Below are 222,844 nucleotides of genomic sequence, written 5' to 3'. Positions count from 1 at the left end.
CAAGCTCGAAGAGAACGGTGTCGAAGGCCAGCATCAGGTGGGCTCCACGCAAGAAGATGAAGTGGAAGAAGGATCGAACAGGTCCGACGGCCGGCCCCAGCTTTCGTCGAACACCAGCGACGCAAGCGGTGCGCGCTTGGCCCAGCGTTCGCGCTGCAGCATCGGTTCTTCGTAGAACGCATGCACCGGGCCCAGGCACAGCAAGGCGATCGGCTCCGCGCCGTCGGGCAGGCCGAGCAGCACGCCCAGCTCGGCGGGTTCGAACAACGACACCCAGCCCATGCCCAGTCCTTCGGCACGCGCCGCGAGCCAGAGGTTCTGGATGGCGCAGGAGGCGGAAGCCAGGTCCATCTGCGGCAGGGTGCGACGACCGAACACATGCGGCTCGCGGCCGTCAGCGAGCGTCACCACCAGCAGCTCGGCCGCGTCGAGCACGCCCTGCACCTTGAGGCGCATGAACTCGTCTTCACGCTGGCCGAGCGCGCGGGCGGTGAGCACGCGTTCGCGCTCGACCACCTCGTGCAACTGCCAGCGCAGCCCTTCGCCGCGCACGCGGATGAAGCGCCACGGCTGCATGAAGCCGACGCTGGGCGCATGGTGCGCGGCGTCGAGCAGGCGGCGCAGCACCTCGGGCGCCACCTCGCCGCCCGCGAAATGGCGCATGTCGCGCCGCTCGTGGATGGCGCGGTACACCGCCTTCGCCTCGTCGGCCGCGAACGCATGCGCCACCATCGGGGTCAGTCCTCGATGCCGCGCTGTGCCGGAATGCCGGCCTTGAACGCGTGCTTGACCATCTGCATCTCGGTGACGGTGTCGGCCAGCTCGATGATCTCGGGCGGGCAGCGACGGCCGGTGAGCACGACGTGCACGTGCTTGGGGCGCGCGCGCAGGGTCTCGAGCACGCCTTCGAGCGGCAGCCAGCCGTAGATCAGCGGGTAGGTGATCTCGTCGAGCACCACGAGGAAGAAGTCGCCCGACAGGATCGCGACCTTGGCCTTTTCCCAACCGTCGCGCGCGAGCTGGCCCGAGCGTTCGAGGTCCTGGCTCTTCCAGCTGAAGCCGTCGCCCAGGCCTTCGATGGGAATGCCGATCTGCTCGAACATGCGGTGCTCGCCGAAGCGCGCCGAAGGCACCTTCATGAACTGGTAGATCTTCACGGCCTTGCCGCGGCCGTGTGCGCGCAGTGCAAGGCCGAATGCTGCGGTGCTCTTGCCCTTGCCGTCGCCGGTGTTGACGATGACGATGCCGCGGCGTTCGCCTTCGGGCTTTTCGTAGGGCTTTTCGCTGGGAGGGGTTTCTATTTGCATGAGGGGTTCCGTTCTTGGGTGTTCTTGTGTCCGTTGTTCAGGGCGTGTGCACAGGCCACCGGGTACTTCCCTCCGCGAATGTCCCCCGGGCTTCGCCCTCCTCCTTGATTTCGCTGCGGGAAGCACCCAGTGTCCTGCGCACGATGGGCGCTGTCGTGGTGCGGGCGGATCAACGACCGAGCTGGTCGCTCACGCCGATGGGGTGCCTTGCGCAGCGAAATCAAGGAGGAGGCCGCAGGCCGGGGGACATTCGCGGAGCAAGGTGCCCCGTCGGCGGGAGCACGTCCTGAATGACTTGATGCGCGAAGCTTCATAGCGGCAATGCGATCCATTGATCTGCCACGCGATGCACGCGAATCCGGTGGTCGAACACCTGTTCGAGCGCAGCATGCGTCGCAGGATCGGCGCAAGCACCGTGATGCGTCACCCGCCCCCGATTCATCACCACCAGTTCATCCGCAGCCAGCGCCATCGGCAGCTCGTGCAACACGCTGACCACGGTGCGGCCTTGCGCGACCAGTTCGCGTGCCGTCTGCATCCAGTCCGCCTGATGCGGCGGATCGAGGTTGGCCAGCGGCTCGTCCATCAGCAACAGTTCGGCCTCGACCGCCAGCGCACGCGCCAGCAGCACGCGCTGGCGTTCGCCGCCCGACAGCTGCCCCAGCGGACGGTCGCGCCAGTCCCAGGCCTGGGTGCTGCGCAGTGCGCGTTCGACGGCATCGCGATCGGCTTCGCTGGGTGCCGCGAGCCAGCGCTGGTGCGGCAGCCGCCCCAGCATGGCGACGTCGTAGACCATCAGGTCGTCGGCACTGCCCTCGCCCGTGCCGCTCTGGCCCAGCCACGACAGGCGCCGTGCGCGCACGCGGGCCGGCACGGCCGCCTGCGCCTCGCCGAAGAGCCGCACTTCGCCGCGATGTGCGAGCAGACCTGCCAGCGCTTTCAACAACGTCGACTTGCCGGCGCCGTTCGGCCCGACGATGCTGGTCCAGCGGCCGGCCGCGAGCGACAGGTCGATGCCGTGCAGCACCTCGACCGACCCGAGCGTGGCGCTGAGGCCATGCGCTTCGAGCGCGGCGGATCGAGTGCGGCTCATAGGCCGCCTCCCTTCGCGCCGCGCCGGTGCATCAGCCACAGCAGGTAGCTGCCGCCGAGCACGGCCGTGAGCACGCCCACTGGCAGCTCCTGCGGCGCAATCAGCCAGCGCGCCAGCAGGTCGGCCGCCATCAGCAGCAGCCCGCCCATCAACGCCGACAGCACGATCAGCCGCGCGTGCGTGGTCTTGACCACCGAGCGCACCAGGTGCGGCGCGGCCAGGCCGACGAAAGCAATGAGGCCGGTCTGCGCGACGGCGGCGCCGGTCGCCAGCGCCAGGACCGCCACCAGCGCGGCGCGCATGGCGCCCAGCGGCAGGCCCAGGCTGCGCGCCGTGGCCTCGCCCAGCGCCAGGCCGTCGAGCACCGGCGCGAGCGCCCAGGCCAGCAGCAGGCAGGCCGCGCCGACGGCCGCCATCACGGCGCAGGCGGCCCAGCCGACCAGCCCGGTGCTGCCGAGCACGAAGCCCTGCAGCGCCTGGAGGATGTCGGCCGAGGCGATGGTGATGAGGTCCTTGGCGGCGCCCAGCACCACGCCGACGATCACGCCCGCGAGCAGCAGCCGCAGGGTCTGTTGCACGCCGCGCGCCAGCGTGAGCGTGAGCAGCACCGCAGCCACGGCGCCGACAAAGGCCGCGCCGGTGAGTCCCAGGCGCATCACCCATTGCGTGCTGGTGACGGAGCCGCCGAACAGCATCAGCGCCAGCGCCACGGCGAGCGACGCGCCCGAGGCGCTGCCCAGCAGGTACGGGTCGGCCAGCGGGTTGCGGAACAGGCCCTGCGCCACCGCACCCGCGAGCCCGAGCAGCGCGCCCGCCAGCCATGCACCGAGGGTGCGCGGCAGGCGGATGTCCCACACGATCTGCAGCGCCACCGGGTCGTGCCGCGCGGACAGCAGGCTCTGGAAACCGGTGCTGCCGATGCCCAGGCCGAAGAGCAGCAGCGCCGCGCCCAGAACCAGCAAGCCGGCGCCGAGCAACAGCACGCGACGCAGATGGGCGGAATGCATGCCGCTCACCGCCCCTTGTCCGCCAGGCACTGCGCCATCAGGCGCGCGGCCTCGTCCATGCGCGGGCCGGGGCGCACGACCACGTCGGTCTGTTCGGCGTCGAAGCGGCACACGCGGCCTTCGCGCACCGCGCGGATGCCGCCCCAGCCGGGTCGCTGCTCCAGCCCCATCGCGCTGCGCACGCTGACCATGATGAGGTCGGGGTTCGCGCGCACGACGAACTCGGGGTTGAGCTTGGGAAAGGGGCCGAGCGACGCCGGCACGATGTTCTTCACGCCGAGCCGCGCGAGCGTCTCGCCGATGAAGGACGAATCGCCTGCCGCGTAAGGGCCGGTGTTGACCTCGAAGTACACGCGCAGGCCCTTGGCGCTGGCGGGCAGCGACTGGGCCGCGGCCGACACGGCCGCATCGATGGCGCGCCACACGGCGGGCGCCTCGTGCGTGCCGAGCACCTGGTCGAGCGCGCCCAGCACGCGGCGCACGTCGGCGTGGCTCTTGGGTTCGAGCACGATCACCTTCAAGCCCAGTGCCTCGAGCCGCTGCGTGACGCGCGACGACTTGGCGAGCAGCACCACGTCGGGCTTGAGGGCAACGATGGCTTCGACGTTCGGGTCGATCCCGCCGCCGAGCTGCGGCAGCGCGCGCACCTGCGCGGGCGAGTTGGAATAGCGGTCGACACCGATCAGGCGGTCGCAGGCGCCGAGTGCGCAGACGCCTTCGGTCAGCGACGGCAGCAGCGAGACGATGCGCTGCGGCGGCTGCGCCAGGTGCACGGTGACGCCGCGCTCGTCGACCACATCGACGGCCTGCGCCGCCTGCGCACCCACCACCAGGGCGATCCCGAGCAACGACGCGCGCAACCAGGTCTTCATGCGATCGAAGCTCATGCGCCGGGCGCCTTCAACGTCAGCGGCAGGCCGGCGACCATCAGCGTCGCGCGATGGCAGGCGGCCGCCACGTCCTGGTTCAGCCGGCCGAGCACGTCGACAAAGGCACGGGTCTCGCGGCCCAGCGGGATCACGCCCAGCCCGATCTCGTTGCCGACCAGCACCACCGGCCCGCGCGCCTCGCGCAGCGCGATGAGCAGCAGCGTGGCGTGCGCCGAGGGCGTGCGCGTGACCACGGCGGCGCCTTCGGTGCGCAGCGGCATCAGCAGGTTGGTGAGCCACAGCGTGAGGCAGTCGACCACCACGAGCGTGTCGGGCGCGCTCTGCGTGACGATGGCGCGCCCCAGCTCGATGGGCTCTTCGAGGGTCTGCAGACCGGGCACGCGCTCGGCGCGGTCGGCCTGGTGGCGCGCGATGCGCTCGCGCATCTCGTCGTCGTGGGCCTGTGCGGTGGCGATCAGCACCGCGCGGCGCGATGCGGGCCCGGAAGCCAGCCAGTCGGCCGCGCGCTGTTCGGCGCGGCGCGACTTGCCGCTTTTCTGGCCGCCGAGGATGAATTCGTGCTCAGTGAGGGGCATCGGGGGGCGCCTGTGCGGCGTGGCTGTCGAGTTCGAGGGGCATGGCGCTGAAGAGCCGCGCGGTCGCTTCCGGGCTGGACGCGAACCACGCATGGAAGTAGCTCGCGCGCACGGGGCCGTGCACGTACAGCGCCTCGCCGCCGCGCGTGCCGACGGTGCGCGCGGCGGGCGCGAGCGGCGTCTCGCAGCGCGAGTAGTGGAAGGTGTGGCCGCGCAGGGCATGCGCGCCCAGGTCGAGCTGCTGCGGGCCGAGGCCGGCCAGCCGCTTCTGCATGACCGCCCGCCCCGGCAGCACGCCCCAGAGGCGGTGCACGTCGGTCGGCTCGGCGTCGTCGCGCGTGGCGAGTTCGTCGAACAGCGCCATCATGCCGCCGCACTCGGCCCAGATCGGCTTGCCGGCCGTGACGTGGTTGGCGAGCGAGAGCCGCAGCCGGTCGCTGGCCGACAGCACGGCCGCATGCAGCTCGGGGTAGCCGCCGGGCAGCCAGGCGGCATCGCAAGGCGGCAGCGGTTCGTCGGCCAGCGGCGAGAAGAACGCGAGCCGCGCGCCGAGGGCTTCGAGCACCTCGAGGTTGGCCGGGTAGATGAACGAGAACGCCGTGTCGCGCGCGATGGCGATGGTGCGTCCGGCCAGCAGCGGCGCGACGGGCGCCGTCGGCGCGGGCTCGAAGCGCACCTGCGGCAGCTGCCCGGGCGTGCGCTGACCCAGCGGCGTGGCGGCGAGCACGTCGGCCGCAGCGTCGAGCCGCACCATCGCATCGCCGAGTTCGGCGGCACCGACCAGCCCCAGGTGGCGTTCGGGCAGCGCGAAATCGGCGCTGCGCGGCAAGGCGCCGAGCCAGTCGCCGGGTTCGCGCAATGCGTCCTTCAGCATGTCGGCATGGCGCTCGCCGGCCACGCGGTTGGCCAGCACGCCGGCCCAGGGCAGGCCCGGGCGGAAGTTCTGCAGGCCGTAGGCCAGCGCGCCGAAGGTGCCGGTCATGGCCTGGGCGTCGATCACGGCCAGCACGGGCAGGCCCAGGCGCTCGGCCAGCTCGGCCGCGCTGGGCGTGCCGTCGAACAGGCCCATCACGCCTTCGACGATGACCAGGTCGGCCTCGCTCGCGGCGGCATGCAGGCGCGCGCGGCAGTCGGCCTCGCCGGTCATCCACAGGTCGAGCGAATGCACCGGCGCGCCGGTGGCCAGCGCGAGCCAGTGCGGATCGAGGAAGTCGGGACCGCACTTGAAGGCCCGCACGCGGCGGCCCTGGCGCACGTGCAGCCGCGCGAGCGCGGCCGCGACCGTGGTCTTGCCCTGCCCCGAGGCCGGCGCGGCCACGAGCACCGCGGCGCAGGTGACGGCTGCGCCGAGCGAAGAGCGGCGGGTGTTTACTGCGGAGTCCACTTGAGTCCGACGTACGCGGTGCGGCCCCCGGTGGCGTAGAGCCGTGCGAACTGGTAGTCCTTGTCGCCCACATTGTCCACGCGCGCCACCAGGTTCAGGTCGCGCATGATCTGCTTGCTGGCCGACAGGTTCAGCAGCGTGTAGCCGCCGAGCTTGACGGTGTTGGCCGCGTCGTCGTAGCGCTTGCCAGAGCTCTGGACCTCGGCGCCCAGCGTCCAGCCGGCAATGCGCCAGTCGGCGCCCAGCGTGCCGTGGGCCCGGGCACGGCGTGCCAGCAGGTGATCGGTGGCGAGGTCGCGCGGGTCCTGGTAGTCGAGCGAGGCGCGCAGCGTGACGTCGCCGATGCGGTGGCCGCCCGTAAGGGTCACGCCCTGGTAGCGCGCACGCGCCGTGCTGGCGTAGCAGCCGAACGACGACTGGCAGCCCTTGGCGCTGCCGTCGAACACGATCAGGTTCTGCACGCGGTTGCGGTACAGCACGATGCCGGCCTGCGTGGCGCCGGCCGTGTACTGCAGGCCCAGCTCGACGTTGCGGCTCGATTCGGGTTGCAGGCTCGCCAGGCCGTACTCGCTGAAGCGCTGGTACAGCGTGGGCGCGCGGAACGCGGTGCCGGCCGACACGGTGGCGCGCAGGCTCGGCGTGATCGCGTAGCCGTAGGCGGCGCTGCCGGTGGTCTTGCCGCCGAACTCGCTGTCGTCGTCATGGCGCACATGCAGCTGCAGCGAATGCGGGCCCTTCACGTAGCCGTAACCCAGTGCGGCGGCGTTCTGCGAGCGGTCGCGCGAGAACAGCTTGGCCGAGGTGGTCGGCGCGTTCTCGAGCGCGTCTTCGCGGCGCTCGAGCGTGGCGGTCACCAGGTGCGCGCCGAAACGGAACTCGTTCTGGAACAGGTAGCCGCGCAGACGGGTTTCGGTGCGATAGAACGAGGGCTGGGTCTTGTAGACGGTCTGCGAATCGGTCACCTGCAGGCGGGTGCTGTAGATGTCGTTCCACTTCGCCGACCAGGTCAGCCCGGCGGTGCGCAGTTCGTTGGTCGACACGTCGTCGCGGAAGGTGATCGGCGGCTTGGTGCGAAAGCTCACCGACGGGTCGTAGGCCGCCTCGGTGTTGCTGGTGAGCAAGGTGGCGTCGATGCGCTGGTCGGGCGTGATCTGGAAGCCCAGCTTCAGGTTGCCCGAGGTGCTGCGGTAGCCGTCGCGGTCGGGGTTGGTGAAGCCGTCCTTCGAAGGCGTGCGCTTGGCGATCGGCTGGATGTTGAAGCCCTTGCTTTCCTCATGCGCCACGCCGAACGAGTAGTCGAGCAGCCCCGACTTGCCGCTCACGCCGCCTTCGATCCGGCGCAGGCCGTGGCTGCCGAAGCCGATGCCGGCGTAGGGCGACACGCCCTCCTCGCCGCGCTTGGTGAAGAGCTGGATCACGCCGCCCACGGCGTCCGAGCCGTACACCGCGGCGGCCGGGCCGCGCAGCACTTCGATGCGGTCGATCTGCGCGAGCGGAATGCCTTCCCAGCCGGCGCCGCCGGTCGATTGCGAATCGATGCGCACACCATCGAGGTAGACCGCGGTGAAGCGCGATTCGGCGCCGCGGATGAACACGCTGGTGGCGTTGCCCACGCCGCCGCTGCGCGAGATCTCCATGCCAGGCAGGCGCGCCAGCACGTCGGCCACGCCGGTCGCACCGCTGCGCTCGATGGTCTTGCGGTCGATGACGGAGACATCGCCCACCAGGTCCGACAGCGCCTGTGGCGTGCGGTTGGCGGTGACGACGGTCTCGTCGAGCGTGGCAGATGCAGCAGCTTGCGCCTGCGCGGCCAGTGGCACCAGGGCCAGGCCGCCGAAGGCCGAGGCCAGGGCGAGCGTCAGCGGCAGGCACGCGGGACGGTGGCGGCGCACGCTGGCGCGGCCGCTGGAGAGGGAAACACAGGAAATCATGGGGTGAACCGAACGAACTTCTATGCCCTGGCCGGCTTCCCCGCCGGCGCCATGGGCGTCATGGCTGCCGATGCGGCAGCCGCCTTGTTGGCCGGTATCCGGGCTGGCAGATCGACCCTTTGCCGCCTTCCCAGGCACCTGTTTCAGGGCGCCCAGTGGCTGGATGGAAAGGGGTGACGCGTTGCGGCGTCGTCTGCTTGACCGTTGCGGGGGCAGCGCAGGCGGCTTCGGCCCCGGGGGACGTCCACTCCTGCTTCCCGTTGAACTGCGCCGTGCGAACCACGCCGCGAGCACCAACGGGCGAGATTTTAGGCCCACGGGGCGCACACGCCACACCGGGTTTGATCACGAGCGGCGCAGGCCCCAGAATCTCGGCCACGTCCGGTGCGCGCCCCGCGCGGTGCGCCGGATGTTCCGAATTCCCGGGAAACTACAATCGCCAACCATGCCCGCCTCCAGCCCCATCGACCAGATCGCCGAGCGTGTGGAACGCCTGCTCGTGCGTCACGAAGAGGTGCAGCGCACCAACGCGCTGCTGCAGGAACAGGTCGATGCGCTCACGCGTGAACGCGACGGCCTGAAGTCGCGGCTCGCCGCGGCCCGCACCCGCCTCGATGCCCTGCTCGAACGGCTGCCGGCCGAACCCCCTTCCGAAGATTCCCATCACGCATGAAGCAGATTGAAGTACAGATCATGGGCCAGAGCTACTTGCTTGGCTGTCCCGACGGCGGCGAGGCGCAACTGCGCGAGGCCGTCGACCGCGTGGACGCGGCCATGTGCAAGATCCGCGACGCGGGCAAGGTGAAGGCACGCGATCGCATCGCCGTGCTCGCCTCGCTGAACCTGGCTTTCGATCTCGCGGCCCAGCAGGCCAGTTCTGCCGCTGCTGCCGCCGCACCGGCCCCTGCTGCTGCACCTGCAACGAGCACCGACGAAACCTCCGGTGACACCGACCCGCAGGCCGCCCAGCTCATTCAGAGACTCGATCAGGCCCTGGCGGGCGATGGACATTTGCTCTGAGGGCACGCGGCCCGGCACATCCGGGGCGTAAAATCCGTTTTGTCTGCAGACGTGTCGGGCTTAATATTTCCTTGTTCCAATGCTCTCCGGAGCCGGGCTTGGTACATCGCTTGACGGGCGTGATCATCTCGCGTCAGATGAACCCGAAGTCCTGCTGCCCTCGCCCACCTGAACCCTGGTTCAGGATGCGGGTCCGGCACACCATCTGCAGACACCTTTTCCCGCCACGGCCCCCTGCTTCACCGCACGGGGCCGTTGCTTTTTCAGCCGCTCGTTCTTTCCCCATCCTCCCGTGAACCTCGCTGCCCTGCTCGACCCGCTCCTGATCGCCGAACTCGCCGCGCTCGGCCTGGGCACCGGTTTCCTCGCCGGCCTGCTGGGCATCGGCGGCGGCATGCTGATGGTGCCGTTCATCACGATCATCATGGGCCAGCGCGGCGTGCCGGCCGACCTGGCGGTGAAGATGGCCATCGCGACCTCGATGGCGACGATCATCTTCACGTCGGTGTCCAGCGTGCGCGCGCACCACAAGCGCGGCGCGGTCCGCTGGGACATCGTGCAGCGCCTGGCCCCCGGCATCGTCATCGGCAGCCTCGCGGGCAGCCTGGGCGTGTTCGCGCTGCTCAAGGGCACGGCGCTGGCCATCTTCTTCGCGCTGTTCGTGGGCTTCTCGGCCACGCAGATGTTCCTCGACAAGAAACCCAAGCCCACGCGGCAGATGCCGGGCACCGGCGGCCAGCTCGCGGCGGGCGGCATCATCGGCTTCATCTCGGGCCTGGTGGGCGCGGGCGGCGGCTTCATCAGCGTGCCGTTCATGACCTGGTGCAACGTGGCCATCCACAACGCGGTGGCAACCAGCGCGGCGCTGGGCTTTCCGATCGCGGTGGCCAACGTGCTGGGCTACGTGCTCAGCGGCCAGTCGGTGCAGGGCCTGCCGGCCGGCGCCTTCGGCTACATCTGGCTGCCCGCGCTCGTGGTGATCGCGGCCTGCAGCGTGTTCACCGCCCCGCTGGGCGCCAGGGCCGCGCACAGCCTGCCGGTGAAAAAACTCAAGCGCGTGTTCGCGAGCATCCTGTACCTGCTGGCCGCCTACATGCTCTGGAAGGGCCTGCGGGGCTGATGCATATCAAACACCCCGTGGCTTTCCTGTGCCATCCTATGCGGCACTTGTTCACAGTCGTAGAAGGAAAGCCATGAAAATCCTCATTGCAGTCGACGGCAGCGCCTACACGCAAAAGGCCCTCAATTACCTGCTGGCCAACCGCGCCATGTTCGTGGACGGCCATGAACTGGTGGTGGTCAATGTCTGCACCGGCATCTCCGGCCACGTGGCGCGCCACCTGAGCAAGGAAATCGTCACCGAGTACTACGCCGAGGAAAACGCCAAGGTGCTCGACCCGGTGAAGGCCTGGTTCGCCGAGAAAGGCGTGGCCAACTTCACCGCCGACGCGCGCCACGGCCACGCGGCCGAGGAAATCCTCAAGTCGGCCACCGAATCGAAGGCCGAGCTGATCGTGCTCGGCACGCACGGCCACGGCATCCTGGGCCGCGCGCTGATGGGCTCGGTCGCGACCAAGGTCGTGGCCGAGACCGACATCTCGGTGCTGCTGGTCCAGTAAGCAGCCCCAGTCACCCCGGCGACGGCCGATGCGCCGTGGCCGCGGTCATTGCGGCGAGCGCTGCTGCCGCCATTCGCGCGGCGAACACCCGAAGCGCTCGCGAAACGCGCGGCTGAAATGCGCCGCGTCGTTGAACCCCCTCCCGTACGCGATCTCTCCCACGGGCCGCCCTGCCAAGCGCGGCTCCAGCAGGTCGCGGCTGCATGCGTCGAGCCGGCGCTCCCAGATGTACTGCGAGGGCGTCAGCGGCTCGCTCTTGAACACGCGGTGGATGTGGCTCACCGACATGCCCAGCTGCGCCGCCAGCGTGCCCACCGACAGCGTCGGATCGGCCAGCTGCTCGTCGATGCGCTGCTTCACGCGCGCGAGGTGGTACGCCGTGAGCTTGCTGAGCGCCGGTGCGTGCGCCGCAGGCAGCGTCTGCAGGCCGGCCACGAGGATGTTCTGCACGCCATGGGCCACCGCCAGCGCCGAGGCCGGCTGCAGCGCGTCGAAGTCCTCGCGCAGCGTGCGGATCATGCCCAACAGCAGGTGCCCCGCGCCCTCGCGCCCTGACACGGTGGTGGCCGTGAGCGCCTCGGTGTCGCGCAGCTCGCTGCGCAGCCGCTCGCCGGGCAGCTTGAGCACGATCTGTTCGAAGGGCTGGTCGAACAGCAGCTGGTAAGGCCGCGTGCTGTCGTACAGCGCGAAGTCGCCGGCGCCGAGCACGGCGTCGCGCCCGTCCTGGCGCACCACGCCCTGCCCGCGCGCCTGGATGCTCACGAGAAAACAGTCGTCGCTCGACGCCGCGATGTGGCCCGGCGTGCGCATCACCTTCTGCGCCCGCGAGGTCACGACCGACATGCCGAGGCCGGGCAGCGCGTGCTGGCGGATGCTGCCCTCGAAGTCGCCGCCGTCGCCGGTGCGCACCGCGTCGCATTCGAGCTGCACGTAGACGTTGCAGATCATGTCGGTCCAGTACGCGAGCCGCTGGTCGCGCGGGACGGCATCGGTGCTGAGCAAGGGGGTCATCGGGGTCCTCGGAAGGCCTTCGCAAGGCACATGCAACGCTGGAACAAGAACGCCGCCAATCCGGGTCAAGGCGTTCCGGCGGCGCGAATTTACGCTTCATGCAACCCGCATGCCACCGCGCAAACCCGGTGCGCACAGTGGGGATTTCGTTACGTTCATCGTCCCCTGGAGAACACCCCATGCCGACCACCGTCCACCCCAAGCTCCGCGTCGCCGCCGTGCAGGCCGCGCCTGTTTTCCTCGACCTCGACGCCACCATCGACAAGACCATCGACCTCATGGCGCAGGCCGCGAAACAGGGCGTGCAGCTCATCGCCTTTCCCGAGACCTGGGTGCCGGGCTACCCGTGGTGGGTCTGGCTCGATTCGCCGGCCTGGGGCATGCAGTTCGTGCAGCGCTACCACGACAACTCGCTGGTCATCGGCTCGCCCGAGTTCGAACGCCTGCAGGCGGCGGCGCGCCAGCACAAGATCTGGCTCTCGCTCGGCTACAGCGAGAAAGCGGCGGGCAGCCTGTACATCGCGCAGGCGCTGATCGACGACCAGGGCCGCACCGTGCAGACGCGTCGCAAGCTCAAGCCCACGCACGTGGAACGCACCGTGTTCGGCGAAGGCGACGGCGCCGACCTGCACGTGGTCCAGACGCCGCTGGGCAACATCGGCTCGCTGTGCTGCTGGGAGCACCTGCAGCCGCTGAGCAAGTACGCGATGTATGCGCAGAACGAGCAGATCCACTGCGGTGCATGGCCGAGCTTTTCGCTCTACCGCGGCGCGGCCTACGCGCTGGGCCATGAGGTCAACAACGCCGCGAGCCAGGTGTATGCAGTCGAGGGCGGCTGCTTCGTCATCGCGCCCTGCGCCACGGTGTCGAAGGCGATGAGCGAGCTGATGTGCACCGACGACGGCAAGCGGCAGATGCTGGGCGTCGGCGGCGGGCATGCGCGCATCTACGGCCCGGACGGTTCGCCACTGGGCACGCCGCTGGCCGAAGACGCCGAAGGCCTGGTGATCGCCGACATCGACCTCGGCATGATCGCGCTCGCCAAGGCGGCGGCCGATCCGAGCGGTCACTATTCACGGCCCGACGTCACACAGCTGCTGCTGAACAAGACGCGGCGCACGCCCGTGGTGGTGCAGCTCACGCCGGAGCCCGAGGGCAGCGTGCCCGAGCCGGTCGTGGCCTGAGCCAACCACGGAGCCGCACCATGGAATCGGCCATCCCCGAGCACCTGCGCTGCCCGCGCACCCGCGAGCGCCGCGTGGCAGACGATCACACGCCACCCTACCCCGGCTGGTCGGCGCGCGCGCCCGTGACGACGACCCAGGTCGTGATGGGCTACTTCGGCGTGCAATCGCGCGGCCCGGCGATGCAGGGCCGGGCCTGCGCCGCGCTCCTGAAAATCACCCGCGACTTCGCCCTGCCCGACGGCCCCGGCCACCACGACCTGGCCCACTGCGTCGACGCCGACGGGTACGACAACATGATCGCCATCGCCTACTGGCACGATGTGGCGGCGTTCGCGCGCTGGTGTGCCACGCCCGCCATCGAGGCCTGGTGGAACGCCGACGAGCGCTTGCATGAAGGCCTCGGCTACTTCCGCGAAATCGCATCCCCGCGTGCTGCGCACTTCGAGACCCTGTTCAGCACGCCCGACCGCCTCGAGGGCATCGGCGTGGTGATGGGCGGTGTGAGCGGCGAACTGCAGGAGCACGGCTACTGGGGGTCGATGCGCGATCGACTCCCGCTCGCGCAGGCAGACGCGCTCGCGCCTTCGGGCACGCGCGCGGTGATCGCCGGCACGCCGGCACCGGGCCAGCGCGTGCGCATCGCGGGCCACACGCACCTCGCGATGATCCGTTCGGGCCAGGAATGGACCGAGACCACCGGCCAGGAACGCCAGCGCTACCTGGAAGACATGGCCCCGGTGCTGCGCGAAGGCATGGACTTCCTGCGCGACCAGGGCCTGCCCATCGGTTGCTACAGCAACCGCTTCATGCACCACCTCGACGCGCACGGCGCGCCGCTGCAGAAGTCCTTCGGCCTGAGCTGCTGGCGCTCGCTGGCCGACATGGAGCGCTGGGCCGAGTCGCACCCGACGCACGTCGCGATCTTCGGCAGCTTCATGCGCTACGTGCAGGCGCTGAACTTCGAGCTGCGCCTGCGCCTGTACCACGAGGTGTCGGTGCTGAAGGCCGACGAGCAAAGCTACGAGTACATCAACTGCCACGCGCGCAGCGGGCTGATGAACGGGCTCGCACCCGCCGCCTGAAGCCCGGGCGCGCGACGGGGCTCAGGCGGCGAACAGCCCCTTGTGCTCCGCGCGCAGCAGCGCCTTCTGCACCTTGCCCATCGTGTTGCGCGGCAGCTCCGGCACGACGAAGCAGCGCTTCGGAATCTTGAAGTTCGCGAGCTTGGCCTTGAGCTCGGCCACGATGGCGTCGGCGTCGATCGTTGCGCCCGTCTTGGGGATCACGATGGCCACGCCCACCTCGCCGAAGTCGGGGTGCGGCACGCCGATGACGGCGCTTTCGGCCACGCCGGCCATCTCGTTGATGTAGCCCTCGATCTCGGCCGGGTAGACGTTGTAGCCGCCGCTGATGATCAAATCTTTGCTGCGCCCGACGATGGTGATGTAGCCGCGCGCATCGATCTTGCCCACGTCACCGGTCTTGAAGAAGCCGTCGGCGGTGAACTCTTCCTTCGTCTTCTCGGGCATGCGCCAGTAGCCGGTGAACACGTTGGGGCCCTTCACCTGGATGCCGCCGATCTCGTCGACCGGCAGGTCCTTGCCCTCGTCGTCGCGCACGCGCAGCTGCACGCCGGGCAATGCGAAGCCCACGGTGCCGCCACGGCGCTCGCCCTTCTTGGCGTCATACGGGTTGGACGTGAGCATGGCGGTCTCGCTCATGCCGTAGCGTTCCAGGATGGTGTGGCCGGTGCGCTCGCGCCATTCATCAAACGTTTCGATGAGCAGCGGCGCCGAGCCCGCGACGAACAGGCGCATGGTGCGCACCGCCTCGCGCGTGAGGCCCGGCTCGGCCAGCAGGCGCACGTAGAGCGTGGGCACGCCCATGAACACGGTGGCCTCGGGCAGCTTGGCGACGATGCGCTTGGGGTCGAACTTCGAGAACCAGATGATCTTGCTGCCGTTGAGCAGCGCACCGTGCAGCGCCACGAACAGGCCGTGCACGTGGAAGATCGGCAGCGCGTGGATCAGCACGTCGCCCTTCGTCCAGCCCCAGTAGTCCTTGAGCACTTCGGCGTTCGACAGCAGGTTGCGGTGCGTGAGCATCGCGCCCTTGCTGCGGCCGGTGGTGCCGCTGGTGTACAGGATGGCGGCGAGGTCGTCGGGCTTCTTGATGGCCACGGTGTGGCGGTCGCTGCAGCGCGCCGCCGCGTCGAGCAGCGTGCCGGTGCGGTCGTCGTCCAGCGTGAACACATGGCGCGTGCCGGCCGCCTCGGCGATGGGGCGCACCCAGGCCGCGTTGCGGCCGGTGCACACGACCACGGCGGGCTCGGCGTTGCCGATGAAGTACTCGATCTCGGCGCTCTGGTAGGCCGTGTTAAGCGGCAAGAACACGTAGCCCGCGCGCAGGGTCGCGAGGTACAGCAGCATGGCTTCGACCGATTTCTCGACCTGCACGGCGACGCGCGCGCCCTTCTCGAGCTTCAGGCCGTCGAGCAGGTTGGCGATCATCGCGCTGGCGCGGTCGAGGTCGCGCCACGAGTAATGCAGGCCGTTCTCGGTCTCGACCGCGATGGCGTCGAGGTCGGCGGGAAAGGCGGCGCGCAAGGCGGCGAACAGGTTGGCGTTGGGGGAGGACTTCGTCTTCATCATCTTCGTCATCATCAAACGGCAGGCTCAGGAAGGTCGGAAATTCGGAGGGCGCTTGCCCAGGAAGGCATCGATGCCTTCGCGGTGCTCGGCGCTGTCGGCATAGTCGTACGCGGTGGCCAGCAGCTGCTGCGTCGCCGCACCGCCGCGCTTCAATGCGGTGAAGGTGGCCTTGTGCAGGCGCGCGGCTTGCGGCGACAGCGCGGCAATGCGCGCCGCATGCGCCTGCGCGGCGGCCGGCACCTCGGCGTCGGGCAGCACATGCAGCAGAAAGCCCGCGTCGTACAGCCGCTGCGCGCCATGCACGCCGGCGGCCAGCAGCATGTCGCGCGCCAGCACGTCGCCGATGGCACCATGCACCAGCGCGGCTTCGCGCGGCGCCATCGGGAAGCCCAGCTTCGCGATGGGCGCGCCGAACTTCGCCGACGCACCGGCCAGGCGGATGTCGCAGCAGCTGGCGATCTCGACGCCGGCGCCCATGCAGGCGCCTTCGATCTGGGCCACCAGCGGCAGCGGGCAGTCGAGCATCGCCTGCAGCGCGGCCCAGACTTCGTTCTCGTGGAATTCGCGCAGGCTCGCTTCCTCGAAGCGGAACGAGGGGTACTCGGAGATGTCGCCGCCCGCGCAGAAGGCGCCGCCCTCCCCGCGCACGACGACGCAGCGCAGCGCGGTGTCGCCGTGCAGGTCGTCGAACACCGCGCGCAACGCGCGCCACATGGCGCGCGTCATCGCATTGAGGCGCCCCGGGTTCGACAGCGTGACGAGCGCCACGGCGCCTTCGCGGCGCAGCGAGACCTGCCGCTCGGTCATTCGAGCTTGGCGCCCGAGGCCTTCACGACGGTCGCCCATCGCTTGATCTCGGCGTTGACGAAGCGGCCGTAGGCGGCGTTCGTGACGTTCGGGATCTCGGAGCCGTTCTGGGCCCAGATGGCCTTCAGCTCGTCGGTGCCCAGCGCCTTCTTCATCGTGTCGATGATCTGCGTCTGCGCTTCGGCCGGCGTGCCCTTGGGCGCCCACAGGCCGTACCAGGTGGTGACGGTGTAGTCGGGCAGCCCGACCTCGGCGGCGCAGGGCACGTCGGGGAACGCCGGGTTGCGCTTGGCGCCGGCCACCATGAGCGCCTTGATGCGGCCGCCCTTGATGTGCTGCGCCGAAGAACCCAGGCCGTCGAACATCAGGTCGACGTTGCCCGCGATCAGGTCGGACAGCGCCGGGCCCGCGCCGCGGTACGGGATGTGGGTGATGAAGGTGCCGGTCTGCAGCTTGAACAGTTCGCCCGCCAGGTGGTGCGAGGTGCCCGAGCCGGCCGAACCGTAGTTGAGCTTGCCGGGGTTGCGCTTGGCGGTGGCAATCAGCTCCTGGATGGTCGCGGCCTGCACCCGCTTCGGGTTGACCACCACCACCTGCGGCACGTTGGCCAGCAGCATCAGGGGCACGAAGTCTTTCTCGAGGTCGTAGTCGAGCTTGGGGTAGATCGACGGTGCGATCGCGTGGTGCACCGCGCCCATGAAGAGCGAGTAGCCGTCGGCCGGCAGCTTGGCCGCGATGCTCGCGCCCACGGTGCCGCCCGCGCCGCCGCGGTTGTCGATGACCAGCGTCTGGCCCGCCGCGCGGGAGAACTGGGCCGACAGCGGACGCGCGAAGGCGTCGGTGCCTCCGCCGGCCGGGAACGGCACCACCATGGTCACGGGCTTGGTCGGCCAGCCCTGGGCGCGCGCACCGCCGCACAGGGCCACGGCCCCGGCAGCGGCGGCGACGCGCAGCACATCGCGTCGTTGAAAATTCTGTTGCGTCATCTGTCTCGTCTCCTGTCGTCGTCGTTGTGGATGTTGCCGCCCTCCGGCGGTCAAGGTGCGGGCCGCAGCGCTGCCGCGGCGAAGCGAACGGACTCAGCCTTTTTTGAGGAACAGGCCTTCGATGTCTCCCGAAACCGCGATCTTGCCGTCGGCCAGCCAGGTGCGATGCCGGTCCAGGCGCTTGAGGTCGTACAGGTAGTTGACCATGAGGCCGTACGACTGCTTGAGCCCCTTGGCCGACGGGTCGCCCGCCCAGTTGAGCCGCTCGACGCGCGCGCCGTTGCCCAGGTGGAAGCGCGCCACCGGGTCGGCCGGCGTGCCGTCGACCAGCGTGCGGCCCAGGTACTCGGCCGTGACCTGCAGCAGCCATTGGCGCAGCGGCGATTTCGCGTCGAGTTCTGTTGCTGCATCAACCGCTGCCAGCAGGCGCTCGGCCGTGGGCGGCACCGAGCCGACGAGGCGGCCGAGTTCGGCTTCGCGCTTCTCGTCCAGGCGCGGCAGCAGTTCGCCGGCGTTCTTGGCGAGCCACGCGCGCAGGCCCGGAATGGGCGACAGCGTGGCGAAGGTCTTCAGGCGCGGCAGCTCGTCCTGCAGGGTCTCGACCACGCGCTTGATGAGCGAGTCACCGAAGCTCACGCCGCGCAGGCCGGTTTGCGTGTTGCTGATCGAATAGAAGATCGCGGTGGTCGCCTTGGCTGGCTGCACCGGCACGGCGGCCTCGTCGAGCAGCGGCATGATGCCTTCGCTGATGCGGTCGACCAGCGCCACCTCGACGAAGATGAGCGGCTCGTTCGGCAGGCGCGGATGGAAGAAGCCGTAGCAGCGGCGGTCGCTGTCGTCCAGGCGGTTCTTCACGTCGGACCAGCTCTTGATGTCGTGCACCGCCTCGTAGCGGATGAGCTTCTCGATCAGCGAGGCCGGCGAGTTCCAGTCGATGCGGCGCAGTTCGAGAAAGGCCACGTCGAACCAGGTGGAAAACAGGTGCTCCAACTCGGCCTCGAGCGCGAGCAGGCGCTTGTCGGACTTCAGGCACGGCAGCAGGTCGGCGCGCAGGTCGACCAGAAAGCGCATGCCGCCGGGCTCGACCGCGAAGCGCTGCAGCAGCCGCATGCGCGGCGACACCAGCGCGCGGCGCAGGCGCAGCTCGGCCTGCCCTTCGTCCGGCGTGCCGACGGCGCTCTGGTGCTGGTCGCGCGCGCTCTTGAGCTTGCCCGCGTCGGCGGCGAAATGCTCGCTCATGAGCGCCCAGTAGTCGCGGCGCTCTTCGGGCGAAGCGCCGGCGTAGGCCTGCGCGATGGCATGGGCGCGGCGGCCGCCCTCGACCTCGCTCACGCGCGGATCGATCACGGCCTGCAGCTCGGCCAGCACGCGGCGCAGCGTGCGCGGCGACAGCGCCTCGTCGGCCTTGCGCAGCGTGGCCTGCAGCCGCTCGGCGGTGGTGCGGGCGCTGGGCTTGGGCGTGTGACGGGCCGGGCCTTTCGCGGCGCCGTTGCTCGCCACGGGAACCTTGGACGATTCGCCCATGCGCAGGCGCGCCTGGAACCACTCGGTCGCACTCATCGATCTGCTCCTGTGCCGTTGGCTGGATGGGTGGCGCCTGTCACGGCATCACCCTGGATTTCTGCTGTTGCATCACTTCGCGCAAGGCTTCGCGCTGGCGCGTCATGTGGGTGCGCATGGCGGCATCGGCGCCTTCGCTGTCGCGCGCCTTGAGCGCGGCGAACACGGCCAGGTGCTCCGACAGGCTCTGGTCGAGCCGCCCCGGCGCGTGCAGCTGCTGCAGCCGCGCCAGCTTCAGGATCTTGCGCAGGTCGCCGATCACCTGCGCCAGCCACTTGTTGTCGGCGAGCTTGATGATCGCCTCGTGAATGATGTGGTTGGTGGCGTAGTAGTCGTTGATGCGCCGCGCCTTGGCGTGGCGCACCAGGCGCTCGTGCAGCGCGTCGAGTTCGTTCAGCTCGGCGTCGCTGGCGTTGCGCGCGGCCTCGTAGGCGCAGCGCCCTTCGAGCAACGCGATGACCGGAAAGATTTCGTCGAGATCGCGCTCGGTCACCTCGTTCACGAAGCAGCCGCGGCGCGGCTCGTGGCGCAGCAGGCCTTCGGCCGTGAGCACCTTCAGTGCCTCGCGCAGCGGCGTGCGCGAGATCGACAGCCGCTCGCACAGGGCCACCTCGTCCACGAAGCTGCCGGGCGACAGCGTGCCGTCGAAGATCTGCTCGCGCAGCGTGGCGGCGACTTCGTCGTGGAGGGAATTGGGGACCAGGCGCATGCGTGAAGGACTCGGAAAGTCGGTGGGCGTTTCGCGTAATTTCCTGTAATTACGTATAATTGTGAGTGCATGGTTAACGCAATGCAAGGGCCGCGCCCTGCCCTTGCGGCCCGGAATTACCCTGAGACGGACGAAAAAAAGCGGCGCCCACCCGAAGGTGCTGCGCCGCGTTGTGCGGACGTGCGAAGGGTCAGGCGCGCGCGGTGCTGCCCGTCTTGCCGGCCCGGCCGAACCAGAACCACAGCGCGATGCCACCGATCACCATCGGCACGCTGAGCCACTGCCCCTGGCTCAGGCTGAGCGCGCGCAGGCCCAGGAAATCGTCGGGCTCGCGGAAGTACTCGGCCACGAAGCGCAGCACGCCATAGCCGATGAGGAACACGGCGGCCACCTGGCCCTGCTTGCGCTCCTTGCGCGCATAGAGCCACATCACGACGAACAGCAGCAGCCCTTCGAGCAGGAACTGGTAGACCTGCGACGGATGGCGCGGCAGCATCGAGCCGCTTTGCGGGAACACCATGCCCCAGGGCAGCTCGGGGCTGCTGAAGCGGCCCCACAGCTCGCCATTGATGAAGTTGCCCACGCGGCCCGCGGCCAAGCCGGTCGGCACGCAGGGCGCGACGAAGTCCATCACCTGCCAGAACGGCCGCGCACGCGAGCGCGAGAACCACACCATGGCGCCGACCACGCCGAGCAGGCCGCCATGGAAGCTCATGCCGCCCTGCCACACATAAAGAATCTCGAGCGGGTGCGTGAGGTAGTACTCGGGCTTGTAGAACAGGCAGTAGCCGAGCCGGCCGCCGACGATCACGCCCATGACGCCCAGGAACAGGATGTCCTCGATGTCCTTGCGTTGCCACACGCCGGCCGTGGCCAGCGAGCGGAACGGCTCGTGGTGCAGGCGGCGCGTGCCCAGGAAATAAAACAGCGCGAAGGCCGCCAAGTAGGTCAGGCCGTACCAGTGGATGGCCACCGGCCCCAGCTGCAAGGCGATGGGATTGATCTGCGGATACATGAGCATCCGACGATTGTGCCGTGGCGCAATGACGCCGCGGCCGCGGGGGCATTCAGGGCAATGTCAGCGCCCGAACTTCCACCACAGCAACCCCGCCACCAGGGCCGGCACCGCGAAGATGAACAGGAAGATCGGCAGCTCCTCGGCCACCGAGTACCCGGCCTTGAGCACGCCCACGGCCATGTTGATGCCCGCGCCGACGAACCACGCCGGAATGAACCACTTGGCCGCCGCGGCCAGCGCCATCGTCGAGCCGTCGCCCATGAAGCGGCCGGCCAGAAGAAACACCACCAGCAGCGCGAAGCCGCCCCCCATCACCATGACTGTGTGCATCTGCGTTGTCCTCCTGGGCGCATCTTGCCGGATGTCGGCGGGTCAGCGCGTGGTGTAGCCACCGTTGGCGAAGATGGTCTGGCCCGTGATCCACCAGCCCTCAGTGACCAGGAAGCGCACGATGGGCGCGATGTCCTCGATGTCGGTGAGGCCCTTCTTCGAGTACTTGCTGAGCGCGGCGGCGCTGCTGTGGTACGCCACGGCCTCGGGGCTTTCCTGGCCGTAGAAGAACGGCGTGTCCATCGGGCCCGGGCCGATGGCGTTCACCGAGATGCCGCGGTCGCCGAACTCCTTGGAGGCCGCGCGCGTGTAGTGCTCCACCGCCGCCTTGGCCGCCGGGTAGATGGCATAGAACGGCGTGTAGGCCGCGAGCAGCGAGCTCACCAGCGTCACGATGCTGCCGCCGTCGGCCAGCGTGCGGCCGGCCTGCTGGATGAAGAAGAAGGCCGCCTTGGCATTGGCGTCGAAGCTCTTGTCGTAGTCGGCTTCGGTGATGTCCAGGATCGGCTTCTTGATCACCACGCCCGCCGTGTTGATCGCCAGGTCGACCTGGCCGAAGTGCTTCACGGCCTGGTCGAACAGCTTCACGTTGTTCTCGACCACGGCGAGATCGCCCTGCACCAGCAGCGTGTCGGCGCCCTTGGCCTTCAGCGCGGCGGCCGTCTGCTCGGCCTCGGCGCGCGAACCGTCGCTGTTGTAGTGGATGGCAATGCCGCGGGCGCCGCCGTCGACCAGCTGGTGGGCGATGAGGGCACCGAGGTTCTTGCCACCGCCGGCGATGACGGCGACCTTGTTCGTGAGCGTGCGTGCGGACATGGATGGATTCCTCTGAATGAGTGAAAGACCCGGGACGGGATGTGTGACGAGCCGCCAGTCTATTGATCGCCAAGTTGCAGATAAATCATTCATTCAAGGCTAGACTGTTCTTAAAACCACGAACAATCAGCCATCGCCGCCATGGACCGCATCGAACTCCTCCAGGTCTTCCTGCGCGTGGCCGAAACCGGCAGCTTCACGCGCGCCGCCGACCGGCTGGCGCTGCCCCGCGCCACCATCTCGACCGCCATCCAGCAACTCGAAGCGCGCCTGGGCTCGCGCCTGCTGCACCGCACCACGCGCCGCGTGGGCCTCACGCCCGATGGCGAGGTGCTGCTCGAGCGGGCCCGCGCGCTGGTGGCCGACATGGAAGACATGGAGCAGCAGTTCCAGCCCGCGCACAGCAGCGTGAGCGGCCGGCTCAAGGTCGACGTGCCCAGCCGCATCGCGCGCCTGCTGATCGCGCCGGCGCTGCCCGACTTCTTTGCACGCCATCCGGCGGTCGAGCTCGAGCTGGGCTCCAGCGACCGCGCGGTCGACCTCGTGCTCGAAGGCGTGGACTGCGCCCTGCGCGTCGGCCCGCTCGCCAGCAGCAGCCTCGTGGCCCGGCCGCTGGGGCATTTCACGCTCATCAACTGCGCCAGCCCCGCCTACCTCGCGCAGCACGGCACGCCGCGCACGCCGACCGACCTGCCGCAGCACGTGGCGGTCAACTACGCCTCGCCGACCAGCGGCCGGGCCGCGCCCTGGGAATGGCAGCTGCGCGACGGCGAGACCCAGACGCTGCGCCTGCGCAGCCAGGTGGCGGCGAACAACGCCGAGACCTACATCGCCTGCGCACTGGCGGGGCTGGGCCTGATCCAGATCCCGGCCTACGACGTGCGCGAGCACCTCGCGGCCGGCGAGCTGGTGGAAGTGCTGCCCGACGCACGCGCCGAGCCGCTGCCGGTGCACCTGGTCTACCCGCACCGGCGCAATCTGTCGCGGCGGGTGCAGGCTTTCGCGGGATGGCTCGACACGCTGCTGGCGGCCACGCTCGATGCGCCCTCGCCCGCTGGCCGGACGGCGCGCAGCGCCTGAGTCTCAGGCCGGCACACGCCCCGCCCGCTCGCGCACGAAGGCCACGAAGCGCGCCAGCGCCGGGTGCGCCGCCTGCGCGGGCCACACGAGGCTGGTCTCGCACACCGGCAGGGTCACGCGCCGGCGCCCCACGCCCTTGAACTCGTGGACCTGCCGGTAGACCACGCCCGCGCGCCGGAACTGCATCACGCTGTGCGGCACCCAGGCCGCGCCGATGCCGCCCGACACAAGGTTGACGATGGTCTGCATCTGGATCGCCTCCTGCGCCACCTGCGGCGTGCGCCCGGCCGCGTGGTAGAGGCCAAAGATCGCGTCGTGCAGCGAGGGCACGATGCGGCGCGGAAAGATCACCAGCGGCTCGTCCAGCACCTCGGCCAGCGGCACCGGCCGCGCCTCGGCCAGCCGGTGCTGGGCGGGCAGCGCGAGCACCAGCGGCTCCACCTCGACCGGCAGGCAGGCCAGCCCCGGCGGCGCGGCGCCCGGCGAATGCAGCATCAGGCCGGCGTCGATCTCGCCGCGCGCGAAGGCCTCGAGCTGCACATCGCCGGTGGCCTCGACAAGTTCCAGCGCCACCTCGGGGCACAGCACGCGGAACTCGCGCACCCAGGCCGGCAGCTGCTCGAAACCGACCGTCGAAACGAAGGCGATGCGCACGCGCCCCACCTGCCCCGCCGCCGCCGCGCGCGCCCGGGCCGGCAGCGCCTGGGCGCGCGCCAGCAGCTCGCGCACGTCGGGCAGCAGCGCCTCGCCGGCCGGCGTGAGCGCCACGCGGCGGCGCGTGCGGTCGAACAGCACCACGCCCAGCGTTTTCTCGAGCTGGGCGATGGCCTGCGTGACCGGCGGCTGCGTCATGTGCAAGCGCAGGGCGGCGCGGCCGAAGTGCAGCTCTTCGGCCACGGCCACGAACTGGCGCCAGGCACGCAGGTCGATGAGGGCTTCATTCATATGCCAAGCATATCAATCCACGCTTCAAATTGGATTGGAACCAATCAATCAGAAGTCCGATACTTGGCGCTTCCCCCTCACGATCTCCCCACGACAGAAGAGACACCATGGACACCAAGACCATCCAGATCAACCGCCGCAGCGCGAACATCACCGAAGGCAAGAGCCGCGCCCCCAACCGCTCGATGTTCTACGCTATGGGCTACGAGGAAGGCGACTTCAAGAAGCCGATGGTCGGCGTCGCCAACGGCCACAGCACCATCACGCCCTGCAACTCGGGCCTGCAGAAGCTGGCCGACGCGGCCATCGCGGGCATCGAGGAAGCCGGCGGCAACGCGCAGGTGTTCGGCACGCCCACTATCTCCGACGGAATGGCCATGGGTACCGAAGGCATGAAGTACTCGCTGGTGAGCCGCGAGGTGATTTCCGACTGCATCGAGACCTGCGTCGGCGGCCAGTGGATGGACGGCGTGCTGGTGGTCGGCGGCTGCGACAAGAACATGCCCGGCGGCCTCATGGGCATGCTGCGCGCCAACGTGCCCGCCATCTACGTGTACGGCGGCACCATCCTGCCGGGCCGCTACAAGGGCCAGGACCTGAACATCGTCAGCGTGTTCGAAGCCGTGGGCCAGAATGCCGCCGGCAACATGAGCGACGAGGACCTGCACGAGATCGAAAAGCGCGCCATTCCCGGCACCGGCTCCTGCGGCGGCATGTACACGGCCAACACGATGTCGAGCGCGTTCGAGGCGCTGGGCATCTCGCTGCCCTACTCGTCGACCATGGCGAACCCGCACGACGAGAAGGCCAACTCGGCCAAGGAATCGGCCAAGGTGCTGATCGAGGCCATCAAGAAAGACCTGAAGCCGCGCGACATCGTGACCAAGAAGGCCATCGAGAACGCGGTGGCGGTCATCATGGCCACCGGCGGCTCGACCAACGCGGTGCTGCACTTCCTGGCCATCGCGCACGCGGCTGGCGTGGAGTGGTCCATCGACGACTTCGAACGCATGCGCAAGAAGGTCCCGGTGATCTGCGACCTGAAGCCCTCGGGCAAGTACCTCGCGGTCGACCTGCACCAGGCCGGCGGCATTCCGCAAGTGATGAAGGTGCTGCTCAAGGCCGGCCTGCTGCACGGCGACTGCATCACCATCAGCGGCCAGACCATCGAAGAAGTCCTGAAGGACGTGCCCGACGTGCCGCGCGCCGACCAGGACGTGATCCGCCCGATCGACAACCCGATGTACGAGGAAGGCCACCTGGCCATCCTGAAGGGCAACCTGTCGCCCGAAGGCGCGGTCGCCAAGATCACCGGCCTGAAGAACCCGGTCATCACCGGCCCGGCGCGTGTGTTCGACGACGAGCAGTCGGCATTGCAGGCCATCCTGGCCGGCAAGATCGTCGCCGGCGACGTGATGGTGCTGCGCTACCTCGGCCCCAAGGGCGGCCCGGGCATGCCGGAAATGCTGGCCCCCACGGGCGCGCTGATCGGCGCGGGCCTGGGCGAGAGCGTCGGCCTCATCACCGACGGCCGCTTCTCGGGCGGCACCTGGGGCATGGTGGTCGGCCACGTCGCGCCCGAAGCGGCAGCCGGCGGCACCATCGCGTTCGTCAACGAAGGCGACTCGATCACCATCGACGCGCACGAACTGAAGCTCGAACTCAACGTGCCTGAAGCCGAACTCGCCAAGCGCCGCGAAGGCTGGACGCCGCCGGCCCCGCGCTACACGCGCGGCGTGCAGGCCAAGTTCGCGTTCAACGCCTCGAGCGCGAGCTCGGGCGCGGTGCTCGACAAGTTCTGAAGCGGCATCAGCCCATCATCCACGCGCCGTAGCCGAAGGCCATGAAGCCTAAACCTACGATCGCGAAGATGGCCCGGGCTTCGAAATCCATCGCCGGGGGAAAGCTCTGCACGACGAAGTGCAGCAGCGCCCCCGCGCCGATGGTGAGAAAACCCGCACCGAACTGCTTCATCGCACTGTCGTCGGGATAGAGAAACACCAGCGCGAAGCCGGCCAGGAACACCACGTTGGCCAGCACCGTGCCGCGCGTGCGCCATTTCTTCTGCGTGGGCGTCGGCTCGCGCACCGGCGCCGGCCGGCCCCTGCGGCCCTCCTTGAGCGCCATGCCGGTGAAGAACAGGCCGAACATCGTCGGAAAGCCGCCGAAGAGGCCGAGCCCCCAGACGATGCCCCACATGTTCTGGAAGTCGGCCACCAGTGCCTGGGCCGGGTCGGCGGTGCTGTAGCGCACCTCGACCGCATCGCCCCATTCCTTGTCCGACAGGCTGCCGCCGAGCCCCTTGACGCGGCGCTTCTGCCCGTCGGCGGCGGTGTATTCGACGAGGGGCGCGCGCGTGGTGGTGACGTAGCCCTTGCTGTCCTTGCTGCGCTCTTCCACGAACTCGACCAGGCTGCCCTGCGTGCTGGCCGTGCCCGCGATCGACTGGTAGCGCTGCCAGCCCACCGTGACCGCGCCGTACAGGCCGGCGCAGCCGATCAGCAAGGCGCCGACGCCGGCGCCCCAGAAGAAGGTCTTGAAACGCCCGACCAGCGCGCCGACGGCCGGCCCGACCAGCAGCGACAGCCCGAAGACGAGCAAGGCGTGGGTGGCGGCTTCGTCGTCCATGGCGCGCGTCCTGTCGGCATGCGGCGCGGGTGACGGAGCCGCGCGGTCAGCGGCGCGGGCGCTGTGGCCCGTTGCTGGTGCGAAGGCCCATGTTGGTCTTCTGGCGGTCGATGCGCGCCTGCTTGCGCCGCTCCTCGCGCTCGATGACCTTGCGCTTGGTGTAGCCCGACGAATCGGCCCAGGCCCACCAGGCCAGCGCCAGCGCGAACGGGCTCAGCACGATCCACCAGCTCCAGCCGGCGACCATGCCCACTTCGAAATATTTGAGGGCTACACCGAGCAGGCCCAAGAGCAGAAACCACATCGCGAATACCCTCCGAGTTGGTCGGTATCGCCGCCGGTGCGTGTGCACCGCGCTACCTACAATCGCGTTGATCGAATGTAACTCAGCCCTTACGAAAACAGCCCCATGAAAAGAACGATGTTGATGGCAGCCCTGGGCCTCGGCCTCGCGGCGCCCGCCTTTGCCGACCTGGCCCTTGCCACGTCGAAGAACTGCATGAGCTGCCACGCGGTCGAACGCAAGGTGCTCGGGCCGTCGTTCAAGGACATCGCGGCCAAGTACAAGGACGACAAGGGTGCGGCCAACACGCTGGCCACCAAGATCATCAAGGGCGGCTCGGGCGTGTGGGGCCCGGTGCCGATGCCGGCCAACAACCAGGTCAGCGAAGCCGATGCGAAGAAGCTCGCAGCCTGGGTGTTGTCGACGAAGTAATCAGAGAAACGAAGCGCGCGACACGCCCGCGCCCGTTCAGATGCTCGGGTTGATGTCGCTGGGCACCGGACGGCGCTCGATGCGGTCCTCGAGCTGCCCGATGTGCGCCGCCACCGTGTTGTCGGTCTGGTCCGAACGCAGCTTGACCGCGCTTTCCAGCTGATCCATGCGCGCCAGCAGCGCCGTGTGCCGGTCGGCGTTGTGCGACATGTGCTGCTTCTCCTGCGCTTCCAGGAAGTTGCGCAGTTCGGTGAAGCGCGAGGCCTCGGCCTTGTCGGCGAGGTCGCGCTGGGTCTGCATTTCCTTCGTGTGGCGCTTGGTCTCCAGCAGCACCGAGCTGTGCAGGTACAGCACGTACACGAGGAAGAAGGCTGCGAGCACGGCCGTGAGCCCCAGCATGATCAGCCCCAGCGGCGCCGATACGCTCATGAAGCCCAGCCACACGTCGGTGGGTGCGGACAGCGTGCCCCAGTTCAGCGCGGCAAGCCCCGCGATGAGCAGCACGATGACAAAAAGAAAAGCGGATCTCACGCCCATGTGGCGCCTCCTTGCAAACAACCGATCACGATGACAAAAGCCGCGCGCCTGTCAGGGCACGCGGTGACGACATCGGTTTTACCTCAGCCAGGAGGCCGCTTTGGTGCACATGGCCGCACAAACGGCCATGTCCTACACCTCGATACAGCAGGTTCGTGACAACTGTTCCGGAATGGCCGGATTCGGCCAACCCAGGGTTCAGTTCGTCTCGGACAACTGATCGAGGATCGCCGGGTTCTCGAGCGTCGACGTGTCCTGCGTGATCGCCTCGCCCTTGGCGATGCTGCGCAGCAGGCGCCGCATGATCTTGCCGCTGCGCGTCTTGGGCAGGTTGTCGCCGAAGCGGATGTCCTTGGGCTTGGCGATGGGTCCGATTTCCTTGGCGACCCACGCGCGCAGTTCGTTGGCGATCTGCTTGGCCTCTTCGCCGGTCGGGCGCGCGCGCTTGAGCACGACGAAGGCGCAGACGGCCTCGCCCGTCACGTCGTCGGGGCGGCCCACCACCGCGGCTTCGGCCACGAGGTCGGTCTTGGACACCAGCGCCGATTCGATTTCCATCGTGCCCAGGCGGTGGCCCGACACGTTGAGCACGTCGTCGATGCGGCCCGTGATGCGGAAGTAGCCGCGGTCGGCACTGCGCACCGCGCCGTCGCCGGCCAGGTAGATGGTGCCGCCCATCTCTTCGGGGAAGTAGCTCTTCTTGAAGCGCTCGGGGTCGTTCCAGATGGTGCGGATCATCGAGGGCCACGGCCGCTTGATGACCAGCATGCCGCCGGCGCCGTTGGGCAGGTCCTTGCCCGTCTCGTCGACGATGGCGGCCATGATGCCCGGCAGCGGCAAGGTGCACGAGCCCGGCACCAGCGGCGTGGCGCCCGGCAGCGGCGTGATGACGTGGCCGCCGGTCTCGGTCTGCCAGAAGGTGTCGACGATCGGGCAGCGCTCGCCGCCGATATTGCGGTGGTACCACATCCACGCTTCCGGGTTGATCGGCTCGCCGACCGAACCGAGGATGCGCAGGCTGGTCAGGTCCCAGTTCTTCGGGTGCACCTTCTCGTCGCCTTCGGCCGCCTTGATGAGCGAGCGGATCGCGGTGGGCGCGGTATAGAAGATCGAGACCTTGTGCTTCTGGATCATTTCCCAGAAGCGGCCCGCATGCGGGAAGGTCGGGATGCCTTCGAACACGACCTGCGTGGCGCCGGCCGCGAGCGGGCCGTAGGCGACGTAGGTGTGGCCGGTGATCCAGCCGATGTCGGCGGTGCACCAGAACAGGTCTTCGGGACGGATGTCGAAGGTCCAGTCCATCGTGAGCTTGGCCCACAGCAGGTAGCCGCCGGTGGCGTGCTGCACGCCCTTGGGCTTGCCGGTGGAGCCCGAGGTGTAGAGGATGAACAGCGGGTGCTCGGCATTGACCGGCACGGGCGCGCACTCGGTGCTCTGCCCTGCCAGGGCTTCGGTGAAGGTCTTGTCGCGGCCCTCGACGCGGTTCCACGCAGTGGGCGTGCGCTCGTACACGAGCACGGTCTTGAGCGTGTCGCAGCCGCCCAGCGCGATGCCGTCGTCCACGATGGCCTTCAGCGGCAGTTCCTTGCCGCCGCGCAGCTGGTAGTTGGCGGTGATGACGGCCACGGCGCCCGCGTCGATGATGCGTTCCTGCAGCGCCTTGGCCGAGAAGCCGCCGAACACCACGCTGTGGGTGGCGCCGATGCGCGCGCAGGCCTGCATGGCGACCACGCCCTCGATGGTCATCGGCATGTAGATGATGACGCGGTCGCCCTTTTTAATGCCCTGCGCTTTCAGCGCGTTGGCGAACTGGCTCACGCGGGCCAGCAGTTCCTTGTAGGTGACGCGGGTGACGGCGCCGTCGTCGGCTTCGAAGACGATGGCCGTCTTGTTCTCGACCGGGGTGCCGATGTGCTTGTCCAGGCAGTTGGCGCTGGCGTTGAGCTCACCGTCACCGAACCATTCGTAGAACGGCGCCTTCGATTCGTCCAGGGTGCGGGTGAAGGGCTTCGTCCACTGGAGGTTGTCCTTGGCCAGGCGGGTCCAGAAGCCTTCGAAGTCCTGTTCGGCTTCCTTGCACAGCGCCTCGTAGGCGGCCATGCCGGCAATGCGGGCGCCTTCGGTGGCGCGGGCGTCGGGCGGGAACACGCGGTTCTCGACCAGGACGGATTCAATGTTCTTCGATGCGCTGCTCATGCTCTTGTCTCCTGATTGAATGCGGCCGTAATGTCGGGGCACGCACTTACGGGCCACTGACGGGGTCGATGTTAGTTCGCAGGGTTATCACGAGTGCGTCACTGGGAGACCTCTAGAATCGCCCGACTTTTTACACCTGTCTTCTTACTTCCCATGTCCGCCCCCGATCCTTTCGACGCCCGGAACGCGCCCGTACCAGCGCGCAGTTCCCCGCTGAAGCCCCTGCCCCGGCTCATCTTCGCGAGCCGCTGGCTGCAGCTGCCGCTGTACCTGGGGCTGATCGTGGCGCAGGGCGTGTACGTGGTGCACTTCCTGGTCGAGCTGCTGCACCTGGTCGAAGCCGCCTTCGGCAACAAGGACGCGCTGCAGGCCCTGATCGCGAGCATCGGCTACAAGACCACCGCACCGGTCGGCTCGCTCAACGAGACGGTGATCATGCTGGTGGTGCTGGCGCTGATCGACGTGGTGATGATCTCCAACCTGCTGATCATGGTGATCGTGGGCGGCTACGAGACCTTCGTGAGCCGCATGGACCTCGAAGGCCACCAGGACCAGCCCGAGTGGCTGAGCCACGTGAACGCCTCGGTGCTCAAGGTGAAGCTGGCCACCGCCATCATCGGCATCAGCTCGATCCACCTGCTCAAGACCTTCATCAACGCGGACAACTACACCGACAAGGTGCTGATCGCGCAGACCGTGATCCACATCGCGTTCCTGTTCTCGGCCATGGCCATCGCCTACACCGACAAGCTCATGAACGAGGCGGCCGCCGCCAACGCCCACCACTAAGAGGGCGCATCCCAGGCCGGCACTTCGGTGAAGCGCTCGGCCAGGAAATCGAGCAAGGTGCGCAGCGCAGACGGCATGTGCTTGCGCGAGGCGTACACCGCATACACCCCCAGCACCTGCGGCTCGTGATCGGGAAAGAGCGACACCAGCTCGCCCGATTGCAACAACCCCGACGTCAGATAGGTGGGCAGCATCGCGATGCCCGCCCCGGCCCGCGCCAGCGCCATCAGGCTGGCCGCGTCGTTGGTCGAGAGGTTGCCGGCCACGGCCACCGAGACCGGCAGGCCGTCGGCCTTGCGCGTGAAATTCCACAGGCTGCGGCCGAAATACGAATGCGTGAGGCAGTTGCGCTGCGCCAGCTCTTCCACGCGTTGCGGCTGGCCGTGCGCCTTCAGGTAATCGGGCGTCGCGCAGACCACCGAGCGGCACACCGAGAGCCGGCGCGCGATGAGGTTCGGATCGATCTCGGACGACACGCGGATGGCGAGGTCGATGCGCTCGTCCACCAGGTTCACCGCGCGGTCGAGCAGCACCAGGTCGACCGCCACGCCCGGGTAGCGCCGCACGTAGTCGGCCACCGCGCCGGCCAGCTGCGCCTGCGCGAACGAGGTGCTGGCCGTGATGCGCAGCTGCCCGCTCGGCGCCTCGGCCGGATGGCGCACCGCCGCCTGCATGTCGCCCGCGAGTTCGAGCACCTGGCGGCAGCGCGGCAGCAGCTCCTCGCCCGCGGCCGTGAGGCTCAGGCGGCGCGTCGTGCGGTGCAGCAGGCGTGCGCCGGTCCATTGCTCCAGTTCGGCCACGTAGCGCGTGACCACCGGGCGCGACAGGTCGAGCTTGTCGGCCGCGGCCGAGAGGCTGCCCGCGTCCACCACGGTCACGAACACCCGCATTGCGTTCAATCGGTCCATTCGAACGATTTTAGGAATAAAGAAGCGCGAAATTCGAGGTATTTCTTTCGAAACCAGAAACCTAAGATGCGGTTCATCCCCTTCCCAACTTTTGACTGGAGTCCCTCATGAGCCACATCGCCATCCTCGGCGCCACCGGACGTGCCGGCGGCCGCCTTCTCGACGAAGCGCTGCGCCGCGGCCACACCGTGACGGCCATCGCCCGCCATGCCAGCGCAAAGCTGGCCGGCCGTGCCAACGTCAAGACCGTCGATGTCGACGCGCTCGACGCCGCCGCCCTCGAAAAGGCCGTGGCCGGCCATGACGCCGTGTTCAGCGCCGCGCACTTCGCCACCGTGCCGCCCGCGGCCGTCATCGAGCCCGTGAAGCGCGCGGACGTGAAGCGCCTGCTGGTGGTCGGCGGCGCCGGCAGCCTGTTCGCGGCGCCCGGCCTGAAGGTGATCGACACGCCGAACTTCCCCGATGCCTACCGCGCCGAAGCCACGGCCGGCGGCGTGTTCCTCGATGCGCTGCGCAACGAGAAGGACCTCGACTGGACCTTCCTGTCGCCCTCCGCCGAGTTCGTCGAAGGCGAGCGCACGGGCAAGTTCCGCCTGGGCAAGGACGACCTGCTCGTGAGCGCCGAAGGCCGCAGCTGGATCACCTTCGAGGACTACGCGATCGCGTTCATCGACGAGCTCGAGAAGCCGACGCACTCGCGCCAGCGCTACACGATCGGCTACTGATCGATCGGCTGGCAACGAAAAAGGACCCTCGCGGGTCCTTTTTTCATGGGGGCTACGGAGCGGATCAGCGACCGGTCATGTTCTCCGGCACCACCCACGCATCGAACTGTTCGGCCGTCAGGTGCCCCGACGCAATCGCCGCCTCGCGCAGGCTCGTGCCTTCCTTGTGCGCCTTCTTGGCGATGTAGGCCGACTTGTCGTAGCCGATGTGCGTGTTCAGCGCCGTCACCAGCATCAGCGAACGCTGCACCAGCTCCGTGATGCGTTCGCGGTTCGGCTCGATGCCCACGGCGCAATGGTCGTTGAAGCTCACCATGCCGTCGGCCAGCAGGCGCACGCTCTGCAGGAAGTTGTGCGCCACCATCGGGCGGAACACGTTCAGCTCGAAGTTGCCCGAGGCGCCGCCGATGTTGATGGCCACGTCGTTGCCGAACACCTGCGCGGCCAGCATCGTGACGGCCTCGCTCTGGGTCGGATTGACCTTGCCCGGCATGATCGACGAGCCGGGTTCGTTCTCGGGAATGCTCAGCTCGCCGATGCCGCTGCGCGGGCCGCTCGCGAGCCAGCGCACGTCGTTGGCGATCTTGTTCATGCTGGCGGCGAGCGTCTTCAGCGCGCCGTGGGCATGCACCAGCGCGTCGACACTGGCCATGGCTTCGAACTTGTTCGGCGCGGTCACGAACGGCAGGTTCGTGAGCTTCGCGAGTTCGGCCGCGACCTGCTCCGCGTAACCCTTGGGCGCGTTGAGCCCGGTGCCGACGGCCGTGCCGCCCAGCGCCAGTTCGCACAGGTGCGGCAGCGCGGCGCGCACGTGCGCCTCGCCGTGCGCCAGCTGCGCCACGTAGCCCGAGAACTCCTGGCCCAGCGTGAGCGGCGTGGCGTCCTGCAGGTGGGTGCGCCCGATCTTCACGATGTCGGCGAAGTCTTCGGCCTTCTTCGCCAGCGTGCCGCGCAGCTTGGCAATGGCGGGCAGCAGCTTGTGCGTGATGGCTTCCACGGCCGCCACGTGCATGGCGGTGGGGAACACGTCGTTGCTCGACTGGCTGCGGTTCACGTCGTCGTTCGGGTGCACCAGGCGCCCTTCCCCGCGCTCGCCGCCGAGCAGCTCGCTGGCGCGGTTGGCCAGCACCTCGTTGACGTTCATGTTGCTCTGCGTGCCCGAGCCGGTCTGCCAGACCACCAGCGGGAACTCGCCCGGATGCTTGCCGGCAATGACCTCGTCGGCCGCGGCCACGATGGCGTGGGTCTTCTTCTCGTCCTGCAGGCCCAGCGCGTGATTGACCACGGCCGATGCGCGTTTGACCTGGGCCAGCGCCTTGATGATTTCGCGCGGCTGCTGCTCGCCGGAGATGTCGAAGTTCTGCAGCGAGCGCTGCGTCTGCGCGCCCCACAGCTTGTCGGCCGGCACGTCGATCGGGCCGAAGGTGTCGCGCTCGGCACGGGTCTTGGGAGAAGTCGTCATGAGAAAAATGGCTCCACAGTCTTGGATGGTTGCGCCCGCTCACCGGGCGCGGTGCCGAGTATGGTCTCAATAAGAATGGCTCGCATCTGACGAGGCCTTTCGCTCAGGTCCCACAGACACGATACGCCCGTGGGTTGACTCGCGTCATGCCAAAAAGTTATAATTAGCGGCTTCCGACGACCAACAAGTCATGTTGGTCACCCTTGCACTACTCGCGGATCTGCGAATCCCGTCGCGGTGCAAGGCCCTCCACGCCGGGCCCAGCCCGGCAAACCGGCCGGATCTTTTTTCCGGCCCCATTGCCACGTCACGCTCATCCAGGCGGCGCCCCTCGACCAGGCCCGTTGTCTGCGAATGAAGCATCCGGCGGGCACTGGCTTCGTCGCCAAGTCGTCTTCAGTGCCTGTCGGCAGCCCTCGGGGCTCGCCGGGCCATTGCATGCGCATGCGCAATCTTCATGCGCGCTGTCGGGCAGCTCCCTCATCGGGCTGATGGCGTGGCCGTTGCCGCCCTCCGGGGCGGTGCTGTGTCCACCCTTCACTCAAGGAGCCCCGGCATATGGCCAAAGGAATTCTCATCGACCATGTCTTCAAGGTGTTCGGCGACTCGCCCGAACAAGCCCTCGAGCTGGTCCGCCAAGGTTTTTCCAAGAAGGAAATCCTGGCGAAGACCGGCCAGTCGATCGGCGTGTTCGATGCCACCTTCGAGATCCAGGCCGGCGAGATCTTCGTGATCATGGGCCTGTCGGGTTCCGGCAAGTCGACGCTGGTGCGGCTGCTCAACCGGCTCATCGAGCCGACCGCCGGGCGCATCGTGATCGACGGCGCCGACATCAACGAGCACTCCGACAGCAAGCTGCGCGCGCTGCGCCGCAAGGACATCAGCATGGTGTTCCAGTCGTTCGCGCTGATGCCGCACATGACGGTGCGCGAGAACACCGCCTTCGGCCTGGAGCTGTCGGGCACGCGCAAGAAAGACCGCCTCGCGCAGGCCGACCTCGCGCTGGCGCAGGTGGGCCTTTCGGGCTGGGGCGACAGCTACCCCGACGAGCTCTCTGGCGGCATGCAGCAGCGCGTGGGCCTGGCGCGCGCGCTGGCGTCTGATCCGTCGATCCTGCTGATGGACGAGGCCTTCTCGGCGCTCGACCCGATCATCCGCACCGAGATGCAATCGGAGCTGCTGCGGCTGCAGCAGGTGCAGCGCCGCACCATCGTCTTCATCTCGCACGACCTGGACGAAGCCATGCGCATCGGCGACCGCATCGCGATCATGAAGGACGGCCACGTGATCCAGGTCGGTACGCCCGACGAGATCCTGCGCACCCCGGCCGACGACTACGTGCGCAGCTTCGTGCGCGGCGTGGACGCGGCGGCGGTGTTCAAGGCGGCCGACATCGCGCGCAAGTCGCTCACCGTGGTGTGCGAACACCCCGAGCGCGGCGCGCGCGCGGCGCTCAAGCTGCTCGAAGACCAGGACCGCGACTTCGCCTACGTGACCAGCCCGACCAAGCGCTTCCTGGGCGTGGTCTCGGCCGACACGCTGCGCGGTGCGCTCGACGGACATTCGGGCCCGCTCGGGTTGCAGCACGCCTTCCTCGAGGACCTGCCGCGCATCGACGCCGAAGCCCCCGTGGCCGGCCTGATCGGCCAGCTCGCGCAGGCGCCGTGCGCACTGCCGGTCGTGGCCGGCGACGGCCGCTTCTGCGGCGCGATCAGCAAGACGACGCTGCTGCGCTTCCTCGACCGCGACACGCCGCCGATCGAACCCGTCTCACCGCACGCCGCCCCCGCACTCGCCGCCGAGCCGCATTGAATTCACGAAGGACCTTGAACGATGAACGACACCACATTGCCTTCCGACCTGAACGCCCCTCTCTTGGACGCCCCCGTCCTGGACACGCCCGCTGCCCCCCCGGCCCTCGATCCGTGGGAAGCGATCTCGGCCGCGCCTGACACCTCGAGCGCCAGCGCCTGGCTCGACGCCCCGGCGAACACCGTGCACGCCCTCGCGGGGCAGGCCGACGCCGCCACCAACGGCTTCGCGCTGCACCGCCTGTGGGACGGCTCGCTGCCCGTCGAGGCCTGGATCAACCAGGGCCTGGGCTGGGTGGTGGAGCATTTCCGGCCCTTCTTCCAGACCGTGCGCCTGCCCATCGACAGCACGCTCAACTCGGTGCAGGGCCTGCTCACCGCCCTGCCCGCGCTGCCGATGATCGCGCTCATCGGCCTGCTCGCCTGGCAGTTCGCCGGCCGCGCGCTGGCCATCGGCACCGTCGTGTCGCTGATGCTGGTGACCGTGCTGGGCATCTGGCCCGAAGCCATGGTCACGCTGTCGCTGGTGCTGACCTCATTGGTGTTCTGCATGGTCATCGGCCTGCCGCTGGGCGTGCTGCTGGCCAGCAGCGACCGGGCCCAGCGTGTGATGCGCCCGGTGCTCGACGCGATGCAGACCACGCCGGCCTTCGTGTACCTCGTGCCGGTGGTGATGCTGTTCGGCATCGGCAACGTGCCGGGCGTGATCGTGACCATCGTCTTCGCGCTCGCCCCGCTGGTGCGCCTGACCAACCTCGGCCTGCGCCAGGTGCGCCCCGACCTCATCGAGGCCGCGCGCGCCTACGGCGCCTCGCCCTGGCAGATGCTCGTGAAGGTGAAGCTGCCGCTGGCCATGCCCTCGATCATGGCGGGCATCAACCAGGCGCTGATGCTGTCGCTGTCGATGGTGGTGATCGCCTCGATGATCGCCGTGGGCGGCCTGGGCCAGATGGTGCTGCGCGGCATCGGCCGGCTCGACATGGGCCTGGCCACCGTCGGCGGCCTGGGCATCGTGCTGCTGGCGATCACGCTGGACCGCCTGACGCAGGCCATGGGCAAGTCGCGCCGCAGCGCCGGCCACCGCTGGTGGTACACGGGACCGGCCGGCCTCGCGCTGCGCACGCTGCAGCGCCTTGTCGGCACGCCCTCGCGCGGCTCGCACGCCGATGACGCCGTGCCCGCCCTTTCCACGCAAGCGCACTGACCGCCCCGGAGGACATCCACGCATGAAGACCACCCGCCTCTTCCTCGCCCGCGGCCTCCTGGCGCTGGGCTTCGCCGCCTTCGGTGCGACCGCGCAGGCCGCCACTGATCTGCCCGGCCAGGGCGTCACCGTGCAGCCGCTGAAAAGCTCGCTCGCCGAGGAAGCCTTCCAGACGCTGCTGGTGATGCGCGCGCTCGAGAAGCTCGGCTACAAGGTCGAGCCGATGAAGGACCTCGAGCCCGCCACCGAGCACCTGGCCATTGCCAATGGCGACGCCACCTTCATGGCCAACCACTGGAGCCTGCTGCACGCCGACTTCTACAAGAACAGCGGCGGCGACGCCAAGCTGTGGCGCCAGGGCACGTACTCCGACGGCGCGGTGCAGGGCTACCTGATCGACCGCAAGACCGCCGAGCAGTACAACATCACCAACCTCGCGCAGCTGAAGGACCCGGCGATTGCGAAGCTGTTCGATGCCGACGGCGACGGCAAGGCCGACCTCACCGGCTGCAACCCCGGCTGGGGCTGCGAACTGGCCATCGAAAACCACCTGAACGCCTACCAGCTGCGCGACAGCGTGACCCACAAGCAAGGCAGCTACGCCGCGCTCATGGCCGACACCATCGCGCGCTTCAAGCAGGACAGGCCGATCCTCTACTACACCTGGACGCCCTACTGGGTCAGCGCCGTGCTGCGCCCGGGCGCGGACGTGGTCTGGCTGCAGGTGCCCTTCTCGCCCGCGCAGGCCGGCGCGCAGGTCGACACCCGGCTGCCCAACGGCCGCAACTACGGCTTCCTGGCCAACGAGCAGCGCATCGTCGCCAACCGGGCCTTCATCGAGAAGAACCCCGCCGCCGGCCGCCTGTTCGAGGTGATGAAGCTGCCGATCAGCGACATCAACGCGCAGAACCTGCGCATGAGCGAAGGCGCGAACAGCATGCAGGATGTGACGCGCCACACCGACGGGTGGATTCGGGTGCACCAGGCGACGTTCGACGGGTGGATTGCGCAGGCGCGCGCCGCGGCCCGGTAACACGGCCTCCCCCCCGCGCCGGCGCCCTTTCGCCCGGCGCCGGCCTGCGGTATTGGTGGCTGAGATAATCGAGGGCGTTCCCCCTCCAAGAAGACTCCCCACCATGCCGACCACGATCCAGCAGGCCGACCTGATCGAATCGATCAGCGCCGCGCTCCAGTACATCAGCTACTACCACCCCGCGGACTACATTGCCCACTTGGCCAAGGCCTACGAGCGCGAGCAGAGCCCCGCCGCCAAGGACGCCATTGCGCAGATCCTGACCAACAGCAAGATGAGCGCCACGGGCCACCGCCCGATCTGCCAGGACACCGGCATCGTCAACGTGTTCCTCAAGGTGGGCATGGACGTGCGCTGGGGCGGCTTCACCGGTTCGCTGGACGACGCCATCAACGAAGGCGTGCGCCGCGGCTACAACCACCCCGACAACACGCTGCGCGCCTCGGTCGTGGGCGACCCGCAGTTCGATCGCAAGAACACCAAGGACAACACGCCCGCGGTGATCTTCACCGAGATCGTGCCCGGCAACACCGTCGAGGTGACGGTGGCCGCCAAGGGCGGCGGCAGCGAGAACAAGAGCAAGCTGGTCATGCTGAACCCCGGCGACAGCGTGGTCGACTGGGTGCTCAAGACCGTGCCGACCATGGGCGCCGGCTGGTGCCCGCCCGGCATGCTGGGCATCGGCATCGGCGGCACGGCCGAGAAGGCCGCGCTGATGGCCAAGGAAAGCCTGATGGACGACCTGGACATGCACGAGCTGCAGGCCAAGGCCGCCTCGGGCGCCGAGCTCAGCAAGGTCGAGGCACTGCGCCTCGAACTGTTCGAGAAGGTCAATGCCCTGGGCATCGGCGCGCAGGGCCTGGGCGGCCTGGCCACCGTGCTCGACGTCAAGATCCAGATGTACCCCACGCACGCGGCCAGCAAGCCCGTGGCGATGATCCCCAACTGCGCAGCCACGCGCCACGCGCACTTCGTGATGGACGGCAGCGGCCCGGTCTACCTCGATCCGCCGTCGCTGGACCTGTGGCCCGACGTGAACTGGGCACCGGACGAAAAGAAGAGCAAGCGCGTCGATCTGAACAAGCTCACGCCCGCTGAAGTCGCCAGCTGGAAGCCGGGCGACACGATCCTGCTGAACGGCAAGATGCTCACGGGCCGCGATGCCGCACACAAGCGCATCCAGGACATGCTGGCCAAGGGCGAGAAGTTGCCGGTCGATTTCACGAACCGCGTCATCTACTACGTCGGCCCGGTCGATCCGGTCGGCAATGAAGCCGTGGGCCCTGCCGGCCCGACCACCGCCACGCGCATGGACGGCTTCACCGAGATGATGCTTGCCCAGACCGGCCTGATCGCCATGATCGGCAAGGCCGAGCGCGGCCCGGTCGCCATCGAGGCGATCAAGAAGCACAAGAGCGCCTACCTCATGGCCGTGGGCGGCGCCGCCTACCTCGTGAGCAAGGCCATCAAGACCGCCAAGGTGGTGGGCTTTGCGGACCTGGGCATGGAAGCCATCTACGAATTCGACGTGGTCGACATGCCCGTGACCGTGGCGGTCGATGCCGGCGGCACCAGCGCGCACATCACCGGCCCGGCCGAGTGGCAAAAGCGCATCGCCAGCGGCGAGTTCAAGACCATTCCGCTGGAAGTCGCTTGAACCCGGTCGGCGTGTTCGACAGCGGCGTCGGGGGGCTGAGCACGCTCGCCGCGCTGCAGGCCGAGCTGCCGACGGAACGCTTCGTCTACTTCGCCGACACCGCGAACGCGCCGTATGGCGAGCGCGGCGACGCCTACGTCATCGCGCACTCGCGCCAGGTGGTCGAACACCTGCTGCGTGCGCACGGCATCAAGGCGCTGGTGGTGGCCTGCAACACGGCCACCACGGCGGCGATCCACGTGCTGCGCGCCGAATTTCCCTCGCTCCCCATCGTGGGCCTAGAGCCGGCGCTCAAGCCCGCCGTGGCGACGAGCCGCACGGGCCACATCGCGGTGCTGGCCACGCGCGGCACGCTGGCCAGCGCCCGGTATGCAGCGCTGCGCGATTCCTTCGCAGGCGCGACAACCGTGCGGCCCGTGCCGTGCGACGGCCTCGTGAAGGCCATCGAAGGCTTTGACAGCGCCACCATCGCCGCGCTGTGCGAGCGCTACATGGCGGAAGCAGGCCCCTTCGGCGACGGGCCAGGCGAGGTCGACACCGTGGTGCTCGGTTGCACGCACTATCCGCTCGTGAAAGACGAACTGCAGCGCCACGCACCGGCGACGCTGCGCTTCATCGACACCGGCGCACCGGTCGCGCAGCAGACGCGCCGCGTGCTGACATCGCTCGGCCGGCTGGCAGATGACAACGGCGAAGGCGGGCTGGTGCTCGAGAGCAGCGGCGTCCTGGCGGTGCTCGACGCCGCCGCGGCGCGCTGGTTGCCCGCGCGCGTGCAAGGCGCTTCGGTGCCGGCGGCGAACGCAGCCTGACATCCACTCACCAGCAAATGCGCGCCCTCTTCTTTCTGCGTCATGCACTGGTCCTGCTGGGCCTGGCCTCGGCCGCCGGCCTGGGCCACGCCGCCTGCGAAAGCGGGCTGGCCGAGCGCATGCACGCCAAGCTCTATCCGAAGCAGCCGCTCGACGAACGGCTGGCCGCCTGCAAGGTCTGGCCGGCGTTTCCCGGCCGCAGCATCGTGGTGCTGCCCATGCCGCGCGAGACCACGGACAAGGGCGCCAAGGTCTTCGACCTGGCGCTGCTGCTGATCCAGCGGCCCGACAACGGCAACACCGACCGCGACACGGTGATCGGGCGGATCTTCCTGCCCGAGGCGCTCGACGAAGACGCCACCACCTCGATCCAGGAAATCCGCGTCGACACCTCGCGCTATGTGCTGTCGCCCGACACGCGCGCCTTCGGCCTGCGCGTGCGCTACCGCGGCAACAGCCCGACCTCGGGCCCGCAGGCCAGCGAGACCGTGCGCCTGTACGTGCAGCGCGGCAACAAGCTGCAGCAGGTGCTGCAGGAGATCGAGCTCGACCACGACAACGGCGGCTGGGACGCCACCTGCACCGGCCACTTCGAGAAGCTGCGCACCATGCTGTCGGTCGCCCGCACCACGAGCAACGGCTTTGCCGATCTGCAGCTGTCGCGCACGCTGGTGCAAAGCCGCGCGCAGGAACAGGAAGACCAGGGTTGCGTCGAGAAAGCGCTGCCCGCGAAGTTCAGCACCGTGACGCTGCGCTATGACGGCGAGCGCTACAAGGTGCCCAAGTCGCTGCAGCAGGCGCCCTGAGGCGCACTTGAAATCCGGCGGGTCATTCACGGACCCGTCATACGAAAGCAACAGCATGCGCGGTTTGTTCCAAAGAACGGCCACGCACCATGAGTTCGCTTTCCCTCCCGTCCCGCATTCCTTTCCGCCCCATGCTGCTCGCCGGCGCTCTGTCGATCCTGCTCGCTGCCTGCGGCGGCGGCAGTGACGGCGGCGGCTTCAGCGGGTTCTTCCCGCCCGCCACCAACCCGCCGACCACGCCGCCCGCCGTGGTGCAGCCCGAGCCCGACCAGCTCGTCTCGAAAGCGCAGTTCACGCCCAACGCAGGCACCACCGAAGGCTCGTCCGACGCATCGACCGCCCTCGCCCTGCCCGGCGACTTCATGCTGGTGGCGGACGACGAGTCGAACGTGCTGCGCGTGTACCCGCGCGCCAGCGGCGCGGCGGTCAAGGAATGGAGCTACAAGCTCGAAGGCCCCAAGCTCTCCAAGGAGCTCGACCTCGAAGCCGGCACGCGCATCGGCGACACGCTGTACTTCACCGGCTCCAACAGCAACAAGAAGGACGGGGGCGATGCGGCGGCCGACCGCTCGCACCTGTTCGCGGTGAAGGTCGGCGGCACCGGTGCGGCCACCACCTTCGACTACGTGGGCCAGTTCTCGCTGCTCGAAGCGCAGCTCATCGCCTGGGACACGGGCAACGCCCACGGGCTCGGCGCCAACCACTTCGGCCTTGCCGTGTCGGCCGCCGCGGGCGTCGTGCCGGAGCGTGTCGACGGTTTCTCGATCGAAGGCATGACCAGCGCGCCCGGCGACACCGCCCTGTGGCTGGGCTTCCGTGCGCCGCAGACCGGCGCCTCGGTGCGCGCCAAGGCGCTGATCGTGCCGCTGCAGAACCACGCCGCGCTGATGGCCGGCACCGCCACGCAAGCTGTCTTCGGCGCGCCCATCGAACTGGAGTTGGGCGGCCGCGGCATCCGCTCGATCGACAAGGGCACCGACGGCAACTACCTGATCGTCGCCGGGCCCGCGGGCGCAGCCGTGCCGGAGGTAGAGCGCAACTTCGCCCTGTTCGCCTGGGACGGCAACCCGAACAGCGCGCCCATCGAACTGTCGAACGACCTCGACGCGCTGCGCAAGGCCACGGGCGGCAGCTTCGAATCGGTCGTCGAGGTGCCGGGCCCGGTGAAGGCCGGCACGCAGGTGCAGTTGCTGCTGGACAACGGCGACACCAAGTGGGACGGCAAGACGGCCTCGAAAGACCTGCCCGCTGCCGAGCAGAAGTTCGACGGCTTCGTCGTGCGCCTGGGCGCGCCGTGGGTCGACACGGCCGCGCCGAAGCTGCAGAAGGCGTCGCCGCCGGCCGGCCGCGTGGGCGTCAACCTCGACACCTCGATCATCCTGTCGTTCAACGAGGCGGTGCGTCTCGGGTCCGGGCGCATCGTGCTGCATGCGGCCGACGGTGCGGTGGTCGAGACCTTCCACGCCAACAGCCCCGCCGCGCGCGTGCAGGTGGCGTTCAACGTGCTGACGCTGGTGCCCACGGCCAAGCTCGCGATGAACGCGGGCTACTACGTCACGGTCGATGCCGACGCCATCACCGACGCCGCCGGCAACGCCTTCGCGGGCATCCACGACACAGCAACGCTGGGCTTCACGACGGCCGGCACGCCCACGCCGCTGGCAGCCGGCGACCTGCTCTTCATGGCCGCCAACGCCGAGGCGCCCGACGCCTATGCCTTCGTGCTGCTGAAGGCGGTGAATGGCGGGACGCAGGTGCTGTTCACCGACCGCGACCGCAAGAAGGACGCGGCCGAGTTCACCGACATCACCAACGAGACGGCCTTCTTCTGGACCGCGAACCAGAACCTGCCGGCCGGCACCATCGTGACGATCCAGACCGACGTCGTGGGCAGCCCGATCGCGGACAAGGGCTTCACGCTGGGCTCGCCGGGTGGTATCGGCAAGTCGGAAACCGTCTACGCCATCGCGGGCGGCACGATCGAAGGCCTGGGCGAAGGCAAGGCCGGCAAGATCACGGCGGTCGGCAACTACCTGGCAAGCATCACACTCGGCGGCGCCGCCGGCACCATCCCGGATGCGCTCACGACGGCCGGCACGGCGTTCAGCTTCACCGTGAGCCCGGTCAATCAGACCAACGCGATCTACAACGGCTCGCTCGACCGCTCGGACCTGGCGGCCTTCGCGGCGCGTGTGAAGAACCCGGCGAACTGGGTCCAGCGATATGCGCCGGAAGCCGGCTACCCGCTCACGCGCGACAGCCTGTTCGGCGACAAGCTGCCCTGAGCGCCGTTGAGTAACTAGCGAGCCTGCAGCGCGGCCTTGCGGCCGCGTTGCATATCGATCGGCAACAACAGCAACAGCCCGCCGATGAACAGCACGGCCGTCGAGAGGATCGCGATGCGCTGGTTGCCGCCGGTGGCCCAGGTGATGGCACCGAAGCTCAGCGGGCCGATGATGCTGGCCAGGCGCGTGGCGAAGGTCCAGAGGCCGAAGAACTCGGCCAGCTGTTGCGGCGGCGCGAGGTAGCCCGTCATCGCGCGCCCGGCCGACTGGCTCGAGCCCATCGCCAGCCCCGCGATGGCGGCGGCCCACCAGAAGCCGCCCTTGGTCGTGACCCACGCGGCAATCACGCACACCGCGGTCCATGCGAGCAGCGTCGCGGCCAGCGACACCTTGTGGCCGATGCGGTCCTGCACGTAGCCGAAGGCGAAGGCGCCGAGCGCGGCCGCGATGTTGAGCACGAAGATCAGCACCATCGTCTCGCTCGCGACGAAACCGATCACCTGCTCGGCGTAGATCGCCGCCAGCGTGATCGCGACCGCCACGCCGCCCTGGTAGCAGACGGTGCAGACCAGCAGCCACATGAAGTCACGGTAGGCACGCGCCTGCTGGAAGGTGGCCCGCAATTGCCGCCAGGCGCTGTCCTGGCCACGGCGGGCCTGCGGCACAGCGCGTTCGGGCAGCAGCGCGAAGGTGACGCAGGCGGCCACGCCGTAGATCGCCGCCGTGATCAGCATCGTGACCGGCACGAAGTGCGCCGCCGGCAGCCCATGGGCCTGCGACCACAGCACGTACGCCAGGCACAGCCCCAGCGCCAGCATGCCGCCGACATAGCCGAAGGCCCAGCCCCAGCCGCTCACCTTGCCCATGCCCTCGGCCGTTGCCAGCTCGGGCAGGAAGGCGCCGGTCAGCGACTCGCCGTAGGAATAGAAAGCATTGGAGACGATCACCAGCGCCATCGCGAGCGCGACACCCATCGCGCCGCCCGCAAAGCCAGGCGTGAGCGCCAGAGCCGCCGTGGCGAGCACGCAGCCCGTGGTCGTCATGACCAGCACGCGCTTCTTGGCGGCGCGCAGGTCGGCCCAGGCGCCGATGGCGGGCATCGTGAGCATCACGATGGCGTACGAGGTACTGAGGGCCACGGTCCACGCGAAGGTGGCCCATGGCGCACCCTTGGCGATGCCACCCACGAAGTAGGCGGCGAACACCGCCGTGATCACGACCGTGGTGTAGCCCGAGTTCGCGAAGTCGTACATCGCCCAGCCGAACACCTCGCGCTTGCGCACGCCGGGGCGCAACGCGGAGGCTGGGAACAGGGCCATGCGGCCTTGGGACCGGGCGGAGTGAAGGGTTAGTGCAGGTGGCGCGGACGACGGCCACCGCCGTGACCACCACCGCTGCCGCCGCCGGCCCCACCGGCACCGCGCGGACGCTTGCCGATTTCGAGCGAGTTCACGAGGGCATCGAAACGGTCGCTGAAGAGGCGATCGATTTCGGCGACCACGCCGCCCAGCTCAGCGCCGTCGAAGTGGCGTTCCATGAGGTTGACCACGTCTTCGACCAACAGGTCGCGCTGCACCTGCATGATCGCGGCCGGGTTGGGACCCACGAACAGCATCAGGAAGTCGTCGCGCGACTCTTCGTCAGGGTCGCCCTCTTCCTCGTCGAAATCGGTGTCGTAGAAGGTGACTTCGATCGCGGCACCGCGCTCGGAGAGTTCGTTCAGGCCCATGCACATCTCGTCGAGCGCCTGGCGGAAGTCTTCGTCGCCCGGCACGGTCCAGCAGATCTGCAGCGTGTGGTCCTTCTGCTCGAAGCGGATGCCGGGTTCTTCTTCGTAGGTGCTGGTGGCACCGTCGGCCAGCGATTTGGCGCCTGCGTATTTCCAGAGCGGCCGCAGCGCCTCCTGGATCTGCTCGAAGCTCACGTCCGAGCGCAGCGGCACATCGCCATGCACATGGATCTCAAATGGAGCGTTGTAGCGAGGCATCAAATACTCCCTTGTAAATATGGTGGTACCCGGAACGGGGGTCGAACCCGTATGCCCCGATTAAGGAAGCGGCGGATTTTAAGTCCGATGTGTCTACCAATTTCACCATCCGGGCCTCGGGTTGAACATCGACGATAACCCAAATGAAACAAGCCCCGGCAACGTCGGTTGGCGGGGCTTGTGTATCGGAGCCGATCGGTCTTGACGAGAGGGTGGAGGCGCGACCCGGAGTCGAACCGGGCTAGACGGATTTGCAATCCGTTGCATAACCGCTTTGCTATCGCGCCACGCTGAATAACGAAATCGAACTGCGAAAAAAAGGGAAGCTGCTTGCTTCCCTTTTTCAAAACTGGAGCGGGAAAAGAGTCTCGAACTCTCGACCTCAACCTTGGCAAGGTTGCGCTCTACCAACTGAGCTATTCCCGCGTTTCGAGCCTCAAATTATATACCAGTTTTTTGAGGCTCCACAAGTTCTGCAATCAATCGATCAATGTTTGACCGAGCCTTCGACGGCCGGCGCCGCAGCGCGCTGCTTGGCCAGTTCGGCCACCGCAGCAGCCGAAGCGGCCACCTCTTCGTCGGACAGCGGCTCGGGCATTTTCTCGAGCGCGATCTCAAGCACCTTGTCGATCCACTTCACCGGCACGATCTCGAGGCCGTTCTTCACGTTCTCGGGAATGTCCTGCAGGTCCTTGGCGTTCTCTTCGGGGATCAGCACGGTCTTGATGCCGCCGCGCAATGCTGCCAGCAGCTTTTCCTTCAGGCCGCCGATGGCGGTGACTTCGCCGCGCAGCGTGATCTCGCCGGTCATCGCGACGTCGGCACGCACCGGGATGCCCGTGAGCGCCGACACGAAGGCCGTCGTCATCGCCGCGCCCGCGCTCGGGCCGTCCTTGGGCGTGGCGCCGTCGGGCACGTGGATGTGGATGTCACGCTTCTCGAACACCTCGTCCTTGATGCCCAGGCGGCGCGAGCGGCTGCGCACCACGGTGCGTGCGGCCTCGACCGATTCCTTCATCACGTCGCCGAGCGAACCGGTGCGGCTGATCACGCCCTTGCCGGGCATGGTCACGGCCTCGATCGTCAGCAGGTCGCCGCCGACTTCGGTCCACGCAAGGCCCACCACCTGGCCGACCTGGTTCTGCTTCTCGGCCAGGCCGAAGCTGTACTTGCGCACGCCGAGGAACTCGTTGAGGTTCTCGCCGTCGACCGTGACCTTGGGCGTCAGTTGCTTGAGCAGCAGGCCCTTCACCACCTTGCGGCAGATCTTGGACAGCTCGCGCTCGAGCGAGCGCACGCCGGCTTCACGCGTGTAGTAGCGCACGATGTCGCGCACGGCGGATTCGGTGACGGCCAGTTCGTCGTCCTTCACGCCGTTGTTCTTCATCTGCTTGGGCAGCAGGTACTTGATCGCGATGTTGGTCTTCTCGTCCTCGGTGTAGCCCGAGAGGCGAATGACTTCCATGCGGTCCAGCAGCGCCGGCGGAATGTTCATCGAGTTCGAGGTGGCGACGAACATGACGTCGCTCAGGTCGAAGTCGACTTCCACGTAGTGGTCGCCGAAGGTGTGGTTCTGCTCGGGGTCGAGCACCTCGAGCAGCGCGCTCGACGGATCGCCGCGGAAGTCCGTGCCCAGCTTGTCGATTTCGTCCAGCAGGAACAGCGGATTGCGCGTGCCGATCTTGCTCAGCCCCTGCAGCACCTTGCCCGGCAGCGCGCCGATGTAGGTGCGGCGGTGGCCGCGGATCTCGGCTTCGTCGCGCATGCCGCCCAGCGCCATGCGGGTGTACTTGCGGCCGGTCGCCTTGGCGATCGACTGCCCCAGCGAGGTCTTGCCGACACCCGGTGGGCCCACGAGGCACAGGATGGGCGCCTTCACCTTGTCGACGCGTTGCTGCACCGCGAGGTATTCAAGGATGCGGTCCTTGACCTTCTCGAGGCCGTAGTGGTCGGCGTTGAGCACGGCCTCGGCATTGGCCAGGTCGTGCTTGATCTTGGTCTTCTTGCTCCACGGCAGGCTGATGAGCACGTCGATGTAGTTACGCACCACCGTGGCTTCGGCCGACATGGGCGACATGAGCTTGAGCTTCTTGAGCTCGCCCTCGGCCTTCTTCAGGCCTTCCTTGGACATCTTGGCGAGCTTGATCTTCTTCTCGATCTCCTCGATGTCCGCGCCCTCTTCGCCTTCGCCGAGCTCCTTCTGGATGGCCTTGACCTGCTCGTTGAGGTAGAAGTCGCGCTGATTCTTCTCCATCTGGCGCTTCACGCGGCCACGGATCTTCTTGTCGACATTCAGGATGTCGACTTCGCGCTCGAGCTGGCCGAACAGGTTTTCCAGTCGCGCCTTGACGTCGTCCAGGTCGAGCACGGCCTGCTTGTTGTCGAGCTTGAGCGGCAGGTGGGCGGCGATGGTGTCGGCCAGGCGGCCGGCGTCGTCGATGCTCGAGATCGAGGTGAGGATCTCGGGCGGGATTTTCTTGTTCAGTTTGACGTACTGGTCGAACTGCTGCATCACCGCGCGGCGCAGCGCCTCGACCTCGGTGCCCTTCTCGCCGCCTTCGGGCGCCTCGACGGGCGTCACGTTGGCCGAGAAGTGCGTCTCGCCGTCATCGATGCGGTTCACGCGGGCGCGTTGCTGGCCTTCGACCAGCACCTTCACGGTGCCGTCGGGCAGCTTGAGCATCTGCAGGATGGTCGAGACGCAGCCGACCTCGAACATGTCCTCGACCGAGGGCTCGTCCTTGGCGGCGGCCTTCTGGGCCACCAGCATGATGCGGCGCTCGGCCTCCATCGCCAGCTCGAGCGCCTTGATGCTCTTGGGGCGTCCCACGAAGAGCGGGATCACCATGTGGGGAAACACCACGACGTCCCGCAGCGGCAGCAGCGGCAGGTCGAGGGCTTCGGGGGGCAACGGGGTATGACCAGACATGAGCGTCCTTGTCCTTTAGGCCTTTTTCGCCGTTTCGCGGTACACGAGCAGCGGGGGCTTGTTTTCGTCGATGGTCGATTCCTCGACCACCACCTTGTCGACATTGGTCGCGTTCGGCAATTCGAACATGGTGTCGATCAGCGACTGTTCAAGGATCGAGCGCAGGCCGCGCGCGCCGGTCTTGCGGGCCAGCGCCTTGCGGGCGATCGCCTTGAGCGCCGCGGGACGGATTTCGAGGTCCACGCCTTCCATCTGCAGCAGCTTGGTGAACTGCTTCACCACCGCATTCTTGGGCTCGGTCAGGATCTGCACCAGCGCGTCTTCGCTCAGCTCGGCCAGCGAGGCGACCACGGGCATGCGGCCCACGAGTTCGGGGATCAGGCCGAACTTGATCAGGTCTTCGGGCTCGACTTCGCGGAACACCTCGGTGATGCTGCGCTGGGCCTTGCTCTTCACTGCGGCGCCGAAGCCGATACCCGAGGCCTCGGTGCGGTTTTCGATGACCTTCTCGAGGCCCGCAAAGGCGCCGCCGCAGATGAACAGGATGTTGGTCGTGTCGATCTGCAGGAAGTCCTGGTTCGGGTGCTTGCGCCCGCCCTGGGGCGGCACGCTGGCCATGGTGCCTTCGATGAGCTTGAGCAGCGCCTGCTGCACGCCCTCGCCCGACACGTCGCGGGTGATCGAGGGGTTGTCGGACTTGCGCGAGATCTTGTCGATTTCGTCGATGTAGACGATGCCGCGCTGGGCGCGCTCGACCTCGTAGTTGCAGCTTTGCAGCAGCTTCTGGATGATGTTCTCGACGTCCTCGCCCACGTAGCCGGCTTCGGTCAGCGTGGTGGCGTCGGCCATCACGAAGGGCACGTCGAGCATGCGCGCAAGCGTTTGCGCCAGCAGCGTCTTGCCCGAACCCGTGGGGCCGATCAAGAGGATGTTGCTCTTGCTGAGCTCGACCTCGTCGCCCTTGGTGTTCTTTTCCTTGTGGCGCAGGCGCTTGTAGTGGTTGTAGACCGCCACCGACAGCATGCGCTTGGCCGGCTCCTGGCCGATCACGTAGTTGTCGAGGTTGGTCTTGATCTCCAGCGGCGTGGGCAGGTCGCTGCGCGCGTCGCGCGCTTCCTCACCGGCCGGCAGCTCGTCACGGATGATCTCGTTGCACAGGTCGATGCATTCGTCGCAGATGAAGACCGAAGGGCCCGCGATCAGCTTCTTGACCTCATGCTGGCTCTTGCCGCAGAACGAGCAATAAAGCGTTTTTTCGCTGGAGGTGCCTTTTTTTTCGGCCATGGACTTTTGCCTCGTGACAGGGTATGGACAATGATAACTAAACAAAAACGGCGTTTCCCGTGTGGGAAACGCCGTTTTTGCCTTTTGGGCGCCCGAGGCGCCGGGCGGCATTAACCGCGCTGGGAGACGACCTGGTCGACCAGGCCGTAATCCTTGGCCTCGTCGGCCGTCAGGAAGTAGTCGCGCTCGGTGTCCGACTTGACCTTTTCCAGCGGCTGGCCGGTGCGTTCGGCCAGGATGCGGTTCATCTGGTCCTTGGTGCGCAGGATGTCGCGCGCATGGATCTCGATGTCGGTGGCCTGGCCGCGTGCGCCGCCCAGCACCTGGTGGATCATGATCTTGGAGTTGGGCAGCGAGAAACGCTTGCCCTTCTCGCCGGCCGCCAGCAGGAAGGCGCCCATGCTGGCCGCGAAGCCCAGACACATGGTCGACACCGACGGCTTGATGAACTGCATCGTGTCGTAGATCGCCATGCCGGCGCTCACGCTGCCGCCCGGGGAGTTGATGTAGAACGAAATGTCCTTGTCCGGGTTCTCGCTCTCGAGGAACAGCAGCTGGGCCACCACGAGGTTGGCGGTCTGGTCGTTGACCTCGCCCACCAGGAAGATGATGCGTTCCTTGAGGAGACGCGAGTAGATGTCATACGACCGCTCGCCGCGGCCCGACTGCTCGACGACCATCGGGATCATGCCGAGGCCTTGAATTTCCTGTGCGCTCATGAATTTGCTCTCCGGAAAATGGATTCGTTCGCTCTGATTGAACTGTACGCCTGAGTGAAATGGGGCTCGTGCCGCAAAGCACAAGCCCCATCGGCGTTGCTGCATGCAGCGACGGAAACCAGCTTACTGCTGCTGCGCCATCAGTTCGTCGAACGACACCGACTTTTCGTTGACCTTGGCCTTGCCCAGCACGAAGTCGGTCACGTTGTTCTCGATGACCACGGCTTCGACTTCCGCCAGGCGGTTGTTGTCGCTGAAGTACCAGCGCACGACGTCTTGCGGCTTCTCGTAGCTGGCGGCCAGCTCGTCGATGTGGGCCTTGATCTGCTCGGGCTTGGCCTGCAGGTTGTTGGCACGCACCAGCTCGGCCACGACCAGGCCCAGGCGCACGCGGCGCTCGGCTTGGGGGCGGAACACTTCTTCGGGGATCGGGGCCTTGTCGGCGTCCTTGATGCCGCGCTGCTTGAGCTCGGCGCGGGCGCCGTCGATCATGCGGGCGACTTCCGACTGCACGCTGGCGTTGGGCAGGTCGAGTTCGGCGTTGGCCACCAGGGCGTCCATCACGGCGTTCTTGTTGCGGGCCAGCAGGCGGAACTTCACTTCGCGCTCGAGGTTGCGCTTGATGTCGGCGCGCAGGCCTTCCACGGTGGCTTCGGCGATGCCGAGCGACTTGGCCAGCTGTTCGTTGACTTCGGGCAGGTGCGAGGCTTCGATCTTCTTCACGGTGACCATGAAGTCGGCTTGCTTGCCGGCCACGTCCTTGCCGTGGTAGTCGGCCGGGAACGACAGCGGGAAGGTGCGGCTGTCGCCGGACTTCATGCCGCGCACGGCGTCTTCGAATTCCTTGAGCATCTGGCCTTCGCCGACGACGAACTGGAAGTCTTCGGCCTTGCCGCCCTGGAAGGGTTCGCCGTCGATCTTGCCTTCGAAGTCGACCGTCACGCGGTCGTTGTCTTCGGCCACAGCGTCTTGGGCGCGCTGGGCGAAGGTGCGGCGCTGCTTGCGCAGGATGTCCAGGGTCTTGTCGATGGCTTCGTCGCCGACTTCGGCCGACAGCTTCTCGACTTCAGCGCCCGACAGGTCATTGATCTTGACTTCGGGGAACACTTCGAAGACCGCGTCGAAGGCGAGCTGGCCTTCGGGCGACTCTTCCTTCTCGGTGATGCGGGGCTGGCCGGCGACGCGTAGCTTGGCTTCGTTCGCGGCTTGCGAGAAGGCCTCGCCGACCTTGTCGTTCATGACTTCGTAATGCACCGAGTAGCCGTAGCGCTGGGCCACGACGTTCATCGGCACCTTGCCGGGACGGAAGCCGTCCATCTTGACGGTGCGCGCGAGCTTCTTGAGGCGCGAATCGACTTCGTTCTGGATGGTGCCGACCGGCAGGGTCAGCGTGATCTTGCGTTCGAGCTTCTCGAGAGTTTCAACGTTCACGGTCATGGTGTCTTCCTTGTGAGGGGTGTGGCTGGTGCGCGGGGCCGGACTCGAACCGGCACGTTCTTGCGAACGTCAGGACCTAAACCTGGTGCGTCTACCAATTTCGCCACCCGCGCGATGCCAAATTTCAGGTGAATGCAAAGGCGGACGGCCTCGGCGCTGCGGAAAAACCGCTGGCCCAAGACCGTCCGCCTGAAATCGGTCAACCGCGCATTTTAAACGCAAGAATGGGGGCCTTCCGGCTTCCCCTTTGGGGGATTTCACCCACTCTCGCGCAAGGGATACGGGCCGCGCGACAACGGCCCCTGAAAAGCGCCTTTTCAGGCGGCAGCGGTTTGCGGCTCCCGCTTGATGCGGAAGGCCGCGGCATACATGGCCGGCAGCGCCAGCAGCGTCAGCACGGTGGCCACGATCAGCCCGCCCATGATGGCCACGGCCATCGGGCCCCAGAACACGCTGCGCGACAGCGGGATCATCGCCAACACCGCCGCCGCGGCGGTCAGCACGATGGGGCGCAGGCGCCGCACGGCCGATTCGACGATCGCGTCCCAGGCCGGCACGCCGGCGGCGCGGTCGAGCTCGATCTGGTCGATCAGGATCACGGCGTTGCGCTGGATCATGCCCATCAGCGCGATCACGCCGAGCAGCGCCACGAAGCCGAAAGGCCGGTTCAGCAGCAGCAGCGCGGCGGCCACGCCGGCGATGCCCATCGGGCCGGTGATGAACACCAGCAGCGAGCGGCTGAAGCTGTGCAGCTGCAGCATCAGCAGCGTGAACACCAGGAACAGCATGATCGGCACGCCCGCCACGATCGAGGCCGAGCCCTTGGAGCTTTCCTCCACGGCGCCCGCCACCTCGATGCGGTAGCCGCCCTGCCCGGCCGCATGCCAGCCGGCTTCCAGCTCGCGCAGTTTCGGCAGCAGCTGCTCGGTCACGGTGGCGCCCTGCAGGCCTTCCACCACGTCGCCCTGCACGGTGATGGCGTAGTCGCGGTTCTCGCGCCACATCACGCCGGGTTCCCAGGTGAACACCGGCCGGGCGATCTGCGTGAGCGGGATCGAACGGCCCGTGGTCGTCGGGATGTAGGCATTGCCGATGTCCGAAATCGCCTCGCGCTCGTCAGCCGACTGGCGCAGCACGATGTCGATCAGCAGATCGTTCTCGCGGTACTGGCCGACCGTGGTGCCGCTGAACATGGTGCGCGAGGCCTGGGCGATGGCCTGGCTGGTCACGCCGAGCGCGCGCGCCTTGGCCTGGTCGATTTCGAGGCGGATCACCTTGACCGACTCGTTCCAGTTGTCATTCACGCCGCGCATGTTGGGGCTCTCACGCAGCACGGCCTTCACCTCGTCGGCGCGGGCGCGCAGCTGGGCGGGCTCGGTGCCGATCACGCGGAACTGCACCGGGTACGGCACCGGCGGGCCGTTGGGCAGCAGCTTGACGCGGCCGCGCACCTCGGGAAATTCCTCGGCCAGCAAGGCGGGCAGGCGCAGGCGCAGCGTTTCGCGCACCTTCAGGTCCTTGGCCAGCACGATGAGCTGCGACACGTTGGTCTGCGGAAACACCTGGTCCAGCGGCAGGTAGAAGCGCGGCACGCCGGAACCGATCCAGGTGCTGACGGTCTTCACGCCCTCTTCCTTCATCACGCGCTGCTCGACGCGCCTGGCCACCTCTTCGTTGGCGGCGAACGAGGTGCCTTCGGGGAACCAGATGTCCACCATGATCTCGGGCCGGCTCGAATCGGGGAAGAACTGCTGCTGCACCTTGCCCATGCCGACGATGCCCAGCGCGAAGATCAGCACGGTGGCGCCGATGGTCAGCCAGCGATGCTGCACGCACCAGTTCACGGCGCGGCGGAAGCTGTTGTAGAACGGCGTGTCGAACAGCTCGTGCGGCGGCGCGTCGGGGTCGTGCGGCTTCACCTTGAGCAGCAGCGTGCCCAGGTACGGCACGAAGTACACCGACACGATCCACGACAGCACCAGCGCGATCACCGTCACCGCGAAGATCGCGAAGGTGTACTCGCCCGTCACCGACTTGGCGATGCCGATCGGCAGGAAGCCCGCCGCCGTGATGAGCGTGCCCGTGAGCATCGGCTTGGCCGTGACGTCGTAGGCGAAGGTGGCGGCGCGGACCTTGTCGTAGCCCTCTTCCATCTTCCGCACCATCATCTCGACCGCGATGATCGCGTCGTCCACCAAGAGGCCGAGCGCGATGATCAGCGACCCCAGCGATATCTTGTGCAGCCCGATGCCGAAGTAGTTCATGGCCAGGAAGGTCACGGCCAGCACCAGCGGAATGGTGATCGCCACCACCAGCCCGGGGCGCATGTCGATGTACCAGCCGAAGCGCCCGCCCTTGTGCAGGCCCAGCGCGATGATGCTCACGGCCAGCACGATGGCCACGGCCTCGATGAGCACGCCGACGAATTCGTTGACCGAGCTGGCCACCGACACCGGCTGGTCCTGCACCTGCGCCAGCTTCACGCCGGCCGGCAGGCGCTGGTCGATGGTGGCGGTGGTGGCCTTGAGCGCCTTGCCCAGCGCGATGATGTCGCCACCCTTGGCCATCGACACACCGAGCGCGATCACTTCCTTGCCCTGGTGGTGCACCTTGACGGCCGGCGGATCGACGTACCCGCGGCGGATCTCGGCGATGTCGCCGAGCTTGATCTGGTTGCCCGAGCTGCCGCGGATCGGCATCTCGCGCAGCTGCTCGACGCTGGTGAACTGGCCGCCCACGCGCACCTGCACCACGTCCAGCGGCGACTGGATCGTGCCGGCGCTTTCGACCGCGTTCTGCGAGCCGAGCTGGGCCAGCACGGCGTTGAAGTCGAGCCCCAGCTGCGCCAGGCGCTTCTGCGAGATCTCGATGAAGACCTTTTCGTCCTGCACGCCGAACTGGTCGACCTTGGCCACGTCCTTCACGCGCAGCAGCTGCTGGCGCACGTCGTCGGCCAGCGTCTTGAGCTCGGCGTAGCTGAAGCCTTCGCTCTCCAGCGCGTAGATCACGCCGTAGACGTCGCCGAAATCGTCATTGAAGAACGGCCCCTGCACACCCGCGGGCAAGGTGCCGCGCATGTCGCCGATCTTCTTGCGCACCGTGTACCAGACGTTGGCCACCTCGGCGGCCTTGGACGAATCCTTGATCTGGAAAATGATCTGCGACTCGCCGGGCTTGGAGTAGCTGCGGATCTTGTCGGCGTACGGTGCTTCCTGCAGCGTGCGCTCCAGCTTGTCGGTGACCTGCTCGGCCACCTGTTGCGCGGTGGCGCCGGGCCAGTAGGTGCGCACCACCATCGCACGGAAGGTGAACGGCGGGTCTTCGTCCTGGCCGAGCTGGAAGTACGCGAACGCGCCCAGCACCATCAGCACCACCATCAGGTAGCGCGTGAGGGGCGCGTGGTCCAGCGCCCATTTGGAAAGATTGAAGCCGGGCGACTTGTACTCAGACTCAGGCGCCGGGGTTGTCGCGGGGGTCGCTGGGCCTTCCGTCATTTGGCGGCACCCGTTGCGATCTCCTTCTTCGTCGCGGCCACGGCCTCGACGGCCTGCTGCTTCGCCTGCGCCTGTTGCTGGCCATTGGCGGCGGCCGCCATGGCCTCCTTCGACTGGTAGATGGTGACCTTCTGCCCTGGCGACAGCACGTGCACGCCCGCGGCCACGACCATCATCCCGGTCGACAGGCCCGAGCCGATCACGGCTTCATTGCCGTCGGCCGTGACCACCTGCACCGGCTGCGAGCGCACGGTCATGCTGTCCTTGTCGAGCACCCAGACCGCCGAGCCCTTGCCTTCCTGGCGCAGTGCGCTGGTCGGCAGCTTGATCACCGCGACGTCGGTGCGGGCCAGGGCCTGCGGCCTGGCGTAGACGGTGGCGCCAAGCGCCGGCGAGGTCGCGGCGTCGATCGACACCTTGACCGAGTAGGTGCGCGTGACCGCGTCGGCACTGGCCGCGACCTCGCGCACCTGGCCCTGCAGCACCTCGCCGCCGGACCAGCCGCGCACCGCGACCGGCGAGCCGGGCTTGATCAGCGCGGCGCGGTCTTCAGGCACCGCGAACACCACGTCGCGCGCGCCGTCCTGGGCGATGCGCACGACCGGCGTGCCGGCCTGCACCACCTGGCCCGGCTCGGCCTCGATGGCCGTGATGATGCCTGCCACGTCGGCCACCAGCGTCGTGTAGCTGGCCTGGTTGCCTTGCGAGGCCAGTTGCGCCTGCGCCTGCTCGAGCTGCGCCTGGGCTGCCTTCCAGGTGGTTTCGCGGCGTTCCAGTTCGGCGCCGCTGATGAAGTTCTGCGATCGCAGTTCGGTATAGCGCTTGAGGTCGGCGGCTGCCAGATCGCGGTTGGTCAGCGCGGCGGCCTGCTGGGCGCGGGCGGCCTCGGCGGCCAGGCGGTAGTCCTGCGGATCGAGCTGAGCCAAGACCTGGCCGGCCTGCACGTGCTGGCCGAGCTCGGCCTGGCGGCGGATGATCTTGCCCGCCACCCGGAAGCCCAGGCGCGATTCGACCCGGGCCCGCACCTCGGCCGAGAACTCGGGCTGGGCGTCGTAGTCGCTGGTGCCGACGGTCACGAACTTGACCGCCCTCACGGGCTCCTGGGCAGGCGGTTTCGGCGAACAGCCGGCCAGAAAGATGGCGGGAAGCAGCAGCCAGGCGGCGCTGCGGGCACGGAGTGAGGCGGCGGAGGCGGTCATGAGACACCCAAGAAAAGAGGAACCGGGTCATTAATGACCCACCGGTTAGTAATCTAGGGTAAACGTTAAACAGTGTCAATGACCCGCGGGTCAGTTGACCATGTCGACAGCAATGTCTGCGCTAGGTTCTCTGCCCCATTTCAACCAGCCGGTTATCAGGAAGCTCGAAGTAATCGGATGCCCGGCCCGCGTTGCGCTGCAGCCAGCCGAACAGCACCCGTCGCACCGGGTTCATGCCCGGCAGGTTCTCCTCGCCCACCGAGGCGCGGGAGACGAAGTACGAGGTCTTCATCGAGTCGATGGCCAGGGTCTTCTGGTAGGCCAGGATGCGGATGAACTCGGGCACGTCGGGCCGCTCCATGAAGCCGTGGCGCGCCGTGACCACCCAGATGCCGTCCATCAGCTGCTCGGCCTCGATGCGCAGGCGCGCGTCCACGCGCGGCGTGTCGCATGAGAGCACGCGCAGCACGATCACCTGCTCGTGCAGCACCTGGTTGTGCTTGAGGTTGTGCAGCAGCGCATGCGGCACCGCCGTGGCGTCGGGGTTCAGAAACACGGCCGTGCCGCTCACCCGGTGCGGCATGTTCAGCGCCAGCGACTCGACGAAGGGGCGCAGCGGCAGGCTGTCGGCCGCCGCCGCTTCCAGGCCCAGGCGCCGGCCCTTGGCCCAGGTGGTGAACAGCACCATCACCCCGGCCGCCACCGCCAGCGTGAGCCAGCCGCCCTCGGCCACCTTCAGGCTGTTGGACACCACGAAGGTCAGGTCGACCGCCGCGAAGGCCGCCACGCCGACCGCCACCGCCACCTTGTTCCAGCGCCACAGGCCCCAGGCCACGATGCCGGCCAGCAATGTGGTCGTCACCATCGTGATCGACACCGCGATGCCATACGCCGCCGACAGCGCGCCCGAACTGCGGAAGCCCAGCACCAGCAGCAGCACCCCGACCATCAGCAGCCAGTTGACCGCGGGCACGTAGATCTGCCCGATGGCCGTGCCCGAGGTCTGCACCACGCGCATGCGCGGCAGGTAGCCCATGCGCATCGCCTGCGCGGTGAGCGAGAAGGCGCCCGAGATCACCGCCTGCGACGCGATCACCGTGGCCATCGCGGCCAGCACCACCATCGGCAGCACGCCCCACGAGGGAAAGAGCCGGAAGAACGGGTTGTCGATGGCCGCCGGGTTCGCCAGCACCAGCGCGCCCTGCCCGAAGTAGTTGAGCACCAGCCCCGGCAGCGCGATGAAGATCCACGCGAGCCGGATCGGCTTGGCGCCGAAGTGCCCCATGTCGGCGTACAGCGCCTCGCCGCCCGTGAACGCCAGGAACACCGCGCCCAGCACGGCCAGCGACTGCGCCCGGTGCACGACCAGGAAGCTCACCGCCCGGCGCGGGTCGAGCGCCGCCAGCACCTGCGGCTGCTGCAGCACCTGCCACAGCCCGGCCACCCCCAGCACCAGGAACCACAGCAGCATCACCGGCCCGAAGATCTTGCCGACCACGCCGGTGCCCTTCTTCTGCACCATGAACAGCCCGACGAGGATCGCCAGCGTGATCGGGATCACCGCGCGCTGCAGCACGGGCGCCTGCACCTCCAGGCCCTCGACCGCCGACAGCACCGAGATCGCCGGCGTGATCAGGCTGTCGCCGTAGAACATGGCCGCGCCCACCAGGCCCAAAAGCCCGATCCCGCGCCACACCCAGGGCCGGGTCTTGGGGCCCGAGACCGCGTTGCGCGCCAGCGCCTGCAGCGCCAGGATGCCGCCCTCGCCGTCGTGGTCGGCGCGCAGCACGAACACCACGTACTTGAGCGTCACCACGAACATCAGGCCCCAGAAGATCAGCGAGAGCAGGCCCAGCACCGCGTCGGGTGAGAACGGCACGCCGTGCTCGGGGTTCATCGTCTCCTTGAAGGCGTACAGCGGCGAGGTGCCGATGTCGCCGAAGACGACGCCCAGCGCCGCGATCATCAGCCCCGGCCCGGCCGCGTGTGCCGTGTCGCCCGAAGCGGGAAGCGAAGTCCCGGAAGCCGCGGCAGTTGCTTTCATCGTCATGGGCGAAAGAAAGAGAGATGGAAAGTGGCGACGCCACGAGCATAGTGCCCGGACATGACGTCGCCGACAATCGTGGCGTGTCCGCCACTCCTCCTGCCAATCCCCGTCACGCCGCCGCGCCGGCCCATTACGAAAACTTTCCCGTGGCCTCCTGGCTGTGCCCGCCGCACCTGCGTCCGCCCATTGCCGCGATCTACCACTTCGCGCGCACCGCCGACGACATCGCCGACGAGGGCGACGCCTCGCCCGATGCGCGCCTGGCCGAGCTGCGCGCCTACCGCGAGGAACTGGCCGCCGCCGCGCGCGGCGACGCGCTGCCCGACTCGCGCTGGCCCCACGTGTTCGGCCCGCTGGCCTGGGCCATCGCCCAGTACCGCCTGCCCGAGGACCTGCTCGCCGACCTGCTCAGCGCCTTCATGCAGGACATCGAAAAGACCCGCGACCGCGGCACCTATGCCGACCGCGCCGAGCTGCTCGACTACTGCCGCCGCTCCGCCAACCCGGTCGGCCGGCTGCTGCTGCACCTGTACGGCGTGACCGACGCGCAGGCGCTGGCCCAGAGCGACGCCATCTGCAGCGCGCTGCAGCTCATCAACTTCTGGCAGGACCCGAGCGTCGACCTGCCGCGCGGGCGCTTCTACTTTCCGCGCACCGACTGCGCGCGGCGCGGCCTGACGTCGGAGCATTTCAAGGTCTTCGAACCGCTGTCGCCGGCGCCGCCGCCGCAGGAAGCTATCAATCTGATAGCGGTGGTGGCTTTCTGGGCGCGCGAGCTCATGACCGAGGGCGCCCCGCTCGTGCACCGCCTGCCGGGCCGCGTAGGCTGGGAGCTGCGCCTCGTCGTGCAGGGCGGCCTGCGCATCCTCGACAAGATCGAGGACCTGGGCTTCGACACCTTCTCGCAGCGTCCCACCGTCGGCAAGGCCGACGCGCCCGTGCTGCTCTGGAAGGCATGGCGGATGCGGAGACAATCACGGCCCATGAAAGCAGCGCCTCCCCGATGAATCCCGAGCAATACGTGCAAGACAAGGCCGCCGCTTCGGGCAGCAGTTTCTATTACGCCTTCCTGTTCCTGCCCAAGCCGCGGCGCGCCGCGATCACGGCTTTTTATGCCTTCTGCCGCGAGGTCGACGACGTGGTCGACGAGGTCTCCGACCCCGGCGTGGCCGCCACCAAGCTCGCCTGGTGGCGCACCGAGGTCGCCCAGGCTTTTGCCGGCACGCCGCGCCACCCGGTCATGCAGGCGCTCATGCCGCATGCCGCGGCCTACGGCATCGAAGCGCGCCAGCTCCACGAGGTGATCGACGGCTGCCAGATGGACCTGGACCAGACCCGCTACCTCGACTTTCCCGGCCTCGCGCGCTACTGCCACCTGGTGGCCGGCGTGGTCGGCGAAGTCGCCGCGCGCATCTTCGGCCAGACCGATCCGCAGACCACCGCCTACGCCCACAAGCTCGGCCTGGCGCTGCAGCTCACCAACATCCTGCGTGACGTCGGCGAAGACGCACTGCGCGGTCGCATCTACCTGCCCGTCAACGAACTTCAGCAGTTCGACGTGAAGGCGCACGAGATCTTGAACCGCGTGCACTCCGACCGTTTTGTCGCGCTCATGAAGTTCCAGGCCCAGCGCGCCCACGCCGCCTACGACGAGGCGCTGGCCCTGCTCCCGCTGGCCGACCGCCGTACCCAGAAGCCCGGCCTGATGATGGCCAGCATCTACCGCACGCTGCTGCGCGAGATCGAGCGCGACGACTTCCAGGTGTTGAACCAGCGGGTCAGCCTGACCCCCGTGCGCAAGCTGTGGCTGGCATGGAAAGTCCAGGCCCTAGGCCGGATATGACGCCCCACCCTTCGTGCCCATGAGGCTCGCCGTCATCGGCGCCGGCTGGGCCGGCCTCGCCTGCGCCGTCGAGGCCACGCGCCTCGGCCACGCCGTCACTCTGTTCGAAGCCGCGCCGATGGCCGGCGGGCGCGCGCGGCGGGTCGATCGCATGCATGGCATGGCGCTCGACAACGGCCAGCACATCCTGATCGGCGCCTACACCGCCACGCTGGCGCTCATGCGCGACGTGGGGGTGGATGTGGAAACCGCCCTGCAGCGCCTGCCGCTGTCGCTGCGCTTTGCCGACGGCGGCGGGCTGCAGCTGCCCGCGGGCCGGCCGCCGCCGCTCGACCTGCTCATCGGCATCTTCACCGCGCGCGGCTGGAGTTGGCGCGACAAGGCCGCACTGCTGTCCACCGCCGTGCGCTGGCGCCTCGCGGGCTTTCGCTGCGCGCCCGGCACCAGCGTCGCCACGCTCTGCACCGGGCTTACGCCGCGTGTCATGCAGGAGCTGATCGAGCCGCTGTGCGTCTCGGCGCTCAACACGCCCGTGCCGCAATCCAGCGGCCAAGTGTTCCTGCGCGTGCTGCACGACGCGCTGTTCAGCGGACGCGGCGGTGCCGACCTGCTGCTGCCGCGTGTCGACCTTGGCGCGCTACTGCCCGACGCCGCGCTGGCGTGGCTCGCCCGGCATGGCGCCACCACGCGCATCGGGCACCGCGTGCGCACCATCGCACCTGAAGGCGACCAGTGGCGCGTCGACGACGAGGTCTTCGACCAGGCTGTGCTCGCCGGTGCGCCCTGGGACGCCGCACGACTCGCCCGCGCCACCGGCCTGCCGGCAGCCTCGCGCTGGTGCAACGTCACCGAATCGCTGCGCTTCGAGGCGATCGCCACGGTCTACGTGCGCGGCGCTGCGCCGTTGGCCGAACCGATGCTCGCGCTGCGCAGCCAGCCAGGCAGCGCACCGGCCCAGTTCGTGTTCGATCGCGGCCAGCTCGGTGGACCGGCGGGCGTGCTCGCCTTCGTCGTGAGCGCCAACGAGACGCCGCGCGAGACGCTCGAGAAACAGGTGCTCGCGCAAGCCGGCATGCAACTCAGCCAACCGGGGCTCACGCCGATCCAGACCGTGGTCGAGAAGCGCGCCACCTTCGCCTGTACGCCCGGCCTGGCGCGCCCGCCGGCCGCCATCGCGCCGGGGCTGCTGGCCTGCGGCGACTACACCGACGGCCCTTATCCCGCCACGCTCGAAGGCGCGGTCCTCAACGGACTGGCCGTCGCGCGTTCGCTTGCCACGCCATGACCACGACCCTGCGTTACCTCGATTTCGACTACAGCGAAGACACCGAAGACCACGGCACCTTCGACGCCATGGCCTCGACCCCACCCGAGCGCACGCCTGAGGTGGAAGCCGAGATCGCGCTGGTGCTGGCCTGGGCCGAGGCCAGCTTCCCGGGCATGCGCGGCGCGCTCGACGACGGCGCGGTGTGGGACTGCGACGTTCAGCGCACGCGGGAAGACAACCCGCGCCTGGACACCCTCACGCTCTCGCTCAGCGGCACCGCCGATTTCTGCGCGGCACTGCGCGAGCGTTTCGGGCTCGACTGAAAAAAGCCGGCGGCCTTCTCAGGCCGTCTTGTTGCGCAGGCGCAGCAGGCTCAACCCCAGCAGCACGAAGGCGCCGCCCGACACGCGGTTGAACAGCTGCGCACGCTTCGGGTTCGCGAACTGCTTCTTCAGCAGGCGCGCCAGCAGCACGTACGAGCCATGCGCCAGCACCGAGCCGGCCGCGAAGGTCGTGGTGAGCACGGCGAACTGCGTGAGGATCGGCGCGTCGTGCGTGAGGAACTGCGGGAACAGCGCCGAGAAGAACAGGATGCCCTTCGGATTGGTGAGCGCCACCGTCACGCCATGCCCGAACAGCCGGCGCGCGGAACGCGAAGGCGCCGGCGCGGCCGAAGGCTGCAGCTCGGCGAACACGCTCGTGCGGCTGCGCCACTGCCGGATGCCCAGGTACACGAGGTAGCCCGCGCCCGCCACCTTCAGCACCATGAAGGCCGTGGCCGAGGTGTTGAGCACCACGCCCAGCCCGCCCATCGCGGCGGCCGAGACCAGGAAGAGCCCGCAGGCATTGCCCAGCGAACTGATCATCGCGCGGCGCGGGCCGACGGTGATGGCGTTGGAGACCGCGAGCAGCACGGCCGGACCGGGCGTGAAGACGACGAGCAGGGTCACGCCGCAAAAGAGGAGCCAGGTGGAAAGATGCATGAGAGGAAATTCGCGCGAAAGCAGTGAAAGAAGGCAGCCGCAAAACTATAGTCCGGGCAGCCGCGCGCCGCTCGGGCCGCGCCGATAGTCCCCTGACGCTCCTCACCCATGATCACCTGCTACCTGCGCTACATCGTCGATCCCTTCAAGCTCAAGGAATTCGAGCACTACGGCAAGCTCTGGATTCCGCTGGTCGAGAAGTTCGGCGGCCAACACCACGGCTACTTCCTGCCGTCCGAAGGCGCGAACAACGTGGCGCTGGCGATGTTCAGCTTCCCGAGCCTGGCCGCGTACGAAACCTACCGGGCCGACTCGATGCAGGACGCCGACTGCCAGGCCGCCTTCCGTTACGCCGAAGAGACCCGCTGCATCGTCAGCTACGAACGCAGCTTTTTCCGACCTGTATTCCGCTGACCTTCAAGCGCCCAGCGCGATGCACAGCGCGTGCAGGTTGGGCACGATCAGCTGCGGACGCGCCCCGTGCTCCCACGGCCGCTCGTCGCGCACCAGCCACGCCGCCTGCATGCCGGCGTTGAGCGCGCCCACCACGTCGAGCGCGGCGTCGTCGCCCACGTGCAGCACGTCTTTCGGCAGCAGGCCGACCGAGGCCGCCGCGGCGCGGAAGATCGGCGCGTGCGGCTTGCCGCTGCCGAAGGCGCGTGCATTGAAGGCGGTGCGGAACCACCGGCCGACGCCGGTCTTGTGGAGGTCGGCGTTGCCGTTCGACACCGCCACCAGCGGGTAGCGCTCGCTGAGCCATTTGAGCGCCGGCAGCGCGTCGTCGTACAGCGTGACGCGCTGGCGCTCTTCGAAGAAGGCGTCGAAGGCCGGATCGGCCAGCGCCGGGTCTTCGCCCGCGCGCACGAGCGCGGTGCGGATCGACTCGCGGCGCAGCGCGCTCAGGTCGTGCGCGAGGTCGGAGCGCTCCTTGGCGGTGGCTTCGCGCAGCTCGCGCAGCACGCCCGGCGTGAGCAGCAGCGAGGCCGTCTTGGGCGCCTCGCGCAGCAGCCATTCGTGCAGCACGCGCTCGGCCCGCTCGATGGTCGGCCAGATCGGCCACAGGGTGTCGTCGAGGTCGAGCGTGATCGCCGAGATGCGCGAGATGTCGAGCTGCGTGGCGCCGCCGGGCGCCGGGGAAGCGGAAGTCATGCCCGAGAATATCGCATGCCTCTCGCCTCCGATGACCGCAAGAACGAACGCACCGCCGTGCTCTGGTGCAACCTGGGTTCGCCCGATGCCCCCACCGCCGCCGCGGTACGCCCCTACCTCGCCGACTTCCTGGGCGACCCGCGCGTGGTCGAAATTCCCAGGGCGCTGTGGGCGCTGATCCTGCACGGCATCATCCTGCGCACGCGGCCCGCGAAGTCGGCCGCGAAGTACGCCAGCATCTGGCTGCCCGAGGGCTCGCCGCTCAAGGTCTGGACGCAGAAGCAGGCCACCCTGCTGGCCGGCTGGCTCGGCGAGCGCGGCCACCGCGTGACGGTGCGCGACGCGATGCGCTACGCCAACCCGTCGATCGCCGCGCGGCTCGATGCGCTGCAGGCCGAGGGCGCCACGCGCGTGCTGGTGCTGCAGGCCTACCCGCAGTACTCGGCCACCACCACGGCCAGCGTGATCGACGCCGTGAACGCCTGGAGCCGCCGCCAGCGCCGCGTGCCCGAGTTCCGCTTCGTCAACCAGTACCACGACGATCCGGCCTACATCGAGGCGCTCGCGCAAGGCATCGAGAAGCACTGGAAGACCGAAGGCCGCGGCGAGCTGCTGGTGATGAGCTTTCACGGCATTCCCGCGCGCAACATCGCGCTCGGCGATCCCTACGAGGCGCAGTGCCTCGAGACCGCGCGCCTGCTTGCGGCGCGGCTGGGCCTTTCGTCCACGCAGTACCGCACGACCTTCCAGTCGCGCTTCGGCCGCGCCAAATGGCTGGAGCCCTACACCGAGCCCACCCTGCGCGAACTCGGCGCGCGCGGCGTGAAGCACGTCGACGTGGTGTGCCCGGGCTTTCCGGCCGACTGCCTCGAGACGCTCGAAGAGATCGCCATGGAAGGCCGCGAAGCCTTCCTGCACGCGGGCGGCGAGCGCTTCGGCTACATCCCCTGCCTCAACGACAGCCCGGCGTGGATCACCGCGCTCGCGGGCATCGCCGAACGCCACCTGGCGGGCTGGCCCACCCGGCAAGACACGACGACCACACCATGAAGAAAGACCTGCACGAAGCCAACCGCCAGTCGTGGAACGCGGCCACGGTCGCGCACAACAGCCACAAGGGTGACCAGGCCGCCTTCTTCCGCGCGGGCGGCTCCACGCTCTTCCCCGAGGAAAGCGCCCTGCTCGGCGACGTGAACGGCCTGTCGGTGCTGCACCTGCAGTGCAACGCAGGACAGGACAGCCTGAGCATCGCGCGCCGCGGCGCCCGCGTGACGGGCGTCGACATCTCCGACGAAGCCATCGACTTCGCCACCCGGCTCTCGGCCGAGTCGGGCGTTGCGGCGCGCTTCGAGCGTGCGGACGTCTACGACTACTTCGAGGCCGCCGCCGCGCGCGGCGAGCGCCACGACCTCGTGTTCTGTTCGTATGGCACGCTGTGCTGGCTGTCCGACATCGGCGCCTGGGCGCGCGGCGTGGCGCAGCTGCTCAAGCCCGGCGGTCGCTTCGTGATCGTCGAGTTCCATCCGTTCGCACTGGTGTTCGACCCGCAGTGGAAGTTCCACTACGACTACTTCAACGACGCGCCCGTGCCCGAGGAAGGCGTGGGCGACTACGTGGCCGAGTCGGGCGACGGCCTCGTCGCCAACGACCGCCCGATGCCCGGCGTACAAGGCTTTCGCAACCCGCATCCGAGCTTCGAGTTCACCTGGGGCGTGGGCCAGGTGACGACCGCGCTCGCGCAGGCGGGCCTGGCCGTCGAGCGCTTCGAGGAGTACCCGTACACCAACGGCTGGAAGCCCTTCGAGGGCATGCGCGAGATGGGCGGACGCCGCATGGCGCCGCCCGAAGGCATGCCGCGCATTCCGCTCATGTACGCGCTGGCGGCACGCCGCGCCTGAACGAACTCAGAAGCGGCCGAGGTAGTCCATCTTGCCGACGGGCACGCCCTTGTGGCGCAGCACGTCGTAGGCGGTGGTCACGTGGAAGAAGAAGTTCGGCAGCGCGAACTGCAGCAGGTAGCGCTGCGCCGTGAAGTGCGCCTCGCCTTCGCGCGCCTTGATGGTCACGGGGCGTTCTTCGTGGCCGTCGATGAGCGTGCGGTCCACGCCGGCCAGGAAATCCTGCGTCTTCACGATGCGCGCCAGCAGGTCGTCCCAGGTCTTTTCCTCGTCGGGAAAGCTCGGGGCCGTGATGCCCGCGATGCGCGCCGTGCCCAATTTGGAGGCGTCGCTCGCGCGCTGGATCTGGCCGGCCAGCGTGAGCATGTCGGGCGCCAGCCGCGCCTCGACCAGCGTCGCCGGATCGATGCCCTGGGCCTTCGCGTGCGCGAGGCCCTTGTCGAGCAGGTGGGTGAGTTGCCCGAGTCCGCGGGTGAAAACCGGCACGGACAGGTCGTACATCGAGAGGGCCATGGCGAGGTGATCTTGGAGTTGAAGTCGGCCGGATTGTGATCCGGCCGTGTCTTCAACGACCGGCCGCGCGGATAAACCCCTCGATCGGGTCCAGTTGTTCCGGCACGTTGAGCGCGGGCGCATGGCCGCAGCCCGGCACCTCGATCACCTGCAGGCGCCCGGCCGCGCCTGGCCCGCGCCGGTGCATCTCCTCGATCACCTCGGGCAGCACCAGGTCGGACTCGGCGCCGCGCAGGCACAGCACCGGCGCCTCGATCACGTCGTAGTGCGGCCAGATCAGGTAGTCGTTGTCGTGCGCGCTGAACTGCTTGACCATCGCCGGGTCGTAGTGCGGCGTGACGCGGCCGTCGGCCAGGCGGCGCGTGGAGCTTTCGGTCAGCCGGCGCCACTGCGCGTCACTGAGCCAGCCATAGGGCTTGTAGACAGTGCGAAAGAAGGCCTCGAGTTCGGCCACCGTGGCAAAGGCCGGCGGGTCGCCGGCATAGGCGCGGATGCGCTCGATGGCGGCCTGCGCGAGCTGCGGTGCGTTGTCGTTGAGCGTGAGGCTGGCGATGCGCGCCTTCATGCGCGGCTCGAACAGGCCCGACGCGCAGACCGTGCCGATCGCGCCGCCCATCGAAGTGCCCACCCAGTGCACGCGGCCCAGCCGCAGTTCGTCGCACAGCGCGTTGGCCAGCCGCGCGTAGAACGCGAGCGTGTATTCCTCGTCGGGCGACGGGCTCCACTGGCTCAGGCCGCGCCCGAGGGTGTCGGGGCAGATCACGCGAAAGCCGCGTGCCGCGAAGTGCTGCGCCAGTTCGTCCATGTCGCGGCTGGTGCGCGCCAGGCCGTGCCAGGCGATGACGACGGGAGCGTTGGCGGCGCCCCAATCGAGCCAGTGGATTTCGCGGCCTGCGAGTTGCGCGTAGTGCGATGTCGGCGTCATGGTGCTGTTGTTGTTGCCGTCGCTCATTTCGCCGCCCTCGCCCTCAGCTTGCCGACGATGCCGGTCGGGAAGTAATACACCGACAGCACGAACAACACGCCCAGCCACAACAGCCAGCGGTCGGGCGACAGCAGCGCCGCGAGCCACGGCAGGCCGCTGGCGGCCTCGTTGCCCAGGCGCAGCAGGTCCTGCAGGTAGCTCTGCGCCACCACGAACAGCACTGCGCCAATGGCCGCGCCGTAGATCGTGCCCATGCCGCCGATCACCACGATGAGCAGCACGTCGATCATGATCTCGAAGCTCAGCGAGGTGTCCGGCCCGTTGTAGCGCAGCCAGATGGCCAGCATCGCGCCGGCCAGCGTGGCGAACAGCGCCGACAGCACGGCGGCCGTGGTGCGGTACACCACCACACGGTAGCCGATGGCCTCGGCGCGGAACTCGTTCTCGCGGATGGCCTGCAGCACGCGGCCGAAGGGCGAGTTCACGATGCGCAGCATCGCCAGCACCAGCACCACCGCCGCCACGAACAGCAGGTAGTAGCACAGCAGCCGCCCGTCGAGCGAGACGCCGAGGAACGGCTCTTCGGCGAACTCGAAGCTCGGCGAGATCAGCTCGGGCAGCTTGAAGGTCAGGCCGTCTTCGCCGCCGGTGAAGTCCGACAGCTGCGAGGCCAGCGTCTGGAACGCCGAGGCCACGGCCAGCGTGATCATCGCGAAGAAGATCGCGCGCACACGCAGCGAGAACAGACCGATGGCCAGCGAGAGCACCAGCGAGATCGCGAGCGACGCGCCCAGCCCCACCAGCACCGCGCCCCAGTTGGGCCCCAGCCGCGAGGCCGAGATGGCGATGCCGTACGCGCCGATGCCGAAGAACATCGTGTGCGCGAAGCTCACGATGCCGGTGTAGCCCAGGAGCAGGTCGAAGCTCGCGACCAGCACCACGAACACCAGGATCTTGGCCGCGACGCTGAGCGCCTTGACGCCCGGGAACAGGAACGGCGCGAAGGCCAGCGCCAGGAACAGGGCCAGCAGCAGCAGCGCCAGCAGGCGGCTGCGCGGCATGTCGTTGGAGAGAAGTCGTTTCAGGAACATGACGGCTTTCTCCTCAACGGTTCGCCACGGGGTACACGCCCTGCGGGCGCCACAGCAGCACGGCCACCATGAGGAAGATGCTCGCGAACTGCGTGAGCGTGGGCAGCAGGAAGCCGATGTAGTTCGTCATGAGTCCCACCAGCAGCGCACCGAGCAGCGCCCCGCCGGTCGAGCCCAGCCCGCCGATGATGATCACGATGAAGATCAGCACGTTGACCTGCGCACCCATCTGCGGCACCAGGTTCTGCTGGAACAGGCCCCACATCACGCCGCCCAGGCCGGCCAGCGCGCTGCCCACCACGAACACGCCGACGAACAGGCGCCCGATGCGGTAGCCCAGCGACTCGACCATCTCGCGGTCCTGCACGCCGGCGCGGATCAGCAGGCCGATCTTGGTGCGGCCCAGCGTCCAGGCGAGCACGCCGAACACCACCACGCCCACGGCCACCGCGAGCAGGCGGTACTTGCTGATGGCGGCGTCGCCCACCAGCAGCGAGCCGCGCAGCGCCTCGGGCAGCGGCAGCGGAATCTGCGCCGGGCCCCAGATCACCTTGATGAGCTCTTCGCCGATGATCATGCCGCCCATCGTGATGAGGATCTGCTTCAGGTGCTGGCCGTACACCGGCCGCACGATGAAGCGCTCGAAGGCCAGGCCGATGGCACCGGCCACCGCCATCGCGGCCAGCATGGCCGGGAACACGGCCACGAGGTTGCGCCACAGCTCGCCCGAGCCGGTCCAGTCGCCCATGAGGCCGAGCACGCTGCTGGCCACGAAGGCGCCCAGCGCAATGAACACGCCGTGGCCGAAGTTGAGCACGTCCATGAGGCCGAACACCAGCGTGAGGCCCGAGGCGATGATGAAGATGATCATGCCCATCGCCAGCCCCGCCACCGTGAGCGTGAGCCAGGTCGAGACCGAGCCGGTGAGCGGCAGCGCCACGAGCGCGAGGATGGGGGCAAGAAGCAGAGGCTTCCAGTCGAAGTCGAGTTTCATAGGGCGAGTCCGAGCAGCGATTGCTGCAGTTGCGCATCGGCGGAGAACGCGGCCATCGAGCCGCTGTGCACCACGCGGCCGTTGTCCATCACCGCGACGGTGTCGCCCAGGCGCTGGGCGAAGTGGATGTTCTGTTCGACCAGCAGGATCGTCACGCCGCTCGCCTTGAGCTCGCCGAAGGCCTCGATCATGTTGTTGATCATCACGGGCGCCAGGCCCTTGCTGGGCTCGTCGATGATGAGCAGCTGGCGGGGCTCGACGATGGCGCGCGACACGGCCAGCATCTGCTTCTGTCCGCCCGACAGCTTGCCGGCCGGGTGGTTCCAGAACTTCTCGACCGCGGGAAAGAGCTTGAAGATCCACTTCAGGCGCGTGTCGTCGATGGCGTCGGCGTTCTTGGCGCCGCGCGCGGCCAGCACCATGTTCTCCTTCACCGTGAGGTCGGAGAAGATGCCCATGTTCTCGGGCACGTAGGCCACGCCGAGCTCGGCGATCTGAGGCGTGTGCAGGGCCGTGATGTCCTTGCCGGCGAACTGCACCCTGCCCTGCGACGCATGCCACAGGCCCATGATGGTGCGCAGCGTGGTGGTCTTGCCCGCGCCGTTGCGGCCCAGCAGCATGGTGAGCTGGCCCTTGGGCACGGCCAGGTCGACGCCGTGCAGGATGTGGTACGCCCCGATGTGCGTCTGCACGCCTTCCAGGGTCAGCAAATTTTCGGTGCTCATGCGGCCTCCTTCGCGATGCCCAGGTAGGCCTCCTGCACCACCGGCGAGGCGATCACCTCGGCCGGTTCGCCGTCTGCCACGAGCGTGCCGTTGTGCAGCACGATGATGCGGTCCGCGAGTTCGCGCACCACGTCCATCTTGTGTTCGACCAGCAGGATGGTCTTGGTCTTGTCCTGCTTGAGCTTGCGGATCAGGTCGAGGATGACGGGCGCCTCGGCCGCGTGCATGCCGGCCGTGGGCTCGTCGAACATGAAGACCTTGGGTTCGAGCGCCATCAGCAGCGCCACCTCGAGCTTGCGCTGGTCGCCGTGCGGCAGGCTGGCCACCGTGGCGTGGGCGCGCGGCTCCAGGGCCACGTCGGCCAGGATCTGCTCGGCGCGTTCGGTCAGTGCCTTGTGGTCGCTCCAGATGCTCCACAGGTTGAGCCCGTGGCGGTGGGCGCCGGCGCGCGTGGCCTGCACCGCGAGCCGCACGTTCTCCAGCACCGTGAGGTTGGGGAACAGGTTGGTGAGCTGGAACGCGCGCCCCAGCCCGGCGTGCGTGCGCGCCGACGGCGACAGGTGCGACAACGGTTGCCCGTCGAGCGACACCGTGCCGGCCGTGGCCTTGAGCTGCCCGGAGATCAGGTTGAAGTAAGTGGTCTTGCCCGCGCCGTTGGGGCCGACGATGGCCGTCAGCGTGCCTGGCGCGAATGCGCAGCTCACGCTGTTGACGGCCACGTGCCCTCCGAAGCGGATGGTCAGATCCCGGGTCTCAAGCATTGTGAAAAGGTCCTTGCGAATCGAAAAAATCAGTGCAGGGTGAACGGCCTCAACAGGTGCCGATCACGTAGTAGTTGGTGCCCGTCTGCTTCAGCGTGGTCATGGCGTAGATGTTCCACAGGCCCATCGACTGGCCCGAGCCGTTGGCATAGGTCAGCCCCCACAGCGCATAGGCGCGCCCGGCGATGGTGTGGGTGTAGTTGCTCGCGGTGTAGCAGGTTCCGCCGCCACCCGGGCCCGCCGTGGTCGCGCCCGTGGCGGCCGCCGACATCGCGCCTTCGACGTTGCTCGCGTTCAGCGCGGCCACGGTCCAGCTGTAGGTGGTTGACGCGGCCAGGCCGGTGTCGGTGTAGCTGGTGCCGGCCACCGGCGAGGCGTTGACCTTGCTGCCGCCGCGGTACACGTTGTAGCCCGAGGCGCCCGACACGCCGGCCCAGCCGATCACCATGCTGCTGCTGGTGGCGCCCGAGGTGCCCACGCCCGTGGGCGCCGGCAGCCCGCCGCCGCCGGCCGAACCGGTCACGCGGTCGATCATGGCCTTCATGGCGGCCATCTGCGGGCCCGACTTCTTGGCGTAGTTGGCGCTGTCGTAGCCCCACCAGTCCCAGCAGCTGTTGGTGGCCGCGGTGCTGGTCTGCGGGTAGATCAGGATGATGTTGTTGGTGTCGGCCCAGCGGTTGTAGCCCGTCTTCTTGACGTACTGGTCGCTCACGTCGGTGTAGTTCTGCTTGCAGCCGTGCAGCACCAGGTGCACGCGGCACGAGGTGGTGGTGCAGGCCTGCGGCACGTAGAGCCAGCCGGTGGCGGCCACGCCGTGGCCGGTGACGAACTCCGACTGGTTGAACTCGGTGAAGGTGCCGCCCAGCGCGCCGTTGTTGCGCGGGTTCAGCGGACCGTACAGCTGCGTGAGGATCTCGCCCGCGAGGTCGAAGCCGCAGTTGTTGATGTACGGCGCGGCCGTGGTGCTGCAGGCGCCGCCGTAGTCGTCGGTGACCATCGCGTGGCCGGCGCCGAGGTTGTTCTTGTAGACCGTGTTGGCGGCCGGCACGAAGCTCTGGTAGTACGTCTTCAGGTCGTCCATCACCGGCTGCTTGACGGTGTTGTCCGAGGTGCCCGAGAACAGGTAGACCTTGGAATTGCTGAGGTTCGACACCGGGTCGATCGCACCGCTGGCGGCCCAGCTGTTGGTGGTGCTCACGAGCGTGGAGACCGGGATGCTGGTGCTGTGCGTCATGCAGCGCCCGGTGGCATTGACCACCGAGCCTTCGGCGCAGTAGTACGGACCGCCGGCGACCACGCCCGCGCCGCGCTTGAAGGTGGCCGAATAGGCCACGTGCAATTGCACCGCCATGAAGCCGCCGGCCGACAGGCCGGACACGCTCACCTCCGCCGGGTTGGCGCCCAGTGCCGGCAGCGGCACGGCCGCCGTGGCGGCCTGCGCCGCCACCGTGATCACCGCTGCTGCGGCAAACCCCTTCCAGTTGTTCCATCGCATCGCTGGCATCGCTGTCTCCTTCTGTTGTGTTTGATCGAACGCTTGCTTGCAGACTGACGAATCGGCCGTGGAGCGCGACAGCTGGCGCGGACGCAGGCTGGCGCTTCGCCCGGCGGCCATCCGGGGCGAAAAGGGGGGCGGCGCCTGCATGCGCGCCGCGGGTTCAGGGAACGATCAGCGCCGTGTTCAGCGCTTGTTCTTGATGGGGATGTCCATCTCTTCCGGCTTGATCTCGTGCACCAGCTCCGGCACGCCCCACGCGAACGCGGGGTCGGCCTTGATCTTGAAGTGGTACATCGACTGCATCGCCTGGTGGTCTTCCTTGCGGAAGGTCATCTTGCCCTTGGGCGTGTCGAAGCTCATGCCTTCCATGGTGCTGATGAGCTTGTTGGTGTTGGTGTCGCCGTTGGTCTTCTTCAGCGCCGTCACCACCGCCATCGCGGCCGAGAAGCCGCCGGCCGTGAAGAAGTCCGGCGGCGTCTTGAATTCCTTGTAGTGGGCCGCGACCATGGCCTCGTTCACCGGGTTCTTCGGGATGCCGAAGTAGTAGTAGGCCGCGCCTTCCATGCCCGGCAGCGACTTGTAGGCCGCCATGGCCGGCAGGATGTTGCCGCCGGTGGCGATCTCGATGCCGTAGCGCTTCAGGTCGAGGTCCACGATCTTGAACGGGTTGCCCGCGCCGGCCCAGACGATCCAGATGATCTTGCGGCCCGGCTGGTCCTTGAGCTTGTCGATCAGGCGCTGCGCACCGGCCGTGAAGTCGGTGGTGGCGGGCGGCAGGTATTCCTCGTGCGCGAGCTTGGCTTTCTTCAGCGCGGCGCCGAAGGCCTTCACGCCGTCGCGGCCGAAGGCGTTGTCCTGTGCGAGCGTGGCGACGGTGACGCCGGCCTTGTCGATGGCCACGGCGTTGGAGATGGCGTCCTGGCTCGAGTTGCGGCCGGTGCGGAAGATGTACTTGTTCCACTTGTCGCCGGTGATCGAGTCGGCCACGGCGGGCTCGACGATCAGGATCTTCTTGTACTCCTCGGCCACCGGCAGCATGGCCAACGCCACGCCCGAAGCGGTCGGGCCGACCGCGAGCGCGGCCTTGTCGTCGGAGTACGCCGCGGCCAGCAGCGACTTGCCCAGGTCGGGCTTGCCCTGGTCGTCCTTCTCGATGACCACGAGCTTCTTGCCGTTGACCATCATCGTGCCGCCGGTGGCGTAGTTCAGGCCCATCATCAGACCGGTCTGCGTCTGCTTGCCGTAGGCCTCCAGCGCGCCGGTCTTGCTGTAGACGTGGGCAATGCGGATCTCGTTCGATTGGGCCCAGGCGGGCATGGTGGCGGCGGTGGCGCCCAGGGCGGCCAGGGCGATGAGGTGGCGACGGTGCATGTCTTGTCTCCTGATAAAGGTGACTGAATATTGCACAGTTCGTGCCACCCACCTAAGCCATTGATAACAAAGGCTTCCTCATTCGGGAGCAACCGGTTTCGCCTGATTTCAGTGCATTCGCGTTGTCTTGTTTTTAGACAACTGTCTGCTGATCAGTCAGGGTTTCCCAGCAGAGTCGCGGCGTGCCGCGAGCCAGTTTTCGAACTCGCGCTCTGCCCGCATCCGCAGTTCGTTGCGCGTGTGGTTGCACACCGCGTGCGCGAGGCGCCGGTGCTTCTGCTGGCGCACGCCGCCCATCGTGGCATCGAGCAGGTGTTCGATGGTGGCCGACTCGGGGCGCCCGTGCGGTTCGTCGAAGTCCATCGGCAGCCCGCACCAATGGCAGTTCGGGCCGAAGGTGGAACGCAGTGCTTTCACGCTCATGAGAGGCCCATCCCCGTCATGCGTTCATACAGCGTGGCGCGCGAGATGCCCAGCAGCCGCGAGGTCGCGAGCTTGTTGCCGCCGGTGCTTTCGAGCGCGGCGGCGATGGCCTTGCGTTCCAGTTCGGCCACCTGCTGCGACAGCGGGCGCAGCAACGCGGCCTCCTGGTCAACGTCGCGCAGGCTGTGCGAGGTGTCGGGTGCCTCGATCTGCTCCAGCCCGGCCTCGCGCAGGATGCGTTCGAGCTGCGCCGCGTCGATGCGCTGCGAGTCGCTGCGCATCGTCACCTGTTCCAGCACGTTGCGCAGTTCGCGGATGTTGCCGCGCCAGTGCTGGCCGGCCAGGAGCGCGAGCGCGTCGGGCGTGAGCTCGGGCGGTGCCTCGCCGCTGCGCAGCGCCATGTCTTCGCCCAGCGCCTCGACCAGCGCTGGGATGTCGCTGCGCCGCTCGCGCAGCGGCGGCACACGCAGCGGCAGCACGTTGAGGCGGTAATACAAGTCTTCGCGGAACAGCCCGCGGCGCACCAGCTCGGGCAGGTCGCGCGAGGTGGCGGCGATCACGCGGGCGTCGAAGGGAATCAGCTTGTTGGAGCCCAGCGGTTCGATCTCGCCCTCCTGCAGCGCGCGCAGCAGCTTGGCCTGCAGGCCCAGCGGCATGTCGCCGATTTCGTCGAGGAACAGGCTGCCGCCGTCGGCCAGCTTGAACTTGCCTTCGCGCCCGCGCTTGTCGGCGCCGGTGAAGGCGCCGGGCGCGAAGCCGAAGAACTCGGCCTCGAGCAGCGTGTCGGGCACGGCCGCGATGTTGACGCTGACGAACTGCCCCTTGGCGCGCGTGGACGACGCATGGATCGCATGCGCCAGCAGCTCCTTGCCGGTGCCGGTCTCGCCCAGCAGCAGCACCGGGCTGGTGGACTGCGCGGCGCGGCGCGCGTGACGCTTCACCTCCACGGCCGCCGGGCTGCTGCCGATGAAGCTCGCGAAGGTGTACTTGGAACGGCGCTGCCCGTCGGGCGCGTGCTGGTACAGCGGGTTGTTGCGCTGGCTGGCCAGCTCGCGGCGCGCGTCGTCGAGGTCGCGCTGCAGCAATGCGAACTTGCTGATGAGCGGCTGCAGCGTGGTCTCGGGCTGGTCGAACAGCACGATGCCGATGGCGCCGATGACCTTGCCCAGGCCCTCCCCGTCTTCGCGCTCCTCGCGCAGCGGGATGCGGCTGACCACGAAGGTGCCGGCCTTGTTGGTCAGCAGGTCGATGAGGATCGGCTCGCCGGTTTCGAGCACGCGGCGCATCATGGTGTTGGGAATCACGTCCTCGACCATGTGGCCCATGAACTCGTCGATGGACGAAAAACCCAGCGCCGGCAGGAAGCGCCGGTAACCCTCGTTCACCCAGACGATGCGCCCGCTGCGGTCGACCAGGAACATGCCCTGGCTGATGCTCGAAAACAGATGAAACATCGAGCGCGCGGCGAGCGCGAGGATGCCTTCGGCGTCCAGGGGCAAGGCGGGCGGCGGTGCGGCGGCGGAGGGAGCGACGGACATGCGCGGATCGTACTGTGTGCGGCCCCCGCCTCTGCCGCGCGCAGGCCCACATGCAACCAAAAACAAAAGCCTTCAGCAAGCCTTAAGTAAATCAATCGTTTGATTTCAATCATGCTCTAATCGCGCCGATGAACGCCAGGGACCCCCTCACGCCAACGCCCGTGCCCTCGCCGCGCCGCGCCCCGCGCAGCGACGGCGCCGAGGCGCGCCACCGCCTGCTGCACACCGCGCTGCGGCTGTTCGCCCAGAACGGTTTCGCCAAGACCTCGATCCGCGAGATCGCGCGCGAGGCCGGCGTGAACGTCTCGGCCATCAGCTACTACTTCGGCGACAAGGAGGGGCTGTACTCCGCCACCTTCAACGAGCCGATGGGCAGCGATTCGAACGACCTGGTGGCCGCCTGCAACGTGCCCGGCCAGTCGCTCGAAGCCACGCTGCGCATCTGCATGGCGGCCATGATCGATCCGCTCAAGCAGGGCGAGATCGTGCGCCAGTGCATCCAGCTGCACATGCGCGAGATGCTGGAGCCCACCAGCCAGTGGGCCAAGGAACTGGAGCGCGACATCAAGGGCCCGCACCGCGCCATCGTCGAGCTGCTGTGCCGCCACCTGCAGGTGGAGCGCGCCGACGACGACATCCACCGCCTGACCTTCGCGATCACCGGGCTGTCGATGCAGCTGTACGTGAGCCAGGATTTCATCGAGGCCCTGCGCCCGTCGCTGCTGCGCACGCCGCGCGCCATCGACACCTGGGCCGACCGACTCACGGGCTACGCGATGGCGCTGGTCCAGGCCGAAACCGCACGCCGCCGCCAGGTGGCCGCCGAGCAGAGAAAGAAGCCATGAGACGACTCCGACGGATTGCCCTTGTTCTGAGCCTGCCGCTGGGCCTCGGCCTTGCCGGCTGCGGCCTGACGCGCCCGCCCGCTTCGGTGCAGGCGCCCTTCCCCGCGCAATGGCACGCGCCCCTGCCCCACGGCGGCTCGCTGGCCGCGCTGGCCGAGTGGTGGCGCCAGCTCGACGACCCGCTGCTGGTCGAACTGATCGCCGCCGCCGAAACCGCCAGCCCCAACCTTGCCAGCGCCGCGGCGCGCGTGACCGAGGCGCGTTCCACGCGCGTGCAGGCCGGCGCGGCGCTGCTGCCCAGCCTGGACGGCACGGCGTCGGCCAGCCGCGGAGTTTCGGGCTCGTCGTTCGGATCGGGCGGTTCTTCGAGTGGCAGCAGCAGCGCCGCCGCCGCGCCGGTCACCACGCTGCAGGCCGGCCTGCAGTCGAAGTGGGAGATCGACCTGTTCGGCCGCCTGCGTGCCGACCGCGATGCGGCCCAGCAGAAGCTGGACAGCGCCACCGCCAAGTGGCACGACGCCCGCGTGGCCGTGGCGGCCGAAACGGCCAACGCCTACTTCGCCGAGCGCGCCTGCCAACAGCAGTTGAACGTGTCCGAGTCCGATGCGAAGTCGCGCGGCGAAACGGCGCGGCTCACCGACCTGTCGGCACGCGCCGGCTTCACCGCGCCAGCCGATGCGGCACTCGCGCGTGCCAGCGCCTCCGACGCCTCCGGCCGCCTCACGCAACAGCGCGCCCTGTGCGCGGTGCAGCGCAAGGCGCTGGTCGCGCTCAGCGGGCTCGACGAACCCACGCTGGCGCAGAAGCTCGCGGCCTCGCCCACGCAGCGCGCGCTGCCGGTGGTCGGCGCCATCGCCAGCGTGCCGGCGCAGGCGCTCTCGCAGCGGCCCGACGTGTACGCGGCCGAACTCGGCGTGGCCTCGGCCAGCGCCGAGGTGGGCTCGGCCGAGGCCGAGCGCTACCCCAAGCTCACGCTCTCGGGCTCGATCGGCCGCATGCAGATCCGCACCAGCGGCTTTCGCGAATCGCTCGACACCTGGACGGTCGGGCCGCTGTCGCTCACCGTGCCGCTGCTCGACGGCGGCGCGCGCGCGGCCAACGCCGAGGCGGCCAAGGCGCGCTACACCGAGGCCGTGTCGCTCTACCGCGCCAACGTGCGCCAGGCGGTGCGCGAGGTCGAGGAAGCCCTGGTGAACCTCGACGCCACCACCGCGCGCAGCACCGACGCCGACAGCGCGGTGAAGAACTACCAGGCCTCGTTCGACGCCACCCAGGCCCGCTACAGCAGCGGCCTGGCCAGCCTGTTCGAGCTCGAGGACTCGCGGCGCACGCTGTTCGCCGCGCAGACCGCGCGCGTCTCGCTGCAGCGCGAGAGCACCGAAGCCTGGGTTTCGCTGTACCGCTCGATGGGCGGCGGCTGGAGCCGCCCCGCCGAAGCATCGTCCCCAATGACCACCACCCCGGCCGCCAAGGTCGCGACGTCGCCATGAAAACAATGAAGCGTTCCACCCTTGTCCTCGCGCTGCTGGCGCTGATCGTCGTCGTTGGCGCAGGCCTGTGGCTCACCCGCAAGCCGGCCGACGACAAGGCGGCACCCGCCGCGAAAGGCCCCGCCCAGCGGCCGGCGCTGACCGTTTCGGTCGCCAGGCCCGAGGCCACCGAGCTGACCGTCACGCTGGCCGCCAACGGCAACGTGGCGGCCTGGCAGGAGGCCGTGATCGGCTCCGAATCGAACGGCCTGAAGCTGGCCGAGGTGCGCGTCAACGTGGGCGACACCGTGAAGAAGGGCCAGGTGCTCGCGGTGTTCTCGCCCGAGACGGTGCAGGCCGACATCGCGCAGGCGCGCGCCTCGCTGGCCGAAGCCCGCGCCTCGGCCGCCGACGCCGCCGGCAACGCCGCGCGCGCCCGCACGCTGCAGGCCACGGGCGCGCTGAGCCAGCAGCAGATCAACCAGTACCAGACCACCGAGCAGACGGCCAAGGCGCGCGCCGAGGCGGCCGAGGCCGTGCTGGCCGCGCAGCAGGTGCGCGGGCGCAACACGCAGGTGCTGGCACCCGACGACGGTGTGATCTCCGCGCGCACCGCCACGGTCGGCAGCGTGGTGGGCGCCGGCACCGAGCTGTTCCGCCTGATCCGCCAGGGCCGGCTCGAATGGCGCGCCGAAGTCACCTCGGCCGAGCTGGGCCGCGTCGCCGTGGGCACGCCGGCCTTCGTGGTCAGCGCCAGCGGCGCGCAGGTGAAGGGCACGGTGCGCAGCATCGCGCCCACGGTCGATCCGCAGACGCGCGCGGCGCTGGTCTATGTCGACCTGCCCAACGTGCAGCAGAACACCGGCGTGAAGGCCGGCATGTTCGCGCGCGGCGACTTCGAGCTCGGCCGCAGCTCCGCGCCGACCGTGCCGCAAAGCGCGATCGTGCCGCGCGACGGCTTCAACAACGTCTTCACGCTGCTGCCCGACGGCCGCGTGGCGCAGCTCAAGGTGCAGACCGGCCGCCGCCTGAAGGACCGCGTGGAGATCACCAGCGCCCTGCCCGAGGGCGTGCAGATCGTGGTGCAGGGCGCGGGCTTCCTCAACGACGGCGACCTGGTGCGCGTGGTGGACGCCACGCCCGCAGCAGCCGCGTCCGCCACCCCGGCGAAGGCGGGGGCATCCGCCCCTTCGCCTAAATAAGCCAACACAAGGAACACGCCATGAACGTTTCCGCCTGGTCCATACGCAACCCCATTCCGGCGGTGATGCTGTTCGTGCTGCTCACCTTCGGGGGGCTGCTGTCGTTCAACGCCATGAAGGTGCAGAACTTCCCGGACATCGACCTGCCGACCGTCACCGTCTCGGCCTCGCTGCCGGGCGCCGCGCCCTCGCAGCTGGAGACCGACGTCGCGCGCAAGCTCGAGAACTCCATCGCCACCATCCAGGGCCTGAAGCACATCACGACCAAGGTGCAGGACGGCGCTGCCACGCTGATCGTCGAGTTCCGCCTCGAGAAGCCCGTGCAGGAGGCCGTGGACGACGTGCGCTCGGCCGTGCAGAAGGTGCGCGCCGACCTGCCCGCCGACGTGCGCGACCCGGTCGTCACCAAGCTCGACTTCGCGGCCCAGCCGGTGCTGGCCTTCACCATCGCCTCGTCGCGCATGGACAACGAGGCGCTGAGCTGGTTCGTGGACAACGACATCACCAAGAAGCTGCTCGCGCTGCCCGGCGTGGGCGCGGTGAACCGCGTGGGCGGCGTCACGCGCCAGGTGCACATCGACCTCGACCCGGCCAAGCTGCAGGCGCTGGGCGCCTCGGCGGCCGACATCTCGCGCCAGCTGCGCCAGGTGCAGACCGAGAGCGCGGGCGGGCGCATCGACCTGGGCGGCAGCGAACAGCCGGTGCGCACCATGGCCACCGTGCAGTCGGCCGACCAGCTCGCCGACATGCAGATCGCGCTGAGCGACGGCCGCCGCATCCGCCTGGACCAGGTGGCGCGCATCAGCGACACCATCGCCGAGCCGCGCGCCGCCGCGCTGCTCAACGGCAAGCCGGTGGTGGGCTTCGAGGTGGCCCGCAGCCGTGGCGCCAGCGAGGTCGAAGTGGGCCGTGCCATTCAAAAGGCGCTGGCCGACCTGCGCGTGCAGCGCCCCGACATCGAGCTGACCGAGGCCTTCAACTTCGTCGACCCGGTGGAAGAAGAGTACGACGGCTCGCTGCACCTGCTGTACGAGGGCGCCATCCTCGCGGTGATCGTGGTGTGGCTCTTCCTGCGCGACTGGCGCGCCACCTTCGTCTCGGCCGTGGCGCTGCCGATGTCGGTGATTCCGGCCTTCGTCGGCATGTACCTGCTGGGCTTCTCGGTCAACGTGATCTCGCTGCTCGCGCTCTCGCTGGTGGTCGGCATCCTGGTGGACGACGCCATCGTGGAGGTCGAGAACATCGTGCGCCACCTGCGCATGGGCAAGTCGCCCTACCAGGCGGCCATGGAGGCGGCGGATGAAATCGGCCTGGCCGTGATCGCCACCACCTTCACGCTCATTGCCGTGTTCCTGCCCACGGCCTTCATGAGCGGCGTGGCCGGCAAGTTCTTCAAGCAGTTCGGCTGGACCGCCTCGCTCGCGGTGTTCGCCTCGCTGGTGGTGGCACGGGTGCTCACGCCGATGATGGCGGCCTACATCCTCAAGCCCATCGTCGGCGCCGAAAAGGAGCCGGGCTGGCTGCGCTGGTACATGCGCGCCGTGACGTGGAGCACGCACAACCGTTTCAAGACGATGGTGATGGCCACCCTCTTCTTCTTTGGCTCGCTGGCGATGATTCCGCTGCTCAAGACCGGCTTCATCCCGGCCGACGACAACTCGCAGACGCAGGTCTACCTGTCGCTGCCGCCGGGCTCCACGCTGGCGCAGACCACGGCCGCGGCCGAGGAAACGCGCCGCCGCGTGATGCAGATCAACCACGTGAAGAGCGTCTACACCACGGTGGCGGGCGGCAGCGCGGGCGGTGACCCGTTCGCGAACTTCGGCACGCCCGAGACGCGCAAGGCCACGCTGACGATCCAGCTCGACCCGCGCGGCGACCGGCCGCGCAAGCAGGTGATCGAGAAAGAGATCCGCACCGCGCTCGAAACCCTGCCCGGCGTGCGCAGCACCGTGGGCCTGGGCGGCTCGGGCGAGAAGTACATCCTGGTGCTCACGGGCGAAGACCCGGTGGCGCTGTCGGCGGCCGCGAGCGCGGTCGAGAAAGACCTGCGCACCATTCCCGGCCTGGGCAACATCACCTCGACCGCGAGCCTGATCCGCCCCGAGATCGCCGTGCGCCCCGACTTCGCGCGCGCCGCCGACCTGGGCGTGACCAGCTCGGCCATCGCCGAGACGCTGCGCGTGGCCACGCTGGGCGACTACGACCAGGCGCTGGCCAAGCTCAACCTCGCGCAGCGGCAGGTGCCGATCGTGGTGAAGCTCGAAGACTCGGCACGGCAGGACCTCGACCTGATCGGGCGCCTGTCGGTGCCGGGCGCCCGCGGTCCCGTCATGCTGAGCCAGGTGGCCTCGCTCACGATGGAAGGCGGCCCGGCCGTCATCGACCGCTACGACCGTTCGCGCAACGTCAACTTCGAGATCGAGCTGTCGGGCGTGGGCCTGGGCGACGCCAAGACCGCGGTCGAGGCACTGCCCTCGATCCAGAAGCTGCCGCCGGGTGTGCGCATCGCCGAGGTGGGCGACGCCGAAGTGATGACCGAGCTGTTCGCCAGCTTCGGCCTGGCCATGCTCACCGGTGTGCTGTGCATCTACATCGTGCTGGTGCTGCTGTTCAAGGACTTCCTGCACCCGGTGACCATCCTGTGCGCGCTGCCGCTCGCACTGGGTGGGGCTTTCGTGGGCCTCTTGATCGGGCAAAAGGCGCTGTCGATGCCTTCGCTGATCGGCCTGATCATGCTGATGGGCATCGCCACGAAGAACTCGATCCTTCTGGTGGAGTACGCCATCGTGGCGCGCCGCGACCACGGCATGAGCCGCTGGGACGCGCTGCGCGACGCCTGCCACAAGCGCGCGCGGCCCATCATCATGACCACGCTCGCCATGGGCGCCGGCATGCTGCCCATTGCCGTGGGCTTCGGCACCGCCGACTCGAGCTTCCGCTCGCCGATGGCGATGGCGGTGATCGGCGGGCTGATCACTTCGACGGTGCTGAGCCTGCTGGTGGTGCCGGCCGTGTTCACCTACGTGGACGACATCGAGCACTGGATCCGTCGCACTGTGCGCAAAGTGCGCGGGCAGCCGGCCGATCCGCACATCGACGACGACCTGATCGAGGCGCCGCAGCGCTGAGACCTCCGAGCGCGGGCAGCGGTGAACCCGCTACCGCGCCTCGATGTTCAGCACCACCACGCCTGCCACGATGGCCAACAGGCCGACCACGCGGGTCAGCGTGACCGCTTCACCGAACCAGACCATGCCGGCGACCGCGATCAGCGCAGTGCCGGCACCGGCCCAGACCGCGTAGCCCAGCCCCACATCCAGTTCGCGCACCGCGAGCGACATGAGCCAGATCGCGCCGGCATAGCAGGCGGCGGTGAGCAGCGATGGCAACAGGCGGGTGAAGCCTTCGGCATGGCGAAGGGCGATGGTGCCGGCGACTTCCGCCGCCGCGCTGGCCGCAAGCAGCAGCCAGGCCAGAGTCTGGGGACTCTTCATGGGAATACCTCGTCACACCCCTGCCGTACCGGGCATGGAATGCGGGCGATGCAAGCGGTACCCCGAACGAAGCCGCCATTCTGGGGACATGCGGCGACGCGGTGATGACTGCGCAGTCAAGCCCCTTGGCGCCGCAGGCGCATTCAAAAAAATGCCGCGGGCGCCAATCGCCCGCGGCATGTGAACCGAAAAAGAAAGTCGATCGCGTCAGGCGTCCAGCTGCGCCAGCCGCTTCAGCTTGCGTTCGCTCATGCGCTTGGCCAGGCGCGGCAGCACCAGCACGGCGACGATGGCGACGATCACCACGATCGACTCGGGGCGCTGGAAGAACACGATCGGGCTGCCCTGCCCCATGGCGATGGCGTTGCGCAGGTTGGCTTCGGCGAGCGGCCCGAGGATCATGCCGACCACCACGGGGGCGGTCGGGAAGTCGAAGCGCCGCATCACCACGCCCAGCAGGCCGATGCCGAACAGCAGGAACAGGTCGAAGGTGTTCTGGCGCATGCCGTACGCACCGACGGTCGCGAAGATCAGGATGCCGGCGTACAGCTGCGGCTTCGGGATCTTGAGCAGCTTCACCCACAGGCCGACCATCGGCAGGTTGAGCACCAGCAGCATCAGGTTGCCGATGTACAGCGAAGCGATCAGCGCCCAGACCAGCGCGGCCGAGGTGGTGAACAGCTGCGGGCCCGGCTGGATGCCGTAGTTCTGGAACGCGCCCAGCATGATGGCCGTGGTGTTCGACGTGGGGATGCCCAGCGTGAGCAGCGGAATCAGCGCGGCGGTCACGGTGGCATTGTTGGCGGCCTCGGGGCCGGCCACGCCTTCGATGGCGCCGGTGGTGCCGAACTCGGCCTTGTTCTGCGGGTCTTTCGCGAGCTTCTTCTCGGTCGCGTAGCTCAGGAAGGTCGGGATCTCGGTGCCGCCGGCCGGAATGCAGCCGAAGGGCGTGCCGATGGCCGCGCCGCGCAGCCAGGCGGGAATGGAACGCTTCCAGTCGCGACCGGTCATGTGCACGCGGGTCAGCTTGTTCTGGCCCTCGACCACGCGGCCTTCGTACAGCACGGCGTACAGCACCTCGGCCACCGCAAACAGGCCCACCGCCACCAGCACGATCTCGATGCCGTCGAGCAGCTCGGGCATGTTGCCGGTGTAGCGGCCCTGGCCGGTGATCTGGTCCAGGCCCACGCAGCCGATGGCCAGGCCGACGAACAACGCCGTCATGCCGCGCAGCGTGCTCTTGCCGAGCACCGCGCTCACGGTGGTGAAGGCCAGCAGCATCAGCAGGAAATACTCGGGCGCCGCCAGGCGCACGGCGTAGTCGGCCACGAAGGGCGCGAACAGCGTGACGACCACGGTGGCGATGGTGCCGGCCACGAAGGAGCCGATGGCGGCGGTGGCGAGCGCGGCGCCCGCGCGGCCGCTCTTGGCCATCTTGTTGCCTTCCATCGCCGTGACCATGCTGGCGGTTTCGCCGGGCGTGTTCAGCAGGATCGAGGTGGTCGAGCCGCCGTACATGGCGCCGTAGTAGATGCCCGAGAAGAAGATCATCGAGGCCGTGATGTCGACCTTGCCGGTGATCGGCAGCAGCATGGCCACCGCCACGGCGGGGCCGATGCCGGGCAGCACGCCCACCGCCGTGCCCAGGGCACAGCCGATGAGGCACCACAGCAGGTTGATGGGGGTGATCGCGGCCGCGAAGCCGGTCATCAGTGCGTTGAAGATATCCATTTGGCGTGGCTCCGCTCAGATCCAGCCGGTGCTGGTGAGACCCGGCAGGCTGATGGCCAGGAACTTGGTGAACATCCAGAAGACCGGGGCCGAGATCGCCAGGCCCGTCACCAAGTCGGTGACCCAGGTGGCCGGTGCGTTGACCTTGGCCTGCCCGGCGGCGCGGCGCAGGCCCTGCACGGCCAGCAGGTAGCACAGCGCGCAGCTCAGGATGAAGCCGATGCTGGTGATGAGCGCCGCATTGAGCAGCAGGCCCGCCGCCACCCAGATGAAGCCGGGCCAGTAGGCGGTGTCGGCGCCGGAGGGCGCGTCGAGCTCGCGGAAACCGCCGCTGAACGCCTCCCAGGTGATCCACGCGCCGCAGACCATCAGGACGATCGAGACCATCCAGGGCAGGAAGTTGGGGCCGACGCCGCCATAGCCGGCTTCGGAAGAAATGCCGATGGCGCCGAAGGCCAGCGCGGCGCCGGTCAGCAGCACGCCGAGGCCGACGACGTATTGCGGCCAGCGGGCCGCGCCGGAGGTGGCCTCAGCGGAATGTGAGACCGAGGATTCTGGAGTTGTCATTTTTTGCTCCCGCAGTCGTGGGGAAAAAGAAGGCCCCTTCCAGAAACACCGCAAGCCGGCTCTGCCAGGCCGCAGGTGTTGCCCCCGGAAGGGGGTTGGCGCAGCGACACGAAGTGCGCGCAGCCTGGGGGCGAGCCAAATTCAGACCATGCCGGACTTGGCCATGATCGCGCGCAGGCTGGCGAAGTCGTCGTCGACGAACTTGGCGAACGCGTCACCCGACAGCACGGCCGGCGTCCAGTCGTTCTTCTTGAGCGACTCGGCCCACGACGGGCTCTTGAGCGCGGCCAGCACCATGTCGGTCAGGGCCTTGCGCTGCTCAGCCGAGATGCCGGGCGCGCCGTACACGCCGCGCCAGTTGCCGATCTCGACGTCGATGCCCTGTTCCTTCAGGGTCGGCACGTTGATGCCCGGCAGGCGCTGGGCGGAGGTGACAGCAATGGGTTTCATCTTGCCGGCGGCGATGTACTCGGCGAACTCGCTGTAGCCGCTGCCGCCGATGGTGACGTTGCCGCCCAGGATGGCGGCGGTGGCCTCACCGCCTCCGCGGAAGGCCACGTAGTTGATCTTGGACGGATCGGCGCCGACCTTCTGCGCGATCATGGCCGCCGCGATGTGCTCGGTGGAGCCGCGCGAACCGCCGCCCCACTTGACGCTGCCCGGGTCTTTCTTGAGCTGCTCGACCACGTCCTTCATGGTCTTGAAGGGCGAGTTCGACGGCAGCACGAACACGTTGTATTCGGTGGTCAGGCGCGCGATGGGCGTGGCCTGCGACAGGTTGACCGGCGGCTTGCCGGTGATGATGCCGCCCAGCATGACCGAGCCCATGACCATCAGCGCGTTGGCGTCGCCCTTGGAGCCGTTGACGAACTGGGCCAGACCCAGCGCACCGGCGGCACCGCCCTTGTTGTCGTAGGCGACGGTGTCGGCCACCTTGGCGTCGGTCAGGGCCTTGCCCAGCGCGCGGCCGGTGGTGTCCCAGCCGCCACCCGGGTTGGCCGGGATCATCATCTTGACGTTGGCGGCAGCGCGCGCCGACAGCGGCAAGGCGCCGGCAGCGGCCAGTGCGGCCAGGGACTTCAAAAAGGTATCGCGACGCATCGTTGGTGTCTCCTGAGAACTTGGGAACGGATGGAACCTGACTTGGACCTGAGCCGCTATCATGCGCCGCCCCGCTGTCAGTTGGCTGTCCACCAGACTGGGGAAAACACCGAAGTACCGACCCCTGCCCGTATGAAGCTGCTGCTCGTCGAAGACGACCCCTCGATGCAAATCACCCTGCAGCGCACCCTCGGGCGCCGCCGCATCGACGTGCGCATCTGCGGCGACGGCGCGCAGGCGATCGCGCAGTGGCGCGCCGTCGAGCCCGACGTGGTCGCGCTCGACCTGAGCCTGCCGCACGTCGACGGCCTGCAGGTGCTGGCCCAGGCGCGCGCCGAGGGCCTGCGCACGCCGGTGCTGCTGCTGACCGCGCGTGGCACGGTGGGCGACCGCATCATGGGCCTGAACGCCGGCGCGGACGACTACCTGCCCAAGCCCTTCGACCTGGACGAGCTCGAGGCCCGCATCCGCGCGCTGCGCCGGCGCAGCCTGAGCGCGGGGCCCGACCCCACGCTGAACCCGCTGGAGGTCGGCAGCCTGCGCTTCGAGCCCGACAACGGCGCCGTCTACCACCGCTCGGAACTGCTCGAGCTCACGCCGCGCGAGCTCGCGCTGCTCAAGGCGCTGATGATGAAACCCGGCCACGCGGTCACCAAGGAGCGCCTGTTCGAGCTGGTGTTCCCGGGCGAATCCGAGGTGCAGTACGAGGCCATCGAGGTGGTCGTGTACCGCCTGCGCAAGAAGCTGGTGGGCACCGGCACGGTGCTGATGACGATGCGCGGCCTGGGCTATCTCCTGCGGGCCGAGACTTGAGGGCGGCCCTGCGGCGCACGATGTCGTCCCTGCGCGCGCGGCTCCTGCTCGGCATTCTGGTGCCGGTGGCGGTGTTCGTCGTGATCAACAGCGTGAGCCTGTACCGCCAGAGCCTGGCGGCCGCCACCACCGCCTACGACCGCACGCTGCTGGCCTCGGCCAAGACCATCGGCGAGCAGCTCGACGTGGAAGGCTACGACGACATGGCGCGGCTGCGCGCGATCGTGCCCTACTCCGCGCTCGAGGCCTTCGAGGCCGACAACCGCAGCCGCCTGTTCTACCGCGTCTCGGCGCTCGACGGCGAGATGGTCTCGGGCTTCGCCGAACTGCCGTTCTGGCGCGGGCGCATCCCCGACCGCGGGGCGTATGCGGCGCTGGTCGATTTCTACGACGCCGAGTTCCGCGGCCAGCCGGTGCGCGTCGCCGTGATGCTGCAGCCGGTGGCCAGCGCGCGCGGCCGTGGCATGGCCGTGGTGCAGGTGGCCGAGACGCTGGAGCTGCGCGAGACACTCGTGCGCAAGCTGCTGCTCGACATGCTCTGGCGCCAGCTGCTGCTGATGGGCGTGATCGCGCTGGTCACCGTCGTCGTCGTGCAGCGCGCCACGCGGCCGGTGCGCGAACTCGGCGAAGCCATCGAGCGGCGCCCCGAAGACGACCTCTCGCCCATCGACGCGCCCGGCGCCCCGGCCGAGCTGCGCCCGCTGATCGACGCCACCACCGAGGTCATGGGCCGGCTGCAGCGCCTGCTCGATCACCAGAAGCGCTTCGTGCGCGACAGCGCCCACCAGCTGCGCACGCCGCTGGCGGTGCTGAAGGCGCAGGTGCAGTCGGCGCGCCGCGGCGACGTGGCGCCCGAGCAGGCGCTGATCGAGATCAGCCAGACCGTCGAACGCGCCACCACGCTGGCCAACCAGATGCTGTCGCTGGCCAAGGTGGAGCAGCTGCGCCAGCAGCCCGAGTCGGCGCTGCTCGACCTGGGCGACGTGGTGCGCCACATCGCGCTCGACCTGTCGCCGCTGGTGGCCGACAAGGCGCTCGATTTCGAGCTGGCCGCCGACGACGCCGTGACCGTGCGCGCGCACCAGTGGATGCTGCAGGAGCTCACGCGCAACCTGCTGCACAACGCCATCAAGCACAGCCCCGCCGGCGCGCCGCTCTCGGTGCGCGTGCACGCCGAGGGCGACGAGGCCGTGCTCACCGTGCGCGACGACGGCCCGGGCATTTCCGCCGAGCTGCGCCAGCGCCTGTTCGCGCCCTTCTCGGCCGGCAACACCGCCAGCGGCTCGGGCCTGGGCCTGGCGATCTGCCGCGAGATCGTGTTGGCGCTGGGTGGACGCATCAGCCTCGACAACCGCACGGTACCCAACCCCGGCGGCGCCGATCGCGTGACCGGGCTCGACGCCGTGGTGCGGCTGCCGCTGTCGCGCCACAATGGCTGACCTTTCTTTTCCGACCTTCATGGACCGTCTGCGCATCGACAAGTGGCTCTGGGCCGCCCGCTTCTTCAAGACCCGCTCGCTGGCCGCGGACGAAATCGGCAAGAACCGCATCCAGGTGAACGGCGAGGTCGCCAAGGCCTCGCGCGAGGTCAAGGCCGGCGACACGGTCGCGATGCGCCTGGGCCCGCTCACGCGGACCGTGACCGTGCGCGGCCTCAGCGGCCAGCGCGGCCCGGCGCCCGCGGCCCAGCAGCTGTACGAGGAAACGCCCGAGAGCCTGGCGGCGCAGGCCGCCTTCCGCGAGCAGCGCCGCATGGGCAGCGAGCCGGCCCTGGCCATCGAGCAGGGCCGCCCGACCAAGCGCGACCGGCGCGAGATCGACGGCGTGCGCCACCAGGCCGAGTGGGACAACCGCTGGAGCGCATCGATCGACGAAAGCAACGGCGACGACGACCACCCGCCTCCGCGCGGTCGCCCGCAACGCTGATTCGCGTACCCTGCGGGCTTCGTTTCTTTTTTGACGGAGCGTCCGCAGATGTCCAAGTTCAAGAAGTACCGCGTCGGCAGCAAGTTCAAGCTCTCGCGCATCGACCCCGACGATTCGCCCTTTCTCACGGGTGACGAGTCGGCCCAGCGTGCCGAGCTCGACACCCTGGCCGTCGAGCTCGACGAACTGCAGGACGTGCTGCACGCCGAAGGCCGGCGCAAGGTGCTGCTGGTGCTGCAGGGCATGGACACCAGCGGCAAGGACGGCACGGTGCGCTGGGTGTTCTCGCGCACCTCGCCGCTGGGCGTGCGGGTGACGGCCTTCAAGGCACCGAGCGAGGATGAACGCGCGCACGACTACCTCTGGCGCTGCCACGCCGCCGTACCGCGCACCGGCGAGATCATGGTGTGGAACCGCAGCCACTACGAGGACGTGCTCGTGCCCGTGGTCGAAGGCTGGATCGACGGCGACGAGGCCCGCCGCCGCTATGCGCAGATCAACGATTTCGAGCGGCTGCTCACCGAGACCGGCACCGTCGTCGTCAAGTGCATGCTGCACATCGACAAGGACGAGCAGCGCGAACGGCTGCAGGCCCGCATCGACACGCCCGGCAAGCAATGGAAGTTCAGCATGGGCGACCTCGAGGTGCGCACCAAGTGGGCCGACTACCAGAAGGCCTATCAGAACGCGCTGGCCGCCACCTCGAGCGACCACGCGCCGTGGCACGTGATTCCGGCCAACAGCAAGCGGCACCGCAACATGATGATCGCGCAGCTGCTCGTGAAGACGCTGCGCGACATGAAGCTGAAGGCCCCGCCGCCCGACCCGGCGCTCAAGGGCATGGTCGTGAAGTGAGCCCGGAGGGGCCGGCTCAGGAGCGGCGCACGGGCGCCGCCGGGCGCATCGGCGTCTGCGCCAGCACGCGGCAGTTGCCGAACTCGCAGCGCACGGCCCAGGCCACACCGGTGGTGCACGGCACGCTGTAGCTCTCGTAGCCCGGGCCCTTGGCCGTCAGCTCGGCGCGCGGCTGCACGTTGCAGCGGCCGGCCTTGGCCAGGCGCTCGACGTTGTAGGTGTCGATGCCCGTACGGCGCGGCTTGAGGGCGAGCACGGGGTTGAAGGTGTTGCCGTAGAACGTGTCCTGCACGTTCGGATCGAGGTTCCGGTAGCCGCGCTTGGCCATGCAGTGGACGATGGCGATCTGCTGGTGCTCGGCGATCAGCGCGCTGCTGGGGCGGGTGTTCCAGTCGATGACGGCAGCGCTGATGCCGGTGTACGAGGCCGCGGCGACGATGCCCTGGCCGTGCACCGTGATCAGGCCCAGGCCCAGCGCGGCCCACATGGCGTCACCCGATTCGCTGCGCGCGGTGATGCGGGTGGCGGCCGTGCGGCAGTCGGCCACGTCGCTGTCGTAGCGCACCTTGTCCACGCCTTCCATGGCCACCATCGGCACGTACGACATGCCGGTGCCCTGGCCGGGCCCGGGCGGCGGTGCGCTGGCGCATCCGGCCAGAACCACGGTGGCCAATGCAATGCTGAGCGGCAGCTTCATGGGAATCCCTCGTCCTCTTCGCGGTAGTTGCGAGGGATTTAACCATACATATAGTTACTCTTGAATCGACTTGTCGCGAATGAGAGACGACCTCCAGACGGGGCATTCGGGCGGCGATCCGGGGTCTGCGACAGGGCAAGGTACAGTTTTCACCCCTCCCCGGTTTCCCCTCCATGCCCTGTATTCCCCGGCTTTCCGCTCCCCACTTTCTCTCGATCGCACTCGCCGCCGCATCCTTCGGTGCCGCAGCCCAGCAGCCGCAACTTTCCGCTGTCGACCTGGCCCGCAAGAACGCCTGCATGGCCTGCCACGGCCTGGTGCACAAGCAGGTCGGGCCGGGCTTCGCGCAGATCGCCGAGCGCTACCGCGGCGACGCCGCCGCACCGGCACGTCTGGCCGACAAGATCCGCAACGGCAGCGTCGGCACCTGGGGCCGCGTGATCATGCCGCGCCAGTCGCTGGTGTCGGAGGCCGACGCGCAGGTGCTCGCGCGCTGGGTGCTGGCGCAGCCGCAACAGCAGCAGACACCCGCGCGCTGAATCGCCGCTCAGGTCGACAGCTGCGACGGCGCGGCCGACGCCACCCGGAAATCCGCCGGGAACGTCCAGGTGCCGGGCGCCTCGCGCTTGCCCAGCTGGCTCAATTGATAGCCCATGCCCCACACCGCGTGCAGCGACAGGCCGTGCGGCTGGTCGACATACAACCCGAGCTTGCGGCGCAGCTTCGACACGTTGGCGTCCAGCGTGCGCGAACCGGCGGCCACGCCGCTTTGCCAGCCGATCATTTCCAGGTGCTCCCGGTCCAGCGGCCGGTTCATGTGGCGGAAGAATTCGGCCGCGAGGTCGAACTCGATCGGCGTCAGGCGAATCTCGGTGCCGGCCACATCGACCATGTCGAACGGCGACAACAGGCTGAATTCCTGCCAGTCGAGGCTGCGCGGCACCACCGGCCGGTTGCGCTGGCGCAGGAAGAATTCGAGCATGAAGTACATCTCCTCGAAGGTCGACGGCTCCGGCAGCACGGCGTCGTCGGGGCCGGCATGCAACAGCGACAACCCGCGGATCTGCCGCTTGCGCGCGCTCATGATCAATGGCGTGTGGTAGCGCAGCGTTTCACGCACCTGACCCACGAGTTTTTGCACGTCGTCGGGCGCCGACGGAATTGAAAGCAGCAGCGCCTCGAAATTACCGCTTGGCGCCACCTGCGAAATCAATTCGTCGACACGCGCAAATGCGACGGGCGTATAACCCAGCATCTTGACGGCACGACTGGCGTGCCACCGCGTTCGGGGAGAGGGGTCCAACACTGCAATGTGCGGGGAGTTTTGCTCAAACATTGAAAATTACCTTGCACACCGTGGCGTCACAAACTTCTATTTTTGCCCCGTTGGCGGGGAAATCGACTTTCATCATTCAACCCTTCAGGAATAAATTGCTCTGAATTGTTGAAGGCAGACGCATTTTTTTACGAATGCATTTCCAGCCGGCGCAATTCCTTGGGAAGTGAATCTATTCCCAAATAAATTTCACAGGTATGAATGAAGAGAACAGAAATATGAGGATCGGGCACGGCGGCCACGCCATGCACCCATCCACCGGCCAGGGCGGCCGGGCCGGCGGCGCGCCGGTCAGCTGACGAGCAACGTGCCGTCTGCCGCGGCCTGCCCCTGCTGCAGGGCAAAAGTGCGCGGCGTGCAGCCGTACTTCTTGCGGAAGACCAGGCCGAAGTAGGCCGGGTCCGCAAAGCCGCAGTCGTAGGCGACCTGGGCGACGAACCTGCGCGCCCCCTCGGGGCTGCGCAGCATGCGGGCCGCGGCCTCGAGCCGGTCGTTCTGCAGGGTCTCGAGAAAGGTCATGCCGCGGCCGGCCTTGGCGAACACCTTGTGCACGTAGCGCACCGACACGTTGAAGCTGGCAGCCAGCTTCTGCGCATCGATCTCGGTGTCGGCGTGGTGCTCGCGAATCCAGGCCCGCATGCGGGCGTGCAGGTCGCCGTCGCGCGGCGACACGCGCTCGCCCAGCGCACCCGGCTGCGCCCTCAGCCCGTTCTGTTCCAGCGAGAACGACAGCATCGACATCAGGTGCTCACCGAGCAGCTGGCGCTGCGCGGGGCTCTGGATGCTGCACAGGTGCTCCACGTCCAGCGCCCGCAGGTAGCCCGACAGCATCCCGGCCCAGCCCTTGGCGCCGGCCAGCCGCAGGTCGGTGGACTGGTCCGCATGCGGCAGCCAGCGATTCACCACCGCTTCCGACAGGCCCAGCGTCCATGAGTTGGTGGCCTCGGTCGAGCGCAGGCGCAGCGGCTGCCAGGAGTCGATCAGGACCATGTCGCCCGCAGCCAGTTCGATGCGCTGGCGCTGCTCGCTGATGGCCAGGCCGCCGTCGAGCTTGATCAGCAGGTGATAGGGATAGACCTCGGCGCCCATGAGCTGGCTCGGCCCCGTGCGCTCGATGGTCGCGCCGCTGCCGTGCACCCGCATGAAGGCCATCCCGGCCGTGTCGACGATGGTGAGTTCCTGCTGGAAGTGGCTGCGCTCGGGGCTGTCCAGCCGCCCCACGTGCGGGCCGATCTCGTCGGCCCAGAAGGCGAACCCGTCTTTGCGCGACACCATGCCGGTGTGAAAGCGCTGGATGCGACTGTCGGTGTCGGACATGCGGCACGCCCCTCTTCCTCCATGCAGCCGGCGCCACGCCAGAAGCCGCGGGTCACGAACGGGAACTCCCGATTTTTTTCCTGACAGGTCCGCGTGGACCTCGGATAATTTTTACAAACGATAACAGAGATAACAGCCCGGGTGTTCGGGGGGATGACGCACCGCGCCCACCGGCGCAAGCCACGGTTCCACGCCTTGCCGATCGCCGGTCGTCGGGCCGGTCCGGGCCCGCTTCGCCCTTCGGCCGGCGCTCGCGGCGGGCAATTGCATCCGGATGTGACTCGCGACACATCCGCGCCGCGAAAGCGAATGTCAAAGAAGGGCGCGATTCGTAGCATTCCTTCGGATCGAACGTCAACCGGAACTCTCTCTACTGGGGATGAAATGGCTGCCTTGTTTTTCACGGAACTCGAACCTTTCGGCACGCGATGGCGCGCAGCGCTGGCGTCCTGCCTGCCAGCGCTGCGCCGCGATGCCGAAGTGGTGCGGCCTGCTTCTCCCCCGCCGCCGGCGGACCGGGTGTGTGCGCTGGTCTTCATCGCCAACCTGGCGCAACTGGCCGACACCGACGGCCCGGAGGTGGCGGCGGGCGTGAGCCGCGAGATCCGGCGCCGGCTCTTCGCGGCCTTCCCGCCGTCGGGCGACACCGACCTGAGCTGCCTGCGCGACGACTGCTTTCTGCTGCGAACCCGCCACGCGCGGCTGGACGACCTGCTGGCCGCGCTCGGGCGCGAGCCGATCCTCGTGAAGGGCATCGCCGCGCAGCCGCAGCTGCATGCCGACTGGATCGCACTGCGCGACAGCGGGCCGATGAGCCCGGCCGAGATCGAACTGGCACTGTGGGCCGCACAACCGCATCCCGCGCCGACGGCCAGGGGGCGGCCTGCGAGCGACGTCGTGGTGGACGACATCGAGCACGTGTACGACCTGCGCATCGCGCGGCAGGGAGATGCCCTGTGGCTGCGCGAGCGCTGTCTGCGAGGCGCCGAGGAACGGGCCCGGATCGACACGCTGTTCGCGCAGCTCCAGCCCGGCTGAGATGGCCTTGCCGTCTTCAGCCCGTCGCAGCCCGGCCCGGCGAAGGGGCGCCCGATGGCGAGTCGCCCCGGGGGCGCCGCACCGTCCTGTTCCTTGACCGCCGCCCGTGGATTCGCCCATGAGAACGAACCGCCGATGGTCTCGCAACCCCCTTGGCCATGTATCTCCATCCCCTGATCGCCAGCGTGCCGCCCGACGAGCGCGCCGCCTTGATTCGCAGCAGCGCGCTGCATTCCTACCGGCGCAACGAGATCGTGCTGCAGGCGGACACGCACACCGACCGCATCTACTGCGTGGCCACGGGCCTGCTGCGCGCGGTCGACCGGGACGTGACGACCGACTTCATCCGCCGGGGCGATTTCTTCCTCGGCCCCTCGCTGGGCGAGAACAGCTACCAGGCAACCTCGACGCTGGTGGCCGCCCTGCCCTCGTCGGTCTACCACCTGCCGGTGGCCGCGGTGCGCCGGCTGTGCGCGCTGTACCCCGAGGTGACCATGGGCCTGCTGGAGATCGCGATGAAGCGCGTCGCCATGGTGCGCGGGCAGCTGCGCCGCATCTCGTCGCTGTCGTCCGAAAGCCTCGTGAGCCGCGTGCTGCACGAGCTGACGCAGCTGGCACCGGCCGCCACGGGCGGCTACGACAAGCGCATCACGCAGGCGGTGATCGCGTCGTACTCGGGGCTCTCGCGCGAGGTCGTCAACAAGACCATGCGCGACATGGAAAGCCGCGGGCTGGTGCGCCGCGACGACCAGGGCGTGCACGTGCCGCCGACCTTCGCCTCGACCGATTTCGGCAGCCTGCCGCCGGACGCCCACGAGCTCTCCGACGAGCTCTGTGCCTGGAACGGCGACAGCCCCGAAGCGCCATGACACGCCGCCTTCATCGGCCCTGACACAAGGACAGCACCGACGATGCCCAAAGGAATTCCGAACCCCGTCGACATGTATGGCATTTCGCCCCGCCCCTGGGGCTTCGAGGTGTCGCTCGTTCGAAACGGCGTGCGCTACGCGCGCCTCTTCGGCCACGCCAGCTACGGCGGCCCGCAGCAGGCGCTGCGCCGTGCCCAGGCCTGGCGCGACACCATCGTGAAGGAGCATCCGCCGGTCGCGCGCAAGGAACGCGCGCAGACCCTGCGCAGCAACAACAAGACGGGCGAGCCCGGCGTCTTCAGCCGCTTGTCCGCACAAGGCAAGCCGGTGGCCTGGCTGGCCAAGACCTACCTCGGCAATGAGGAAATCCTGCGCGCCGAATTCGACCTGGCCGACTGGGGCCCCGCGGCCCGCGCGCATGCCAGCGGCGAGCGGCAACGCCAGCTCGGCCGCATGGTCGGCCTCGCGCGGCTGCACCCCGCCGAAGAAGCCATCCGCCGGCGCCCGCCGCCCGACGACGAAGCGGCGCTGCCGCCCAAGCGCTCGAAGTCGGAGATCGTGCGACGCAACAACACGAGCGGCGTCAGCGGCGTGCAGTTCAAGACGCCGCGCGCGGGCCATCCCGGCTACTGGGTGGCGATCACCTACACGGCGGGCAAGGGCAGCGTGAGCCGCTCGTTCTCGGTGCGCACGCTCGGCTACGACGTGGCGCGCGACATGGCGATTGCCGAACGCCAGCAGCAGTTGCAGGCGAAGACGTCGGGCGACGACGCCTGAGCGCCAGCAGCGTCCTGGCGAGGATTTGCAACGCCGCCCTGGCGTGAAAAGCGCGATTTCATGCCCGGTTATTTGCGGGACACCACACCAGCTAGCGCTGGTTCTGCTGCTCGCTCCTGTGCGCAATGACCGCATCGCGCACCGCGCGCTTCGGCGCCAGTTGGGGCTTGCCGCAACTGCTGCAGCGATAGAAGCGCAGGCCGGGCAGGAACTTCATCCATGGCCGGCGGTGGATGCGCTCCAGCCCGGCCAGTCCGCATCGGCAGCGGAGGAAGGGATTGCCGAAAGACGGTCCGGGCGCGGGCGCGCGGCCGTGGCGTGTCGTTGCGTACCCAGGAGCGTCGGTGTGCATGCGGGTCATCGTGCCGACCGACGGGCACGCCGCACGCCCGACTGTGATCCCGCTCACTTGCCGCCGCAACAAATCTGCGCGCGGTGATCCGCGCCTAGGCGGCAGCAGGCTCCTGCGGCTCGCCCAGCGACAGCATCAACCGGTTGGCCCAGTTGAAGAAGGCCGCGCCATGCACGACATCGGCAATCGCCAGGTCGTCCAGCCCCTGCGCGCGCAAGGCGTCGACGTGCGCGGGCCCGAAGGTCGACGGCGTGGCCGACAGCGCGACCGAGGCCTGCACGATCGCATTCCAGCGCGCGCCCAGGTCGGCCTGCACGCCCTCGTCGAGCAGGCGCTGCACGTCGTCCGTCCGCTGCGAGAAATGCGAGGCAAAACGCGCGTGCACCGAGGCGCAGTAGATGCAGCCGTTGAAGCGCGAGGCCGCGGCGGCCGAGAGCTCGCGCTCGGCACGCGGCAGGCCGGCCTCGGGGTTGTAGAAGATGTCCTTGTCGGTGCGCGTGCGCGCACCGAGGATGTCGGGGTCGCGCGCCAGCAGGCGGAAGTACGGCGACTTGGCGCGCGAGGCGTCGACGAGGCCCGCGTAGTGGCGCTCGGTCAGTTCGTCTTCGGGCAGCGGTTCGAGCCAGGGCAGCCATTCGAGCTGCGCCTACGTGAAGCTGCGCGGGTGTGTGTTGCCGGGATGGGTCAGGGTCGATTCGGTGCTCATGGGGCGCTCATGCAGAAGGGGTGGCCAGCGCGCGCAGGCCGATGACGACGCGGATCTGGAACGCGAGGAACGCCACCAGTTGCGACAAGGTGACGATCTCCGTGGTGCGCCATCCCGCATCGAGCAGCGCCTGCAGCGCGGCCGGGCTGGCGTCGCGCGGGTGAAAGACCAGCAGGTGCGCATGCGCAAGGCCGGCCGACAGCCGTTCGCCCAGCACCGCGCGCTGCGCCGCATCGACGGCGTAGACCGGGCCGGCCGCGTCTTCCACGCTGAGCGGACCTTCCGGATAGCGGCCATACGGCCCTTGCACGGCACCGCGTGCAACCTCGGCCTCGATGGCCCTCGCCACGCCCTGCTCCACCAAGGCCTCGGCATAGAGGCGCGCCACCTCGGGCTGCCCGTGCAATCCGGCGACGAAGGCTGCGATGGCGAAGCGATCCGCGATCTCGAAGTCACCGGCCACGGGCTCGGCCGGCGCGAACAGCGCCAGGTAGCTCTGCTGCGCCTGCGTGCGCGCCTGCTCGCGCTGCGCGCGCAAGCGGTCGAGCGCACTGCCGGGCGCAATGCCCACCAGCTGGTCGATCACGTCGACAGCCTCGGGAACGGGAGAAGAAGAAACAACGGCATTCATGGAAGCAACAGCCTAGAGAAGCGCAAGCGATTGAAGGTCCGGCACGCCCGTGTCGCGCGCCCAGCCCAGGGCCGGTGCGACGACCGTGGCGGTCAGTTCGATGGAACGCAGGATGGCTGCGTGCGGCGGATCGACCGAATGCACCTGGCACACGAGGTCGGTCACGCGCGCGAGCGTGCGGTCGGCGCGCAGCGAGGCGATCACGTCGTCGGGCGCGCCGACATGCACGTCGTACGCGGCGATCAGCTGCTCGAGCGGCGCATCGGTGCGGACGCGGTCGGCCAGGCCGATCTGCCCCGTGGCGGCGGCTTGCACCACCGCGCGGCGCAGCCCGGCCTCGGCCAGGCGCAGCGCCTCCTTGCGGGTGTCCGCCACGAACACGCTGCGCGAGCCCACGATGCGCGGCGTGCGGCCCGGCGGCAGTGCGGCCAGGTAGGCGTCGATGATCGGGTCCTGCAGATCGGCCAGCGGCGCATCGGGCGCCTGCGCGGTACGCGGCTGCGTGCGCGAAAGCATCAGCCCGTCGCCGGCCGTGCCCGCGCGCGTGCCGCCGCTCACCGAGAACGTGGCCTGCCAGAGCCGGCCGAGCAGTTGTGCACCCGCCGGGTACAGCGTGTCGCCGCCGGGCAGCGGCCGGCCGGCCCAGGCCTCGCGCACCGTGGCGAGCTGCCGCTCGAACAGCGCCGCGCGGTCGTCGCTGTCCAGCCCGAAGGCCGCGAAGGATGCCGGCGTGCCGCCCGTGCCGACGCCCACTTCGAGCCGGCCGCCCGAAAGCAGGTCCAGCACGATCGCGTCCTCGGCCGTGCGCACCGCGTTCTCCAGCGGCAGCGTGACGATGCCCGTGCCCAGGCGGATGCGCCGCGTGCGCGAGGCGACGTGGGCAAGGAAGACGAAGGGCGACGGCAGGCCGCCCTCGTGCTCATGGAAATGGTGCTGCGCCACCCACGCGGAATCGAAGCCGAAGGCCTCGGCGTGGGCGATCTGCGCCGTGACGAGGCGGTAGCGCTCGGCGGCGGGGGCATCGTCGAGCAGCCGGCTGAAGAAGCCGAGCCGCTTGCGCGGGGAAGTGAAGGTACCGGGCATCCGAAGGCCTGTGGGGTCGAGAGCCTTCGAGTGTTGCGCCGCAGGCCGCTCGAATGGAACGCCGGTTTTCGCGTTTGCTTATGCGCTTTGCGCGCATCGCGCGTTCAGTGCGGCATCGCAGGTGATCGCCGTGTGAAGCGCCGCAGCCAGCCCGCGCCCGCCCCGGCAGCGACGGCCATCAACCCGGTGGTGGCCAGCATCGCCGCCGTGTGGAGCGCGACGGCCGCGAACGCCGGCACGAACGAGCCACTCATCGCGCCCTTCGCTGCATCGCCCATGCACAGCGGGATCAGCGCCGGCACCAGCATCAGCCCGGCGCCGTGCGCGGTGGACATCATGAAAGACCACAGCGCCAGCCCCGCATGCCCCGCCGGTGCACGCGCCATGGCGGGCAGGCGCCCCGACAGGTGAACGAGCGCGACCACCGCAAACAACCCGCCGGCCAGCCACTGCAGCAGGCCCCGGTCCATCGACAGACCGAAAGCCACCGCAACGACCACGAGCGCCACCGAGGCGACGTGCCCGACGCCGATCGGCCACAGCGCCCGCAGCGCCTGCGCCCGGTCGTGCGAACGCAGGCCCCAGGCGGCGGCGAACATCCAGCCGGTGGTGGGGTTCAGGCCGTGCAGGACGCCCATTCCCGCCACCGCCAGCCAGGGCCAGAGGCTTGCCATGGTGCGGACCGATCGACACGCCAGGTCGCGCGTTTTTCTTAGGACTGCGCGTGGCAGCAACCACCGGCCGCCGCAACGGGCGCGGGCTCGTAGCGGTCGTGGTGACGGATCCAGTCCATCGCGTAGGACGGGTTGTGCTCATCGCGGCCCTTGGGCACGAGGTCGAGCATGTTGTAGGTGCCCATCATCACTTCCACGCCGCGACCGTAGGTCGAGTAGGTGTGGAACACATCGCCGGCGTTGTCCTTGAAGAACACGCTGACGCCGGGCGCCTCCTCGCTCGGGAACGGCTGCTTCACGTAGTTGTAGGCGACCGCGCCGCTGGCCATTTCGTCGGGCGTGAAGCTCACGCCGAAGTCGTGGTTGAAGTCGTTGTCGTGCGACGAGACCCAGGCGAACTGCCAGCCCATGCGACGGCGGAAGGCCTCGATGCGGGCCAGCGGCGCGCGAGAGACGGCCACCAGCGTGACGTCTCGGTGCTCGAGGTGCACGCGCATGCCGTCGGAATGGTCGGCCATGAACGAGCAGCTCTGGCAGCCCTGCTCCCAGTCGGGGCCGAACATGAAGTGCTGCACCAGCAGCTGGCGGCGGCCTTCGAACAGGTCGGCGAGCGGGCGGCGGCCCTGGGGCGTGTCGAAGACATAGGCCTTCTCGACGCGCGTCCACGGCAGCGCGCGGCGCTCCTCGGCGATCCGGTCGCGCAGCTGGGTCAGCTCCTTTTCGCGCGCCAGCAACGACTTGCGCACGTCGATCCAGCGCTCGGGGGTCACGACGGGGTGATTCATTGGGGTGTTCATGGTGTGTGCTCCTTGGCGGGTGTGTCGTTCAGGCCGTGGCCGTCTTCGGGCGGCGCACCGCGCGGACCTTGCTGGCCCGGCCGTCACCGGCGTAGAAGAGCCCCGCGCCGTCGGACTCCAGGCCGCTCACGCCGACGCCGCTGGGCATTTCCAGCCGCGCGATCACGTCGCCGCTGGCGGGGTCGATGCGGCGGATGTCGCTCTGGTCGCCTTCCCAGGTGCCGTGCCAGAGTTCGCCGTCGACCCAGGTCACACCGGTGACGAAGCGGTTCGATTCGATGGTGCGGCGGATCGCGCCGGTCGCCGGGTCGATCTGGTGGATCTTGCGGTCGCGGTACTCGCCCACCCAGAGGCTGCCTTCGGCCCAGGTGAGGCCCGAGTCGGAGCCGTTGCCGGGCGCGGGAATCGAGGCCAGCACCTTGCCGGTGGCGGCGTCGATCTTGTCGATGCGCGCCTCGACGATCTGATAGAAGCAGGTGCCGTCGAAGGCAGTGCCGGCGTCGCAGGCGACGTCGATGCGGCGCGTCGCTTCACCGCTCGCGGGGTCGAAGGCGACCAGTTGCCCGCCGGTGGCGGCCCACACCTGGTGGCCGTCGTGCGTCACGCCGTGGATGCGCTCCACGCCTTCGAACGGGCCGTACTCGCGCACGATCTGCGCGGCCTGCACGGCGCCTTCGAAACGGTCCTTGCCTGCCTTCTTGCTCTGACTGCTGTTGCTGCTGCTCATGGTGGGCTCCTGTAGGTGCGCCACAGCGGGTAGCGCATGAGCCCGACTCTATTCAATCGGCAGCGCGGCGGGGAGTAACAAGATCGTCGTGAATCCCGCCAGCGGCGGGGCCAGCCAGCGGCGTGCCCTGGCCTGGCCGATGGCGCGCACGCGCCGTTCGGCCTCGAGTTCGGCCAACGCGCGCTGCACCGTGCGCTGGCTCGCGCCCAGGGCCAACGCGAGGGCCGAGGTCGACCAGGCCGCGCCGTCGGACAGCAGCGCCACCAACGAGGCCTGCTCGCCGTCGATGGGCGGTGCCAGCACCACGACCGGACGCGCACCGTGCGGCGTGAGGATGAAGCCCTGCGGCGTGGCCTCGATGCGCGCCATCGGCTTGACGAGCGCGCGCAACCGGCCGATCTCGACGCGCAGCCGCGCGCGGTGCGTCTCGTCGGGGTCGCGGGTGCGGAAGGCGTCGGCGATCAGCGCGTCGCGGCCGACATCGCCGGGCCAGGCCGCGGCCAGCGCGCGCGCCAGCGAGAACAGCACCGGCCGGCGTGCGAGCGAACGCCAGGTGTCGCCGCCTCCGACGCCGCGGCGGCAGGCATCGACGACGAGCGCATCGGACGCGAGCAGCGCCTCGACCTCCTCGAGGCGCAGGGCCTGTTCACCGCCGGCAGCGATGCGCCGGGCGGCGGGACGTTCGAGCGCGGCGCGCGCTTCCGCCACTTCGGCCAGCAGCGCCGGCACACGCGCACGCAGGGCCGCGTCATGCGCGCGGGTGAGCGCTGCCCGTGCCGTACCGGTGCGCAGCGAACGCATTGCGAGTTCCGCCGACGCCAGCTCGGCCACCGCCGCGAGCGACGGCGGCAGGCTGTGCCCGTCGAGCAGCGACAACGCGGCGGCAGCCTCGTCGAGCCGGCCGAGCAGCAGCAGCCGACGCGCCGCGATGAGTCGCGCCTGCAGTGCATTGACCAGGTCGTCGCGCGCCTCGAGCGTGACGGCCGCCGCGGTCAATGCGCGCGACGAACCACCGAGGTCGCGCATGGCCAGCGCCACCTCGGCCTCGGCGACAACACAACGTGCGCGCGCCAGTTCTTCGTGCGCGCCGAAGCCGCTCGCGGCCCGCCGCAGCAGCTCGCGCGCACGCGGGTGCTCGCCGAGCTGGGCCATGGCGATGCCGCGCAACGCGAGCGCCGGCGGGTCGTCGCGCAGGGCCACGCGCTTGAGGGCACCCAGCGCGTCGCCGGCAGCGAGCGCGCGCGCGGAGGCGGCAATGAGGGAATCCATGGGGCGACAGGCTACAACACCGCCGGTGCGCCACGGCCCGCCTCATCGCGAGGCGGCGTCGTCAGTCCAGCGAGATGCCGCGTTCACGGATCAGCGCGTGCCACTTCTTCGTCTCGGCGAAGGCATAGGTCTTCATCAGCACGCTGTCGCTCGGCACCGGCTCCCAGCCGCCTTCCTGCAGCCGCTTGCGCACGCTCTCGTTGGCCAGCGCGGCCTGCATCTCCTTGGAAAGACGCTCCTGGATGGCGGCGGGCGTGCTGGCCGGCACCACCAGCCCCTGCCATGCGTAGGCTTCCGAATCCTTGAAGCCCTGCTCGCCCACCGTGGGCACGGCGGGCAGGATCGGCAGTCGCTTGGCGCTGAACGCCATCAGCGGAATGACCTTCCCCGACTGGATGGCGCTGAGCCCCGACGAGGTGTCCACCACCATCAGCGGCACCTGCCCGCCCATCACGTCCTGCAGCGCGGGCGCGGCGCCGCGGTACGGCACATGCATCGTCGACAGGCCGCTGCGGCTGAGGAACAGCTCCATCGCCAGGTGGTGCGGGCTGCCGTTGCCCGGCGAGGCGTACGACAGCGTGCCCGGCTTGCTCTTGAGCTGCTCCATCAGGGCGCCGATGGTCTTGAGGTTCGTCGACGGCGCCGCCACCAGCACCAGCGGCGTGCGGGCCATCAGGCCGAGCATCGCGAAGTCGCGGTCGACGGCATAGGGCAGCTTCTTGTAGAGCGCGGGGTTGTACACGAGCACGCCGTTGTCGGCCGTGAAGACGGTGTAGCCGTCGCCCGGCGACCGGGCCGTGACCTCGGCGCCGATGATGGCGCCGGCACCGGCCCGGTTGTCGACGATCACCGGCTGGCCGGCCTGGACAGACATCTGCGCGCCGATGGTGCGGGCCAGGAAGTCGCTGCCACCGCCGGCGGGGTAGCCGACGATCCACTTGATCGGCTTGGACGGAAAGGCCTGCGCCTGCGCTTGCGCGGGAGCCCCCGCGAAAGCAAATGCAGCGGCCGCGAGCGAAAGAAAACCGCGGCGCGCAAGGCGATGAGAAACGGGCATGAACGATGTCTCCTGGCAGTGGTTGTTGTGATGGCGCTGCGATTGGATGCGAGCTTCATTCATGGTTCAATCAGATATTTCTTTCCCACTTATCGGATAAACCGATGAATGTCACGTTGCGCCAATTGCGCGCCTTCATCGCGGTGGCCCGCGCCGGCAGCGTGACCGAGGCCGCCCTGCGGCTGCACATCACGCAGTCGGCGCTGAGCGGCCTCATCAAGGACCTGGAGTCGAACCTGGGCGTGCAGATGCTTCACCGCACGACGCGCAAGCTGCAGCTGTCCAGCGCAGGCGAAGTGTTCCTGCCGATGGCCGAGCGCATCCTCCAGGACCTGGGCATGGCGCTCGATGCGGTGTCCGACCTGCGCGAGCTGCGCACCGGCACCGTGCGCATCGCGGTGCCGCAGGTGATGGCGTGCACGGTCATGCCGGAAATCATGGCCGCCTTCGCCCGGAAGTACCCCGGCATCCGCGTGCGCCTGCAGGACTCGATGGTCGAAAGCGTGCTGGGCCGGCTCATCAACGGCGACGTGGACCTGGCCATCGGCCCCGAGCGCGACGCGCCCGCCAACGTGGTCGCGCGCACGCTCTTCACCCTGCCCTTCCTCGCGGTGCTGCCCCCGGGGCATCCGCTCACAAAGAAGCATCGGGTCGCCTGGAGCGACCTGGTCCGCTACCCCGTGATCTCGCTGCAGGGCGAGTACACGCAGCTGCTCAGCGCCGAGCTGTATGCGTCGCCCGGCCGGCTGGAGTTCAGCCCGACGCATGAAGTCGCCTTCCTGACCACGGCGCTGAGCATGGTCGAGCACGGCCTGGGCGTGACCACCTGCCTGCCGTATGCGGGCGAGCTGCTGCAGCGTCAGCAGCTCGAATTCCGCCCCCTCGTCACGCCCGTGCTCAGCCGCAAGTTCCAGGTGTGGCTGAACAAGGACCGGGGACTCTCGCCGTCGGCGCAGGAGTTTCTCGACTTCCTGCTGCAGCACATCGAAGACCATCCGGCGCCCGAGGTGCGCGCGTTCCGCAAGGCGCGCTGATCACGCGCCAGCGGGACTCAGCTGCTGCCAGCGCCTGCCACGGGTGCCTGCACCCTCGCCGCCAACCGCGTGCCGCCATCGCCCGCATCGATCTGCAGCGTGCCGCCGATGCGCGTCATGCGCGCCTGCATGCTGCGCAGGCCCAGCCCGCCGATCGACGAGGCCATGGCCACTGCGTCGAAGCCCACGCCGTCGTCCTCGACGCTCAGCAGCACGCCCGCTTCGCCGTCGGCCATCAGCTGCACGCGCAGGGTCCGCGCGCGGCTGTGCTTCACCACGTTGGCCAGCGCCTCCTCGAGCAGGCGCGTGAGGCCCAGCACCTGGCGCGCGGACAGCGCACAGGGCCAGGCCGCGGGCGTCTGCCAGTGGCTGCGCACGCCCATCTCCTCGAACAGGCGGCCGAAGCGGTGGCGCATGGGCGCCAGCCATTGCGTGGGCGTGGCGGCGACCGGGGCCGCGCCGCCGCTGTGGGTGTCGATGATCTGGCGCAGGTCGTCGCGCAGCGACTTGAACATCGACAGGTACTGCGGCCGCTGCAGCGCCTCGCCCGACTGTTCCACCAGCGCGATCGAGCGCACCAGCGAACTGCCCAGGCCGTCGTGCAGGTCGTGCGCCACGCTCAGGCGCTCGTTCAGCCGCACGTTGTCGAGTTCGAGCCGATGCTCGCGGCTGAGCGTGTCGGCCAGCTCGGTGCGTGCCCCGCGCACTTCGCGCGCCAGCTCGTCGTTGAAACTCTCGACGCGGCGCAGGCTGCGCGTGAAGCCGCCCGCCAGGATCAGCGACATGCCGATCATGATCAGCGGCGCCGTGACCACGGTGTAGCCGAAGCGGTCGTCGATGACGCGCAGGATCATCAGCGCGTCGTGCACCGCGGCCACCAGGAAGCCGAAGGCGCACAGGGCCAGCAGCAGGTGTTCGGTTTTCTTGGTATCGAGCGCGCGCAGGATGAACTGCACGCACACGGCCATGAAGAGCAGCGAATACGCGATGAACACCGCCAACGTTGCGACCGACAACGCAGGCTGCGGCAGCAGCGCGATCGCCGCCACGGCCAGCGCGGCCACGGCCCACAGTGCGCGGCTCAGGCGCGGAAAGCGCTGGCCGCCGAAGTGCCACATGAACATGCAGAAGCAGCTCACGTACAGGACCATCCAGGCCGTGATCCAGCGCGACCAGGCGTCGGTGGAGGCGAACGGCCACGGCAAGGTGCTGACCACGGTGTTGCTCGCGAACACCAGCCAGGCAATGGCGCTGAGCGCGTACCAGCCGTAGGCAACCTCCTGCCGGCGCATGAGCCACAGCACGAGGAAGAAGCAGCCCAGCGTGATCGAGATGACGAGGTTGACCGCGGGCAGCACGCGCGCGAACAGGCGGCGCTCGTCGTGGTACGCCACCGCCGCGTCCGCCGTGCCGAGCACCACGCGGCCCAGCCCCGAGCCGTACATGCTGCCGCCCACCACCTGCACCCACAGCGTGTTGGTGCCGGGGTTCAACGCGGCGGCCGGCAGGAAGAAGACGCGCGGCGTGTTCCAGCTGCGGCTCAGCGGCTCGACCAGGCTGGCGTCGCGCCAGAGCAGGTTGTCGTTCAGCGAGATCGCGCCGGCCATGCTCAGGTAGTCGACGGCCACGCCCAGCTGCGGCGCGTCGTCGCGACCGGCGCAGGGGCGCTGCCAGTCGATGCGGTACCACACGATGCCTTCGAAGCCGGGCCAGCGTTCGGCCCAGTGGTCGGGCAGCGTCGCCGGCTGCCAGCCGTCGATGGGCGGCGGTGCTTCAGGCCCCGCGCCGGCGGTGGCGCGCACGGCCCGCACGCTGTCGATGTGCGGCGCGCACGCCTCGGCTGCCCATGCCGTGTGCGCGAACAACCACCACAGGCTCAGGCCAGCAAGCCACGCGAACGCGCTGCGAAAACGGCGCGCGTGCGCGAGGAAACGGTGAGCTTGCGGTAGATGTTCTTGATGTGGCATTCGACGGTGTGCCGCGACAGGAAGATCTGCTCGGCTATCTCGCGGTTGGTCAGGCCTTCGGCAACCAGCTGGAGGATCTGCAGTTCACGTGCGGTCAGCACATCTTCGCCGACGCGCCCCGGCGTGGCCGGCGGCGCCTGCGTGAGGTCGAGGATGCGCCGCGCAATGAAGGGATCGATCGGCGCACCGCCGCGCAGCACGCTGCGGATCGACAGCAGCAGCTCCAGGTCGTCGCGCTCCTTGAGCACGTAGCCGGTGGCGCCGGCGCGCAGCGCGTTGAGGATCAGGTCGTCGGTGCTCCAGGCGGAGATCACGAGGATGCCGGGGCCGTCGTCGGCGTTCATTGCCGCAACGGTCGGCGCGCTCATCTGCGCGATCAGCTCCACGCCGTTGCCGTCGGGCAGGCCCAGGTCGACCAGCGCCAGCGCGAACGGCTGGCGCGCGAGTTCGATGCGCGCATCGGCCAGCGTGGCCGCGAGCACCAGCACGTCGTTGCCGTAGCCCAGCTGGTTCAGGATGCCGACGATGCGCCGCTGCATCAGCGCGTCGTCCTCGACGATGAGCACAGGCGCCGGCAGGTCGGGGCTGGGCGGCGGCGTCATCGCCGGACCTTCGGGCTGGGGAGAGAAAGCGGACATCAGGACGGTTCGGACAAGGTGGGAAGCATGCCCGAATCATCACCCAGGCTTCGCGCGCGAGGCTGCAGTGTCCCCTCGCAGCGACTGTGCGGCCATCACCAGATCTGGGGGTTCTGACGACGCGGCGCGGCATCGGTCGGCCTTCGCCTACAGACAGGCGCCATGCGAGCGGACATGGTGGGGCCATGACACATCCGATCGAACTCATCATCGACGAGCCGGCGCCCGGATCCTTTGTCTGGCGGCTGCTCGAAACCGACACCGACGGTGCGCATCCCACCGTCCTTCGCTGCGCCTTCGACCCGGTCGAGAGCTACGAGCTCGCCCTGGCCTCGGGACAGCGCGCCCTGCGCAGCGAGATGCGCGCGCACGGCACTACAACAGAAGGCCACTGAGCGTCAGCATGCGCTGACGGCGGCTTCGCGAGGCGTCCTACCGCTGTCGCGCCGTCGGTTCCTAGGATCGTTTTCGGGCGCCGGTTCTCTTGCGCTGGTCGCAATGAAGCAACCGCCGGCGTCTTCAAGGAGATGACCATGCAAAGAAAGCTCATGTGGATGTGCGCCGCTGCCGTGTCCTGTCTCACGGCCGTGTCGGCGCAAGCGCAGGTGAACCCGCCGCCCGCGGCCACGGTCGACCCGGCGGTCGCCGAATACAAGGCAGCCCGCGACAAGATCTCGGCCGACTACAAGACCGACCGCGCCGCGTGCGATGCCATGAAGGACAACGCCAAGGACGTCTGCGTCGAGGAAGCCAAGGGCAAGGAAAAGATCGCCAAGGCCGAGCTCGACCAGAAGATGAAGCCCAGCGACGGCAACGCCCGCAAGGTGGCCGAAGCCAAGGTGGAAGTGGCCTACAGCATCGCCAAGGAAAAATGCGACGACCAGAAGGGCGAGGCCAAGTCGACCTGCGTGAAGCAGGCCAAGGCCGACGAAAGCAAGGGCATGGCCGAAGTCAAGGCGATGAAGAAGTAGCCGACCTGGTCGCAGCGCTTCCCGTTGGCGCTGGCCGGGGGCGGTCGCATACTCGACAGATGCCCTCCTCTTCCACGCGTCCACGGGTCTACCTTGCCGGCCCCGACGTGTTCCGGCCCGACGCCGCGCAGTACTTTGCCGCGCTGGCCCTGGCCTGCGACGCGCTCGGCATGACGGCCGTGCCACCGTTCGACGGCAAGGCGGCCGGCCCCGACCCCGCGCGCCGGATCTACGAGGAAAACATGAAGCTGCTGCGGTCGGCGGACGGCGTCATTGCCAACCTCGCGCCGTTTCGCGGGCTGGAGCCCGACTCGGGCACGGTGTTCGAGGTCGGCGTGGCCATTGCCCTGGGCCTTCCGGTGGCCGCCTACGGCGTTCCGCCGGGCACCTATGCGCAGCGCGCCGCCACGGCGGGCGTCGTCGGCCGCGACCCGGACGGCAGCTTGCGCGACCCCGAGGGCACGCTGATCGAGGATTTCGGGCTGCCGCTGAACCTGATGCTGGCCTGCTCGGTGCGCTTTGCGGACCTGGCGACCGACGCTTTGCGGGTGCTGGCCGAGGTGCTGGGGTCTGCGCCCGCCCAGCGCCAGTGAGTCCGAATTCGTGAAATAAGTCACAAATCAAAGGTGGGGTATCACCAATTCTGGGGAGCAAGCCCCTCGAAGTAAGCCTTTCAGCCTCTTTTTGCGTTGGACATGCCAACGCCCCAAAAAGGAGGCCCGGATGCCCCCCTCAGATCAACAAGCAGTTTTCGAAGCGGCGGGCCGCCTGGGTTCCATGGAGGTCCTGACCACGCAGACCAGCGCCGTCGTCTCGATGCTGCGCGCGCTGTACGCCGCGCACCCCGAGCCGGCCAAGGTCCGGTTCCACTTCGACCGGCTGATCGGCCAGCTGCTGACCAGCCCCTACCTCAGCCACGACCCGGATCACGCGCTGATCCTCCAGGACACGGCCGCGACCCTCGTGCGGCCACCGCTCGAATCCGACCCGGTGCGCTGAGCATCGGATGCACACCCAGGAGACACTGAAATGAGTTTTGAAAAAATCAAGCTCCGGTTCGGCCGGTCGTTCCGTCGCGGCGATCGCGTCGTCTGCGAAGGCCGGCTCGGCACCATCACCGGAGCGACCTATCCGCATGTGCGGGTGCGCTTCGACGGCCGGCAGATTGCGGTGCCTTGCGATCCTTGCGAACTGCATGTGGGCACAGCGCCGATCGCGACGCTGCCCGTGCTCGGACCGCAGCCGTCCTGAAGACATCTCGCCTCGCCGTTTCGGCGGGGCAGCCACGCGTCGCGCGCAGACGCAAAAAAGCCCCGACTGGCGGGGCTCTTTTGGGCTGTTTGATCACTGCAAAGTGATCAGGAAGCCAATCCTGGCGGAACCGGAGGGATTCGAACCCTCGATGAGGCTCTACACCCCATACTCCCTTAGCAGGGGAGCACCTTCGGCCACTCGGTCACAGTTCCTGAAAGCAACCGCAATTATGCCATTACTTAAGCGCTCGGTTGGTCCAGATCGAACGCTTTATGCAGTGCGCGCACCGCCAATTCCATATATTTTTCGTCGATCACGACCGAGGTCTTGATTTCGCTGGTCGAGATCATCTGGATGTTGATGCCCTCTTCGCTCAACACACGGAACATCTTGCTCGCCACACCCACGTGGCTGCGCATGCCGATGCCTACGATACTGACCTTGCAGATCTTGGTGTCGCCCACGATTTCGGTGGCGCCCAGCGAAGGCATCACCTTCGACTCCAGCAGTTCGACCGTGCGCGCGAACTCGTTGCGATGCACGGTGAAGCTGAAGTCGGTCTTGCCGTCCTTGCTGAGGTTCTGGATGATCACGTCGACTTCGATGTTGGCGTCTGCCACGGCACCGAGGATGTGATACGCGATGCCCGGCTTGTCGGGCACGCCGAGCACCGAGATCTTGGCTTCGTCGCGATTGAATGCGATGCCGGATACGACGGCTTGTTCCATGTTTTCGTCTTCCTCGAAAGTGATCAGCGTGCCGGACTTGGCCTCTTCATTGATGTCGATGTCCCATGCGGTGAAGCTCGAAAGCACACGCAGCGGCACCTTGTACTTGCCGGCGAATTCCACCGAGCGGATTTGCAGCACCTTGGAGCCCAGGCTGGCCATCTCGAGCATCTCTTCGAAGCTCACGGTGGTCAGGCGGCGCGCATCGGGTTCGACGCGCGGGTCGGTGGTGTAGACGCCGTCGACGTCGGTGTAGATCAGGCACTCGCTGGCCTTCATGGCCGCCGCGATGGCCACGGCCGAGGTGTCGCTGCCGCCACGGCCCAGCGTGGTGATGTTGCCTTCGTCGTCCACGCCCTGGAAGCCGGTAATGACCACCACGCGACCGGCTGCGAGGTCGGCGCGCACCTTGGCGTCGTCGATGCTCTCGATGCGGGCCTTGGTGTACGAGTTGTCGGTGCGCACCGACACCTGCCAGCCCGCGTAGCTCACCGACTCCACGCCCTCGGCCTGCAGCGCCATGGCCAGCAGTGCCGACGACGCCTGTTCGCCGGTGGAGGCGAGCATGTCGAGTTCGCGGTGATAGGCCACGCCGGGTTTGCCCGGGGAGAGCTCCTTGGCAAGACCGAGCAGGCGGTTGGTTTCGCCGCTCATGGCGCTGGGCACCACGATCATCTGGTGACCCGCACGCGCCCATTTGGCGACGCGCTTGGCGACATTGCGGATGCGCTCGGTCGAGCCCATCGACGTGCCGCCATATTTGTGAACGATCAATGCCATGGATGAAATCAGAGAAAGATAAAGGGCCGCCTGGAAAGCGGCGCCCTGCAAGCCGTCAGAGCGAAGTCTTCAGCGAGGGCGGGGCATTGTACCAATGCAGCCGCTCTCCCCTGCGCTCGGCGAAGCCCGCGCCCACCTTGAGGTGGATGCGGTGGCCGCGCGTGGTGCAGGCGCGGACCTGGTCCAGCAACTGGTCGAGCTGCGCCGCGCTCGGTGCGCAGCCGTGCGACTGCATCAGCCAGTGGCGCAGCACGTTGGCCTGGCGCGCGCGGGACAGCGCCTGCAGCGGCCGCAACTGCGGCGGCTCGCCGACCACGGCCAGGTCCTGCGCCGCCAGTTCGCCCAGCAATTGCTGGGCCTGCGCCGCATGGGCGATGCTGCGCGAGAAGGTGGCGCGAAACTGGGGAAAGGCTTCTGCCAATGCAGGCAGCAGCACGGCGCGGATGCGGTTGCGGGTGTAGCGCGCGTCGGCGTTGCTCGGGTCTTCGATCCACGGCAACTGCTGCTGCGCCAGCCAGCTGCGGATGTCGACCGCCGGCACCGCGAGCAGCGGCCGGTGGATGTTCAATCCGTCGCGCACGGCATGGGCCGGCATGGCGGCCAGGCCCGGTAGGCCGGCGCCGCGCGACAGCGCCAGCAGCAGCGTCTCGACCTGGTCATCGGCATGGTGCCCGAGCGCGATGGACGACACCGCAGGCCGCGCGCCGTCGGCACGCGCCATGGCCGCATACGCGTCATAACGTGCGCGCCGCGCGGCGTCCTCGGGGCTGTCGCCCGGCGCATGCCGCGCATCGACGCGGTGCGTCATCAACGGCACACCGAGCCGCTCGCAGACCTGCGCGCACTGCCGCTCGAAGTCGTCGGCCGCCGCCTGCAGCCCGTGATGCACATGGAAGGCGATCACCTGCCCCGGCCATCGCGCCGCGCAGGCCGCGAGCAAGGCGGTCGAATCCGCACCGCCGCTGAAGCCGACGGCCAGCGGCAGGCCCGCCGGTTCGAACGCGGCCATGGCACGTTCGAAGGCTTCGCTCATGATGGAAAAGGGAAAGCCGCTCAGCGGCTGTTGTCGGCCTTGGTGTCGTTGAACCGACCGTAGCTCTGCAGGCGCTCGTAGCGGCGGTCCAGCAGTTCCTTCGTCTTCAGGTCGCTGACCTGACGGAAGGCGTCGTTGAGCGCGCGCTTGAGGAACGCAGCCATCTGGCGATGGTCGCGGTGCGCGCCGCCGACCGGTTCGTTGACGATCTTGTCGACCAGGCCCAGCGCCTTCAGGCGGTGCGCCGTGATGCCCAGGGCATCTGCGGCTTCCTGCGCCTTGTCGCTGGTCTTCCAGAGAATGGACGCGCAGCCTTCGGGGCTGATCACCGAGTAGATCGAGTACTGCAGCATCACGAGCTGGTCGCCAACCGAGATGGCCAGTGCGCCGCCCGAACCGCCTTCACCGATGATGGTGACGATGATGGGTACCTCGAGCTGCGCCATCTCGAAGATGTTGCGGCCGATGGCTTCCGACTGGCCGCGCTCTTCCGCGTCGATGCCGGGGTAGGCGCCGGGCGTGTCCACGAAGGTGAACACCGGCAGCTTGAATTTCTCGGCCGTCTTCATGAGACGCAGCGCCTTGCGGTAACCCTCGGGCTTGCTCATGCCGAAGTTGCGCGCGGTGCGCTCCTTCGTGTCGCGGCCTTTCTGGTGACCGAGCACCATGCACGGCACGCCATTGAAGCGCGCCAGACCACCGACGATCGACAGGTCGTCCGAGAAATGACGGTCACCATGCAGCTCGACGAAGTCCGTGAAGATCTCGTTGACGTAGTCGAGCGTGTACGGGCGCTCCGGATGCCGCGCGATCTTGGTGATCTGCCAGGGCGTCAGGTCGCTGTAGATGTCCTTGGTGAGTTGCTGGCTTTTCTTGCCGAGCTGATCGATTTCTTCCGAGATGTCGACCGCCGATTCGGTCTGTACATAACGCAGTTCTTCGATCTTTGTTTCGAGTTCAGCAATGGGCTGCTCGAAGTCGAGGAAGGTTCGTTTCGCCAACGTCTTCTCCTGTTTATTTCATCAATTGACCGGCCATCCGGCTCTTTTGCATTTATTCCAGAAACACCGAGGAACCGGCTTTGCCGGGCCTGCGGTGTTGCCCCCTCGAAGGGGGTTGGCGAAGCGACACGAAGTGCGCGAAGCCTGGGGGTGATCCTTAGTAAACGACCGGCACGGGGTCCAGCGATCGCCAAATATACCAAGTCGCCACGCTGCAATACGGCGCCCAGGCCACTGCGACATCACGGGCATCGCTGCGGCTGACCGGGTCGCCCGAAAAATAGTTCACGCTGATGCCGTTGAGCAGGCCCTGGTCGTCGACCGGCAGCACGTTCGGGCGCATCAGGTGGAAGATGAGGAACATCTCGGCGGTCCAGCGGCTGATGCCGCGGATGGCCACGAGCTCTTCGATGATGAGCTCGTCCGACATGTCTTTCCAGCGGTCGACGTGCACGGTGCCCGAATCGAAATTCAGGGCCAGGTCGACCAGATATTCGATCTTGCGCGCCGACAGTCCGGCGCCGCGCATGTCGTCGACCTTGAGCTTGAGCACGTTGGCCGGCGTCAGCTTGCGCGGCAGCGCCGCGAACTTGTCCCAGGTCGACTGGGCGGCCTTCACCGAGATCTGCTGGCCCACGATGCTGCGCGCCAGCGTGGTGAAGGCGTCGCCGCGCGACTCGAGACAGGCTTCACCGAACTTCGGAATGAGCCGCTTCATCACGCGGTCTTTCTTGGCCAGGTGCTTGCAGGCTTCCTCCCAATAGTCCGGCGTGTAGATGCGCACGCTGGTCTGCTGGGTGGCGGGTACGGGGTTCGTCGTTCCGTTCACTGTGCAGCCGCCCAGGTCGTTCCCGTGGGCGAATCCTTGAGCACGATGCCCTGCTCGAGGAGTTCCTGGCGAATACGATCGGCCTCGGCGAAATTCTTCGCCGCCTTGGCCGCCGCGCGTGCATCGATCTTCGCCTGGATGGTGGCTTCGTCGAGCGTGGTGCCGGCTTGCAGGAACGCCTTCGGATCGCCTTGCAGCAAGCCCAGCGTGCCGGCCAGCGCCTTGAGCAGGCCCGCGGTGTCTGCAGACTTGGTGCGGTTGACTTCGCCGGCCAGCTCGAACAGCACGGCGATGGCTTCGGGCGTGCCGAAGTCCTCGTCCATCGCCGCCTTGAAACGCGCCGCGTGGGGCTGCGTCCAGTCGATGGCCACGGGCGCGGGCGCCACCAGGTCGAGCGCGGTGTACAGGCGCTTGAGCGAGTTGCGCGCGTCGTCGAGGTGCGCGTCGCTGTAGTTCAGCGCGCTGCGGTAATGCGTGCGCACGAGGAAGAAACGCAGGCTTTCGGCGTCGTACTTCTGCAGCACTTCGCGGATGGTGAAGAAGTTGCCCAGGCTCTTGGACATCTTCTCGTTGTCCACGCGCACGAAGCCGTTGTGCACCCAGAAGCGCGACAGCGGCTTGCCATTGGCGCCTTCGCTCTGCGCGATTTCGTTCTCGTGGTGCGGGAACTGCAGGTCGGCGCCGCCGCCATGGATGTCGAAAGTCTCGCCGAGCGTGGCGCAGCTCATGGCCGAGCACTCGATGTGCCAGCCCGGGCGACCGGTGCCGAAGGGGCTGTCCCACTTGGCGTCGTCGGGCTCGGTCGGCTTGGCGGATTTCCAGAGCACGAAGTCGAGCGGGTCCTGCTTGCCGTCGAGCACCGCGACGCGCTCGCCGGCGTGCAGTTCGTCGAGCGACTTGCCCGAGAGCTTGCCGTAGCCGGGGAACTTGCGCACGGCGTAGTTCACGTCGCCGTTGTCCGAGCGGTAGGCCAGGCCCTTGCGTTCCAGCGTCTCGATGATGCCGAGCATCTGCGGCACGTATTCGGTGGCGCGCGGCTCGATGGTGGGCGGTTCGATGCGCAGCGCACCGATGTCCTCGTGCATGGCCGCGATCACCTCGTCGGTCAGCGCGCGGATGGTGATGCCGCGCTGGACCGCGCGGGCGATGATCTTGTCGTCGATGTCGGTGATGTTGCGCACGTAGGTCACGGCATAGCCGCTGGCGCGCAGCCAGCGCTGCACCACGTCGAACGCCATCATCATGCGGGCGTGGCCGATGTGGCACAGGTCATAGACGGTCATGCCGCACACGTACATGCGAACCTGTCCAGGTTGCAGGGGGGAGAAATCCTCCAATTCACGCGACAGCGTGTTGTAGATGCGCAGACTCATGGGACTCGGAAAGCGTTGATTCGCGCACGTGCGGTACGGGCGAACAACGGTGTATTTCAGGGGTGACGGGGGGCGTGGCTACGAGGGGTTCGACGTGGCCCCTCGGCTACAATGCGACGCAGTATAAACGGCTGCCGCCGCGCAGCATCCGGGTGTTCTCCAAGCCCCCGCTCCCCCCCAATCCTGCCGAGGCTTCATGAAGCACGCCGCGTTCTCCAGACTCCCCATCGCCTTTGCACTGCTGTTCGGTCTGTGGGGCTTCGCCGCGCACGCCAACGACTACGACGACGTCAACCTCCTGCTGCGCCAGGGCAAGTCCGCCGAGGCGCTGGCCAAGGCCGACACCTACATCGCCGGCAAGCCGCGCGACCCGCAGATGCGCTTTCTGCGCGGCGTGATCCTCACCGAGCAGAACAAGACCGCCGACGCGATCACCGCGTTCACGCAGCTCACGCAGGACTTCCCGGAACTGCCCGAGCCCTACAACAACCTCGCGGCGCTGTACGCGTCGCAGAGCAAGTTCGACCAGGCCCGCGCCGCGCTCGAAACCGCGCTCAAGCTCAGCCCCAACTACGCCACCGCGCACGAAAACCTCGGCGACGTGTACGCGCGCCTGGCGGCCCAGGAATACCAGCGCGCCCAGCAGTTCGCCACCACCAACGCGAGCGTCGCGCCCAAGCTCGCGCTGATCCGCCAGATCTTCACGCCCAAGGCCGCGGCCGATGCGGCCGTGCTGCCGGCGGCGCCGCCCGAAGTGCGCAAGCCCGTGGGCCGCACGACCAAGTAACAGCCTCTTGCAATCCGGCGGTGCGCACACAGTTGCCTCCCAACCTGCGCCATCGCAGGCCCACCGCCCTCCCCTCCACCCGCACACGGAGCCTCATTTGACGACCTCTGCACTTTCCCGTTTCAGCCGCCGCGGCGCCCTCGCACTGGCCGCAGCCCTGGCCCTCGGCGCCGCCGCCGGCGCGCACGCCCAGCAGGCCGCGCCGCGCGTCAAGCTCGCCACCTCGGCGGGCGACATCGTGGTCGAGCTCGATGCGGCCAAGGCCCCCAAGACGGTCGAAAACTTCCTGCAGTACGTCAAGGACAAGCACTACGACGGCACGGTGTTCCACCGCGTCATCGACGGTTTCATGATCCAGGGCGGCGGCTTCACCGCCGACCTGCAGCAAAAGCCCACGCGCCCGCCGATCCCGCTCGAAGCCAACAACGGCCTGAAGAACGACAAGTACACGATCGCGATGGCCCGCACCGGCAACCCCAATTCGGCCACCTCGCAGTTCTTCATCAACGTGAAGAACAACGACTCGCTCAACGCGCCCAACCCCGACGGCTACGGCTACACCGTGTTCGGCAAGGTCATCGCCGGCACCGACGTGGTCGACAAGATCCGCGCCGTGCAGACCGGCAACAAGGGCGGCATGCAGAACGTGCCCGTCGAAACCCTCACCATCAAGTCCGCCACGCTGGCGAAGTAATCCCGTTTCCGAAGAAGGAGCTAACTCATGAGCAACCCCCAAGTCGAACTGCACATCAAGAACTACGGCGTCATCACGCTCGAACTCGACGGCGTGAAGGCACCGAAGTCGACCGCCAACTTCATCGAGTACGTGAAGAAGGGCCACTACGACAACACGGTGTTCCACCGCGTGATCCCCGGCTTCATGGTGCAAGGCGGCGGTTTCGAGCCCGGCATGAAGCAAAAGCCCACCGGCGCCGAGATCGAGAACGAAGCCAACAACGGCCTCAAGAACGCCAACTACACCGTGGCCATGGCCCGCACGAGCGCACCGCACTCGGCCACCGCCCAGTTCTTCATCAACGTGGCCGACAACGGCTTCCTGAACCACACCGCCCCCTCGGCCCAGGGCTGGGGCTACGCGGTGTTCGGCAAGGTCACGGGCGGCACCGATGTCGTCGACAAGATCAAGGCCGTGAAGACGGGCCGCAAGGGCTTCCATGACGACGTGCCGCTCGAGGACGTCGTGATCGAAAAGGCAGTCGTCACTGTCGAGTGATGCACTTCAGGCACGGCGCAGCGGCATGACCCCGGTGGCGAACCCGGCTTTCTCCGAGCTGGTGGCGCCGCCCGCGTGGCGCACCGTCGACCTGATTTCCGACCTGCACCTGCAGGCCAGCGAGCTGGCCACCTTCGAGGCCTGGCAGGGCTACCTGCAGACCACGCCGGCCGATGCGCTGGTCATCCTCGGCGACCTGTTCGAGGTGTGGGTGGGCGACGATGCCGCCGCCCAGCCCGGCTTCGAGGCGCAGTGCGCCGAGTTGCTGCAGCGCACCGCGCAGCGCATGCCGGTGTTCTTCATGCACGGCAACCGCGACTTCCTCGTCGGCAAGGCCTTTGCCGCGCAATGCGGCCTGACGCTGCTCGACGACCCCACGGTGCTGGTGCTGCACGGCGAACGCTGGCTGCTGAGCCATGGCGACGCGCTCTGCCTCGAAGACACCGACTACCTCCAGTTTCGCGCCCAGGTGCGCACGCCTGAATGGCAGGCCGCGTTCCTCGCGCGCCCGCTGGAAGAGCGCCGCGCCCTCGCCCGCGCCATCCGCGCACAGAGCGAAGACCGCAAGCGCGACCCCTCGACCCTCTGGGCCGACGTGGACGCCGACGCTGCCCGCCAATGGCTGCAGCATGCGGGCGCCAGCGCGCTGATCCACGGCCACACCCACCGCCCCGCCGTCCACGACCTGGGCCACGGCCTGCGTCGCATCGTGCTGAGCGACTGGGACGCCGCCGCCCAGCCGGCGCGCGCGCAACTGCTGTGCCTGTCGGCCGCCGGCGCACAGCGCGTCGACCTGCGCTAGCCGCACCGCCACCGATGTTCAAGTGGCTGCGCCGGCTGCGCACCCTGCCCCCGATTCCCGACGCTGCCTGGCGCGCCACGCTCACGCGCTACGCCTTCCTGGGCGCGTTGCCGCCTGCGCAGCAGCAACGGCTGCGCACGCTGGCGGCCGAGTTCCTGCGGGACAAGGAATTCCACGGCACGCAGGGCTTCGTCATCACCGACGAGGTGGCGCTGGCCATCGCGGCGCAGGCCGTGCTGCCGGTGCTGCACCTGAAGGACGGGCTCGACTGGTACGACGATTTCGTCGGCATCGTGGTGCATCCGTCCGAGGTGGTGGCGCCACGCAAGGTCGTCGATGACGCGCTGGTCGTGCACGAGTACGAAGAGGTCGTCGCCGGCGAGGCGATGGACCAGGGCCCCGTCATGCTCAGCTGGCAGGACGTGCTCGCGAGCAGCGTCAGCAGCGAGGGCGGCTACAACGTCGTGATCCACGAGTTCGCCCACAAGATCGACATGCGCAACGGCATCGCCGACGGCTGCCCGCCGCTGCCAGCCGGCTTCATGGGCCGGCGCAGCGCACGCGAGGCGCGTGCGGCCTGGATGGCGGTGCTGCAGCCGGCCTACGACGACTTCCGCGAGAAGACCATCCTTGCCGAACGCTTCGGCGCCGAGCCGCCCTGGCTCGACGATTACGGTGCGACCTCGATCAGCGAGTTCTTCGCGGTGGCCTGCGAGGCCTACTTCGTGAACCGCCCGAACTTCGCGCGGGACTTCCCGGCGGTGCTGGGTCTCTTCGATGCGTTCTTTCGGCCTGCGCAGGCCTGACCGCCCCTCACATCTCGTTTCCTTGCTTGCGCGCGCGATGGCGGTCCGCCTACCTCGTCCTGAGTAGGCGTTGATCGGGGGCGCCTTGCCTTTGCAGGCCCCAGGCGTAGCATCGCTGCGGCCATCGCCCTCCACAGCGTCGCTGCGCGCCTGATGACCTGGAGCGTCGCCATCGGGGGCGGCGTTGCTTCATGTGATTCGCCCCCGCGGATAACAACACAGGAGCAGAAAATGGTGACCTATATCGGCATGCTGAGCTTCACGGACAAGGGCATCCAGAGCGTCAAGGAAACCACCAAACGCGCCGCCGCCGCCAAGGAAACCGCCCAGAAGCTCGGCGTCAACATGCGCGAGATCTTCTGGACCATGGGCGACTGCGATGTGGTCTGTGTGCTGGAGTCCGAGGACGAGCAGGCGCTCTGTGCATTCAGTCTGGCCATCGCCATGCAGGGCAATGTGCGCACGCGGTCCCTGCGCGCCTATACCGCCGGGGAAATGGACAAGATCCTGGCCAGGCTGCCTTGAGCCGGGACGGGTCGACACGCATGAAAAAGCCCGCACGCGGCGGGCTCTTTCCCATGAATGCGCGCTGGCGCCTTACTTGCGCAGCAAGGCCTTCAGTGCGTTCTGCAGACGGCGCGCAGTGGCGGCGTCGTGCGCGGCGGCGAGCACCTTGCCGGCGTCCTGACCCCAGGTCTGGGCCGGCGTCGGATCGCCACGCTTCGTCAGCAGCTTGAGCTGTAGCGCGCGGCGTGCGTCGAGTTGCTCGGCGGGCGTCGGCACTTCGGCGGCCATCTCCAGACGCAGCAGCGCTTCGGCGGCATCGCCCGCGGCGGCCGTCGGTGCGGCGCCCACGGCCTGCGACCACTGGGTGCGCACGGCCGGTGTCACGGCACGGCCGAGTTCCTGCACGCTCGGCAGGCGCGCGGCATCGCGCTGCTCCCAGGCGCCAAGCACCTGCGTGAGCGCTTCGCCGTGGGCCTGCGCGGCCAGCTTGCGCAGCGCCATGTCGGCACGCTCGAGCGCTTCGCGCTGGGCACGGAAGGCGGTATCGCCCAGGCGCGGGCCGCGGTCTTCGCGCGGCGGGCGGTCGCCGAAACGGCCACCGCCCGGCGCGCCGCGATCGCCACCACGGGCATCGGGACGCGGGCCGCCACGGTCGTTCGGACGGCCGGGGCCGCCGGCGCCAGGACGACCGCCGTCGCGGCGATCACCGAAGCGGCCCGTGCCGCGAGCGGCCGGTGCGGCTTCGGCCTTCTTGCTGCTGGGCCGGTCGTCGCCACGCATGGCGACCACGGGCTTGGGTGCGGGCTTCGGCGTCGCGGCCGGCGCGACGCTTGCGGCTTCACCTGCTTCGTGCGCGGCGCTGTCGCTGCGGGCCGAGGCATCGGCGCCGTCTGCGGGAGCGACCAGGTCGGGCGCGTCGGCCACTGCTGCCGCGGGTGCGGACGGCGTGGCTTCGGCATCGCTCGAACCCGGCGTCTGCTCAGCGCTTTCGCCGAACTCGGCGGCGGCCTGGCCGGGGGCTTCGACACCGGTCGCGCCGACCGAGGGGCCGTCGCTCGTGGTGGCGGGTGCCGGCGCGGGCACTTCACCGCGCAGTGCAGCTTCGAGGCCGGCAATGGCGGCGCGGATCTTCTGTGCGTCGCCGCCGGCATTGGCCGCGTCGAGCGCCTTGGAGGCATCGAGCACATGGCGGTCGTGCTCGCTCATGGCGGCCGATGCCTTTTCGCGCTCGACCGTCTTGCGGTTGAAGGCTTCGTCGATGGGTGCGCGGAATGCGTCCCACAGCTTCTGTTCGTGGCGGCGGTCGAGCGGCACGCTCTGCGCCTCGTGCTGCCAGCGCTGTTGCAGCGCCTTGACGGCGTCGATGCGCAGCATCGGCTGGGCGCCCAGCTCGGTGGCTTCGGCGATCATGGCCTGGCGACGTTCGACGCTGGCCTTCTGAGCGGTTTCGAACGGGGCACGGGCGGCACCGAAGGCTTCATTCCACAGCGGTTGCAGCTCGGCGAACACCTTCTCGCCCACGTGGCCGGCATCGCGCCAGCGGTCGGCGAACTGGTGCAGCGCGCGGTTGTGCGCCTTCAGGTCGGTGGCGCCGGCATGCGCGGCGGCCCAGGCCTTGACCTCTTCGATCAGCGCGACACGCAGGGCGCGGTGTTCGGCGGCATCGGCGCGCACCTTCTCGAGCCAGGCCTCGACGACCTTGTGGGCTTCGTTGCAGGCTTCGTCGAAACGCTTCCACAGCGCGTGGTTCGGCACGCCGCCCTGGTCGGCCTGCTTCCACTGGTCGCGCAGGGCGCGCAGGGTTTCCTGCATCTTGCGGCCACCGAGGGCCTGGCCTTCGGGGCGCTTGAGCAGGCCTTCGGCCTTGGCGACGAGGTCTTCGCGGACCTTGTCGGCGCTCCAGCGCTGCCAGCCTTCGAGTTCTCCGGCAGCGACCAGTGCGGCATGCACGCGGGCTTCGAGCGGCGCGTCGACCAGCTTGCCGTGTTCCTTGAGCACGGCGCGCAGCGCAGCGGCAGCGCCGGCGCTGGCCTTGCCGTGGCCTTCGGCGGTTTCCTGTTCGAGTTTGGCGAGCGCGGCCTGCACAGCGTCTTGCGCCGCGGCGCGCACGGCCGGGTCGACCTTGGGTGCGGAGGGACGGGCAGGAGCGGCAGCCTTGGGAGCCACCACTTCGCCGCGTGCTGCGCGCAGTTCGTCGGCCCAGACGGGCACCGGGGGCAAAGGCGCGGCGGCATCGGCGGCTGCGGCCACGGCCTGCGCCAGCGCGCCGTGGAACGAATCGGACACCACGAGCAGCTGCGACTTGGAGGCTTCGAGCTGAGGGGCGAACTTGGCGTCGAGGCTGTTCCAGTTGGCATCGGCCACGATGTCGGCGGCCTGCTGCTGCCAGTGGGTCACGTCGGCGCGCAGCGATTCCTCGGCGGCCTGGGCGTCCTTCCAGCCCTTGGTGGACAGCACTTCGAAGCGCTGTGCCAGCAGGACGGCGGCTTCGCGGTGGACCTGCGCGCGGTGCTGCAGGTCTTCGATGCCCTTGACGCGCTCGGCCAGCTGGGCCTTCAGCCCGGCCAGCGGTTCGCGCGACAGCGGCGCGCCGGCCTTGGCAGCGTCACGCTGCCAGGCCAGTGCGTCGGCGATGTTGAGCTTGGACTGCGCCAGCAGCGTTTCGGCCTTCTGCGCCCATTCGGCTGCGATGGCTTCCTGGCCCTTGGCGCGTTTGATTTCGTCGAGCTTTTCGCGCAGCAGGCGCGCGGCGCCCTTGTCGCGGCCGCTCAACTCCTTGAAGACCTCTTGCATCTGCTCGGACGAAGGGTTGCCCGCGAGCCAGTCGCGGATGCGCGCGGCGCGCTCGCCCGAGGTTGGCGCGGTGAAGGCGCCGCCGGTGAGCGTGTCGAGGGCCTGGAGGTCGTGTGGCTTGGAAGAAGTAGAGGTCACTGCGCGAAATCGTTGTCTTGGTAGAGAAAGCGAAGGCGCCGGCAAAGGCCGGCGCACATCGACATTTTCACCCAGTTGGCGAACAGCCCGCCGAATTCCGTGTCGGAACTGCGGCGCGCACCGTTCAGCGGGCTGAAAAGGGCCCGCAGGATATATGGCAAGGCGAGGCGAAAAGCCAGGCCCCGCCGGCTATTTCATGGTCAGGCTCAGCTCGGCGCCGGGCTTCCAGTCGCTGCCGCTGGCCGTGGTGCGCACGGCCCCCAGGAACAGGCGCTCGCTCGGCAGCTTCTGCGCCAGCAGGTAGTCGCGCACCACGGCGCCACGCTCGACGGCGAGCTGGCGCATCGATTCCTCGTCGACCGGCACGCTGGCCAGCAGCAGGTTTTCCATTTCCTTCACCGGCAGGTCCTTGGCCAGGCCGACCATGTTGCGCGGCTTGGTGATGTCGGAGCGCTTGTAGACGGCGGTGAGCAGCTCAGGGTATTCGGCATCGGTCACCGGCGCCACCTCGGTGCCGGTCTGGCCGCCGCGCACCGCGACACGGCGCTTCTCGGCCTGGGTCAGCTGGCGCAGGCGCTGGCGCTGGTAGGCGTCGCGCTCCTTCTCGAGGCTGGAGGTGCCCACCACCGTCATCTGCAGCGTCGGCCGCTCGGTCAGGGCCTTCACGACCTTGTCCAGGCTTTCTTTCGCGCCGCTGCTGAGCGTGGAACTGCCAGGCTCGAAGGTGATGGCGCTCGAGTCGCCGCTGCCGCCACCGCCCAGGCCGCCGGTCAGCAGGCTGAACGGCGCGGTCACGGCCTTGACGATCAGGTTGACCACCGCCTTGAAGATCAGCGGGCCGATGCTGAACTGCGGGTCGTTGAGCGATCCGCGCAGCGGCAGGTCGACGTCGATCACGCCATTGCGGTCGGCCAGCAGCGTCACGGCCAGGCGCACGGGCAGGCTGTTGGGCGCACCGGCCACCTCGTCGCCGAACTTCAGCTGGTTGAGCACCAGCTTGTTGGTGGCGGTGAGCTGGCCGTCGGGCGCGATCTTGTAGTTGACGTCCATGCTCATCTTGCCGCGCTCGATGCCGTGGCCCGCGTAGCGCACCGAGTACGGCGACAGCGGCGCCAGGTCGAGGTCGCGCATCTTCGCCGTGATGTCGAGTTCAAGCGGCTTGGCCAGCGGGTTGAGCTTGCCGGTGATTTCCAGCGCCGCGGTCTGCTGCGCCTTGCCGCGCAGCTCGAGGTCGGCCAGCGCCGGTCGACCGCCCTGCCCGTTCGGCGGGTTCGACGAGAAGGAGCTGAGCTTGCCGGTCAGCTCGCTCAGGTCGGCCGAGTAGTTGGGCTTGACGAACAGGTCGGTGAAGTCGATCTTGCCGTTGACCAGGCTCATCGGACCGAAGTTGATGACCGGCGCCGGGCCGCTGTCGGCCGCCGGCGCGGCAGCCACGACGGGTGCGGACGCAGCCGGCGCAGGCTCGGGCGCGCCGCCGACCATGGCTTCGGCCGACACCGGCGCACCGCCCGAAGCCCGCTGCGGCGCCGAGGCGGTCGGCGTGCGGGTCGTGGTGGTCGTGCCGCCCGGGCCCTTCTTGGTGCTCGCTTCGGTGGCGGCGGCCGCGGCAGCCTTCGAGGCTTCCTCGCCCTTCTTGGTCAGGCTCAGCAGGTTCAGGCGGCCGGTGGGGTCGACGATCACGCGAGCGAAGAAGTCGGTCAGCGTGGTTTCGCGCACGTCCACCGTCGGGGCCGCGTTGGGTGCGAGGCTGACCTGCAGGCCGCGCAGGCTCAGGGTCTTCCAGCTCAGCAGCTGGCTGTTGCCGCGGTCGAAGCCCGGCGACTGGGTCAGCGAGACGCTGTTGGCGCGGAAGTCGTCCAGCGCGGTGTCGCCGGCCAGCTTCAGGCTCATGCCGGCCGGCGCGCTCGCGTAGCGCACCGTGCCGCGGTAGTTCGCGAAGGCGCGGCGGATGTCCACATTGAGCGCGTCGGCGTAGTAGGCCTTGAAGGCATGCGCCGGGAACGACGCCACCTCGAGCCGCCCCTCGGCCGCCAGCGGCTTGAGCACGATGTTGCCCTTGTAGTCGAAGCGCCCCGGGTCCGCGCGGCGGCCCGCGCCGATGCGGCCCGACACCTGCAGCGGCGAGACGGTGTTGGTGTCGGGGGCGATCTTCTGGGCCAGCAGCTTGAAGGCCGTGACCTCGATCGCCACCGGCGCCGAACCGGCCTTGTCCGCATAGGACAGGCTGCCGTTGTCCACCGCCAGCGTGCCCAGCGTCAGTGCCCAGGGCTTGGTGTTGGCGTTGTCGGGGCGTGCCGCACCGGCGTCGGCCGGCTTGGGCGCCGCCACCTTGGCGCCGCCGGCCGGGGTCTTGAGCCAGCGCTCGAACATCCAGCGCTTCTCGTTGTCGCGCTCGACGCTCACCTTGGGGTTGGTCGCGGTGAACGACGCGATGTTCAAGGTGTGCTTGGTCATATCGACCTCGGCATCGACCAGCTCGAAGCGACCGACGCTGGCCAGCGCGGTCTTTGCCTGGGTCAGCGCCAGGCCGTCGGCGGCCAGGCGGCGCGCCTTGAACTTCAGGTCGGGCTGAGCCCAGGACACGTCGATCTGGCCGCTGAGCTTGCCGTCGAGCGTGGGCTCCAGGCTCTGCGCCAGGTACGGCGCGGCCAACGACAGCGGCAGCGCCTCGACCTCGGTCTGCACGTCGGCGACCTTGTCGGTGGCGTTGCCCTTGAACTTCAGCGTGGCGCCCGCGACGGCGGTGCTGCCGTCGAACTGCGCGGGCTTTTCCATGGGCCAGGTGACGGCCGTGAGGTTGATGCCGAGGTCGGTGAGGTCGATGGCTGCGGCGGGCTTGACGGTTTCGTCGCGCCAGCCGACACGGCCGCCGTCGAGCGCGATCTTGTCGACCTGCACCTTGAGCTTGGGCTTCTCGACGGCCGGTTTGCCCTCCGCCGCGCTCGCGGCGGGCGCGGGCAGCGGCGCCGCCTTCTCGGCCGCGCCGGTCGCCGGGTCGGTGGCCATCAGGTTGAGCTGGCCGGCGGCGTCGCGCGCCACCACCAGCTGCGGCTTGGCCAGCGCGACCTCGCTCAGGTGGAACACCGACTCCAGCGGTCGCACGTCGGCCAGTGCCAGCTTGAGCGAGTCGAAGCCCAGCAGGTCGCGACCGCGCGCGTCGCCCAGCTTGGCGCCATGGGCCTCGACCGTGCCGGTGATCTTCAGGCCGATGGTGCTGGTCTGCTGGAAATCGATCTTCAGGTCGGCATCGAGGCTGCCGGCCTGCAGCTTCACCGGCAGGCCGCCGGGGATGTAGCCCAGGTAGGGCACGAGGTCGAGCCCCTTGAACTGCACGTGGGCGTCGGTCTTGCGGCTTTGCGCGAACGGGGTCGTGAAGGCGGCCGAGTCGAACTGGCTGCCGTTGAGCGCAAAGGCCAGCTTGGGCTCGGTCTTGATCTCGCGCTTGGAGGCGAGGTTGCTCAGGAACGGCACATTCAGCATGAAGCCACGCAGCTCGTGCCGGCGCTTCACAGTCTGGTCGTCGAAATCGACCGCGCCGTCCTTGATCGAGATGTTGTAGATCGCGAAGCGCGCGGGCTCGGCCTTCGGATCGGGCGGCGGGCCCGAGGCCAGCTTGGCCAGGATGTCGTCGATGTCGTACTTGCCGTCGGCCAGGTGCGTGAGCAGCACCGCGGGTGCCTCGACCGTCACCGCGTCGATCACGGGCGCCAGGCGGAACAGCGATTGCAATTCGGCGTCGGCATAGATGCGCTTGATGGCCACCTGCGGCTGCTTGCCGTCGGCGGTGGCGATGCGCAGGTCATTCAGTGCGAGCTCGAGCGTCCAGGGCTTGAAGTCGATCTTGCCGACGGTGACCTGCCGGCCCAGCTTTTCGCTCGCGATCTTCTGGAGCTGGCTCTTGGCGATTGGTGGCACCGCCAGCCACGCGATGACCCACAGGGCCAACAACACCAGCAACGCGACGACCCCACGCCGCACCCATTTGTTCTGTTTGATCGAAGCAGCATCCATCCGCAGAAGTGTGCCGCAAACAGATGCCAACAAAGTCTGCCGAAACGTGAATGCGTTCCCTTTTGGCGAGGCGTTGTGATGCGAAGGCAATCACCGCCGGCGTGGATAGGCCGAAAGTGCGCGCCCCGAAAACAAGAAAGCCCGGTGAGTCGACGAAGTGTCTTGTCACCGGGCTTGATGGCGGGCTCAAAACCCATGCCATCGATTCGCGCGACCGGAAGTAATGGTTCCCGCCGTGCTGGCAGCAAGAGATTGCCGCCGTGGAGTCCTCCATCGTTCGAGTCCTTGACTTGCACCTCGGACTGCCTGACTTCGGAAAAACGCCTGAAACCTCAGGCCCGTCCAGATTAGGCGTCTCACCCTTCCTTTGCAAATCCCTTTTTCCAAGGGATTTCCCGTAGGCCCGCTCCCCTTGGCAGCCCCTCGGACGGAGGGATTCTTCAAGCACTTATTAACATATGAAACCAAATCCTTATGCTTGACCGTGTATTTAGCCACGATAGAATCCCGCCTGCCCTTGCTGCCGGACGCAGCAGGGCCTCCCTGAATCCGCTGCCGAATTCCACCGGCGTGATCAGGCCGCCGCGCTCCCTACCCCCACCCCTCCATGCGCGGAGCCTGATTCGTACATACCAATCCAAGCGCCGCTGCCTTCATCCACCGCCCTTTCAGGCGCTGCATGCCAGGTGCCGCACAGAAAGGAAAAAAGCGATGAGCAAGGCGTTTGATGCCACAGCCCGCGGGCTACGGACCTTCGTGTCCGATGTGGCAGACGGCTTTTTTGAAATCACCCACAACGGGTTTGCGCTGGTCGGCCTGGCCATCGTGTTCGCGGCCCTCGCCCTCGTGGCGCGTCCCGACCTGCGCAAGACCGGCGAGGAACAACTGATGGGCTGGCTGCAGTCGCGCAAGCCCGCGCCCGAACCCACGGACCTCGAGCCGACCGCCATCGAGCGCACCACGGCCGCGAGCCCCGACGAGCTGCCCAAGCAGCAGGCGGCGGTGGCCTACTGGCTCAGCAAGAAGTACCGCGTTGCGGCCGAACCGCTGAGCGTGCTGGTCTCCGAGGCCTACCAGATCGGCAAGCGCACCAAGCTCGACCCCACGCTGATCCTGGCCATCATGGCCATCGAGTCCAGCTTCAACCCGTTCGCGCAAAGCCACGTCGGCGCCCAAGGCCTGATGCAGGTCATGACGCGCGTGCACGGCGACAAGTACGAAAGCGCGGGCGGCACGCTCACCGCCTTCGACCCCGTGACCAACATGCGCGTCGGCGTGAAGGTGCTGCAGGAATGTATCGCCCGCGCCGGCTCGCTCGAAGGCGGCCTGCGCTACTACGTGGGCGCCGCCAACCTCGACGACGACGGCGGCTATGCCGCCAAGGTGCTGGCCGAACACGAGCGCCTGCGCCAGGTCGCCGCCGGCCGCGCGCCGTCGACGATGGTCGTGCCGCCGCCGACCACGGCGCGCGCACAGCCGATCCCGGTCGTGGCACCGGCCAAGCCCGCGGGTGAAGAGCCCGCCACCGGCAGCGAGCCGGCCAAGGTCGCCCTGCTCTCCGCAGTTTCCTGAGGCCTTGCCGGCCCTCCCGGCCCGGATGCGTGCGGGCCTGCGCTACACTCGGCCTGTACGCGACTGGCGATAGGCGCAGCACCCTGAAAAAGGTGCCACGCGCTGACGTGGAATACCACTGGGAAGCGTGCCGCCTGGCCACAACAGGCGTTCAGCCGTTCGCCTGGGCAGCCCTTGTTTGGTTGAACAAGGACCTCGTCTTCAAAGGACTGCCATGTACCAACGCAATATCCTGGTCGAACAGACCGATCCCGAAATCTGGGCCGCCATTCAAGCCGAAAACGCGCGCCAGGAACATCACATCGAGCTGATCGCCAGCGAGAACTACGCCTCGCCGGCCGTCATGGCCGCCCAGGGCTCGCAGCTCACCAACAAGTACGCCGAAGGCTACCCGGGCAAGCGCTATTACGGCGGCTGCGAGCACGTCGACGTGGCCGAGCAACTGGCCATCGACCGCGTCAAGCAGATCTTCGGCGCCGACGCCGCGAACGTGCAGCCGCACTGCGGCGCCTCGGCCAACGAAGCCGTGATGCTCGCCTTCCTGAAGCCCGGCGACACCATCATGGGCATGAGCCTGGCCGAAGGCGGCCACCTGACCCACGGCATGCCTCTCAACATGAGCGGCAAGTGGTTCAACGTGGTGAGCTACGGCCTGGACGCCAACGAAGCCATCGACTACGACGCAATGGAACGCAAGGCGCATGAGCACATGCCCAAGCTGATCATCGCGGGCGCCTCGGCCTACTCGCTGCACATCGACTTCGAGCGTTTCGCCAAGGTCGCCAAGGACGTCGGCGCGATCTTCATGGTCGACATCGCCCACTACGCCGGCCTCGTGGCCGCGGGCGTGTACCCCAACCCGGTGCCGCACGCCGACATCGTGACCTCGACCACGCACAAGAGCCTGCGCGGCCCGCGCGGCGGCATCATCCTGATGAAGTCGCAGCACGAGAAGGCGATCAACAGCGCCATCTTCCCCGGCCTGCAAGGCGGCCCGCTGATGCACGTGATCGCCGCCAAGGCCGTCGCGTTCAAGGAAGCCCTGACGCCCGAGTTCAAGGCCTACCAGCAACAGGTGGTCAAGAACGCCCAGATCGTGGCCGACACCCTCACCGCGCGCGGCCTGCGCATCGTGAGCGGACGCACCGAAAGCCACGTCATGCTGGTCGACCTGCGTTCCAAGGGCATCACCGGCAAGGAAGCCGAAGCCGTGCTGGGCGCCGCCCACATGACGATCAACAAGAACGCGATCCCCAACGACCCGGAAAAGCCGATGGTCACCAGCGGCGTGCGCATCGGCACCCCCGCCATGACCACGCGCGGCTTCAAGGACGAAGAGGCCCGCATCACGGCGAACCTGGTGGCCGACGTGCTCGAGAACCCGCGCGACGCGGCGAACATCGACGCGGTGCGCGCCAAGGTCCACGCCTTGACGAGCCGCTTCCCTGTCTACCGTTGATTTCGTAAATAGAAGAAGAGAAGCACTGACCGCATGAAATGCCCTTTTTGCGGTCATCTCGAAACGCAGGTCGTCGAGACCCGCGTTTCGGAAGACGCCGACTTCGTCCGCAGGCGCCGCCAGTGCAGCGCCTGCGACAAGCGCTTCACCACGTATGAGCGCCCGGACGTCAATTTCCCCGTCGTGGTCAAGAAGGACGGCAGCCGCGCCGACTTCGACTCGACCAAGGTGCGCGCCTCGATGATGCTGGCGCTGCGCAAGCGCCCCGTGAGCATCGAGCAGATCGACAACGCCCTGCTGCGCATCGAACAGAAGCTGCTGGCCAGCGGCCTGCGCGAAATCGATTCGACGAAGGTCGGCGAACTCGTGATGCGCGAACTCAAGAAACTCGACAAGGTCGCCTACGTGCGCTTTGCCTCGGTGTACCGCAGCTTCGAGGACGTCGACGAGTTCCGCCAGCTGCTGCGCGACATCTGACCCCCGAGAAGGCGTGAACGAACCCGGCATGTCCTCTTCCCGACACGACGCCTCCCACATCGCCACCGCCCTGCGGCTGGCCACCTCCGCGATCCGCCTGACCGACCCGAACCCGCGCGTCGGCTGCGTGCTGTGCGACGCCAACGGCCGCGTGATCGGCCAGGGCCACACGCAACAGGCCGGCGGGCCGCACGCCGAGGTGATGGCGCTGCGCGATGCGCAGGCCCAGGGCCATTCGACCGCGGGCGCCACCGCCTACGTCACGCTCGAACCCTGCTCGCACCACGGCCGCACCGGCCCCTGCTGCGACGCACTGATCGCCGCCGGCGTGCGCCGCGTCGTGGCCTCGCTCGCCGACCCGAACCCGCTCGTGGCGGGACAAGGCTTCGAGCGGCTGCGCGCGGCAGGCGTCGAGGTCGAAGTCGGCCCGGGCGCCGACGAATCCCGCGAGCTCAACATCGGCTTCTTCAGCCGCATGATCCGCCAGCAGCCCTGGGTTCGAATGAAGATCGCCGCCTCGATCGACGGCCGCACCGGCCTGCACAACGGCGTGAGCCAGTGGATCACCGGCGAGGCCGCGCGCGCCGACGGCCACGCCTGGCGGGCCCGCACCGGTGCCGTGCTGACCGGCGTCGGCACGCTGCTCGAAGACAACCCGCGCCTGGACGTGCGCCTGGTCGACACACCGCGCCAGCCCCACCTCGTGGTGGTCGACAGCCATCTCCAGACCTCTCCCGACGCTCACATTTTCATAGCTGGCCGCGCCGTCTGGATCTACGCCGCGAGCCGACACAACGAAGAAAAGGCGGCCGCGCTCGAAGCCCGCGGCGCCACCATCACCTGCCTGCCCAACCTGCACGGCAAGGTCGACCTGCCCGCGATGCTCCAGGACCTCGCGGCGCGCGGCGTCAACGAACTGCATGTCGAATCGGGCCACAAGCTCAACGGCTCGCTGCTGCGCGAAGGCTGCGTGGACGAGCTGCTGGTGTACCTGGCGCCCAAGCTGATCGGCAGCGGGCTCGACATCGCCAGCCACCTGCATGCCGAAGGCCCGCTCACCTCGCTCGCAGGCGCGCTGCCGCTCGAATTCAAGTCGGTGGACATGCTGGGGCCCGACCTGCGCATCGTCGCGCGCGTCGCCGGCCGCGACCGCTTCTGAGCCGCCGCCCACGCGGCGCGGCACATTCGCAGCCGCAAACCGGCCCTTCGGGCCGAAGACCCCTCGATGTCTGCGAAAATGTGGAAATGTTCACCGGAATCATCACCGGCGTGGGGCGCATCGCCGCCATCCACGACCTCGGCACCTCCTCCTCCTACGGCAAGCGACTCAGCATCGAGGTGCCCGACGGCTACCTCGACGACGTCGGGCTCGGCGACAGCATCGCGCTCAACGGCGCCTGCATGACTGTCACCACGCTCGCACCTGAACGCGGGCAATTCACCATCGACATTTCCGCGGAGTCCCTCGACAAGACGGCCGGCCTGACCGACGAAGGCAGCCGCATCAACCTCGAGAAGGCCCTGCGCGCCAGCGACCGCCTCGGCGGCCACATCGTCTCGGGCCACGTGGACGGCATCGGCCACGTGAGCTTCTTCGCGCCGGTCGGCGAAAGCTGGGAACTGCGCGTGGTCGCACCGCCCGCGCTGGCGCGCTTCCTGGCCTACAAGGGCTCGATCACCATCAACGGCGTGAGCCTCACGGTCAACAGCGTGAGCGACATTGCCGACGGCGCCGAGGTCAGCATCAACCTGATCCCGCACACCGTGGAAAACACTTCCCTCGGCGGCCTGAAGGCCGGCTCGAAGGTCAACCTCGAAATCGACACCGTGGCGCGCTACGTGGAGCGCATGCTTCAGGCCGGCATGCTCACCCCCTCTCTGACGTCTTCCACGTCTCCCAAGGACACTTCGAAATGAACGCCTCCGTCACGCCGATCGGCGCCCCGCGCGCCGACCGTGCACCCGCACCGATCTCCCCGGTCGAAGACATCGTGGTCGAGCTGGCCGCCGGCCGCATGGTCATCCTCGTAGACGAGGAAGACCGCGAGAACGAAGGCGACATCGTCATCGCCGCCGACCACATCACCGCCGAGTCCATCAACTTCATGGCCCGCCACGCGCGCGGCCTGATCTGCCTCACGCTCTCGCGCGAGATGTGCGAGCGGCTGCAGCTGCCGCCGATGGTCCAGCGCAACGGCGCCAAGCATTCCACTGCATTCACCGTCTCCATCGAGGCAGCCGAAGGCGTGACCACCGGCATCTCGGCCGCCGACCGCGCCCGCACCGTGCAGGCCGCCGTGGCGCGCAACGCCGTGGCCGCCGACCTGGTGCAGCCCGGCCACATCTTCCCGCTGCAGGCGGTGGATGGCGGCGTGCTCATGCGCGCCGGCCACACCGAAGCCGGCTGCGACCTCGCCGCCATGGCCGGCTGCTCGCCCGCCTCGGTGATCTGCGAAGTGATGAACGAAGACGGCACGATGGCCCGCCTGCCCGACCTGCAGATCTTCGCGGCCGAGCACGGCCTCAAGATCGGCACGATTGCCGCGCTCATCGAGCACCGCAGCCGCGTCGAATCGCTGGTCGAAAAAGTCGGCTGCCGCGAGATCCAGACCAACTGGGGCGCCTTCACCGCCCACGCCTTCGTCGACAAGCCCAGCCGCGGCGTGCACCTGGCGCTGGTGCGCGGCCAGTGGGCACCCGAAGAGACGGTGTCGGTGCGCGTGCACGAGCCGCTGTCGGTGCTCGACGCGCTCGAAGTCAACCGCCCAATGCACTCCTGGAGCCTGGACGCCAGCCTCTCGCACATCGCGAACGAAGGCAAGGGCGTGGCCGTGCTGCTGAACTGCGGCGAAACCGCGGCCGAGCTGCTCGCGCAGTTCGACGGCACCGCGCGCCCCGCGCAAGCGCCCGAGCGCGGCCGCATGGACCTGCGCAACTACGGCATCGGCGCGCAGATCCTGCGCGAATGCGGCGTGCACAAGATGAACCTGCTCGGCGCGCCGCGTCGCATGCCGAGCATGGCCGCCGGCTTCGGCCTCGAAATCGCCGGTTACCTCACGAAAGACTGAACGACCATGCAAGGTTCCAACAAGGGCGAGATCACCCTCAACGGCAAAGGCCTGCGCATCGGCATCGTGCAGGCGCGCTTCAACGCCGACATCACCGACGCACTGGCCAAGGCCTGCCTGTCGGAGCTCGAGGCGCTCGGCGTGGCCGCGTCCGACATCCATCATGTGCAGGTGCCCGGCGCGCTCGAAGTGCCCGTGGCGCTGCAGGCGCTCGCCGAGCGCGGGGGCTACCACGCGCTGGTGGCGCTGGGCTGCATCATCCGCGGCGAGACCTACCACTTCGAACTGGTGGCCAACGAATCGGGCGCGAGCGTGAGCCGCGTCGCGCTCGACTACCGCCTGCCCATCGCCAACGCGATCCTCACGACCGAAAACCTCGAACAGGCCGTCGCCCGCCAGACCGACAAGGGCCGCGACGCAGCCCAGGTGGCGGTCGAGATGGCACAACTGCTGGCCACCCTTTCATGACCGAAGACACCTCCAAGTCCGCCAAGCCCCGCCAGTCGCGCACCGGCCTCACCAGCACGGGCGCACGCAAGGCCGCAGCCAAGTCCAACCGCAGCCGCGCGCGCGAGTTCGCGCTGCAGGCGCTCTACCAGCACCTGGTGGGCCGCAACGACCCGACCGACATCGACCACTTCACGCGCGACCTCGCGGGCTTCCACAAGGCCGACGCGGCGCACTACGACGCGCTGCTGCACGGCTCGATCAACGGCGCCGAGCAGCTCGACGCACTGATCCTGCCGCTGCTGGACCGCAAGTTCACCGAAATCTCGCCCATCGAGCACGCCGTGATGTGGATCGGCGTGTACGAGTTCCAGAACTGCCCCGACGTGCCGTGGCGCGTGGTGCTCAACGAGTGCATCGAACTCGCCAAGGAATTCGGTGGCACCGACGGCCACAAGTACGTGAACGCCGTGCTCAACGGCCTGGCACCGCAGCTGCGCCCGCTTGAAGTGGAAGCCGACCGGGCCACCGGCAAGGCGCGCCCATGAGGATCTCGACGCGCGCGCAGCGCATCGAACCGTTTTACGTGATGGAGGTCGCCAAGGCGGCTGGGGTGCTGGCCCGCGAAGTGGCCCACACCGACCGTCCGATGATCTTCCTGAACATCGGCGAGCCAGACTTCACCGCCCCGCCCCTGGTGCAGGAAGCTGCGGCCCGCGCCGTGCGCGCCGGCGCCACGCAGTACACGCAGGCCACCGGCCTGGACCACCTGCGCGAGCGCATCAGCGGCTGGTACAAGCAGCGCTTCAACGTCGACGTGCCGGCGCGCCGCATCGTCGTCACGGCCGGTGCCTCGGCCGCGCTGCAGCTGGCCTGCCTCGCGCTGATCGAATCGGGCGACGAGATCCTGATGCCCGACCCAAGCTACCCCTGCAACCGCCACTTCGTGAGCGCAGCAGACGGCAAGGCCGTGCTGGTGCCGACCACGGCCGAGGAGCGCTTCCAGCTCACCGCCGCCAAGGTCGAGGCCGCCTGGACCGACAAGACCCGCGGCGTGCTGCTGGCCTCGCCCTCGAACCCGACCGGCACCTCGATCGCGCCCGACGAGCTGCGCCGCATCCACAAGGTGGTGTCGCAGCGCGGCGGCATCACGCTGATCGACGAGATCTACCTGGGCCTGTCGTACGACGATGCCTTCGGGCAGACGGCGCTGGCCATCGACGACAACGTCATCAGCATCAACAGCTTCAGCAAGTACTTCAACATGACCGGTTGGCGCCTGGGCTGGCTGGTGGTGCCCGAGGTGCTGGTGCCGGTGGTCGAGCGCCTGGCGCAGAACCTCTTCATCTGCGCGAGCACCGTGTCGCAGTACGCCGCGCTGGCCTGCTTCGAGGCCGAGAGCATCGCCGAGTACGAACGCCGCCGCGCCGAGTTCAAGGCGCGCCGCGACTGGTTCATTCCGCAACTGAACGCCCTGGGCCTGAACGTGCCCGTGGTGCCCGACGGCGCCTTCTACGCCTGGGCCGACTGCACGAGCGTGGCCGACAAGCTCGGCATCTCGGGCAGCTGGGACTTCGCTTTCGAGACCATGAAGCGCGCCCACCTGGCCGTGACGCCCGGGCGCGACTTCGGCACCGCCGAGACCGCGAAGTTCGTGCGCTTCTCCACCGCCAGTTCGATGGCGCACCTGCAGGAATCGGTCGAGCGCCTGCGGGCCATGATCGCGCAATGAGTTTCGAGTTTCCGATTCGCGTCTACTGGGAAGACACCGATGCGGGTGGCATCGTGTTCTACGCCAACTACCTGAAGTTCATGGAGCGCGGTCGCACCGAGTGGCTGCGCTCCCTGGGCGTCGAGCAGCGCAAGCTCAAGGAAGCCACCGGCGGCCAGTTCGTGGTGAGCGAAACGCAGCTCAAATACCATCGGCCCTCGCGGCTGGACGACGAACTGCTGGTTACAGCCGAGCTGCGGCAACTGGGCACGGCGTCGTTGATAATCGGTCAGCGCGTGCTATCAAAAACAGAGCAAGAACGCACCGGGGCCGCGGCACCGGTCTTGCTGTGCGAAGGCACGATCCGCATCGGCTGGGTGGACGCCGCCACCTTGCGCCCTGCGCGCATTCCGGCCCAAGTTTCGGGAACCCTCGAGCACTCCAGCGGCTCCATGACTCAACCTTTCAAGCCATGAACCAAGATCTCTCCATCATCAATCTCCTGCTCCACGCCAGCTTCGTGGTGCAACTGGTCGTGCTGCTGCTGGTGATCGTGTCGGTCGCCAGCTGGGCCGCCATCATCCGCAAGTACTTCGCCCTCAAGCGCATCCGCGTGCTCAACGACGATTTCGAGCGCGAGTTCTGGTCGGGCACCAGCCTGAACGAGCTGTTCGCCTCGGCCGCGCAGAACGCCAAGTTCGCCGGCCCCATGGAGCGCATCTTTGCCTCCGGCATGCGCGAGTACCAGAAGCTGCGCGAACGCCACGTGACCGACGCGGCCACGTTGCTCGACGGCGCCCGCCGTGCGATGCGCGCGAGCTTCCAGCGCGAACTCGATGCGGCCGAGCAGAACCTGTCGTTCCTGGCCACCGTCGGCTCGGTGTCGCCGTACGTGGGCCTCTTCGGCACGGTCTGGGGGATCATGCATGCTTTCACCGGCCTGGCCGCCCTCACGCAGGTGACGCTGGCCACCGTGGCGCCCGGCATCGCCGAAGCGCTGGTGGCCACGGCCATCGGCCTGTTCGCCGCCATTCCCGCGGTGGTCGGCTACAACCGCTTCGCGCGCGAGATCGACAAGATCGCCATCGCCCTGGAGACCTACATCGAAGAGTTCTCCAACATCCTGCAGCGCAACCTCTCGGCCAACCCCGGCGCCGTGACGCCCGCCGCCTCGGTCACCGCCGCGAACCGCTGAACAGCGGCGCGCATAAGAGACAAAGGACGCGACGACATGCCCGCCGTTTCATCCCGGGGCCGCGGCCGCCGCACGATCAACGAGATCAACATGGTCCCGTTCATCGACGTGATGCTGGTGCTGCTGATCATCTTCATGGTCACGGCCCCGCTCATCACGCCGAGCGTGATCAACCTGCCGACGGTCGACCGCGCCAACAAGCAGCCCGAGAAGCCCATCGAGATCGTCATCAAGAGCGACGACGAAGTGCAGATCAAGAAGGATTCATCCACCGGCACCGGTGGCGCGTCGATCCCCATGACGCAGATCGGCTCGGCGGCCAAGGCCGCGCAAGGCGGCGATGCCCAGCGCCCCGTGGTCATCAGCGCCGACAAGTCGGTGAAGTACGAAACCGTCGTGAAGGCGATGAACCAGCTCAAGCGCAGCGGCATCGAGCGCGTGGGGCTGTCGGTCACGACCACGGGCGGCAAATAAGGCATGTCGCTCGCCCTGGATCGCCCCGAGTTCGCGCCGCCGCCGCAGCGCGGCACGCCCCGCGCGGTTGCGCTCGCCCTCATTGCCCATGCGCTGCTGATCGCCGCCCTCACCTGGGGCGTGCGCTGGCGCAGCGAGGCCGACGACGGCGCGGTCGATGCCGAGCTGTGGTCCACCACGGTGATGCAGGCCGCCCCGCGCCTGTCGGTGCCGGAGCCGCCGGCCCCCGTGCCCGCACCGCCGCCGCCTGCGCCCGCACCGCCCCCGCCGCCTCCCCCGGCCGTCAAGCCACCCGAGCCGGCGCCCGCCCCTGCGCCCGACATCGCGCTGGAGCGCGAGAAGAAGCTCAAGGAGCAAAAGGCGCAGAAGGAGCGCGAGCTCGAGCAGCAGCGCGTGCAGCAGCAAAAGAAGAAGGAGCTCGAGGCCAAGGAGCGCGCCGAAGACGAAGCCGAGCGCAAGAAAGAGCAGCAGAAGAAACTGGCCGAGCAGAAGAAGCAGCAGGAAGCCGAGGCCAAGCAGGCCGAAGCGAAGAAGGCGGAGGCGGCCGCCAAGCAGGCCGCCGCCGACCGCGCCGCGACGCTCAAGCGCATGCAGGGCATGGCCGGCGCCAGCGGCAACGAAGACGCCAAGGGCAATGCCCTGCGCACCACTGGCCCGTCGAGCGGCTACGGTGCGCGCATCGCCGAGAAGGTGCGACCGAACATCACCTTCCCCGATGCCGACAACGTCGACGGCAACCCCGTGGCCGAGTTCCTGGTCAACCTGGCGCCCGACGGCACCATCGTCGGCGTCAAGCTCGCCAAGTCCAGCGGCCTGCCGGCCTGGGACGAAGCGGCCGAGCGCGGCCTGCGCAAGACCGACAAGCTGCCGCGCGACAACGACGGGCGCATCTTCCCGTCGCTCATCGTCACGCTCAAGCCCAAGCCCAACCGCTGAAGCCGCAATCACCCACATCGTGGGTGATTGCAAGCGACACCACCCGCTCGTTTAGGATCGTCGGCAACTCATTGTTGCTGGCGCTCCTGACATGGTCGACTCTTTCCCTGCCGTTCGCCTCCAAGACCTGACGCCGCTGCCCTACCAGCAGGCACTGGCCGCCCACCTCCAGGCGAACGAACCCGAGGCCTGGCGCTGGGCCGCTTCGGCCGAAGCGCGCGAAGAACACACGGCCGCCATGCGCGCCGAACTGCTGCGCAGCGCCTACCGGCTCGACGCCGAAGCACACCCCGACCTGCATGCCGATGCCACCCTGGCCGCGCAGCGCCTGGGCGTCACGGCGCGCATCACGCTCTACCAGGCCCCGTCCGGCGACGGCGCGGCCATGAACGCCGCGATCTACGTCGTGCCGGGCGAGGCGCACATCGTGCTCTCGGGCCCGCTGCTCGAAAAGCTGCAGTCGCCCGAGCGCCAGGCCGTGCTCGGCCACGAGCTGGCGCACTACCTGCTGTGGGAGCGCGACGGCGGCAAGCACCACGTCGTCGACCGCCTGCTGCACGCCACGGCAGCCGACCCGCGCGCCGATGCGAGCCACCTGCAGGCCGCGCGGCGCCATGCGCTGTACACCGAGGCCTTTGCCGACCGCGGCGGCTGCGTGGCCTGCGGCGCGCTCGAGCCCGCCGTGAGCGCGCTCATCAAGATCGAGACCGGCCTCACGCAGGTCAACGTGGCGAGCTACCTCGCGCAGGCCGAAGAAATCTGCTCCGACCCCAACAACAAGGCGCTGCAGACGCGCGGCGTGAGCCACCCCGAGGTGTTCGTGCGCGCCCGCGCGCTGCGCCTGTGGGCCGGCCGCGAGCACGACGCCGACGAATGGCTGGCCGCCGCGCTCGAAGGTCCGCTCGACCTGGGCACGCTCGACATGCTCGGCCAGCAGCGCGTGAGCGCCCTCACGCGCGGCACCCTGGCGCAGCTGCTGCAGCGGCCCGTGTTGCAGTCGGAGTCGCTGCTGGCGCATGCGCGCCGCTTCTTCCCCGACTTCACGCCGCCCACCTCGACGATGCCGCCGCCCGAGCCCGCGCCCGCCGGCCTGCACGACTACCTGGCCAGCGTGCTGGTCGACTTCGTCGCCGCCGATCCCGAGATGGACGACGTCACCCTCGCCGCCGCGCTGGGCCTGGCCGATGCGCTCGGCTGCGACACGCCCTTCGAACAGCGCGTGCTGAAAGACCTGGGTCTTTCCAAGCGCAACTTCACCCGCGTCAAGCGCGACGCCGCCGCCTTGCTCGACAAGGCCGCCACCTCTTCTTCGCAGGCCGCCGCCGCATGACCCTCGCTCCCGCCCCGCTCCTGCAACTCCTCGCCACCGCCGAGGCCCACGGCGGCCTGCAGACCGACGACGTGCTCAAGCTCATGCTGCCGCTGCTGCGCGAGGTCTCGGCCCTGCACGAACTCGGCCACGTCGCCGCACTCGGCAACGCCTTCGCCTACCGCGTGACCGACGCGCCCGCCGAACCCGCGCTGGCACTCGTCCAGCCCGAAGGCACCGCGCCTCGCCGCCACCCCGAGGCCATCGCGCCGCTCGAACAACCCGCCGCCTCCGTGCTGCGCGTGGTCGGCGAAACGCGCCTGACCGTCGATGCCGACGCCGGCGTCGCGCTCGAGAACCTCGCGGTGATGCCCGACGCCGGCCCCGACACCGTGCCCACGCGCCCCGTCTACCTGCCCGGCTACACCGCGTGGGAGCTGCGCCTGGGCCACCACGACGCGCTCGGCGACATCCTGTGCCTGGGCCAGGTGCTGGCCAGCCTGTCGTGCGGGCTCGACTTCACCGACGGCGACGACCTGATCCGCTTCGCCACGCACCGCGACAACCTGTTCGAGCTGAACCGCCGGCTGCACCCGGTGGTGGCCGCCGTGATCTTCGAGATGACCGCGCTCGACCGCCACGAACGCGCACGCGACCTGCCCTCGGTCATCCGCCGCCTCGAGACCTACCGCGACCAGCCCGTCGACCTCGGCCTGGACCGCATCGCGCCCGCCCGCGACGGCGCGGGCCAGCGCCGCCAGGCGATCCAGCTGCACCTGCGCGACCGCCTGTTCGACCTGTCGCGGCGCAACCGCCTGCTGTACTTCAAGCCGACGCAGGCGCATGTGAACCTCACCGTCGCCAGCGTGCCGCTGGTGGTCGACCTGAACAGCATCCGCACCGACCAGCTGTGCGTGTGGGACGGCCGCTTCGCCGCCGACATCGCGAGTTGCGACCCCGTGCCGCTCGCGCGCTGGCTGCGCTTCGAAGACCAGCCCTACCTGCCCGGCGCGCTCGACCGCATCCTGCAGGAGGCGCGGCGCGACCGGGCCGAGTACGGCTTCTCGCAGCTGTCGCTGGTGATCGCCTTCCTGCGCTGGCACAACCTCAAGGAGGGCGAGGCCGAACGCGCCGAGCGCATCGCCTCGCCGCTCTTGATGCTGCCGGTGGAGCTCACGCGCAAGAAAGGCGTGCGCGACCAGTACCTCCTCGAAGCCTCGGCCAGCGAGGCGCAGGTGAACCCCACGCTGCGCCATCACCTGCGCCAGCTCTACGGCATCGCGCTGCCCGAGACGGTGGACCTGCGCGAAACCTCGCTCGAGCAGTTCCACGCGCAGCTGTCGGCGCAGATCGCGCAGAGCGAGCCCGGCGTGCAGCTGCGGCTCGTGAAGCAGCCCGAGATCGCCGTGATGCACCAGCGCGCGCGCCAGCGGCTCGAGCAGTTCAAGCGCCGCACCCGCGTGCGCTCGCCCTCGGCGGTGCCGGTGGCCTCGCAAGACTTCAGCTACGCGCAGGACGACTTCCGCCCGCGCGGGCTGCAGCTGTTCCATGCGCGCGTGCGCCCTGTGCCGCTGCCGGTGCGCGAGGCCGTCGGCGGTGCGCCGCAGCCGCGCGCGCCGCAGATGGCGGCCACCGCGGTCGACGACACCGAGCGCAAGACCTTCGCGCTGCGCGAGAGCAGCGGCAACCCCTACCAGTGGGACATCGACCTCACGGCCGTGACGCTGGGCAACTTCAACCACCGCAAGATGTCGCTGGTGCGCGACTACTCGGGGCTGGCCGAATCCGACCTGGCGAGCGAAGCCTTCGACCGCGTGTTCTCGCTGCAGCCGCGCCGCGTCGACGGCGAGACGCCGCCCGCCCTGCCGCTGGCCGACCAGTGGCCCGTGGTGCAGGCCGACGCCACGCAGACCGCCGCGGTGGCGCTGGCGCGCACCGGCACCAGCTACATCATCCAGGGCCCGCCGGGCACGGGGAAGTCGCAGACCATCACCAACCTGATCGCCGACTACGTGGGCCGCGGCCGGCGCGTGCTCTTCGTCTGCGAGAAGCGCGCCGCCATCGACGTCGTGTTCCACCGCCTGCGCCAGCAGGGGCTGGACGAGCTGTGCTGCATGATCCACGACTCGCAGGGCGACAAGAAGGCCTTCGTGCAGAACCTGCGCAAGACCTACGAGCTGTGGCTCGAAGCGCCCGGCACGCTGGCACAGGAAAGCACCGAGCGCACGCAGGTGCTCGACGCCATGGACCTCGACCTGCGCGCGCTCGAACGCTTCGACGCCGCCATGCACGACGTGCCCGAGCACATCGCCGTGACGCTGCGCGAGCTGCTGTCGCGGCTGGTGGCGCTCAAGGCCGGCGACCCGTCGCTCACGCCGCTGCAGGCCGAGGCGCTGCCCGCCTTCGCGGCCTGGCGCCGGCATGCAGAGCTGGTGTCACGCCTGCACCTGGCCGTGACCGAAAGCCTGGGCGCGCCCAGCTTCGCGCAGCATGTGTTCGCGCAGCTCGCGCCCTCGCTGCTGGCGCAGGAGAAACCGCTGGCGCGGCTGGTCGAACGCAGCGAACGCGCCATCGACCTGAGCGCCCCCTGCCGCGATGCGCTGGTCGATGCCTGGCCACCGCTGGCCGAGGCCGGCGTGCTGTGGCGCGATGCGCTGGCCGTGGTGGCCGATGCGCGCAGCGTCTCCGCGCTGGCCGCGCGCGGCCAGCTCGCGCTGCTCGATGCGGCGCACCCGAGCAGCCTCGCGCTCGGCACCGCCTTGAACGAAAGACGCACGCTGCAGCAGGCGCTCGACGCGCAGCTGCAGCGCACCGCCCACTGGCGCGACAAGCTCTCGCCCGGCGACACCGAGGCCGCACTCGCGCAAGCCCGCGCGCAGCAAGGCTCGCTGCTGCGCTGGCTGCAGCCCTCGTGGTGGCGCCTGTCGGGCGAACTCAAGCGCCGCTACGACTTCGCCGCGCATGCCGTGCGTCCGCAGCCCAGCCAGATCCTCGAAGACCTGCGCGCCGAACAGGCCGCGCGCACCGCGCTCGACCAGCAGGCGGCGCGCCTCGAGGCCGACTACGGCTGCACCGACGCCGAGGCTTTCGCGCAGCAGCTGCAGGCGATGCGCGGCATCGACGCCGGCGCCGGCCTGCGCGCGGCGTTCCGGGCCCACCTGCGCACCGACGCGGGCCGCCGCAGCGTCGAGCAGCTCGTTGCCGCCGCGCCGCGCGTCGACACGCTCGACGCCCTCTGGCACGACCTGCTGCACGACGCCGGCACGCAACCGCTGGACGCGCTCGACGCGCTGGCCCGCACGCTGCGCGACCAGGCCGACGCGCTGCCGTCGGTGCTCCAGCCGCTGCAGGAACTCGCCGACGCCGACCCGGCGGTGGCCGCCGCGCTGCGCACCCTGCCGCTGCCGCCCGAGGCCATCGAGTACGCCGTCGCGCGCGAAGGGCTGGAGCGCGTGTACCGCACCGAGCGCTGGCTGCCGCGCTTCGACGGCGCCACGCTCGCGCGCCATGCGCAGCGCCTGGGCGAAGGCGAACGCAAGCTGCTCGAACGCAATGCGCGCACGCTCGCCGCCGCAGTGCGCCAGCGTTTCCGTGACCACGTGCAAAAGAGCGCCCTGCCCGCCAGCCAGCTCGACGCCGACGGCAAGGTCTTCAAGAAAAGCTACAACGCCGGCCGCCGCGAGCTCGAGCACGAGTTCGGCAAGACCATGCGCTACAAGGCGATCCGCGAACTGGCCAGCGGCGACACCGGCCGCGTGGTGCGCGACATGAAGCCCATCTGGCTCATGAGCCCGCTGTCGGTGTCCGACACGCTGCCGCTCGCGGCCGACCTGTTCGACGTGGTGATCTTCGACGAGGCCAGCCAGATCCCGGTCGAAGAAGCCGTGCCCGCGCTGTACCGCGCGCCGCAGATCATCGTGGTGGGCGACGAGATGCAGCTGCCGCCGACGAGCTTCTTCTCGTCGGGCCGCGACGCCGAGGAAGACACCGTGTCGGTCGCAGGCGACGATGCAGAAAGCGGCGAGGAAGGCGAGCGCATCGCCGTCGTGCTCGACGCCGACAGCCTGCTGAACCAGGGCGCGCGCAACCTGCCGGCCACGCTGCTGGCCTGGCACTACCGCAGCCGCTACGAATCGCTCATCGGTTTTTCGAACGCGGCCTTCTACGCGGGCAACCTGTACACCATTCCCGACCGCAGCCTGCCCGCGCCCGAACGCGGCGAGATCGTGGTGCAGTCGCGCAGCCCGACGGACGAGTCCGTGAAGGCGCAGGTCGACGCCCTGCTCTCGCGCGCCATCAGCTTCCACCGCGTGGCCGATGCGGTGTACGAGAACCGCATCAACGATGGCGAAGCGCGCCACATCGCGCAGCTGGTGCGCGAGCTGCTGCGGCGCGAGACCGGGCGCAGCCTGGGCATCGTGGCGTTCTCCGAGGCGCAACAGGGCGAGATCGAGGAGGAGCTGAACGCGCTCGGCGCGGTCGATGCCGACTTCGCGGCACGGCTGGAGGCCGAGTACGTGCGCGAGGAAGACGACCAGTTCTGCGGCCTCTTCATCAAGAACCTGGAGAACGTGCAGGGCGACGAGCGCGACATCATCATCCTCAGCATCTGCTACGGCCCCAACCCCGAGGGCCGCATGCTGATGAACTTCGGCCCCATCAACCAGCGCGGCGGCGAGAAGCGGCTGAACGTGATCTTCAGCCGCGCCAAGCACCACATGGCGGTGGTCTCGACCATCCGCCACGAGGCGATCACCAACGACCACAACGAAGGCGCGGCGGCGCTGAAGAACTTCCTGCGCTATGCCGAGTGCCTGTCACGCGGCGACGAGGACACGGCGCGACGCGTGCTCGAAGGCATGAACCCGCTCGCGCGCGGCCACGTGGCGCGCCAGGCGCGCACGGACGAGGTCACGGCGCAGATCGCGCAGGCGCTGCGCGCACGCGGCCATGCGGTGGACGAACAGGTGGGGCAGTCGCGTTTTCGCTGCGACCTCGCGGTGCGCGCAGCGGGCCAGGGCCACTATGCGCTGGGCCTCCTCGTGGACGGCGCGGCTCATGAAGGCACGCGCCACAACGTGCTGGAACGCTATGTCTCGCGTCCGCGCATCCTCGACGCTTTCGGCTGGCAGGTGATGCAGGTGCTGGCCAAGGACTGGCTGCACGCCCCCGAGGCCGTGCTCGACCAAGTCGAGCAGGCGCTCGGGAAAAAGGCGGGGGTCAGCGCAGGACGGTGATGACGCGCTTGACGTCGAGTTCGGTCTTGCCGGTGAGCCGGTCCTTGTCGAACTCGCCGCTGAGCTCGACGCGCACCTTGTCGTCGATCTTCACGCCCGGCGGGAAGTACTTGGCGTCGATCTCGACCTTCAGGCGCCCCGTGTCGTCGGCAAAGGTGTAGTGCTCGCCGCCGTCGTGCGAAACGATGAAGCCGCGCACCGTGGCGTGCTGGTCGTCCTGGCCGGTCTCGATCAGCTGCTTGACCGTCAGGTTCGGCACCGAGCTCGGGCCGGCGTACTGGGCCCAGGCCGCGGCCATGGGCAGCGCCACGCCGAACGTCAACGCGGTGGTCTTGAGGATCTTCTTGAAATGCATGCGGTCATTCCTCCTGTGAGTGGCCCAAGGCCAGGTTGCAACAGACTGATGGACCGCGCGCAGGCCCCGAGGTTCCCCGGGGCCGCGCGATCCGATCAATCGTAGATGACCTGCGCCTTGCCCGCTTCGGCCTGCGCGGTCCAGCTCGCGAGCGCCGCATCGGTCGGGAAGAACTTGGCGCGCTCGCCCAATTGCAACTCGACCTGCGCCCCGCCCCGCGCCATCGACAGACGCACGGGCAGGCCGTGCACCAGGTCACCGACCTCGGTCTGCTCGGTGCGCGCCGGAAAGTCTTTCAGAAGGCGCGCGATCTCTGGCACCTTGCCATTGACCGCCACGCGCAGGAACTTGCCGAAGCGGCAGCGCGCCGAGGCCAGGTCCCACACCTGCTGTACCTGGAAGCGCGCCTCGAAGCCGCCGCGCGCGGGCTGCAGCTTGCCGCTCACGATGACGAGTTCGTCGTCCTTCAGCGTGTTGCGGTTGGCGTTGATGAGCGCCTCGTCGGCCGTGGCGTCGATGGACTCCGACTTGTCGTCGAGCTTGAAGATCGCCAGCCGGCCGCGCTGGCCGTTGATGACGCGGAAGTCGCTCACGATGCCGGCAATGACCTGCGGGTCGCGGCTGTCGAGCAGGTCGCCGATCTCGCGCTTGCAGAAGCGCCGCACCTCGTGCGAGACCTCATCGAACAGGTGGCCCGACAGGTAGAAGCCGACGGCGGTTTTCTCGAAGGTCAGGCGCTCCTTCACGCCCCAGGGCGTGGCGTCGACCAGGTCGGGCTCCTGCGTGGCCGAGCCGTGCTCGCAGTCGCCGAAGATGTCGGCCTGCGAAGCGTTGGCCGCCGTGGCAATGGCGAACTCGAAGGCGCGGTCGACCGAGGCAATGAGCGATGCGCGGTTCTGCTGGATGGCATCGAACGCGCCGGCCTTGATGAGCGCTTCGACCGTGCGCTTGTTGATACGCTGGCGATCGATGCGCACGCAGAAATCGTACAGGCTCTTGAACGGCCCGCCCTCTTCGCGCGCCCGCACCACGGCCTCGACCGCGAGCTGGCCCGTGCCCTTCACGGCGCCCAGGCCATACCGGATGATCCGGTTGGTGACGGGCTCGAAGCGGTAGTTGCCGCGGTTCACGTCCGGCGGCTCGAAGGTGATGTTGAAGTTCTTCTGGGCGTCTTCGAACAGCAGCTTGAGCTTGTCCGTGTCGTCCATTTCCACGGTCATGTTGGCGCAGAAGAACTCGGCCGTGTAGTGGACCTTGAGCCAGCCCGTGTGGTACGCCAGCAGCGAGTAGGCGGCGGCGTGCGACTTGTTGAAGCCGTAGCCCGCGAACTTCTCCATCAAGTCGAAGATTTCGTCGGCCTTGTCCTGCACGATGCCGTGCGTGGCCAGGGCGCCCGCGCGGAACTTCTCGCGGTGCTCGGCCATTTCCTCGAGCTTCTTCTTGCCCATCGCGCGGCGCAGCAAGTCGGCGCCGCCCAGCGAGTAGCCGCCCAGGATCTGCGCGGTCTGCATCACCTGCTCCTGGTAGACCATGATCCCGTAGGTCTCGGAGAGCATCTCGGCCACGGCCGGGTGCGGGTACTCCACGTCTTCGCGGCCGTGCTTGCGCGCCACGAAGCTGGGAATCAGGTCCATCGGGCCCGGGCGGTACAGCGCGTTCAGCGCGATCAGGTCTTCCAGGCGCGTGGGCCGGGCGTCCTTCAGCATGCCCTGCATGCCGCGGGATTCGAACTGGAACACGGCCTCGGTCTTGCCGTCGGAGAACAGGCGGTAGGTCGGCCCGTCGTTCAGCGGGATGTTCTCGAACGCGAAGTTCTCCTGGCCCTTGTGGCGCTTCATGATGAACTCGCGCGCGATCTCCAGGATCGTGAGCGTGGCCAGGCCCAAGAAGTCGAACTTCACGAGGCCGATGGCTTCGACGTCGTCCTTGTCGTACTGGCTCACGGCCGATTCACTGCCGGGCTGCTGGTACAGCGGGCAGAAGTCGGTGAGCTTGCCCGGCGCGATGAGCACGCCGCCGGCGTGCATGCCGATGTTGCGGGTCATGCCTTCGAGCTTCTGCGCGAGCTCGACCAGCATGCGGACTTCTTCTTCCTTCTCGATGCGCTCCGCCAGCTGCGGCTCCATCTCGATGGCGTAGTTGTTCTTGTCGCCTTCGATCTTGGTCGCGGGCGGGTACTGCAGCGTGACCGACATGCCGGGCTTGTTCGGGATCAGCTTGCTGATGCCGTCGCAGAACATGTAGCTCATGTCGAGCACGCGGCCCACGTCGCGGATGGCCGCGCGCGCGGCCATGGTGCCGAACGTGGCGATCTGGCTCACGGCGTTGCGGCCGTACTTGTCCTTCACGTAGTCGATCACACGGTCCCGGTTGCCCTGGCAGAAGTCGATGTCGAAGTCGGGCATCGAGACGCGTTCGGGGTTCAGGAAACGTTCGAACAGCAGCTTGTATTCGAGCGGGTCGAGGTCGGTGATCTTCAGCGCGTAGGCCACGAGCGAGCCGGCACCCGAGCCCCGGCCCGGTCCCACGGGGCAGCCGTTTTCCTTGGCCCACTTGATGAAGTCGCCCACGATCAGGAAGTAGCCGGGGAAGCCCATGTTCAGGATCGTGTTGATCTCGAACTCCAGGCGCTCCACGTAGCGCGGCCGCTCGGCCTCGCGCTTGGCTTCGTCGGGGTACAGGTGCTTCAGCCGCACCTCCAGGCCCTCGAACGACTCCTGGCGGAAGAACTCGCCGATCGGCATGCGCACGCCTTCGCTGATGAAGGGCGTGGGAAAGTCGGGCAGTTGCGGCTTGCCGAGCACCAGCGTGAGGTTGCAGCGCTTGGCGATCTCGACCGTGTTGGCCAGCGCGCTGGGCACGTCGGCAAAGAGCGCCTGCATCTCGGCGCTCGACTTGAAGTACTGCTCTTCGGTGAACTTGCGCACGCGGCGCGGGTTGCCAAGAATTTCGCCTTCGGAAATGCACACGCGCGCCTCGTGCGCCTCGTAGTCCTGGCGTTCGGCGAACTGCACCGGGTGCGTGGCCACCACCGGCAGCTTCAGGCGGGCGGCGAGCTTCACGGCGGCGATCACGTGCGGCTCGTCCTCGGGACGGCCGGCGCGCTGCAGCTCGATGTAGAAGCGGTGCGGGAACATACCCGCCAGTTGCAGCGCCAGTTCGGCGGCGCGCTCTTCCTGGCCCTGCAACAGCGGCTGGCCCAGCGGCCCGGCCTGCGCGCCCGACAGCGCGATCAGCCCGCCCTGCAGTTCCTGCAGCCATTCGAGCTTGCAGGCCGCCTGCGACTGGCCGCGGCTCACGTTCTGCGTCCAGGCCCGGGCCAGCAGTTCCGACAGGTTGAGGTAGCCCTCCATGTTCTGCACCAGCAGAATGAGGCGGGTCAGCGCGCCGGGCTCCTTGCCCAGCCCGTCGATGAAGATTTCAGCGCCGATGACGGGCTTGACGCCCTTGCCCCGGCCCTGTTTGTAGAACTTGACCGTCCCGAACAGGTTGTTCAGGTCGGTGATGGCCAGCGCGGGCTGCTTGTCGGCAGCGGCGGCCTTGATGACTTCGTCGATTCGATTCGTGCCATCGACGACGGAAAACTCGGTGTGCAGACGCAGGTGAACAAACATCCGTCGATTGTAGGAAGCCGCCCTCCACGATGTGGTGTGGCGATCCCTACAATCCCGCCCCGTGCAAGAGATTTTGAATATCGCCGCCTACAAGTTCGTGGGCATCAACGACAGCCCCGTGCTGCGTGAGACCCTGCGCGAGCGCGCGCAGGCCCTGGGCCTGATGGGCACGATCCTGCTGGCGCCCGAAGGTATCAACCTGTTTCTGGCGGGGACGGCGCAGGCCATCCACGCCTTCCTGGCCGACCTGCGCGCCGACGCGCGCTTTGCCGACCTCGAAACCAAGGAAAGCTGGTCGGCCACGCAGCCTTTCCGGCGCATGCTGGTCAAGCTCAAGCGCGAGATCATCCGCATGGACCACCCCGCGATCCAGCCCGCCGCCGGTCGCGCGCCCGGCGTGGACGCGCCCACGCTCAAGCGCTGGCTCGACCAGGGCCACGACGACGAGGGCCGCGAGATCGTGATGCTGGACACGCGCAACGACTTCGAGGTCGACGAAGGCACCTTCGACGGCGCGATCGACTGGCGCATCACCAAGTTCACCGAATTCCCGCCCGCCCTGAAGGCGCACCGCGCCGACTTCGAGGGCAAGACGGTGGTGAGCTTCTGCACCGGCGGCATCCGCTGCGAGAAGGCCGCCATCCTCATGCGCGAGGAAGGCGTGGAACACGTGCTGCAGCTCGAAGGCGGCATCCTCAAGTACTTCGAGGACGTCGGCGGCGCGCACTACCACGGCGACTGCTTCGTGTTCGACGGCCGCCGGGCCCTGGCGCCCGACCTCAGCGCGCGCGCGTCCGATGCCAGCGCCCGGGCCTCGGAAGACCCGGACATCGGCATCAAGCAATAAACGGAAGGCTCAGACCGGCGTGGTGCCCGTGTCGGGCTCGCGCACGCCGAAGGGCTTGCCCGGCAGCGGAATGAACTCGGTCTCGCCGGGCACGTGGCCCATGCGCTGCGCGGCCCAGTCGGCGCCGGCTTCGAGGATGCGTTCGCGCCGGCTCGAGACGAAATTCCAGGTGATGTAGCGCGGGCCGTCGAGTGGCTCGCCGCCGATCACCATCAGGCGCACGGCCGTGTCGGCAGTGAACACCGCGCCCTGCCCGTCGGGCAGCACCGCCATCGTGTGGGCGGGCGCCGGCTCGCCGTTCACGTTCGCATCGCCGTCGACCATGTAGACCGCCAGCTCGGGCGCCAGCGCGGGCAGCTCGAAACGGCCGCCGGCCGGCAGCGCGATGTCCAGGTAGACCGTCTGCGCCAGCGTCTTCACCGGCGAGCGCACGCCGAAGGCCTCGCCCACCAGCACGCGCACGGGCACGCCCTGCACCGTCAGCTCGGGAATGGCGTCGGCCGGCGTGTGCTCGAAGCTGGGCTCGACCTCTTCATGGGCCTGCGGCAACGCGGCCCACAGCTGCAGGCCGTGGTTCACGAAAGTGTCGGCCAAGAGGCGCTCGGGCTTGCGCTCGGAGTGCACGATGCCGCGCCCCGCGGTCATCCAGTTGATGGCGCCGGGCTGGATCTCCTGCACGCTGCCGAGGCTGTCGCGGTGCATCATCGCGCCCTCGAACAGGTAGGTGACCGTCGACAGGCCGATGTGCGGGTGCGGCCGCACGTCGTGCGCGTTGCCGGGCTGTTCGGTGGCCGGGCCGAAGTGGTCGAAGAACACGAAGGGCCCGACCGAGCGGCGCTGCGCCGCCGGCAGCACGCGCCGCACGTTGAAGCCACCACCCAGGTCCTTGTCGTGGGGCCGCAGCAATTGGATTTCGGGGATGGTGTCGGTCATCGTGGGGTCCTTGTGGGCGAAGTTCGGTGGGGCGTTATGCGCGTGATCTTGCCACCGCGCCCACGCGCTCGCCGAAGGCGCGCGCGGTTTCCAGGTCGCCCTTGGGCATCTCGGCCGGGCTCGCGTCCGAGGGCGACTGCGTGAGCAAGCCGCCGTAGCCGCCGACGTAGTTCATGGCGTCGCGCGTGGCCGCCTTGTTGTTGGTCGGCAGGATGCCCATGCTGACCCAGATGCCGCTGTGCTGCATGGCCAGCGTCCACAGGTAGGTCATGGTCGTGACCTTGTCGCCGTTCATCGTGGCGCTGTTGGTGAAGCCGGCGAAGAGCTTGTCTTTCCAGCCTTGCGTGTACCAGACCTTGGACGACGCATCGGCGAATTTCTTGAACTGCCAGCTCACGCCGCCCATGTAGGTCGGTGAGCCGAAGATGATCGCGTCGGCCGCAGCCAGCGTCTCCCAGCCACCGGCCGGCAGGTTGCCGTCGGCGTCGATGGCGAGCAGCTGCGCGCCCGCCCCATCGGCCACGGCCTGGGCCACGCGCTGGGTGTGGCCGTAGCCGGAATGGAAGACAACGACGATGTTTGCCATGAAACGGATTTCCTCAAAGAAGCGATGAAGTCAGCAGGCCGCGCCCACGAGGTGTGCGCGGCCTGGGGTGAAGCGAGCTTACTTTTTATCGATGCTGAAGCGACCGGCGCCGAAGGCGGCGAAAGCCAGCAGGCCGCCTGCGATGGCGATGTTCTTGAAGAACATCAGCTGGTTCACGAAGGCCTTGTCGGCGGGCATGCCCCAGTAGTTGTGGAACATCACGGCCGCGGCCACGGTGAAGATCGCCAGCACGATCGCCGACAGGCGCGTCTTGAAGCCGACCAGCAGCAGCAGGCCGAGCCCCAGCTCCACGACGATCGCGATGACCGCCGCCACTTGCGGCAGCGGCGCGCCCACCGAGGAGATGTACCCCACGGTGCCGGCAAAGCCCATGAGCTTGCCGAAGCCTGCGGGCACGAACAGCGCTGCAAGCAGCACGCGGCCGATGAGTGCCAGGGTGTCCTGGGCGGCGTTGGGGGCGGTGGTTGTGGTGGTAATGGCCATGGTGAAACTCCTCGTTGGTTGTTGAAGCAAAAGGGACAGGAAAAAAGACGCCGTCTCAGGCCGTCAGGTCGAACACCAGCACTTCGGCATCCTTGCCGGCGCCGAGCGTGAGTTGCGATTCGCCTTCGAGCATCGCGGCGTCGCCGCCCACGAGCTTCTGGCCGTTGACTTCGAGCTCGCCGCGCACCAGGTGCACGTAGCTCTTGCGTTGCGGGTCGAGCACCAGGCTGGCGGTTTCACTGCCGTCGAACAGGCCGGCGAACAGGCGTGCGTCGGCGTTCACCGTCACCGAGCCGTCGCGGCCGTCGGGCGAGGCCACCAGGCGCAGGGTGCCGCGCTTTTCGGCGTCGCTGAACTGCTTCTGCTCGTAGCCGGGGGCGATGCCGCGTTCCTTGGGCTCGATCCAGATCTGCAGGAAGTGCGTGGTCTGGTCGGCCTTGTGGTTGAACTCGCTGTGCATCACGCCACGGCCGGCGCTCATGCGCTGCACGTCGCCCGGCGGAATGGATTCGATGTTGCCCATGCTGTCCTTGTGCGCGAGTTCGCCCGAGAGCACGTAGCTGATGATCTCCATGTCCCGGTGGCCGTGGGTGCCGAAGCCGGCGCCCGCCGCCACGCGGTCTTCGTTGATCACCCGCAGGTTGCCGAAGCCCATGTAGGCCGGATCGTAGTACCCCGCGAAGGAAAAGCTGTGGAACGAGCGCAGCCAGCCATGGTCGGCATAACCGCGTTCCTGGGATTTACGCACTTGCAACATATCGAACTCCTTGCTGCCCCACCCGGTTCGGGCGCCGGGGCTTTCATCGTGGGCCGCGCCGGATGCGCAGCGGATGAGAAGAATTCTGGACCTCCATCCCCCTCTGAAAGACGCCCGGTTTTGATGGCATCATTCAAATTATTTGAATGATGGAGCCCGCCCCATGACGAGCGCCCGAGACGTCCTCACCCCCGACGCGCTGGCCATGCTGCAGACGGTGGCCACCACCGGCAGCTTCGCCGCCGCTGCGCGCGCGCTCGGTCTGGTGCCCAGCGCGCTGAGCTACCGCGTGCGCCAGATCGAGGACGCGCTCGACGTGCTGCTGTTCGACCGCAGCGCGCGCCAGGCCCGCATCACCGAGGCCGGCGCCGAACTGCTGCGCGAGGCCGCACGCCTGCTCGGCGAGATCGACGCCGTGGCCAACCGCGTGAAGCGCGTGGCCACCGGCTGGGAGCCGATGCTGACCATCGCGGTCGACAGCGTGATCGCACGCGACCCGCTGCTCGACCTGTGCACCGCCTTCTTCGCGCTCGAGCCGCCCACGCGCCTCAAGCTGCGCGACGAAACCCTGCTGGGCACCATCGAGGCGCTGACCAGCGGCGAGGCCGACCTGGCGATCGGCGCGGTGCTCGATGCCGCGAGCCTGGCCTTCACCGCCACCGGCATCCGCAGCCGCCCCATCGGCGAGTTGCGCTTCGTGTTCGCGGTGGCGCCGCACCATCCGCTCGCGCGCCTGCCGCAGCCGCTGAGCGACGCGGTGCTGCGCCAGCACCGCGCAGTGGCCGCGGCCGACTCGGTGCGCAGCGGGCCGAGCATGACGGTGAACCTCGTGGGCGGGCAGGACGTGCTCACCGTGCCCAGCATGCAGGCCAAGATCGCCGCGCAGCTGCACGGCCTGGGCGGCGGCTTTTTGCCCGAGCCGATGGCGCGGCCCTACATCGAGGCCGGCCACCTTGTGGAGCTGCAGACCGAACGCCAGCCGCCGCTGGGCACCATGCACTGCGCGTGGCGCGTGCGCAGCGCGGGCAAGCCGGGGCGCGCGCTCGAATGGTGGCTCGCGCAGTTCGAGCACGAGGGCACGCGCAAGGCGCTGCTCGAACGGCACCGGGGCCGTTGAACGCCACGCGATGACGGCGTCATAAGGGTCGCCCCCAGCCCGGCGACGCGCGCAGACCGAGGTAGAGTGTGCACGGCCTCCTCAGTCATCACCCTGTCAAAAGAAAAGAGTCCGCCATGCCCAAAGCCAAAGCCCGCGCCACCGCCGACCGCCACCGAACTCCCGCCGCCGCCCGCCATTTCGCCGTGATCGGCGCCGGCATTGCCGGCGTGGCCTGTGCCCGCACGCTGATGCAGGCCGGGCACCGCGTCACGGTGTTCGAACGCGAGGCCACGCCGGGCGGGCGGATGGCGAGCATCGACACCGCCTTCGGCCGCTTCGACAGCGGCGCGCAGTACTTCACCGTGCGCGACCCGCGCTTTGCACAGGTGCTGGCCACCACGCCCGCGCTGTGCCGCCCCTGGAGCGCCAACCTCGTGCGCGTGCTCGACGCCCATGGCCGCGTGGCCGAGGCGGCGCTGCCCTCGCTGGAGCCGCACTGGGTCGCCCAGCCCGGCATGGACGCGCTCGTGGCCCACTGGGCCGCGCCGCTGGGCGAACACCTCGTCACCGACACCCAGGTCACCCGCATCGAGCCCGACGCGCTCGACGCCACCCGCTGGCAGCTGCGCACCGCCGGCGCGGACGATTCCCAGCACGTGTACTCCGGCTTCGACGCCGTGCTGCTGGCCGTGCCGCCCGCGCGCACCCGCGAACTGCTCGCCGGCGGCGACCGCTCGGCCACGCTGAGCCGCAAGATCGAACCCGTGCGCATCGCGCCCTGCTGGACGCTGATGATCGCCTTCCCCCAGGCCAACCAGGCCAACATGTCGCACCTCGGCCCGCAATGGAACGTGGCGCGCAGCACCCACCACCGCGTGGCGTGGCTGGCGCGCGAATCGTCCAAGCCCGGCCGCGAGCGCGTCGAGCGCTGGACCCTGCAGGCCAGCGCCACATGGTCGGAAGAACACCTGCGCGACACGCCCGCGCGCATCGAGGCCAAGCTGCTGCGCGCCTTCTCGGAGATCACCGGCATCCACGCCACGCCCAGCCACGCCAAGGCGCGCTGCTGGCCCGAAGCGCAGACGCAAGTGCCCGTGGGCCAGACCCACCTGTGGGACGCCAAGGCGCGCATCGGCATCGCCGGTGACTGGTGCATCGGCCATCGCGTGGAAGATGGTTTCGTTTCGGGCCTGTCGCTGGCCTTGGCCGTTCTCTAAGTCCTCCAAGAAAGGATGCGGGCCACTGGCCGCTTCGCCCCCTCGCCCACCGGCCCGCTGCACGCCGGCTCGCTGGTGGCCGCGCTCGCGAGCTGGCTCGACGTGCGCGCACGCGGCGACCAGGCGCGCTGGCTGGTCCGCATCGAGGACGCCGACACCGAGCGCTGCCTACCCGGCATGGGCGAACACATCCTGCGGCAACTCGCCGACTGCGCGCTGCTCCCCGACGAACCGCCCGAGTGGCAGACGCAGCGCACCGCGCGCTACGAGGCGGCGCTGGCCGCGCTGCAGGCGCGTGGCCTCGCCTACCCCTGCGGCTGCTCGCGCAAGGACATCGACCTGGCCCTGGCCCGGCTCGGCCATGCGCACGAACGCCACGGCGAGCGCGTCTACCCCGGCACCTGCCGCGAGGGCCTGCACGGCAAGCCCGCGCGCGCCTGGCGCTTTGCCGCGCACCGCATGCCGGCCGGCGACCTGCACTGGCACGACCGCCGCCTCGGCCCGCAGCAGCAGGACGTGCAGCGCGAGGTCGGCGACTTCGTGCTGCGCCGCGCCGACGGCCCCTGGGCCTACCAGCTGGCCGTGGTGGTCGACGACGCCGAACAGGGCGTGACCGACGTGGTGCGCGGCGAAGACCTGGCCGACAACACGGCGCGCCAGATCCTGCTGCAGCAGGCGCTCGGCCTGCCCACGCCGAGCTACCTGCACACGCCGCTGGTGCGCGGCGCCGACGGCGACAAGCTCTCCAAGCAGAACGGCGCCACGGCCATCGACACCGCCACGCCGCACGCCGCGCTGGCCGCGCTCGACACCGCCGCGCGCGCGCTCGGGCTGCGCCCCACGGCCGCCGGCCACTGCACCGCCGCCTTGGCCGGCTGGGTGCCCGAATGGCGCGATCTCTACAATTCGCGGCCCTCATGAACATTCCCGACACCGTGTCCAACGACCTCCCGCCCGGCGACGACCTGCCCGCATCCCCCGAAGACGACGCCACCGACGGCAAGCCGCACCCGCTGCACCGCCGCCTCAAGAGCTTCGTGAAGCGCGCCGGCCGCACCACCGACGGCCAGGCCCGCGCCTTCGCCGAACTGGGCCCGCTGTTCCTCGTGCCCTACACGCCCGAGCGGCTCGACCTCACGGCGGCCTTCGGCGGCCGCGTGGGCCCGACGGTGCTGGAGATCGGCTTCGGCATGGGCGAGGCCACGGCCCACATCGCCACGGTGCTGCCCGAGACCAACTTCCTGTGCTGCGAGGTGCACGAGCCCGGCGTGGGCGCGCTGCTCAAGCGCATCGGCGAGCAGTCGATCTCGAACATCCGCATCTGCGCGCACGACGCGGTCGACGTGATCGACCACATGCTGCAGCCCGGCACGCTGGCCGGCGTGCACGTGTTCTTTCCCGACCCCTGGCACAAGAAGCGCCACAACAAGCGCCGCCTGATCCAGCCCGAGTTCGTGAACAAGCTGGCGCAGCACCTGCGCCCCGGCGGCTACATCCATTGCGCCACCGACTGGCAGCCCTACGCCGAGCAGATGCTCGAGGTGCTGGGCGCCGAGCCGCTGCTGCGCAACACCGCGCCGGACACCGGCTACGCGCCCAAGCCGGCGTACCGCCCGCTCACCAAGTTCGAGAACCGCGGCCTCAAGCTGGGCCACGGCGTGTGGGACCTGGTGTTCGAAAAACGCGCCTGAGCGCGCGTCACCTTCCCCCGCTCACTCGACGAGCTTGAAGCGGAACGGCAACCGCATGCGAGCGCGCACCGCACGCCCGTCCGCCGTGCGCGCCGGGTCGAAGTGCCATCCCTTGAGCGAATCGGTCGCCGCCTGCGACAGCAGCGGGTGCGGCGAGCGTTCGACGCGGATGTCTTCGGGCTTGCCGTCCACGCCGACGAAGAAGGCCGTGACCACCAGGCCCTCGATGCCCTCTTCCACCAACGCGGACGGATAGCTGGGATAGCGGCGCTGGCGGATCACCGGCTCCGTCACGACAGCGTCCGCCGCGGCCCGCGGATCGGCGCGCGGCGCCGCCATGAGGGTCGGCCCCGGCGGCAATGCCATCGGCGGCCCCGCCAGTGGCAGCGGTGGCGGCTCGATCGTCGATGGCGGCGGCAGGGGCGGCGGCTCGATCATCGGTTGCGGCGGCTGCGGCGCAGCCACGGGCACGAAGACCTCCGGCGCGGGCAGCGCCTTTTCCACCACCTTCGATGGGGGCGGCACGACGCAACCAGCGAGCGCCGCGCACATCCCTCCCAGAACCCAGGACACAGTTGTTTTCATCAGGGCAATTCTGGAGCACCCGCGCCTTCCGCCCTGGCCTCGAAATTGCTACACTTTTTTACTATTGTTAGCAAAAGGTAGCCAATGAACGCGTCTCGCAGGACATGGCTGGGAAAAGCCTCCGCAATGCTGCTTCTGGGAAGCGGCCTCGGCATCACCCGTCCCTTGCTGGCACAGACGCCACGCCCGGCCGCCGCCGGGGCCCGCGTCGTCCTGCTCGGCCAGTCGGTGCCGCTCACCGGCAGCGCCAACGAGATCGGCAACGCCTTCGCGGCCGGCAGCCGGCTCGCCGTGAGCGACTTCAACACACGCAACGCCGCCACCGGCCTGCAGTTGAAGCTGCTGCAACTGGACGACGGCTACGACGCCGCGCGCGCCACCACCAACGCCCGCACCCTGCTGGGCGCGAACAAGGCCGACATGCTGTTCGGCTTTGTCGGCACCGCCAGCAGCGAGGCCGGCGCCAAGGTCGCCACGCAGCAAGGCAGCCTGCTGTTTGCGCCCTTCGCCGCCTCCGACACGCTGCGCGGCCCCGAGCATCCGAACGTGTTCCATGTGCGCCCCGGCATGATCGACGAGGCCCTCAAGATCGTGCGCCAGTGCGCCACCGTGGGGCAACAGCGCATCGCGCTGGTGGGCGACGACGACGCCATGGGCCGCGCCGGCCTGGCCGCCGTGCAGCAGGCCGTCACCGAGCTCAAGCTGCCGCCGCTGGTCGCGAGCGCGCTGGTGCCCGCCGGCGCCGACAAGCTCGACGCCGCGCTGAAGACCGTGCAGCAGCAGACGCCCCAGGCCATCGTGCTGGTGTCGCTCTCGGGCACCACGGCCGGCGCCATCCGCAAGCTGCGCAAGAGCGGCTACACGGGCAACTTCATGGCCTTCTCGATCGTCGGCATCGACCCGCTCTACGCCGAGCTGGGCAAGGACATCGGCGGCATCGTGATCTCGCAGGTGGTGCCCTCGCCGCGCCCCTCGGCCATTCCGATCGTCAAGGAGTACCTCGCGGCGGTCGACAACTCCGACCAGACCGCGTCGTACGAAGGGCTCGAGGGCTTCATCGCCGCCAAGGCCGCGGGCGAGGCCGTGCGCCGCGCGGGCCGCGGCTTCAACACCGCCACCCTGCAGCGCACGATGACGGCCATGACCGACTACGACGTGGGCGGCTTCCGCATCAACCTGCGCCCCGGCCTGCGCGACAACGTGCGCAGCATCGACCTCATCAGCATCTCGGCCGACGGTCGCGTCCTGCGCTGACGCGCCTCACACGGCGCTGTCGCGCAGCAGCTCGGTGAAGCGCTGCTGCACATACAGCGCCGTCGCGCCGAGCGGGCGTCCCTGCAGCCACAGCATGCGCACCGACAAGCGCGGCAAGGCCAGCGACGGGCACGGCACTTCCTTCAGCGCCTTGCTGAAGCCTTCGTAGCGCGCGATGTTGATGGGCAGCACGGCCCAGCCCAGGTTGTCGGCCACCATCTCGGCCGTGCTGTAGAAGCTGTCGGAGCGCCACACGCGCGGGCTATAGGCCACCTCGTGCACGTCGTCCGCATGCATCAGCAGCTGGCGTTGCCGCGCCAGGTCCTGGCGCCGCACCGTGCGGCCGTCGGCCAGCGGATGGTCGCTGGCCACGAACACGCCCTGGCGCACGCTGCCGATGTGGCGCTGGTCGAAGCTCGCGCGCACCGGGCCGCGGTCGAAGTGAAAAGCCACGCTGGCGCGCTCCTGCTCGACGTAGTCGGCCACCTCGGTCGCGGTGCCGTTGAGCAGCGTGAGCTCGAGGCTCGGAAACTTCACCGACAGCTCGCGCATCAGCGTGCCGATGGCGGTGTACGGCAGGGCCTCGTCCAGCGCCAGCGACAGCGCCGCCTCGTCGCCTTCGTGCAGCGAACGGGCGCGCTGGTCGAGCTGTTCGGCCTGCCGCAGCAACTCGCGCGCTTCGAGCAGCAGCACCCGGCCTGCGTCCGACAGCTGCGCGTTGCGGCGCGAGCGGTCGAACAGCGCCACGCCGAGGTCGACCTCGAGCAGCCCGATGGCGGTGCTCACGGCCGACTGGGCCTTGCCAAGATGGCGCGCCGCGGCCGAGAACGAACCGCACTCGGCGGTCGTCACGAACTGGCGCAATTGGTCGACGGTCCATTCCATTTCGGCCACCTACTCATCTATTTATCAGATGGATTTCATCTTTATTCATTCATTTTAATGGCGCAACATGGCGCCATGACGAATGCAAACAACAAGATGACACCGGCGTTCGAACTGAGCTGGTGCAGCGATCCTTCCCAGGCGCAGGCGTTGACCGCCCTGTTCCTGCAGCAACTTTCCCCCTCCTACATCTCGCACTCGGAGTTGCAGGAGCAGCGCGCCGTGGCCCTGGGCGAATGGCGCACCGACCTGCCCGCCGTCTTCATGGCGCAAGTGCGCGAGACCCTGGCGCTGGACCCGGCCACCGCCCACGCACGCGTGGCCGTCGCGCGAGCTGACGGCGCACTGGCCGGCTTCGCGCTGGTTTCGATCGACGACACCCGCCGCGCCACGCGCAGCTTCGCGACGCTCGACGACCTCGTCGTCGACGCGCGCTTCCAGGGCCTGGGCCTGGGCGGCCGGCTCTTCGACTGGGTCTGCGCCGAGCTGCAGCGCCGCGGCATCCAGCGCCTCTTTCTCGAAAGCGGCATCGGCAACGCGCGTGCGCACGACTTCTTCCACGCCCGCGGCTGCGAGACGGTCTCGGTGACGATGCTCAAGGAACTGGACGGCACCACCTCACAGTCGCACGACCGGAGGGCCACGCCATGAACGGCTTGAACCCCACCGCCAAGAAATGGATCACGCTCGGCATCGTCTCGATGGCGCTGCTGCTGATCGTGGTCGACATGACCGTGCTCTACACGGCGCTGCCCACGCTCACGCACGACCTGGCCGCATCGGCCACCGAGAAGCTCTGGATCCTCAACGCCTACACCGTGGTCGTCTCCGGCTTCCTGCTGGGCATGGGCGCGCTGGGCGACCGCGTGGGCTACCGGCGCATGTTCGTCGCGGGCCTGGCCGTGTTCGGCGTGGCCTCGCTGTGCGCGGCCTACGCGCCGAACCCGGCCGTCCTCATCGCCGCGCGGGCCCTCTTGGGCGTGGGCGCGTCGATGATGATGCCGGCCACGCTGGCGATCCTGCGGCTGGTGTTCACCGACGAGCGCGAGCGGGCCGTGGCCATCGGCGTGTGGGCCTCGGTGGCCTCGGGCGGCGCGGCGCTCGGGCCGGTCGTGGGCGGCGTGCTGCTCGAGTACTTCTGGTGGGGTTCGGTGTTCCTCATCAACGTGCCCGTGGTGGTGCTCGCGCTGGTGCTGGCCCTGTGGCTGCTGCCGACGCAGAAGAACACCGGCACGCGCCCGTGGGACTTCATCGGCTCGGTGCAGGTGCTGGCGGGGCTGGTCTTCCTGGTGCTGACCATCAAGGAACTCACCAAGTTCGCGCCCTCGGCCACAACGGCCGCCATCACCGGCGCACTCGCCGTGGTGGCCATGGCCCTCTTCGTGCAGCGCCAGCGGCGCAGCAGCGCGCCGCTGATCGACTTCCGCCTGTTCCGCAACGCGTACTTCTCGGGCGGCGTGATCGCAGCCATCGTGGCCTCGGTGGCGCTGATCGGTGTCGAGCTGGTGTTCAGCCAGCGGCTGCAGCTCGTGGTCGGCCTCACGCCGCTGCAGGCGGGCCTCACCCTGCTGCCGCTGCCGCTGGCCGCCTTCGTGGCGGGGCCGCTCGCGGGCCTGCTGCTGGCACGCATCGGCTCGCGCCCCGTCATCCTGGGCGGCCTCGTGACCACGGCGCTCGCGCTGTGCGCGCTGGCACTGGCGGTCGATGCCGCGGGCCTGCTCAAGCCGGCGATCCTGGTGCTGCTGGGGCTGGGCGTGGGCGCGACCATCACGGCGGCGTCCAACGCGGTCATGAACAACGCGCCCGTGGAACACGCCGGCATGGCGGCGTCGATCGAGGAGGTGTCGTACGAACTCGGCGGCGTGCTGGGCATCGCGCTGCTGGGCAGCGTGCTCTCGGCGAGCTACACCGCCGCGCTGGTGATTCCCGACGGCCTGGCCGTGCCGGCCTCGGCCGGCGACAGCATCGATGCCGCGCTGCTGGCCGCAGAAACGCTGCCCGCGCCGATCGCCTCGCAGCTCGTGGCGCTCGCGCACACGGCCTTCGACCAGGCCTTCTTCTCGGTGATGGGCGTGGCCGTGGCAATCGTGGTCACGGCGGCCTGCGCCGTGGCGTTCCTCGGCTGGCGGGCCCGCCCGACGGCTGCGCAGCGCACCCGGCGCTGCGCGTAACCGGCCTCAGGCGCTCGCGGCTTCGTCGATGAGCGCCGCCACGGCCTGCGGCTGCGAGGCCAGCGAGGCGTGGCTGGCCGCCAGCGTGATGACCTTCTTCGCGCCCAGGCGCGCCGACATGCGCTCCTGGTTCACGGGCGAGATCATGCGGTCCTCGCTCGAGATCTGGTACCACGACGGCTTCTTCTTCCAGGCCGGCGCCGTGATGGTGTCGCCGAAGGTGCTGGCCAGCGGCGCCTTCTGCGTCAGGCCCATCACCAGGCCCTCTTCGGCGCTCAGGTCCTGGCAGAAGCTCTCGTGGTATTTCTCGGGGATCACCCACAAATAGCCGTCGCTGTCGGGTGCCAGGTTGGGCACGGCCACGGGCGGATGCTCCTGCGTGATGCCGCCGGGGCTTTCGCCTGCGTCGGGTGCGAAGGCGGCGATGTAGACCAGCCCCACCACGTTGGGCAGGTCGCCGGCCTGCGTGATCACGGCGCCGCCGTACGAGTGGCCGACCAGCAAGACCGGCCCCTGCACCTGCGCCACCATCTTGCGCGTGCGCTCGGCGTCGTCGGCCAGCGAGGTCAGCGGCAGCTCGACCGCGCGGATGGCCGTGTGGCCCTTGCGCAGCAGCTCCACGATGACGTTGTGCCAGTGCGCCGCACCACCCCAGAAACCATGGACCAGGACGACCGTCGGTTTGTTGTTGCTCATGATTCGCCACCTTCCAGTGAAGAAATAAGACACCGGGCCGCCGGAATGACGGGCCGGGAAAGTCTTATACGCCTGCGCCCTGCCCGCGCTGTGACAAGACCCTCAGCCGGTGCGCACCAGCCCCTGCAGCGCGTCGAGCGACAGCAGTTCGATGCGCCCGTAGCCCAGCGACACCACGCCCTCGGTCGCCAGCGCATTGAGCTCCTTGGACAGCGTCTGGCGCGTCACGCCGAGCATCATGGCCAGCGCCTCCTGCGACAGCATGAGTTCGTGCCGCAGGTGCACCGACTGCGTGGCGTCGCCGCGCGCCAGCACCAGCAGCCGGTGCGCCACGCGCGCGCGCAGGCTGCGCAAGGTGGCGTCTTCGGCCAGGCCGTAGAGCATGCGCACGCGCGCGGCCAGCATGGCGGCGATGGCGTTGGAAAACACCACGTCGCGCATCTGCCGCACGAAGGCCTCGGGCGGCACCACCAGCAGGTCGAGCGCTTCGAGCGCGGTGGCGTCGTGCGTGCGCGGCGAGCCGTCGATGAGCGTGATCTCGCCGAACCAGTTGCCCGGCTCCAGCACCGCCAGGATGGCCTCGCGCCCGTCCTGGCGCAGCGACGAGATCTTGATCGTGCCCGCCACCAGCCCGTAGAAGCCGCCGCCCGCCGCATGGATCGGGTCGCCCTGGCGAAACACCATGGTGCCGCGCCGCACATGCAGCAGCTCGGCCGCGCCCAGCAGCGCGTCACGCTGTGCGCGCGGCATGCTGGTGAACCAGGGGTTGCCGTCGAGCGCGGCGCGGTGCGCGGCCGACAGGCGCGGCTTGGTCGAGGTGGCCATGAGAAGAGAAAGGCGCCCGGAGGCGGGTTTACCAGAACCTCGCATTGTCAAATTCTTGACAGTTGAAGGTCAAGCGCAGGTCTACAGTGGCCGCCATCCCCCCAAGAACGGAGACCCCACACGATGAACGCACGGGCAAGTTTCAAGCGCATGCAGGACAGCACGCGCGAAGACTGGCAACTGATCGGCGGCGAGTTCATGCAGTTCGCGGGCGGCCTGCCCGCGCGCGTGATCAAGCACCTGCAGATCCTCGAAGGCGACTACGGCGGCTTTCCGGTCGACCGCTACACGCACTCGCTGCAGACCGCCACGCGCGCGCTGCGCGACGGCCGCGACGAGGAGTACGTGGTGTGCGCGCTGCTGCACGACATCGGCGACACGCTGGGCAGCTTCAACCATCCCGACATCGCCGCCGCCATCCTCAAGCCCTTCGTGAGCGAGGCCAACCACTGGATGGTGCAGAACCACGGCATCTTCCAGGGCCACTACTTCTTCCACCACATCGGGCTGGACCGCGACATGCGCGACACCTTCAAGGACCACCCGCACTACGAGCGCACGGCCGAGTTCTGCGCGCTCTACGACAACCCGGCCTTCGACCCCAAGGCCGAGACCCTGCCCATCAGCGAGTTCGAGCCCATGCTGCGCCGCCTGATGGCGCAGCCCAAGCAGAGCGTCTACAAGACCGTGCTGCAAGAGCCGACCGCCGCCTGATCACGACAAAGGACACCTCATATGAACGCCACCTCCGCCTCCGAAATCCAGAAGCTCGTCTCCGCCGAAGAATGGCAGCTGCGCGTCGACCTCGCCGCCTGCTACCGCCTGGTGGCGCTGTACGGCTGGAGCGACCTCGTCTTCACGCACATCAGCGCGCGCGTGCCCGGCCCCGAGCACCACTTCCTGATCAACCCCTACGGCCTGATGTTCGACGAAATCACGGCCTCGAGCCTGGTCAAGGTCGACCAGCAGTGCAACAAGATCATCGACTCGCCCTACCCCGTGAACCCGGCCGGCTTCGTGATCCACAGCGCCGTGCATGCCGCGCGCGAGGACATCCAGTGCGTGCTGCACACCCACACCCGGGCCGGCATCGCCGTGAGCGCGCAGAAGAACGGCGTGCTGCCCATCAGCCAGCAGTCGACCTTCGTGCTGGCCTCGCTGGCCTACCATGACTACGAAGGCGTGGCCTTCCGCGACGACGAGAAGCCGCGCCTGCAGGCCGACATGGGCCATGCCAACTTCCTCATGCTGCGCAACCACGGCCTGCTGACCTGCGGCAAGACCATTGCCGACGCCTTCCTTTCGATGTACACCTTCGAGAACACCTGCCAGATCCAGATCGCCGCGCAGGCCGGCGGCGGTGAACTCACGCACGTGGACCCGAGGATCATCGACGGCGTGGGCCAGGCCATGAAGGTGCAAAGCGGCGGCCTGGGCGGCATGTTCGTCTGGCCTTCGCTGATCCGCAAACTCGACCGCATCGACGACAGCTACAAACAATAAGACAGACGTCGATCCCGGTTTCCACGGCTGCCAGCGCCCGCGCGACGGGTGCCGGCAGCCATTTTTTTAAGCAGAAGAACCCAAGAGGAGACACCACCGCATGGACACCACGCTCATCGTGACCCGGTTCCTGTTCGGCGCGCTCGCGCTCGTGATGTTCGGGCTGGGGCTGTCGCTCTCGCTCGAGGATTTCCGGCGCCTGTTCAAGCACCCGAAGGCCGTGACCATCGCGCTCGTGCTGCAGGTCATCGGCCTGCCGCTGGCCTGCTACGCGATCATCGTGGGCTTCGGCCTGTCGCCGGTGTTCGCCATCGGGCTGATGCTGCTGGCGGCCTCGCCGGGCGGCATCTCGGCCAACCTGTTCTCGCACCTGTTCGGCGGCAACGTGGCGATGAACATCTCGCTCACGGCCGTGAACACGCTGCTGTCGATCGTCACGCTGCCGCTCATCGCCAACTGGGCCATCAACCACTTCGCGCCGAGTGGCCAGGTGGTGCCGCTGCAGACGCGCAAGCTGGTCGAAGTGATCGCCATCGTGCTGGTGCCGGTGGCCATCGGCATGGTGGTCGCGTCGCGCCGGCCCGGCTTCGCGGCGCGCATGGAAAAGCCGACCAAGATCTTCAGCGCCGTGGTGCTCGCGGTGGTCACGGTGCTCGCCATCGCCAACGAGTGGAAGAACATCACCACCACCTTCGCCGAGATCGGCGTGCCGGTACTGCTGTTCAACCTCGTGAGCCTGCTGGCGGGCTACTACCTGAGCCGCGCCGCCGGCCTGGACAAGCCGCTGGCCACCGCCATCAGCTACGAGATCGGCATCCACAACTCCACGCTCGCCATCTTCATCGCGGTGAGCGTGCTGGGAAGCTTTCCGCTCGCGCTGCCGGCCGCCATCTACTCGGTCGTGATGTACATCACCGCCCCACTGTTCGGATGGCTGTTGCTGCGGCGCGGTCAGCCCGCCGCCGTGCCTGCGCCATGATGCGCGCATGGAACTGAGACAACTGCGCTACTTCGTCAAGGTCTGCGAGCTGCGCAGCATGGGCCGCGCGGCGGTGGAGCTGGGGGTGGTCACCTCGGCGCTGAGCCAGCAGATCAGCCGGCTCGAAAGCGAACTCTCGACCCGCCTGCTGCGCCGCCATTCGACCGGCGTCATGCCCACCGACGCGGGCCTGGCCTTCCTGCACCAGGCGCAGCTCACCTTGCGCCACGCCGACGACGCCGTGCGCGCGGCGCAGCAGGCGCGGCTGTCGGGCCATGTGAGCGTGGGCCTGGCGCCCACCACCGCCACCGTGCTGGGCGTGCCGCTGATGCAGGCCATGCAGGCGCGCTACCCCGAGGTGCGGCTGCACATGGTCGAGGCGCTGTCGGGCCACCTCACGACCATGCTGCACGCACGCCAGCTCGACCTGGCCGTGCTGTTCCAGACCGACACGCCGCGGCGCTGGAGCGTGTCGCCGCTGCTGGCCGAAAAGCTCTTCGTGATCGCGTCACCCACCCTCACGCCGCGCCCCACGGGCAAGAAGGTGCGCCTGTCGCAGCTGGCCGAGGTGCCGCTGATCCTGCCCAGCGGCAGCCACGGCCTGCGCGCCACGTTGATGGCCGCCTTTGCGCGGGCGCGCGTGGCGCCGCGCATCGTGGCCGAGGTCGACGGCCTGGCGCTGCTGATGGACGCGGTGCGCGCCGGCCACGGCGCCACCATCCAGCCCGGCGCCGCCACCGCGCGGCACGACCGCGACGACCTCGCGCTCACGCAGATTTCGGACGCGCACGTGGGGCGCCGCAACCTGCTCGTGAGCCTGTCGGACGACGAGCTCTCGCCCGCCGCGCTGGCCGCGCGCGTGGTGGTGGCCGAAACGGCGCGCACACTGGTCAGTGAAGGCCGCTGGGCCGGGGCAAGTCTTCTCGAAAGCTGAACACCTGTTGCCTCGATCGGTCTTTCGCGTGAAGGCCGCGCTGCCTAAAGTCTCCTGCATTCCAAGGAGACCCACAAGTGATAGACGTACTGGTTGTCGGTGGCGGCAATGCCGCGCTGTGCGCCGCGCTGATGGCGCGCGAGGCCGGCGCTTCGGTGCTGCTGCTGGAAGCCTCGCCCAAAGCATGGCGCGGCGGCAATTCGCAGCACACCCGCAACCTGCGCTGCATGCACGACGCGCCGCAGGACGTGCTGGTCGAGGCCTACCCTGAAGAGGAGTACTGGCAAGACCTGTTGAAGGTGACCGGCGGCCTCACCGACGAGCACCTGGCCCGCCTCGTGATCCGCGCCTCGTCGAACTGCCGCGACTGGATGCGCCGCCACGGCGTGCGCTTCCAGCCGCCGCTGTCGGGTGCGCTGCACGTGGCGCGCACCAACGCCTTCTTCATGGGTGGCGGCAAGGCGCTCGTCAACGCCTACTACCGCAGCGCCGAAGCGCTCGACGTGCAGGTCCGCTACGACACGCCCGTGGCCACGGTCGAGCTCGAGGGCGAGCGCTTCGTGGCCGTGCGCACCGAGGCCGGCGAGCGCATCGAAGCCAGGAGCTGCGTGCTCGCCTCGGGCGGCTTCGAATCGAACCGCGACTGGCTGCGCGAAGCGTGGGGGCAAAACGAACGCGGCGAATGGCCGGCCGACAACTTCCTCATCCGCGGCACGCGCTTCAACCAGGGCGTGCTGCTGAAGTACATGATCGACGCGGGCGCCGACAGCATCGGCGACCCGTCGCAGGGCCACATGGTGGCCATCGATGCGCGCGCGCCGCTGTACGACGGCGGCATCTGCACGCGCATCGACTGCGTCTCGCTCGGCGTGGTGGTCAACCGCGACGCGCAGCGCTTCTACGACGAGGGCGAGGACTTCTGGCCCAAGCGCTATGCGATCTGGGGCCGGCTCGTGGCGCAGCAGCCGGGGCAGATCGCGTGGTCCGTCATCGACCAGCAGGCGGTCGGGCGCTTCATGCCGCCCGTGTTTCCCGGCGCGCAGGCCAACACGCTCGGCGAACTGGCGCAGAAGATCGGCCTGGACGAAGCCACCTTCGTGCGCACCGTGCAGGACTACAACGCCGCCTGCCGCGTCGGCCGCTTCGACCACACGGCGCTGGACGACTGCCACACCGAAGGCCTCGCGCCCGCCAAGACGCACTGGGCGCGCCCAATCGACACGGCGCCCTTCCATGCGTATCCGCTGCGCCCCGGCATCACCTTCACGTACCTCGGCCTGAAGGTGGACGAGACCGCCGCCGTGCGCTTCGGCGGCCGGCCGAGCCCCAACCTCTTCGTGGCCGGCGAGATGATGGCCGGCAACGTGCTCGGCCAGGGCTACACGGCCGGCGTGGGCATGAGCATCGGCACGGCCTTCGGGCGCATCGCCGGGACGCAGGCTGCGCGTGCGGCAAAGAACCATTCAAAGAATTCTCCGGAGACCGCCCTTGCAGCAACTCACTGACCTCGTCGCACGCGCCCGTGCGGATGCCGACGGCATCGGCAGCACCCCGTCGCGCGTCATCCCGATCCAGCCCGCGCTGCCGTTGACCGCCTCCGAGGGCGAGGTCGCGCGCATCCTGCAGATCTGCAACGCCTGCCGCTACTGCGAGGGCTTCTGCGCCGTGTTCCCCGCCATGACGCGCCGGCTCGAATTCGGCAAGGCCGACACGCACTACCTCGCCAACCTGTGCCACAACTGCGGCGCCTGCCTGCATGCCTGCCAGTACGCACCGCCGCACGAGTTCGCCGTGAACGTGCCGCAGGCGATGGCGCAGGTGCGCCTGCAGACCTACCACGACTACGCCTGGCCGCCCGCGATGGGCGCGCTCTACAAGCGGGCCGGGCTCACCGTCGCATTGGCACTGGCGGGTGGATTGGCGATGTTCCTCGTGCTGGCCGTGGCGATGTCGGGTTCGCTCCTGCACGAACCCCTCGCGGGCAACTTCTACGCGATCTTTCCGCACAACTTCCTCGCGCTGGTGTTCGGCGCGGTGTTCCTGTTCGTGATGTTCGCACTGGCGATGGGCACGCGCCGCTTCTGGCGCGAGGTCTCGCCCGCGAACGACCCGGGCAACGCCCCCGACCTGCCGGGTGTGCGCCGCGCAGCCAGCGCCGAAGCCGCGCACGACGCGCTGCGCCTGAAGTACCTCGATGGTGGCCACGGCGAAGGCTGCAACAACGAAAACGACCGTTTCACGCTCTGGCGCCGGCGCTTCCATCACTTCACCTTCTACGGCTTCATGCTGTGCTTCGCCTCCACCTGCGTGGCAACGCTCTACCACTACCTGTTCGACCTGCACGCGCCCTATGCGCTCACGAGCCTGCCCGTGCTGCTGGGCACCACGGGCGGCATCGGCCTCGTGATCGGCCCTGTCGGCCTGTTGTGGCTCAACCTGCGGCGCCATGCCGCGCACGGCGACGTGGCGCAGCGGCCGATGGACCGCGGCTTCATCGCGCTGCTGCTGCTCACCAGCCTCACGGGCCTGGCCCTGCTCGCGTGGCGCGACACCCGCTTCATGGCGCTGCTGCTGGCGGTGCACCTGGGCGTGGTGATGGCGCTCTTTCTCACGCTGCCCTACGGCAAGTTCGCGCACGGCATCTTCCGCTGCGCGGCGCTCCTGAAGTTCGCGATCGAGAAGCGCCTGCCCAGCCGGTTGCGGCTGGGTGCCGACTGATCGGCATGGCCTGAAGGGGCCGGGGTCGGACAAGGCCCTACGCCCAGGGCGGAAACCCGCTGGCCGGGCGCGGCGGGCGTTGTCTGCAGAATAGGCGGCCATGCATGTTCGAAAAGCCGCCGTTCTCGCCCTCGTCCTGTCCGCCCTCTCCCTCCCCCCCATCGCGGCGTCCGTTCCGAAAAACCTCCAGCCCTCCGACGCCGCCGAAGCCCGCATCGAATCGCTCATCGCGCGCATGACGCTGCAGGAAAAGGCCGGCCAGCTCAGCCTCTACGGCCCGGCCGACATCAACACGCCGAACAACCCGCAGGCCGGCTGGCGCAACGGGCAGCAGGAGACCGAGGACGTACGCAACGGGCGGCTCACGGGCCTGTTCAACAACGCCGGCCTCGAGGGCAAACGGCGGCTGCAGCAGGTGGCGGTGCGCGAGTCGCGGCTGGGCATTCCGCTGATCTTCGGCGCCGACGTGATCCACGGCTTTCGCACCATCTTCCCGATGCCGCTGGCCGAGGTCTCGAGCTGGGAACCCGCGCTGGCCGAGCGCACCGCGCGCGCGGCGGCGGTCGAGGCCACGGCCGACGGCTTTCGCTGGACCTTCGCGCCCATGGTCGACATCGCGCGCGACGCACGCTGGGGCCGCGGCCTCGAAGGCGTGGGCGAAGACCCGTACCTGGCGCGCCAGTTCGCGGCGGCGCGCGTGCGCGGCTTCCAGGGCAGCAACCTCGCGAACGCCGACTCGATGCTGGCCACGCCCAAGCACTTCGCGGCCTACGGCGCGGCCGAGGGCGGGCTCGACTACAACACGAGCGAAATCTCCGAGCGCACGCTGCGCGAGGTCTACCTGCCGCCGTTTCGCGCAGCGCTCGATGCGGGCGCGCTGTCGGTCATGAGCGCCTTCAACGAGATCGGCGGCGTGCCCTCGACCGCCAACCCCGCGCTGCTCACCGGCGTGCTGCGCGACGAATGGAAGTTCAAGGGCTTCGTGGTGTCGGACTACACGGCCGACGAAGAGCTCATCGAGCACGGCCACGCCGCCAACGGCCGCGAGGCCGCCAAGCTGGCCTTCATGGCGGGCACCGACGTGAGCATGCAAAGCGGCCTGTACATCCGCCACCTGCCCGACCTCGTGGCCTCGGGCGAGGTACCGATGGCGCGGCTCGACGAGGCCGTGCGGCGCGTGCTGCGGGTCAAGCTCAAGCTCGGCCTCTTCGACGACCCGATGCGCGGCCTGGACGGCCCGCCGGCCGCGCAGCGCGTGGAGAACCCCGAGTTCATCGCGCTGGCCCGCGAGAGCGCGCGCCGCTCCATCGTAATGCTGAAGAACGAAGGCCAGCTGCTGCCGCTCGCGAAAACAGGCCCGCAGAAGATCGCGCTGATCGGCCCCTTCGCCGAAGGCACGAAGGACCTGATGGGCTCCTGGAGCCTGTTCCCGGGCCAGTCCGCGCCCGTGGGCATCGACGAGGGCCTGCGCGCCGCGCTGGGCACCGAGGCCTCGCGGCTGACCGTCACGCGCGGTGCGAACGTCGAGTCGCCGCTGCCCGGCGGCATCGAGGCCGCCGTGGCCGCCGCACGCGACGCCGACGTGGTGGTGCTGGCCATCGGCGAGAGCCAGAAGATGTCGGGCGAGTCGCGCTCGCGCAGCGACATCGGCCTGCCGCAGGCCCAGCAGGACCTGGCCGAGGCCGTGGCCGCCACGGGCAAGCCGGTGGTCGTGCTGCTGAGCAACGGCCGCGCGATGGCGCTCCAGGGTGCGGTGCGCAATGCGCGCGCCATCCTCGTGACCTGGTTCCTCGGCGTGCAGACCGGCCACGCGATCGCCGACGTGGTGTTCGGCGACGCCAACCCCTCGGGCCGCCTGCCCGTGAGCTTTCCGCAGACTGCGGGCCAGGTGCCCTACTACTACGCCCACAAGCGCACCGGCCGCCCCTCGCCCGAGAGCGCGCCGGGCACGGCCTTCAAGACCCGCTACCTGGACGCGACGAACGAGGCGCTGTACCCCTTCGGTTTCGGCATCGGCTATGCGCCGGTGCGCTACGACCAGGTCGAACTGAGCACGGACCGCCTCGCCATGGGCAAGACCTTGCGCGTGCGCGCGACCGTCACCAACACGGGCACGCGCGAGGCGGAAGAAGTGGTGCAGCTGTACCTGGCGCAGCGCGCCGCGAGCGTGACGCGGCCGGTGCGCGAGTTGAAGAATTTCCGCAAGGTGCGGATTGCGCCGGGGGCTTCGGAGGTGGTCGAGTTCGCTGTCGGCAATGACGACCTGCAGTTTCTGGGGCGGGACATGAAGCCGGTGGTCGAGCCGGGTGAGATCGATCTGTGGGTGGCGCCTTCTGCTGCGGGCGGGATTCAGAAGCGCTTCGTGCTGACGCGCGAGTGAGCTGACGCGCGAGCCGACTCCTTCAGCCCCTCAGTCGTCGCACCGCACCGGTCACAGCACACGCTGCGACAGCGCCGACGAAAAAAGCTGCGCCCCTTCGCTGCGCAGCAAGGTCACGAGGCGCCGCGCCGCCGGCGACAGGTAGCCCTCCTTGCGGTACGTGACGCCCAGGTGGCGGCGCAGCGTGGTCTCCTTGAGCGGCACTTCGCGCAGCGTGCCTTCGCGCCCGGCCGCGCCGAGCGTGTGGCGCGACAGGAAGCTCAGCAGGTCGGAGCGCGAGATGAGGCGCGGCAGCAGTGGGATCGAGTTCGCGTTGACCTGCACTGCGGGCAGCGGCAGCCCGCGCGACTGGAAGGCCGCGTCGAGCCACTGGCGGCTGGGAATGGGGTCGGCGGGCAGCACCCAGCGCCATTGCAGGAGCGACTTCATCGTGATCTTCGGCAGCTCGAACACGGGGTGCTGCGGGCTGGCGGCGACCACCACCACATCCTCGACGATGGAATGCGTGACGAAGGCCGGATCGTGCTCGGGCATGAGGCCGATCAAGAGGTCGATGGCGCCTTCGCGCAGCCGCTCGCGCAGCGCCATGCTGGGCGCGACGGTGATGTCGATGCGGGTGTCGCCGGCCTCGGCCAGCAGCAGATTGCACACCTCGGGCAGCACATGGTCGGCCGCAATGGGCCCGCTGCCGATGCGCACATGGCCCGCGTTGCCCTTGGCGAAATCGCTCACTTCGCGCAGCGCCTCCTCGGTGGCGCCGCGCAGCAGCCGGGCACGCGCCAGCAGCACCTCGCCCACCGCCGTGAGCTGGATGCCCCGGCCCTTGCGCTCGAACAGCGCGCTGCCGAAGGCCTCCTCGAGCCGCTGCACCGCCTTGGTCAGCGCGGGCTGCGTGCGCCCGAGCTTGTCGGCGGCCTGGCCCAGGTGGCCGGTGTCGGCGACCACCTCGAAATATTTCAGGTCGCGCAACTGGATGTCCATTCATAGCTCCGAGGAATCGTTGAATGAACATTATCGATTGGACGGAATGAATGGTGATTTCCACAATCCAGCTCATACCGACCCTCGAACGACCCTCTCTCTCTCCATGAACCCCACTGTCCTGGTCACTGCGCCACGGCTTGCCAAGGCCGGCGCCGACCTGCTCGCCGAAGCCGGCGCCCGCGTCATCTACCTTGCGAACGCAGACAGCGTCGAAGAAGTCGAGCAGTTGATGGCGAGCGAACCCATCGACGCCGTCATCTCGCGCACCGTGCAACTGTCGGCCCGCGCCATCGCCGCGTGTCCGACGCTGAAAGTGATTTCAAAGCATGGCGTGGGCGTGAGCAACATCGACGTCGAGGCGGCCACCGCGCGCGGCATTCCGGTCTACGTCACGCCCGGCGCCAACGCGCAGTCGGTCGCAGAGATGACGCTCGGCCTGATGCTCGCCGCCGCACGCCGCATCGGCTGGATGGACCGCGAGCTGCACGATGGCCGCTGGTCGCGCGCACAAGATGGCGTGGAACTGCACGGCAAGACGCTGGGCCTCGTTGGCTTCGGCCAGATCGGCCAGCGCGTGGCCCGGGTCGGCCTCGCGCTCGGCATGCAGGTGGCCGCGTTCGACCCGGCCCTCGGCGAAGGCCCGAGCCCAGTGGCCGGCGTGCGCCTGCTGCCTTCGTTCGATGCGCTGCTGCCGCTGAGCGATGTGCTCAGCCTGCACGTGCCGCTCAACCGCCACACGCGCCAGATGCTCGGCGCCGCGCAGCTTGCGGCGCTGCCGCGCGGCGCGATCGTCGTCAACACGGCGCGCGGCGAGGTGATCGACGAGCCCGCGCTCATCGCGGCGCTGCAATGCGGCCAGCTGTACGCGGCCGGCCTCGACACCATGGCCGACGAACCCCTGCCCGCCGGCAGCCCGCTGGCCGCCCTGCCCAACGTGGTGCTCACGCCGCATGTCGGCGGCTCCACGCCCGCGGCGCTCGCGGGCATGGCCAGCGGCGCCGCACGCAACGTGCTGGGCTGGCTGCAAGGCTGTCCGGTCGATCCTTCGGCTTGCGTGAACCCGCAGGTCCTGTCTTCCCCCCTTCTGCACGGAATCACCGCATGACCGCCCCGCTCTCCTGGCCGCCCGGCTACCGCATCAACCCGCGCGCGTCCGGCCCAGACGCCGCCCTCGTCGACGCTTTCCGCACGCTGCCCGTGGCCGCCATCGGCGATGCGATGAGCCGCAATGTCGGCACCGTCGGGCTGCGCCAGTACCACGCGCGGCTCGACACCGTGCTGTGCGGCCCCGCCGTCACCGTGCGCGTGCGGCCCGGCGACAACTTGATGATCCACAAGGCGCTGATGATGGTCGCGCCGGGCGACGTGCTCGTGATCGACGGCGGCGGCGACGTCACGCAGGCGCTGGTCGGCGGCCTGATGCGCACCACCTGCATCGCGCGCCAGCTGGCGGGCCTCGTCATCGACGGCGCGGTGCGCGACCTGTGCGAATGGGCCGAAGACGGCATGCCGATCTTCGCGCGAGGCCACACGCACCGCGGGCCGAGCAAGGACGGCCCCGGTGAGGTGAACGTGCCCGTCTCGTGCGCGGGCCTGGTCGTGATGCCGGGCGACCTCGTGGTGGGCGACGCCGACGGCGTCATCGCGGTGCCGGCCGCCGAAGCGGCCGACGTGCTCGAGAAGACGCGGGCCCACCTGGCGCGCGAAGCAAAGATCCGCGAGACCAACCGCACCGGCACCGCCGACCCCGAGCGCTTCGACGCCGTGCTGCGCGCCAAGGGCCTGCCGGTCTGAACGGCAGCCACGAGATCACAAGAACCCCCAGGAGACAAGACATGAACCGAAGAGACTTTCTGCAGACCACCGCCTTCGCATCCATCGCCCAAGCGGCGGGCATGGCCTACGCGCAAGGCGATTGGCCGCAACGCCCCGTGAAGCTGGTGGTGCCCTTCACGCCCGGCGGTGGCACCGACGCGACCTCGCGCCTGATTGCCGAACGCCTCACCTCGCTCGAGCGCTGGACCGTCGTCGTCGACAACAAGCCCGGCGCGGCCGGCAACATCGGCCTCGACGCCGTGGCCAAGGCCACGCCCGACGGCTACACGATCGGCATGGGGCAAACGTCGAACCTCACGATCAACCCCTGGCTCTATTCGAAGATGCCCTTCGAGGCGCTGAAAGACTTTTCGCCCATCGCCGAAGTGGCCTCGCAACCCGTCGTGCTCGCCGTGCGCGCGGACTCGCCGCTGCGCACGCTGGCCGACTTCATCAAAGCCGCGAAGGCGAAGCCGGGCGAGTTCAGCATCGCGCAGGCCGGCAACGGCACCGTGGGGCACCTGGCCGGCGAAATGCTGGCGCGCCGCGCGGGCATCAAGGTCATGCAGGTGCCCTACAAGGGCGCAGGCCCGGCCATGAACGACCTGATCAGCGGGCAGATCGCGCTGTACTTCGGCAGCAGCGTTTCGGTGATGTCGCAGCTGTCGAACGGCCGCGCCCGCGCGCTGGCCGTCACCTCGGCCAAGCGCCTGCCCGCGCTGCCGAACGTGCCCACCGTGGCCGAACAGGGTTTCGCGGGCTTCGAGGCCACGACCTGGGTCGGCCTCGTCGGACCGGCAGGGCTGCCCGCCGACGTGGTCAACCGCATCAACGCTGCGGTCGTAAAGACGGTGGCACGCAAGGACGTGCAGGACAAGCTCGCGCAGGAAGGCAGCGTGCCCGCCAGCGGCACGCCGCAGCAGTTCGACGCCTACATCCGCGCCGAGCACGCCAAGTGGGGCGCGCTGATCCGCGAAGCCGGCATCAAGCTGGACTGAGCCGCATGGACCGGATCGACTGCGTCGTGATCGGCGCCGGCGTGGTGGGCCTGGCCATCGCACGATCGCTCGCCATGGCCGGGCGCGAGGTGGTGATCCTCGAGGCCGAGCACGCCATCGGCACGCATACCAGCGCGCGCAATTCGGAGGTGATCCATGCGGGCATCTCGTATACGCCCGGCTCGCTCAAGGGCCGGCTGTGCGTGGCGGGCAAGGCCGCGCTGTACGCCTACTGCGCCGAACGCGGCATCGGCCACCAGCGCATCGGCAAGCTCATCGTGGCGGTGCAGGACTCGGAGCTGCCCGAGCTCGACAAATACGTCGCGCTCGGCGCGGCCCACGGCGTGACCGACCTGCGCATCCTCGACGCTGCCGAGGCACGCGACATGGAGCCCGAGGTGGCCTGCGTCGGCGCCCTGCACTCGCCCTCGACGGGCATCGTCGACAGCCACGCGCTGATGCTGTCGTACCTGGGCGACGCGGAACGTGCGGGTGCCTCGCTTGCTTTGCAGAGCCGCGTGCAGGCCATGCGGCCTACAGCGGACGGCCTTGTGGTCGAGGTGGGCGGCGCGGAAACAACGAGCGTGCTGTGCAACACGGTAGTGAACGCAGCAGGTCTCGGCGCCCAGCAGGTGGCATCGCGGATCGACGGCATGCCGCCCGGTTTGATCCCGCCGCTGTACTACGCGATCGGCCACTACTTCTCGCTGGCGCGCAAATCGCCCTTCCGCCATCTCGTGTACCCGACCGGGCGTGAAGGCGCCTTGCGCGCCCACGTGACGCTCGACCTCGGTGGGCAATGCAAGTTCGGGCCGGACCTGAGCTGGCGCGACGGCATCGACTACAGCTTCGACGCCTCGCGCGAAGCGGCCTTCTACCAGTCGGTGCGCCGCTACTACCCTGCCCTGCAGGACGGTGAGTTGCAGCCGGGTTACACCGGCATCCGCCCACGCCTGGCCGGCCCCGGTTCTTCAATGCACAACACGGCGACGGATTTCGTGATCCAGACGCCGCAGGATCACGGCATCGCGGGGCTGGTGAATCTGTTCGGCGTCGAGTCGCCGGGGCTGACGGCGTCGCTCGCGTTGGGCGAGCATGTTGCGGGCCTCGTGGCGAAGATGCATCCGTAAAAAGAAACGGGCCCGAGGGCCCGTTCCTTCTGAAGACGTCTCCATTCAATCAGGAACACGCATAGCTTGCGGCCTGCCTCGGATTGCCGCTTTGGAAGGTCGCCTTCTGCGGATACGGGCAGATCGGCTGGCTGATGGGCGTCGGGCTTCCCGCAAGCGAGTTCAGCACGATGCGGTCAGGCACGATGCCCTTTTCGACCCAGTCCGTCATCAGGCCGTACATCTGTCCGGGCGTGAGCGCAGGTGGGGTCGCCGCTTCATTGGACGTCGCATTCACCGAGCCATGTCCATTGCCGGGCAGCAGGTAGAAGCGATAAAAGTCCTGGACATTCGCCGCGCCGCCCATCTGGTTCAACACCCGCTGGTAGTAGTTCACGGAGCCCATGGAGAAGATCAGCTCGTCGTTGACACCGTGGTAATGGAGCAGCTTGCCACCACGCTTCTTGAACGCTGTCAGGTCCGGGTTGTCCGTGTTGATGTCCGCGAACTGCGGCTGCAGCGCCACGCCCCGATCGAAGGCGTTGGAGAGCTGCGCGTACGACAAGGACTTCCAGCCGTTCACACCGTTGCTCGTGGCGTTCCTGAAGTTGGGCCCCGCGAGCCTGGCGTCCTGCAGTTCCAATGCGACCTGGTCGGTGCCGACGGTGAATGCGGCGTTCGGGTTCGCCAGGCCGAAGGGAATGCCCGTCACCTTGGTGAACGACGCCTGATAAAGCGATGTGCCGCGCGGCAGTCCGTACCACTTCTGCGTGCCGCCCAACGTGACGTTCCAGCCGTTGTCGACGGCCGGGTCCGGCACGCTGCCATCGGCCGTCATGCCGTACCAGATCTTGTTGATGGCCTGCGCCTGGTCCCCGTTGACGCAGGACGGCGAGTGGCTGGTGCCCACCACCCCGGCGCTGCCTGCCGCACCCGAGCAAAGCACGGTGGCGTCCTTCGTCGGGTCGTACCTGCATTGCGAGTCGTCGAGGATGTAGCCCAGGTGCTGCCCACCCACCACGTCGCAGGCATTGATGGCTGCGTTGGACACCAGGTCCTGCTGCTCGTAGGTCGGGATCGCGATGCCCTTGTCCACGAGGTCGCGCTGCCAGACGATCTGCGGATAGAGTTCCGCGGTGGTGAACTTCGTCCAGTTGAGCGCGGGCACCGCGGCAATGATGCCGTCGAAGTCGTCCGGATTGGCCTGGGCGGCCTTGATGGCCTGGCGCCCGCCGGTGGAGGCTCCGTCGAAATAAGAGTATTTCGGCGCGGAGCCGTAGTAGGCCGTCGCGAGTGCCTTGGCCTTCACGGCCATTTCATGCACGCTGCGCTCCGAGAAGTCTTTCCACAGCGCCGTGTTGATGGTGCCGTCCGGGTTCATCGCCCACGAGCCGCTGCCCGTCGGGTCGGTATGGCCCATGTTCTCGGACGCCGTGACAGCGCCTTCGGTGCCGGCAATGGCCGACGCCCTGCGCACGTCGTTCGCGGCAGCCGTGGCGCTCAGCTCCGAGGTCGAGCCTTCGACCGACCCGCCGAAGCCGCCATTGCCGGTGGCATGAAAGCGGCCATTCCAGTTCGCCTTGGCAGGCAGCCAGACTTCGATGCCGATGCCTGGCGATGTCGATGGCGCCTCGGCGGGGCCTGCGTTGCCTGGCCCGACATTGAGCTTGACCAGGCACAGATCATTGGCCGCGGTGCTGGTCGCTGCAGTGGCGGTTCCGCTCAACAGCAGCGGCTCGCCTTTCTTGAACGACTTCACCAGCAGCACAGTGGTCTGGCTGTCCGGTTTGAAGTGGGTCTGGATGGAGTCGTCGCATGCGAGCTGCGGCGCCGGCCCGGGTGGCGCGGGAGGTGCGTTCGCAGCCGCGATGGCGGCAGCAATCGCCGCGGCTTGTGCCGCGTCGTTGCCGCCTCCGCCTCCGCCTCCGCCTCCGCATGCGGCGATCAGGCCAATGCAGGCGACGCTCACCATCAGGCGTCGGCAGCGCACGTGCGCGGGGTTCGTTGTAGTGGGGGTCATCGAAGGTCTCCTGTCGTTGTGGTGGGGCGCAGGCGCCGGTTCATCGGCATGCGTAGCTCGCGGCCACGAGCGGATCGCCACTCGCGAAGGTGATCTTCTTGGGATAGGCGCACAGCGGAAGGCTCTTGGCCACCGGCGACGACGGCAAGGTCTGCGCAGCGAGCACGTCGGGCGCCACGCCCTTCTCGACCCAGGCCTGCAGCGCCGCATAGAGCTGGCGGCGGTCCGGCACCGGTGGATGCGCATCAGGGTTCGTCGTCCCGTTGAAGTACCGGGTCGTGAAGTCGTTGCAGAAGAAGGTGCCGTTCAGGCAGATGAAGCCGTGCCCCATCGCAGGAACCAGGTACAGGCGATAGAAGTCCTGGGCCGAGGCCAGGCCTCCCATCCGGGCGACGACGCGCTCGAAGTAGTCGATGGAGCCCTGCGGCATGATCGCGCCGTCCGCCATGCCGTGGTAGTGAAGGATCTTGCCGCCGCGCGCCTTGAATGCCGACAGGTCCGGGTTGTCGGCGTCGACGTGGTCGAACGCGCCCTGCAGCGCGGTGCCGCGGTCGAAGGCATTCGACAGTTGCGCGTACGACAGGCTCTTCCACTTCGAAGCGCCGTTGCCCGACGCGTTGAGGAACGTGGGCCCGGCCAGCGTGGGGTCTTGCAGGTTCAGCGCGACGACATCGACCGCGATCGTGAACGGCCCGGTGGGTGATGCAATGGTGCTCAGGCTGGTTCCGCGCGGCGTGCCATACCAGCGTCGATTCCCCGACAGCCCGGTGTCCCACCCGTTGTCCACGGCCGGATCCGGAACGCTTCCGTCCGACGTCATGCCGTACCAGATCTTGTTCAGCGCCGTGGCTTGCGCAAGATTGACGCAATCCGGCGTGGTGTTCTTGCCTGCGACGCCGCTGTTGCCTGCAATCCCCTGGCACAGGACGTTGGCATCCTTGGTCGGGTCGTAGCGGCACTGCGCGTCATCGAGGATGAAGCCCAGGTGCTGGCCGCCGACCAGATCGCATGCGTTGATCGCGGCGTTGGAAGCGAGGTTCTGCTGGCCTGTGGTGAGCGGCACGCCTCCGAGGTCGCGCTGGAACACGATCTGCGGATACAGGTCGGCCGTGATGAAGCGGGTCCAGTTGTTGGCAGGAAACGCCACCAGGATGCCGTCGAAGTCCGCGGGGTTGACCTGTGGTGAGCCCAGCGCCTGGCGGCCTCCCATCGAGCCGCCATCGAAGTACGCGTACAGCGGGGCCGCGCCGTAGTACGCCTTGGCCAGGGCCTTGCTCTTCACGGCCATTTCATGAACGCTGCGCGTCGAGAAATCGCGCCACTGCACCGTGTTGATCGTCCCGTCGGGGTTCATCGCGAACGAGCCGCCATGCGCGGTGTCTGCATGGCCCGTGTCCGTGGTGACGCTGACTGCGCCCTCCGACGCCGCGACTGCCGCGGCGCTGCCTCCCGCATTCAACTGGTTCTGCAGCTTCGTGGTCGATCCTTCGTTCCCGCCGCCCCAGCCACCGCTGCCGAGGGCGTGCACGCGCTGGTTCCAGTTGGCAGGCGTCGGCAGCCAGATCTCCAGGCCAATGCCGGCGGAGGTCGAAGGCGCTTCCGCCGGGCCGGGATTGCCCGGCCCCACGTTGAGCTTCACGAGACAGAGGTCATTTCCGGCCGTCGGCGTGTCGGCGGTCACCGCCTCCGCCAACGCCAGCGGGTCTCCCTTCTTGAATGCCTTGACCAACAGTACGGTTGTCTGGTCGTCGGGCTTGAAGCCGGTCTTGATCGTGTCGTCGCAAGCGAGCACCGTGGGGCCGGAGGGCTGCGTGGGTGGCGTGGGCGTTGCGATCGGCGCCGCCACGAAGGCCGGCCCGTTGCTGCTACCGCCGCAGCCCGCCAGCACCGCCGCAAGGGCCATGGCGGCCCCCATCTGCCAGGCCATTCGCCTGGGGCGCCGCACATCCGATCGTGGGGATTGAAAGGTCGATTTCACCGCTGTCTCCTGTCGCACTTTTATGTGAAGTAAATTGCATCAAATCAAATCCGCGGCACGCTGTCCGTGTTGCCGCCGAGCGACGATAGGAGATGGGGCTGGGCATTTCTATCGAAAACCCGCCGCTTTTTTCTAGAAACGGGTGGCAAGGGCAAAGGATTACCCTATCCGGCGCCCTTATACACATGCACTAAGCTGCACTTTTCAAGCGATGCGAAGCGCCGTTTCGCAGCTGGAATCCGTACTCAAGAAGCGATGCCATGGCCGGCTTTTCTGTGGAAAGTGGAACGTTCCCCCCGCTGGCGAACGCGGATCCGGGGTGGTGCGGCCTGCCCATCACGCTGGAGCGCTTGCCCGCAGACGCCGAAGTCATCGGGGCGGTCTGCATCGAGCCGTCGCTGGCGGTGGTTCGCGCCGGCAGCGGCAAGCGATGGTTCACGACCGCCGGGCGCTCGCGCGAGTTGCGCTCCGCACCCGCCATGGTCGAGCTGTACGAAGTTGGCTGCCGCATCGATCAGGCCCGGTGGGCCGGCACGCCAGGGGAAGTCATTGCCGTGCAGTTGCCCGCCGCGCGATTGAACGGCCTGCTGCACGGCGATGTGCCGCCGATCCAACTCCAGACACGCTACGAGCTCTTCGATCCGACGGTGTCAAACCTCGTCAATGCGCTGTGGAACGAGGCTGTCGACGCCTCACCGGTCGGGCGGCGCTATGTCGAGGGGTTGACGCTCGCGCTGGTCGGGCTGCTCAGCGAGCGCTACAGCGCGACCCCGCCGAAGCAAGCGGCACGCACCGGCAAGTTCGGCGCGCGCGACACCGAGCGGCTGCGCGCGGTCATCACGGAACAGCTGTCGGACGATCTCCCCATCAGCCGGCTTGCCGCGTCGCTGTCGATGAGCCCGTACCTCTTCGCAAAGATGTTCAAAGCGACCTTCGGGCGGCCGCCCCACGCCTTCATCCTCGAACAACGCATCGAAGCGGCCACGCGCGTGTTGCGCGCACAGCGGGACCGGCCGCTGGCGGAAATTGCCAATGCATTCGGCTTCAGCAGCCAGGCGCATTTCACCGAGGCGTTTCGCCGCCGGACCGGCACGACACCGGCGCGCTGGCGCAAGGATGCCTAGGCGAAGGACAGCGATCCGCGACCGCACAAAAAAAACGGGCCCGAGGGCCCGTTCGTTCTTGTCAGCCCCCGAAGGGACTGTGGTCGCCCAATTACAGGCCAGCCTGGCGCGTGAACGACACGCTGGGCTTCTTGTAAGCAGCCGGCACTTCGTCGCGGTAGAACGCGCGGCGGTCGAGGCTGGCGAGCGGGTCGTGGGCCTTGGCGACGGCTTCAGCGCGGATCGTCGAGCGGTCGGCGGTCGAGGTGAAGGTCTGTGCGCCGGCGGTGGCGCCGTCGCTGTACTCGTTGCCGGCACGGGCGGCGGCCACGGCTTGCGACGCGACTTCCGAACGCGAGAGCGTCGAGTTCACGGTGTGCACGCCGTCATAGGTTTCGGCGTGGGCACCGGCAACAGCCAGGAGCGAGAGCGCAACGGCGGCGAGGGTCTTCGAGGCATTCATTTCAATCTCCTTCAGGTGGTGTGTCGATGGGATGAAGTTTGAGCCTGAAGCGCCCCAAAAAACGACAGCAAAAGGAATCGCGGCGTTCACGGGATTGAAACAATCGCGCGCCGCTCGCGCATGCGATGCGGCGGCCGGAACCCTCTCCTCCAGAGGGAACGCACGAAAAAGTTCTCGCTGCCGGCATTCCTTGCATGCGCACAGCGCATGCAAGGAATGCTCGCCGAACCCTCAGTGCGAGATCATCCAGGGCCGCCGCGACGGGGCCGATTTCGCACCGTTCGGCGCGGTCTGCGTGGCACTGCGCCGCGACGATCCCGAGCAGCAACCGCAGCCCGAGGGGTGCCGCAGCCGCGCATAGTCGCGCGAGCTCGCGGGCTCGTGGCGCGCGCGTTCGTTGGTGGCCATCGCGTGGCGCGTGTCGGCGGCCATCAGTGCCAGACGCGGCGCGGCCGTGAACACGCGCGGCGAGGCGCTGCCGCAATCGGGGCAGGCGGCGGGCTCGTCGCGCTGGCCCGAAGGCCGCAGCGATTCGAAGCCGCCGCACTGCCCGCAGGCGTAGTCGTAGGTCGGCATGGCTTCAACGCAGGTCGTGCGACAGCGGCATGTCGATGCTGCCGTCGATGAACTTCACCGGGCCCGAGGCGTTCGGGTTGATGTCGAAGTCGAAGATGCCCGTGGGCAGCCACAGCGTGGCGCACGAATTGGGCACGTCGACCACGCCGCTGATGTGGCCCTGCACCGGCGCCGTGCCCAGGATCGAATAGGCCTGCGCGCCCGAGTAGCCGAACTTCTTCAGGTACTCGATGGCGTTCAGGCAGGCCTGGCGGTAGGCCACGTTCACGTCGAGGTAGTGCTGCTTGCCGCTCTCGTCGACCGAGATGCCTTCGAAGATCAGGTAGTCGTTGTACTGCGGCGTGATGGGGCTGGGCTTGAAGATCGGGTTCTTGATGCCGTACTTGGCCATGCCGCCCTTGATGAGCGTGACCTTCATGTGCACCCAGCCGGCCATCTCGATGGCGCCGCAGAAGGTGATCTCGCCGTCACCCTGGCTGAAGTGCAGGTCGCCCACGCTCAGGCCTGCGCCGTCGACGTACACGGGGAAGAACACCTTGGAGCCGCGCGACAAATCCTTGATGTCGCAGTTGCCGCCGTGCTCGCGCGGAGGCACGGTGCGCGCACCTTCAGCCGCGGCCTTGGCGCGCGCTTCACCGGTCATCTTGCCCATGTGCGCGGTGCCGGCGAACGGCGGGTTCGCGAGGCCGGGCACGCGGTCCGGGTCGGTGGCGATGAGCTTGCCTTCGCGCTCGTTCCACATGTCGAGCATGGGCTTGTCGGGCAGGCAGCCGATGAGGCCCGGATGGATCAGCCCCGCGAAGTTCACGCCCGGGATGTGGCGCGAGCTCGTGAACATGCCCTTGAAGTCCCATATCGATTTCTGCGCCTCGGGGAAATGGTCGGTGAGGAAGCCACCGCCGTTCTTCTTGGAGAAGAAGCCGTTGAAGCCCCACAGGCTGTCCTGCTTGGCGCCGATGTCGAGCAGGTCGACCACCAGCAGGTCGCCGGGCTCGGCACCCTTCACGCCCACGGGACCCGAGAGGTAGTGCACCGTGCTCAGGTCGATGTCGCGCACGTCGTCGGCGCTGTCGTTGTTCTTGATGAAGCCGCCGGTCCAGTCGAAAGTCTCGAGGATGAAGTCGTCGCCCGGGTTGACCCAGCAGGCCATCGGAATGTCCGGGTGCCAGCGGTTGTGGATGTTCTCGTTCTCGGTGGGCGGCTTGGTCAGGTCGACCTTGATCAGCGTGTCCGTCATGTGCAGTGGCTCCTGGGGTTGTGGTTAGACAGAGAGATAGGCTTTGATGTGTTCCACATCGGTCTTGTCGCGCGCGGTCTCATGCACGAGGCGGCCGCCTTCGATGACGAACAACCGGTCGGCCACGTCCATCGCGAAACTCAGCACCTGCTCGGACACGACGATGGTGATGCCGCGCAGCTTGCGGATCTCGTTGAGCGCCTTGGCGATGTCCTTGATGATCGAAGGCTGGATGCCCTCGGTGGGCTCGTCGAGCAGCAGCACCTTGGGGTCGGTGACGAGCGCGCGCGCAATGGCGAGCTGCTGCTGCTGGCCGCCCGAGAGGTTGCCGCCCTTGCGGCTCTTCATGTCCCACAGCACGGGGAAGAGCGCGTAGATTTCCTCGGGGATGCGGCGGGTCTTCGAGTTCTCCAGGCCGGTCTGGATGTTCTCTTCCACGGTCAGCGTCGGGAAGATCATGCGGCCCTGCGGCACGTAGGCGATGCCCTTGGCCACGCGGCGAAAGCTCTCGTCGCGCGACACGTCCTGCCCCGCGACCTCGATGCGCCCGCTCTTGATCGGCAGCACACCCATGAGGCTCTTGAACAGCGTGGTCTTTCCCATGCCGTTGCGGCCCATGATGGCGATGGTTTCGTTGGCATGGCCCACGAACGAGATGCCGTGCAGCGCCTCGCTCTGGCCGTAGGCGGTGTGCAGGTCGTCGACCTTCAGCATGATGTTGCTCATGGTTCAGTGCCCCAGGTAGACGTCGATGACCTTCGGGTCGGCCTGCACCTTCTCCATCGGCCCTTCGGCGAGGATCTTTCCCTGGTGCATCACGGTGACCTTGTGCGCGATCTGCTTGACGAAGGCCATGTCGTGCTCGATGACGATCACGGCGCGGTTGCGGCAGATGCGCTGCAGCAGGTCGGCCGTGAGTTCGCGTTCGCGCGCGCTCATGCCGGCAATGGGCTCGTCGAGCATCAGCAGCTCGGGCTCCTGCATCAGCAGCATGCCGATCTCCAGCCACTGCTTCTGGCCGTGGCTCAAGAGGCCCGCTTCGGTGCCGAGCTTGTCGGCCAGGCCGATCTCCGTGGCGATGGCCTGCACCTTGCCCTTGACTTCGTCGTCGCACTGGAAGGCCAGCGCGCCGAACACCGAGCGCCCTTTCGGGAACGACACCTCCAGGTTCTGGAACACGCTGAGGTTCTCGTAGATCGACGGCGTCTGGAACTTGCGCCCGATGCCCAGCCGCACGCGCTTGTGCTCGGCCATCTTGGTGAGCTCGGTGTTCTTGAACTTGATGCTGCCGGCGCTGGCGCGCGTCTTGCCGCAGATCAGGTCCAGCAGCGTGGTCTTGCCGGCGCCGTTGGGGCCGATGATCACGCGCAGTTCGTTGCGGTCGATGTACAGCGTCAGGTCGTCGATGGCCTTGAAGCCGTCGAAGGAGACGCTGAGGTCTTCCACGGCGAGGGCGAAGTCGGTGTTGCTCATGGGATGGGACTCCGGGTTCGGTCAAGCGCGCTGGCGGCCGATGCCTTCGGGCAGCGCGGGCTCGGCCTGCGGCGCGGCGACGGGTGAAGGGGCCGACACGGCGGCCGGCGGCGGCTTCGTCGCGGCGTCGCGCAGGGCCTGGCGGCGCGAGGCCCACCACGGCTTGATCGTGTCTTCCCACAGGCCCGCCAGGCCCATCGGGAAGGCCATGGTCACGCCGATGAAGAGCGCGGCCATCAGGAACAGCCACAGGTCGGGAAAGCTCTCGGAGAACAGCGTCTTGCCCGCGTTCACCAACAGCGCGCCGTACACCGCGCCCACCAGGCTCATGCGGCCACCGACGGCGCAGAAGATCACCATCTCGATCGAGGGCACGATGCCCACGAAGCTCGGCGACATGAAGCCCACCTGCAGCGCGAACATCGCGCCGCCGATGCCCGAGAGCCCGGCCGCCAGGCAGAAGGTGAAGACCTTGAAGTTCGACACGTCGTAGCCCGAGAAGCGCACGCGGTCTTCCTTGTCGCGCATGGCCAGCAGCAGCGTGCCCAGCTTGCTCGTCTGCACCCAGCGGCACAGCACGATGCTGGCCGCCAGCAGGCCCACGCAGACGTAGTACAGGATGTACTTGGCGCTGTCGGTGCGGGTGTCCCAGCCCAGCAGCGTCTTCAGGTCGGTCATGCCGTTCACGCCGCCCGTGTAGCCCTGCTGGCCGATGATGAGCACGGTGCAGATCAGCGCCACCGCCTGCGTGATGATCGCGAAGTACACGCCGCCCACGCGGCGCTTGAACATCGCGAAGCTGATGAGCCAGGCCAGTGCCATCGGCGCCAGCACCACCAGCGCCAGGCTCAGCGGCAGGCTCTTGAACGGCAGCCACAGCGCGGGCAGCTCGGTGATCTGGTTCCAGTCCATGAAGTCCGGAATGCCGGGCGTCGACTGGATCTTGGTCGTGATCGGGTCGGAGGCTTCGAGCTTGAGGAACATCGCCATCGCATAGCCGCCGATGCCGAAGAACACGCCCTGCCCCAGACTCAGCACGCCGCCGTAGCCCCACACCATGACGAGGCCCACGGCCACGAAGGCGTAGCTGAGGTACTTGCCCACGAGGTTCAGGCGAAAGATGTCGAGCGAGAGCGGCAGCACGACCGCCAGCAGCAGCACCAGGAGCAGCAGGCTGCCGAGCTGGTAGCGCAGGATCGAGGCCTTGATGAAATTCATCGGAACGTTCTCCAAAACAGGAATCGGGTTCAGCGGCGGACCTTGACTGCGAAAAGTCCCTGCGGTCGCATCATGAGAATCAGCACGATCAGCGACAGCGTCAGCACCTTGGCCATCGAGCCGGTCATGAAGAACTCCGAGATCGACTGGGTCTGTGCGATGCCGAAGGCCGAGACCACGGTGCCCAGCAGGCTGGCCGCGCCGCCGAAGGTGACGACCAGGAAAGCGTCGACGATGTACAGCGAGCCCGAGGTCGGCCCGGTCGAGCCGATGGTGGTGAAGGCCGCGCCCGCCACGCCGGCAATGCCGCAGCCGATGGCGAAGGTGAGGCGGTCGGTCTTCTTGGTGTCGATGCCGGTGGCGTTGGCCATGGTGCGGTTGGCCACGGTGGCGCGCACCCGCAGGCCCCAGCGGCTCTTGTGCAAGGCGATGAGCACGCCGCCCGTGACCAGCGCGGTGAGCGCCAGCACGAACAGGCCGTTGATCGGGATGTCCAGGCCTTCATGCGGCGTCCACGAGCCCATGAGCCACTCGGGCAGCGTGGGGCTCACTTCCTTCGGGCCGATGAAGGTGCGGAAGATCTGCTGCAGGCCCAGGCTCACGCCCCAGGTGGCGAGCAGCGTGTCGAGCGGCCGCTTGTACAGGTGGCGAATCAGCGCCCACTCCACGAGCCAGCCCGCGATGAAGGCGAACACGAAGGCCAGCCCGATCGCGATCGGAAAGTAGTACGGCATGAGCGAGGGCGCCATGCGTTCGGTCACCTGCGCGGCCAGGAAGATCGAGTAGGCGCCGATGGTCATGAACTCGCCATGCGCCATGTTGATCACGCCCATCTGCCCGAAGATGATCGCGAGCCCGAGGCCCATGAGCAGCAGCACCGCGAAGAGGCTCAGCCCCGCGAAGCCCTGCATCAGGCCGATGTTCATCATGTCCGAGAGGCTCATTGCGCAATATCCGGTAAGGGTCAGGGAACAAGTCGTGAGACACCGCGGAACCGGCTTTGCCGGGCCGCAGGTGTCGCCCCCTTGAGGGGGAGGCGGCTACACGAAGTGAGCCGCTTCGGGGGAGTTACTGATACCCCTTGGGGAACGGATCGGGCTTGATGAGCTCGCCCGATTCCGCAACGACCTTGAAGCTGCCGTCGAGCTGCCCCTGCCCAATGCGCGCCTTGCTCCACAGATGGTGGTTGGCGTCCAGCTTCACGTAGCCTTCCGGCGCCGTCTTCAGCTCGATGCCCGGCGACGCCGCCACCACCTTGTCGATGTCGAAGCTGCCCGCCTTCTCCACCGCGGCCTTCCACAGCCACGGGCCGAGGTAGCCCGCCTGCGTCACGTCGCCGATCACCGCGTCCTTGCCGTACTTGGCCTTGAAGGCGGCCACGAACTTCTTGTTGTTCTCGTTGTCCAGCGTCTGGAAGTACTTCATCGACGAGTAGAAGCCCGCGAAGTTCTCGCCGCCCACGCCGGTCATTTCGTCTTCGGTCACGGCCAGCGTCAGCAGGAACTGCTTGTCGCCGGTGATGCCCGCGGCCTTGAGCTGCTTGTAGAAGGCCACGTTCGAGCCGCCCACCACGGCCGCGAAGATGCAGTCGGGCTTGGCGACCTTGATCTTGTTGATCAGCGAGTTGAAGTTGGTGTGGCCCAGCGGGTAGTACTCCTCGCCCTTGACCGAACCCTTCTGGAAGTTCTCGATGTGCTTGCGCGCGATCTTCATCGAGGTGCGCGGCCAGATGTAGTCGGAGCCGACGAGGAAGAAGGTCTTGGCCTTCTTCTCCTTCGCGCCCCAGTCCAGCCCCCAGATGATCTGCTGCGTGGCCTCCTGCCCCGTGTAGATCACGTTCTTGCTCTGCTCCAGGCCTTCGTAGAAGGTTGGGTAGTACAGCAGGCCGTTCTCTTTTTCGAACACCGGCAGCACGGCCTTGCGCGAGGCGCTGGTCCAGCAGCCGAACACGGCCGCGACCTTGTCGTTGACCAGCAGCTTCTTCGACTTCTCGGCGAAGGTGGGCCAGTCGGAGGCACCGTCTTCCTTGATGACCTTGATCTTGCGACCCAGGATGCCGCCCATCGCGTTGATCTGGTCGATGGCGAGTTGCTCGGCCTGGATGGAACCGGTCTCCGAGATGGCCATGGTGCCGGTGGACGAATGCAGCTGGCCCACCGTGACCTCGGTGTCGGTCACCGCGAGCTTGGTGGTGTTGACCTTGGCCGTGGGGAACTGACCCTGGCCGAAGCTCAGGCCGCTCAGGCCCATCACGGGCAGCGCGGCGGCGCCCTGCAGCAGGCGGCGGCGGCGCAGTGCCATGGCATCGAGGGAAGAAGGATCGGAATCACGCGACATCAGGAACTCCAGGCAGGTTGAAAGAAGAGTGAGCCGCGCACCATCGCAGTGCATCGGACGGTGCTGCGAGCACCATGGCTGGTACTTTAGAAATCACTTGCGTACTCGCGAATACGTCATTCAACGTAGCGATGCGCCCCTGCCCGGGCCGCAGACTCGCGAGCAGACAAGGCACGAGACAGCAGGGAGCGCTTCTTGCTGTACCTGCCGCATGCCACCGTTGCCGCCGCCGCGAGAACCCGCCATGACATCCGTCTCCGGACAGAAGATCTTTCGCATCCGCCGCGACTACAACGCCTGGGTCGCGAACGAAACGCTGGAGGACTACGCGCTGCGCTACACGCCGCGCAGCTTTCGCAAGTGGTCGGAGTTCCGCGTGGCCAATGCGGCCTTCGGCGCCACCTCGTTCCTGGCGCTGGAGGCCATCGGCGGCGCGATCGCGCTGAGCTACGGTTTCTCGAACGCGCTGTGGGCGATCCTGGTGGTGGGGCTCATCACCTTTCTCACGGGCCTGCCGATCTCGTACTACGCGGCGCGGCACGGCGTGGACATGGACCTGCTCACGCGCGGCGCGGGCTTCGGCTACCTGGGCTCCACCCTCACCTCGCTGATCTACGCGAGCTTCACTTTCATCTTCTTCGCGCTCGAGGCGGCCATCCTCGCGCTGGCGCTGCAGATGTACCTCGATTGGCCGCTGTGGCTGCTGTACCTGGTGTCGTCCATCGTGATCATTCCGCTGGTGGCGCGCGGCATAACGCTCATCTCGGGGCTGCAGCTGTGGACGCAGCCGATCTGGATCGTGCTGTTCGTCTGCCCCTTCATCGCGGTGATGGTGAAGAAGCCCGAGCTGTACGCCGACTTCACCGGCCTCGTGGGCCGCACCTCGGACAGCAGCGGCTTCGATCCGCTGATGTTCGGCGCTGCCGCCACCGTGGCCTTCTCGCTCGTGGTGCAGATCGGCGAGCAGGTCGACTACCTGCGCTTTTTGCCCGAGAAGACCGCCGCCAACCGTGGCCGTTGGTGGACGGCAGTGCTGGTCGCGGGGCCGGGCTGGATCGTGCCGGGCATGCTGAAGATGATGGGCGGCGCGTTCCTCGCCTTCCTGGCGCTGCAGCACGAGATACCGGCCAACCACGCGATCGAGCCCACGCAGATGTACCTCACGGGCTTCTCGTACGTGCTGCGCGACCCGGCGTGGGTGCTCGGCATCACGGTGCTGTTCGTAGTGGTGTCGCAGATGAAGATCAACCTGACCAACGCCTACGCAGGCTCGCTGGCGTGGTCGAACTTCTTCGCGCGCCTCACGCACAGCCACCCGGGGCGCGTGGTGTGGCTGGTGTTCAACGTGGCCATCGCGATCCTGCTGATGGCGCTGGGCGTGTTCGCCGCGCTGGAGCACGTGCTGGGCTTCTACAGCAACATCGCCATCGCCTGGGTCGGCGCGCTGGTGGCCGACCTGGTCATCAACAAGCCGCTGGGCTGGAGCCCGAAGACCATCGAGTTCAAGCGCGCGCACCTGTACGACATCAACCCCGTGGGCCTGGTCGCGATGCTGGTGGCGGCGGCGCTGGCGATGCTGGCCTACTCGGGCGCACTGGGCCAGTGGGCGCGGGCCTTCTCGCCCTTCATCGCGCTGGCCACCGCCATGGCCGTGTCGCCGCTGCTGGCATGGCAGACGCGCGGGCGCTACTACCTGGCGCGCACCGACATCGACCGCTGGACGCCGGGCCAGAGCGTGAAATGCTCGGTGTGCGACAACAGCTTCGAGTCGGAAGACATGGCGCACTGCCCGGCCTACAGCGCGCCGATCTGCTCGCTGTGCTGCACGCTCGAATCGCGCTGCCACGACCGCTGCAAGACCGACTCGCGCGCGGCCGAGCAGATGAGCGGCTGGCTGCAGGCGCTGCTGCCGCCCGCGCTGTCGGCGCGGCTGAACTTCCGCGTCGCGCACTACCTGCTGGTCGCCACCTCGCTCATCGCGTTGCTGGCCACGGTGGTGGGCGTGGTCTACGCGCAGGAGGCCATCGCGGGCACCATCGATTCGGCGATGGCGACAGCCTTCCTCAAGGTGTTCGCGCTGCTCTCGGTGATCGCCGCCGTCGCCGCGTGGTGGGTGGTGCTGGGCAGCGAGAGCCGGCAGATGGCGCAGGAAGAGTCGAACCGCCACAACAACCTGCTTGCGCTCGAGATCGAAGCGCACCGCCGCACCGACGCCGCGCTGCAGACCGCCAAGGAAGCCGCCGAAGCCGCGAACCAGGCCAAGACCCGCTACGTGGCCGGCATGACGCACGAGCTGCGCACGCCGCTCAACAGCATCCTGGGCTACTCGCAGATCCTGCTCAAGGGCGGCGACGCGGCCCTGCCGCCGCGCGAGGCGGTGCAGACCATCCACCGCAGCGGCGAGCACATGCTGGGCCTCATCGACGGGCTGCTCGACCTGGCGCGCATCGAGGCCGGCCGCCTGCAGCTGGAGCCCTCGCCGCTGGCGCTGCCGGCCTTTCTCGACCAGGTGGTGCAAATGGTGCGGCCGCAGGCCGAGGCCAAAGGCCTGGCGTTCGTCTACACGCATGCGGGCCAACTGCCGCCGTGGGTGCATGCCGACGTGAAGTGGCTGCGCCAGATTCTCATCAACCTGCTGACCAACGCCGTGCGCTTCACCGACAGCGGCACCGTCACGCTGCACGTCGACGCGCGGCGCGAGGTGCTGCGCTTCGACGTGGTCGACACCGGCATCGGCGTGGCGCCGCAGGACCGCCAGCGCATCTTCCTGCCCTTCGAGCGCGGCGCCGCAGGCCGCCGGCGCGGCGAGCCGGGCACGGGACTGGGCCTGACCATCACTGGGCTGCTCACCTCGCTCATGGGCGGCGAGCTCAAACTGGCGTCGACTTCTTCAGCGGGCAGCACCTTCAGCGTGCGCGTGTACCTGCGTGAGGTGACTGACCCCGGCCCGCAGGCGGGCTCGCGCGAGCCGGTGTCGGGCTACCTGGGCGAGCGCCGCACGCTGCTGGTGGTGGACGACCAGCCGGTGCAGCGCCAGATGCTGGCCGGCATGCTCGCGCCGCTGGGCTTCACGGTGCGCGAGGCGGCCAGCGGCACCGAGTGCCTGGACAGCCTGCGCGAAGAGCTGCCCTCGGCCATCCTGCTCGACCTGACGATGGACGACATGGACGGCTGGCAGACCGCGCGCTCGGTGCGGGCCTCGGGCTTCGCCGAGCTGCCGATCATCATCGTCTCGGCCAACATGTTCGAGAACCAGGCCGACCGGCTGCGCGCCGCGGGCTGCCAGGCCTTCGTGGGCAAGCCGGTGATCGAGTCGGAACTCATCGCCACGCTGGAGCGGCACCTGGGCCTCGAATGGCTGGCGATCGGCGACGCCCTGCCGCCGCCCGCCGACCCCGACCTGGCGCCGCCGCGCCCGCCCCTGCTCGCGCTCGGCGAAGACGACCGCGCCGACCTCATGCGCCTGGTGCAGATGGGCCATGTGCGCGGCCTGCACACCGCGCTCGACCGGCTGGCCGCCGCCTCGCCCGCCGCGGCGGCCACCTGCACCTGGCTGCGCGGCATGGTCGCGCGCTTCGAACTCGACAACCTCCGCAACGCACTGGCAGAAGATGCAGACACTCCCCTCGCCCGGTCATGAATCCGAACGCCCCGTCGTGCTGGTGGTGGACGACGCCCCCAGCAGCCTGGGCATGCTGTGCGACACGCTCGAGGCCAGCGGCTACACCGTGCTGGTGGCGGCCGACGGCGAGGCCGCGCTGCAGCGGCTCGAGCTGGTGGTGCCCGACGCGATATTGCTCGACGGCCTGATGCCCGGCCTCTCGGGCTTCGAGACCTGCCGGCGCATCAAGGCCAACGCGGCGCTGGCGCACATTCCGGTGCTGTTCATGACGGGCCTGTCGGAAACCGCGCACGTGGTCGAGGGCTTCGAGTGCGGCGGCGTCGACTACGTGGTGAAGCCGATCCGCGCGCAGGAGGTGCTGGCGCGGCTGCACACCCACACGCGCAACGCCCGCATCACGCGCATGGCGCGCGACGCGGTCGACGTGGCGGGCATGGGCGTGGTGTTCGTCGACACGCGCGGGCGCATCGCCTGGCGCTCGCCGCAGGCCGCGCTGTGGCTGCACGCGCTCGAAGACCCGGTGGCGCCGGGGCGCCTGCCCGCGTCGGTGGAGCCTGCGCTGGCGCCGGGTGCGTCGATCGCCATCGGCACCGCCACGGGCATGCGCCTGTCGGTGCGCAACCTGGGCGCGGCGGCGCTCGGCGAGACCATGCTGCTGTTCGCCATCCAGCGCGAAGGCCCGGCCGCACGCCTGGCCGATGCGGCCCTCACGCCGCGCGAGACCGAGGTGTTGTCCTGGCTCGCCAAGGGCAAGACCAACCGCGACATCGGCGAGATCCTGGGCACCAGCCCGCGCACGGTGAACAAGCACCTGGAGCACATCTTCGAGAAGCTGGGGGTGGAGACCCGCGCGGCGGCTGCGGCACTGGCGAGCGGCATGTAAAGCCCCACGGGGTAACCGCCCCCGCGGCGCTGGGCTATCGCCCCCCAAAGGCGCCGGTTGCGCTCAGAATGCGAAAGCCACAGGAGAGAGAGATGCTTTCAAGCCTGCTGACCTTCCCGCCCCGCGAAAGCGCCTACCGGCGCAAGTTCCTGAACAACACGGACGAGAACCTCTTCATGGGGTCGTTCGAGAGCTTCGAGGCGGCCGAGGCCGGCGCACCGCCCAGCAAGGCGGTCGGCTATGCCAATGCCGACGCGGGCGAGCTCTACAGCCCGCAGATCTATTTCTACGACTATCCCGGCCTCTTCTGGCTGGGCCGCTCCATCGATGCAGGCCTGACGCGCGTGTTCGACCTGGGCGGGCACGTCGGCATCAAGTACTACGCCTTCCGGCGCGTGCTGAGCTACCCCGACACCCTGCGCTGGACCGTGTGCGACGTGCCCGGCGTGGTCGAGAGCGGCCGCGCGATGGCCGTCAAGCGCGAGGCGACCGCGCAGCTCGGCTTCACCACCGACTACCGCGACGCGAGCGGCTGCGACGTGCTGTACGTGTCGGGCAGCCTGCAGTACCTGCCGATGCGCATGGACGCGATTCTTTCCGCGCTCGCCGTGAAGCCCCGGCGCATCGTCATGAACACCACGGCCGTGCACCCCGAGCGCACGATCTACACGCTCAACAGCATCGGCGTGGCCGTGTGCGCCTACCGCATCCAGCACCACGACGAACTGCTGGCCGACCTGGCACGCTCCGGCTACCGCAAGCGCGACGTGTGGCGCAACGAGGGCAAGCCGATCGAGGTGCCCTTCGTCGATGGCGGGGACAAGCCTTACTACGCGGGCTGCTGCTTCGACCTGATCGCCTGATTCGACCTCGTCGCCTTGCGGGTGCCGCCCTATCGCACCTCGTAGTCTTCCATCGGCTTGTCGCTGGGGTTGGCCCAGGCGGCCCTGGTCAGGGCACTGGCCGGCAGCCCCACCTTCGCGCCGTGCGGCGCAATGGGTTGCATGAACCACTTGTCGTAGAGCCGCGCGGCCTCCCCGCTCCTTGCCAACGCCAGGACGCTTTGATCGACCAGCTTCTTGAACGCGGCATCGCCCTTGGGAATCATGATCGCGATCGGCTCGACGCTGAGCACCTGGTCGAGCAAGCGGTACTGCGCGGGCTCCTTGCTCCTGGAAATCAAGGTGGCAAGGATCTGCCCGTCGGCGACGAAGCCCTCTGCGCGGCCCGATTCGAGCAGCAGGAACCCTTCGCTGTTGTCCTTGGCGTACACCTGCGCGATCTCCGGGGCGTTGTCGCGCTTGAGTTTTCTCAGCAGCTGGACGGAGGTGCTCCCCGTCGTGACGGCCACCGCCTTGCCGGCGAGCTGAGCCGCAGAAGCAACGCCGGATGTCGTCTTGACCGCGATGCGAACCCCTTCGACATAGAGCGTCGGGGCGAACGCGACGTCTTTCTGGCGCGCCGCATTGTTGGTCGTGGTGCCGCACTCGATCTCGACCGTTCCGTTCTGCACGAGCGGCATGCGGTTCTGCGGCGTGACGAGCTGGTACTTCACGTGGATCTTGCCGATCTGCAACGCCTTCCCGATGTCGGCAATGACACGTTCGCAGACCTCGACGTGAAAGCCCGTGTAGCTGCCGGGCCCCAGGGTGAAGGACATGGCGCCCGAGGCGTCGCGCACGCCCATGGTGATGGCGCCGGACTCCCTGATCTTCTTCAGCACGTCGGTTTGGGCGGATGCACGCCCGGCGCTCAGCAGGAGCGCCGCGGCCGTTGCGGCCGCCAGAAGGCAGTGGGTTGTTTTCACGTCGGCGCTTTCAGACGGCGAACAGCGAATCCAGGTCCGCAAAGGACTTCAGCTCGATGGCGTTGCCCGACGGGTCGAGAAAGAACATCGTCGCCTGTTCGCCGGGCTCGCCCTTGAACCGGATGTAGGGCTCGATCACGAATTTCGTCTGGCGTGCGATGAGCTTGTCGGCCATTGCCTGCCACAGGTCCATCGGCAGCACGGCGCCGAAGTGGCGCACGGGCACGTCATGGCCGTCCACGGCGCTGTGCGTCTTGTGGCCGCATTCGTCGGGCGCCAGGTGCGCCACGATCTGGTGGCCGTGGAAGTTGAAGTCGACCCACTCGGTCGAACTGCGGCCTTCGGGACATTCGAGCAACTCGCCGTAGAAGGCGCGCGCCTCGGCGATGTCGCGCACGGGAAAGGCCAGGTGGAACGGGATGCGTGCAGTGGGGGTGCTCATGGGGTTCATCGATCAAGGAGTTCAGGGTGAGCAAACTCTAAGCAGCGAGCCACATAACCGAAAACGATATATTTCATCGCTGAGCACCACCCATTTCGATGAATCCCGAATGATCACCGAGCTTCGAACCTTCATCGCCGTGTGTCGCCACGGCACATTCGCCGCGGCGGGAGAGCGCATCGGCCTCACGCAATCGGCCGTCAGCAGCCAGATCAAGCGGCTCGAGGAATCCCTGGGGTTCCAGCTCTTCGATCGCACAGGCCGCTCTGCCACCTTGAATGCGGCGGGCGAGACCACGCTGGGCCGGGCGGAAGAAATCTGCGGCCTCTACGCCAAGCTCGGCGAGCTGCCCGACGACGCCGCAAACGCCGGGCTGCTGCGCATCGGCGCCATTGCGTCCGCGCAGCCGACACTGGTGGCGCGCGCGCTCGAGAAACTGCGCGCCGGCTTCCCCCTGCTGCGCGTGCACATCTCGCCCGGCGTGTCGATGCGGCTGATGGACGACCTGGACGCCGGCAGCATCGATGCGGCCGTGATCATCCGGCCGCCTTTCGGCATTCTTCCCGAGCTGACCTGGCAGACCCTGGTGCGCGAGCCCTATGTGCTCATTGCCCCCGCGAGCGTGCCGGGCAGGAACTGGCGCACCCTGCTGCAGGAACAGCCGTTCCTGCGCTACGACCGCGCATCGTTCGGCGGGCGCATGGTCGAACGATTCCTCCAGCGCGAAGGCCTTGTGGTCAGCGACGCCATCGAGGTCGACGAAATCTCCGGGCTCATCCACCTGGCCTCCAAGGGCCTGGGCGTTGCGCTCGTGCCGTGGGTCGAGGCCCACTTGCCGCTGCCGCCGGGCGTGCGCATGCTGTCCCTCGGCGAGGCCACGTTCCATCGCGAGATCGGCCTCCTGCAGCGCAAGCCACGCGCCAGCCCGCCCCTCGTCGCGCAATTTGCGCAGTGTCTGCGGGACGCGGCCGAACCCGCGAAGGCGGGGCGAAAGAAAGCCTTGACGACCTCCAAAAAGATATTAGAGTGATATCACTTTCAACAGGAGGCATTCATGCACGAGCAGACCCCGTCCATCCCTCGCCCGGTCCGCAGGGAGCGGCCGTACCGGTCCGTCAACGGATACGGCATCGTTGCCGTGGCGCTGCTGATCCTTGCGGTCGGCGCCTGGGTTCTCGTGCGGCGGATGATGCCGCTGCCCCTGAGCATCTTGCTGATCGTCGTCGGCGTCTCGCTGCTGCCGGGGCTGTACATGCTCAAGCCCAACGAGGGCATCATCCTCACGCTCTTCGGCAAGTACCAGGGCACCGACCGCAGCGAGGGCTTGCGCTGGACCAACCCGTTCCAGGCCGGCCAGAAAATCTCGCTGCGCGCGCGCAACCTGAACACGCCGCCGCTGAAGGTGAACGACAAGCGCGGCAACCCGGTGGAGATCGGCGCGGCCGTGGTCTGGCGCGTGCACGACACGGCGCAGGCCGTGTTCGAGATCGACGACTACAACAAGTTCGTCGCCATCCAGTCCGAAGCCGCCATCCGCCATCTGGCCACGCTCTACGCCTACGACAGCGGCGACGACCTGCAAAGCGACGAGGTCACGCTGCGCGCCGGCCTGGACGTGGTGGCCGACGCCCTCAAGGCCGAGCTGAACCAGCGCTTTGCCAGCGCCGGCGTCGAGGTGCTCGACGCCAAGCTCACGCACCTGGCCTATGCGCCAGAAATCGCTCAGGTGATGCTGCGGCGCCAGCAGGCCGTGGCCATCGTGAGTGCGCGGCACCAGATCGTGGCGGGCGCGGTCGGCATGGTCGAGGCGGCGCTCAAGGGCCTGTCGGAGCGCAACCTCGTCGTGCTCGACGACGAGCGCAAGGCCTCGATGGTGTCGAACCTGCTGGTGGTACTGTGCTCGGACCGCGAAACCCAGCCCGTGGTCAACACGGGCACGCTCTACACCTGATGCATCCACGGCCCCCGCTCACCGCCGCCACGTCGTTGTTCCCTGATGGCCAGTCCCGGTAAGAAGTCCTACCCGCTGCGCATCGATCCGGCCCTGTGGGCCGAGATCGAGCGGCTGGCGGCCCAGGAGCTGCGCAGCGCGAACGCGCAGGTCGAGTTCCTGCTGCGCGAAGGGCTGGCGAAGCGGGGGCGCCTGCCGGCGGCGGCTGCGCCCGCCAAGGACGCGGACCCGCCCAAGCCCTCGCGCTAGTAGTAACCCCGAATTTCCTGAAGGCCGATTGACAGCCTCGGCCCCTACGATGGGACGGCACCCTTCATCAGGAGACACACGCCGTGACCACCTTCGCCCTCCGTTCCGCCCTGACCCGCCGCGCCGCCCTGGCGCTGGCCGCCTCCTTCGCGCTCGCCGGTTGCGTCAGCACCCCACCCGCCACCACGGGCGACATCCACGTCATGACCTCCGGCGGCTTCACCGCCGCCTACAACGAGCTGCGCCCCGGCTTCGAGCGCAGCACCGGCCGCAGCGTGAAGACGGCCTATGGTGCGTCGATGGGCAATGCCAGCGACTCGATTCCCAGCCGCCTGGGGCGCAACGAACCCGCCGACGTCGTGATCCTCGCACGCCCCGCGCTCGATGCGCTGGTGGCGCAGGGCAAGGTGGTGGCGGGCAGCCAGGTCGACCTGGTGCGCTCGTCGATCGGCTTCGCGGTGCGCAAGGGCGCGCCCAAGCCCGACATCGGCACGGTCGATGCGCTCAAGCGCACGCTGCTCGCGGCGCCGTCGATCGCCTATTCGGCGAGCGCCAGCGGCACCTACTACGAGACCGAGCTGCTCAAGAAGCTGGGCATCGAGGACCAGGTCAAGCCCAAGAGCAAGCGCATCCTGAGCGAGCGCGTGGGCACGGTGGTGGCGCGCGGCGACGCGGCCCTCGGCCTGCAGCAGGTGAGCGAGCTGCTGCCCATCGAGGGCATCGACTACATCGGCCCGCTGCCCGCCGAGGTGCAGCGCGTGACGGTGTTCTCGGCCGGCGTGGCCACGGCCTCGAAGCAGCCCGAGGCGGCGCGCCAGCTGATCCGCTACCTCAACTCGCCGGCCGCGGCGCCGACGATCGCGAAGACGGGGCTGGAGCCCATGTCCGCGCGCTGAACTGCGGCCGCACGGCTCGTAAACTGGCGGCCTTCATCCCCTCCTTCCTCCTTCCCGACGAACGGACGCCATGACCACTTCGCCCTCTTCCGCCCTCGTGACCGCCTTCGCGCCCAGCGGCACGCTGCGCGCCTCGATCAACCTCGGCAACCCGATCCTGGCCAACAAGGACGCCACCACCGGCGAGCCCGTCGGCGTGTCGATCGACCTGGCCCGCGAGTTCGCGCGGCGCCTTGGCGTGGGCATCGAGCTGGTGGTGTTCGAGAAGGCCGCGGCCTCGGTGGACGCGGTGAAGAACGAGAAGGCCGACATCGGTTTCTTCGCGGTCGATCCGGCACGCAGCGAAGGGCTGCGCTTCACGGCGCCTTATGTGCTGATCGAGGGCAGCTACCTCGTGCCCGAATCTTCTGCGCTGACCGACAACGCGCAGGTCGATGCTGCAGGCCACCGCATCTCGGTCGGCTCGGGCAGCGCCTACGACCTGTTCCTCACGCGCGAGATCAAGGCGGCCGAGATCGTGCGTCTGCAGGGCGCGGGGCCTGCGCTCGCTGCATTGCGCGCGGGCGAGGTCGAGGTGGCGGCGGGCATCCGCCAACTGCTCGAAGGCGAAGCGGCCCGTGCACCTGGGGTGCGTGTGCTGCCGGGGCGCTTCATGGTGATCCAGCAGGCGATGGGGACGCCGGCCAGCCGGGGGGCCGAGGCGCAGGCGCTGCTCTCTTCCTTCATCGAGGAGATGAAGGCTTCAGGCTTCGTGGCCGATGCGTTGAAACGCCATCGCATCGAAGGCGCGATCGTTGCGCCGTAACTAGGCGCTCCTGTTCAGGGCGCGTGCACAGGCCACCGGGTACTTCCCTCCGCGAATGTCCCCCGGCCTGCGGCCTCCTCCTTGATTTCGCTGCGGGAAGCACCCAGTGTCCTGCGCCCGCTAGGCGCTGTCGTGGTGGCGGCCTCTCAAAGCTTGTGCGCTTCCACAGGCCCCTGCGAATAGAACAGAAAGTAGCCCGTCTGCGTCTTGAAGCCGTTCTTCTGCCACCCGGGCGGCACCTTGAAGATACCGAGCTGGTCGCTCGAGATGCCGACGAACGACGTGTTCTCCGTGTCGGTGGTGATGCGGCTCCAGCGCTCGCGCGTCACCGGCTGCAGCTGCATCTTGGGCTCGCTCCATTCGGGCGTGCGCACCTTGTCGCGCATGATGTAGCGGTCGCCGTCGCGCTCGATCTTGACGACCTCCTTGAGCACGCCGTTGCGTTCGACGGCGTAGACGCCGACCAGTTCGGTCTCGGGCCCGCCGCGCGCGCCGCAGGCCGAGAGCAGCGAGACGCAGGCCACTGCCAGCAAAGAGTTCAGAAGTGTTTTCATGAGATTCGAATGGGGTGGCGCATGCGCCGCCAGGCACGCCCAGCGGCACATGCGGGATTCACGAAAGAAGGCTCAACAACTCAACGCTTCTGGTTCTCGCGCAGCGGCAGCTTGCCCTGGAAGCGCAGTGCGTGCGGGTACTCTTCCTTGCCGCCCGCCTCCACCGCCGCCATCTTCTGCTGGCTCAGCTGCGTCTTGGCGAGCAGCGGTGCCGGCAGGTTGAGCACGCCCTTGATCTGGTCGTACTGCGCCTGCGTGATGCGCCCCACGCCCAGCAGGCGGAAGGCATCGCGCTCGATGTTCAGCAGCAGCGGCTTGTTGCCCGCGAAGTTCTGCACCTTGGCCAGCAGGTTGCTCCACGAAGGCGCGCTGTAGTTGCTCACGTAGTAGTCCTGCCCCGTCGGCCCGGCGAGCACCGCGGTGCAGCCCGGCAGCTCGACCTGCGTGGCGTTGTTCGACATCACGAAGGTCTCGCGCTTTTCCATCGCGTCGCCGTACGCCAGCGTGACGGGAATGGTCCACGTCGAGGCCGGGAACTGGTTCTGGTTGGGGAACGACTCCTGCGTGATGTTCACGTAGGTGCGGTCGCCGGCGCACTGCGCGTCGACCGTGAGCAGCGGAATGCCGGTCTGGCGGATGAAGCTGTCGCCGATCTCGCTCACCTTCTTGCCGCCGGCGGCCTTCTCCAGCGAGGTCCACAACCGCGTGGGCGTGACGTTGCCGAACGCATAGTCCTTCAGGTAGATCTGCAGGCCCTTCTGCATCGCCTCTTCGCCGATGTAGTTCTGCACCATCTCCAGCACGTGGCTGCCCTTGTTGTAGACAAAGATCGCCGGGCTGATGAAGCCGAAGGAGCCCGCGTCGTTCAGGTTGCGCTGCACCGGTACGGCCGAGGGCTTCAGGTCGGCCACGATCACGTTGTGCTTGTCCAGCACGTAGTCGGAGAAGCTGTAGTACTCCGGGTGGAACTTGATCGTGGTGCGCCGTTCGAACCAGCGCGCGAACGACTCGTTGAGCCACACGTTGTCCCACCAGTCGAGCGTGACGAGGTCGCCGAACCACTGGTGCGCCACCTCGTGCGTGACCACGGTCACCGAGTACAGCGTGGGCTTGTCGCCGGGCTTGGTGAGCACCGCGTCGGCAAACTCGAAGATCGCACCCCAGTTCTCCATGCCGCCGAAGCCGGTGTTGGGCTTGTTGTCGTAGCTGTCGTTGGCGGCCACGGTGTCGAACTTCTTGAAGGGCAGCGAGATGCCGGTGTACTTGTAGTAGTAGTCCATCGACACCTTGGTCCACTCCATCGCGAACTTGGCCCAGTCGGAGCGGCCCGGCGGCGTGAACCAGCGCAGCGCCATGTCGCTGCCGTCCAGCGGGTTCTTGAAGGTGTCGGCCAGGATGTCGAACTTGCCGCCGCCGAAGAAGGCCAGGTACATCGGCATCGAAGGCGTCTTCTCGAAGGCCACGCGCTGGTAGCCGTCGGGCAGTTTCACGGCCTCGGTCTGCGCGCCGTTGGACACGGTCTTCCAGTCGCCCGGCACCTCGGCCGAGATCTCGAAGGTGTGGCGGAAGGCCGGCTCGTCCCAACCCGGGAACCACTGGCGCGCGAAGTTGGTTTCGCCCTGCGTCACGATGGCGTCGCTGCTCACGCCCTCGGGCGTGGACAGGCCCACCTTGAAGATGCCCGACGCGGCCGAGCACAGCGGGTTCTTCGCCATCACTTCCGGCGTGCAGTACTCGGCATCGGAGAACTGGATCTTGCCGTCCCACTCCATGTGCAGCAGGTACTTGCCCTTGGCGATCTGGCCGTCGTTCAGGCGCAGCTGCACGAAGTCGCCGCGCGTCTGCGGCGTGGGAATCAGCGGGATCGCCTCGCCCGGCTTGGACACCTTGCGCAGCGTGGTGCGCCCGCGCGCAAAGTTGAGGTCGTGCGCGGCGACGACGATGGCGTCGACCGGCTTGAGCACGTCGATCTCCACGTCGGCGCGGCCCACGAACGTCTTGAGCGCCGCATCGGGGCGGAACCACAGCTTGTAGTTCACGGGCCAGACCGTGTCGGGCAGCTCCATCGGCCGGGCCGAACGATCGACCGCGGCCACTGCCGATTCGGGTGCGGCGGGCACGCCGTCGTCGGGGGTCTTCTTGGTGGTGTCGCCGCCGTCGGCCGCGGGCGCGTTGGCCAGCGACGGCGCATTCAGGCCGGAGCCGCCGAAGGATGCGCCACCGCCGCTGTCTCCGCCGCCGCCGCAGGCCGTCAGCGCGGCGAGGGTCACGGCCGTGAGGGCCAGGCAATGAACGACAGGTGTATTCAGTGATTTCATGATCGCCTCTGGGTACTCTTGGTAAGGAACATGCGCCGCACCGCAGGCACCGGCGGATAGCCGGCGATGCACGTGACGCGCGCGGGATGAGTGGAACGACAGATCAACAGGAAATGCGGGCAGCACAGCGCCCTCCCGGCGAACAAACCGTTCGTCAGGAACGCAGGCTCAAGCCGGACCGCACCGCGTGTGCTGCGGTGGTCCCAGGATGCGCGGGGCGAGCGGCGCCATTCCCGTCAAGACGCGGGGTGTGGGGGGAGCGTGTGAACGCGGTGGGGTGTCGCGGGCCGGGCTCAGTGCCCGTGCATCGACGCGATGCGTTCACCCGTCAGGTGAACGGCCGGGGCCATGGCGAAAGCGATGGCGACGGCAAGACTGGCTGCGGCTCTTGTGGTTGATTTCACGCGCATTCCCTCGTCCGTTGAAGTGCACGCAGTTGTAGCTGATCGATGCAATGAGCTCAACGATCCGCGGAACTTTTCTCTCTCCAATTGTTCGCGCGCGATAGGCCGAATGGCGTCATGGCACGCGACGCGTGCCATGCGATACGAAGATGGTTCTGCGACCGAAACACCTGCTCACGCAGATGACAAAAACACGGGGCCTTCACTGTGACGAAGCGGCCACAGTACGAAGGTTCAAGCCGCGGCGAAGGCTACGAAAGCTGTGAACCAGAGACTGCAGCGGTGCGTTGCGCACGCTCGCGCCACCACAGCAAAAAGCCGCATGCGAACACGACGACCTGCGTGCCGATGAGCAGTGCAAAGCCCGCGAAGAAACCCGCCGCCGACGAGGCCGCGGTCACCGCCGTGTTCGCCGCGCCCGATCCATGCGACACCGCGCTGATCACGCCGCCCATCAGCGCCGGCATGAAGCCCGCCACGAGGCTGCCCACGCCGTTGGTCACGCCGAAGGCACTGGCCGTGTGCTCGGGCCGCGAGCAGTGCTGCACGGTGCTCGGAATGGCGGGGCTCTGCAGGCCCCAGAAGAAGTTCGCCGCTACGAGGCAGGTCGCGGCCATGTACGGGTCGCGCGCATTGATGGCCAGCAGCACCGACAGTGCCACGCCCGCGCTCGCGCCCATGAAGATGAAGGGCACGCGGTCACGCCCGAGCTTGTCGATGAGCACGCCGCCCGTGAACACCGCGAGCACGGTGGCGTACTGCGGCAGCGAGGCGATCCAGCCCATCTCGCGCAGCGAGAAGCCGCGCGCCTCGCGCAGGTAGGTCGGCAGCCAGTTGCTGCTGCCCCAGAGGTAGGCCAGCGCCGCCGAGGTCAGCAGCGTGATGAGGAACAGGTGCCGCGTGTGCAACGCGCCTTTCACGATGCCCGCCACGCGCGACATCGCATCGCCCAGCGACGAGGGCTTGATGCCGTCGCCGTGCCCCGCGGGCATGCGCACGAAGGCCAGCACCAGCGGAATGCCCAGCACGATGTTGAGCACGCCCAGCACGTGGAACGAGCTGTCCCACTCGAACTGAGTGAGCAAATAGCCCACCAGCGGATAGCCCACCGCCAGGCCCAGGCCCGTGCCCATGTTCACCAGCGCGTTGGGCTTGCCGTTCTCGTGGCTTTGGAAGTGCGCCTTGATGTACGACGAAGCCAGCGAGAACAGCGGCCCCTCCGACACGCCCAGCAGCACGCGCGACGCCAACAGCAGACCGTAGCTGTTGAACATCGGCGAGGCCCAGGTCACCACGCCCCACAGCACGAGGCCGTAGATCAGGCTGCGCCGCACGCCGAACAGCGCCGAGCAGAACGGCGTGAGCACGAAGGCCGAGATGCCGTAGCCCAGCATGAAGGCCGTGGCCAGCAGGCCCTGGCTCACGCGGTCGGAGGGGTCGAGCCCCACGTGCTTCAGAAAGGCCGCATCGGTGATCAGCACCGCGATGTTGATGCGGTCGACGTAAGAGATCGCCACGATCACGAACAGCGTGATGACGCCGTACCAACGGAAGTTCTTGCTCTGCATGACCGGGGCTCTCTCTTGGGGGTGCGCGCGCTGTGTGGCCGCGCCTAGAACATGTGGCGCATGCCGAACTCGACGCCGCTCGAGGCGCGGTTCGGCCGCGTGATGGCGCCGGCCAAAGCCTGCGTTGCGCCGTTCTTGTTGCTGATGCGGGCAATGGTTCCGTACACCGCCGTGCGCTTGGACAGGTTGTGCACGTAGCCCAGGGCCAGCTTCGACGTCGTGGGCTCGAGCACCGCATTGAGCGGCTCCAGCTTGTAGCGCGCGTACGAGGCCTTGATCTCGCCCGGCCCGATGGGCAGCTGGAAGCCGACCAGCACGCCCTTGGCGTCGGTGCTGCCCTTCGATTCCTTGTACAGCTCGCTCGTGAGCTTGAGGTTCATGAGCGCCGCATCGAAGGTGTAGGACGCACCCAGGTTGGTCACGCGCAGGTCGCCGGCGGCGTAGCGCGTGCGGCCGGTGGCAATGGCCACATTGAGGCCGCCGCTCTGGTAGCCGAAGCGCGCGCCGGTGTGCTGGCCGTCGCGCTTGTTCGACACCTGGGTGCCGGGCAGCACCGAGGTCGAATCGTTCTCGCCCATCGCGTACATCACCTGGCCGTAGAAGCCGCCCAGGTTGGCCGGCAGGAAGTAGCCGATGCTGTTCGAGGCGCGCGTGCCGGTGGGTGCCACCAGGCCGCCAAGGCCCGAGAAGTAGATCTGGTTGGCGCCGATGCCGCCGCCGGTGCCGAAGGGGTCGAAGATCGCGGTGTTCCAGAAGGCGGGCACGTAGTCGCGGCCCAGGCGCACTTCGCCGAAGGGGCCGGCCAGGCTCACGGTCGAGCGGCGGTTGAAGCTCAGCACGCCGGGCGTGCCGTTGCCGCTGGCCTGGTTGTTGGAGTTCGAAGGAAAGCCCGTGCCGCTGTCGTTCTGCAGGCCCATCTCGAGCCAGAAGTTGGCCGAGTAGCCCCCGCCGAGGTCTTCCGTGCCGCGAAAACCGAGGCGGCTGAACATGTTGCCGCTGTTGCCCAGCTGCGTCTTGTGGGCCGATCCGTTGCCGCTGCCACGCGTGTAGACCACGGAGGCATCGACGACGCCGAACAGCGTCACGGAAGATTGGGCCAGCGCTCCGCCAGCCGCGGTGGCCGCAGCCATCGCGATCAAGTACTTTTTCATTGAATGTCTCGGTTGGTTTTTCTCTCGGCCGTCTTTTCGGTTGTGGCCTTCTCGTTCAGATGTCCAGCACCAAGCGCTCGCCCTTGCAGCGAGAGACGCAGATCATCATGGTCTTGTTGGACGCACGTTCGATCTTGGTGAGGATGCCGTCGTGGTGATCGACTTCGCCCTCGAGCACCGCCGTTTCGCAGGCGCCGCAGACGCCTTCCTTGCAGCTGTGGTCGGGGTTGAGGCCAGCGTCGATCAGGCTGTCGAGAATCGACTTGCCCGGAGGCACTTCGACACTCTTGCCGCTCTTGGCGCACTGCACCACGCAGGTCTGGGTGGCGCTGGGCGCCTCCACATGCACGGCGGCGAAGCGTTCGATGTGGGCGTTGGCATAGCCCAGTTGCTCGCAGCTCTTTTCGAAGGCGTCGAGCATCGGCGTGGGGCCGCAGCAGTAGTAGTGGCTGGTGGCGCCCTTGCCGGCCAGCAGCGAGGCGAGGTCGGGCGGCGCGCCCTTCTCGTCGTCGAAGTGCCAGGTGAGCTGCACCGATTTTTCGGTGGCCAGCGCCTCGATGGCGTCGCAGAAGGCGGCTTCCTTGCGGGTGCGCGCGCAGTACACGAACTCCACCGGCTTGCCGATGGCGATGAGCCGCTGCAGCATGCACCAGATGGGCGTCACGCCGATGCCGCCGGCCACCAGCACCGAGCGCTCGGCGCCCTCTTCCAGCTTGAAGTTGTTGCGCGGTGCCGAGATGGGCAGCGTCATGCCCACGCGCAGTTGCTGGTGCACGTAGCGCGAGCCGCCGCGGCTCTTGCGGTCGTTGAGCACGCCCACCACGTAGCGCTGGTGGTCGCTCGAGGGGTTGCACAGCGAGTAGCTGCGCACCAGCCCGTTGGGCAGGTGCAGGTCGATGTGGGAGCCGGCCTCGAAGGCGGGAAAGTCCACCGCCGGCGTGGCCGGCCGGAACTCGACGCTGACGATGCCGTCGGCCTCGTAGCGCATGGTGTGCACGAGGGCGTTCAGCGTGGGAGAAGACATGGCGATGCTCGCTTGCTTGCAGTTCAGGCCGTGGCGGCCTCGGCTTGCGCCAGCTGCGCCTGCGCCAGGTTGCGCATGTGGCGGCGCAGCCGGACGATGCCCAGGTCGTGCTGGTACAGGTTCTCGTGCTGGTTGGCGTCGGCTTCCATCTCTTCGAGCATCACGCGGTCTTGTTCCAGCACGTGCCAGTGGCGCGCCTCGAGGCGGTTCTTGTAGAGGAAGCGCCAGGTGTCGCGCTCCCAGCCCGGCGCCAGCTTGCGTGCGCGCCAGAAGAAGGTGGCCGTCATGCCGTTGGCCATCGGCGAGAAGGCGCCGATGATGATGAAGTTGCCGCCGGGGCCGCCGGTCTTCGGGTACGGAATTTCCAGGCGCATCCAGTGGATGCCGGTGTCGGCCCACTCGGTCCAGTCGAAGTTGACGTTGCGCTGGCCTTCCTTCTCGAACACGAAGCCGATGTCGGTCGGGCGCACGCCGAACTTGGCGCTGGAGTCGCCTTCGGCCATCGAGTGCGACTGCTTGTGCAGGTAGGTGCCGTGCATCGGGTCCATCACGTTGTCCAGCACGTAGCGGTAGTCGCCCTTCCACTCCGTGTAGCACAGGAAGTTCGAGTACTCGGCCTCGTCGGTCAGCTGCTCGGGCAGCACCAGCGGCGGCGGCACGTCGACCGGCTCCTTCGAGTTGTAGAGGAACACGGCGCCCGCGCGCTCCTGCACATGGAAGTGGCGCGTGGCGCGCGAGCCTTCGAGCTTGCAGCCGGGGCTGCCGGGCACGCGCGTGACCACGCCGTCGTGGCGCACTTCGACGCCGTGGTATGGGCACGAGAGGCGGTCACCCAGCACCACGCCCTGCGACAGCGGCGCACCGCGGTGCGGGCAGCGGTCTTCCAGCGCGTGCAGCACGCCTTCGCCGTCGCGCCACAGCGCGATCTTGCGGCCGAGGCGGCGCAGGGAGATGGGGTTCTCCTTGATGAAGTGCGAGGGGCAGATCGGGTACCAGAGGTCCTTCAGGCCGATCTCGAGCAGGTGGTCGACCGGATCGGCAGGGGCCGGTGCGACGGGACGGATGGCGATGGTCATGGTGGTTCTCCTCAGGCGGCCAGCGTGGCCATTTCCTTGCGGTACAGCGCCTCGGTCCATGCGAGGCCGCCCGGCGTGGCCAGGCCGCTGTCGTTCAGGCGCTGCACCAGGCCCGGCAGGTCGTGGATGCCGTCGGCATAGGCGCGTTCGATCACGTCGCCCAGCAGGTCTTCGTAGGTGGTCGCGGGGCGCTGGCGCGCCTGGTGCGGTTGGAGAAAGCGGTCTTGTTGCATCGTGAGCCTCCGTAAGCGAGGGGAAAAATTTCAGGCAGCGGCAGCGACGGCGCCCTGCGCCGGCACGCCCAGCGGCACGGCCCAGGCGTCGTAGGCGTACACCCAGTCGGCGTTGCCGCCTTCGCGCAGCCAGTTGTTGCCGCGCGAGCCGAGCTGCACCTGGCTGGCGCGCTCGATACGCGCGGTCTGGTAGGCCTGCAGCGCGGCGGGAATGCCGGCCATGGCCACGCCGTCGAGGTGGCGCGACAGCACCACGGCGTCTTCGATCGCCATGCCGGCGCCCTGCGCCATGAAGGGCAGCATCGGGTGCGCGGCATCGCCCAGCAGCGCCATGCGGCCCTGCGCCCAGGCGGGCATGGGGTCGCGCTCGTACAGCGCGGTTTTCAGCACCGTGTCGCAGGCGTCGAGCAGCGCGCGCGCCTCGGGGTGGTAGGCCACGTACTGCTCGCGCAGTTCGTCGACGCTGCCCGGCGCGGTCCACGACTCGAGGTGCCAGGTGTCCTGCGGCGTGGTGGCGAAGATGAAGATGTCCTTGCCGCGGTTCAGCGGGAAGGTGACGATCTGGCTCTGCGGGTTCGGGCCCCACCACTTGGTGAAGGCGCCCAGGTTGGGCACGCCGGCCACGCGCTCGGCGGGCACCACGGCGCGGTAGGCGACGATGCCCGTGAAGCGCGGGCTCTCGGCGCCGAACATCGCGGTGCGCACACCCGAGTGGATGCCGTCGGCGCCGATCAGCGCGCCCACGCGGGCGCTGGTGCCGTCGCTGAACGACAGGGTCACGCCCTTGTCGTCGGCCGCGATGGTCTCGGCACGCTTGCCGAGCGCCACGCGTTCGGCGGGGAACATGTCGGCCAGCGCGGCCAGCAGGTCGGCGCGGTGGATGGTGAGCTGCGGCGCACCGTAGCGCTGCTCGGCCGAGTCGGCCATTTCGAGACGCGAGGTTTCTTCGCCGCTGTCGTAGGTGCGGCTGATGCGGTGCGACGGGCGGGCCGCCGTCACGCGGGCGGCGTCGCCCACGCCCAGGCCGTCGAGGGCGCGCACGGCGTTGGGCGTGAGGTTGATGTCGGCGCCGACGCGGGCGAACTGCTTGGCCTGCTCGAACACGACGACGTCGTGCCCCGCGCGGCGCAGTGCGATGGCGGCGACCAGGCCGCCGATGCCGGCACCGACGATGCCGATGGTGGATTCACTTGTCTGCATGGTCTCTGTCTCTCTTTGTTCTTGGGGGTGGCTCACTCGGCCACGATGTTGCGGGCCTTGATGATCCGGGCCCAGACGGCCGTCTCATCGCGGATGTGGGCCGCGAACTCGGCGGGCTTCATGGCCGCATCGGTCATGCCCTGTGCCTTCAGGCGTTCGCGCACGTCGGGCTGGGCCAGCATCTCGGCCGCATCCTTGGCGAGCTGCTCGACCACGGCGGGCGGCGTGCCCTTGGGGGCCAGCAGGCCATACCACGAGGTCACGGCCACGCCCTGGATGCCCTGCTCCGCCAGCGTGGGGATGTCGGGCGCGGCGGCGCTGCGCTTGGCTTCGGTCACGCCCAGCGCGACGAGCTTGCCGTTCTTGATGAAGGGCATGGTCGCGGGCAGGTTGCTGAACATCAGCGGCACCGAGCCGCCGAGCACGTCGTTGAGCGCGGGCGCCGTGCCCTTGTAGGGCACGTGCAGCAGGTCGATGCCGGCCTGCTGCTTGAACAGCTCGCCCGCCAGGTGCAGGCCGCTGCCCACGCCGGGCGAGGCATACGACAGCGTGTTGGGCTTGGCCTTGGCCATCGCCACCAGTTCCTTCGCGCTCTTGATGCCCGAGGCCGGCGACGCCACCAGCACGTTGGGCGCCTTGGCGAGCATGGTGACGGGCACGAAGTCCTTCTCGATGTTGAACGGAAAGTTCGGCATCAGCGTCGGGTTGATCGTGAGGTTGCCGGCCGGCACCACGAGCAGCGTGTGGCCGTCGCCCTTCGCACGCTTGACCTTGTCGATGCCGATGTTGCCGGCCGCGCCCACCATGTTCTCGACCACGGCCGCCTGGCCGTAGCGCTTGGCCAGGCCGTCGGACAGGATGCGGGCCAGCGTGTCGACCGGGCCGCCGGGCGGGAACGGCGAGACGATGGTGAAGCGGTCGCTCGACAGCTGCTTGTGCGCGTCGCTCTGCGCATGCGCGGGCAAGGCGATGGCCAGCGCCGCGGCGGCCAGCAGGGAGAAAGAAAAACGTCGTTGCATGAGGGTCACCGGGTTCACTTCTTTTCCGTCAGGAAAGCACCTTTCGGGCCTTCGGCGTTTTTCTGGCGGCGCGTGTGGCCATCGAGGCCGCCATCGACCGCCCATTCGGCGAACACGGTCGGGCCGGGTTCGAACTCGCGCGGCTGCCAGTCGGCGGTGAGCTGGTCTTCGTCGGCGTAGTACTCGATGAGGCCGCCGGCCGGGTTCTTGAAGTACCAGAAGTACGCCGACGACACCGGGTGGCGCCCCGGGCCCAGCTGGGTGTCCCAGCCGCAGCGCGAGAAATGCAGGCCACCGCCGAACACCTCGTGGATGTCGCGCACGGTGAAGGCCACGTGGTTGAGCCCGCGCTTGCCCGAGGGAATCTGCAGCAGGAACAGGTCATGGTGGCCGCCCTCGGGCGCGCAGCGCATGAAGGCGCCGCGGTTCGGATAGCCGTCGGACGACACGAAGCCGAAGCGCTGCGCATAGAACGCGCTCGTGCCCTTCACATCGCTCACGAAGAACACGACGTGGCCGACCTCGATCGGCGTGGCGCGTTCGTAGATCGGTGCGGGCTGGTTCACGCGCGGCTTGGCGTTCCAGGTGTTCATGGCGCCGCAGTCGACCTCGACCGCGCGCTTGCGGCTGACCTGCAGGCGCACGGCCAGGCCGTTGGGGTCGGTGCAGCCGATGCGGCGCGCGCCGTCGACCGTGGTGTCGGTGAAGGCCGGGTCCTGCGCGATGGCGGCGGCGTAACGGTCCAGGTCGGCGTCGCTTTCCACGCCCCACACCACTTCGCGCAGCGTCGGGCCCTCTTCCATCGCGGGCGGCAGGCCGGGCTTGTCCCACGCCGCAACGACCACCTTGCAGCCGTTGAGGCACTCGAAGACGAGTTCGTCGGCGGCTTCGGACGTGAGTGAAAGGCCCCAGTCCTGGAAGAACTGGCGGCAGGCGGGCAGGTCGTCCGCGCCGTAGGTGATCTGGTCGATGCCAAGTACGCTCATCGTGTGCTCCTGTTCAGTTCGCCCACGGGAGCGGTTGTTCGTTCGTACCCCAGTACATGCTCTTCTGCTCCATGTACTGGAAGATGCCTTCGCGGCCCTTCTCGCGGCCCAGGCCGCTGTCGCGCCAGCCGCCGAACGGCGTCGAGACCGAGAACTGCTTGTAGGTGTTGACCCAGACCGTGCCGGCCTGCACCGCGCGGCCCAGCTTCCAGGCGCGCTTGAAGTCGCGGCTCCACACGCCCGCGGCCAGCGCGTAGACGCTGTCGTTGGCCTGCGCGATCAGTTCTTCCTCGTTGTCGAAGGGCATCGCGACCAGCACCGGGCCGAAGATTTCTTCCTGGCTGATGCGGGCGTTGTTGGTCAGGCCTTCGAGGATGGTCGGCTGGTAGAAGTAGCCCTTGTCGTAGTCCGCGCCGTGCGGGCGCACGCCGCCCGTGCGGATGCGCCCGCCCTCGGACACGCCCAGGTCCACATAGCGCTCGATGCCCTCGCGGTGCTTGGCCGTGATGAGCGGCCCCATCTGCGTGCGCTCCGAGGCCGGGTCGCCCACGCGCAGGGCATTGGCGCCTTCCGCCAGCCGCGTGAGGAACTCGTCATAGATGCCGCGCGCCACGAACAGGCGCGAGCCCGCGATGCACGACTCGCCCGACGAACTGAAGATGCCGTAGAGCACCCCGTTCACCGCATGGTCGAGGTCGGCGTCGTCGAGCACCATGGTGGGCGACTTGCCGCCGAGTTCGAGCGACACCGGCATCATCTTGTCGGCCGCGATGTGGGCAATGTGCTTGCCGGTGGTGGTGCCACCGGTGAATGACACGCGCTTGACCAGCGGGTGCTTGGTGATCGCGTCGCCAATCACCGAGCCCTTGCCCGGCAGCACGCTCACGATGCCCTTGGGCACGCCGGCCAGCTCGCAGATGCGCGCCAGCTCCAGCGCCATGAGCGGCGTGACTTCGGCGGGCTTCACGACCACCGCGTTGCCGGCCGCCAGCGCGGGCGCCAACTTCTGCGCTTCGCTCGCGATGGGCGAGTTCCACGGCGTGATGGCCGCGACCACGCCCATGGGCTCGTGCACGCTCATCGTGACGAAGGCGCCGCGCGAGGGGGTGATGGTTTCTTCGAGCGTCTCGAGCGCGGCGGCGAAGAACTGGAAGGTGCCCGCGGCGCTGGCCACGAGGTTGCGCGTTTCGCTGATCGGCTTGCCGTTGTCCAGGCGCTGTTTCTGCGCCAGCGACTCGCCCTCTTCGCGGATCAGCTGGGCCACGCGGTGCAGCACGGCGGCGCGCTCGTGCGGCAGGCGCTGGGCCCAGCCGCTGGTGCGAAAGGCGTGGTCGGCGCGCGTGATGGCTTCTTCGACGTCGGCCAGGCTCGCTGCCTTCAGGCGCGCGATGGGCTCGCCGGTGGCCGGGTACAGGCTTTCGTAGACGTCGCCGCCGCCCAGGCGCCATTCGCCGGCGATGCAGATCGGAAGGAGTTCGGTGGAAATCATGGGGTGGCTCAGATGGCAAGGGCCGCGACGCGGTTGCGCAGCGCGCGCACGGCGCTGTACACGGTCAGGGCCGAGGTCTTGGGGTTGGCCGCGAGCGGCTTGTTGCGCATGGTCAGCGCGAAGCTGCCGAAGGCGCCTTCGGCTTCGACGGTGTGCACGTTCTCGGTGGTGGCCGGGTCGGCAATGAGGCGCACCAGCGTCTGGTCCAGGCCCAGGCCCGCGAGCGAGACGGTGGCCGCCACGTTGGCGTTCTTCGGATAGAGCAAGGCGGCTTCGCGCGCGCTGCCTTCGAAGATGATGGTTTCGTGGGCCAGCGTGTCCAGGTTGCGGCCCTGCTCGGCCGGCGTGCCCTTCCAGGCCTGCGGCGGCTTGCGGCCGGTGTAGCGCACGCTGTCCAGGCCGCCGATGCGGGCCGCGGCGAGCGCGTCGATGCCGCCGATGGCGCCGGGAATCAGTTGCACCTGCGTGCGGCCGGCAACGGCAGCGGCTTCGAGCTTCTCGGCGAAGCCCGTGGCCGACAGCGCGCCCACCGAGGCCACCACGCAGGGCGTGCCGCGCGCCAGCGCGGGCAGCACGTGCTCTTCGATGGCGGCATGGCCGGCGGTCTCGACCACGAGGTCGATGCCGTCGGCGGGCACGGCGCTACCCACCTGCGCGTCGGGCGCGGCCTTCTGCGCGGCGGCAATGCCTTCGGCCGGCACGACGATGGCCACCACCTTCAGGGCGGGATCGCCGCGCAGCAGTTCGAGCACCGAGGTGCCGATGGCTCCGCAGCCGACGAGGGCGATGCGCGTGATGGCAGTGGTCATGCGTGGGGCTCCGCGTTCGCTCACTTGGCCGCGCCGAGCGCGGGAATCTGCGTGACCGTGTTGGTCGGCGGGCCGGCGAAGCTGGTCTTGAAACCGCCGATCGACAGCATGTCGATCTCCAGCAGGAACGGGCCGTTGGCGGCGAGCGCCTGGTCCAGCTGCGCCGGCAGGTCGGCCAGGTCTTTCACGCGAGCGTGCGGCAGCGCGATCGACTTGCACAGCAGGTCGTAGTCGGGCGTGTGCAGCTCGGCGTAGCACTGGCGGCCGCCGTACTGCGCGTCCTGGATGTTCTTGATGACGCCGTAGCTCTTGTCGTTCATGAGCACGATGACCATGGGCGCCTTCTCCTGCACCATGCAGGCCAGCTCGCCCAGGTTCAGGATGAAGCCGCCGTCGCCGGCCAGGCAGAAGGTCTTGCGGCCCGAGCCCGTCACCGCCGCGCCGATGGCCGCGCCGATGGCCATGGGCATGCCCTGGCCGATGCCGCCGCCCGTGGCGTGCACGCCGGCGCTGGGTTCGAACACGCGCAGCTCGCGGTTGCCCCAGGTGCTGTTGGACACCGTGACGTCGCGCACCCAGTTGAACTTGCGGCCGGCCACCGACTGCAGCTGGCGCACGAGTTCGGCATACGGGCCGAGGCCGTCTCGCAGCGTGGCCACGGCCTGGTCGTGCGCGGCGCGCAGGTCGACCAGCAGCTGCGGGTCGGCCTGGTACTTCGCGGCTTCGAGGCGGTCGGCCAGGCCGTCGAGGGCCAGCGCGGAATCGCCGCAGACAAAGGCTTCGGACGCGTAGCAGCGGCCTTCGGCGGCGGCATCGGCGTCGATGCGGTACAGCGGGCGCGGCAGCTTCAGTTCGTACTTGAGCGTCTCGTTGCCGCGCAGGCGCGAACCGACCACGAGCATCGCGTCGCAGGTTTGATAGAAGGCCTCGACGGGCTTCTGGATGTTGTAGGCGCCGAGCGAGCCGGCATCGTCCTCGGGCACCGTGCCGCGGCCCTGCGTGGTCGTGACCACGCCGAAGCCCAGCTTCTGCAGGCGCTGGATCGCACTGCGCGCATGGCGGGCACCGCCACCGACCCACAGCAGCGGGCGCTTGGCGGTGGCCAGGCGCGCGGCCAGTGCATCGAGGCCGGCGGCCGAAGGCACGGGGCGCTCGATGGGCAGCGGCGAGAGGTCGGCCGGCATGGTCGTGAGCGCCGACTGGATGTCGATCGGAATCTCCACGCTCACCGGGCCGGTCGGCGCGGTCATGGCGAGCTGCACCGCGCGCTTGAGCGTGCCCAGCACCGTCTCGACGCTGCGCACGCGCAGCGCGGCCTTCGACACCGCCTTGAGCATGGTGAGCTGGTCGGGCGCTTCGTGGATGTACGACATGCCCTTGTCCAGGTACGGCGTCTCGATCTGGCCCGTGATGTGCAAGAGCGGCGCGCCGGCGGTCAGTGCCTCGACCATGCTGCCGGCGATGTTGCCCGCGGCCGGGCCGGTGCTGGTGATGCACACGCCCAGGCTGGCGGTGGAGCGCGCATAGGCGTCGGCCATGTTGCCCGCGCCGGCCTCGCCGCGCGCCGAGATGAAGCGCACCGTGCCGCGCTGCGCGAAGGCATCGAGGATCGGCATGTTGTGGATCGAGATCACGCCGAAGGCTGCCTTGACGCCGCACTGCTCGAGAAACGCGGCGACGACGGCGCCGACCGTGACGGTGTTGTTGGGGTTATGCATGGCGGGAATGGCCTCCGGAGATGTCGATGTGGCTGCCGGTCGTGTACGACGCGAGCGGTGAAGCAAGGAAAAGGATCGCGCGCGCGGCTTCGGTCGGAAGCCCCAGGCGACCCAGCGGGATGTGTTTGGTGACGGCGAGCTGGCGGCTCCAGGCGGCCCAGTCCTGCGACTTGTCTTCGCGCGCCTCGAAGCGGCGGCGCCACTGGCCCGACTCGACCAGGCCGATCAGGATGCCGTTGACGCGCACGCCCTGCGGCGCGAACTCGGTGGCCATGGAGCGCACGAGGTTCAACAGGCCCGCGCGCGCGGCCGAGGTGGCGACCATGTGCGGCTCGGGCTGGCGTGCCAGCAGCGAGTTGGCGCAGACGATGGCGGCATCGCCCAGCACCGCGCGCTGCGCCGTGAGCTGCGGCAGGAAGGCGCGCGTCGGGTGGATGACCGAGAAGAACTTCAGGTTCAGCTCTTGCATCCAGGCCGCGTCGTCGGTGTCGGCGAAGGTGGAGACGCGCCCCTGCCCTGCGTTGTTGACCAGCATCGACGCCGGGCCGAGCGCGGCCTCGCTGGCGGCGGCGAAGGCGCGCACCGAGGCGGCGTCCAGCACGTCGCAGGTCTGCGCGAACAGCTTGGCGTCGGGGTATTGCGCGCGCAGGCCGGCCACGGCGGCATCGAGCCGTTCGGCGTTGCGCCCGCACAGCGCCACGGCGGCGCCGCAGCCGAGCAGCAGCTCGACGGTGGCCAGGCCGATGCCCGACGACCCGCCCGTGACCACGGCCACACGGCCGGCCAGTGCGTCGGCGGCGAAGAAGGAGGAGGAAGGGGCAGAGGTCGTCATGGTCGGTCGCAAATCAGTCGTCAGGCGCTACGCAGCGGAACCACCTTGCTGGTGCGCGCGGGCGAGTAATTGAGCAGGCCCGATATCTCGTCGGCGGTGCCGCGCACGCGCTGCACCATCTCGTCCATGCGGTTCTCGTCGATGTGGCCCGAGGTGATGGTGGCGCCCAGCGCCGCCACGATGTGGCCGCTGTGGTCGCGCACCGGCGCGGCGATGGTCGAGATGTTCGATTCGAAGAAGCCCTCGCCCAGCACGTAGCCGCGCTGGCGGTCGGCCTGCACCATGTCGAACAGTTCGTTCACGGTCTTGGGCGTGCTCGGGGAGAAGGTCTCGAGCTTGTCTTCGGGGTACAGCGCGCGCAGCTGCGGCAGCGTGAGGTCTTCGAGCAGGATGCGGCCCAGCACCGTGGCGTGGGCCGGCAGGCGCGTGCCCACCGTGACCGAGCTGGCGAACGGCGTGGCCGGCGCCACCTTGGCGACGTAGACGATCGAGCGGCCGTCGCGCACCACGAGGTTGCAGGGCGTGCGCAGCTCGTCGCACAGGCGGTTGAGCAGCGGCGTGCCCAGCTGCGTGAGCTCCAGCGAGGCCAGGTATTCGAAGCCCAGGCGCAGCACGGCCAAGCCCAGGCGGTAGTCGCGCCCGCCCTCGGCGCGCTCGAGGAAGCCCATGTTCTCCAGCGTGGTGAGCAGGCGGAAGACGGTCGAGCGCGGCAGGTCGAAGCGGCGCGCCAGCTCGGGCGCGGAGAGCGTGCGGCTCTCGCGGCTGAACTCGCACAGCACGCGCAGGCCGCGCTCCAGCGCGGGCACGTTGTAGCGGTCTGCGCCCTCTTCCATCACTTCGTTGTCGGTGGCCATCTTGGAATTCCTCTCGGTTGTCTTGTTCGTGTCGGGTCAGCCGGCGAGCGATTCGCGCAGCAAGGCGGCGACGGCCTGCGGTTGTTCCACATAGCCGGCGTGACCCGCATCGTCCACCAATTCGAGGGGCACGCCGCAGCGGCGCGCGACTTCTTCGCAGGCGGCGGGCGGCGTGACGACGTCGAGCGCACCGCAGGCCACGCGCACGGGCATCGGCGGCGGCAGGTCGGCCAACAGGTCGGCGTTGCACAGCAGCTCGACGGCCTGGCGATAGCCGTGGTCGTTCAGGCGCGCCATGTTCCAGCGCACCCACTGGCGGGCGTGCTCGGAGGCACCGTCGGACACGAGCCGGCCCGCGCGCTTGGCGGCCATGCCGGCAATGCCGAGGTCGTCGAGCGTGGCCAGGCGTTCGGCGCGCACCTTGGCGCGGGCGTCGATGCGCGCGGCGGCACCATAACCGATGGCGGGGCTCACGAGCACGAGGCGGCGGATGCGGGCACTGGCGCTCGCATCGCTGCGGGCGGCCGACGCGGCGACGATGGCACCCAACGAATGGCCGACGAGCACGCAGGAGCGGATCGAGAGCGCATCGAGCATTTCTTCAAGGCGTGCGGCGTAGTCGGCGGCGGTCGGCGCGGCCGAGGCCAGCGGCGTCGAGCGGCCGTAGCCCGGTGCGTCCCAGGCGATGAGGCAGGCCTGCGGCGCCAGCAGCGCCGCGGTGTCGAGCCACGAGGCCGCGCCCGAACCGATGCCGTGCAGGCACACGATCACCGGGCCCTGCCCGCATTCGCGCACCGACACCACCGCACCGCCGCCCACCGCGACGTCGCGGGCCGGAAAGCGCGCGTCGAGCCGCGCCAGCTCGGAAGCCGGCAGGGTCTGCGCGGAGATGTCGACGGTGCTCATGGCCTGTTCGCTCGCTTGCTTGCTCGCTCAGCGCTTGATCTTGGCCAGCGGGTGGTCGGCGGGGTACGTCGGCGTGACCGGCTTCTTGGCGCCGAGCATCACGCACATCAGCGCGTCTTCGTCGCCGATGTTGATCTCTTCGCGGTACACGCCGGGCGGCACCGAGATCAGGTCGCGGTCGGTCATGATGGTTTCGAAGCGCTCGCCGTCCTTCTCGATCACGACCTTGAGCTTGCCGCGGATCAGGAAGAACACCTCTTCCACGTCGGTGTGGATGTGCGGCGGGCCTTCGTGGCCGGCCGGGATCACCATGGTCGAGAAGGTGAAGTGCTCCGAGGGCACGGTGTTGGTGTCGGCCGCGACACCGGTGCCGCCGGTGCCCACGTAGCGCATCTGCGCGCGGCGGAACTTGGGGTCGAAGTCGGCCTGGAACTTCAGCGCGTCCCAGTCGTACTTGCGGGTTTCGTAGCGGGCGATGCGGGTGTTCATCCACTCGGCCAGGCTGCTGCCCTCGGGCTGCGCCAGGGTGTTGGCGTTGTTGATCTTCTGCTGTTCGGACAAATCGCTCATGGGTGTACTCCTTGGTCGGGAAATTCGGTCGGTGGTGACGGGTTCAGTGCATCGCGAAGCCGCCGTTGACGGCAAGCAGCTGGCCGGTGACGAAGCGCGCCAGGCCGGACAGCAGGAACACGGTCGCGCCGCAGACGTCGGCCGCCTGCTGCTCGCGCGGGATGGCGCGGCCTTCGAGGTACTTCTGGTGGCGCGCCATCGGCACGTACTCGGTGGCCTCGACCAGCGTGAGGCCGGGGGCCACGGCGTTCACCGTGATGTTGTCGCCGCCCCATTCGCGCGCCAGCGAGCGCGTCATGGAAATGACGGCGCCCTTGCTCGAGGCATAGGCCAGCAGGTTGGGCGCGCCCCACAGCGCCGTGTCCGACGCGAGGTTGACGATGGCGCCACGGCCGCTGGCCGCCAGCGCGGGGCGGCAGGCGCGGCCCATGAGCCAGCTGCCGCGCACGTTGACGTTCATCACACGATCCCACATGTCGATCTCGAGCTGGTGCGCGTCGCGCCCGCCCGAGTTGGTGATGGCGGCGTTGTTGACGAGGCCGTCCAGGCCGCCCAGCAGGCGCACTGCCTCGGCGGCGCCCGCCTCGATGGAGGCCGGGTCCGACAGGTCGATCGCCAGCGCGTGCGCCGTGTGGCCGGCATCGCGCAGCGCCTTGGCTTCGGTCTCGGCCAGCTCGCCGAGGATGTCGGCCAGCACCACGCTCGCACCCGCTGCGGCCACGCACTGCGCGAACGCCAGGCCCAGGCCGCGCGCACCGCCGGTCACGAGCACGCGGCGGCCGGCCAGCAGGTTGGCGGGCATCTCGGCCAGCAGGGCCTGCAGGCTGGAGGGATCGGCGATGGCTTTGAGGTCGGTCATGACGGGCGTCTCCGTGAAGTTCAGTCGGCCTGGATGCCGAGTTCCTTGATGACCTTGCCGAAGCGCGCGAAGTCGGCGGCGTTGGTCTTGGCCAGCACGTCGGCGTCGCCGCCCACGGGCGTGGTGCCCAGCACGGCCATGCGCGCGACGATGTCGGGCATCTTCAGGATCTCGTTGAAGTGGCCGTTGAGCGTCTTCACGATTTCGGGCGGCAGGTTGCGCGGGCCCCACAGGCCGTTCCAGGCGGTGAGCTCGACGTCCTTGTAGCCCAACTCGGCGAAGGTCGGCACCTTGGGCGCGAGCGGCGAGCGCTCGCGCGAGGCCACGGCCAGCGGGACCATCTTGCCGTTGGGCATGTACGGCGCCACCGGGCCGAGCGTGATGAAGGTCACCGGCACGTGGCCGCCGAGCACGTCGTTGACGGCGGGCGCCACGCCCTTGTACGGCACGTGCGCCAGGCTGGTGCCGGAGGCGCGGGCGAACATCTCGCCCAGGATGTGCATCGGCGAGCCGCTGCCCGGGCTGGCGTAGCTCAGCGACTTGCCGCCCTTGGCCGCGGCCACCGCGTCCTTCAGGCCGGTGTAGCCCTTGGCGCCGCTGGCCACGAGGAACAGCGGCAGGTTGCCGGTCTGCACGATCGGCGTGAAGCCGTTGAGCACGTCGTAGCCCGAGGTGCTGCCGGTCTTGAGCACCAGCTGCGCGATCGAGAAGGTGCTGGGCGCGAGCAGCAGCGTGTAGCCGTCGGGCGCGGCCTTCGACACGAAGGCGCTGCCGATGATGCCGCTGGCGCCGGGGCGGTTGTCGACCACCACGGGCTGGCCGACGCGGGCCGAGAGCTTTTCGGCGTACAGGCGCGCCAGGGCGTCGGTGTCGCCACCCGCCGGATAGGCAACGACCAGCGTGATCGGTTTGCTGGGGTAGGTGTCTGCCCAGGCGAGTCCGGAAGCGCAAGCGGCGGCCAGGGAGAAGGCAGCGGCGATGGCGAGGCGGCGAGTGTGTGTCATCGAGGGTCCGTGGAATCGGTGGCTTGTTTCACTAAAGAAACAACGATTTATTAATGGAACACCGCGAGAATACCGACGAAGACAACTTCATGACTAGGTAAAAACCCTAGTTAAGGTGAAGCCAGGCTGCGCGGCCCACGAAAAAGGGCGGCCGTTTCGGGCCGCCCTTCGAGGGGGAAAGCGCGGAGCGGCTACCCGCCGTAGCGCGCCACGGTCAGGCCTTCCATGTCGATCTCGGGCGCCCTGCCCGCGACCAGGTCGGCCATCACGCGGCCGGTGCCGGCCGCCATGGTCCAGCCGAGCGTGCCGTGGCCGGTGCTCAGCAGCAGGTTGGGCACGCGGGTGGCGCCGATCACCGGCGTGCCGTCGGGTGTCATGGGGCGCAGGCCGGTCCAGAAGGACGCATCGCGCACCGGGCCGCCGCGCGGGAACAGGTCGGTCACGACGTGCTCGAGCGTGTCGCGCCGCCGCGCATCGAGCGCGAGGTCGAAGCCCGAGAGCTGCGCCGTGCCGCCCACGCGGATGCGATCGCCCAGGCGCGTGACGGCGACCTTGAAGGTCTCGTCCATCACGGTGGATTCGGGTGCGCCGCTCGCGTCGGTGATGGGCACCGTGATCGAGAAGCCCTTGACCGGGTACACCGGCAGGTCGATGCCCAGCGGGCGCACCAGCGCGGGCGAGTAGCTGCCGAGCGCGACCACGTAGCGGTCGGCGGTGAAATGGCCCTGGTCGGTGCGCACGCCGGTCACGCCCTTCCCCGCTTCGTGTTCGAGGGCCTGGATGTTCACGCCGAATCTGAATTGCACGCCTTCGGCTTCGGCCAGCTTGGCCAGCGCCTGCGTGAACTTGAAGCAGTCGCCGGTCTCGTCGCCCGGCAGGCGCAGGCCGCCGACGAACTTGTCCTTCACGGCGCCGAGCGCGGGCTCATGCAACACGCAGCCGTCGCGGTCGAGCACCTGGTAGGGCACGCCCGACGCCTTCAGCACCTCGACGTCCTTCGCTGTGCCGTCGAGCTGCGCTTGCGTGCGAAAGAGCTGCAACGTGCCCTGCATGCGCTCGTCGTAGCGGATGCCCGTGTCGGCGCGCAGCGCCTTCAGGCAGTCTCGGCTGTATTCGGCCAGCCGCACCATGCGGCCCTTGTTGAGTTCGTAGCGTGCCTGCGTGCAGTTGCGCAGCATCGACAGGCCCCAGCGCCACATGGCCGGATCGAGCATCGGCTTGATGACCAGCGGGCTGTGCTGCATGAGCATCCACTTGATCGCTTTCACCGGCACGCCGGGCCCGGCCCAGGGCGCCGAGTAGCCGGGCGAGACTTCGCCGGCATTGCCGAAGCTGGTTTCGAGCGCGGGCGCCGGCTGGCGCTCCAGCACCGTCACCGCATGCCCGGCGCGCGCCAGGTAGTACGCCACCGAGGTGCCGATGACACCGCTGCCGAGAATCAGGACCTGCATGACAACCCCTCCCTCTTGAAAGCCGCCATGGGCCGAGGGTACAGGGTCGGCGCTTACAGGCCCAGCGAGTCCTGCAGTTCGCGCGCCGTCCAGCGCTTCGGCTGTTGCGGCCAGGCCTCGAGCAAGGCGACCATGCGCGCGTTGCGCGGCGCGCTCAGGCCGTGCTCCTGCGCGAGCCGCACCACCTCGCCGCTGAGTGCGTCGATCTCGGTGCGACGGCCCAACGCGAGGTCGTCGGCCATGCTGGAGCGCGCCTTGGCGTCGATGCGCAGCATGCGCGCCGCGACGATGCGAAACAGCCAGTCGGGCAACCGCAGCAGGCCCGGCAAGCGCCGCGCCGGCACGGCCGCCACCTGCGCGGGCACGATGCCGCCGGTGCGCAGCACGCCCAGCGTTTCATCGATGAGCGCCGCGAAGCAGCGGCGGTAGCCGCGCTGCATGAGCTCGTCGCGCAGCGGCAGGCCCGACAGCGCATTGACCGGGTTGTTGAGGTTGAGCAGCAGCTTGCCCCATTGCACCGGCAGCAGGTCGGCATGCAGGTCGAGCGGCACGCCGGCGCGCTCGAACACGGGCAGCCAGTCGCGCAGCGCGGGGTCGTCTTCCGCGGCCAGCCGGCCGGGCGTGCCGCGATGGAAGGCGCCGTCGTCGATCTCGGCCACGTTGTACGGCACCATGCCGGCGCGGATGTTCAGCGACGGGCCGGCCTGTCCTGCGGCGGCGCAGTTCGAGATGCCGTTCTGCAGCGAAACCACCGTGGTGCCGGCCGGCAAGGCAAAGGCCAGTTCGCGCGCCGCCTCGGCCGTGGCGCCGCTCTTCACGCACAGCAGCACCAGCGCGGGCCGCGCACCCACCGGCACCTGCTCGCACAGGCGCAGCGTGGGCGCCGCCAGCTTGTGCCGGGCGCCGTCGAGGTCGGTGAGCGTGAGGCCGTGGCGCGCAAGCTTGTCGAGCACGCGCGGGCGGCCGACGAAGGTGACGGGCACGCCCGCCGCCGCCAGGCTGCCGCCGATGAAGCAGCCGATGGTGCCCGCCCCCATCACGAGCACTTCACCGGGGATCGCGTCGGACATGAAGTGCTGTGTGGGTAGTGAGCGGAAAGGACCTCAGGTCCGTTGGGCGACCCAGGCCTGCACCGATTGCAGCGCGGCCGGCAGGCCCGCGGCGTCGGTGCCGCCGGCCATGGCCATGTCGGGCTTGCCGCCGCCCTTGCCACCGACCTGCTGGGCCACGAAGTTGACCAGCTCGCCGGCCTTGACCTTGCCGATGCTGTCGGCCGTGACGCCAGCCGCGATCTGCACCTTGTCGCCGTCGACGGCGGCCAGCACGATGGCGGCGGTCTTCAGCTTGTCCTTGAGCTTGTCCATGGTGTCGCGCAGCGTCTTGGCGTCGGCGCCGTCGAGCTTGGCCGCGAGCACCTTGATGCCGTTGACGTCCACCGCCTGCGCGACGAGCTCGTCACCCTTGGACGACGCGAGCTTGCCCTTGAGCGCGCCCACTTCGCGTTCGAGCGTCTTGACCTGCTCCAGCACCTGCGAGAGGCGACCCTGCAGCTCGGCGGCCGGCGACTTGAGCGTGGCGGCCACGCTGTGCACGGTCGACTCGAGGTCCTGCAGGTACGACAGCGCATTGGCACCCGTGACGGCCTCGATGCGGCGCACGCCGGCGGCCACGCCGCCTTCGCTGACGATCTTGAACAGGCCGATGTCGCCCGTGCGGCCCACGTGGGTGCCGCCGCACAGTTCGCGGCTGGTGCCGATGTCGAGCACGCGCACGGTCTCGCCGTACTTCTCGCCGAACAGCATCATGGCGCCGGTCTTCTGGGCCGATTCGAGGTCCATCACGCGCGCCTGCGTGGGCGCGTTGTCCAGGATCTCGGCGTTGACGCGCTTTTCGATCTCGAGGATCTGCTCGCGCGTGACGGCTGCGTTGTGCGCGAAGTCGAAGCGCGTCTTGTCGGCGTCGACCAGCGAGCCCTTCTGTTGCACGTGGTCGCCCAGCACTTCGCGCAGGGCCTTGTGCATCAAGTGGGTGACCGAGTGGTTGCGCATGGTGGCGGCGCGGCGCGCGGTGTCGACGGCGGCCTTGACCGCGTCGCCGACCTTCAGCGTGCCTTGCGTTTGCGTGCCGTGGTGGCCGAACACGTCGGCCTTGATCTTCTGCGTGTCGTCGACGCCGAACTGCACGCCTTCGGCCACGAGCACGCCCTGGTCGCCGACCTGGCCGCCGCTCTCCGAATAGAACGGCGTGGTATCGAGCACCACGATGCCGCTCTGGCCTTCCTTCAGTTCGTCGACGGCCACGCCTTCGAGGTACAGCGCGACGACCTTGGCGTTTGCTTCCAGGTGGTCGTAGCCGGTGAAGGTGTTGCCCGCGCCGGCGTACTCGACGTTGCGGTCCATCTTGAACTTGCCGGCGGCACGGCCCGCGGCCTTCTGCTTTTCCATCGCGGCGTGAAAGCCCGCTTCGTCGACGCTCAGGCCGCGCTCGCGGCACACGTCGGCCGACAGGTCGAGCGGGAAGCCGTAGGTGTCGTGCAGCTTGAAGGCGACGTCGCCCGGCAGCACCTTGGCATCGCCGGCCAGCGCCGCGTCGAGGATTTCCATGCCGTTGGCCAGCGTTTCGAAGAAGCGTTCTTCTTCGGCCTTCAGCGTGTCGATGATGCGTTTCTCGTCGGCCACCAGCTTGGGGTAGGCGTCGCCCATGAGCTTCACGAGGTCGGGCACCAGCTTGTGGAAGAAGGGCTTCTTCTGGCCCAGCTTGTAGCCGTGACGGATGGCGCGGCGCACGATGCGCCGCTGCACGTAGCCGCGGCCTTCGTTCGACGGAATGACGCCGTCGGCCACCAGG

The 222,844-nt window shown here is 68.5% G+C and carries 209 protein-coding genes, 5 tRNA genes and 2 riboswitches (2 of these 216 only partly in view); of the genes, 92 read left to right on the top strand and 122 right to left on the bottom strand.

All coding sequences use genetic code 11. The features are described 5' to 3' along the window. The 9 genes from AC1RGU_RS08620 to AC1RGU_RS08580 all read right to left on the bottom strand — a co-directional run. A protein-coding gene (locus AC1RGU_RS08620) for a MotA/TolQ/ExbB proton channel family protein (protein ID WP_492695980.1) crosses the window boundary here: on the bottom strand, positions 1–34 show its beginning. 440 nt of this gene lie to the left of the window's left edge; 34 of the gene's 474 nt are visible here — the first part of the coding sequence; the start codon lies at positions 32–34; its stop codon lies off the left edge, out of view. Beyond that, entirely contained in the window at positions 34–732 is a 699-nt protein-coding gene (bluB, locus tag AC1RGU_RS08615) for a 5,6-dimethylbenzimidazole synthase (protein WP_492695978.1), read from the bottom strand. Before bluB ends, AC1RGU_RS08620 begins: the two co-directional genes overlap by 1 nt. Positions 733–737: 5 nt before the next feature. Beyond that, the gene (gene cobO / locus AC1RGU_RS08610) at positions 738–1,307 is read right to left on the bottom strand and encodes a cob(I)yrinic acid a,c-diamide adenosyltransferase (RefSeq protein WP_492695976.1); all 570 of its coding nucleotides are present in this window, start codon (positions 1,305–1,307) and stop codon (positions 738–740) included. 310 nt (positions 1,308–1,617) lie between these two features. Beyond that, positions 1,618–2,400, bottom strand: a complete 783-nt coding sequence (locus AC1RGU_RS08605) for an ABC transporter ATP-binding protein (protein WP_492695974.1) — start codon at positions 2,398–2,400, stop codon at positions 1,618–1,620. Continuing rightward, positions 2,397–3,407 (bottom strand): FecCD family ABC transporter permease, encoded by a 1,011-nt coding sequence (locus AC1RGU_RS08600; RefSeq protein ID WP_095747588.1) that lies wholly within the window; start codon positions 3,405–3,407, stop codon positions 2,397–2,399. Before AC1RGU_RS08600 ends, AC1RGU_RS08605 begins: the two co-directional genes overlap by 4 nt. A 5-nt stretch (positions 3,408–3,412) precedes the next feature. Continuing rightward, entirely contained in the window at positions 3,413–4,279 is an 867-nt protein-coding gene (locus AC1RGU_RS08595) for an ABC transporter substrate-binding protein (RefSeq protein ID WP_492696451.1), read from the bottom strand. A gap of 11 nt (positions 4,280–4,290) precedes the next feature. Beyond that, entirely contained in the window at positions 4,291–4,872 is a 582-nt protein-coding gene (locus AC1RGU_RS08590; protein WP_159271953.1) for a bifunctional adenosylcobinamide kinase/adenosylcobinamide-phosphate guanylyltransferase, read from the bottom strand. After that, entirely contained in the window at positions 4,859–6,256 is a 1,398-nt protein-coding gene (locus AC1RGU_RS08585) for a cobyrinic acid a,c-diamide synthase CobB (RefSeq protein ID WP_492695972.1), read from the bottom strand. The genes AC1RGU_RS08590 and AC1RGU_RS08585 overlap by 14 nt, the downstream gene beginning before the upstream one ends. Further along, positions 6,241–8,187: a TonB-dependent receptor domain-containing protein gene (locus tag AC1RGU_RS08580; protein WP_492695971.1), complete on the bottom strand. Its 1,947-nt coding sequence runs from the start codon at positions 8,185–8,187 to the stop codon at positions 6,241–6,243. Before AC1RGU_RS08580 ends, AC1RGU_RS08585 begins: the two co-directional genes overlap by 16 nt. Positions 8,188–8,259: 72 nt before the next feature. Further along, positions 8,260–8,499: riboswitch (cobalamin riboswitch) on the bottom strand. Between the two features lie 133 nt (positions 8,500–8,632). On the opposite strand from AC1RGU_RS08580, the gene AC1RGU_RS08575 reads away from it, so the two are divergent. From AC1RGU_RS08575 to AC1RGU_RS08560, 4 genes are all read left to right on the top strand, one after another. After that, a complete protein-coding gene (locus tag AC1RGU_RS08575) occupies positions 8,633–8,860 on the top strand; it encodes a hypothetical protein (RefSeq protein WP_056581479.1) in 228 nt (75 codons plus the stop codon). Next, positions 8,857–9,207, top strand: coding sequence for a cell division protein ZapA (locus AC1RGU_RS08570; RefSeq protein WP_447743771.1), 351 nt, complete (start codon positions 8,857–8,859; stop codon positions 9,205–9,207). Before AC1RGU_RS08575 ends, AC1RGU_RS08570 begins: the two co-directional genes overlap by 4 nt. A gap of 292 nt (positions 9,208–9,499) precedes the next feature. Further along, on the top strand, positions 9,500–10,327 hold the full coding sequence (locus tag AC1RGU_RS08565; RefSeq protein ID WP_095745103.1) for a sulfite exporter TauE/SafE family protein: 828 nt from the start codon (positions 9,500–9,502) through the stop codon (positions 10,325–10,327). Positions 10,328–10,400: 73 nt separating this feature from the next. After that, on the top strand, positions 10,401–10,826 hold the full coding sequence (locus AC1RGU_RS08560; RefSeq protein ID WP_062480532.1) for a universal stress protein: 426 nt from the start codon (positions 10,401–10,403) through the stop codon (positions 10,824–10,826). Between the two features lie 45 nt (positions 10,827–10,871). Here the strand turns inward: AC1RGU_RS08560 and AC1RGU_RS08555 are convergent, their stop codons facing one another. Further along, positions 10,872–11,837, bottom strand: a complete 966-nt coding sequence (locus tag AC1RGU_RS08555) for an AraC-like ligand-binding domain-containing protein (RefSeq protein WP_095745101.1) — start codon at positions 11,835–11,837, stop codon at positions 10,872–10,874. 179 nt (positions 11,838–12,016) lie between these two features. Here AC1RGU_RS08555 and AC1RGU_RS08550 point away from each other — a divergent pair, with 179 nt between their 5' ends. Both AC1RGU_RS08550 and AC1RGU_RS08545 read left to right on the top strand, forming a co-directional pair. Then, positions 12,017–13,021, top strand: coding sequence for a carbon-nitrogen hydrolase family protein (locus AC1RGU_RS08550; protein WP_492695968.1), 1,005 nt, complete (start codon positions 12,017–12,019; stop codon positions 13,019–13,021). A 20-nt stretch (positions 13,022–13,041) separates the two neighbouring features. Further along, positions 13,042–14,106 carry a phenylacetaldoxime dehydratase family protein gene (locus AC1RGU_RS08545; protein ID WP_492695966.1) on the top strand — a complete coding sequence of 355 codons (1,065 nt, stop codon included), beginning with the start codon at positions 13,042–13,044 and terminating at the stop codon, positions 14,104–14,106. Between the two features lie 21 nt (positions 14,107–14,127). Here AC1RGU_RS08545 and AC1RGU_RS08540 read toward each other — a convergent pair whose 3' ends face one another. The 8 genes from AC1RGU_RS08540 to AC1RGU_RS08505 all read right to left on the bottom strand — a co-directional run bounded on the left by AC1RGU_RS08540 (position 14,128) and on the right by AC1RGU_RS08505 (position 21,901). Beyond that, positions 14,128–15,672, bottom strand: coding sequence for a malonate--CoA ligase (locus AC1RGU_RS08540; protein WP_492695965.1), 1,545 nt, complete (start codon positions 15,670–15,672; stop codon positions 14,128–14,130). Positions 15,673–15,699: 27 nt separating this feature from the next. Beyond that, positions 15,700–16,482, bottom strand: a complete 783-nt coding sequence (locus tag AC1RGU_RS08535; RefSeq protein ID WP_492695963.1) for an enoyl-CoA hydratase/isomerase family protein — start codon at positions 16,480–16,482, stop codon at positions 15,700–15,702. Further along, positions 16,479–17,468, bottom strand: a complete 990-nt coding sequence (locus AC1RGU_RS08530) for a Bug family tripartite tricarboxylate transporter substrate binding protein (protein WP_369632652.1) — start codon at positions 17,466–17,468, stop codon at positions 16,479–16,481. The genes AC1RGU_RS08535 and AC1RGU_RS08530 overlap by 4 nt, the downstream gene beginning before the upstream one ends. A 93-nt stretch (positions 17,469–17,561) precedes the next feature. Further along, complete coding sequence (locus AC1RGU_RS08525; RefSeq protein WP_492695960.1) at positions 17,562–19,028, bottom strand: malonyl-CoA decarboxylase; 1,467 nt, start codon at positions 19,026–19,028, stop codon at positions 17,562–17,564. A gap of 40 nt (positions 19,029–19,068) precedes the next feature. Then, a complete protein-coding gene (locus tag AC1RGU_RS08520) occupies positions 19,069–19,737 on the bottom strand; it encodes a GntR family transcriptional regulator (RefSeq protein WP_062480546.1) in 669 nt (222 codons plus the stop codon). A 190-nt stretch (positions 19,738–19,927) separates the two neighbouring features. Next, positions 19,928–20,758 (bottom strand): prolipoprotein diacylglyceryl transferase, encoded by an 831-nt coding sequence (lgt, locus tag AC1RGU_RS08515; RefSeq protein WP_492695958.1) that lies wholly within the window; start codon positions 20,756–20,758, stop codon positions 19,928–19,930. Between the two features lie 57 nt (positions 20,759–20,815). Continuing rightward, positions 20,816–21,085 carry a hypothetical protein gene (locus AC1RGU_RS08510; protein WP_492695956.1) on the bottom strand — a complete coding sequence of 90 codons (270 nt, stop codon included), beginning with the start codon at positions 21,083–21,085 and terminating at the stop codon, positions 20,816–20,818. Positions 21,086–21,127: 42 nt separating this feature from the next. Continuing rightward, entirely contained in the window at positions 21,128–21,901 is a 774-nt protein-coding gene (locus AC1RGU_RS08505; RefSeq protein ID WP_070060483.1) for an SDR family oxidoreductase, read from the bottom strand. A gap of 141 nt (positions 21,902–22,042) precedes the next feature. Between AC1RGU_RS08505 and AC1RGU_RS08500 the strand changes: the two genes are divergently transcribed. Further along, positions 22,043–22,981: a LysR family transcriptional regulator gene (locus tag AC1RGU_RS08500; protein ID WP_492695954.1), complete on the top strand. Its 939-nt coding sequence runs from the start codon at positions 22,043–22,045 to the stop codon at positions 22,979–22,981. Between the two features lie 3 nt (positions 22,982–22,984). Here the strand turns inward: AC1RGU_RS08500 and AC1RGU_RS08495 are convergent, their stop codons facing one another. After that, positions 22,985–23,926, bottom strand: coding sequence for a LysR family transcriptional regulator (locus tag AC1RGU_RS08495; RefSeq protein ID WP_492695952.1), 942 nt, complete (start codon positions 23,924–23,926; stop codon positions 22,985–22,987). A 107-nt stretch (positions 23,927–24,033) separates the two neighbouring features. Here AC1RGU_RS08495 and ilvD point away from each other — a divergent pair, with 107 nt between their 5' ends. Beyond that, complete coding sequence (gene ilvD / locus AC1RGU_RS08490; protein WP_369632648.1) at positions 24,034–25,728, top strand: dihydroxy-acid dehydratase; 1,695 nt, start codon at positions 24,034–24,036, stop codon at positions 25,726–25,728. Positions 25,729–25,735: 7 nt separating this feature from the next. Here the strand turns inward: ilvD and AC1RGU_RS08485 are convergent, their stop codons facing one another. Together AC1RGU_RS08485 and AC1RGU_RS08480 are read right to left on the bottom strand one after the other, a co-directional pair. Beyond that, the gene (locus AC1RGU_RS08485; protein WP_159271965.1) at positions 25,736–26,554 is read right to left on the bottom strand and encodes a DUF3592 domain-containing protein; all 819 of its coding nucleotides are present in this window, start codon (positions 26,552–26,554) and stop codon (positions 25,736–25,738) included. A 46-nt stretch (positions 26,555–26,600) separates the two neighbouring features. After that, positions 26,601–26,858, bottom strand: a complete 258-nt coding sequence (locus tag AC1RGU_RS08480) for a TIGR04438 family Trp-rich protein (protein WP_492695950.1) — start codon at positions 26,856–26,858, stop codon at positions 26,601–26,603. Positions 26,859–26,963: 105 nt separating this feature from the next. Here AC1RGU_RS08480 and AC1RGU_RS08475 point away from each other — a divergent pair, with 105 nt between their 5' ends. Next, entirely contained in the window at positions 26,964–27,269 is a 306-nt protein-coding gene (locus tag AC1RGU_RS08475; protein ID WP_062482639.1) for a c-type cytochrome, read from the top strand. Between the two features lie 36 nt (positions 27,270–27,305). Here the strand turns inward: AC1RGU_RS08475 and AC1RGU_RS08470 are convergent, their stop codons facing one another. Both AC1RGU_RS08470 and acs read right to left on the bottom strand, forming a co-directional pair. After that, entirely contained in the window at positions 27,306–27,806 is a 501-nt protein-coding gene (locus AC1RGU_RS08470; RefSeq protein ID WP_062482638.1) for a hypothetical protein, read from the bottom strand. Between the two features lie 198 nt (positions 27,807–28,004). After that, on the bottom strand, positions 28,005–30,002 hold the full coding sequence (gene acs / locus AC1RGU_RS08465; RefSeq protein WP_354343537.1) for an acetate--CoA ligase: 1,998 nt from the start codon (positions 30,000–30,002) through the stop codon (positions 28,005–28,007). 153 nt (positions 30,003–30,155) lie between these two features. Here acs and AC1RGU_RS08460 point away from each other — a divergent pair, with 153 nt between their 5' ends. Further along, positions 30,156–30,791: a YqhA family protein gene (locus AC1RGU_RS08460; protein WP_095947778.1), complete on the top strand. Its 636-nt coding sequence runs from the start codon at positions 30,156–30,158 to the stop codon at positions 30,789–30,791. On the opposite strand, the gene AC1RGU_RS08455 is transcribed toward AC1RGU_RS08460, so the two are convergent. Next, positions 30,788–31,699, bottom strand: coding sequence for a LysR family transcriptional regulator (locus tag AC1RGU_RS08455; protein WP_492695947.1), 912 nt, complete (start codon positions 31,697–31,699; stop codon positions 30,788–30,790). The genes AC1RGU_RS08460 and AC1RGU_RS08455 overlap by 4 nt on opposite strands. Positions 31,700–31,806: 107 nt before the next feature. Between AC1RGU_RS08455 and AC1RGU_RS08450 the strand changes: the two genes are divergently transcribed. Beyond that, positions 31,807–32,424: an NAD(P)-dependent oxidoreductase gene (locus AC1RGU_RS08450; protein ID WP_492695945.1), complete on the top strand. Its 618-nt coding sequence runs from the start codon at positions 31,807–31,809 to the stop codon at positions 32,422–32,424. A gap of 64 nt (positions 32,425–32,488) precedes the next feature. On the opposite strand, the gene fumC is transcribed toward AC1RGU_RS08450, so the two are convergent. Continuing rightward, complete coding sequence (gene fumC / locus AC1RGU_RS08445) at positions 32,489–33,886, bottom strand: class II fumarate hydratase (protein WP_095947781.1); 1,398 nt, start codon at positions 33,884–33,886, stop codon at positions 32,489–32,491. A gap of 558 nt (positions 33,887–34,444) precedes the next feature. On the opposite strand from fumC, the gene proV reads away from it, so the two are divergent. From proV to AC1RGU_RS08410, 7 genes are all read left to right on the top strand, one after another. After that, entirely contained in the window at positions 34,445–35,698 is a 1,254-nt protein-coding gene (gene proV, locus AC1RGU_RS08440) for a glycine betaine/L-proline ABC transporter ATP-binding protein ProV (RefSeq protein WP_062475815.1), read from the top strand. A gap of 21 nt (positions 35,699–35,719) precedes the next feature. After that, entirely contained in the window at positions 35,720–36,901 is a 1,182-nt protein-coding gene (proW, locus tag AC1RGU_RS08435) for a glycine betaine/L-proline ABC transporter permease ProW (RefSeq protein ID WP_492695943.1), read from the top strand. Positions 36,902–36,923: 22 nt separating this feature from the next. Beyond that, positions 36,924–37,934, top strand: a complete 1,011-nt coding sequence (gene proX, locus AC1RGU_RS08430; RefSeq protein ID WP_492695941.1) for a glycine betaine/L-proline ABC transporter substrate-binding protein ProX — start codon at positions 36,924–36,926, stop codon at positions 37,932–37,934. A 103-nt stretch (positions 37,935–38,037) separates the two neighbouring features. Further along, entirely contained in the window at positions 38,038–39,591 is a 1,554-nt protein-coding gene (locus AC1RGU_RS08425) for a fumarate hydratase (protein ID WP_492695939.1), read from the top strand. Further along, the gene (gene murI / locus AC1RGU_RS08420) at positions 39,588–40,400 is read left to right on the top strand and encodes a glutamate racemase (RefSeq protein ID WP_492695937.1); all 813 of its coding nucleotides are present in this window, start codon (positions 39,588–39,590) and stop codon (positions 40,398–40,400) included. Before AC1RGU_RS08425 ends, murI begins: the two co-directional genes overlap by 4 nt. 17 nt (positions 40,401–40,417) lie before the next feature. Then, entirely contained in the window at positions 40,418–41,206 is a 789-nt protein-coding gene (locus tag AC1RGU_RS08415) for a PA3715 family protein (protein ID WP_492695936.1), read from the top strand. Positions 41,207–41,295: 89 nt separating this feature from the next. Continuing rightward, positions 41,296–43,491, top strand: coding sequence for an Ig-like domain-containing domain (locus AC1RGU_RS08410; protein WP_492695934.1), 2,196 nt, complete (start codon positions 41,296–41,298; stop codon positions 43,489–43,491). A gap of 14 nt (positions 43,492–43,505) precedes the next feature. Here AC1RGU_RS08410 and AC1RGU_RS08405 read toward each other — a convergent pair whose 3' ends face one another. From AC1RGU_RS08405 to AC1RGU_RS08345, 13 genes are all read right to left on the bottom strand, one after another. Beyond that, positions 43,506–44,810, bottom strand: coding sequence for an MFS transporter (locus AC1RGU_RS08405; RefSeq protein WP_492695932.1), 1,305 nt, complete (start codon positions 44,808–44,810; stop codon positions 43,506–43,508). 29 nt (positions 44,811–44,839) lie between these two features. Further along, positions 44,840–45,478, bottom strand: coding sequence for a DUF6806 family protein (locus AC1RGU_RS08400; RefSeq protein ID WP_095745079.1), 639 nt, complete (start codon positions 45,476–45,478; stop codon positions 44,840–44,842). Positions 45,479–45,501: 23 nt separating this feature from the next. Beyond that, a tRNA-Leu gene (locus AC1RGU_RS08395) sits at positions 45,502–45,593 on the bottom strand. 98 nt (positions 45,594–45,691) lie between these two features. Then, positions 45,692–45,765 (bottom strand) — tRNA-Cys (locus AC1RGU_RS08390). Between the two features lie 63 nt (positions 45,766–45,828). Beyond that, positions 45,829–45,904: transfer RNA gene (locus AC1RGU_RS08385), tRNA-Gly, on the bottom strand. Between the two features lie 61 nt (positions 45,905–45,965). After that, positions 45,966–48,407 carry an endopeptidase La gene (gene lon, locus AC1RGU_RS08380; RefSeq protein WP_159277150.1) on the bottom strand — a complete coding sequence of 814 codons (2,442 nt, stop codon included), beginning with the start codon at positions 48,405–48,407 and terminating at the stop codon, positions 45,966–45,968. A 15-nt stretch (positions 48,408–48,422) separates the two neighbouring features. Beyond that, positions 48,423–49,691: an ATP-dependent Clp protease ATP-binding subunit ClpX gene (gene clpX / locus AC1RGU_RS08375; RefSeq protein WP_062475840.1), complete on the bottom strand. Its 1,269-nt coding sequence runs from the start codon at positions 49,689–49,691 to the stop codon at positions 48,423–48,425. A 110-nt stretch (positions 49,692–49,801) separates the two neighbouring features. Then, positions 49,802–50,410 (bottom strand): ATP-dependent Clp endopeptidase proteolytic subunit ClpP, encoded by a 609-nt coding sequence (gene clpP, locus AC1RGU_RS08370; RefSeq protein ID WP_062475843.1) that lies wholly within the window; start codon positions 50,408–50,410, stop codon positions 49,802–49,804. A 123-nt stretch (positions 50,411–50,533) separates the two neighbouring features. Next, positions 50,534–51,847, bottom strand: coding sequence for a trigger factor (gene tig / locus AC1RGU_RS08365; protein WP_070060465.1), 1,314 nt, complete (start codon positions 51,845–51,847; stop codon positions 50,534–50,536). A gap of 26 nt (positions 51,848–51,873) precedes the next feature. Further along, positions 51,874–51,960, bottom strand: a tRNA-Leu gene (locus AC1RGU_RS08360). Between the two features lie 204 nt (positions 51,961–52,164). Further along, on the bottom strand, positions 52,165–55,341 hold the full coding sequence (locus AC1RGU_RS08355; RefSeq protein ID WP_492695929.1) for an efflux RND transporter permease subunit: 3,177 nt from the start codon (positions 55,339–55,341) through the stop codon (positions 52,165–52,167). Next, on the bottom strand, positions 55,338–56,540 hold the full coding sequence (locus AC1RGU_RS08350; RefSeq protein WP_139703705.1) for an efflux RND transporter periplasmic adaptor subunit: 1,203 nt from the start codon (positions 56,538–56,540) through the stop codon (positions 55,338–55,340). The genes AC1RGU_RS08355 and AC1RGU_RS08350 overlap by 4 nt, the downstream gene beginning before the upstream one ends. A gap of 121 nt (positions 56,541–56,661) precedes the next feature. After that, positions 56,662–58,506, bottom strand: a complete 1,845-nt coding sequence (locus AC1RGU_RS08345) for a potassium transporter Kup (protein ID WP_492696450.1) — start codon at positions 58,504–58,506, stop codon at positions 56,662–56,664. A gap of 227 nt (positions 58,507–58,733) precedes the next feature. Between AC1RGU_RS08345 and hpnC the strand changes: the two genes are divergently transcribed. From hpnC to AC1RGU_RS08325, 4 genes are read left to right on the top strand one after another with little or no spacing between them, the layout of a single operon-like run. Then, positions 58,734–59,594: a squalene synthase HpnC gene (gene hpnC, locus AC1RGU_RS08340; RefSeq protein WP_492695927.1), complete on the top strand. Its 861-nt coding sequence runs from the start codon at positions 58,734–58,736 to the stop codon at positions 59,592–59,594. Then, entirely contained in the window at positions 59,591–60,430 is an 840-nt protein-coding gene (hpnD, locus tag AC1RGU_RS08335; RefSeq protein ID WP_492678691.1) for a presqualene diphosphate synthase HpnD, read from the top strand. The genes hpnC and hpnD overlap by 4 nt, the downstream gene beginning before the upstream one ends. Before the next feature lie 19 nt (positions 60,431–60,449). Beyond that, on the top strand, positions 60,450–61,715 hold the full coding sequence (hpnE, locus tag AC1RGU_RS08330; protein WP_492695925.1) for a hydroxysqualene dehydroxylase HpnE: 1,266 nt from the start codon (positions 60,450–60,452) through the stop codon (positions 61,713–61,715). Continuing rightward, positions 61,712–62,020 carry a hypothetical protein gene (locus AC1RGU_RS08325; RefSeq protein WP_492695923.1) on the top strand — a complete coding sequence of 103 codons (309 nt, stop codon included), beginning with the start codon at positions 61,712–61,714 and terminating at the stop codon, positions 62,018–62,020. The genes hpnE and AC1RGU_RS08325 overlap by 4 nt, the downstream gene beginning before the upstream one ends. Before the next feature lie 18 nt (positions 62,021–62,038). On the opposite strand, the gene AC1RGU_RS08320 is transcribed toward AC1RGU_RS08325, so the two are convergent. Next, on the bottom strand, positions 62,039–62,680 hold the full coding sequence (locus tag AC1RGU_RS08320) for a LysE family translocator (protein ID WP_489056983.1): 642 nt from the start codon (positions 62,678–62,680) through the stop codon (positions 62,039–62,041). Between the two features lie 108 nt (positions 62,681–62,788). Here AC1RGU_RS08320 and AC1RGU_RS08315 point away from each other — a divergent pair, with 108 nt between their 5' ends. After that, positions 62,789–63,094: an NIPSNAP family protein gene (locus tag AC1RGU_RS08315; protein WP_062475864.1), complete on the top strand. Its 306-nt coding sequence runs from the start codon at positions 62,789–62,791 to the stop codon at positions 63,092–63,094. Between the two features lie 3 nt (positions 63,095–63,097). Here AC1RGU_RS08315 and AC1RGU_RS08310 read toward each other — a convergent pair whose 3' ends face one another. After that, positions 63,098–63,829 carry an HAD family hydrolase gene (locus AC1RGU_RS08310; protein ID WP_369632628.1) on the bottom strand — a complete coding sequence of 244 codons (732 nt, stop codon included), beginning with the start codon at positions 63,827–63,829 and terminating at the stop codon, positions 63,098–63,100. A 15-nt stretch (positions 63,830–63,844) separates the two neighbouring features. Here AC1RGU_RS08310 and hemH point away from each other — a divergent pair, with 15 nt between their 5' ends. Together hemH and AC1RGU_RS08300 are read left to right on the top strand one after the other, a co-directional pair. Beyond that, positions 63,845–64,879, top strand: coding sequence for a ferrochelatase (hemH, locus tag AC1RGU_RS08305; RefSeq protein ID WP_492695921.1), 1,035 nt, complete (start codon positions 63,845–63,847; stop codon positions 64,877–64,879). Beyond that, entirely contained in the window at positions 64,876–65,727 is an 852-nt protein-coding gene (locus tag AC1RGU_RS08300) for a class I SAM-dependent methyltransferase (protein WP_492695920.1), read from the top strand. The genes hemH and AC1RGU_RS08300 overlap by 4 nt, the downstream gene beginning before the upstream one ends. 6 nt (positions 65,728–65,733) lie before the next feature. Here AC1RGU_RS08300 and AC1RGU_RS08295 read toward each other — a convergent pair whose 3' ends face one another. The 10 genes from AC1RGU_RS08295 to AC1RGU_RS08250 all read right to left on the bottom strand — a co-directional run bounded on the left by AC1RGU_RS08295 (position 65,734) and on the right by AC1RGU_RS08250 (position 75,566). Beyond that, positions 65,734–66,240, bottom strand: a complete 507-nt coding sequence (locus AC1RGU_RS08295; protein ID WP_492695918.1) for a DUF1993 domain-containing protein — start codon at positions 66,238–66,240, stop codon at positions 65,734–65,736. Between the two features lie 52 nt (positions 66,241–66,292). Next, entirely contained in the window at positions 66,293–67,165 is an 873-nt protein-coding gene (locus AC1RGU_RS08290; RefSeq protein ID WP_159272053.1) for an alpha/beta fold hydrolase, read from the bottom strand. Positions 67,166–67,188: 23 nt separating this feature from the next. After that, entirely contained in the window at positions 67,189–68,256 is a 1,068-nt protein-coding gene (locus AC1RGU_RS08285) for a branched-chain amino acid ABC transporter permease (protein ID WP_062475876.1), read from the bottom strand. 13 nt (positions 68,257–68,269) lie between these two features. Next, positions 68,270–69,250 (bottom strand): branched-chain amino acid ABC transporter permease, encoded by a 981-nt coding sequence (locus tag AC1RGU_RS08280; RefSeq protein ID WP_070060451.1) that lies wholly within the window; start codon positions 69,248–69,250, stop codon positions 68,270–68,272. After that, positions 69,247–69,975: an ABC transporter ATP-binding protein gene (locus AC1RGU_RS08275; RefSeq protein WP_095745068.1), complete on the bottom strand. Its 729-nt coding sequence runs from the start codon at positions 69,973–69,975 to the stop codon at positions 69,247–69,249. Before AC1RGU_RS08275 ends, AC1RGU_RS08280 begins: the two co-directional genes overlap by 4 nt. Further along, on the bottom strand, positions 69,972–70,736 hold the full coding sequence (locus tag AC1RGU_RS08270) for an ABC transporter ATP-binding protein (protein WP_062475886.1): 765 nt from the start codon (positions 70,734–70,736) through the stop codon (positions 69,972–69,974). The genes AC1RGU_RS08275 and AC1RGU_RS08270 overlap by 4 nt, the downstream gene beginning before the upstream one ends. 49 nt (positions 70,737–70,785) lie before the next feature. Next, positions 70,786–72,240 (bottom strand): extracellular catalytic domain type 2 short-chain-length polyhydroxyalkanoate depolymerase, encoded by a 1,455-nt coding sequence (locus AC1RGU_RS08265; RefSeq protein ID WP_492695917.1) that lies wholly within the window; start codon positions 72,238–72,240, stop codon positions 70,786–70,788. A gap of 177 nt (positions 72,241–72,417) precedes the next feature. Beyond that, complete coding sequence (locus AC1RGU_RS08260; RefSeq protein WP_492695916.1) at positions 72,418–73,605, bottom strand: substrate-binding domain-containing protein; 1,188 nt, start codon at positions 73,603–73,605, stop codon at positions 72,418–72,420. A 156-nt stretch (positions 73,606–73,761) separates the two neighbouring features. Further along, positions 73,762–74,028 carry a hypothetical protein gene (locus AC1RGU_RS08255; protein ID WP_062475894.1) on the bottom strand — a complete coding sequence of 89 codons (267 nt, stop codon included), beginning with the start codon at positions 74,026–74,028 and terminating at the stop codon, positions 73,762–73,764. Then, positions 74,025–75,566: a sigma-54 interaction domain-containing protein gene (locus AC1RGU_RS08250; protein ID WP_062475896.1), complete on the bottom strand. Its 1,542-nt coding sequence runs from the start codon at positions 75,564–75,566 to the stop codon at positions 74,025–74,027. Before AC1RGU_RS08250 ends, AC1RGU_RS08255 begins: the two co-directional genes overlap by 4 nt. A 128-nt stretch (positions 75,567–75,694) precedes the next feature. Between AC1RGU_RS08250 and AC1RGU_RS08245 the strand changes: the two genes are divergently transcribed. From AC1RGU_RS08245 to AC1RGU_RS08230, 4 genes are read left to right on the top strand one after another with little or no spacing between them, the layout of a single operon-like run. Next, positions 75,695–76,411, top strand: a complete 717-nt coding sequence (locus tag AC1RGU_RS08245; RefSeq protein WP_070060446.1) for a TetR/AcrR family transcriptional regulator — start codon at positions 75,695–75,697, stop codon at positions 76,409–76,411. After that, on the top strand, positions 76,408–77,901 hold the full coding sequence (locus AC1RGU_RS08240; protein WP_492695913.1) for an efflux transporter outer membrane subunit: 1,494 nt from the start codon (positions 76,408–76,410) through the stop codon (positions 77,899–77,901). Before AC1RGU_RS08245 ends, AC1RGU_RS08240 begins: the two co-directional genes overlap by 4 nt. Continuing rightward, positions 77,898–79,082, top strand: coding sequence for an efflux RND transporter periplasmic adaptor subunit (locus AC1RGU_RS08235; protein ID WP_492695912.1), 1,185 nt, complete (start codon positions 77,898–77,900; stop codon positions 79,080–79,082). The genes AC1RGU_RS08240 and AC1RGU_RS08235 overlap by 4 nt, the downstream gene beginning before the upstream one ends. 20 nt (positions 79,083–79,102) lie before the next feature. Beyond that, complete coding sequence (locus AC1RGU_RS08230) at positions 79,103–82,213, top strand: efflux RND transporter permease subunit (RefSeq protein WP_492695911.1); 3,111 nt, start codon at positions 79,103–79,105, stop codon at positions 82,211–82,213. Between the two features lie 30 nt (positions 82,214–82,243). On the opposite strand, the gene AC1RGU_RS08225 is transcribed toward AC1RGU_RS08230, so the two are convergent. The 4 genes from AC1RGU_RS08225 to AC1RGU_RS08210 form a co-directional block, all read right to left on the bottom strand. Further along, positions 82,244–82,579: a DMT family transporter gene (locus AC1RGU_RS08225; RefSeq protein WP_492695909.1), complete on the bottom strand. Its 336-nt coding sequence runs from the start codon at positions 82,577–82,579 to the stop codon at positions 82,244–82,246. Between the two features lie 207 nt (positions 82,580–82,786). Next, positions 82,787–84,310 (bottom strand): tripartite tricarboxylate transporter permease, encoded by a 1,524-nt coding sequence (locus tag AC1RGU_RS08220; RefSeq protein WP_492695907.1) that lies wholly within the window; start codon positions 84,308–84,310, stop codon positions 82,787–82,789. 15 nt (positions 84,311–84,325) lie between these two features. Continuing rightward, entirely contained in the window at positions 84,326–84,877 is a 552-nt protein-coding gene (locus AC1RGU_RS08215) for a tripartite tricarboxylate transporter TctB family protein (protein WP_062482508.1), read from the bottom strand. Positions 84,878–85,018: 141 nt separating this feature from the next. Continuing rightward, complete coding sequence (locus AC1RGU_RS08210) at positions 85,019–85,978, bottom strand: Bug family tripartite tricarboxylate transporter substrate binding protein (RefSeq protein ID WP_070060440.1); 960 nt, start codon at positions 85,976–85,978, stop codon at positions 85,019–85,021. A 132-nt stretch (positions 85,979–86,110) separates the two neighbouring features. Here AC1RGU_RS08210 and AC1RGU_RS08205 point away from each other — a divergent pair, with 132 nt between their 5' ends. From AC1RGU_RS08205 to AC1RGU_RS08190, 4 genes are read left to right on the top strand one after another with little or no spacing between them, the layout of a single operon-like run. Further along, positions 86,111–86,791, top strand: a complete 681-nt coding sequence (locus AC1RGU_RS08205; RefSeq protein WP_062481159.1) for a response regulator transcription factor — start codon at positions 86,111–86,113, stop codon at positions 86,789–86,791. 20 nt (positions 86,792–86,811) lie between these two features. Further along, positions 86,812–88,230, top strand: a complete 1,419-nt coding sequence (locus tag AC1RGU_RS08200; protein ID WP_492695905.1) for a sensor histidine kinase — start codon at positions 86,812–86,814, stop codon at positions 88,228–88,230. 19 nt (positions 88,231–88,249) lie between these two features. After that, positions 88,250–88,717, top strand: coding sequence for an RNA-binding S4 domain-containing protein (locus AC1RGU_RS08195; RefSeq protein WP_492696449.1), 468 nt, complete (start codon positions 88,250–88,252; stop codon positions 88,715–88,717). Between the two features lie 48 nt (positions 88,718–88,765). Further along, a complete protein-coding gene (locus AC1RGU_RS08190) occupies positions 88,766–89,572 on the top strand; it encodes a PPK2 family polyphosphate kinase (RefSeq protein ID WP_070060439.1) in 807 nt (268 codons plus the stop codon). Positions 89,573–89,588: 16 nt separating this feature from the next. Here AC1RGU_RS08190 and AC1RGU_RS08185 read toward each other — a convergent pair whose 3' ends face one another. Next, a complete protein-coding gene (locus tag AC1RGU_RS08185; RefSeq protein ID WP_492695903.1) occupies positions 89,589–90,269 on the bottom strand; it encodes a hypothetical protein in 681 nt (226 codons plus the stop codon). A 173-nt stretch (positions 90,270–90,442) separates the two neighbouring features. On the opposite strand from AC1RGU_RS08185, the gene AC1RGU_RS08180 reads away from it, so the two are divergent. Next, entirely contained in the window at positions 90,443–90,808 is a 366-nt protein-coding gene (locus AC1RGU_RS08180; RefSeq protein ID WP_447743707.1) for a c-type cytochrome, read from the top strand. Between the two features lie 8 nt (positions 90,809–90,816). On the opposite strand, the gene AC1RGU_RS08175 is transcribed toward AC1RGU_RS08180, so the two are convergent. Together AC1RGU_RS08175 and AC1RGU_RS08170 are read right to left on the bottom strand one after the other, a co-directional pair. Continuing rightward, positions 90,817–91,605, bottom strand: coding sequence for a winged helix-turn-helix transcriptional regulator (locus tag AC1RGU_RS08175; protein WP_492695900.1), 789 nt, complete (start codon positions 91,603–91,605; stop codon positions 90,817–90,819). 291 nt (positions 91,606–91,896) lie between these two features. Beyond that, the gene (locus AC1RGU_RS08170; protein WP_157755034.1) at positions 91,897–92,922 is read right to left on the bottom strand and encodes an AraC family transcriptional regulator; all 1,026 of its coding nucleotides are present in this window, start codon (positions 92,920–92,922) and stop codon (positions 91,897–91,899) included. A 384-nt stretch (positions 92,923–93,306) separates the two neighbouring features. Between AC1RGU_RS08170 and AC1RGU_RS08165 the strand changes: the two genes are divergently transcribed. The 3 genes from AC1RGU_RS08165 to AC1RGU_RS08155 all read left to right on the top strand — a co-directional run bounded on the left by AC1RGU_RS08165 (position 93,307) and on the right by AC1RGU_RS08155 (position 95,606). Then, positions 93,307–93,960, top strand: coding sequence for a hypothetical protein (locus AC1RGU_RS08165; protein ID WP_240531412.1), 654 nt, complete (start codon positions 93,307–93,309; stop codon positions 93,958–93,960). Positions 93,961–94,118: 158 nt separating this feature from the next. Then, on the top strand, positions 94,119–94,829 hold the full coding sequence (locus AC1RGU_RS08160) for a Crp/Fnr family transcriptional regulator (protein WP_095745057.1): 711 nt from the start codon (positions 94,119–94,121) through the stop codon (positions 94,827–94,829). A gap of 42 nt (positions 94,830–94,871) precedes the next feature. Beyond that, entirely contained in the window at positions 94,872–95,606 is a 735-nt protein-coding gene (locus AC1RGU_RS08155; protein WP_492695897.1) for an AP2 domain-containing protein, read from the top strand. Between the two features lie 91 nt (positions 95,607–95,697). On the opposite strand, the gene AC1RGU_RS08150 is transcribed toward AC1RGU_RS08155, so the two are convergent. From AC1RGU_RS08150 to AC1RGU_RS08110, 9 genes are all read right to left on the bottom strand, one after another. Beyond that, entirely contained in the window at positions 95,698–95,958 is a 261-nt protein-coding gene (locus AC1RGU_RS08150) for a hypothetical protein (RefSeq protein ID WP_492695895.1), read from the bottom strand. 94 nt (positions 95,959–96,052) lie between these two features. Continuing rightward, entirely contained in the window at positions 96,053–96,589 is a 537-nt protein-coding gene (locus AC1RGU_RS08145; RefSeq protein ID WP_492696448.1) for an alkylhydroperoxidase domain protein, read from the bottom strand. An 82-nt stretch (positions 96,590–96,671) separates the two neighbouring features. Then, positions 96,672–97,295: a CMD domain protein gene (locus AC1RGU_RS08140; protein WP_492695893.1), complete on the bottom strand. Its 624-nt coding sequence runs from the start codon at positions 97,293–97,295 to the stop codon at positions 96,672–96,674. A gap of 12 nt (positions 97,296–97,307) precedes the next feature. After that, entirely contained in the window at positions 97,308–98,378 is a 1,071-nt protein-coding gene (locus AC1RGU_RS08135) for a putative FMN-dependent luciferase-like monooxygenase (protein ID WP_492695891.1), read from the bottom strand. A 104-nt stretch (positions 98,379–98,482) separates the two neighbouring features. Then, positions 98,483–99,052, bottom strand: a complete 570-nt coding sequence (locus AC1RGU_RS08130) for a hypothetical protein (RefSeq protein ID WP_492695889.1) — start codon at positions 99,050–99,052, stop codon at positions 98,483–98,485. A gap of 38 nt (positions 99,053–99,090) precedes the next feature. Next, complete coding sequence (locus AC1RGU_RS08125) at positions 99,091–99,849, bottom strand: DUF899 domain-containing protein (RefSeq protein ID WP_492695887.1); 759 nt, start codon at positions 99,847–99,849, stop codon at positions 99,091–99,093. Positions 99,850–99,877: 28 nt separating this feature from the next. Next, complete coding sequence (locus AC1RGU_RS08120) at positions 99,878–100,576, bottom strand: Vgb family protein (RefSeq protein ID WP_159272073.1); 699 nt, start codon at positions 100,574–100,576, stop codon at positions 99,878–99,880. 48 nt (positions 100,577–100,624) lie between these two features. Continuing rightward, a complete protein-coding gene (locus AC1RGU_RS08115; RefSeq protein WP_492695885.1) occupies positions 100,625–101,845 on the bottom strand; it encodes a helix-turn-helix domain-containing protein in 1,221 nt (406 codons plus the stop codon). A gap of 61 nt (positions 101,846–101,906) precedes the next feature. Then, a complete protein-coding gene (locus AC1RGU_RS08110; RefSeq protein WP_492695883.1) occupies positions 101,907–102,902 on the bottom strand; it encodes a Bug family tripartite tricarboxylate transporter substrate binding protein in 996 nt (331 codons plus the stop codon). A gap of 104 nt (positions 102,903–103,006) precedes the next feature. Here AC1RGU_RS08110 and AC1RGU_RS08105 point away from each other — a divergent pair, with 104 nt between their 5' ends. After that, positions 103,007–103,936, top strand: coding sequence for a LysR family transcriptional regulator (locus AC1RGU_RS08105; RefSeq protein ID WP_492695881.1), 930 nt, complete (start codon positions 103,007–103,009; stop codon positions 103,934–103,936). Positions 103,937–103,953: 17 nt separating this feature from the next. Here the strand turns inward: AC1RGU_RS08105 and AC1RGU_RS08100 are convergent, their stop codons facing one another. After that, on the bottom strand, positions 103,954–105,801 hold the full coding sequence (locus AC1RGU_RS08100) for a sensor histidine kinase (protein ID WP_492695879.1): 1,848 nt from the start codon (positions 105,799–105,801) through the stop codon (positions 103,954–103,956). 11 nt (positions 105,802–105,812) lie between these two features. Beyond that, positions 105,813–106,541 carry a LuxR C-terminal-related transcriptional regulator gene (locus AC1RGU_RS08095; protein ID WP_492695877.1) on the bottom strand — a complete coding sequence of 243 codons (729 nt, stop codon included), beginning with the start codon at positions 106,539–106,541 and terminating at the stop codon, positions 105,813–105,815. A gap of 185 nt (positions 106,542–106,726) precedes the next feature. Here AC1RGU_RS08095 and AC1RGU_RS08090 point away from each other — a divergent pair, with 185 nt between their 5' ends. From AC1RGU_RS08090 to AC1RGU_RS08070, 5 genes are all read left to right on the top strand, one after another. Then, the gene (locus tag AC1RGU_RS08090; RefSeq protein ID WP_139705507.1) at positions 106,727–106,936 is read left to right on the top strand and encodes a hypothetical protein; all 210 of its coding nucleotides are present in this window, start codon (positions 106,727–106,729) and stop codon (positions 106,934–106,936) included. Positions 106,937–107,074: 138 nt separating this feature from the next. Beyond that, complete coding sequence (locus AC1RGU_RS08085; protein ID WP_492695875.1) at positions 107,075–107,512, top strand: hypothetical protein; 438 nt, start codon at positions 107,075–107,077, stop codon at positions 107,510–107,512. 59 nt (positions 107,513–107,571) lie between these two features. Further along, positions 107,572–108,105 carry a nucleoside 2-deoxyribosyltransferase gene (locus AC1RGU_RS08080; RefSeq protein WP_095745045.1) on the top strand — a complete coding sequence of 178 codons (534 nt, stop codon included), beginning with the start codon at positions 107,572–107,574 and terminating at the stop codon, positions 108,103–108,105. Between the two features lie 130 nt (positions 108,106–108,235). Continuing rightward, a complete protein-coding gene (locus AC1RGU_RS08075; RefSeq protein ID WP_492695873.1) occupies positions 108,236–108,511 on the top strand; it encodes a hypothetical protein in 276 nt (91 codons plus the stop codon). A 30-nt stretch (positions 108,512–108,541) separates the two neighbouring features. Further along, complete coding sequence (locus AC1RGU_RS08070; RefSeq protein WP_492695871.1) at positions 108,542–108,763, top strand: hypothetical protein; 222 nt, start codon at positions 108,542–108,544, stop codon at positions 108,761–108,763. A gap of 122 nt (positions 108,764–108,885) precedes the next feature. On the opposite strand, the gene AC1RGU_RS08065 is transcribed toward AC1RGU_RS08070, so the two are convergent. From AC1RGU_RS08065 to cysS, 6 genes are all read right to left on the bottom strand, one after another. Further along, positions 108,886–108,978, bottom strand: a tRNA-Ser gene (locus tag AC1RGU_RS08065). Positions 108,979–109,005: 27 nt separating this feature from the next. Then, positions 109,006–110,274 (bottom strand): aspartate kinase, encoded by a 1,269-nt coding sequence (locus AC1RGU_RS08060; RefSeq protein WP_062480939.1) that lies wholly within the window; start codon positions 110,272–110,274, stop codon positions 109,006–109,008. Positions 110,275–110,329: 55 nt separating this feature from the next. Beyond that, entirely contained in the window at positions 110,330–111,307 is a 978-nt protein-coding gene (gene tilS, locus AC1RGU_RS08055) for a tRNA lysidine(34) synthetase TilS (protein WP_492695869.1), read from the bottom strand. Between the two features lie 20 nt (positions 111,308–111,327). Further along, positions 111,328–112,308 carry an acetyl-CoA carboxylase carboxyltransferase subunit alpha gene (locus AC1RGU_RS08050; protein ID WP_056582036.1) on the bottom strand — a complete coding sequence of 327 codons (981 nt, stop codon included), beginning with the start codon at positions 112,306–112,308 and terminating at the stop codon, positions 111,328–111,330. Positions 112,309–112,465: 157 nt separating this feature from the next. Continuing rightward, positions 112,466–113,137 carry a DNA-3-methyladenine glycosylase family protein gene (locus AC1RGU_RS08045; protein WP_095947831.1) on the bottom strand — a complete coding sequence of 224 codons (672 nt, stop codon included), beginning with the start codon at positions 113,135–113,137 and terminating at the stop codon, positions 112,466–112,468. Further along, entirely contained in the window at positions 113,134–114,510 is a 1,377-nt protein-coding gene (gene cysS, locus AC1RGU_RS08040; RefSeq protein WP_487847120.1) for a cysteine--tRNA ligase, read from the bottom strand. Before cysS ends, AC1RGU_RS08045 begins: the two co-directional genes overlap by 4 nt. 196 nt (positions 114,511–114,706) lie before the next feature. Between cysS and AC1RGU_RS08035 the strand changes: the two genes are divergently transcribed. The 6 genes from AC1RGU_RS08035 (at position 114,707) to AC1RGU_RS08010 (ending at position 118,664) form a co-directional block, all read left to right on the top strand. Beyond that, on the top strand, positions 114,707–115,297 hold the full coding sequence (locus AC1RGU_RS08035) for a tetratricopeptide repeat protein (protein WP_062480948.1): 591 nt from the start codon (positions 114,707–114,709) through the stop codon (positions 115,295–115,297). Positions 115,298–115,394: 97 nt separating this feature from the next. Then, positions 115,395–115,991 (top strand): peptidylprolyl isomerase, encoded by a 597-nt coding sequence (locus AC1RGU_RS08030; RefSeq protein ID WP_492695866.1) that lies wholly within the window; start codon positions 115,395–115,397, stop codon positions 115,989–115,991. 27 nt (positions 115,992–116,018) lie between these two features. Beyond that, positions 116,019–116,531 (top strand): peptidylprolyl isomerase, encoded by a 513-nt coding sequence (locus tag AC1RGU_RS08025; protein WP_070060416.1) that lies wholly within the window; start codon positions 116,019–116,021, stop codon positions 116,529–116,531. 25 nt (positions 116,532–116,556) lie between these two features. After that, positions 116,557–117,333, top strand: a complete 777-nt coding sequence (locus tag AC1RGU_RS08020) for a UDP-2,3-diacylglucosamine diphosphatase (RefSeq protein WP_487847121.1) — start codon at positions 116,557–116,559, stop codon at positions 117,331–117,333. Between the two features lie 14 nt (positions 117,334–117,347). Further along, entirely contained in the window at positions 117,348–118,139 is a 792-nt protein-coding gene (locus AC1RGU_RS08015) for a M90 family metallopeptidase (protein ID WP_492695864.1), read from the top strand. 231 nt (positions 118,140–118,370) lie between these two features. After that, positions 118,371–118,664, top strand: a complete 294-nt coding sequence (locus tag AC1RGU_RS08010) for a GYD domain-containing protein (RefSeq protein WP_070060413.1) — start codon at positions 118,371–118,373, stop codon at positions 118,662–118,664. A 72-nt stretch (positions 118,665–118,736) separates the two neighbouring features. Here the strand turns inward: AC1RGU_RS08010 and AC1RGU_RS08005 are convergent, their stop codons facing one another. The 3 genes from AC1RGU_RS08005 to AC1RGU_RS07995 are packed head-to-tail and all read right to left on the bottom strand — an operon-like array spanning position 118,737 to position 125,588. After that, positions 118,737–121,577: a DUF349 domain-containing protein gene (locus AC1RGU_RS08005; RefSeq protein ID WP_492695861.1), complete on the bottom strand. Its 2,841-nt coding sequence runs from the start codon at positions 121,575–121,577 to the stop codon at positions 118,737–118,739. Beyond that, the gene (locus tag AC1RGU_RS08000; protein WP_167395012.1) at positions 121,574–121,738 is read right to left on the bottom strand and encodes a hypothetical protein; all 165 of its coding nucleotides are present in this window, start codon (positions 121,736–121,738) and stop codon (positions 121,574–121,576) included. The genes AC1RGU_RS08005 and AC1RGU_RS08000 overlap by 4 nt, the downstream gene beginning before the upstream one ends. A gap of 28 nt (positions 121,739–121,766) precedes the next feature. Then, complete coding sequence (locus tag AC1RGU_RS07995; protein ID WP_492695859.1) at positions 121,767–125,588, bottom strand: DUF748 domain-containing protein; 3,822 nt, start codon at positions 125,586–125,588, stop codon at positions 121,767–121,769. 711 nt (positions 125,589–126,299) lie between these two features. Between AC1RGU_RS07995 and AC1RGU_RS07990 the strand changes: the two genes are divergently transcribed. From AC1RGU_RS07990 to AC1RGU_RS07920, 15 genes are all read left to right on the top strand, one after another. After that, positions 126,300–127,160, top strand: coding sequence for a lytic transglycosylase domain-containing protein (locus AC1RGU_RS07990; RefSeq protein WP_062481551.1), 861 nt, complete (start codon positions 126,300–126,302; stop codon positions 127,158–127,160). Between the two features lie 49 nt (positions 127,161–127,209). Then, positions 127,210–127,336: riboswitch (ZMP/ZTP riboswitch) on the top strand. A 38-nt stretch (positions 127,337–127,374) separates the two neighbouring features. Next, the gene (gene glyA / locus AC1RGU_RS07985; RefSeq protein WP_139705484.1) at positions 127,375–128,619 is read left to right on the top strand and encodes a serine hydroxymethyltransferase; all 1,245 of its coding nucleotides are present in this window, start codon (positions 127,375–127,377) and stop codon (positions 128,617–128,619) included. Positions 128,620–128,652: 33 nt separating this feature from the next. Then, positions 128,653–129,096, top strand: coding sequence for a transcriptional regulator NrdR (gene nrdR, locus AC1RGU_RS07980; protein ID WP_007836918.1), 444 nt, complete (start codon positions 128,653–128,655; stop codon positions 129,094–129,096). 28 nt (positions 129,097–129,124) lie between these two features. After that, positions 129,125–130,255, top strand: coding sequence for a bifunctional diaminohydroxyphosphoribosylaminopyrimidine deaminase/5-amino-6-(5-phosphoribosylamino)uracil reductase RibD (ribD, locus tag AC1RGU_RS07975; RefSeq protein ID WP_062481554.1), 1,131 nt, complete (start codon positions 129,125–129,127; stop codon positions 130,253–130,255). 86 nt (positions 130,256–130,341) lie between these two features. Continuing rightward, on the top strand, positions 130,342–131,013 hold the full coding sequence (locus tag AC1RGU_RS07970; protein WP_492685487.1) for a riboflavin synthase: 672 nt from the start codon (positions 130,342–130,344) through the stop codon (positions 131,011–131,013). After that, complete coding sequence (gene ribBA, locus AC1RGU_RS07965) at positions 131,010–132,164, top strand: bifunctional 3,4-dihydroxy-2-butanone-4-phosphate synthase/GTP cyclohydrolase II (protein WP_492695856.1); 1,155 nt, start codon at positions 131,010–131,012, stop codon at positions 132,162–132,164. Before AC1RGU_RS07970 ends, ribBA begins: the two co-directional genes overlap by 4 nt. Before the next feature lie 6 nt (positions 132,165–132,170). Further along, positions 132,171–132,632 (top strand): 6,7-dimethyl-8-ribityllumazine synthase, encoded by a 462-nt coding sequence (ribH, locus tag AC1RGU_RS07960; RefSeq protein WP_492695854.1) that lies wholly within the window; start codon positions 132,171–132,173, stop codon positions 132,630–132,632. Next, complete coding sequence (nusB, locus tag AC1RGU_RS07955) at positions 132,629–133,159, top strand: transcription antitermination factor NusB (RefSeq protein ID WP_369647275.1); 531 nt, start codon at positions 132,629–132,631, stop codon at positions 133,157–133,159. The genes ribH and nusB overlap by 4 nt, the downstream gene beginning before the upstream one ends. Next, positions 133,156–134,343 (top strand): pyridoxal phosphate-dependent aminotransferase, encoded by a 1,188-nt coding sequence (locus AC1RGU_RS07950; RefSeq protein ID WP_492695851.1) that lies wholly within the window; start codon positions 133,156–133,158, stop codon positions 134,341–134,343. Before nusB ends, AC1RGU_RS07950 begins: the two co-directional genes overlap by 4 nt. Continuing rightward, on the top strand, positions 134,340–134,798 hold the full coding sequence (gene ybgC, locus AC1RGU_RS07945) for a tol-pal system-associated acyl-CoA thioesterase (RefSeq protein WP_070060388.1): 459 nt from the start codon (positions 134,340–134,342) through the stop codon (positions 134,796–134,798). Before AC1RGU_RS07950 ends, ybgC begins: the two co-directional genes overlap by 4 nt. Next, positions 134,795–135,517 (top strand): protein TolQ, encoded by a 723-nt coding sequence (tolQ, locus tag AC1RGU_RS07940; protein ID WP_070060387.1) that lies wholly within the window; start codon positions 134,795–134,797, stop codon positions 135,515–135,517. The genes ybgC and tolQ overlap by 4 nt, the downstream gene beginning before the upstream one ends. Before the next feature lie 36 nt (positions 135,518–135,553). Continuing rightward, positions 135,554–135,991, top strand: coding sequence for an ExbD/TolR family protein (locus AC1RGU_RS07935; protein WP_492695849.1), 438 nt, complete (start codon positions 135,554–135,556; stop codon positions 135,989–135,991). A 3-nt stretch (positions 135,992–135,994) separates the two neighbouring features. Beyond that, the gene (tolA, locus tag AC1RGU_RS07930; protein ID WP_095947841.1) at positions 135,995–136,927 is read left to right on the top strand and encodes a cell envelope integrity protein TolA; all 933 of its coding nucleotides are present in this window, start codon (positions 135,995–135,997) and stop codon (positions 136,925–136,927) included. A 91-nt stretch (positions 136,928–137,018) separates the two neighbouring features. Continuing rightward, entirely contained in the window at positions 137,019–138,257 is a 1,239-nt protein-coding gene (locus AC1RGU_RS07925) for a SprT-like domain-containing protein (protein WP_492695847.1), read from the top strand. Next, positions 138,254–143,473 (top strand): AAA domain-containing protein, encoded by a 5,220-nt coding sequence (locus AC1RGU_RS07920; RefSeq protein ID WP_492695846.1) that lies wholly within the window; start codon positions 138,254–138,256, stop codon positions 143,471–143,473. The genes AC1RGU_RS07925 and AC1RGU_RS07920 overlap by 4 nt, the downstream gene beginning before the upstream one ends. On the opposite strand, the gene AC1RGU_RS07915 is transcribed toward AC1RGU_RS07920, so the two are convergent. After that, a complete protein-coding gene (locus tag AC1RGU_RS07915) occupies positions 143,457–143,828 on the bottom strand; it encodes a YgiW/YdeI family stress tolerance OB fold protein (protein WP_083259096.1) in 372 nt (123 codons plus the stop codon). The two genes, AC1RGU_RS07920 and AC1RGU_RS07915, sit on opposite strands and share 17 nt — an antisense overlap. Before the next feature lie 95 nt (positions 143,829–143,923). Beyond that, the gene (gene dnaE / locus AC1RGU_RS07910) at positions 143,924–147,442 is read right to left on the bottom strand and encodes a DNA polymerase III subunit alpha (RefSeq protein ID WP_369632584.1); all 3,519 of its coding nucleotides are present in this window, start codon (positions 147,440–147,442) and stop codon (positions 143,924–143,926) included. Between the two features lie 61 nt (positions 147,443–147,503). On the opposite strand from dnaE, the gene AC1RGU_RS07905 reads away from it, so the two are divergent. Further along, a complete protein-coding gene (locus tag AC1RGU_RS07905) occupies positions 147,504–148,289 on the top strand; it encodes a sulfurtransferase (RefSeq protein WP_062481623.1) in 786 nt (261 codons plus the stop codon). 9 nt (positions 148,290–148,298) lie between these two features. Here the strand turns inward: AC1RGU_RS07905 and AC1RGU_RS07900 are convergent, their stop codons facing one another. From AC1RGU_RS07900 to AC1RGU_RS07885, 4 genes are all read right to left on the bottom strand, one after another. Continuing rightward, a complete protein-coding gene (locus AC1RGU_RS07900; RefSeq protein ID WP_492695844.1) occupies positions 148,299–149,222 on the bottom strand; it encodes a pirin family protein in 924 nt (307 codons plus the stop codon). A 34-nt stretch (positions 149,223–149,256) separates the two neighbouring features. Further along, complete coding sequence (locus AC1RGU_RS07895; protein WP_070060379.1) at positions 149,257–149,808, bottom strand: flavodoxin family protein; 552 nt, start codon at positions 149,806–149,808, stop codon at positions 149,257–149,259. 78 nt (positions 149,809–149,886) lie between these two features. Next, positions 149,887–150,312, bottom strand: coding sequence for a DoxX family protein (locus tag AC1RGU_RS07890; RefSeq protein WP_492685478.1), 426 nt, complete (start codon positions 150,310–150,312; stop codon positions 149,887–149,889). 55 nt (positions 150,313–150,367) lie between these two features. Next, a complete protein-coding gene (locus AC1RGU_RS07885) occupies positions 150,368–151,069 on the bottom strand; it encodes a pirin family protein (RefSeq protein ID WP_492695842.1) in 702 nt (233 codons plus the stop codon). A 163-nt stretch (positions 151,070–151,232) separates the two neighbouring features. Between AC1RGU_RS07885 and AC1RGU_RS07880 the strand changes: the two genes are divergently transcribed. The 4 genes from AC1RGU_RS07880 (at position 151,233) to trmB (ending at position 155,076) form a co-directional block, all read left to right on the top strand. Beyond that, positions 151,233–152,186, top strand: coding sequence for a LysR family transcriptional regulator (locus tag AC1RGU_RS07880; protein ID WP_095947849.1), 954 nt, complete (start codon positions 151,233–151,235; stop codon positions 152,184–152,186). 116 nt (positions 152,187–152,302) lie between these two features. Further along, the gene (locus AC1RGU_RS07875) at positions 152,303–153,385 is read left to right on the top strand and encodes an NAD(P)/FAD-dependent oxidoreductase (RefSeq protein WP_492695841.1); all 1,083 of its coding nucleotides are present in this window, start codon (positions 152,303–152,305) and stop codon (positions 153,383–153,385) included. Positions 153,386–153,400: 15 nt separating this feature from the next. After that, positions 153,401–154,306 carry a tRNA glutamyl-Q(34) synthetase GluQRS gene (gene gluQRS, locus AC1RGU_RS07870; protein ID WP_492695839.1) on the top strand — a complete coding sequence of 302 codons (906 nt, stop codon included), beginning with the start codon at positions 153,401–153,403 and terminating at the stop codon, positions 154,304–154,306. After that, the gene (trmB, locus tag AC1RGU_RS07865) at positions 154,303–155,076 is read left to right on the top strand and encodes a tRNA (guanosine(46)-N7)-methyltransferase TrmB (RefSeq protein WP_354343413.1); all 774 of its coding nucleotides are present in this window, start codon (positions 154,303–154,305) and stop codon (positions 155,074–155,076) included. Before gluQRS ends, trmB begins: the two co-directional genes overlap by 4 nt. Before the next feature lie 21 nt (positions 155,077–155,097). On the opposite strand, the gene AC1RGU_RS07860 is transcribed toward trmB, so the two are convergent. Continuing rightward, positions 155,098–155,601: an energy transducer TonB gene (locus AC1RGU_RS07860; protein ID WP_492695837.1), complete on the bottom strand. Its 504-nt coding sequence runs from the start codon at positions 155,599–155,601 to the stop codon at positions 155,098–155,100. Positions 155,602–155,745: 144 nt separating this feature from the next. Here AC1RGU_RS07860 and AC1RGU_RS07855 point away from each other — a divergent pair, with 144 nt between their 5' ends. Continuing rightward, positions 155,746–156,915 (top strand): ABC transporter substrate-binding protein, encoded by a 1,170-nt coding sequence (locus tag AC1RGU_RS07855; protein WP_159272104.1) that lies wholly within the window; start codon positions 155,746–155,748, stop codon positions 156,913–156,915. Positions 156,916–156,921: 6 nt separating this feature from the next. On the opposite strand, the gene AC1RGU_RS07850 is transcribed toward AC1RGU_RS07855, so the two are convergent. Then, positions 156,922–157,800: a LysR family transcriptional regulator gene (locus AC1RGU_RS07850; protein WP_070060373.1), complete on the bottom strand. Its 879-nt coding sequence runs from the start codon at positions 157,798–157,800 to the stop codon at positions 156,922–156,924. A gap of 75 nt (positions 157,801–157,875) precedes the next feature. On the opposite strand from AC1RGU_RS07850, the gene AC1RGU_RS07845 reads away from it, so the two are divergent. After that, positions 157,876–158,451, top strand: coding sequence for a GNAT family N-acetyltransferase (locus AC1RGU_RS07845; RefSeq protein ID WP_492695835.1), 576 nt, complete (start codon positions 157,876–157,878; stop codon positions 158,449–158,451). Continuing rightward, positions 158,448–159,971, top strand: coding sequence for an MFS transporter (locus AC1RGU_RS07840; RefSeq protein WP_492695833.1), 1,524 nt, complete (start codon positions 158,448–158,450; stop codon positions 159,969–159,971). Before AC1RGU_RS07845 ends, AC1RGU_RS07840 begins: the two co-directional genes overlap by 4 nt. 6 nt (positions 159,972–159,977) lie before the next feature. Here the strand turns inward: AC1RGU_RS07840 and AC1RGU_RS07835 are convergent, their stop codons facing one another. Together AC1RGU_RS07835 and AC1RGU_RS07830 are read right to left on the bottom strand one after the other, a co-directional pair. Then, the gene (locus AC1RGU_RS07835; RefSeq protein ID WP_095745013.1) at positions 159,978–160,667 is read right to left on the bottom strand and encodes an alpha/beta hydrolase; all 690 of its coding nucleotides are present in this window, start codon (positions 160,665–160,667) and stop codon (positions 159,978–159,980) included. 102 nt (positions 160,668–160,769) lie between these two features. Further along, on the bottom strand, positions 160,770–161,492 hold the full coding sequence (locus tag AC1RGU_RS07830) for a Crp/Fnr family transcriptional regulator (protein WP_492695831.1): 723 nt from the start codon (positions 161,490–161,492) through the stop codon (positions 160,770–160,772). 123 nt (positions 161,493–161,615) lie between these two features. Between AC1RGU_RS07830 and AC1RGU_RS07825 the strand changes: the two genes are divergently transcribed. The 7 genes from AC1RGU_RS07825 to AC1RGU_RS07795 all read left to right on the top strand — a co-directional run bounded on the left by AC1RGU_RS07825 (position 161,616) and on the right by AC1RGU_RS07795 (position 170,006). Then, positions 161,616–162,206, top strand: coding sequence for an HD domain-containing protein (locus AC1RGU_RS07825; protein ID WP_354343406.1), 591 nt, complete (start codon positions 161,616–161,618; stop codon positions 162,204–162,206). 21 nt (positions 162,207–162,227) lie between these two features. Continuing rightward, complete coding sequence (locus tag AC1RGU_RS07820) at positions 162,228–162,995, top strand: class II aldolase/adducin family protein (protein WP_070060369.1); 768 nt, start codon at positions 162,228–162,230, stop codon at positions 162,993–162,995. Positions 162,996–163,095: 100 nt separating this feature from the next. Next, positions 163,096–163,974 carry a bile acid:sodium symporter family protein gene (locus AC1RGU_RS07815; protein ID WP_492695829.1) on the top strand — a complete coding sequence of 293 codons (879 nt, stop codon included), beginning with the start codon at positions 163,096–163,098 and terminating at the stop codon, positions 163,972–163,974. 7 nt (positions 163,975–163,981) lie between these two features. Continuing rightward, the gene (locus tag AC1RGU_RS07810) at positions 163,982–164,908 is read left to right on the top strand and encodes a LysR family transcriptional regulator (RefSeq protein WP_492695827.1); all 927 of its coding nucleotides are present in this window, start codon (positions 163,982–163,984) and stop codon (positions 164,906–164,908) included. A 77-nt stretch (positions 164,909–164,985) separates the two neighbouring features. Further along, a complete protein-coding gene (tcuA, locus tag AC1RGU_RS07805) occupies positions 164,986–166,413 on the top strand; it encodes an FAD-dependent tricarballylate dehydrogenase TcuA (protein ID WP_492695825.1) in 1,428 nt (475 codons plus the stop codon). After that, positions 166,397–167,626 (top strand): tricarballylate utilization 4Fe-4S protein TcuB, encoded by a 1,230-nt coding sequence (tcuB, locus tag AC1RGU_RS07800; RefSeq protein WP_492695823.1) that lies wholly within the window; start codon positions 166,397–166,399, stop codon positions 167,624–167,626. Before tcuA ends, tcuB begins: the two co-directional genes overlap by 17 nt. 100 nt (positions 167,627–167,726) lie before the next feature. Continuing rightward, positions 167,727–170,006: a glycoside hydrolase family 3 N-terminal domain-containing protein gene (locus tag AC1RGU_RS07795; protein ID WP_492695821.1), complete on the top strand. Its 2,280-nt coding sequence runs from the start codon at positions 167,727–167,729 to the stop codon at positions 170,004–170,006. Between the two features lie 51 nt (positions 170,007–170,057). Here the strand turns inward: AC1RGU_RS07795 and AC1RGU_RS07790 are convergent, their stop codons facing one another. Then, positions 170,058–170,987, bottom strand: a complete 930-nt coding sequence (locus AC1RGU_RS07790) for a LysR family transcriptional regulator (RefSeq protein WP_492695819.1) — start codon at positions 170,985–170,987, stop codon at positions 170,058–170,060. A 106-nt stretch (positions 170,988–171,093) separates the two neighbouring features. Here AC1RGU_RS07790 and AC1RGU_RS07785 point away from each other — a divergent pair, with 106 nt between their 5' ends. The 4 genes from AC1RGU_RS07785 to AC1RGU_RS07770 are packed head-to-tail and all read left to right on the top strand — an operon-like array spanning position 171,094 to position 174,933. Further along, positions 171,094–172,095 carry a hydroxyacid dehydrogenase gene (locus tag AC1RGU_RS07785; RefSeq protein WP_062478330.1) on the top strand — a complete coding sequence of 334 codons (1,002 nt, stop codon included), beginning with the start codon at positions 171,094–171,096 and terminating at the stop codon, positions 172,093–172,095. Further along, complete coding sequence (locus tag AC1RGU_RS07780) at positions 172,092–172,784, top strand: RraA family protein (RefSeq protein WP_062478327.1); 693 nt, start codon at positions 172,092–172,094, stop codon at positions 172,782–172,784. Before AC1RGU_RS07785 ends, AC1RGU_RS07780 begins: the two co-directional genes overlap by 4 nt. Positions 172,785–172,825: 41 nt before the next feature. Further along, a complete protein-coding gene (locus tag AC1RGU_RS07775; RefSeq protein ID WP_159272123.1) occupies positions 172,826–173,803 on the top strand; it encodes a Bug family tripartite tricarboxylate transporter substrate binding protein in 978 nt (325 codons plus the stop codon). 5 nt (positions 173,804–173,808) lie between these two features. Further along, positions 173,809–174,933 (top strand): NAD(P)/FAD-dependent oxidoreductase, encoded by a 1,125-nt coding sequence (locus tag AC1RGU_RS07770; RefSeq protein ID WP_492695816.1) that lies wholly within the window; start codon positions 173,809–173,811, stop codon positions 174,931–174,933. Between the two features lie 49 nt (positions 174,934–174,982). Here the strand turns inward: AC1RGU_RS07770 and AC1RGU_RS07765 are convergent, their stop codons facing one another. Continuing rightward, a complete protein-coding gene (locus tag AC1RGU_RS07765; RefSeq protein ID WP_492695814.1) occupies positions 174,983–176,932 on the bottom strand; it encodes a tannase/feruloyl esterase family alpha/beta hydrolase in 1,950 nt (649 codons plus the stop codon). A gap of 40 nt (positions 176,933–176,972) precedes the next feature. Continuing rightward, entirely contained in the window at positions 176,973–178,859 is a 1,887-nt protein-coding gene (locus tag AC1RGU_RS07760; RefSeq protein WP_492695812.1) for a tannase/feruloyl esterase family alpha/beta hydrolase, read from the bottom strand. A gap of 311 nt (positions 178,860–179,170) precedes the next feature. Between AC1RGU_RS07760 and AC1RGU_RS07755 the strand changes: the two genes are divergently transcribed. Beyond that, positions 179,171–180,034, top strand: a complete 864-nt coding sequence (locus AC1RGU_RS07755) for a helix-turn-helix domain-containing protein (protein ID WP_492685450.1) — start codon at positions 179,171–179,173, stop codon at positions 180,032–180,034. Positions 180,035–180,125: 91 nt separating this feature from the next. Here AC1RGU_RS07755 and AC1RGU_RS07750 read toward each other — a convergent pair whose 3' ends face one another. From AC1RGU_RS07750 to urtA, 8 genes are all read right to left on the bottom strand, one after another. Beyond that, a complete protein-coding gene (locus AC1RGU_RS07750) occupies positions 180,126–180,476 on the bottom strand; it encodes a hypothetical protein (protein ID WP_056582144.1) in 351 nt (116 codons plus the stop codon). A 231-nt stretch (positions 180,477–180,707) separates the two neighbouring features. Beyond that, positions 180,708–181,052: a zinc ribbon domain-containing protein gene (locus AC1RGU_RS07745; protein ID WP_095947570.1), complete on the bottom strand. Its 345-nt coding sequence runs from the start codon at positions 181,050–181,052 to the stop codon at positions 180,708–180,710. A gap of 4 nt (positions 181,053–181,056) precedes the next feature. Further along, positions 181,057–182,289, bottom strand: a complete 1,233-nt coding sequence (fmdA, locus tag AC1RGU_RS07740; RefSeq protein WP_307693859.1) for a formamidase — start codon at positions 182,287–182,289, stop codon at positions 181,057–181,059. A gap of 24 nt (positions 182,290–182,313) precedes the next feature. Beyond that, a complete protein-coding gene (gene urtE, locus AC1RGU_RS07735) occupies positions 182,314–183,003 on the bottom strand; it encodes an urea ABC transporter ATP-binding subunit UrtE (RefSeq protein ID WP_062478384.1) in 690 nt (229 codons plus the stop codon). Between the two features lie 15 nt (positions 183,004–183,018). Beyond that, entirely contained in the window at positions 183,019–183,762 is a 744-nt protein-coding gene (urtD, locus tag AC1RGU_RS07730) for an urea ABC transporter ATP-binding protein UrtD (protein ID WP_095744996.1), read from the bottom strand. A 21-nt stretch (positions 183,763–183,783) separates the two neighbouring features. Further along, a complete protein-coding gene (gene urtC, locus AC1RGU_RS07725; protein ID WP_492695809.1) occupies positions 183,784–184,980 on the bottom strand; it encodes an urea ABC transporter permease subunit UrtC in 1,197 nt (398 codons plus the stop codon). A 29-nt stretch (positions 184,981–185,009) separates the two neighbouring features. Further along, positions 185,010–185,924 (bottom strand): urea ABC transporter permease subunit UrtB, encoded by a 915-nt coding sequence (urtB, locus tag AC1RGU_RS07720; protein WP_139701702.1) that lies wholly within the window; start codon positions 185,922–185,924, stop codon positions 185,010–185,012. Between the two features lie 124 nt (positions 185,925–186,048). Then, positions 186,049–187,317, bottom strand: a complete 1,269-nt coding sequence (urtA, locus tag AC1RGU_RS07715) for an urea ABC transporter substrate-binding protein (protein WP_062478305.1) — start codon at positions 187,315–187,317, stop codon at positions 186,049–186,051. Positions 187,318–187,561: 244 nt separating this feature from the next. On the opposite strand from urtA, the gene AC1RGU_RS07710 reads away from it, so the two are divergent. From AC1RGU_RS07710 to AC1RGU_RS07700, 3 genes are all read left to right on the top strand, one after another. After that, complete coding sequence (locus tag AC1RGU_RS07710; protein ID WP_492695807.1) at positions 187,562–190,957, top strand: hybrid sensor histidine kinase/response regulator; 3,396 nt, start codon at positions 187,562–187,564, stop codon at positions 190,955–190,957. Continuing rightward, positions 190,929–191,822 carry a response regulator transcription factor gene (locus AC1RGU_RS07705; RefSeq protein WP_062474629.1) on the top strand — a complete coding sequence of 298 codons (894 nt, stop codon included), beginning with the start codon at positions 190,929–190,931 and terminating at the stop codon, positions 191,820–191,822. The genes AC1RGU_RS07710 and AC1RGU_RS07705 overlap by 29 nt, the downstream gene beginning before the upstream one ends. A gap of 92 nt (positions 191,823–191,914) precedes the next feature. Continuing rightward, complete coding sequence (locus AC1RGU_RS07700) at positions 191,915–192,685, top strand: TIGR04325 family methyltransferase (protein ID WP_492695804.1); 771 nt, start codon at positions 191,915–191,917, stop codon at positions 192,683–192,685. A 29-nt stretch (positions 192,686–192,714) separates the two neighbouring features. On the opposite strand, the gene AC1RGU_RS07695 is transcribed toward AC1RGU_RS07700, so the two are convergent. Then, positions 192,715–193,629: an amino acid ABC transporter substrate-binding protein gene (locus AC1RGU_RS07695; protein ID WP_492695802.1), complete on the bottom strand. Its 915-nt coding sequence runs from the start codon at positions 193,627–193,629 to the stop codon at positions 192,715–192,717. 10 nt (positions 193,630–193,639) lie between these two features. After that, positions 193,640–194,071, bottom strand: coding sequence for a VOC family protein (locus AC1RGU_RS07690; RefSeq protein ID WP_062474623.1), 432 nt, complete (start codon positions 194,069–194,071; stop codon positions 193,640–193,642). Positions 194,072–194,180: 109 nt separating this feature from the next. Between AC1RGU_RS07690 and AC1RGU_RS07685 the strand changes: the two genes are divergently transcribed. The 5 genes from AC1RGU_RS07685 (at position 194,181) to AC1RGU_RS07665 (ending at position 197,972) form a co-directional block, all read left to right on the top strand. Further along, the gene (locus AC1RGU_RS07685; RefSeq protein WP_492695800.1) at positions 194,181–195,101 is read left to right on the top strand and encodes a LysR family transcriptional regulator; all 921 of its coding nucleotides are present in this window, start codon (positions 194,181–194,183) and stop codon (positions 195,099–195,101) included. 24 nt (positions 195,102–195,125) lie between these two features. Continuing rightward, entirely contained in the window at positions 195,126–196,022 is an 897-nt protein-coding gene (locus AC1RGU_RS07680) for an SPFH domain-containing protein (RefSeq protein ID WP_095744991.1), read from the top strand. A 45-nt stretch (positions 196,023–196,067) separates the two neighbouring features. Then, positions 196,068–196,271, top strand: a complete 204-nt coding sequence (locus tag AC1RGU_RS07675; RefSeq protein WP_062474617.1) for a type II toxin-antitoxin system antitoxin — start codon at positions 196,068–196,070, stop codon at positions 196,269–196,271. An 83-nt stretch (positions 196,272–196,354) separates the two neighbouring features. Further along, a complete protein-coding gene (locus AC1RGU_RS07670) occupies positions 196,355–197,167 on the top strand; it encodes a substrate-binding domain-containing protein (RefSeq protein ID WP_492695798.1) in 813 nt (270 codons plus the stop codon). A 70-nt stretch (positions 197,168–197,237) separates the two neighbouring features. Further along, positions 197,238–197,972: a transporter substrate-binding domain-containing protein gene (locus AC1RGU_RS07665; RefSeq protein WP_492695796.1), complete on the top strand. Its 735-nt coding sequence runs from the start codon at positions 197,238–197,240 to the stop codon at positions 197,970–197,972. Positions 197,973–198,118: 146 nt separating this feature from the next. On the opposite strand, the gene AC1RGU_RS07660 is transcribed toward AC1RGU_RS07665, so the two are convergent. From AC1RGU_RS07660 to alaS, 22 genes are all read right to left on the bottom strand, one after another. Beyond that, complete coding sequence (locus tag AC1RGU_RS07660) at positions 198,119–198,526, bottom strand: lipoprotein (protein WP_095947556.1); 408 nt, start codon at positions 198,524–198,526, stop codon at positions 198,119–198,121. Between the two features lie 80 nt (positions 198,527–198,606). Further along, positions 198,607–200,844: a M1 family metallopeptidase gene (locus AC1RGU_RS07655; RefSeq protein ID WP_492695794.1), complete on the bottom strand. Its 2,238-nt coding sequence runs from the start codon at positions 200,842–200,844 to the stop codon at positions 198,607–198,609. A 655-nt stretch (positions 200,845–201,499) separates the two neighbouring features. Next, complete coding sequence (locus AC1RGU_RS07650; protein ID WP_492695792.1) at positions 201,500–202,816, bottom strand: MFS transporter; 1,317 nt, start codon at positions 202,814–202,816, stop codon at positions 201,500–201,502. 44 nt (positions 202,817–202,860) lie between these two features. After that, the gene (locus tag AC1RGU_RS07645; RefSeq protein WP_492695790.1) at positions 202,861–203,967 is read right to left on the bottom strand and encodes a porin; all 1,107 of its coding nucleotides are present in this window, start codon (positions 203,965–203,967) and stop codon (positions 202,861–202,863) included. Between the two features lie 55 nt (positions 203,968–204,022). Beyond that, positions 204,023–204,991, bottom strand: a complete 969-nt coding sequence (locus AC1RGU_RS07640; protein ID WP_492695788.1) for a PDR/VanB family oxidoreductase — start codon at positions 204,989–204,991, stop codon at positions 204,023–204,025. 23 nt (positions 204,992–205,014) lie between these two features. After that, a complete protein-coding gene (locus AC1RGU_RS07635; RefSeq protein ID WP_492695786.1) occupies positions 205,015–206,067 on the bottom strand; it encodes a Rieske 2Fe-2S domain-containing protein in 1,053 nt (350 codons plus the stop codon). A gap of 11 nt (positions 206,068–206,078) precedes the next feature. Continuing rightward, positions 206,079–206,300: a recombinase-like helix-turn-helix domain-containing protein gene (locus AC1RGU_RS07630; RefSeq protein WP_062474598.1), complete on the bottom strand. Its 222-nt coding sequence runs from the start codon at positions 206,298–206,300 to the stop codon at positions 206,079–206,081. Positions 206,301–206,330: 30 nt separating this feature from the next. Further along, positions 206,331–207,500, bottom strand: coding sequence for an FAD-dependent monooxygenase (locus AC1RGU_RS07625; RefSeq protein ID WP_492695784.1), 1,170 nt, complete (start codon positions 207,498–207,500; stop codon positions 206,331–206,333). A 32-nt stretch (positions 207,501–207,532) separates the two neighbouring features. Then, positions 207,533–208,519: a Bug family tripartite tricarboxylate transporter substrate binding protein gene (locus tag AC1RGU_RS07620; protein ID WP_307693878.1), complete on the bottom strand. Its 987-nt coding sequence runs from the start codon at positions 208,517–208,519 to the stop codon at positions 207,533–207,535. Between the two features lie 14 nt (positions 208,520–208,533). Next, entirely contained in the window at positions 208,534–209,505 is a 972-nt protein-coding gene (locus AC1RGU_RS07615) for a VOC family protein (RefSeq protein ID WP_492695782.1), read from the bottom strand. A gap of 13 nt (positions 209,506–209,518) precedes the next feature. Then, positions 209,519–210,994, bottom strand: coding sequence for an aldehyde dehydrogenase (locus AC1RGU_RS07610; protein ID WP_062474590.1), 1,476 nt, complete (start codon positions 210,992–210,994; stop codon positions 209,519–209,521). Between the two features lie 8 nt (positions 210,995–211,002). After that, positions 211,003–211,803 carry an aspartate dehydrogenase gene (locus tag AC1RGU_RS07605; protein WP_492695780.1) on the bottom strand — a complete coding sequence of 267 codons (801 nt, stop codon included), beginning with the start codon at positions 211,801–211,803 and terminating at the stop codon, positions 211,003–211,005. Positions 211,804–211,823: 20 nt separating this feature from the next. Further along, positions 211,824–213,521 carry a thiamine pyrophosphate-binding protein gene (locus AC1RGU_RS07600; protein WP_492695778.1) on the bottom strand — a complete coding sequence of 566 codons (1,698 nt, stop codon included), beginning with the start codon at positions 213,519–213,521 and terminating at the stop codon, positions 211,824–211,826. Beyond that, positions 213,514–214,353, bottom strand: coding sequence for an SDR family oxidoreductase (locus AC1RGU_RS07595; RefSeq protein WP_492695776.1), 840 nt, complete (start codon positions 214,351–214,353; stop codon positions 213,514–213,516). The genes AC1RGU_RS07600 and AC1RGU_RS07595 overlap by 8 nt, the downstream gene beginning before the upstream one ends. Positions 214,354–214,373: 20 nt before the next feature. Further along, positions 214,374–215,207 carry an IclR family transcriptional regulator gene (locus AC1RGU_RS07590; protein ID WP_070060330.1) on the bottom strand — a complete coding sequence of 278 codons (834 nt, stop codon included), beginning with the start codon at positions 215,205–215,207 and terminating at the stop codon, positions 214,374–214,376. A gap of 36 nt (positions 215,208–215,243) precedes the next feature. Then, positions 215,244–216,113 carry an alpha/beta fold hydrolase gene (locus AC1RGU_RS07585; RefSeq protein ID WP_159272146.1) on the bottom strand — a complete coding sequence of 290 codons (870 nt, stop codon included), beginning with the start codon at positions 216,111–216,113 and terminating at the stop codon, positions 215,244–215,246. A 27-nt stretch (positions 216,114–216,140) separates the two neighbouring features. Continuing rightward, the gene (locus AC1RGU_RS07580; protein WP_492695774.1) at positions 216,141–216,683 is read right to left on the bottom strand and encodes a cupin domain-containing protein; all 543 of its coding nucleotides are present in this window, start codon (positions 216,681–216,683) and stop codon (positions 216,141–216,143) included. A 43-nt stretch (positions 216,684–216,726) separates the two neighbouring features. Continuing rightward, positions 216,727–217,542 carry an SDR family oxidoreductase gene (locus AC1RGU_RS07575; protein ID WP_492695772.1) on the bottom strand — a complete coding sequence of 272 codons (816 nt, stop codon included), beginning with the start codon at positions 217,540–217,542 and terminating at the stop codon, positions 216,727–216,729. A 20-nt stretch (positions 217,543–217,562) separates the two neighbouring features. Further along, on the bottom strand, positions 217,563–218,546 hold the full coding sequence (locus AC1RGU_RS07570) for a Bug family tripartite tricarboxylate transporter substrate binding protein (protein ID WP_492695770.1): 984 nt from the start codon (positions 218,544–218,546) through the stop codon (positions 217,563–217,565). 191 nt (positions 218,547–218,737) lie between these two features. Beyond that, positions 218,738–219,997, bottom strand: coding sequence for a D-amino acid dehydrogenase (locus AC1RGU_RS07565; RefSeq protein ID WP_095947540.1), 1,260 nt, complete (start codon positions 219,995–219,997; stop codon positions 218,738–218,740). A gap of 53 nt (positions 219,998–220,050) precedes the next feature. Further along, the gene (locus AC1RGU_RS07560) at positions 220,051–221,067 is read right to left on the bottom strand and encodes a 2-dehydropantoate 2-reductase (protein ID WP_070060324.1); all 1,017 of its coding nucleotides are present in this window, start codon (positions 221,065–221,067) and stop codon (positions 220,051–220,053) included. A gap of 33 nt (positions 221,068–221,100) precedes the next feature. Beyond that, positions 221,101–222,844: the 3' portion of an alanine--tRNA ligase gene (gene alaS, locus AC1RGU_RS07555; protein ID WP_492695768.1), read on the bottom strand. The gene runs 881 nt beyond the window's last position; only the last 1,744 of its 2,625 coding nucleotides appear in the window; its start codon lies off the right edge, out of view; the stop codon is at positions 221,101–221,103.

This window comes from Variovorax sp. GW823-FHT02B07 (assembly GCF_058797695.1).
Note: the sequence above shows the minus strand (reverse complement) of the source record. Positions and strands in the feature narration are given on the sequence as shown.

What these genes read in the sequence shown, in the direction of transcription:
- AC1RGU_RS08245 (WP_070060446.1), top strand. Translation starts at nt 75,695, where the DNA reads ATGAACGCCAGGGACCCCCTCACGCCAACGCCCGTGCCCTCGCCGCGC.
- AC1RGU_RS08405 (WP_492695932.1), bottom strand. Translation starts at nt 44,810, where the DNA reads ATGGCCCTGTTCCCAGCCTCCGCGTTGCGCCCCGGCGTGCGCAAGCGC.
- tolQ (WP_070060387.1), top strand. Translation starts at nt 134,795, where the DNA reads ATGAACCAAGATCTCTCCATCATCAATCTCCTGCTCCACGCCAGCTTC.
- AC1RGU_RS07640 (WP_492695788.1), bottom strand. Translation starts at nt 204,991, where the DNA reads ATGTCTTCTCCCACGCTGAACGCCCTCGTGCACACCATGCGCTACGAG.
- AC1RGU_RS07600 (WP_492695778.1), bottom strand. Translation starts at nt 213,521, where the DNA reads ATGCATAACCCCAACAACACCGTCACGGTCGGCGCCGTCGTCGCCGCG.
- AC1RGU_RS07560 (WP_070060324.1), bottom strand. Translation starts at nt 221,067, where the DNA reads ATGTCCGACGCGATCCCCGGTGAAGTGCTCGTGATGGGGGCGGGCACC.
- AC1RGU_RS08325 (WP_492695923.1), top strand. Translation starts at nt 61,712, where the DNA reads ATGACCACGACCCTGCGTTACCTCGATTTCGACTACAGCGAAGACACC.
- AC1RGU_RS08500 (WP_492695954.1), top strand. Translation starts at nt 22,043, where the DNA reads ATGGACCGCATCGAACTCCTCCAGGTCTTCCTGCGCGTGGCCGAAACC.
- AC1RGU_RS08470 (WP_062482638.1), bottom strand. Translation starts at nt 27,806, where the DNA reads ATGGGCGTGAGATCCGCTTTTCTTTTTGTCATCGTGCTGCTCATCGCG.
- lgt (WP_492695958.1), bottom strand. Translation starts at nt 20,758, where the DNA reads ATGCTCATGTATCCGCAGATCAATCCCATCGCCTTGCAGCTGGGGCCG.
- urtE (WP_062478384.1), bottom strand. Translation starts at nt 183,003, where the DNA reads ATGCTGAAGGTCGACGACCTGCACACCGCCTACGGCCAGAGCGAGGCG.
- AC1RGU_RS08345 (WP_492696450.1), bottom strand. Translation starts at nt 58,506, where the DNA reads ATGATCGCGGCGCTGGGCGTCGTCTTCGGCGACATCGGCACCTCGCCG.
- lon (WP_159277150.1), bottom strand. Translation starts at nt 48,407, where the DNA reads ATGTCTGGTCATACCCCGTTGCCCCCCGAAGCCCTCGACCTGCCGCTG.
- AC1RGU_RS08090 (WP_139705507.1), top strand. Translation starts at nt 106,727, where the DNA reads ATGACACATCCGATCGAACTCATCATCGACGAGCCGGCGCCCGGATCC.
- clpX (WP_062475840.1), bottom strand. Translation starts at nt 49,691, where the DNA reads ATGGCCGAAAAAAAAGGCACCTCCAGCGAAAAAACGCTTTATTGCTCG.
- bluB (WP_492695978.1), bottom strand. Translation starts at nt 732, where the DNA reads ATGGTGGCGCATGCGTTCGCGGCCGACGAGGCGAAGGCGGTGTACCGC.
- AC1RGU_RS08140 (WP_492695893.1), bottom strand. Translation starts at nt 97,295, where the DNA reads ATGAATGCCGTTGTTTCTTCTTCTCCCGTTCCCGAGGCTGTCGACGTG.
- urtB (WP_139701702.1), bottom strand. Translation starts at nt 185,924, where the DNA reads ATGAGCCTCTCGGACATGATGAACATCGGCCTGATGCAGGGCTTCGCG.
- AC1RGU_RS08270 (WP_062475886.1), bottom strand. Translation starts at nt 70,736, where the DNA reads ATGCTTGAGACCCGGGATCTGACCATCCGCTTCGGAGGGCACGTGGCC.
- AC1RGU_RS08525 (WP_492695960.1), bottom strand. Translation starts at nt 19,028, where the DNA reads ATGAGTGCGACCGAGTGGTTCCAGGCGCGCCTGCGCATGGGCGAATCG.
- AC1RGU_RS08540 (WP_492695965.1), bottom strand. Translation starts at nt 15,672, where the DNA reads ATGAAGACGAAGTCCTCCCCCAACGCCAACCTGTTCGCCGCCTTGCGC.
- AC1RGU_RS08450 (WP_492695945.1), top strand. Translation starts at nt 31,807, where the DNA reads ATGAGCCACATCGCCATCCTCGGCGCCACCGGACGTGCCGGCGGCCGC.
- AC1RGU_RS07790 (WP_492695819.1), bottom strand. Translation starts at nt 170,987, where the DNA reads ATGGACATCCAGTTGCGCGACCTGAAATATTTCGAGGTGGTCGCCGAC.
- AC1RGU_RS07710 (WP_492695807.1), top strand. Translation starts at nt 187,562, where the DNA reads ATGACATCCGTCTCCGGACAGAAGATCTTTCGCATCCGCCGCGACTAC.
- AC1RGU_RS07685 (WP_492695800.1), top strand. Translation starts at nt 194,181, where the DNA reads ATGATCACCGAGCTTCGAACCTTCATCGCCGTGTGTCGCCACGGCACA.
- AC1RGU_RS07565 (WP_095947540.1), bottom strand. Translation starts at nt 219,997, where the DNA reads ATGCAGGTCCTGATTCTCGGCAGCGGTGTCATCGGCACCTCGGTGGCG.
- hpnD (WP_492678691.1), top strand. Translation starts at nt 59,591, where the DNA reads ATGAATCCCGAGCAATACGTGCAAGACAAGGCCGCCGCTTCGGGCAGC.
- AC1RGU_RS07750 (WP_056582144.1), bottom strand. Translation starts at nt 180,476, where the DNA reads ATGAATGCCTCGAAGACCCTCGCCGCCGTTGCGCTCTCGCTCCTGGCT.
- AC1RGU_RS08285 (WP_062475876.1), bottom strand. Translation starts at nt 68,256, where the DNA reads ATGTTCCTGAAACGACTTCTCTCCAACGACATGCCGCGCAGCCGCCTG.
- AC1RGU_RS08545 (WP_492695966.1), top strand. Translation starts at nt 13,042, where the DNA reads ATGGAATCGGCCATCCCCGAGCACCTGCGCTGCCCGCGCACCCGCGAG.
- AC1RGU_RS07885 (WP_492695842.1), bottom strand. Translation starts at nt 151,069, where the DNA reads ATGTTGCAAGTGCGTAAATCCCAGGAACGCGGTTATGCCGACCATGGC.
- AC1RGU_RS08350 (WP_139703705.1), bottom strand. Translation starts at nt 56,540, where the DNA reads ATGACCGCCTCCGCCGCCTCACTCCGTGCCCGCAGCGCCGCCTGGCTG.
- AC1RGU_RS08215 (WP_062482508.1), bottom strand. Translation starts at nt 84,877, where the DNA reads ATGACAACTCCAGAATCCTCGGTCTCACATTCCGCTGAGGCCACCTCC.
- fmdA (WP_307693859.1), bottom strand. Translation starts at nt 182,289, where the DNA reads ATGACGGACACGCTGATCAAGGTCGACCTGACCAAGCCGCCCACCGAG.
- AC1RGU_RS07605 (WP_492695780.1), bottom strand. Translation starts at nt 211,803, where the DNA reads ATGACCACTGCCATCACGCGCATCGCCCTCGTCGGCTGCGGAGCCATC.
- AC1RGU_RS07760 (WP_492695812.1), bottom strand. Translation starts at nt 178,859, where the DNA reads ATGGCCTGGCAGATGGGGGCCGCCATGGCCCTTGCGGCGGTGCTGGCG.
- urtD (WP_095744996.1), bottom strand. Translation starts at nt 183,762, where the DNA reads ATGAGCAACACCGACTTCGCCCTCGCCGTGGAAGACCTCAGCGTCTCC.
- AC1RGU_RS08130 (WP_492695889.1), bottom strand. Translation starts at nt 99,052, where the DNA reads ATGGCAAGCCTCTGGCCCTGGCTGGCGGTGGCGGGAATGGGCGTCCTG.
- ybgC (WP_070060388.1), top strand. Translation starts at nt 134,340, where the DNA reads ATGAGTTTCGAGTTTCCGATTCGCGTCTACTGGGAAGACACCGATGCG.
- nrdR (WP_007836918.1), top strand. Translation starts at nt 128,653, where the DNA reads ATGAAATGCCCTTTTTGCGGTCATCTCGAAACGCAGGTCGTCGAGACC.
- AC1RGU_RS07615 (WP_492695782.1), bottom strand. Translation starts at nt 209,505, where the DNA reads ATGAGCGTACTTGGCATCGACCAGATCACCTACGGCGCGGACGACCTG.
- hpnE (WP_492695925.1), top strand. Translation starts at nt 60,450, where the DNA reads ATGAGGCTCGCCGTCATCGGCGCCGGCTGGGCCGGCCTCGCCTGCGCC.
- AC1RGU_RS08275 (WP_095745068.1), bottom strand. Translation starts at nt 69,975, where the DNA reads ATGAGCACCGAAAATTTGCTGACCCTGGAAGGCGTGCAGACGCACATC.
- AC1RGU_RS07770 (WP_492695816.1), top strand. Translation starts at nt 173,809, where the DNA reads ATGGACCGGATCGACTGCGTCGTGATCGGCGCCGGCGTGGTGGGCCTG.
- AC1RGU_RS08025 (WP_070060416.1), top strand. Translation starts at nt 116,019, where the DNA reads ATGAGCAACCCCCAAGTCGAACTGCACATCAAGAACTACGGCGTCATC.
- AC1RGU_RS08060 (WP_062480939.1), bottom strand. Translation starts at nt 110,274, where the DNA reads ATGGCATTGATCGTTCACAAATATGGCGGCACGTCGATGGGCTCGACC.
- AC1RGU_RS07815 (WP_492695829.1), top strand. Translation starts at nt 163,096, where the DNA reads ATGGACACCACGCTCATCGTGACCCGGTTCCTGTTCGGCGCGCTCGCG.
- AC1RGU_RS07830 (WP_492695831.1), bottom strand. Translation starts at nt 161,492, where the DNA reads ATGGCCACCTCGACCAAGCCGCGCCTGTCGGCCGCGCACCGCGCCGCG.
- trmB (WP_354343413.1), top strand. Translation starts at nt 154,303, where the DNA reads ATGAACATTCCCGACACCGTGTCCAACGACCTCCCGCCCGGCGACGAC.
- AC1RGU_RS08190 (WP_070060439.1), top strand. Translation starts at nt 88,766, where the DNA reads ATGTCCAAGTTCAAGAAGTACCGCGTCGGCAGCAAGTTCAAGCTCTCG.
- dnaE (WP_369632584.1), bottom strand. Translation starts at nt 147,442, where the DNA reads ATGTTTGTTCACCTGCGTCTGCACACCGAGTTTTCCGTCGTCGATGGC.
- AC1RGU_RS08070 (WP_492695871.1), top strand. Translation starts at nt 108,542, where the DNA reads ATGAGTTTTGAAAAAATCAAGCTCCGGTTCGGCCGGTCGTTCCGTCGC.
- AC1RGU_RS08560 (WP_062480532.1), top strand. Translation starts at nt 10,401, where the DNA reads ATGAAAATCCTCATTGCAGTCGACGGCAGCGCCTACACGCAAAAGGCC.
- AC1RGU_RS07625 (WP_492695784.1), bottom strand. Translation starts at nt 207,500, where the DNA reads ATGCAGACAAGTGAATCCACCATCGGCATCGTCGGTGCCGGCATCGGC.
- AC1RGU_RS08555 (WP_095745101.1), bottom strand. Translation starts at nt 11,837, where the DNA reads ATGACCCCCTTGCTCAGCACCGATGCCGTCCCGCGCGACCAGCGGCTC.
- AC1RGU_RS07775 (WP_159272123.1), top strand. Translation starts at nt 172,826, where the DNA reads ATGAACCGAAGAGACTTTCTGCAGACCACCGCCTTCGCATCCATCGCC.
- AC1RGU_RS08315 (WP_062475864.1), top strand. Translation starts at nt 62,789, where the DNA reads ATGATCACCTGCTACCTGCGCTACATCGTCGATCCCTTCAAGCTCAAG.
- AC1RGU_RS07635 (WP_492695786.1), bottom strand. Translation starts at nt 206,067, where the DNA reads ATGACCATCGCCATCCGTCCCGTCGCACCGGCCCCTGCCGATCCGGTC.
- AC1RGU_RS07920 (WP_492695846.1), top strand. Translation starts at nt 138,254, where the DNA reads ATGACCCTCGCTCCCGCCCCGCTCCTGCAACTCCTCGCCACCGCCGAG.
- AC1RGU_RS07575 (WP_492695772.1), bottom strand. Translation starts at nt 217,542, where the DNA reads ATGACCGACCTCAAAGCCATCGCCGATCCCTCCAGCCTGCAGGCCCTG.
- AC1RGU_RS08605 (WP_492695974.1), bottom strand. Translation starts at nt 2,400, where the DNA reads ATGAGCCGCACTCGATCCGCCGCGCTCGAAGCGCATGGCCTCAGCGCC.
- AC1RGU_RS07595 (WP_492695776.1), bottom strand. Translation starts at nt 214,353, where the DNA reads ATGACGACCTCTGCCCCTTCCTCCTCCTTCTTCGCCGCCGACGCACTG.
- AC1RGU_RS08165 (WP_240531412.1), top strand. Translation starts at nt 93,307, where the DNA reads ATGGCTGCCTTGTTTTTCACGGAACTCGAACCTTTCGGCACGCGATGG.
- proX (WP_492695941.1), top strand. Translation starts at nt 36,924, where the DNA reads ATGAAGACCACCCGCCTCTTCCTCGCCCGCGGCCTCCTGGCGCTGGGC.
- AC1RGU_RS08205 (WP_062481159.1), top strand. Translation starts at nt 86,111, where the DNA reads ATGAAGCTGCTGCTCGTCGAAGACGACCCCTCGATGCAAATCACCCTG.
- AC1RGU_RS08580 (WP_492695971.1), bottom strand. Translation starts at nt 8,187, where the DNA reads ATGATTTCCTGTGTTTCCCTCTCCAGCGGCCGCGCCAGCGTGCGCCGC.
- tilS (WP_492695869.1), bottom strand. Translation starts at nt 111,307, where the DNA reads ATGAGCGAAGCCTTCGAACGTGCCATGGCCGCGTTCGAACCGGCGGGC.
- AC1RGU_RS08185 (WP_492695903.1), bottom strand. Translation starts at nt 90,269, where the DNA reads ATGAAGCTGCCGCTCAGCATTGCATTGGCCACCGTGGTTCTGGCCGGA.
- AC1RGU_RS07925 (WP_492695847.1), top strand. Translation starts at nt 137,019, where the DNA reads ATGGTCGACTCTTTCCCTGCCGTTCGCCTCCAAGACCTGACGCCGCTG.
- AC1RGU_RS08135 (WP_492695891.1), bottom strand. Translation starts at nt 98,378, where the DNA reads ATGCCCGGTACCTTCACTTCCCCGCGCAAGCGGCTCGGCTTCTTCAGC.
- AC1RGU_RS07745 (WP_095947570.1), bottom strand. Translation starts at nt 181,052, where the DNA reads ATGCCGACCTACGACTACGCCTGCGGGCAGTGCGGCGGCTTCGAATCG.
- ribBA (WP_492695856.1), top strand. Translation starts at nt 131,010, where the DNA reads ATGAACGCCTCCGTCACGCCGATCGGCGCCCCGCGCGCCGACCGTGCA.
- AC1RGU_RS08520 (WP_062480546.1), bottom strand. Translation starts at nt 19,737, where the DNA reads ATGCGCCTGGTCCCCAATTCCCTCCACGACGAAGTCGCCGCCACGCTG.
- AC1RGU_RS07855 (WP_159272104.1), top strand. Translation starts at nt 155,746, where the DNA reads ATGAACGCGTCTCGCAGGACATGGCTGGGAAAAGCCTCCGCAATGCTG.
- AC1RGU_RS08320 (WP_489056983.1), bottom strand. Translation starts at nt 62,680, where the DNA reads ATGCATCTTTCCACCTGGCTCCTCTTTTGCGGCGTGACCCTGCTCGTC.
- AC1RGU_RS08300 (WP_492695920.1), top strand. Translation starts at nt 64,876, where the DNA reads ATGAAGAAAGACCTGCACGAAGCCAACCGCCAGTCGTGGAACGCGGCC.
- AC1RGU_RS07935 (WP_492695849.1), top strand. Translation starts at nt 135,554, where the DNA reads ATGCCCGCCGTTTCATCCCGGGGCCGCGGCCGCCGCACGATCAACGAG.
- AC1RGU_RS08400 (WP_095745079.1), bottom strand. Translation starts at nt 45,478, where the DNA reads ATGCCTCGCTACAACGCTCCATTTGAGATCCATGTGCATGGCGATGTG.
- urtA (WP_062478305.1), bottom strand. Translation starts at nt 187,317, where the DNA reads ATGTCGCGTGATTCCGATCCTTCTTCCCTCGATGCCATGGCACTGCGC.
- AC1RGU_RS08410 (WP_492695934.1), top strand. Translation starts at nt 41,296, where the DNA reads ATGAGTTCGCTTTCCCTCCCGTCCCGCATTCCTTTCCGCCCCATGCTG.
- AC1RGU_RS08590 (WP_159271953.1), bottom strand. Translation starts at nt 4,872, where the DNA reads ATGCCCCTCACTGAGCACGAATTCATCCTCGGCGGCCAGAAAAGCGGC.
- AC1RGU_RS08010 (WP_070060413.1), top strand. Translation starts at nt 118,371, where the DNA reads ATGGTGACCTATATCGGCATGCTGAGCTTCACGGACAAGGGCATCCAG.
- AC1RGU_RS08200 (WP_492695905.1), top strand. Translation starts at nt 86,812, where the DNA reads ATGTCGTCCCTGCGCGCGCGGCTCCTGCTCGGCATTCTGGTGCCGGTG.
- hemH (WP_492695921.1), top strand. Translation starts at nt 63,845, where the DNA reads ATGCCTCTCGCCTCCGATGACCGCAAGAACGAACGCACCGCCGTGCTC.
- AC1RGU_RS07620 (WP_307693878.1), bottom strand. Translation starts at nt 208,519, where the DNA reads ATGCAACGACGTTTTTCTTTCTCCCTGCTGGCCGCCGCGGCGCTGGCC.
- AC1RGU_RS07810 (WP_492695827.1), top strand. Translation starts at nt 163,982, where the DNA reads ATGGAACTGAGACAACTGCGCTACTTCGTCAAGGTCTGCGAGCTGCGC.
- cysS (WP_487847120.1), bottom strand. Translation starts at nt 114,510, where the DNA reads ATGAGTCTGCGCATCTACAACACGCTGTCGCGTGAATTGGAGGATTTC.
- AC1RGU_RS07785 (WP_062478330.1), top strand. Translation starts at nt 171,094, where the DNA reads ATGAACCCCACTGTCCTGGTCACTGCGCCACGGCTTGCCAAGGCCGGC.
- AC1RGU_RS08225 (WP_492695909.1), bottom strand. Translation starts at nt 82,579, where the DNA reads ATGAAGAGTCCCCAGACTCTGGCCTGGCTGCTGCTTGCGGCCAGCGCG.
- AC1RGU_RS08550 (WP_492695968.1), top strand. Translation starts at nt 12,017, where the DNA reads ATGCCGACCACCGTCCACCCCAAGCTCCGCGTCGCCGCCGTGCAGGCC.
- AC1RGU_RS07825 (WP_354343406.1), top strand. Translation starts at nt 161,616, where the DNA reads ATGAACGCACGGGCAAGTTTCAAGCGCATGCAGGACAGCACGCGCGAA.
- AC1RGU_RS08170 (WP_157755034.1), bottom strand. Translation starts at nt 92,922, where the DNA reads ATGTCCGACACCGACAGTCGCATCCAGCGCTTTCACACCGGCATGGTG.
- AC1RGU_RS07680 (WP_095744991.1), top strand. Translation starts at nt 195,126, where the DNA reads ATGCACGAGCAGACCCCGTCCATCCCTCGCCCGGTCCGCAGGGAGCGG.
- AC1RGU_RS07660 (WP_095947556.1), bottom strand. Translation starts at nt 198,526, where the DNA reads ATGAAAACACTTCTGAACTCTTTGCTGGCAGTGGCCTGCGTCTCGCTG.
- AC1RGU_RS07820 (WP_070060369.1), top strand. Translation starts at nt 162,228, where the DNA reads ATGAACGCCACCTCCGCCTCCGAAATCCAGAAGCTCGTCTCCGCCGAA.
- proW (WP_492695943.1), top strand. Translation starts at nt 35,720, where the DNA reads ATGAACGACACCACATTGCCTTCCGACCTGAACGCCCCTCTCTTGGAC.
- AC1RGU_RS07630 (WP_062474598.1), bottom strand. Translation starts at nt 206,300, where the DNA reads ATGCAACAAGACCGCTTTCTCCAACCGCACCAGGCGCGCCAGCGCCCC.
- AC1RGU_RS08220 (WP_492695907.1), bottom strand. Translation starts at nt 84,310, where the DNA reads ATGGATATCTTCAACGCACTGATGACCGGCTTCGCGGCCGCGATCACC.
- AC1RGU_RS08195 (WP_492696449.1), top strand. Translation starts at nt 88,250, where the DNA reads ATGGACCGTCTGCGCATCGACAAGTGGCTCTGGGCCGCCCGCTTCTTC.
- AC1RGU_RS07795 (WP_492695821.1), top strand. Translation starts at nt 167,727, where the DNA reads ATGCATGTTCGAAAAGCCGCCGTTCTCGCCCTCGTCCTGTCCGCCCTC.
- AC1RGU_RS08085 (WP_492695875.1), top strand. Translation starts at nt 107,075, where the DNA reads ATGCAAAGAAAGCTCATGTGGATGTGCGCCGCTGCCGTGTCCTGTCTC.
- AC1RGU_RS08510 (WP_492695956.1), bottom strand. Translation starts at nt 21,085, where the DNA reads ATGCACACAGTCATGGTGATGGGGGGCGGCTTCGCGCTGCTGGTGGTG.
- AC1RGU_RS07665 (WP_492695796.1), top strand. Translation starts at nt 197,238, where the DNA reads ATGACCACTTCGCCCTCTTCCGCCCTCGTGACCGCCTTCGCGCCCAGC.
- urtC (WP_492695809.1), bottom strand. Translation starts at nt 184,980, where the DNA reads ATGAATTTCATCAAGGCCTCGATCCTGCGCTACCAGCTCGGCAGCCTG.
- AC1RGU_RS08280 (WP_070060451.1), bottom strand. Translation starts at nt 69,250, where the DNA reads ATGAAACTCGACTTCGACTGGAAGCCTCTGCTTCTTGCCCCCATCCTC.
- AC1RGU_RS07650 (WP_492695792.1), bottom strand. Translation starts at nt 202,816, where the DNA reads ATGCAGAGCAAGAACTTCCGTTGGTACGGCGTCATCACGCTGTTCGTG.
- AC1RGU_RS08455 (WP_492695947.1), bottom strand. Translation starts at nt 31,699, where the DNA reads ATGGACCGATTGAACGCAATGCGGGTGTTCGTGACCGTGGTGGACGCG.
- AC1RGU_RS08425 (WP_492695939.1), top strand. Translation starts at nt 38,038, where the DNA reads ATGCCGACCACGATCCAGCAGGCCGACCTGATCGAATCGATCAGCGCC.
- AC1RGU_RS08035 (WP_062480948.1), top strand. Translation starts at nt 114,707, where the DNA reads ATGAAGCACGCCGCGTTCTCCAGACTCCCCATCGCCTTTGCACTGCTG.
- AC1RGU_RS08475 (WP_062482639.1), top strand. Translation starts at nt 26,964, where the DNA reads ATGAAAAGAACGATGTTGATGGCAGCCCTGGGCCTCGGCCTCGCGGCG.
- ribD (WP_062481554.1), top strand. Translation starts at nt 129,125, where the DNA reads ATGTCCTCTTCCCGACACGACGCCTCCCACATCGCCACCGCCCTGCGG.
- AC1RGU_RS08115 (WP_492695885.1), bottom strand. Translation starts at nt 101,845, where the DNA reads ATGGATTCCCTCATTGCCGCCTCCGCGCGCGCGCTCGCTGCCGGCGAC.
- AC1RGU_RS08180 (WP_447743707.1), top strand. Translation starts at nt 90,443, where the DNA reads ATGCCCTGTATTCCCCGGCTTTCCGCTCCCCACTTTCTCTCGATCGCA.
- AC1RGU_RS08290 (WP_159272053.1), bottom strand. Translation starts at nt 67,165, where the DNA reads ATGACGCCGACATCGCACTACGCGCAACTCGCAGGCCGCGAAATCCAC.
- AC1RGU_RS08110 (WP_492695883.1), bottom strand. Translation starts at nt 102,902, where the DNA reads ATGCCCGTTTCTCATCGCCTTGCGCGCCGCGGTTTTCTTTCGCTCGCG.
- AC1RGU_RS08600 (WP_095747588.1), bottom strand. Translation starts at nt 3,407, where the DNA reads ATGCATTCCGCCCATCTGCGTCGCGTGCTGTTGCTCGGCGCCGGCTTG.
- AC1RGU_RS07580 (WP_492695774.1), bottom strand. Translation starts at nt 216,683, where the DNA reads ATGAGCGATTTGTCCGAACAGCAGAAGATCAACAACGCCAACACCCTG.
- AC1RGU_RS08075 (WP_492695873.1), top strand. Translation starts at nt 108,236, where the DNA reads ATGCCCCCCTCAGATCAACAAGCAGTTTTCGAAGCGGCGGGCCGCCTG.
- AC1RGU_RS08125 (WP_492695887.1), bottom strand. Translation starts at nt 99,849, where the DNA reads ATGAACACCCCAATGAATCACCCCGTCGTGACCCCCGAGCGCTGGATC.
- acs (WP_354343537.1), bottom strand. Translation starts at nt 30,002, where the DNA reads ATGAGCAGCGCATCGAAGAACATTGAATCCGTCCTGGTCGAGAACCGC.
- AC1RGU_RS07900 (WP_492695844.1), bottom strand. Translation starts at nt 149,222, where the DNA reads ATGACCGACACCATCCCCGAAATCCAATTGCTGCGGCCCCACGACAAG.
- AC1RGU_RS08535 (WP_492695963.1), bottom strand. Translation starts at nt 16,482, where the DNA reads ATGACCGAGCGGCAGGTCTCGCTGCGCCGCGAAGGCGCCGTGGCGCTC.
- fumC (WP_095947781.1), bottom strand. Translation starts at nt 33,886, where the DNA reads ATGACGACTTCTCCCAAGACCCGTGCCGAGCGCGACACCTTCGGCCCG.
- AC1RGU_RS08355 (WP_492695929.1), bottom strand. Translation starts at nt 55,341, where the DNA reads ATGACGGAAGGCCCAGCGACCCCCGCGACAACCCCGGCGCCTGAGTCT.
- AC1RGU_RS07995 (WP_492695859.1), bottom strand. Translation starts at nt 125,588, where the DNA reads ATGGATGCTGCTTCGATCAAACAGAACAAATGGGTGCGGCGTGGGGTC.
- AC1RGU_RS08485 (WP_159271965.1), bottom strand. Translation starts at nt 26,554, where the DNA reads ATGGACGACGAAGCCGCCACCCACGCCTTGCTCGTCTTCGGGCTGTCG.
- AC1RGU_RS07835 (WP_095745013.1), bottom strand. Translation starts at nt 160,667, where the DNA reads ATGAGCAACAACAAACCGACGGTCGTCCTGGTCCATGGTTTCTGGGGT.
- nusB (WP_369647275.1), top strand. Translation starts at nt 132,629, where the DNA reads ATGACCGAAGACACCTCCAAGTCCGCCAAGCCCCGCCAGTCGCGCACC.
- ribH (WP_492695854.1), top strand. Translation starts at nt 132,171, where the DNA reads ATGCAAGGTTCCAACAAGGGCGAGATCACCCTCAACGGCAAAGGCCTG.
- AC1RGU_RS08175 (WP_492695900.1), bottom strand. Translation starts at nt 91,605, where the DNA reads ATGTTTGAGCAAAACTCCCCGCACATTGCAGTGTTGGACCCCTCTCCC.
- AC1RGU_RS08570 (WP_447743771.1), top strand. Translation starts at nt 8,857, where the DNA reads ATGAAGCAGATTGAAGTACAGATCATGGGCCAGAGCTACTTGCTTGGC.
- AC1RGU_RS07610 (WP_062474590.1), bottom strand. Translation starts at nt 210,994, where the DNA reads ATGATTTCCACCGAACTCCTTCCGATCTGCATCGCCGGCGAATGGCGC.
- AC1RGU_RS08530 (WP_369632652.1), bottom strand. Translation starts at nt 17,468, where the DNA reads ATGACGCAACAGAATTTTCAACGACGCGATGTGCTGCGCGTCGCCGCC.
- AC1RGU_RS08255 (WP_062475894.1), bottom strand. Translation starts at nt 74,028, where the DNA reads ATGAGCGTGAAAGCACTGCGTTCCACCTTCGGCCCGAACTGCCATTGG.
- AC1RGU_RS07585 (WP_159272146.1), bottom strand. Translation starts at nt 216,113, where the DNA reads ATGAGCACCGTCGACATCTCCGCGCAGACCCTGCCGGCTTCCGAGCTG.
- AC1RGU_RS08230 (WP_492695911.1), top strand. Translation starts at nt 79,103, where the DNA reads ATGAACGTTTCCGCCTGGTCCATACGCAACCCCATTCCGGCGGTGATG.
- AC1RGU_RS07655 (WP_492695794.1), bottom strand. Translation starts at nt 200,844, where the DNA reads ATGAAATCACTGAATACACCTGTCGTTCATTGCCTGGCCCTCACGGCC.
- AC1RGU_RS07780 (WP_062478327.1), top strand. Translation starts at nt 172,092, where the DNA reads ATGACCGCCCCGCTCTCCTGGCCGCCCGGCTACCGCATCAACCCGCGC.
- AC1RGU_RS08250 (WP_062475896.1), bottom strand. Translation starts at nt 75,566, where the DNA reads ATGTCCGTCGCTCCCTCCGCCGCCGCACCGCCGCCCGCCTTGCCCCTG.
- AC1RGU_RS07570 (WP_492695770.1), bottom strand. Translation starts at nt 218,546, where the DNA reads ATGACACACACTCGCCGCCTCGCCATCGCCGCTGCCTTCTCCCTGGCC.
- AC1RGU_RS08015 (WP_492695864.1), top strand. Translation starts at nt 117,348, where the DNA reads ATGTTCAAGTGGCTGCGCCGGCTGCGCACCCTGCCCCCGATTCCCGAC.
- AC1RGU_RS08595 (WP_492696451.1), bottom strand. Translation starts at nt 4,279, where the DNA reads ATGAAGACCTGGTTGCGCGCGTCGTTGCTCGGGATCGCCCTGGTGGTG.
- AC1RGU_RS08020 (WP_487847121.1), top strand. Translation starts at nt 116,557, where the DNA reads ATGACCCCGGTGGCGAACCCGGCTTTCTCCGAGCTGGTGGCGCCGCCC.
- AC1RGU_RS07590 (WP_070060330.1), bottom strand. Translation starts at nt 215,207, where the DNA reads ATGGCCACCGACAACGAAGTGATGGAAGAGGGCGCAGACCGCTACAAC.
- AC1RGU_RS08095 (WP_492695877.1), bottom strand. Translation starts at nt 106,541, where the DNA reads ATGTCCGCTTTCTCTCCCCAGCCCGAAGGTCCGGCGATGACGCCGCCG.
- AC1RGU_RS07850 (WP_070060373.1), bottom strand. Translation starts at nt 157,800, where the DNA reads ATGGAATGGACCGTCGACCAATTGCGCCAGTTCGTGACGACCGCCGAG.
- AC1RGU_RS07895 (WP_070060379.1), bottom strand. Translation starts at nt 149,808, where the DNA reads ATGGCAAACATCGTCGTTGTCTTCCATTCCGGCTACGGCCACACCCAG.
- AC1RGU_RS08265 (WP_492695917.1), bottom strand. Translation starts at nt 72,240, where the DNA reads ATGCCAGCGATGCGATGGAACAACTGGAAGGGGTTTGCCGCAGCAGCG.
- proV (WP_062475815.1), top strand. Translation starts at nt 34,445, where the DNA reads ATGGCCAAAGGAATTCTCATCGACCATGTCTTCAAGGTGTTCGGCGAC.
- glyA (WP_139705484.1), top strand. Translation starts at nt 127,375, where the DNA reads ATGTACCAACGCAATATCCTGGTCGAACAGACCGATCCCGAAATCTGG.
- AC1RGU_RS07950 (WP_492695851.1), top strand. Translation starts at nt 133,156, where the DNA reads ATGAGGATCTCGACGCGCGCGCAGCGCATCGAACCGTTTTACGTGATG.
- AC1RGU_RS07840 (WP_492695833.1), top strand. Translation starts at nt 158,448, where the DNA reads ATGAACGGCTTGAACCCCACCGCCAAGAAATGGATCACGCTCGGCATC.
- AC1RGU_RS07890 (WP_492685478.1), bottom strand. Translation starts at nt 150,312, where the DNA reads ATGGCCATTACCACCACAACCACCGCCCCCAACGCCGCCCAGGACACC.
- AC1RGU_RS08480 (WP_492695950.1), bottom strand. Translation starts at nt 26,858, where the DNA reads ATGTGGTTTCTGCTCTTGGGCCTGCTCGGTGTAGCCCTCAAATATTTC.
- ilvD (WP_369632648.1), top strand. Translation starts at nt 24,034, where the DNA reads ATGGACACCAAGACCATCCAGATCAACCGCCGCAGCGCGAACATCACC.
- AC1RGU_RS08415 (WP_492695936.1), top strand. Translation starts at nt 40,418, where the DNA reads ATGCGCGCCCTCTTCTTTCTGCGTCATGCACTGGTCCTGCTGGGCCTG.
- cobO (WP_492695976.1), bottom strand. Translation starts at nt 1,307, where the DNA reads ATGCAAATAGAAACCCCTCCCAGCGAAAAGCCCTACGAAAAGCCCGAA.
- AC1RGU_RS08160 (WP_095745057.1), top strand. Translation starts at nt 94,119, where the DNA reads ATGTATCTCCATCCCCTGATCGCCAGCGTGCCGCCCGACGAGCGCGCC.
- AC1RGU_RS08105 (WP_492695881.1), top strand. Translation starts at nt 103,007, where the DNA reads ATGAATGTCACGTTGCGCCAATTGCGCGCCTTCATCGCGGTGGCCCGC.
- AC1RGU_RS07880 (WP_095947849.1), top strand. Translation starts at nt 151,233, where the DNA reads ATGACGAGCGCCCGAGACGTCCTCACCCCCGACGCGCTGGCCATGCTG.
- AC1RGU_RS07915 (WP_083259096.1), bottom strand. Translation starts at nt 143,828, where the DNA reads ATGCATTTCAAGAAGATCCTCAAGACCACCGCGTTGACGTTCGGCGTG.
- gluQRS (WP_492695839.1), top strand. Translation starts at nt 153,401, where the DNA reads ATGCGGGCCACTGGCCGCTTCGCCCCCTCGCCCACCGGCCCGCTGCAC.
- AC1RGU_RS08080 (WP_095745045.1), top strand. Translation starts at nt 107,572, where the DNA reads ATGCCCTCCTCTTCCACGCGTCCACGGGTCTACCTTGCCGGCCCCGAC.
- AC1RGU_RS08505 (WP_070060483.1), bottom strand. Translation starts at nt 21,901, where the DNA reads ATGTCCGCACGCACGCTCACGAACAAGGTCGCCGTCATCGCCGGCGGT.
- AC1RGU_RS08260 (WP_492695916.1), bottom strand. Translation starts at nt 73,605, where the DNA reads ATGCACCGTCGCCACCTCATCGCCCTGGCCGCCCTGGGCGCCACCGCC.
- AC1RGU_RS08575 (WP_056581479.1), top strand. Translation starts at nt 8,633, where the DNA reads ATGCCCGCCTCCAGCCCCATCGACCAGATCGCCGAGCGTGTGGAACGC.
- AC1RGU_RS08460 (WP_095947778.1), top strand. Translation starts at nt 30,156, where the DNA reads ATGTCCGCCCCCGATCCTTTCGACGCCCGGAACGCGCCCGTACCAGCG.
- tig (WP_070060465.1), bottom strand. Translation starts at nt 51,847, where the DNA reads ATGACCGTGAACGTTGAAACTCTCGAGAAGCTCGAACGCAAGATCACG.
- AC1RGU_RS08210 (WP_070060440.1), bottom strand. Translation starts at nt 85,978, where the DNA reads ATGCGTCGCGATACCTTTTTGAAGTCCCTGGCCGCACTGGCCGCTGCC.
- AC1RGU_RS07845 (WP_492695835.1), top strand. Translation starts at nt 157,876, where the DNA reads ATGACGAATGCAAACAACAAGATGACACCGGCGTTCGAACTGAGCTGG.
- AC1RGU_RS08495 (WP_492695952.1), bottom strand. Translation starts at nt 23,926, where the DNA reads ATGAATGAAGCCCTCATCGACCTGCGTGCCTGGCGCCAGTTCGTGGCC.
- AC1RGU_RS07700 (WP_492695804.1), top strand. Translation starts at nt 191,915, where the DNA reads ATGCTTTCAAGCCTGCTGACCTTCCCGCCCCGCGAAAGCGCCTACCGG.
- AC1RGU_RS07875 (WP_492695841.1), top strand. Translation starts at nt 152,303, where the DNA reads ATGCCCAAAGCCAAAGCCCGCGCCACCGCCGACCGCCACCGAACTCCC.
- AC1RGU_RS07755 (WP_492685450.1), top strand. Translation starts at nt 179,171, where the DNA reads ATGGCCGGCTTTTCTGTGGAAAGTGGAACGTTCCCCCCGCTGGCGAAC.
- AC1RGU_RS08155 (WP_492695897.1), top strand. Translation starts at nt 94,872, where the DNA reads ATGCCCAAAGGAATTCCGAACCCCGTCGACATGTATGGCATTTCGCCC.
- AC1RGU_RS07645 (WP_492695790.1), bottom strand. Translation starts at nt 203,967, where the DNA reads ATGAAAAAGTACTTGATCGCGATGGCTGCGGCCACCGCGGCTGGCGGA.
- tolA (WP_095947841.1), top strand. Translation starts at nt 135,995, where the DNA reads ATGTCGCTCGCCCTGGATCGCCCCGAGTTCGCGCCGCCGCCGCAGCGC.
- AC1RGU_RS07990 (WP_062481551.1), top strand. Translation starts at nt 126,300, where the DNA reads ATGAGCAAGGCGTTTGATGCCACAGCCCGCGGGCTACGGACCTTCGTG.
- AC1RGU_RS07765 (WP_492695814.1), bottom strand. Translation starts at nt 176,932, where the DNA reads ATGACCCCCACTACAACGAACCCCGCGCACGTGCGCTGCCGACGCCTG.
- AC1RGU_RS08310 (WP_369632628.1), bottom strand. Translation starts at nt 63,829, where the DNA reads ATGACTTCCGCTTCCCCGGCGCCCGGCGGCGCCACGCAGCTCGACATC.
- AC1RGU_RS08120 (WP_159272073.1), bottom strand. Translation starts at nt 100,576, where the DNA reads ATGAGCAGCAGCAACAGCAGTCAGAGCAAGAAGGCAGGCAAGGACCGT.
- AC1RGU_RS08240 (WP_492695913.1), top strand. Translation starts at nt 76,408, where the DNA reads ATGAGACGACTCCGACGGATTGCCCTTGTTCTGAGCCTGCCGCTGGGC.
- AC1RGU_RS08235 (WP_492695912.1), top strand. Translation starts at nt 77,898, where the DNA reads ATGAAAACAATGAAGCGTTCCACCCTTGTCCTCGCGCTGCTGGCGCTG.
- AC1RGU_RS07690 (WP_062474623.1), bottom strand. Translation starts at nt 194,071, where the DNA reads ATGAGCACCCCCACTGCACGCATCCCGTTCCACCTGGCCTTTCCCGTG.
- AC1RGU_RS07970 (WP_492685487.1), top strand. Translation starts at nt 130,342, where the DNA reads ATGTTCACCGGAATCATCACCGGCGTGGGGCGCATCGCCGCCATCCAC.
- AC1RGU_RS08150 (WP_492695895.1), bottom strand. Translation starts at nt 95,958, where the DNA reads ATGCACACCGACGCTCCTGGGTACGCAACGACACGCCACGGCCGCGCG.
- AC1RGU_RS07705 (WP_062474629.1), top strand. Translation starts at nt 190,929, where the DNA reads ATGCAGACACTCCCCTCGCCCGGTCATGAATCCGAACGCCCCGTCGTG.
- AC1RGU_RS08295 (WP_492695918.1), bottom strand. Translation starts at nt 66,240, where the DNA reads ATGGCCCTCTCGATGTACGACCTGTCCGTGCCGGTTTTCACCCGCGGA.
- AC1RGU_RS07675 (WP_062474617.1), top strand. Translation starts at nt 196,068, where the DNA reads ATGGCCAGTCCCGGTAAGAAGTCCTACCCGCTGCGCATCGATCCGGCC.
- clpP (WP_062475843.1), bottom strand. Translation starts at nt 50,410, where the DNA reads ATGAGCGCACAGGAAATTCAAGGCCTCGGCATGATCCCGATGGTCGTC.